Origin of the sequence: Cupriavidus sp. TMH.W2 (assembly GCF_050847365.1) — a bacterium.
GTDB lineage: Bacteria > Pseudomonadota > Gammaproteobacteria > Burkholderiales > Burkholderiaceae > Cupriavidus.
Map to the genome: position 1 here is coordinate 564368 of NZ_CP193793.1, position 228090 is coordinate 792457.

General features: G+C 66.6%; 199 protein-coding genes, 6 pseudogenes and 2 riboswitches (2 of these 207 only partly in view). Of the genes and pseudogenes, 132 read left to right on the forward strand and 73 right to left on the reverse strand.

Features of this window, described 5'->3' with window-relative positions; translation table 11 throughout:
- Together ACREYQ_RS20160 and ACREYQ_RS20165 are read left to right on the forward strand one after the other, a co-directional pair.
- On the forward strand, window positions 1-491 hold the final stretch of the coding sequence (locus ACREYQ_RS20160; protein WP_432261947.1) for a branched-chain amino acid ABC transporter permease. The gene continues 526 nt to the left of window position 1, outside the view; only the last 491 of its 1017 coding nucleotides appear in the window; its start codon lies off the left edge, out of view; it ends in the stop codon at window positions 489-491.
- A 160-nt stretch (window positions 492-651) separates the two neighbouring features.
- Window positions 652-2040, forward strand: a complete 1389-nt coding sequence (locus ACREYQ_RS20165; RefSeq protein WP_432257801.1) for an IS4 family transposase — start codon at window positions 652-654, stop codon at window positions 2038-2040.
- Between the two features lie 231 nt (window positions 2041-2271).
- Here ACREYQ_RS20165 and ACREYQ_RS20170 read toward each other — a convergent pair whose 3' ends face one another.
- On the reverse strand, window positions 2272-3540 hold the full coding sequence (locus tag ACREYQ_RS20170; RefSeq protein WP_432261948.1) for a D-amino acid dehydrogenase: 1269 nt from the start codon (window positions 3538-3540) through the stop codon (window positions 2272-2274).
- A gap of 56 nt (window positions 3541-3596) precedes the next feature.
- Window positions 3597-3715, reverse strand: a riboswitch (glycine riboswitch).
- Window positions 3716-3814: riboswitch (glycine riboswitch) on the reverse strand.
- A gap of 157 nt (window positions 3815-3971) precedes the next feature.
- Between ACREYQ_RS20170 and ACREYQ_RS20175 the strand changes: the two genes are divergently transcribed.
- Genes ACREYQ_RS20175 through ACREYQ_RS20185 form a run of 3 tightly spaced genes read left to right on the forward strand, consistent with a single transcriptional unit; the run spans window position 3972 to window position 8045 of the window.
- Window positions 3972-6299, forward strand: coding sequence for a TonB-dependent receptor (locus ACREYQ_RS20175; RefSeq protein WP_432261949.1), 2328 nt, complete (start codon window positions 3972-3974; stop codon window positions 6297-6299).
- Window positions 6300-6324: 25 nt separating this feature from the next.
- The gene (locus tag ACREYQ_RS20180; RefSeq protein WP_432261950.1) at window positions 6325-7545 is read left to right on the forward strand and encodes a sialidase family protein; all 1221 of its coding nucleotides are present in this window, start codon (window positions 6325-6327) and stop codon (window positions 7543-7545) included.
- On the forward strand, window positions 7542-8045 hold the full coding sequence (locus tag ACREYQ_RS20185; RefSeq protein WP_432261951.1) for a TlpA family protein disulfide reductase: 504 nt from the start codon (window positions 7542-7544) through the stop codon (window positions 8043-8045). Before ACREYQ_RS20180 ends, ACREYQ_RS20185 begins: the two co-directional genes overlap by 4 nt.
- A 37-nt stretch (window positions 8046-8082) precedes the next feature.
- Here the strand turns inward: ACREYQ_RS20185 and ACREYQ_RS20190 are convergent, their stop codons facing one another.
- From ACREYQ_RS20190 to ACREYQ_RS20200, 3 genes are read right to left on the reverse strand one after another with little or no spacing between them, the layout of a single operon-like run.
- Window positions 8083-9072, reverse strand: a complete 990-nt coding sequence (locus tag ACREYQ_RS20190) for a Bug family tripartite tricarboxylate transporter substrate binding protein (protein WP_432261952.1) — start codon at window positions 9070-9072, stop codon at window positions 8083-8085.
- 60 nt (window positions 9073-9132) lie between these two features.
- Entirely contained in the window at window positions 9133-10113 is a 981-nt protein-coding gene (locus ACREYQ_RS20195; RefSeq protein ID WP_432261953.1) for a tripartite tricarboxylate transporter substrate binding protein, read from the reverse strand.
- Window positions 10114-10139: 26 nt separating this feature from the next.
- On the reverse strand, window positions 10140-10889 hold the full coding sequence (locus ACREYQ_RS20200; RefSeq protein ID WP_432261954.1) for a GntR family transcriptional regulator: 750 nt from the start codon (window positions 10887-10889) through the stop codon (window positions 10140-10142).
- A gap of 119 nt (window positions 10890-11008) precedes the next feature.
- On the opposite strand from ACREYQ_RS20200, the gene ACREYQ_RS20205 reads away from it, so the two are divergent.
- The gene (locus tag ACREYQ_RS20205; protein WP_432261955.1) at window positions 11009-11851 is read left to right on the forward strand and encodes an amidohydrolase family protein; all 843 of its coding nucleotides are present in this window, start codon (window positions 11009-11011) and stop codon (window positions 11849-11851) included.
- An 83-nt stretch (window positions 11852-11934) separates the two neighbouring features.
- Here ACREYQ_RS20205 and ACREYQ_RS20210 read toward each other — a convergent pair whose 3' ends face one another.
- Genes ACREYQ_RS20210 through ACREYQ_RS20225 form a run of 4 tightly spaced genes read right to left on the reverse strand, consistent with a single transcriptional unit; the run spans window position 11935 to window position 16618 of the window.
- Complete coding sequence (locus tag ACREYQ_RS20210) at window positions 11935-12615, reverse strand: DUF2894 domain-containing protein (RefSeq protein ID WP_432261956.1); 681 nt, start codon at window positions 12613-12615, stop codon at window positions 11935-11937.
- On the reverse strand, window positions 12608-13255 hold the full coding sequence (locus ACREYQ_RS20215; RefSeq protein WP_432261957.1) for an OmpA family protein: 648 nt from the start codon (window positions 13253-13255) through the stop codon (window positions 12608-12610). The genes ACREYQ_RS20210 and ACREYQ_RS20215 overlap by 8 nt, the downstream gene beginning before the upstream one ends.
- Window positions 13252-15867 (reverse strand): DUF802 domain-containing protein, encoded by a 2616-nt coding sequence (locus ACREYQ_RS20220; protein WP_432261958.1) that lies wholly within the window; start codon window positions 15865-15867, stop codon window positions 13252-13254. The genes ACREYQ_RS20215 and ACREYQ_RS20220 overlap by 4 nt, the downstream gene beginning before the upstream one ends.
- Window positions 15868-15877: 10 nt before the next feature.
- A complete protein-coding gene (locus ACREYQ_RS20225) occupies window positions 15878-16618 on the reverse strand; it encodes a DUF3348 domain-containing protein (RefSeq protein WP_432261959.1) in 741 nt (246 codons plus the stop codon).
- 134 nt (window positions 16619-16752) lie between these two features.
- On the opposite strand from ACREYQ_RS20225, the gene ACREYQ_RS20230 reads away from it, so the two are divergent.
- The 7 genes from ACREYQ_RS20230 (at window position 16753) to ACREYQ_RS20260 (ending at window position 22831) form a co-directional block, all read left to right on the forward strand.
- Window positions 16753-16989, forward strand: a complete 237-nt coding sequence (locus tag ACREYQ_RS20230; RefSeq protein ID WP_432261960.1) for a type II toxin-antitoxin system Phd/YefM family antitoxin — start codon at window positions 16753-16755, stop codon at window positions 16987-16989.
- A complete protein-coding gene (locus ACREYQ_RS20235; protein WP_432262611.1) occupies window positions 16989-17366 on the forward strand; it encodes a type II toxin-antitoxin system VapC family toxin in 378 nt (125 codons plus the stop codon). Before ACREYQ_RS20230 ends, ACREYQ_RS20235 begins: the two co-directional genes overlap by 1 nt.
- Window positions 17367-17504: 138 nt before the next feature.
- On the forward strand, window positions 17505-18416 hold the full coding sequence (locus ACREYQ_RS20240; protein ID WP_432261961.1) for a LysR family transcriptional regulator: 912 nt from the start codon (window positions 17505-17507) through the stop codon (window positions 18414-18416).
- 314 nt (window positions 18417-18730) lie between these two features.
- Window positions 18731-19399 carry a hypothetical protein gene (locus ACREYQ_RS20245; RefSeq protein WP_432261962.1) on the forward strand — a complete coding sequence of 223 codons (669 nt, stop codon included), beginning with the start codon at window positions 18731-18733 and terminating at the stop codon, window positions 19397-19399.
- Window positions 19396-20730: an MFS transporter gene (locus ACREYQ_RS20250; RefSeq protein WP_432261963.1), complete on the forward strand. Its 1335-nt coding sequence runs from the start codon at window positions 19396-19398 to the stop codon at window positions 20728-20730. Before ACREYQ_RS20245 ends, ACREYQ_RS20250 begins: the two co-directional genes overlap by 4 nt.
- Before the next feature lie 89 nt (window positions 20731-20819).
- A complete protein-coding gene (locus tag ACREYQ_RS20255; protein WP_432261964.1) occupies window positions 20820-21497 on the forward strand; it encodes a DUF2848 domain-containing protein in 678 nt (225 codons plus the stop codon).
- The gene (locus ACREYQ_RS20260) at window positions 21497-22831 is read left to right on the forward strand and encodes an amidase (protein ID WP_432261965.1); all 1335 of its coding nucleotides are present in this window, start codon (window positions 21497-21499) and stop codon (window positions 22829-22831) included. Before ACREYQ_RS20255 ends, ACREYQ_RS20260 begins: the two co-directional genes overlap by 1 nt.
- A 3-nt stretch (window positions 22832-22834) precedes the next feature.
- Here ACREYQ_RS20260 and ACREYQ_RS20265 read toward each other — a convergent pair whose 3' ends face one another.
- Both ACREYQ_RS20265 and ACREYQ_RS20270 read right to left on the reverse strand, forming a co-directional pair.
- A complete protein-coding gene (locus tag ACREYQ_RS20265; protein ID WP_432261966.1) occupies window positions 22835-23200 on the reverse strand; it encodes a glyoxalase superfamily protein in 366 nt (121 codons plus the stop codon).
- Window positions 23201-23250: 50 nt separating this feature from the next.
- Window positions 23251-23445 (reverse strand): annotated as a pseudogene (locus ACREYQ_RS20270) (alkaline phosphatase family protein); the annotation flags it as partial.
- A 150-nt stretch (window positions 23446-23595) separates the two neighbouring features.
- On the opposite strand from ACREYQ_RS20270, the pseudogene ACREYQ_RS20275 reads away from it, so the two are divergent.
- From ACREYQ_RS20275 to ACREYQ_RS20390, 24 genes and pseudogenes are all read left to right on the forward strand, one after another.
- A pseudogene (locus ACREYQ_RS20275) lies at window positions 23596-23730 on the forward strand (tripartite tricarboxylate transporter substrate binding protein); the annotation flags it as partial.
- Window positions 23731-23885: 155 nt separating this feature from the next.
- Window positions 23886-25607: a phenol degradation transcriptional regulator PoxR gene (poxR, locus tag ACREYQ_RS20280; protein ID WP_432261967.1), complete on the forward strand. Its 1722-nt coding sequence runs from the start codon at window positions 23886-23888 to the stop codon at window positions 25605-25607.
- Window positions 25608-26128: 521 nt separating this feature from the next.
- Window positions 26129-26353, forward strand: coding sequence for a phenol hydroxylase subunit (locus tag ACREYQ_RS20285; RefSeq protein WP_092311966.1), 225 nt, complete (start codon window positions 26129-26131; stop codon window positions 26351-26353).
- A 50-nt stretch (window positions 26354-26403) separates the two neighbouring features.
- Entirely contained in the window at window positions 26404-27399 is a 996-nt protein-coding gene (locus tag ACREYQ_RS20290; RefSeq protein ID WP_432261968.1) for an aromatic/alkene monooxygenase hydroxylase subunit beta, read from the forward strand.
- Window positions 27400-27431: 32 nt separating this feature from the next.
- Window positions 27432-27713, forward strand: a complete 282-nt coding sequence (locus ACREYQ_RS20295; RefSeq protein ID WP_432261969.1) for an MmoB/DmpM family protein — start codon at window positions 27432-27434, stop codon at window positions 27711-27713.
- Window positions 27714-27748: 35 nt separating this feature from the next.
- Complete coding sequence (locus ACREYQ_RS20300) at window positions 27749-29269, forward strand: aromatic/alkene/methane monooxygenase hydroxylase/oxygenase subunit alpha (RefSeq protein WP_432261970.1); 1521 nt, start codon at window positions 27749-27751, stop codon at window positions 29267-29269.
- A gap of 31 nt (window positions 29270-29300) precedes the next feature.
- Window positions 29301-29660 (forward strand): phenol hydroxylase subunit P4, encoded by a 360-nt coding sequence (locus tag ACREYQ_RS20305; protein WP_432261971.1) that lies wholly within the window; start codon window positions 29301-29303, stop codon window positions 29658-29660.
- 37 nt (window positions 29661-29697) lie between these two features.
- A complete protein-coding gene (locus ACREYQ_RS20310) occupies window positions 29698-30765 on the forward strand; it encodes an NADH:ubiquinone reductase (Na(+)-transporting) subunit F (RefSeq protein WP_432261972.1) in 1068 nt (355 codons plus the stop codon).
- A gap of 10 nt (window positions 30766-30775) precedes the next feature.
- Complete coding sequence (locus ACREYQ_RS20315) at window positions 30776-31099, forward strand: 2Fe-2S iron-sulfur cluster binding domain-containing protein (protein WP_432261973.1); 324 nt, start codon at window positions 30776-30778, stop codon at window positions 31097-31099.
- 69 nt (window positions 31100-31168) lie between these two features.
- A complete protein-coding gene (locus tag ACREYQ_RS20320; protein WP_432261974.1) occupies window positions 31169-32104 on the forward strand; it encodes a catechol 2,3-dioxygenase in 936 nt (311 codons plus the stop codon).
- 310 nt (window positions 32105-32414) lie between these two features.
- Entirely contained in the window at window positions 32415-33869 is a 1455-nt protein-coding gene (locus ACREYQ_RS20325) for a 2-hydroxymuconic semialdehyde dehydrogenase (RefSeq protein ID WP_432261975.1), read from the forward strand.
- Between the two features lie 9 nt (window positions 33870-33878).
- Window positions 33879-34661 carry a 2-oxopent-4-enoate hydratase gene (dmpE, locus tag ACREYQ_RS20330; RefSeq protein WP_432261976.1) on the forward strand — a complete coding sequence of 261 codons (783 nt, stop codon included), beginning with the start codon at window positions 33879-33881 and terminating at the stop codon, window positions 34659-34661.
- Between the two features lie 37 nt (window positions 34662-34698).
- Window positions 34699-35487, forward strand: coding sequence for a 2-oxo-3-hexenedioate decarboxylase (gene dmpH / locus ACREYQ_RS20335; RefSeq protein WP_432261977.1), 789 nt, complete (start codon window positions 34699-34701; stop codon window positions 35485-35487).
- A 23-nt stretch (window positions 35488-35510) separates the two neighbouring features.
- Complete coding sequence (locus ACREYQ_RS20340; protein ID WP_432261978.1) at window positions 35511-35702, forward strand: 2-hydroxymuconate tautomerase; 192 nt, start codon at window positions 35511-35513, stop codon at window positions 35700-35702.
- Window positions 35703-35734: 32 nt separating this feature from the next.
- Complete coding sequence (locus ACREYQ_RS20345) at window positions 35735-36679, forward strand: acetaldehyde dehydrogenase (acetylating) (RefSeq protein ID WP_432261979.1); 945 nt, start codon at window positions 35735-35737, stop codon at window positions 36677-36679.
- A gap of 44 nt (window positions 36680-36723) precedes the next feature.
- Window positions 36724-37782 carry a 4-hydroxy-2-oxovalerate aldolase gene (dmpG, locus tag ACREYQ_RS20350; protein ID WP_432261980.1) on the forward strand — a complete coding sequence of 353 codons (1059 nt, stop codon included), beginning with the start codon at window positions 36724-36726 and terminating at the stop codon, window positions 37780-37782.
- Window positions 37783-38068: 286 nt separating this feature from the next.
- The gene (locus tag ACREYQ_RS20355; protein WP_432261981.1) at window positions 38069-39703 is read left to right on the forward strand and encodes a methyl-accepting chemotaxis protein; all 1635 of its coding nucleotides are present in this window, start codon (window positions 38069-38071) and stop codon (window positions 39701-39703) included.
- 78 nt (window positions 39704-39781) lie between these two features.
- Window positions 39782-40747 carry a threo-3-hydroxy-L-aspartate ammonia-lyase gene (locus ACREYQ_RS20360; protein WP_432261982.1) on the forward strand — a complete coding sequence of 322 codons (966 nt, stop codon included), beginning with the start codon at window positions 39782-39784 and terminating at the stop codon, window positions 40745-40747.
- Window positions 40748-40816: 69 nt separating this feature from the next.
- Window positions 40817-42040, forward strand: a complete 1224-nt coding sequence (locus ACREYQ_RS20365; RefSeq protein WP_432261983.1) for an RtcB family protein — start codon at window positions 40817-40819, stop codon at window positions 42038-42040.
- Window positions 42025-42424 (forward strand): annotated as a pseudogene (locus ACREYQ_RS20370) (IS110 family transposase); the annotation flags it as partial. The gene ACREYQ_RS20365 and the pseudogene ACREYQ_RS20370, both read left to right, overlap by 16 nt.
- Window positions 42425-43346: 922 nt before the next feature.
- On the forward strand, window positions 43347-44852 hold the full coding sequence (locus ACREYQ_RS20375; protein ID WP_432261984.1) for an AMP-binding protein: 1506 nt from the start codon (window positions 43347-43349) through the stop codon (window positions 44850-44852).
- A 52-nt stretch (window positions 44853-44904) separates the two neighbouring features.
- Window positions 44905-45525 (forward strand): 2-hydroxychromene-2-carboxylate isomerase, encoded by a 621-nt coding sequence (locus tag ACREYQ_RS20380; RefSeq protein WP_432261985.1) that lies wholly within the window; start codon window positions 44905-44907, stop codon window positions 45523-45525.
- A 71-nt stretch (window positions 45526-45596) separates the two neighbouring features.
- Window positions 45597-47132 (forward strand): class I adenylate-forming enzyme family protein, encoded by a 1536-nt coding sequence (locus ACREYQ_RS20385; RefSeq protein ID WP_432261986.1) that lies wholly within the window; start codon window positions 45597-45599, stop codon window positions 47130-47132.
- Between the two features lie 84 nt (window positions 47133-47216).
- Window positions 47217-47669 (forward strand): MATE family efflux transporter, encoded by a 453-nt coding sequence (locus tag ACREYQ_RS20390; protein ID WP_432261987.1) that lies wholly within the window; start codon window positions 47217-47219, stop codon window positions 47667-47669.
- Between the two features lie 34 nt (window positions 47670-47703).
- Here ACREYQ_RS20390 and ACREYQ_RS20395 read toward each other — a convergent pair whose 3' ends face one another.
- Both ACREYQ_RS20395 and ACREYQ_RS20400 read right to left on the reverse strand, forming a co-directional pair.
- Window positions 47704-48594: an IclR family transcriptional regulator gene (locus ACREYQ_RS20395; protein WP_432261988.1), complete on the reverse strand. Its 891-nt coding sequence runs from the start codon at window positions 48592-48594 to the stop codon at window positions 47704-47706.
- Between the two features lie 129 nt (window positions 48595-48723).
- The gene (locus tag ACREYQ_RS20400) at window positions 48724-50286 is read right to left on the reverse strand and encodes a class I adenylate-forming enzyme family protein (RefSeq protein ID WP_432261989.1); all 1563 of its coding nucleotides are present in this window, start codon (window positions 50284-50286) and stop codon (window positions 48724-48726) included.
- 175 nt (window positions 50287-50461) lie between these two features.
- Between ACREYQ_RS20400 and ACREYQ_RS20405 the strand changes: the two genes are divergently transcribed.
- The 5 genes and pseudogenes from ACREYQ_RS20405 to ACREYQ_RS20425 all read left to right on the forward strand — a co-directional run.
- The gene (locus ACREYQ_RS20405; RefSeq protein WP_432261990.1) at window positions 50462-51190 is read left to right on the forward strand and encodes an SDR family oxidoreductase; all 729 of its coding nucleotides are present in this window, start codon (window positions 50462-50464) and stop codon (window positions 51188-51190) included.
- Between the two features lie 104 nt (window positions 51191-51294).
- On the forward strand, window positions 51295-52491 hold the full coding sequence (locus ACREYQ_RS20410) for an acyl-CoA dehydrogenase family protein (RefSeq protein ID WP_432261991.1): 1197 nt from the start codon (window positions 51295-51297) through the stop codon (window positions 52489-52491).
- A 9-nt stretch (window positions 52492-52500) separates the two neighbouring features.
- Window positions 52501-53631 carry an acyl-CoA dehydrogenase family protein gene (locus ACREYQ_RS20415; RefSeq protein WP_432261992.1) on the forward strand — a complete coding sequence of 377 codons (1131 nt, stop codon included), beginning with the start codon at window positions 52501-52503 and terminating at the stop codon, window positions 53629-53631.
- 31 nt (window positions 53632-53662) lie between these two features.
- Entirely contained in the window at window positions 53663-54652 is a 990-nt protein-coding gene (locus ACREYQ_RS20420) for a tripartite tricarboxylate transporter substrate binding protein (protein WP_432261993.1), read from the forward strand.
- 294 nt (window positions 54653-54946) lie between these two features.
- Window positions 54947-55260: pseudogene (locus ACREYQ_RS20425) on the forward strand (RtcB family protein); the annotation flags it as partial.
- Window positions 55261-55275: 15 nt separating this feature from the next.
- Here ACREYQ_RS20425 and ACREYQ_RS20430 read toward each other — a convergent pair.
- Window positions 55276-56064, reverse strand: a complete 789-nt coding sequence (locus ACREYQ_RS20430; RefSeq protein WP_432261994.1) for a tetratricopeptide repeat protein — start codon at window positions 56062-56064, stop codon at window positions 55276-55278.
- 42 nt (window positions 56065-56106) lie between these two features.
- Window positions 56107-58383: a TonB-dependent receptor gene (locus ACREYQ_RS20435; protein ID WP_432261995.1), complete on the reverse strand. Its 2277-nt coding sequence runs from the start codon at window positions 58381-58383 to the stop codon at window positions 56107-56109.
- A gap of 305 nt (window positions 58384-58688) precedes the next feature.
- Between ACREYQ_RS20435 and ACREYQ_RS20440 the strand changes: the two genes are divergently transcribed.
- The 4 genes from ACREYQ_RS20440 to ACREYQ_RS20455 all read left to right on the forward strand — a co-directional run bounded on the left by ACREYQ_RS20440 (window position 58689) and on the right by ACREYQ_RS20455 (window position 65014).
- Window positions 58689-59198, forward strand: coding sequence for a sigma-70 family RNA polymerase sigma factor (locus ACREYQ_RS20440; RefSeq protein ID WP_432261996.1), 510 nt, complete (start codon window positions 58689-58691; stop codon window positions 59196-59198).
- 87 nt (window positions 59199-59285) lie between these two features.
- The gene (locus ACREYQ_RS20445; RefSeq protein ID WP_432261997.1) at window positions 59286-60236 is read left to right on the forward strand and encodes a FecR domain-containing protein; all 951 of its coding nucleotides are present in this window, start codon (window positions 59286-59288) and stop codon (window positions 60234-60236) included.
- Window positions 60237-60342: 106 nt separating this feature from the next.
- Window positions 60343-62562 carry a TonB-dependent receptor gene (locus ACREYQ_RS20450; protein ID WP_432261998.1) on the forward strand — a complete coding sequence of 740 codons (2220 nt, stop codon included), beginning with the start codon at window positions 60343-60345 and terminating at the stop codon, window positions 62560-62562.
- 100 nt (window positions 62563-62662) lie between these two features.
- The gene (locus tag ACREYQ_RS20455; protein ID WP_432261999.1) at window positions 62663-65014 is read left to right on the forward strand and encodes a TonB-dependent siderophore receptor; all 2352 of its coding nucleotides are present in this window, start codon (window positions 62663-62665) and stop codon (window positions 65012-65014) included.
- Between the two features lie 83 nt (window positions 65015-65097).
- Here the strand turns inward: ACREYQ_RS20455 and ACREYQ_RS20460 are convergent, their stop codons facing one another.
- Together ACREYQ_RS20460 and phnN are read right to left on the reverse strand one after the other, a co-directional pair.
- Window positions 65098-66090: a tripartite tricarboxylate transporter substrate binding protein gene (locus tag ACREYQ_RS20460; RefSeq protein ID WP_432262000.1), complete on the reverse strand. Its 993-nt coding sequence runs from the start codon at window positions 66088-66090 to the stop codon at window positions 65098-65100.
- Window positions 66091-66133: 43 nt separating this feature from the next.
- Window positions 66134-67939 (reverse strand): phosphonate metabolism protein/1,5-bisphosphokinase (PRPP-forming) PhnN, encoded by a 1806-nt coding sequence (phnN, locus tag ACREYQ_RS20465; protein ID WP_432262001.1) that lies wholly within the window; start codon window positions 67937-67939, stop codon window positions 66134-66136.
- 352 nt (window positions 67940-68291) lie between these two features.
- On the opposite strand from phnN, the gene ACREYQ_RS20470 reads away from it, so the two are divergent.
- Window positions 68292-68837: a MarR family winged helix-turn-helix transcriptional regulator gene (locus tag ACREYQ_RS20470; protein WP_432262612.1), complete on the forward strand. Its 546-nt coding sequence runs from the start codon at window positions 68292-68294 to the stop codon at window positions 68835-68837.
- A gap of 100 nt (window positions 68838-68937) precedes the next feature.
- On the opposite strand, the gene nadC is transcribed toward ACREYQ_RS20470, so the two are convergent.
- The 8 genes from nadC to fliL all read right to left on the reverse strand — a co-directional run bounded on the left by nadC (window position 68938) and on the right by fliL (window position 74305).
- Window positions 68938-69771, reverse strand: coding sequence for a carboxylating nicotinate-nucleotide diphosphorylase (nadC, locus tag ACREYQ_RS20475; protein WP_432262002.1), 834 nt, complete (start codon window positions 69769-69771; stop codon window positions 68938-68940).
- Window positions 69772-69893: 122 nt separating this feature from the next.
- Window positions 69894-70679, reverse strand: coding sequence for a flagellar biosynthetic protein FliR (gene fliR / locus ACREYQ_RS20480; RefSeq protein WP_432262003.1), 786 nt, complete (start codon window positions 70677-70679; stop codon window positions 69894-69896).
- A 60-nt stretch (window positions 70680-70739) separates the two neighbouring features.
- On the reverse strand, window positions 70740-71009 hold the full coding sequence (fliQ, locus tag ACREYQ_RS20485) for a flagellar biosynthesis protein FliQ (protein WP_078199399.1): 270 nt from the start codon (window positions 71007-71009) through the stop codon (window positions 70740-70742).
- Between the two features lie 42 nt (window positions 71010-71051).
- Window positions 71052-71798, reverse strand: coding sequence for a flagellar type III secretion system pore protein FliP (gene fliP / locus ACREYQ_RS20490; protein WP_432262613.1), 747 nt, complete (start codon window positions 71796-71798; stop codon window positions 71052-71054).
- 41 nt (window positions 71799-71839) lie between these two features.
- Complete coding sequence (gene fliO, locus ACREYQ_RS20495; protein WP_432262004.1) at window positions 71840-72298, reverse strand: flagellar biosynthetic protein FliO; 459 nt, start codon at window positions 72296-72298, stop codon at window positions 71840-71842.
- Window positions 72295-72744: a flagellar motor switch protein FliN gene (fliN, locus tag ACREYQ_RS20500; RefSeq protein ID WP_432262005.1), complete on the reverse strand. Its 450-nt coding sequence runs from the start codon at window positions 72742-72744 to the stop codon at window positions 72295-72297. The genes fliO and fliN overlap by 4 nt, the downstream gene beginning before the upstream one ends.
- Window positions 72737-73756, reverse strand: a complete 1020-nt coding sequence (gene fliM / locus ACREYQ_RS20505; RefSeq protein WP_432262006.1) for a flagellar motor switch protein FliM — start codon at window positions 73754-73756, stop codon at window positions 72737-72739. Before fliM ends, fliN begins: the two co-directional genes overlap by 8 nt.
- Before the next feature lie 57 nt (window positions 73757-73813).
- Entirely contained in the window at window positions 73814-74305 is a 492-nt protein-coding gene (gene fliL, locus ACREYQ_RS20510; RefSeq protein WP_432262007.1) for a flagellar basal body-associated protein FliL, read from the reverse strand.
- 500 nt (window positions 74306-74805) lie between these two features.
- Here fliL and acnB point away from each other — a divergent pair, with 500 nt between their 5' ends.
- Window positions 74806-77397 (forward strand): bifunctional aconitate hydratase 2/2-methylisocitrate dehydratase, encoded by a 2592-nt coding sequence (gene acnB / locus ACREYQ_RS20515; RefSeq protein WP_432262008.1) that lies wholly within the window; start codon window positions 74806-74808, stop codon window positions 77395-77397.
- Window positions 77398-77497: 100 nt separating this feature from the next.
- Here acnB and ACREYQ_RS20520 read toward each other — a convergent pair whose 3' ends face one another.
- The 7 genes and pseudogenes from ACREYQ_RS20520 to ACREYQ_RS20550 all read right to left on the reverse strand — a co-directional run bounded on the left by ACREYQ_RS20520 (window position 77498) and on the right by ACREYQ_RS20550 (window position 90720).
- The gene (locus ACREYQ_RS20520) at window positions 77498-79228 is read right to left on the reverse strand and encodes a ShlB/FhaC/HecB family hemolysin secretion/activation protein (protein ID WP_432262009.1); all 1731 of its coding nucleotides are present in this window, start codon (window positions 79226-79228) and stop codon (window positions 77498-77500) included.
- Window positions 79229-79239: 11 nt separating this feature from the next.
- A complete protein-coding gene (locus ACREYQ_RS20525) occupies window positions 79240-79701 on the reverse strand; it encodes a hypothetical protein (RefSeq protein ID WP_432262010.1) in 462 nt (153 codons plus the stop codon).
- A 273-nt stretch (window positions 79702-79974) separates the two neighbouring features.
- Window positions 79975-80361, reverse strand: coding sequence for a DUF6984 family protein (locus ACREYQ_RS20530; RefSeq protein WP_432262011.1), 387 nt, complete (start codon window positions 80359-80361; stop codon window positions 79975-79977).
- Between the two features lie 15 nt (window positions 80362-80376).
- Window positions 80377-80514 (reverse strand): annotated as a pseudogene (locus ACREYQ_RS20535) (IS5/IS1182 family transposase); the annotation flags it as partial.
- A 489-nt stretch (window positions 80515-81003) separates the two neighbouring features.
- On the reverse strand, window positions 81004-81306 hold the full coding sequence (locus ACREYQ_RS20540) for a hypothetical protein (RefSeq protein ID WP_432262012.1): 303 nt from the start codon (window positions 81304-81306) through the stop codon (window positions 81004-81006).
- Entirely contained in the window at window positions 81296-89779 is an 8484-nt protein-coding gene (locus ACREYQ_RS20545) for a hemagglutinin repeat-containing protein (protein WP_432262013.1), read from the reverse strand. Before ACREYQ_RS20545 ends, ACREYQ_RS20540 begins: the two co-directional genes overlap by 11 nt.
- A gap of 332 nt (window positions 89780-90111) precedes the next feature.
- Window positions 90112-90720, reverse strand: coding sequence for a response regulator (locus ACREYQ_RS20550; protein ID WP_432262014.1), 609 nt, complete (start codon window positions 90718-90720; stop codon window positions 90112-90114).
- On the opposite strand from ACREYQ_RS20550, the gene ACREYQ_RS20555 reads away from it, so the two are divergent.
- The 5 genes from ACREYQ_RS20555 to ACREYQ_RS20575 all read left to right on the forward strand — a co-directional run bounded on the left by ACREYQ_RS20555 (window position 90695) and on the right by ACREYQ_RS20575 (window position 95378).
- The gene (locus ACREYQ_RS20555; RefSeq protein ID WP_432262015.1) at window positions 90695-92077 is read left to right on the forward strand and encodes an ATP-binding protein; all 1383 of its coding nucleotides are present in this window, start codon (window positions 90695-90697) and stop codon (window positions 92075-92077) included. The genes ACREYQ_RS20550 and ACREYQ_RS20555 overlap by 26 nt on opposite strands.
- Before the next feature lie 61 nt (window positions 92078-92138).
- Window positions 92139-92843: a glutathione S-transferase N-terminal domain-containing protein gene (locus ACREYQ_RS20560; protein WP_432262016.1), complete on the forward strand. Its 705-nt coding sequence runs from the start codon at window positions 92139-92141 to the stop codon at window positions 92841-92843.
- A gap of 125 nt (window positions 92844-92968) precedes the next feature.
- Window positions 92969-93817, forward strand: a complete 849-nt coding sequence (locus ACREYQ_RS20565; protein ID WP_432262017.1) for an EamA family transporter — start codon at window positions 92969-92971, stop codon at window positions 93815-93817.
- A gap of 135 nt (window positions 93818-93952) precedes the next feature.
- Window positions 93953-94777 carry a methyltransferase domain-containing protein gene (locus ACREYQ_RS20570; protein WP_432262018.1) on the forward strand — a complete coding sequence of 275 codons (825 nt, stop codon included), beginning with the start codon at window positions 93953-93955 and terminating at the stop codon, window positions 94775-94777.
- 229 nt (window positions 94778-95006) lie between these two features.
- Window positions 95007-95378: a hypothetical protein gene (locus tag ACREYQ_RS20575; protein ID WP_432262019.1), complete on the forward strand. Its 372-nt coding sequence runs from the start codon at window positions 95007-95009 to the stop codon at window positions 95376-95378.
- 107 nt (window positions 95379-95485) lie between these two features.
- Here the strand turns inward: ACREYQ_RS20575 and ACREYQ_RS20580 are convergent, their stop codons facing one another.
- Both ACREYQ_RS20580 and vapB read right to left on the reverse strand, forming a co-directional pair.
- On the reverse strand, window positions 95486-95896 hold the full coding sequence (locus ACREYQ_RS20580; protein ID WP_432262020.1) for a type II toxin-antitoxin system VapC family toxin: 411 nt from the start codon (window positions 95894-95896) through the stop codon (window positions 95486-95488).
- Entirely contained in the window at window positions 95896-96132 is a 237-nt protein-coding gene (vapB, locus tag ACREYQ_RS20585) for a type II toxin-antitoxin system VapB family antitoxin (protein ID WP_432262021.1), read from the reverse strand. Before vapB ends, ACREYQ_RS20580 begins: the two co-directional genes overlap by 1 nt.
- A gap of 138 nt (window positions 96133-96270) precedes the next feature.
- Between vapB and ACREYQ_RS20590 the strand changes: the two genes are divergently transcribed.
- Complete coding sequence (locus ACREYQ_RS20590; protein WP_432262022.1) at window positions 96271-97134, forward strand: LysR family transcriptional regulator; 864 nt, start codon at window positions 96271-96273, stop codon at window positions 97132-97134.
- 14 nt (window positions 97135-97148) lie between these two features.
- Here ACREYQ_RS20590 and ACREYQ_RS20595 read toward each other — a convergent pair whose 3' ends face one another.
- Entirely contained in the window at window positions 97149-97406 is a 258-nt protein-coding gene (locus ACREYQ_RS20595; protein WP_432262023.1) for a hypothetical protein, read from the reverse strand.
- Between the two features lie 312 nt (window positions 97407-97718).
- Between ACREYQ_RS20595 and ACREYQ_RS20600 the strand changes: the two genes are divergently transcribed.
- From ACREYQ_RS20600 to ACREYQ_RS20625, 6 genes are all read left to right on the forward strand, one after another.
- On the forward strand, window positions 97719-98876 hold the full coding sequence (locus tag ACREYQ_RS20600; RefSeq protein ID WP_432262024.1) for an acyl-CoA dehydrogenase family protein: 1158 nt from the start codon (window positions 97719-97721) through the stop codon (window positions 98874-98876).
- A gap of 316 nt (window positions 98877-99192) precedes the next feature.
- Window positions 99193-100536, forward strand: a complete 1344-nt coding sequence (locus ACREYQ_RS20605) for a TolC family protein (RefSeq protein WP_432262025.1) — start codon at window positions 99193-99195, stop codon at window positions 100534-100536.
- The gene (locus ACREYQ_RS20610; RefSeq protein ID WP_432262026.1) at window positions 100520-101737 is read left to right on the forward strand and encodes an efflux RND transporter periplasmic adaptor subunit; all 1218 of its coding nucleotides are present in this window, start codon (window positions 100520-100522) and stop codon (window positions 101735-101737) included. The genes ACREYQ_RS20605 and ACREYQ_RS20610 overlap by 17 nt, the downstream gene beginning before the upstream one ends.
- A 13-nt stretch (window positions 101738-101750) precedes the next feature.
- Window positions 101751-104873 carry an efflux RND transporter permease subunit gene (locus ACREYQ_RS20615; protein WP_432262027.1) on the forward strand — a complete coding sequence of 1041 codons (3123 nt, stop codon included), beginning with the start codon at window positions 101751-101753 and terminating at the stop codon, window positions 104871-104873.
- 322 nt (window positions 104874-105195) lie between these two features.
- The gene (locus ACREYQ_RS20620; protein ID WP_432262028.1) at window positions 105196-105777 is read left to right on the forward strand and encodes a hypothetical protein; all 582 of its coding nucleotides are present in this window, start codon (window positions 105196-105198) and stop codon (window positions 105775-105777) included.
- Window positions 105778-105877: 100 nt separating this feature from the next.
- On the forward strand, window positions 105878-106081 hold the full coding sequence (locus ACREYQ_RS20625; protein WP_432262029.1) for a CsbD family protein: 204 nt from the start codon (window positions 105878-105880) through the stop codon (window positions 106079-106081).
- An 83-nt stretch (window positions 106082-106164) separates the two neighbouring features.
- Here ACREYQ_RS20625 and ACREYQ_RS20630 read toward each other — a convergent pair whose 3' ends face one another.
- On the reverse strand, window positions 106165-106575 hold the full coding sequence (locus ACREYQ_RS20630) for a hypothetical protein (protein ID WP_432262030.1): 411 nt from the start codon (window positions 106573-106575) through the stop codon (window positions 106165-106167).
- A 451-nt stretch (window positions 106576-107026) separates the two neighbouring features.
- Here ACREYQ_RS20630 and ACREYQ_RS20635 point away from each other — a divergent pair, with 451 nt between their 5' ends.
- Window positions 107027-108643, forward strand: a complete 1617-nt coding sequence (locus ACREYQ_RS20635) for a glycosyltransferase family 39 protein (RefSeq protein ID WP_432262031.1) — start codon at window positions 107027-107029, stop codon at window positions 108641-108643.
- Window positions 108644-108645: 2 nt separating this feature from the next.
- Here ACREYQ_RS20635 and ACREYQ_RS20640 read toward each other — a convergent pair whose 3' ends face one another.
- The 7 genes from ACREYQ_RS20640 to ACREYQ_RS20670 all read right to left on the reverse strand — a co-directional run bounded on the left by ACREYQ_RS20640 (window position 108646) and on the right by ACREYQ_RS20670 (window position 115764).
- The gene (locus tag ACREYQ_RS20640) at window positions 108646-109323 is read right to left on the reverse strand and encodes a carboxypeptidase regulatory-like domain-containing protein (RefSeq protein WP_432262032.1); all 678 of its coding nucleotides are present in this window, start codon (window positions 109321-109323) and stop codon (window positions 108646-108648) included.
- On the reverse strand, window positions 109320-110312 hold the full coding sequence (gene surE / locus ACREYQ_RS20645) for a 5'/3'-nucleotidase SurE (protein ID WP_432262033.1): 993 nt from the start codon (window positions 110310-110312) through the stop codon (window positions 109320-109322). The genes ACREYQ_RS20640 and surE overlap by 4 nt, the downstream gene beginning before the upstream one ends.
- Window positions 110313-110416: 104 nt before the next feature.
- The gene (gene dmpG / locus ACREYQ_RS20650) at window positions 110417-111442 is read right to left on the reverse strand and encodes a 4-hydroxy-2-oxovalerate aldolase (protein ID WP_432262034.1); all 1026 of its coding nucleotides are present in this window, start codon (window positions 111440-111442) and stop codon (window positions 110417-110419) included.
- A gap of 10 nt (window positions 111443-111452) precedes the next feature.
- The gene (locus ACREYQ_RS20655) at window positions 111453-112367 is read right to left on the reverse strand and encodes an acetaldehyde dehydrogenase (acetylating) (RefSeq protein WP_432262035.1); all 915 of its coding nucleotides are present in this window, start codon (window positions 112365-112367) and stop codon (window positions 111453-111455) included.
- A 44-nt stretch (window positions 112368-112411) separates the two neighbouring features.
- Window positions 112412-113194, reverse strand: a complete 783-nt coding sequence (gene dmpE, locus ACREYQ_RS20660; RefSeq protein ID WP_432262036.1) for a 2-oxopent-4-enoate hydratase — start codon at window positions 113192-113194, stop codon at window positions 112412-112414.
- 66 nt (window positions 113195-113260) lie between these two features.
- The gene (locus tag ACREYQ_RS20665) at window positions 113261-114823 is read right to left on the reverse strand and encodes a DUF1302 domain-containing protein (RefSeq protein WP_432262037.1); all 1563 of its coding nucleotides are present in this window, start codon (window positions 114821-114823) and stop codon (window positions 113261-113263) included.
- Window positions 114824-114975: 152 nt separating this feature from the next.
- Window positions 114976-115764, reverse strand: coding sequence for an SDR family oxidoreductase (locus ACREYQ_RS20670; protein ID WP_432262038.1), 789 nt, complete (start codon window positions 115762-115764; stop codon window positions 114976-114978).
- Window positions 115765-115891: 127 nt separating this feature from the next.
- Here ACREYQ_RS20670 and ACREYQ_RS20675 point away from each other — a divergent pair, with 127 nt between their 5' ends.
- The 5 genes from ACREYQ_RS20675 to ACREYQ_RS20695 all read left to right on the forward strand — a co-directional run bounded on the left by ACREYQ_RS20675 (window position 115892) and on the right by ACREYQ_RS20695 (window position 118987).
- Entirely contained in the window at window positions 115892-116773 is an 882-nt protein-coding gene (locus tag ACREYQ_RS20675) for an alpha/beta fold hydrolase (protein ID WP_432262039.1), read from the forward strand.
- Between the two features lie 39 nt (window positions 116774-116812).
- The gene (locus ACREYQ_RS20680; RefSeq protein ID WP_432262040.1) at window positions 116813-117598 is read left to right on the forward strand and encodes an SDR family NAD(P)-dependent oxidoreductase; all 786 of its coding nucleotides are present in this window, start codon (window positions 116813-116815) and stop codon (window positions 117596-117598) included.
- Window positions 117599-117620: 22 nt separating this feature from the next.
- Window positions 117621-118007: a nuclear transport factor 2 family protein gene (locus ACREYQ_RS20685; RefSeq protein ID WP_432262041.1), complete on the forward strand. Its 387-nt coding sequence runs from the start codon at window positions 117621-117623 to the stop codon at window positions 118005-118007.
- A gap of 13 nt (window positions 118008-118020) precedes the next feature.
- On the forward strand, window positions 118021-118674 hold the full coding sequence (locus ACREYQ_RS20690) for a TetR/AcrR family transcriptional regulator (protein ID WP_432262042.1): 654 nt from the start codon (window positions 118021-118023) through the stop codon (window positions 118672-118674).
- 88 nt (window positions 118675-118762) lie between these two features.
- A complete protein-coding gene (locus ACREYQ_RS20695; RefSeq protein WP_432262043.1) occupies window positions 118763-118987 on the forward strand; it encodes a hypothetical protein in 225 nt (74 codons plus the stop codon).
- Window positions 118988-119038: 51 nt separating this feature from the next.
- Here the strand turns inward: ACREYQ_RS20695 and ACREYQ_RS20700 are convergent, their stop codons facing one another.
- The 6 genes from ACREYQ_RS20700 to cysD form a co-directional block, all read right to left on the reverse strand.
- Window positions 119039-119518, reverse strand: coding sequence for an SRPBCC domain-containing protein (locus ACREYQ_RS20700; protein ID WP_432262044.1), 480 nt, complete (start codon window positions 119516-119518; stop codon window positions 119039-119041).
- A 38-nt stretch (window positions 119519-119556) separates the two neighbouring features.
- Window positions 119557-119808, reverse strand: coding sequence for a nuclear transport factor 2 family protein (locus ACREYQ_RS20705; RefSeq protein WP_432262045.1), 252 nt, complete (start codon window positions 119806-119808; stop codon window positions 119557-119559).
- A gap of 86 nt (window positions 119809-119894) precedes the next feature.
- On the reverse strand, window positions 119895-121223 hold the full coding sequence (locus ACREYQ_RS20710; protein WP_432262614.1) for a DUF1329 domain-containing protein: 1329 nt from the start codon (window positions 121221-121223) through the stop codon (window positions 119895-119897).
- A gap of 191 nt (window positions 121224-121414) precedes the next feature.
- Window positions 121415-122554: a helix-turn-helix transcriptional regulator gene (locus ACREYQ_RS20715; protein WP_432262046.1), complete on the reverse strand. Its 1140-nt coding sequence runs from the start codon at window positions 122552-122554 to the stop codon at window positions 121415-121417.
- A 325-nt stretch (window positions 122555-122879) separates the two neighbouring features.
- Entirely contained in the window at window positions 122880-124802 is a 1923-nt protein-coding gene (gene cysN, locus ACREYQ_RS20720; protein ID WP_432262047.1) for a sulfate adenylyltransferase subunit CysN, read from the reverse strand.
- On the reverse strand, window positions 124802-125698 hold the full coding sequence (gene cysD, locus ACREYQ_RS20725) for a sulfate adenylyltransferase subunit CysD (RefSeq protein ID WP_432262048.1): 897 nt from the start codon (window positions 125696-125698) through the stop codon (window positions 124802-124804). Before cysD ends, cysN begins: the two co-directional genes overlap by 1 nt.
- A 214-nt stretch (window positions 125699-125912) precedes the next feature.
- Here cysD and ACREYQ_RS20730 point away from each other — a divergent pair, with 214 nt between their 5' ends.
- The 4 genes from ACREYQ_RS20730 to ACREYQ_RS20745 are packed head-to-tail and all read left to right on the forward strand — an operon-like array spanning window position 125913 to window position 130047.
- Complete coding sequence (locus ACREYQ_RS20730; protein ID WP_432262049.1) at window positions 125913-127034, forward strand: DUF1214 domain-containing protein; 1122 nt, start codon at window positions 125913-125915, stop codon at window positions 127032-127034.
- The gene (locus ACREYQ_RS20735) at window positions 127031-128224 is read left to right on the forward strand and encodes a sulfotransferase family protein (RefSeq protein WP_432262050.1); all 1194 of its coding nucleotides are present in this window, start codon (window positions 127031-127033) and stop codon (window positions 128222-128224) included. The genes ACREYQ_RS20730 and ACREYQ_RS20735 overlap by 4 nt, the downstream gene beginning before the upstream one ends.
- A 33-nt stretch (window positions 128225-128257) precedes the next feature.
- Complete coding sequence (locus ACREYQ_RS20740) at window positions 128258-129049, forward strand: SDR family oxidoreductase (RefSeq protein WP_432262051.1); 792 nt, start codon at window positions 128258-128260, stop codon at window positions 129047-129049.
- A 32-nt stretch (window positions 129050-129081) separates the two neighbouring features.
- The gene (locus tag ACREYQ_RS20745; protein ID WP_432262052.1) at window positions 129082-130047 is read left to right on the forward strand and encodes an acetyltransferase; all 966 of its coding nucleotides are present in this window, start codon (window positions 129082-129084) and stop codon (window positions 130045-130047) included.
- 4 nt (window positions 130048-130051) lie between these two features.
- On the opposite strand, the gene ACREYQ_RS20750 is transcribed toward ACREYQ_RS20745, so the two are convergent.
- From ACREYQ_RS20750 to ACREYQ_RS20760, 3 genes are read right to left on the reverse strand one after another with little or no spacing between them, the layout of a single operon-like run.
- A complete protein-coding gene (locus ACREYQ_RS20750) occupies window positions 130052-131152 on the reverse strand; it encodes a 3,4-dihydroxy-2-butanone-4-phosphate synthase (RefSeq protein WP_432262053.1) in 1101 nt (366 codons plus the stop codon).
- On the reverse strand, window positions 131149-132105 hold the full coding sequence (locus tag ACREYQ_RS20755; RefSeq protein ID WP_432262054.1) for an alpha/beta hydrolase: 957 nt from the start codon (window positions 132103-132105) through the stop codon (window positions 131149-131151). The genes ACREYQ_RS20750 and ACREYQ_RS20755 overlap by 4 nt, the downstream gene beginning before the upstream one ends.
- 33 nt (window positions 132106-132138) lie before the next feature.
- Window positions 132139-132948, reverse strand: a complete 810-nt coding sequence (locus tag ACREYQ_RS20760) for an SDR family NAD(P)-dependent oxidoreductase (RefSeq protein ID WP_432262055.1) — start codon at window positions 132946-132948, stop codon at window positions 132139-132141.
- Between the two features lie 398 nt (window positions 132949-133346).
- On the opposite strand from ACREYQ_RS20760, the gene ACREYQ_RS20765 reads away from it, so the two are divergent.
- Window positions 133347-134531 (forward strand): helix-turn-helix transcriptional regulator, encoded by a 1185-nt coding sequence (locus tag ACREYQ_RS20765; RefSeq protein ID WP_432262056.1) that lies wholly within the window; start codon window positions 133347-133349, stop codon window positions 134529-134531.
- Between the two features lie 15 nt (window positions 134532-134546).
- Here the strand turns inward: ACREYQ_RS20765 and ACREYQ_RS20770 are convergent, their stop codons facing one another.
- Window positions 134547-134891: a VOC family protein gene (locus ACREYQ_RS20770; RefSeq protein WP_432262057.1), complete on the reverse strand. Its 345-nt coding sequence runs from the start codon at window positions 134889-134891 to the stop codon at window positions 134547-134549.
- A gap of 211 nt (window positions 134892-135102) precedes the next feature.
- On the opposite strand from ACREYQ_RS20770, the gene ACREYQ_RS20775 reads away from it, so the two are divergent.
- The 9 genes and pseudogenes from ACREYQ_RS20775 (at window position 135103) to ACREYQ_RS20815 (ending at window position 145791) form a co-directional block, all read left to right on the forward strand.
- The gene (locus tag ACREYQ_RS20775) at window positions 135103-136254 is read left to right on the forward strand and encodes an LLM class flavin-dependent oxidoreductase (protein WP_432262058.1); all 1152 of its coding nucleotides are present in this window, start codon (window positions 135103-135105) and stop codon (window positions 136252-136254) included.
- A 328-nt stretch (window positions 136255-136582) separates the two neighbouring features.
- Window positions 136583-137812: a flavin-dependent monooxygenase gene (locus ACREYQ_RS20780; RefSeq protein WP_432262059.1), complete on the forward strand. Its 1230-nt coding sequence runs from the start codon at window positions 136583-136585 to the stop codon at window positions 137810-137812.
- Between the two features lie 24 nt (window positions 137813-137836).
- Window positions 137837-139591 (forward strand): FAD-dependent oxidoreductase, encoded by a 1755-nt coding sequence (locus ACREYQ_RS20785; RefSeq protein ID WP_432262060.1) that lies wholly within the window; start codon window positions 137837-137839, stop codon window positions 139589-139591.
- Window positions 139588-140124: a flavin reductase family protein gene (locus ACREYQ_RS20790; protein WP_432262061.1), complete on the forward strand. Its 537-nt coding sequence runs from the start codon at window positions 139588-139590 to the stop codon at window positions 140122-140124. The genes ACREYQ_RS20785 and ACREYQ_RS20790 overlap by 4 nt, the downstream gene beginning before the upstream one ends.
- A 19-nt stretch (window positions 140125-140143) precedes the next feature.
- Window positions 140144-141850: an FAD-binding protein gene (locus tag ACREYQ_RS20795; RefSeq protein WP_432262062.1), complete on the forward strand. Its 1707-nt coding sequence runs from the start codon at window positions 140144-140146 to the stop codon at window positions 141848-141850.
- On the forward strand, window positions 141834-142598 hold the full coding sequence (locus ACREYQ_RS20800; RefSeq protein WP_432262063.1) for an SDR family oxidoreductase: 765 nt from the start codon (window positions 141834-141836) through the stop codon (window positions 142596-142598). The genes ACREYQ_RS20795 and ACREYQ_RS20800 overlap by 17 nt, the downstream gene beginning before the upstream one ends.
- A gap of 27 nt (window positions 142599-142625) precedes the next feature.
- Entirely contained in the window at window positions 142626-143693 is a 1068-nt protein-coding gene (locus ACREYQ_RS20805) for a 2Fe-2S iron-sulfur cluster-binding protein (RefSeq protein ID WP_432262064.1), read from the forward strand.
- 1 nt (window position 143694) lies between these two features.
- The gene (locus tag ACREYQ_RS20810; RefSeq protein ID WP_432262065.1) at window positions 143695-145326 is read left to right on the forward strand and encodes a FadD3 family acyl-CoA ligase; all 1632 of its coding nucleotides are present in this window, start codon (window positions 143695-143697) and stop codon (window positions 145324-145326) included.
- Window positions 145327-145343: 17 nt separating this feature from the next.
- Window positions 145344-145791, forward strand: a pseudogene (locus ACREYQ_RS20815) (nuclear transport factor 2 family protein).
- A 78-nt stretch (window positions 145792-145869) separates the two neighbouring features.
- Here ACREYQ_RS20815 and ACREYQ_RS20820 read toward each other — a convergent pair.
- The 3 genes from ACREYQ_RS20820 to ACREYQ_RS20830 form a co-directional block, all read right to left on the reverse strand.
- Window positions 145870-146736, reverse strand: a complete 867-nt coding sequence (locus tag ACREYQ_RS20820) for an SDR family NAD(P)-dependent oxidoreductase (protein WP_432262066.1) — start codon at window positions 146734-146736, stop codon at window positions 145870-145872.
- Between the two features lie 114 nt (window positions 146737-146850).
- The gene (locus ACREYQ_RS20825) at window positions 146851-148212 is read right to left on the reverse strand and encodes a HipA domain-containing protein (protein ID WP_432262067.1); all 1362 of its coding nucleotides are present in this window, start codon (window positions 148210-148212) and stop codon (window positions 146851-146853) included.
- Entirely contained in the window at window positions 148212-148511 is a 300-nt protein-coding gene (locus ACREYQ_RS20830) for a helix-turn-helix domain-containing protein (RefSeq protein ID WP_432262068.1), read from the reverse strand. The genes ACREYQ_RS20825 and ACREYQ_RS20830 overlap by 1 nt, the downstream gene beginning before the upstream one ends.
- Before the next feature lie 457 nt (window positions 148512-148968).
- On the opposite strand from ACREYQ_RS20830, the gene ACREYQ_RS20835 reads away from it, so the two are divergent.
- The 20 genes from ACREYQ_RS20835 to ACREYQ_RS20930 all read left to right on the forward strand — a co-directional run bounded on the left by ACREYQ_RS20835 (window position 148969) and on the right by ACREYQ_RS20930 (window position 170351).
- Complete coding sequence (locus ACREYQ_RS20835) at window positions 148969-149865, forward strand: VOC family protein (RefSeq protein ID WP_432262069.1); 897 nt, start codon at window positions 148969-148971, stop codon at window positions 149863-149865.
- A gap of 7 nt (window positions 149866-149872) precedes the next feature.
- Window positions 149873-150763 (forward strand): CoA transferase subunit A, encoded by an 891-nt coding sequence (locus tag ACREYQ_RS20840; protein WP_432262070.1) that lies wholly within the window; start codon window positions 149873-149875, stop codon window positions 150761-150763.
- A gap of 23 nt (window positions 150764-150786) precedes the next feature.
- Window positions 150787-151587 carry a CoA-transferase subunit beta gene (locus ACREYQ_RS20845; protein WP_432262071.1) on the forward strand — a complete coding sequence of 267 codons (801 nt, stop codon included), beginning with the start codon at window positions 150787-150789 and terminating at the stop codon, window positions 151585-151587.
- 7 nt (window positions 151588-151594) lie between these two features.
- On the forward strand, window positions 151595-152485 hold the full coding sequence (locus ACREYQ_RS20850; RefSeq protein ID WP_432262072.1) for an enoyl-CoA hydratase: 891 nt from the start codon (window positions 151595-151597) through the stop codon (window positions 152483-152485).
- The gene (locus ACREYQ_RS20855; RefSeq protein ID WP_432262073.1) at window positions 152482-153564 is read left to right on the forward strand and encodes an NAD(P)H-dependent flavin oxidoreductase; all 1083 of its coding nucleotides are present in this window, start codon (window positions 152482-152484) and stop codon (window positions 153562-153564) included. The genes ACREYQ_RS20850 and ACREYQ_RS20855 overlap by 4 nt, the downstream gene beginning before the upstream one ends.
- Window positions 153565-153583: 19 nt before the next feature.
- Window positions 153584-154375, forward strand: a complete 792-nt coding sequence (locus tag ACREYQ_RS20860) for an enoyl-CoA hydratase family protein (protein WP_432262074.1) — start codon at window positions 153584-153586, stop codon at window positions 154373-154375.
- Window positions 154365-155531: an acyl-CoA dehydrogenase family protein gene (locus ACREYQ_RS20865; RefSeq protein ID WP_432262075.1), complete on the forward strand. Its 1167-nt coding sequence runs from the start codon at window positions 154365-154367 to the stop codon at window positions 155529-155531. The genes ACREYQ_RS20860 and ACREYQ_RS20865 overlap by 11 nt, the downstream gene beginning before the upstream one ends.
- 20 nt (window positions 155532-155551) lie before the next feature.
- On the forward strand, window positions 155552-156619 hold the full coding sequence (locus tag ACREYQ_RS20870; protein ID WP_432262076.1) for an acyl-CoA dehydrogenase family protein: 1068 nt from the start codon (window positions 155552-155554) through the stop codon (window positions 156617-156619).
- 20 nt (window positions 156620-156639) lie between these two features.
- Window positions 156640-157791: an acetyl-CoA C-acetyltransferase gene (locus tag ACREYQ_RS20875; protein WP_432262077.1), complete on the forward strand. Its 1152-nt coding sequence runs from the start codon at window positions 156640-156642 to the stop codon at window positions 157789-157791.
- Between the two features lie 10 nt (window positions 157792-157801).
- Window positions 157802-158677, forward strand: a complete 876-nt coding sequence (locus ACREYQ_RS20880) for an SDR family oxidoreductase (RefSeq protein WP_432262078.1) — start codon at window positions 157802-157804, stop codon at window positions 158675-158677.
- 11 nt (window positions 158678-158688) lie between these two features.
- The gene (locus tag ACREYQ_RS20885) at window positions 158689-159852 is read left to right on the forward strand and encodes an acyl-CoA dehydrogenase family protein (RefSeq protein WP_432262079.1); all 1164 of its coding nucleotides are present in this window, start codon (window positions 158689-158691) and stop codon (window positions 159850-159852) included.
- A complete protein-coding gene (locus tag ACREYQ_RS20890; RefSeq protein ID WP_432262080.1) occupies window positions 159849-161060 on the forward strand; it encodes an acyl-CoA dehydrogenase family protein in 1212 nt (403 codons plus the stop codon). Before ACREYQ_RS20885 ends, ACREYQ_RS20890 begins: the two co-directional genes overlap by 4 nt.
- Entirely contained in the window at window positions 161057-161860 is an 804-nt protein-coding gene (locus tag ACREYQ_RS20895) for an SDR family oxidoreductase (protein ID WP_432262081.1), read from the forward strand. The genes ACREYQ_RS20890 and ACREYQ_RS20895 overlap by 4 nt, the downstream gene beginning before the upstream one ends.
- Window positions 161861-161900: 40 nt before the next feature.
- Window positions 161901-162356 carry a MaoC family dehydratase gene (locus tag ACREYQ_RS20900; RefSeq protein WP_115212628.1) on the forward strand — a complete coding sequence of 152 codons (456 nt, stop codon included), beginning with the start codon at window positions 161901-161903 and terminating at the stop codon, window positions 162354-162356.
- Window positions 162357-162369: 13 nt separating this feature from the next.
- Window positions 162370-163572 (forward strand): acetyl-CoA C-acyltransferase, encoded by a 1203-nt coding sequence (locus ACREYQ_RS20905; protein ID WP_432262082.1) that lies wholly within the window; start codon window positions 162370-162372, stop codon window positions 163570-163572.
- A 71-nt stretch (window positions 163573-163643) separates the two neighbouring features.
- The gene (locus tag ACREYQ_RS20910; RefSeq protein WP_432262083.1) at window positions 163644-164609 is read left to right on the forward strand and encodes a WD40/YVTN/BNR-like repeat-containing protein; all 966 of its coding nucleotides are present in this window, start codon (window positions 163644-163646) and stop codon (window positions 164607-164609) included.
- Between the two features lie 38 nt (window positions 164610-164647).
- The gene (locus tag ACREYQ_RS20915) at window positions 164648-167092 is read left to right on the forward strand and encodes an efflux RND transporter permease subunit (RefSeq protein ID WP_432262084.1); all 2445 of its coding nucleotides are present in this window, start codon (window positions 164648-164650) and stop codon (window positions 167090-167092) included.
- Window positions 167093-167178: 86 nt separating this feature from the next.
- Window positions 167179-168357, forward strand: coding sequence for an NADH:flavin oxidoreductase (locus ACREYQ_RS20920; RefSeq protein WP_432262615.1), 1179 nt, complete (start codon window positions 167179-167181; stop codon window positions 168355-168357).
- A 75-nt stretch (window positions 168358-168432) separates the two neighbouring features.
- Complete coding sequence (locus ACREYQ_RS20925; RefSeq protein ID WP_432262085.1) at window positions 168433-169533, forward strand: Rieske 2Fe-2S domain-containing protein; 1101 nt, start codon at window positions 168433-168435, stop codon at window positions 169531-169533.
- A gap of 26 nt (window positions 169534-169559) precedes the next feature.
- The gene (locus ACREYQ_RS20930; RefSeq protein WP_432262086.1) at window positions 169560-170351 is read left to right on the forward strand and encodes an SDR family oxidoreductase; all 792 of its coding nucleotides are present in this window, start codon (window positions 169560-169562) and stop codon (window positions 170349-170351) included.
- A 128-nt stretch (window positions 170352-170479) separates the two neighbouring features.
- Here the strand turns inward: ACREYQ_RS20930 and ACREYQ_RS20935 are convergent, their stop codons facing one another.
- A complete protein-coding gene (locus ACREYQ_RS20935) occupies window positions 170480-171607 on the reverse strand; it encodes an acyl-CoA dehydrogenase family protein (protein WP_432262087.1) in 1128 nt (375 codons plus the stop codon).
- Window positions 171608-171620: 13 nt separating this feature from the next.
- Window positions 171621-172814 (reverse strand): acyl-CoA dehydrogenase family protein, encoded by a 1194-nt coding sequence (locus ACREYQ_RS20940; RefSeq protein WP_432262088.1) that lies wholly within the window; start codon window positions 172812-172814, stop codon window positions 171621-171623.
- Between the two features lie 344 nt (window positions 172815-173158).
- On the opposite strand from ACREYQ_RS20940, the gene ACREYQ_RS20945 reads away from it, so the two are divergent.
- Complete coding sequence (locus ACREYQ_RS20945; RefSeq protein WP_432262089.1) at window positions 173159-174679, forward strand: class I adenylate-forming enzyme family protein; 1521 nt, start codon at window positions 173159-173161, stop codon at window positions 174677-174679.
- Window positions 174680-174735: 56 nt separating this feature from the next.
- Window positions 174736-175707, forward strand: a complete 972-nt coding sequence (locus ACREYQ_RS20950; RefSeq protein ID WP_432262090.1) for a Bug family tripartite tricarboxylate transporter substrate binding protein — start codon at window positions 174736-174738, stop codon at window positions 175705-175707.
- A gap of 658 nt (window positions 175708-176365) precedes the next feature.
- Here ACREYQ_RS20950 and ACREYQ_RS20955 read toward each other — a convergent pair.
- Window positions 176366-177496, reverse strand: a complete 1131-nt coding sequence (locus ACREYQ_RS20955) for an IS110 family transposase (RefSeq protein ID WP_432257736.1) — start codon at window positions 177494-177496, stop codon at window positions 176366-176368.
- A gap of 853 nt (window positions 177497-178349) precedes the next feature.
- Between ACREYQ_RS20955 and ACREYQ_RS20960 the strand changes: the two genes are divergently transcribed.
- Window positions 178350-178700, forward strand: a complete 351-nt coding sequence (locus ACREYQ_RS20960) for a hypothetical protein (protein ID WP_432262091.1) — start codon at window positions 178350-178352, stop codon at window positions 178698-178700.
- Window positions 178701-178945: 245 nt separating this feature from the next.
- On the opposite strand, the gene ACREYQ_RS20965 is transcribed toward ACREYQ_RS20960, so the two are convergent.
- From ACREYQ_RS20965 to ACREYQ_RS20985, 5 genes are all read right to left on the reverse strand, one after another.
- Window positions 178946-179812: an FAS1-like dehydratase domain-containing protein gene (locus tag ACREYQ_RS20965; protein ID WP_432262092.1), complete on the reverse strand. Its 867-nt coding sequence runs from the start codon at window positions 179810-179812 to the stop codon at window positions 178946-178948.
- Between the two features lie 42 nt (window positions 179813-179854).
- Window positions 179855-180679, reverse strand: a complete 825-nt coding sequence (locus tag ACREYQ_RS20970) for an HpcH/HpaI aldolase/citrate lyase family protein (RefSeq protein ID WP_432262093.1) — start codon at window positions 180677-180679, stop codon at window positions 179855-179857.
- Between the two features lie 10 nt (window positions 180680-180689).
- Window positions 180690-182072: an MmgE/PrpD family protein gene (locus ACREYQ_RS20975; RefSeq protein ID WP_432262094.1), complete on the reverse strand. Its 1383-nt coding sequence runs from the start codon at window positions 182070-182072 to the stop codon at window positions 180690-180692.
- Window positions 182073-182141: 69 nt separating this feature from the next.
- Window positions 182142-183341, reverse strand: coding sequence for a CaiB/BaiF CoA transferase family protein (locus ACREYQ_RS20980; RefSeq protein WP_432262095.1), 1200 nt, complete (start codon window positions 183339-183341; stop codon window positions 182142-182144).
- Window positions 183342-183350: 9 nt separating this feature from the next.
- A complete protein-coding gene (locus tag ACREYQ_RS20985) occupies window positions 183351-184520 on the reverse strand; it encodes an acyl-CoA dehydrogenase family protein (RefSeq protein ID WP_432262096.1) in 1170 nt (389 codons plus the stop codon).
- A gap of 576 nt (window positions 184521-185096) precedes the next feature.
- Between ACREYQ_RS20985 and ACREYQ_RS20990 the strand changes: the two genes are divergently transcribed.
- Window positions 185097-185591: a DUF2628 domain-containing protein gene (locus ACREYQ_RS20990; RefSeq protein WP_432262097.1), complete on the forward strand. Its 495-nt coding sequence runs from the start codon at window positions 185097-185099 to the stop codon at window positions 185589-185591.
- Between the two features lie 25 nt (window positions 185592-185616).
- On the opposite strand, the gene ACREYQ_RS20995 is transcribed toward ACREYQ_RS20990, so the two are convergent.
- Window positions 185617-186519, reverse strand: coding sequence for a LysR substrate-binding domain-containing protein (locus ACREYQ_RS20995; protein ID WP_432262098.1), 903 nt, complete (start codon window positions 186517-186519; stop codon window positions 185617-185619).
- Window positions 186520-186709: 190 nt separating this feature from the next.
- On the opposite strand from ACREYQ_RS20995, the gene ACREYQ_RS21000 reads away from it, so the two are divergent.
- The 3 genes from ACREYQ_RS21000 (at window position 186710) to ACREYQ_RS21010 (ending at window position 189214) form a co-directional block, all read left to right on the forward strand.
- Entirely contained in the window at window positions 186710-187624 is a 915-nt protein-coding gene (locus ACREYQ_RS21000; RefSeq protein ID WP_432262099.1) for an SDR family NAD(P)-dependent oxidoreductase, read from the forward strand.
- Window positions 187624-188868 (forward strand): CaiB/BaiF CoA transferase family protein, encoded by a 1245-nt coding sequence (locus tag ACREYQ_RS21005; protein WP_432262100.1) that lies wholly within the window; start codon window positions 187624-187626, stop codon window positions 188866-188868. Before ACREYQ_RS21000 ends, ACREYQ_RS21005 begins: the two co-directional genes overlap by 1 nt.
- Window positions 188869-189007: 139 nt before the next feature.
- Window positions 189008-189214, forward strand: coding sequence for a DUF6494 family protein (locus tag ACREYQ_RS21010; RefSeq protein ID WP_432262101.1), 207 nt, complete (start codon window positions 189008-189010; stop codon window positions 189212-189214).
- 15 nt (window positions 189215-189229) lie between these two features.
- Here ACREYQ_RS21010 and ACREYQ_RS21015 read toward each other — a convergent pair whose 3' ends face one another.
- Window positions 189230-190408: an AraC family transcriptional regulator gene (locus ACREYQ_RS21015; protein ID WP_432262102.1), complete on the reverse strand. Its 1179-nt coding sequence runs from the start codon at window positions 190406-190408 to the stop codon at window positions 189230-189232.
- A 272-nt stretch (window positions 190409-190680) separates the two neighbouring features.
- Here ACREYQ_RS21015 and ACREYQ_RS21020 point away from each other — a divergent pair, with 272 nt between their 5' ends.
- The 7 genes from ACREYQ_RS21020 (at window position 190681) to ACREYQ_RS21050 (ending at window position 201123) form a co-directional block, all read left to right on the forward strand.
- Window positions 190681-191688, forward strand: coding sequence for a tripartite tricarboxylate transporter substrate binding protein (locus ACREYQ_RS21020; protein WP_432262103.1), 1008 nt, complete (start codon window positions 190681-190683; stop codon window positions 191686-191688).
- Window positions 191689-191725: 37 nt separating this feature from the next.
- Window positions 191726-193438, forward strand: a complete 1713-nt coding sequence (locus ACREYQ_RS21025) for a long-chain fatty acid--CoA ligase (RefSeq protein ID WP_432262104.1) — start codon at window positions 191726-191728, stop codon at window positions 193436-193438.
- 33 nt (window positions 193439-193471) lie between these two features.
- Entirely contained in the window at window positions 193472-194455 is a 984-nt protein-coding gene (locus tag ACREYQ_RS21030) for a Bug family tripartite tricarboxylate transporter substrate binding protein (protein WP_432262105.1), read from the forward strand.
- 148 nt (window positions 194456-194603) lie between these two features.
- Entirely contained in the window at window positions 194604-195791 is a 1188-nt protein-coding gene (locus ACREYQ_RS21035) for an acyl-CoA dehydrogenase family protein (RefSeq protein WP_432262106.1), read from the forward strand.
- A 423-nt stretch (window positions 195792-196214) separates the two neighbouring features.
- Window positions 196215-198137 carry a PrkA family serine protein kinase gene (locus ACREYQ_RS21040; RefSeq protein WP_432262107.1) on the forward strand — a complete coding sequence of 641 codons (1923 nt, stop codon included), beginning with the start codon at window positions 196215-196217 and terminating at the stop codon, window positions 198135-198137.
- Between the two features lie 37 nt (window positions 198138-198174).
- The gene (locus ACREYQ_RS21045) at window positions 198175-199437 is read left to right on the forward strand and encodes a YeaH/YhbH family protein (RefSeq protein WP_432262108.1); all 1263 of its coding nucleotides are present in this window, start codon (window positions 198175-198177) and stop codon (window positions 199435-199437) included.
- A 132-nt stretch (window positions 199438-199569) separates the two neighbouring features.
- Window positions 199570-201123, forward strand: a complete 1554-nt coding sequence (locus ACREYQ_RS21050) for a SpoVR family protein (RefSeq protein WP_432262109.1) — start codon at window positions 199570-199572, stop codon at window positions 201121-201123.
- Between the two features lie 30 nt (window positions 201124-201153).
- On the opposite strand, the gene ACREYQ_RS21055 is transcribed toward ACREYQ_RS21050, so the two are convergent.
- The 4 genes from ACREYQ_RS21055 to ACREYQ_RS21070 are packed head-to-tail and all read right to left on the reverse strand — an operon-like array spanning window position 201154 to window position 205060.
- Complete coding sequence (locus ACREYQ_RS21055) at window positions 201154-202146, reverse strand: acyl-CoA dehydrogenase family protein (protein WP_432262110.1); 993 nt, start codon at window positions 202144-202146, stop codon at window positions 201154-201156.
- A gap of 34 nt (window positions 202147-202180) precedes the next feature.
- A complete protein-coding gene (locus tag ACREYQ_RS21060; RefSeq protein WP_432262111.1) occupies window positions 202181-203341 on the reverse strand; it encodes an acyl-CoA dehydrogenase family protein in 1161 nt (386 codons plus the stop codon).
- 37 nt (window positions 203342-203378) lie between these two features.
- The gene (locus ACREYQ_RS21065) at window positions 203379-203840 is read right to left on the reverse strand and encodes a MaoC family dehydratase (protein WP_432262112.1); all 462 of its coding nucleotides are present in this window, start codon (window positions 203838-203840) and stop codon (window positions 203379-203381) included.
- On the reverse strand, window positions 203837-205060 hold the full coding sequence (locus ACREYQ_RS21070) for a CaiB/BaiF CoA transferase family protein (protein WP_432262113.1): 1224 nt from the start codon (window positions 205058-205060) through the stop codon (window positions 203837-203839). Before ACREYQ_RS21070 ends, ACREYQ_RS21065 begins: the two co-directional genes overlap by 4 nt.
- A gap of 106 nt (window positions 205061-205166) precedes the next feature.
- Between ACREYQ_RS21070 and ACREYQ_RS21075 the strand changes: the two genes are divergently transcribed.
- Entirely contained in the window at window positions 205167-206057 is an 891-nt protein-coding gene (locus ACREYQ_RS21075; protein ID WP_432262114.1) for a LysR family transcriptional regulator, read from the forward strand.
- A 21-nt stretch (window positions 206058-206078) separates the two neighbouring features.
- Here ACREYQ_RS21075 and ACREYQ_RS21080 read toward each other — a convergent pair whose 3' ends face one another.
- Window positions 206079-207275: a helix-turn-helix transcriptional regulator gene (locus ACREYQ_RS21080; RefSeq protein ID WP_432262115.1), complete on the reverse strand. Its 1197-nt coding sequence runs from the start codon at window positions 207273-207275 to the stop codon at window positions 206079-206081.
- A gap of 449 nt (window positions 207276-207724) precedes the next feature.
- Between ACREYQ_RS21080 and ACREYQ_RS21085 the strand changes: the two genes are divergently transcribed.
- The 4 genes from ACREYQ_RS21085 (at window position 207725) to ACREYQ_RS21100 (ending at window position 211210) form a co-directional block, all read left to right on the forward strand.
- The gene (locus ACREYQ_RS21085; protein WP_432262616.1) at window positions 207725-207979 is read left to right on the forward strand and encodes a FitA-like ribbon-helix-helix domain-containing protein; all 255 of its coding nucleotides are present in this window, start codon (window positions 207725-207727) and stop codon (window positions 207977-207979) included.
- Window positions 207976-208404 (forward strand): type II toxin-antitoxin system VapC family toxin, encoded by a 429-nt coding sequence (locus tag ACREYQ_RS21090; RefSeq protein WP_432262116.1) that lies wholly within the window; start codon window positions 207976-207978, stop codon window positions 208402-208404. Before ACREYQ_RS21085 ends, ACREYQ_RS21090 begins: the two co-directional genes overlap by 4 nt.
- Window positions 208405-208768: 364 nt before the next feature.
- Window positions 208769-209551, forward strand: a complete 783-nt coding sequence (locus ACREYQ_RS21095) for an SDR family NAD(P)-dependent oxidoreductase (protein ID WP_432262117.1) — start codon at window positions 208769-208771, stop codon at window positions 209549-209551.
- A 75-nt stretch (window positions 209552-209626) separates the two neighbouring features.
- Window positions 209627-211210, forward strand: a complete 1584-nt coding sequence (locus tag ACREYQ_RS21100) for a fatty acid--CoA ligase (RefSeq protein WP_432262118.1) — start codon at window positions 209627-209629, stop codon at window positions 211208-211210.
- Window positions 211211-211444: 234 nt separating this feature from the next.
- Here the strand turns inward: ACREYQ_RS21100 and ACREYQ_RS21105 are convergent, their stop codons facing one another.
- Together ACREYQ_RS21105 and ACREYQ_RS21110 are read right to left on the reverse strand one after the other, a co-directional pair.
- A complete protein-coding gene (locus ACREYQ_RS21105; protein WP_432262119.1) occupies window positions 211445-212437 on the reverse strand; it encodes a Bug family tripartite tricarboxylate transporter substrate binding protein in 993 nt (330 codons plus the stop codon).
- Window positions 212438-212549: 112 nt separating this feature from the next.
- Window positions 212550-213644: a porin gene (locus tag ACREYQ_RS21110; RefSeq protein WP_432262120.1), complete on the reverse strand. Its 1095-nt coding sequence runs from the start codon at window positions 213642-213644 to the stop codon at window positions 212550-212552.
- A 441-nt stretch (window positions 213645-214085) separates the two neighbouring features.
- Here ACREYQ_RS21110 and ACREYQ_RS21115 point away from each other — a divergent pair, with 441 nt between their 5' ends.
- The 13 genes from ACREYQ_RS21115 to ACREYQ_RS21175 all read left to right on the forward strand — a co-directional run bounded on the left by ACREYQ_RS21115 (window position 214086) and on the right by ACREYQ_RS21175 (window position 227526).
- Complete coding sequence (locus tag ACREYQ_RS21115; RefSeq protein WP_432262121.1) at window positions 214086-214964, forward strand: alpha/beta fold hydrolase; 879 nt, start codon at window positions 214086-214088, stop codon at window positions 214962-214964.
- A gap of 360 nt (window positions 214965-215324) precedes the next feature.
- Complete coding sequence (locus ACREYQ_RS21120; RefSeq protein ID WP_432262122.1) at window positions 215325-215630, forward strand: recombinase-like helix-turn-helix domain-containing protein; 306 nt, start codon at window positions 215325-215327, stop codon at window positions 215628-215630.
- Window positions 215631-215670: 40 nt separating this feature from the next.
- On the forward strand, window positions 215671-216732 hold the full coding sequence (locus ACREYQ_RS21125) for a Rieske 2Fe-2S domain-containing protein (protein ID WP_432262123.1): 1062 nt from the start codon (window positions 215671-215673) through the stop codon (window positions 216730-216732).
- On the forward strand, window positions 216725-217498 hold the full coding sequence (locus ACREYQ_RS21130) for an SDR family oxidoreductase (protein ID WP_432262124.1): 774 nt from the start codon (window positions 216725-216727) through the stop codon (window positions 217496-217498). Before ACREYQ_RS21125 ends, ACREYQ_RS21130 begins: the two co-directional genes overlap by 8 nt.
- A gap of 33 nt (window positions 217499-217531) precedes the next feature.
- On the forward strand, window positions 217532-218068 hold the full coding sequence (locus tag ACREYQ_RS21135; protein ID WP_432262125.1) for a cupin domain-containing protein: 537 nt from the start codon (window positions 217532-217534) through the stop codon (window positions 218066-218068).
- 31 nt (window positions 218069-218099) lie between these two features.
- Entirely contained in the window at window positions 218100-218954 is an 855-nt protein-coding gene (locus ACREYQ_RS21140; protein WP_432262126.1) for an IclR family transcriptional regulator, read from the forward strand.
- Between the two features lie 5 nt (window positions 218955-218959).
- A complete protein-coding gene (locus ACREYQ_RS21145; protein WP_432262127.1) occupies window positions 218960-219763 on the forward strand; it encodes an SDR family oxidoreductase in 804 nt (267 codons plus the stop codon).
- Window positions 219756-221471, forward strand: coding sequence for a thiamine pyrophosphate-binding protein (locus ACREYQ_RS21150; RefSeq protein WP_432262128.1), 1716 nt, complete (start codon window positions 219756-219758; stop codon window positions 221469-221471). The genes ACREYQ_RS21145 and ACREYQ_RS21150 overlap by 8 nt, the downstream gene beginning before the upstream one ends.
- A gap of 12 nt (window positions 221472-221483) precedes the next feature.
- Window positions 221484-222284, forward strand: coding sequence for an aspartate dehydrogenase (locus tag ACREYQ_RS21155; protein ID WP_432262129.1), 801 nt, complete (start codon window positions 221484-221486; stop codon window positions 222282-222284).
- 40 nt (window positions 222285-222324) lie between these two features.
- Window positions 222325-223803 (forward strand): aldehyde dehydrogenase, encoded by a 1479-nt coding sequence (locus ACREYQ_RS21160; protein WP_432262130.1) that lies wholly within the window; start codon window positions 222325-222327, stop codon window positions 223801-223803.
- A gap of 23 nt (window positions 223804-223826) precedes the next feature.
- Window positions 223827-224801 (forward strand): VOC family protein, encoded by a 975-nt coding sequence (locus tag ACREYQ_RS21165; RefSeq protein WP_432262131.1) that lies wholly within the window; start codon window positions 223827-223829, stop codon window positions 224799-224801.
- Window positions 224802-224916: 115 nt separating this feature from the next.
- On the forward strand, window positions 224917-225873 hold the full coding sequence (locus ACREYQ_RS21170; protein ID WP_432262132.1) for a PDR/VanB family oxidoreductase: 957 nt from the start codon (window positions 224917-224919) through the stop codon (window positions 225871-225873).
- 237 nt (window positions 225874-226110) lie between these two features.
- Window positions 226111-227526 carry an MFS transporter gene (locus ACREYQ_RS21175; RefSeq protein WP_432262617.1) on the forward strand — a complete coding sequence of 472 codons (1416 nt, stop codon included), beginning with the start codon at window positions 226111-226113 and terminating at the stop codon, window positions 227524-227526.
- A 61-nt stretch (window positions 227527-227587) separates the two neighbouring features.
- Here the strand turns inward: ACREYQ_RS21175 and ACREYQ_RS21180 are convergent, their stop codons facing one another.
- A protein-coding gene (locus ACREYQ_RS21180; RefSeq protein WP_432262133.1) for a MarR family winged helix-turn-helix transcriptional regulator crosses the window boundary here: on the reverse strand, window positions 227588-228090 show its 3' portion. 13 nt of this gene lie beyond the right edge of the window; 503 of the gene's 516 nt are visible here — the last part of the coding sequence; its start codon lies off the right edge, out of view; its stop codon occupies window positions 227588-227590.

Sequence of the window (228090 nt, forward strand, 5' to 3'; positions counted from 1 at the left end):
CGCTGGTGATCATCGTGGCCGCCTTCGCGCTGATCGTGCGCACGGTGCATTCGCCGTTCGGCCAGATCCTGAAGGCGATCAAGGAGAACGAGCCGCGCGCGGTGTCGCTGGGCTATGACGTCGACCGCTTCAAGCTGACCGCCTTCGTGCTGTCGGCGGCGCTGTCGGGGCTGGCGGGTTCGGTCAAGGCGCTGGTGCTGGGCTTCGAAACGCTCAGTGATGTGCACTGGTCGATGTCCGGCATGGTCATCCTGATGACGCTGCTGGGCGGGCTCGGCACGCTCACCGGCCCGATCGTCGGCGCCTTCGTGGTGGTGGCGCTGGAGAACAAGCTTGGGGAGCTGGGCAGCTACCTTGGTGCGGCGACCGGAATCGATTGGTTCAACGGGCTTGGTGAATCGGTGTCGATGGTGACCGGCATCATTTTCATCGTGTGCGTGCTGGCGTTCCGCAAGGGGATTGTGGGCAGTGTGGGTCGAAGTCCCGGATGAGGCGGTGACAAGCAGCGGCCCTGTGGAAACTGCGGACCAAGCCTGCGCGCTGCCTGTCTGCTCCCCTCTCCCGCTTGCGCTTGTCTTTACCCACATCTCGATAGGAAAGGTTGTAAACGGGATTGGACGGTGTTAACTTCGGGGAAGTTGACAATCAGTGGTGGCAATTTTGTCTGATACGGAAGATCTGGAAGACTGGGCCAGCGACGAATTCGGTGGCGCTCAGTTGGGCGATGCACGTCGCACGCAGCGCCTTGTGGCATTGGCGCGCGGACTAGCGCAAAAAGCCCATGTTTCGTTCCCGCAGGCCTTGAGTGGTGCCCAACTCAAGGCGGCATATCGCTTCTTTGATAATGAGGCGGTCGACCCGGACGGAATACTGGCGAGCCACGTCGTTCAAACCGTGGGTCGCATGCAGCAGGTACCTGTCGTATTGGCGGTGCAGGACACCACGGAATTCAATCTGGCAAATTTGCCCGCGACTGAGGGACTTGGTCACGGCACGGGCGGCAATTTGCGCGGATTCATGTTGCACAGCGTGCTGGCGGTGACGCCTGAGGGCCTGCCACTGGGCGTGTTGAGCATGAAGACGTGGGTGCGTGCGCCGCAAGCATCGGGCAAGGCCAGGCAGCGCCGGGCGCTGTCCATTCGTGACAAGGAAAGCGTGAAGTGGCTGGAGGGGCTGGAATGCCTTGAGCCGCTCAAGATGCAGTGTCCGGACACGCACCTTGTTGCCGTCAGCGATCGCGAGGGCGATGTGTACGACGTGTTCCTGGCGCAGCGCCCAGCGGGGGTGGACTGGTTGGTGCGGGCCGCCTGGAATCGGGGCGTGGATCACCCAGAGAAGTATCTGTGGGAGACGGTTGCTGCGGCCCCCGTACTTGGGGAGACCGTCCTGCACGTGCCCAGGAGTGGCGCCAGGCAAGCGCGTAGCGCCCGACTGGCTTTGCGCTGTGTGCCCGTCCAACTGCGACCGCCGCGCAGCCGCGGCGCAGAGGCCCTACCAAGCCTCGAAGTGTTTGCCATTCACGCACTGGAAATCGATCCGCCCGAAGGTGTTGAGCCGCTCGAATGGATGTTGCTCAGTTCGATGCCCACCCAAACGCTGGAAGATGTGCTGGAACGGCTGAGCTGGTATGCCCGGCGCTGGACCATTGAATCCTGGCATCGTGTCCTGAAAAGTGGCTGCCAGATCGAGGCTCGGCAGTTCGGGACGCTGGAGCGGTTCCTGCGCGCCACGGCGCTGTTCGCCGTGATCGGCTGGCGCATCATGTACGCGACCATGCTCGGCCGGCTTGAAGCCGATATCCCTTGCTCGGTGCTATTGCAGTCGCTCGAATGGCAGGCCTTGTACTGCCGCACGCACGGCACAACCAAGCCACCGGAGCAGGCACCCAAACTCAGCGAAGCGGTCCTTTGGATCGCCAAGCTCGGTGGCTACCTGGGTCGCAAAAACGACGATCCCCCCGGTGCTACTGTCCTCTGGCGCGGCTTCCTCGTTTTGCACGAAATCACCGAAATGTATCGGATCTTCCAGAAAAACGAGTAAGCCGCCGGAAGTTGTGGGTAAAGGCAAGCCCGCTTGCGGGAGAGGGGCCGGGGGTGAGGGCGGGCGCCGGCATACCGACGCGCTACACTTCGTCGACGCTCCGGCCCTCACCCCCACCCCTCTCCCACTGCGCGGGAGAGGGGAGCCTTCACCAGGGTTGGTGGTTCGCGTTCAACGCACCGGTGCAATCTAAGCTGCTTCTCTGTGGGAGGTGCTGCCACCCGAGCGTACTCAGGCCTTGGCCAATGCCAGCGCCGCACCCGGTGCGACCGCCACCCTTGCGCCGAGATGCTGGTCCACGACCCCGGCCACCATATCCGCCGTCACCGCCGACAAAGTCCACCCCAGGTGCCCGTGCCCGGTGTTATAGAAGATGCAGGCCTCACGCCCGCGCCCCACGCGCGGCAGCATGTCCGGCATCATCGGCCGCAGTCCGGCCCAGGGCACCACGCTGCGCGTGCTGACGCCGGGGAAGCATTGCTGCACCCATTCCACCAGCGGGCGGATGCGGTCGGCGCGGATATCGCGGTTGTAGCCATTGAACTCGGCAGTGCCGGCCACGCGGAAGCGGTCGGCGCCCAGGCGGCTGGTGACCAACTTGGTTTCGTCGTCGAGCAGGCTCACCACCGGTGCCGCGGCGCGGCTGGCTTCGTCGGTCAGGTTGACCGTGATCGAGTAGCCCTTGACCGGATAGATGTTGACGCGGTCGCCCAGCCCCGCGGCCAGCGCGCGGCTGGCGGTGCCGGCGCAGATCACGGCGCCGTCGAAGCTGGAGCTGGCCGTGTCGGCGCCGTCCTGCACGGTCACGGTGGCGCGCCGGCCGTCGGTCTTCACCGCGCACACATCCTGGCCATAGAGGCAGCGCACGCCCAGCCGGTCGATGGCCGCGGCCAGGCCGCTGGTGAACTTGTGGATGTCCCCGGTCGAATCGCTCTCGGTGAAATAGCCGCCGTAGTACGACCCCGCTAGCGTCGGCTCGATCGCGCGCATCTCCTCGGGTGTCACGGCGCGCCGCTCCAGCCCGCCCTGCGCCAGCAGCGCCGAGACCCGGCCGGCATGCTCGAAACCGGCTTTGTCGCGGTAGATATGGAGGATGCCTTCCTGCTTCAGGTCGAAGTCGATGCCTTCCTGCGCCGCCCAGGCAAACAGGTGCTCACGCGCGGCGATGGCCAGGCGCGCGGTCTCGACGGTGTTGCGGCGGTAGTGGGGGATCGAAGCGATGAACTCGGCAAACCAGGACAGCTTGTGCCAGCTGGGCCGGGGATTGACCAGCAGCGGGGCATCGTTGCGCAGCATCCATTTCATGCCCTTGACGATGGTGGACCAGTGGGTCCAGACCTCTGCGTTGGAGGCCGACAGCTGCCCGCCATTGGCGAACGAGGTCTCCATGGCGGCATAGCGGTGCCGTTCGAACAGCGTGACGGAGAATCCGCGCCGGGCCAACGCGTAGGCCGTGGTGACACCCGTGATGCCACCGCCGATGACAGCGATTGATTTCATGATCTGCAGGTTCCAGGAACGTCGATGGTGGGAGCCCGGACGCAATATGCGTGGCGGACGCCCCCTCTGTTCTGGACCTGAGAGATTCACGACACCCGGCCGCAGGGGCGGGGCGCGCTTGCTCCTTCGGTATGCCGGCGGACGATAGCGTCCGGCATTCTTCAGAGTGCACTGACGGGTGATGCCGGTCCTTTTGCCTGAGAGTTTCCGGGGCGGTTGCTCCTTCGGCGCTGTCGGCGGCGGGCGCCGCGACAGTCTCTCCCTGCATCACATCGGCTTGACGCCAATCCGGGCAATGTAGTGACAAGGCCTGATATTGGATATACGGGTTAACGCTGAGGCGATCCTGCCGTCCGCGTCGCTATGCCGCATCGGCCTGGTTTCCCATGCCCCATAAAATGTCAGCGCTCGCTCTCGGAGAGAAGCGCCTGATGCTGCGCACAGGAGGAGCAAGCCAAAAAAGACGACAACAAGGTTTTCCAGTGAAGAAGAATCGTATTGCAGTCGCCGTTTCGGCGGTGCTGATGGGCCCCGGCGTTGCCGCCGCCCAGGCGGTGGACGCGCCCGAGCCCTTGCAGGAGGTGGTGGTCTCGGCAAAATCAGAGCGCGGCGAGACGCCGGCCGTACCACCCAACACGCCCTCGCCAGCCTACGGCATCAGCAGCACCCGCATGGCCGACTTCAACGTGGTCAATACGGAAGACGCCCTCAAATACGCGCCCAACCTCGCCGTACGCAAGCGCTTTATCGGCGATATGAACTCGATCATCTCGGTGCGCAGCACCAGCTCGCGCCAGTCGGCGCGGGGGCTGGTCTATGCCGACGGCCTGCTCCTGTCCAACCTGCTGGGCTCGGACTTCGGCTTCCCGCCGCGCTGGTCGCTGGTCAATGCCGCCGAGATCGAGCGCATGGACGTGCTGTACGGCCCGTATTCGGCCCTGTATCCCGGCAACTCGCTCGGCGCGACGGTGCTGATCACCACGCGCACGCCGCAGAAGTTCGAGGGTGACGCCAGCGTGCAGCTGTTCACGCAGCGCTTCAGCCTGTACGGCACGCACGACAACTTCAACGGGGTCCACGCCAACGCCTATGTGGGCGACCGCGTTGGCCCGTTCTCGTGGCTGGTCAGCGTCGACCGGCAGGACAGCAAGAGCCAGCCGCTGAGCTTCTATACCGCGTCCCGCTCGACCCGGCCCGCCGGCGCAACAGACAGGCCGGTCACCGGCGCCTTCTTCGACCAGGACCAGACCGGCCGCGACCGCGTGGTGATGGGCGTGAACAGCGAGGGCGTCACGCACACGGTGCAGGACCAGTTCAAGCTCAAGCTCGGCTACGACATCACCAATACGCTGCAGGCGCAGTTCACTGCCGCTTACTGGCAGCAGGACCGCTCCAGCGCCACTGGCAGCTACCTGCGCGATGCCAATGGCAACGTAGTGTCGAGCGGTCCCGTGAATATCGGCGGCTATCAGTATGTGATTCCCGCCAACGCCTTTGCCCCGGGCAACGGCGAGGACGCGCGCTGGCTCTACGGGCTGTCGCTGCGCACGCGCAACGAGACCGGCTGGAATTTCTCGGGCGTGGCGTCGCTGTACGACGTCAGCAAGGACATCAGCCGCAGCGCCAGCACCGTCGGCAACGGGCCGGGCACCGTGACCTATGGCGACGGCACCGGCTGGCGCACGCTCGACCTGAAGGCTGACTACCGCCCGCAGCAGCTGCAGGGCGGGCACTGGGTCACGTTCGGCTACCACTATGACAACTACCGGCTGACCAATACCACCTACAACACCTCTGACTGGCAGGCGGCCACCATCACCGCCTTCAACAATGCCTTTGCCGGCAAGACCGAGACCCAGGCGCTCTACGCGCAGGACGCCTGGTACTTCGCCGGGGACTGGAAGCTGATCCCCGGCGTGCGCTACGAACACTGGCGCGCCTATGACGGCAGCCGCAGCCAGCCCGGCGTGGATATCGGCTACCCGGTGCGCACCGAATCCAACTGGTCGCCCAAGCTGGCGCTGGAGAAGGCCTTGGGGCAGGAATGGCTGGGCCGGCTGTCGCTGGGCAAGGCCTATCGCTACCCGACTGTCAGCGAGCTGTTCCAGGGGCGCATCACCGGGACCTCGCTGATCAACAATGATCCGAACCTGCGGCCGGAGCGATCGTTCTCGAAGGACCTGACCTTTGAGCGCACGGTGGATTCGTCGTTCTTCCGGGTCTCGGTGTATGAGGACGATATCCGCGATGCCCTGGTCAGCCAGACCAACACCACGGTATTCCCGACCGTCACCAGCTTCCAGAACGTGGACCGCGTGCGTACCCGCGGCATCGAACTGGCCTATGACGCGCGCGATGTACTCGTCAGCGGCTTCGACCTGTCGGCCAGCGGCGCCTACAACCATTCGAAGACGCTGGAGAACGCCAACAACCCGGCCTCGGTGGGCAAGTACTTCTACCGCATCCCCAAGTGGCGCGCCAACCTGGTCGGCACCTATCGCATCACGCCGGCGTGGGCGGGCACGCTGGCCATGACCTATTCGGGGCGGCAGTACAATACGCTCGACAATTCCGACACCAATCCCGACACCTTCGGCGGCACCAGCAGCTTCCTGACCTTTGACGTCAAGGTGACGTACAAGCCCGCCAAGAACGTGCGCCTCGGGCTTGGCATCGACAACCTTACCGACCAGCGCTACTTCGTCTACCACCCGTATCCGGGCCGGACGTTCTACGCCGAGGCGAAACTTTCCTTCTGAGCACGTGAACAGGCTGACCACAACCATGCAAGGCGTTCGCCCCGGTTTCCGTTTGATCGTGGCCGGGCTGATGGCCTGCGCCGCGCTGGCCGCGACCGCGCAAACGCACGCCGATCACGCCGGCCACGGCGGCCAGGCCAAGGCCGCGAAGATGAGCGAACTGGGCACCGGTGCCGCCTTCGACCGCGACGGCAAGCTGTGGGTCGCGTACAAGGACGGCCCCTATGTCGCGGTGCGTGCATCGACCGACTACGGCCGCAGCTTCGGGCCCGCGCAGCATGTCAACAGCGCGCCGGAGCAGGTAGCGGCCGATCATGAAAGCCGGCCCAAGGTGGCTACGGGGCGCGACGGCGAGATCTACGTCACCTGGACCCAGCCGCTGCCCACTCCATGGACCGGCTTTATCCGCTTTGCCCGCTCGACCGACGGCGGCAAGTCCTTTGCCGAACCGCTGACGGTGCATGCCAACCGCGACCAGATCGCGCACCGCTTCGACGCCATCGCGGTGGACAAGGCCGGGCGCGTCTTCGTCAGCTGGATCGACAAGCGCGACGTGGTTGCCGCCGAGGCGCGCAAGCAGCCGTATGCCGGCGCCGCGATCTACTACGCGGTCTCGGCCGACCAAGGCAAGACTTTCCAGGGCGATTACAAGATCGCCGACCAGTCGTGCGAATGCTGCCGCATCGCCCTGGCGCCCACGCCCGACGGCAAGATGCTGGCGCTGTGGCGCCATGTGTTCCCGCCCAACGCGCGCGACCACGCGCTGGCGCTGCTGCGCACCGACGGCAAGGCCACGCCGATGCAGCGCGCCACTTTTGACGACTGGCGCATCGACGCCTGCCCGCACCACGGCCCCGGCGCCTCGGTGGCGCCCGACGGGACGGTGCATATGGTCTGGTTCAACGTGCGTGAAGGCAAGCCCACGGTCTCGGTCGGGCGCTGGAAGGACGGCAAGCTGCAGGCACAGCGCCCGCTGGACGACCCGCGCGCGCAGCATGCCGATATCGTCGCGCTGAACGACAACGACATCGCCGTCACCTGGAAGTCGTTCGACGGCCAGCAGACGCGCCTGTGGGCGATGCTGTCGCAGGACGGCGGCAAGACGTGGCAGACGCGCAAGCTGGCCGGCACGGAACGCGACTCGGACCAGCCGCACCTGCTGCAGCACGCCGGCCGGGCCTACGTGTTGTGGCGCACGGAAGCAGAGGGCTTCCAGGTCTTCGCGCTGGGCCAGGAGGGCGCATGATGCCATCGCGCCGCAAACTGCTCGCCGCTGCCGCCCTGACGCTGGCGCTCGCCACCGCCAATGCCGGCAATCAACCGGCCGACCGCGTCGCCGTGTTCGAATCGGCCAGTGCCACCCAACTGGCCGCCAGCCAGAAGGGCATGCCCTTTGTGCTGGTGGTGTGGTCGCTGGACTGCGTCTATTGCAAGCGCAACTTCGACGCCATCGGCAAGCTGCGCGCGCAGCATCCGGACCTGCGCGTGGTCACGCTGTCGATGGACAGCCCCGACGCCATGCCGCAGGTGCAGCAACTGCTCCAGCGCGTCAGGCTGACGCGCAACGCGTGGTTGTTCGGGTACGAGCCGCAGGAGCGGCTGCGCTATGCGGTCGATCCGGACTGGATGGGCGAGATGCCGCGCACCTATTTCTACCGCGCCGACGGGCAGCGCCAGGGCATCTCCGGCGTGATCAGCGACGCGGACTGGGGCAAGCATCTGCGCTGGGCTGGTATCGCGGGCTGACGCTGGACCGGGGCGATCCGGCCCTGCGGCTGTCCGCTTAGTCCGGCTTGATCCCCGCCCGCGCAATGATCGGCTTCCAGCGCTGTTGCTCCAGCGCGATAAAGCGCGCGAACTCCGCCGGCGTGTCGCCCACCACGATCGCCGCATCGGCGCTCAGGCGCTCGACCGACGACTTGCTCTTCACCGCTTTCACGGTGGCTTCCGCCAGCTTGTCGGTGGCCGCCTGGGGCAGCGATGCCGGCGCCAGCAACCCGTACCACTGCGTCATCTCGAAGCCGGGATAGCCTTGTTCGGCAACCGTCGGCACGTCAGGCAACTGGGGAATGCGCTGGGTCGTGCCGGTGGCGATGCAGCGCAGCTTGCCGGCCTTGATGAACTGGATGATCGCGGGCGCGCCGACGGCGGCCGCGTCCAGCCGTCCCGACAGCAGGTCGGTGATCTGCGGGCCGCTGCCGCGATAAGGCACGTGGGTGATGAAGGTGCCGGTCGCGGCCTTCAGGTATTCAAAGGCCAGGTGGCCGGCGCTGCCGTTGCCGGCCGAACCGTAGTTCAGCTTGCCGGGCTTGCTCTTGGCCAGCGCCACGAACTCCTTCAGGTTCTTCGCGGGCACGTCGGGGTGGACCACGTACAGGCTCGGCACCTTGGACAGCAACGAGATCGGGCGGAAGTCCTTGTTGGGGTCGTAGGGCAGCTTCGGGAAGATATAGGGATTGACCGCCAGCGTGCCGATATGGCCAAGGATCAGCGTGTGGTTGTCATCGGCGCGCGCGACTTCGCCCATGGCGATATTGCCCGCTGCACCGGGCTTGTTCTCGACGAACACGGACACGCCGAGCAGCTTGGTCAGCTCCGCCGCGGTCGAGCGCGCCACGATCTCCGAGCTGCCGCCCGGCGCGAACGGCACCACCAGCCGGATCGGCTTGGCCGGCCAGGCCTGGGCGCGGGCGAGCGTGGGTGCCAGCGCGCACGCGCCCAGTGCGGCGGAGGCCTTGAGCAGGTGGCGGCGAAGGGGATTGGTCGGGGTCATGCATTTCTCCTTGAAATTCTTTAGCTGGCCCGTGGCGGGCAGGGGCGGTGCCGACAGGTGCTATTCGGGCTTGATGTTGCCGTCCCGGATGACCTTGGCCCATAGCCGGGTCTGCCCGTCGATGAATTGCCGTGCCTGTGCGGGCGGTGCCGCCACGACCTCGCCGCCCAGCTCGGCCACGCGTTGCCTGATCTCGGGGCTGGTCATGACCTTCTGCAGCGCGTCAGCGAGCTTGGTGGCGACAGGCTCCGGCGTTGCCGCGGGCAGGAAGGCCGCGTTCCATTCATAGACCTCGTAGCTCGCCACGCCGGCCTCCTGCATGGTGGGCACGGATGGCAATGCCTGAGTGCGGGAATGGCTGGTCACCGCCAGCGGCTTGAGCTTGCCGGCCTTGATGTGCTGCAGGCTCGAGGCCACGTTGGCAAAGAACAGCGGCACCTGGCCGGCGATGACATCGGTCATGGCCGGGCCGCCGCCCTTGTACGGAACGTGCAGCAGGTCGACCCCCGCGCGCTGCTCGAACAGCACGCCGGCCAGATGCTGCGCCGAGCCGTTGCCCGAGGACGCAAAGGCGACCGAGCCCGGCTTCTGCCTGGCCATGGCCAGGACGTCGCTGACCTTGCTGGCGGGGAAGCTGGCCGTGGCCACCAGCACATTGGGATAGCGCGCCAGCACGCCGACCGGCCGGAAGGCCTTGTCCGGATCGTAGGGCAGGCGCGGGTAGAGGCTGGGATTCACCGCATAGGACGAGGCATCGACCATCATGGTGTAGCCGTCCGGTGCGGCCTTGGCGACATAGGCGGCACCGATCTGCCCGCCGGCACCCGGCCGGTTCTCCACGATGACGGTCTGGCCCAGCTCGCGCCCGAGACCCGGGGCGATCAGCCGTGCCATCAGGTCCGCACCGCCGCCCGGCGGATACGTCACCACGATCGTGATGGGACGTGCCGGCCAGGCCGCGGCGGTGTCGGCGGCCTGTGCCAGCGTGGTGGCGGCGATCATGGCAACGATGGTGGTGGCGATCGCGTTGCGTGCGTGCATGGGTCTGTCTCCTCGGGCGCGGTCCGTCAGCGGACGTCCGCGGTATAGCGAAAGGCAAAGGCGTCGCCGCGCGTCAGCCGGTATTCGATGCAGTTGCCGCCCAGGTCGAAGGCATGCCGGGTCACGACCGCGCACGGATGCGCATCCGGCAAGTCCAGCAACGCGGCCTCGTCGGCTGCCAGCGTGCGGAAGGCCACTTCATCCACGGCGCGATGGACCGTGATGCCGCAGGCGCTGCCCAGCAGCGGGTAGAGCAGGTCGCCCCACTGCGCCGGCGGGAGCTGCTGCAGGGCTTCGCAGCGCGGCAGCGGCAGCCAGATCGATTCCAGCAGCCGGGGCGTGTCTTCCAGCCAGCGGCGGCGCGAGATCGCCAGCCCGCGCGCGCCGGCCGGCAGGCCGAAGCGGGTGGCCATGGCCTTGTCCAGCCGGACAGCGCGGCACGACAGGATTTCCGAGCGCGGGACGGCCGGTGCATCGTCGGCGCGGCCGAAGCGGAAGAACCGCATCAGGCTGGCCCCGCTCAGTCCCTTGCGCACAAAAGTGCCCTTGCCCTGCACGCGCTCCAGCAGGCCCTGCTGGACCAGCACGGCGATGGCCTGCCGGATGGTGCCCAGCGCAATGCCGAACTCCCTGGCCAGGGCGCCTTCCGCGGGGATGGCGCTGCCGGGCGCCCACGCGCCGGAAACGATCCTTGCCTGCAGTTCCGCCGCGATCTGGCCGTAGCGGCTCAGGCCCGCGGCGGTGGTTGTAGTCTGGAGCAGCGCGTTGTCTGGCATGCCGAACCCGTGCTAAATTGATGTCAATGTCCTCTAGAGGACTAGAATACTGACGAGGGTTCGGATGCCATATCCGGATATACCCGCGCCACTGACCCGTGCCACTGAGGGGCTGACTGATGAGCAAGCGCGCTTTGCCGCTGGTGGATACCCACTTCCACGTCTTCGCTGCCGGAGCGGCCACGCCATCGGCCCGCTACCGGCCGCCCTATGCCGCCGGTCTGCAGGACTGGCACGCCCGGCTTGCCGGGTTGGGGGGCTTGTATGGCGTGGTGGTGCAGACCAGTTTTCTCGGCACCGACAATACGGCGCTGCTGTCCGCGCTGCAGTCCATGCCCGGGCGCTTGCGCGGCGTCGCGGTGGTCAGCCCTGCGGTAACGGACCAGGAGCTGACAACGTTGCACGCAGCCGGCGTGCGGGGCATCCGCCTGAACCTGTACGGCGATCCGGACTGGCAGCGCATTGCCACCGCGCCGTGGCGCGGGCTGTTCGCCAGGATCGCCGGGCTGGGCTGGCATGTCGAACTCCATACCAACAACGGCGACGGCGCCATGGTGCTGGCGCAGCTTGACGCGGCCCTTGGCGATGCCGGCGCGCCGGTCGTGCTTGACCATTTTGGCCGGCCTGGCACCGCGGGAAGCGCGGATGCGATCTTCGAGGTTGCCTCTGCCGTGCGCGCGCGCCGCCAGGTCTGGGTGAAGATCAGCGCGCCATACCGGCTGGCATCACCTCAGGACTGGCCCGGCCTTGCGCAACGATGGCGCGAAGCCGTGGGCGATGACCACCTGCTGTGGGGCAGCGACTGGCCATGGACCAATCACGAGGCGCCGGCTCGGATCGACGAGTGCCGGATGCTGGCCGCGTGGGCGGGACAAGGGGCGCCCGATGACAGCGCGGCCTTGTCCGCTGCGTTCCGGTGGCGCAACGCCGCGGCGTTGTACGGGTTTGCGGTGAAAGGGTAGCGGGGATTTGCCTGCGGCGCTCGATCACCTGGAGCGCGTTGCCTTCGGCAAGGTGGTGGTGCGTTTGCGCTGAGGCGCGGGCGCTATTTGCGCGCCTTGCCGCGTACGCTCTTCCGGGCCGCGGCGCGGGCTGCTTCCTTCTCGGCCGCTGCTGCTGCGCCCAGCTGATCCAGCCAGGACATGGCCTCGACATAGGACAGGAAATGCCGCAGGTATTCCGGCGACGTCTCGCGCATCAGCGACAGCGAACGATGCACGAGATGGTCGGTATTGAGCGGCCCGGCATTCTCCGGTACCCGCTCCAGCGACAGCCGGAAGTGCTGCTCGACACTGACCCTGGCCCAGGTCTCGCGGAAGTAGTCGGCCAGGGCATCGACCAGTGGCGCGTCGGGTTGGGGGGCGTGCGCCGGCTCTGGCGCGCGCGGTCGGGCGTCGTTCGAAGCAACCGCGAGGGCGGGCCTGGCGCGGGCGGTGATGTCGTGGACCAGTGCGCCAAGCGCGCTGGTCGTTGGCGTGGACGGCGCGGCAACATCGGCGGCATCGCCACCATTGCCGGCATGCCCTTGCACGATGGCCGCATAAGCGGCCACCAGGCCGTGCAGGCGCTCATCCAGCAAGCGCCGCGCCGCGCCGCTGTGCCCGGCAGAGCGGCGGGCCAGCGCCTGCAGCATGCGGAAGCGCACGGGATCGGCCTGGTCGGCGCCGCTGGCCTGCCAGGCGTCCAGTTGCGCATGGAGATCCGCTGCCACGCCGAGGCTAGCCATGCGGCTTCACCGTGCCCGTGGTCACGCGCGGCACCGGCGAGATTTCCACGCGCCGGTTCTTCGCGCGGCCCTCGGCATCGGCATTGGGCGTCACAGGCTGTTGCGAACCGAAGGCGGCCGAGAATACCGACGAGGGCGGGATGCCCGCATCGATCAGCGTGCGGGTCACGGTCAGCGCGCGCTGCGCCGACAGTTCCCAGTTGTCGGCAAAGCGCCGGTTGCCCTCGCGCACCTGCTGGTCGTCGGTGAAGCCGCTGACCATCAGGATCTCGTCGCGGCTGCGCAGGTAGGCCGACAACGGCTGGGCCAGGCTCTTGAGCAGGTCGCGGCCTTCGGGCTGCAACTGGTCGGAATTGAGCGCAAACAGCACGCTGCCGCTGATGCCGATGCGCCCGTTCACCAGCGTCACGCGGCCCGCCGCCAGCGGTCCCGCCAGCGCCTTCTCCAGCGTCTCGCGGCGCTGTGCTTCTTCCTGGCGCTGCTTGACCTCGGCTTCCAGCCTGGCCGACAGTTCCATCTGCACGCCGATGACCCCCAGCACGATCAGCACGAACGCGCCCAGCAGCACCGACATCAGGTCGCCAAAGACCGCCCACGCGGGAACGGCCGGCTCAACGCCGGCGTCGAGTTCCTCTCTCATGCCGCCTCGGCGCTGGGCGCTTGCTGGCCGGCGCGCTGCTGCAGGTCTTCCAGGATCTGCTTCTGCGACAGCATGCTCAGGTCGACGACTTCACGGGCCTGCGCCACGTAGTAGGCCAGTTGCTCGTCGCTGCGCGTCATCGACTTGTCCAGCGCGGCCTCGATGCGCTGCAGGTGGTCGATCAGCTTGCCGTTGGATTCGCTGAAGAGCTGCACGGCCACGCCGAAGGCTTCGCCCAGGCAGGCCACCTCGACCGCGCTGCCGGTGACCTGCGCGGCAACGTCGGTGAGCTTGCCGGTCTCGGACTCGACCTTGTCGGTAAAGCGGGTGCCGATGCGCTCGAGCAGGCCGGCCGTGGTGGCGACCAGCGCGTCGACCGCGGTGCGCTGTTCGGTGGAGGCATGGTTCACGGCGTCAAGCAGCGTGCCCAGCGTTTCCATCATGCGGCTGCGTTCTTCCAGCATGGCGTGGTCGCGCGCCATGCCGTCGGTGAGCTTGTCGCGCAGTGCCGCGATGACCTCCGCGGCGGCTCTCGGCGCTTCGGACGCGGCCTGCATCAGGCGGGCGACTTCGGCGATGGTGCCGGTGGACTGCGCCTCGGCCTCGGCCGACATCTTGCGCGCGGTGATGGCCAGCGTCTCGCAGATCTCCTGCTGGCGGCTGGCCGTGTGCGCGCTGGCCTGTTCCCATTCCTGGCGCAGCGCGGCGGCCATGGCGCCGAGCGTATCGGTCCAGGCAGCCATGCGTTGCGCGTCCTGCGATGCCAGTTCCGCCTGCAGCGCGGTGGCGGCCTTGGGTGCCTCGGCAGCGGCCTGCACCAGGCGGTCGATTTCGGCGAGGGTGGTGCTGGCATGCGCCTGCGTCTCGGTCGAGATCGCGCGCGCGGTCTGCGCCAGTGACTCGCAGATTTCCTGCTGGCGGGTGGCGGCGTGCGTGCTGGCCTGTTCCCACTGCTGGCGCAGCGTGGCCGCGATGCCGCCGAGCGTTTCGGTCCAGGTGGCAAAGCGTTGTTCGTCGCGGGAAGCCAGATCGGCCTGCAGCGCGACGGCTGCCTTCGGGGCGTCCGTTGCGGCTTGCACCAGGCGGTCGATCTCCGCGAGGGTGCGGCTGGCGTGGTCCTGGGTCTGGGCCGAGATATCGCGCACGCTCTGCGCGAGCGTAGTGCTGATCTCGTCCTGGCGGCTCACAGTGTGCGCGTTCAGTTGCTCCAACTCCTCGCGCAACCCAGCCGTCATGGTGCCCAGCGTATCGCTCCAGGCCGACAGGCGCTGCGCGTCGTGCGCGGCCAGCTGTGTCTGCAGCCCGGCGTGCGACTCGCCCACGGTGCGCACCAGCACCGCAGCCTGTTCGGCGAACGCGGCGGTGGCGGCAGCCAATGCCTGCTGGTGGCCGCTGGCGAGCTTCTCGCCGGTGTGCTCCTGCCGGGACAGCGCTTCGCGCCAGGCGTCGGCGGCGCCGGCGGCCACGGCGTCCAGGCGGGTAGAGACACCATCCAGCAGCCCGGCCGAGCGTTGTTCGAAGGTCTGGGTGAAGCCGTCCAGGGCGGCGCGCAGGTTCTCGGCCAGCGCCTCGCTCGTGCGTTGATGCCCGGCCAGCGCCTGGTTCCAGGTATCGGCGACGCCCGCGGTGGCGGTCTCGAAACGGCTCGACACCCCTTCCAGATGCTGTTGCACCGCCTGCGTGACGGTGTCGCGCAAGGCCGTGGTCTCGTGCGCCAGGCCTGCCATGGTGGCGTCCACCGCGGGCTGGATCGCGGCGCTCGCGGCGCGGGCGCTGTCGGCGATGCTGTCCTTCAGCGATTGCTCCACCGATGACGCCAGGCGGGTATAGACCACTTCGGTCTTGCCGTGGAAAGCGTCCTGGCTGGCCGCCAGGCGTTCGGTCAGGGCCTCGTTCTGTTGCGCCATGGTGCGCATCATGGCCTGCATCTGTTCGACCAGTGCCGGCATCACGTCAGCCTGGCGCTGCAGCAGCCGGAAGGCCTCGTCGCGCTGGTGGCCGCGGGAGTATGGGCGCAGCGTGGTGGCGATGCGGGCGTCGAGCGCCTGCGCGGCCTGGATGCGCTCGCGCCGGCACAGCGCGGACAGCAGCCCCAGCATGGCCGACGTGGCCACGCCCGCGACCGAGGTGCCGAAGGCAAAGCCCAGCCCCTTGACCGGCGCCGCCAGCGAGGCGCGGATGGCCTGCAGGTCGGTGGCGCCTTCCAGCGCGATGCCGGTGCCGCGCAGGGTGGCCACCATGCCCAGGAACGTGCCCAGCATGCCCAGCAGCACCAGCAGGCCGACCAGGTAGGGCGTGAGCGCGGGGCCGGGCAGGCCGACGCGCTCGCCTTCGACACGCAGGCGCGCGCTGTCGCGCAGGCTGGGGTGCAGCCGTTCCAGCCAGGCGCCAAGGCTGGCCGGCGCTTCGGACAGGCCGGCAAGCGCCTGTGCCAGCGTGGCCGTGGCCTGGCGGTAGCGGTAGAGCTCGAGCGCGCCCGCCACGTAGAAGCCGCCGATCAGCAAGGTGACGGTAAGCGCCAGGAAATTCGTGCCGGCATAGCCGGCGGCAATCCAGCACACGACCGCCAGGCCCGCCAGGAAAGCAACAATATGGGTGAGGTATCGGGTCATGATGTCCTGATTAGCTGTCTTGCAGCGCCGCCAGCAAGCCTTCAAGAGGCTGCCAGCGGATGTCGAGTTCGGCGAGCAAAACGCTCTGCATATCCTTGCGGAACACCGCCAGCCATGCGCCGGGGCGGACCGCCGCGGGCTGCCCCGCGGCCTGGGCCTCGGCCAGCGCCGCCGCTTCGGCCTGGCGCAGGCGCTGGAAATGCGGCTCCAGCATGGAAGGCACTGTGCCCAGCAGGCTTAGCTCGCGCGCGCCCAGCACGCGTTCCATCACCGCATCGACCGTGGCCAGCTTGGCCATGCCGGGACCACGGGCGGACAGTGCGACGCGCAGGCGGGCGCGCAAGTTGCCGATCGCGGTCTCCATGGTCTGTTGCAGCGTGAGATAGCGCTGGCGATAGACCGCGTAGTCGACCTGCGCATCGACGGGATCGGGTAGCGCAGACCGCCGCGACGGCCCGCGCCGCTTGCCAGCAAGCGAGGTGTCTTCCACGATGGCATCGGCCAGCGTGGCGCGCACGCGCGCGCATTCCTGCGCCTTCGTGCCGGCGGCGGCACTTGCCGCGGGTGGCATTGCCGGCGCATTGGCCTTCAGGGCCGACGACAGCGCGATCGCGTCCGCCCAGCCAAGCCATTGGCTCAGCTGGCTTGAGAGCGAGCTTGCAGGAGAGGGGGCGTCGGCGTCGGTCAGGCGAGCCAGCAGGCGGACCAGGGTCGGGCCGCTGAAACCTGTGCGCCGGGGCACTTGTAACATTCCGCCGGATTTGAAAAATCCAGCAGTTTACACGGGCCAGCGGGGCGAAGTCAGGAATCGGGAAGTATTACGGGACGGAATTGACCCAGATGGACCCAGTGGACTAATATGGGCTTAGTCCACTAGGAGCAAAAATGCAGACGGTCAATATCCATGAAGCGAAGACCCATTTTTCGCGTTTGGTCGATGCCGCAGCCAGCGGCGAGGAGATTGTGATTGCCAAGGCAGGCAAACCGGCCGCGCGACTGGTGCCGATGGAACGGGCCAAGGTGGTGCGTCGGTTTGGTGGCCTGAAAGGCAAGGTGCGCGTCGCCGACGACTTCGATGCGCCGCTGCCCGATGACGTGATTGCCGCGTTCGAGGGCCGGTGATGCGCCTGCTTCTCGATACCCACGTTTACCTTTGGTCTGTCATGGACGACCGCAAGCTGACCAAAGCGGCCCGCAAGCTAATACTTGACGCCGACGATGTTTACGTCAGCAGCGCGAGCATATGGGAAGCGTCGATCAAGGCCGGGCTTGGCAAGCTCGACGTGGATGTGAACCTGCTCGTGTCCGAGATTGAGGCGAGCGGCTTTTCGGAATTGCCGGTGCGGGCGGTTCACGCGGCGATGGTGCGCGACCTGCCGGATATTCACCGTGATCCGTTCGACCGGATCCTGGTCGCACAGGCTCTTTCGGAGCCCCTGCGACTGGTGACTTCAGACGGCCATTTATCGAAGTACACCGATCTGGTCATCACCGTATAAGAGCCTCGATTTCCAACAGCCGCCAGAAGTCCATCTACGGGTATGCAAGTACAATCCTCGGCAAACTGACACACAAATACTACGAGGGGACGACATCATGAATGGTGTAGTTTCAGGCCGCCTTGCGCCGGGGTGTCCTTGAATACTCGCTTTATCGAGGCCTTCATGTGGGTCGCGCGGCTTGGCAGTTTCCGCGCTGCGGCCGACCATCTGCACATCACGCAGGCCGCCATGTCAAACCGCATCGCCTCGCTCGAGCAGGAGATCGGCGCCCGCGTCTTTGAGCGCGAGGCCCGCGATCTGCGCCTGACGCCGGTCGGCCTGCGCTTGCTCGGCTACGGCGAGCGGATGCTCGAGCTGCAGCGCGAGATCATGGTGCTGGGCCGCTCGGACCAGCAGCTGCTCGGGCTGGTGCGCATCGGCGCGATCGAGACCGTGGTGCATACCTGGCTGGTCGACTTCCTGCGCCACCTGAGTTCGACCTATCCCGGCATCGAGGTGCAGATCACCTCCGAGACGACCGAAGGGCTGCACAAGAGCCTGCGTGGCGGCGCCATCGATATCGCGCTGCAGACCGACACTGCCGTCGGCGAAGGCATCGCCAGCATGCCCTGCCTGCCGATGGCGATGGGCTGGGTTGGCCCGCCGGGCGAACCGCAGCCGGGCGAGGGCGTGCTGGCGGGGCTGCTCCAGCATCCGACCATCACGATGAGCCGGGGCTCGCAGCCCCACGTTGCGCTCAAGGAGCTGTATCGCAAGGCCGGATTGCCGGTAGGCAAGGTGCATTGCGTGAGCTCGATTGCCGCCATTGTCAGGCTGGTCAAGGGCGGGTTCGGCAATGCCCTGATGCCGCTGGCACCGGTGCGCGAGCAGGTCGAGCGCGGCGAGTTGCGCCTGCTTGCCTGCGATGTCCCGCTGCCACCGCAGCGTGTGGTGGTCAGCTATCACGACCACGGCGTTTCCGAGGCCATCCGCTTTGTTGCCGAACTGGCCTGCCGCGAATCGGATCAGTTCGTCCGGTCGTTGCCTGCACCATATTCGGGGCCCTAAAGAGTAATGCCGTTCAGTTAACCACCGTGGTTCCCGCGCAGGCGGGAACCCAGTGACGTCATCCCCAAAGGGGACGTGAAAGACGCTGGATTCCCGCCTGCGCGGGAATGACAGTAGCGTTTGATACCTTAACTGAACAGCATTAGGCCCTGGAGAGGCGATTGCGCCACCCTGGTGCGGCTTCCCGGCCGCATCCACAAGAAAAACTGATCGGAAGGACCAACAATTTCCCGTTTGTCCTGACTCGCTGCTGCAACGATCATCGACTCATCAGCCACGCCCGGCGATCACCCCATCAGAGGAGATAGAGTTTGATGAGCAATCTTGCGGCCATTCCCCCACATGGCTTGTTGTTCGTTGCGTCCGATGTGGATGCGGCCGATGAAGCCGATTTCAATCTCTGGTACGACCGCGAACACGTAGAGGAGCGCGCGCGCGTTCCGGGCTTTATCTCGGCCGCGCGCTACCAGGCAGTGCACGGTGGCCCGAAGTACCTTGGCCTCTATCGCACCGAATCGCTGGCTGCGTTCACCTCGGCCGCCTACAAGCAGGCCTTCCGGCACCAGACCCCATGGTCAGTCACCAACCTCGGGCGCATGCGCAAGCCGATGCGCCGCGTGTGCTCGGTCGATGCTTCGGTGGGACAAGGCAGCGGCAGCTGGCTCGCGGTCCTGCCACTGCCGCGCGCCGACGATGCCGTGTCCCTCATCGACCGGGCCGGCGAGGTCGGCGACGAACTCTCGCTGCGCGCAGGGTTCGTCCGCTCCTATCTCCTGGTCCCCGACGACGAGCTCAGCCAGCCTTTGCCGAACGAGAGCCTGGAAGGCCGCGAACTGCTTCCCTTGTTCGTCGTGGAGAGCAGTGACGAACAGGCAAGCGCGCTTGCGCTGGGCATCGCGGCGCAGGGCCTGCACGCCGATCCCGCGGGTGCGACGCGCTACATCCTCAAGTGGAAGCTCTACGCAAAGGAACTGACGTCATGAGCGAAATCGTTTCTCCGGTAGCCGACGCCGGCGCTGCAGCCGGCGCGCGCGATGCCAGCGCCAACGCGAAGATGCGCCGCCTGGCCGCGGCCAGCTCGATCGGAACCACGCTGGAGTGGTATGACTTTACCGTCTACAACCTGATGGCGGCGCTGGTCTTCAACGTCATCTTCTTTCCGTCGTTCGATCCGCTCACGGGCACGATCCTGGCGTTCTCCACGTATGCCGTCGGCTATCTGTCCCGGCCGCTCGGCGGCATGGTGTTCGGCCATCTTGGCGACAAGCTCGGCCGCCGCTTTGTCCTGGTGACGACGCTGGTCCTGATGGGCATAGCCACCGGTGCGATGGGCATGCTGCCGACCTATGCGTCGTGGGGCATCTGGAGCCCGCTGCTGCTGGTGGCGCTGCGCTTTGTGCAGGGTGCCGCCATCGGCGGCGAATGGGCCGGCGCGGTGCTGCTGGCGATGGAGCACGGCAGGCAGGATCAGCGCGGGCGCAATGCGTCCTTTACGCAGGTGGGTCCGTCGGCCGGGACGCTGCTGGGCACTGGCTTCATTGCCCTGGTCACGCTGTTCCTGAGCCCGGAGGACTTCCTGGCGTGGGGCTGGCGCATCCCGTTCGTTTCTAGCGTGGCGCTGGTGATCTTCGGCTTGTGGCTGCGGCGTGGCGTGGACGAAACGCCGGCATTCAAGGAAATGGCTGCCCACAATACGCAAGCCAAAACCCCGGTCAAGGAAGTGTTTGTATCGCACTGGCGGCGTCTGCTGGTGGCCGGCGGCGTGCGGATCGGCTCGGACGTGCTCTATGCCCTGGTCGTGGTATTTACGCTGACCTATGTCACCAGTGTGCTGCACCTGTCGCGTCCGCTGGCGCTGACGGCGACGATGCTGGGCGCGGCCGGCAATGCACTGACGGTGCCGCTGTTCGGTGCGCTGTCTGACAAGCTCGGCCGCCGGCCGGTCTACCTGACCGGCGCGCTGCTGGGAATCGTCTGGGCGTTCGTGTTCTTCGTGCTGATGGACAGCAGCCAGCCGTGGCAGATCTGTGTGGCCGTTGTGTTGGGGCTGCAGATCCACGCCGCCATGTACGGCCCGCAGGCAGCGTTCGTGACCGAGCAGTTTCCGACGCGGGTGCGCTATGCAGGCTCGTCACTGGCCTACACCCTGGCAGGCATCCTCGGCGGTGGCTTCGCTCCGCTCATCATCACCAGCCTGTACAAGGCCTACGGCACGACCGGCGCTGTGTCGCTCTATGTCTGCACGGCATTGGGCGTGACGCTGGTTGCGCTGCTGGTTGCCCGCGAGACGGCGCACAAGCCGCTTGAGCACTAGTTCCCGGCCGCGGCTCGCCGCTGTCCGGCGAACCATGCCCGCCGGCGGCATTTCCCTCGAAGCCCCTTCCTCACAACAACTTGTACCGCATGCCTACTCTGCAATTCCAGCTCGCCGGCGAGGGACCGCTGGCCCTGCATATCGACCGGCTCGTCATTGCCGGCTGGACCGGACGCGATGCCGAAGCCGTCAACCACCACATCCGGGAACTTGAACAGATCGGCGTGAAGCCGCCATCGACCGTTCCGTGCTTCTATCCGCTTGCCGCCTCGCTGCTGACCACCGCACCGTTGCTGGAAGTGCCGCGGGAAGATTCATCGGGTGAGATCGAGTTCGTGCTGATGGCGGGCCAGGACGCGCTCTATGTCGGCGTGGGCTCGGACCATACCGACCGCAAGGTCGAGGCCTATGATGTCACCGTCTCCAAGCAGATGTGCGCCAAGCCGGTCGGTAACGAGGTCTGGCGCTTTGACGATGTCGCGGCGCACTGGGACCGGCTCGAGATGCGCTGCTGGCGCACCCGGCGTGGCGTGCGCGCGCTTTACCAGGAAGGACTGGTGACACGCCTGCTCGATCCGCGCGATCTGATCCGCCGTCTGCACGGCGAAGGCGCGTTGCCGCCCGGTACCGCGATGTTCTGCGGCACACAGGCCGTGATCGGGGAACTGGGCGGAGGCGAGGCTTTTGAAGTCGAGCTGCACGATCCGGTACTGCGGCGTTCGATACGTCATGCATACCGCGTCGCAAGCCTGGAGGTGGCCCCCTGATGCGTACTGATCTTCCCACCATCGCGGAACTGGCCGCCAGCCTGAATGCCGGGCGTACGACGAGCGTCGCGCTGACCGAACAGGCGCTGGAGCGTATCGGCAGTCATCGCACGGCGGGCGGCGCGGCCTTTGTCGAGGTCGATGACAAGGGCGCCCTGGCGGCGGCCGCAGCGGCAGACCAGGCGCGTGCTGCCGGCTATGTAGCGTCGCCACTGGCTGGCCTGCCGGTTTCGGTCAAGGACTTGTTCGATGTGCGCGGCCAGGTGACGCGCGCCGGCTCAAAGGCGCTGGACGGTGCCCCTGCGGCGGCGGACGCGCCGGCCGTGGCGCGCCTGCGCGCCGCGGGCGCGGTGCTGATCGGGCGCACCAACATGAGTGAGTTCGCCTTCTCCGGGCTCGGGCTGAATCCGCACTTCGGTACGCCCCGCACGCCGTCCGACGAAGCCTGCATCGCCGGCGGCTCCACCTCAGGCGGTGCCGTCAGCGTGGCGCTCGGCATGGCCGTGGCCGCGCTCGGTACCGACACGGGCGGTTCGATCCGCATCCCGAGCGCATTCTGCGGACTGACCGGCTTCAAGCCCAGTGCGCGGCGCGTGCCGCTGAAGGGCGCCGTGCCGTTGTCGGCCTCGCTCGACTCGGCCGGTCCGCTGGCGCGTTCCGTGGCTTGCTGTGCGGCCTTGGATGCGGTCCTCAGTGGTGAGGCGCTCGACAGCCGGCCCACTGCGCTTGCCGGCCTGCGCCTGTACGTGACGCGCGACTTCGTCACGGAGGGTCTGGACAGCGAAGTCGCGCGTGGCTTTGACGCAGCCCTGGCCAGCCTGTCCCGGCTCGGTGCGCAGGTCATCCCATTCGATTTCCCCGAGCTTGGCCGCCTGCCACAGATCAATGCCGGCGGCGGCCTGACCGCGGCCGAAGCGTGGCACTGGCATCGCGCGCTGCTGGAAGCGCGCGGCGCTGCCTACGATCCGCGCGTGGCGACACGGATACGCCGTGGCCAGCAACAGAGTGCCGCCGACTATCTGACCCTGCTCAGGGAACGCGAAGTCATGCGCCAAAGAGCGGCAGAGCTTTTGCGCGATGCCGATGCCTGGCTGATGCCGACGGTGGCGGTCCGGCCGCCGCGGATCGACGCGCTCGACAGCGATGAAGCCTTCTTTTCGACCAACGGCCTTGTGCTGCGCAATCCCAGTGTCATCAATTTTCTCGATGGCTGTGCGGTATCTCTTCCGCTTCCCGCCGCCGTGCCGGGCATCGCGCTCAGCGTCTGTGGATTGAACGGTGCCGACGCGCGAATTCTGCAAGTTGCCGGTGGGATTGAAAAAGGCCTTCGCTGAACGCTAGTCCTCCGACACCTCGCAAAACCGCAGCCGGTTTCCGAACGGATCGGCCACCTGCAGCATCCGTCCCCAGCCCACATCCTCCACGCCGGGCCTGGCGTACGGATAGTCCCTGGCGGACAGCTCCCGCTGCAGCGCATCGACATCCTCCACTGTCACGAACACCGTCGATCCTGGCGTGGCATCGCCATGGTGCTCGCTCAGGTGCAGCGTCAGGCCGCTGCGCCTGACCTGCGCGTACAGCGGAAACCCCTCCTCATACCGATGCTCCCAGTCGAGCGAGAAGCCGAGGAAGCCGAGGTAGAACTCCTTGGCCTTGTCGACCGAGAAGATCCGGAGGATGGGAATGCCGGCGGACAGGGTCATGGTTTTCCGTTTGGAAGTTGCGCGGGAAAGCCAGATGATAACGCCGGGCCGCGGCCATTGAGCAGCGGGATTGCAAGGCGGTCGCCATAGCCGCGCACGCCCTTGAACGTGCCGAAGTAGTTGTCGAACGAGCGGTTTTCCAGCATCACCATCACGACGTGCTTGACGTCGTGGATGGTGCCGGTGGCGTTGTTGGCCTCAATGGCGAACGCGCGGCGGATGCTGGGCGGAACGCTGGCCAGCATCGCGGCGGCAGCGCCGGTGCCGAGGCTTGCCTTGTGGTCGTTTGAGGGGGATAACGCTTGCCGATCCCATGCGCCGATATCAGATGCAGGGCATGGACTTCCCCGGTGTCGCTGCTGGCGGTGGTGCCCAACGTGCTGGTGGCCAACACCGCCGTGCAGAAGCGGCTGGCGCTGATCGGCGCCGAGCCGATCGGCAGTTCACCGGCGGTGCTGCGCGAGCACCTGGCCAAGGAAACCGACATGTGGGGTGCGCTGATCCGCCAGCGGGGTATCCGGGCGGATTAAGCGGCCCGGACCAACGCGATTCATAGGGGGCTCCCCCGGGAATGCTCCGGGGGCATGTCATTACCCCGCCCCCGTCTCCCTGGCACATAATGTGCGTAAGATGCCGGCCGCAAGGCACACTCGAGCGGATCATCCGCCGGCACTGAGGGGAGACAATGAGCAGTTCAACCGACAAGTTCTCGGCCACCATGCGCGATGGCCTGGCCGATCTTGCCCGCCGCCTGCGCTTTGCCATGGAGGAGGGCGCGATCTGGCTGGACGAGCAGCGCATGATCCTGATCCATACCGCCGCCCTGGGCGCCCTGCGCAAGGAGCTGGTGGACACCCTGGGCATGGAGCGCGCGCGCGGCCTGTTCATGCGCATGGGCTTTCATTCGGGCATGCGCGACGCCGAGGTGGCCAGGAAGCTGCGCGCCGGCCACAGCGACTTCGGCCAGCTGGAGATCGGGCCCTGCCTGCATACCATCGAGGGGGTGGTGCGGGTCACGCCGGTCAAGGTCGACATCGATATCGCCGCCGGCATCTACGATGGCGAATTCCTGTGGGAAGACTCCTTCGAGGGCGACGTCCACCGCCAGCTGTTCGGCATCGTCGACGAGCCTGCCTGCTGGATGCAGATTGGCTACGCCACCGGCTATACCTCCGCGCTGATGGGGCGCACCATCCTGTACCGCGAGGTGGAGTGCATTGCCTGCGGGCACCCGCACTGCCGCATCGTCGGCAAGCCGGTGGAAGCCTGGGAAGACGGCGCACAGGCGCTGGCGCTGTACCAGCCCGATCCGGTGATCGAAACCATCATCGCCCTGCAGAGCGAGGTCGAGCACCTGCGCGCGCTGCAGGGCACCCCGGCCACGCCGGCCGACCTGGTCGGCACCTCGCCCGGCTTCCGCGCCGCCTGGGGCCTGCTGCAACGCGCCGCGGCCAGCAACGTGACCGTGCTGCTGCTGGGCGAAACCGGCGTGGGCAAGGAGCGCTTCGCGCAGGCGCTGCACAGCGTGAGCGGGCGCGCCGACAAGCCCTTTATCGCCGTGAACTGCGCGGCGATTCCCGACGAGCTGATCGAGTCCGAGCTGTTTGGCGTGGAAAAGGGCGCCTTTACCGGCGCCAGCCAGTCGCGCCCCGGGCGCTTCGAGCGCGCGCACGGCGGCACCCTGTTCCTGGACGAGCTGGGCGAGCTGTCGGCCTCGGCCCAGTCCAAGCTGCTGCGCGTGCTGCAGGAAGGCGAGGTCGAGCGCGTGGGCGGCACCGGCACGCGCAAGGTGGACGTGCGGCTGGTGGCCGCCACCAATGTCGACCTGGCCGAAGCCGTGAAGCAGGGCACCTTCCGCAAGGACCTGTACTACCGCCTGAACGTCTACCCGGTCACGATCCCGCCGCTGCGCGAGCGCCTGGACGATATCCGGCCGCTGGCCGAGCGCTTCGTGGCCCGCTACGGCGCGCGCCATGGCAAGCGCATCGTCGGCATCACCGACCGCGCGCTGGCCGAGCTGCGTCACTATGACTGGCCCGGCAACGTGCGCGAGCTGGAGAACGTGATCGAGCGCGGCGTGATCCTGGCCAGCCAGGGCGGCCAGATCACCGCCGACCACCTGTTCCTGCCGGGCACCGTGGCACCGGCGGTGGATACCGCGCCGCGCCTGGGCGCGGGCGGCACGCTGCCAGACCTGCGCGAAGCCGCGGTCCATGCGCTGCTGGACCAGATGTCCGAGCAGCAGCTGGCGCTGGGCGATGTCGAGACCGTGCTGATGGAGGCCGCGATGCAGCGCGCCGGCGGCAACATGAGCCAGGCGGCTCGGTTGCTGGGCATTACGCGGCCGCAGCTGGCGTACCGGTGGAAGATGCGCGGTGCGCGTGGGGGTAACGGTAACGGTAACTGAGGCCGTTGCACGGTTCAGATACTGACGGTTTGCTCCCCTCTCCCGCAAGCGGGAGAGGGAGCACACAAGCGTAGATCAAGCCGTTCACACGATCCTCTGCGCCAGCCATCTCCTCTGCTTCTCCCCGGCCCCTCGCATTTCCCCACTTGATCATTTGATGCAGCCCCTCCAGGCCGCGCATCGTCCCGCATCCGCCAGATGCTGCGCCGCGCCAGCGATTTTCCCCTGTCGGATCAAGCCCCTTCATCCATGTGTTCCACGCCCGCTGCTGCGCCGCAGGGCAATCGCGCCTCCATCCGAACGCTACCCGCAAACGCCCGCCCTGCGCGGCTTTTGATCATTTGATCAAGGCTTTTGCGCAGCTTCATCAATTCATCGATGCGTTTCGCGCGGACCTTTCCGGGTTAACGCGCACGCTCGCCACCGCCAATTCCCCGCATTCCTTGTCCCACCGCGCTTCGCGGCCGCTGGCACGGTCTTCGCAATAAGGCCTGCGTCCAGCCAACGCAATGGAGCGCGCCATGAACACCCCGTCGGTTCCCCTGTTCGAAGCCACGCCGCGCTACGTGCGGGTCGAGGGCCGCACCCCGGAAGGGTTTGTGCAGTTCGCCTTCAGCGTGGCCGACCCCGAGCTGAACGTCGAACTGATCATGCCGGAGCCGATGTTCGAAGCCTTCTGCTGCGTCAACCGCGTGCGCTTCCTGCCGCCGCTGGAAGCTTCGCCGCAGCCGGAAGCCGACGACTGACGCCGCAGCCACCGCATCACAAAGAGAGAAGGGATACAGGAGACCACGCGATGCAAGTCGATATCAAGACCCAGCAGATCCAGCCGCTGCGCCAGACCTACGGCCATGTCGCGCGCCGCTTCGGCGACAAGCCGGCGTCGCGCTACCAGGAGGCGACCTACGACGTGCAGTCGGAGGTGAACTTCCACTACCGCCCCACCTGGGACCCCGGCTTCGAGCTGTATGACAAGCGCCGCACGGCAATCGTGATGCAGGACTGGTACGCGCTGAAGGACCCGCGCCAGTTCTACTACGGCGCCTATGTCACCGCGCGCGGCCGCCAGCAGGATGCCACGGAGAAGAGCTTCGCCTTTGTCGAGAAGCGCGGCCTGCTGCAGGCGCTGCCCGCTGAATGGCAGGAACGCCTGGCCACCGGCCTGCTGCCGCTGCGTCATGTGGAATGGGGTGCCAACATGAACAACTTCTATTGCGCCGACTACGGCTGGGGCACCGCCATCACGCAGGCCTGCACCTACTGCGCGATGGACCGCCTGGGCATTGCCCAGTACCTGTCGCGCATCGGCATGCTGCTGGATGGCAATACCGGCGTGGCGCTGGAGCGCGCCAGGGTGGCCTGGCTGGAAAGCGCCGCGTGGCAGCCGCTGCGCCGCTTTGTCGAGCACACCTTTGTCACCGGGGACTGGTTCGAGACCTTCGTGGCCCAGAACCTGGTGCTCGACGGGCTGCTCTACCCGCTGGTCTACCAGCATGCCGACGCGGTGATCGCGCGCGCCTGCGGCACCGGGCTGGCGGTGCTGACCGAGTTCATGAACGACTGGCGCGACGAGCACGCACGCTGGGTCGACGCGGTGATCCAGGCCGCCGCGGTCGAGTCCGACGCCAATCGCGTGCTGCTGTCCGGCTGGGCGCGCGCCGGCTGCGCCGAAGTGGCGCAGGCGCTGGTGCCGGTGGCCAATGCCCTCACCGGCGAGGACGGCGCGCAGATGGTGGCGCTGTGCCGCGAGCAGTTCGAAGTCCGCCTGGGCAAGCTCGGCCTGGCTGGCTGATCCGCCCGCAACGAACCCCACGGAGATACGCCATGTCAGCCACCGCCGCCAACGTCTACATCGCCCTGCAGCACAACGACGACACCCGACCCATCATCGACGCCATCACCGAGGCCAACCCGCATGCGGTGGTGTCGCAGTTCCCCGCCATGGTCAAGATCGACGCCCCCGGCCACCTGACCATCGTGCGCGAGCTGGTGGCCGGCAAGCTCGGCCGCGACTGGGACCTGCAGGAGATCCACCTGAACCTGATCTCGCTGTGCGGAAACATCGACGAAGACGAAGACGCCTTCACGCTGCGCTGGAACGCCTGACACCGCAGCGGCATAGAGAACATCACGGAGACATCATGGACGCACGCAAGAAGCTCAACCTGCGCGAGAAGTACGCCTCGATGACGCGGGACCTGGCCTGGGAAACGACCTACGAGCCGATGGACAAGGTTTTCCCGTTCGACAAGTACGAGGGCATCCGCATCCACGACTGGGACAAATGGGAAGACCCGTTCCGCATGACCATGGATGCCTACTGGAAATACCAGTCGGAGAAGGAGCGCAAGCTGTACGCGATCATCGATTCGTTCGTGCAGAACAACGGCCACCTGAACGTATCCGATCCGCGCTACCTGAACGCGCTGCGGCTGTTCCTGACCGGCGTGACGCCGCTGGAATATGCCGCCCACCGCGGCTACGCCCACCTGGGCCGTCACTTCCGCGGCGCCGGCGCGCGCGTGGCGGCGCAGATGCAGTCGATCGACGAGCTGCGCCATGCCCAGACCCAGCTGCACACGCTGTCGGTCTACAACAAGTACTTCCACGGCTTTGGCGAATGGCGCCACATGCACGACCGGGTCTGGTACCTGTCGGTGCCCAAGTCCTACTTCGAGGACGCGATGAGCGCGGGGCCGTTCGAGTTCATCACCGCGATCTCGTTCTCGTTCGAGTACGTGCTGACCAACCTGCTGTTCATGCCGTTCATGTCGGGCGCCGCCTACAACGGCGACATGGCCACGGTGACCTTCGGCTTCTCCGCGCAGTCCGACGAGTCGCGCCACATGACGCTGGGCCTGGAGGTGGTCAAGTTCCTGTGCGAGCAGGACGCCGGCAACATCCCGATCCTGCAGAAGTGGCTGGACAAGTGGTTCTGGCGCGGTTTCCGCCTGCTCACGCTGGTCGGCATGATGATGGACTACATGCTGCCCAAGCGGGTGATGTCGTGGGCCGAGGCCTGGGAGATGTACTTCGAGCAGGCGGGCGGGGCGCTGTTCAAGGACCTCGAGCGCTACGGCCTGCGCATGCCCAAGTACCACGAGGTCGCCACCAAAACCAAGGACCGCATCACGCACGAAGCGTGGGCCACCTTCTACAACTACGCGGGCGCAGCCGGCTTTCACACCTGGGTGCCCAAGGCCGACGAGATGGCATGGCTGTCCGAGAAGTACCCGCAGACCTTCGAGCGCTACTACAAGCCGCGCCTGGACCACTGGCAGGAGCGCCAGCAGGCCGGCGAGCGCTTCTACAACGCCACGCTGCCGATGCTGTGCCAGACCTGCCAGATCCCGATGGTGTTCTCGGAGCCCGACGACCCCACCCAGACCTGCTACCGCGAAAGCAGCTACCACGGCATGAAGTTCCATTTCTGCTCGGACGGCTGCAAGGATATCTTCGACGGCGAGCCCGCCAAGTACGCGCAGGCCTGGCTGCCGGTGCACCAGATCTACCAGGGCAACTGCGGCGGCGCCACGCTGGAGGACGTGCTCAAGTGGTACCGGCTGAACCCGGGCGCGGACAACCTGGACTTCGAGGGCTCGCAGGACCAGCGCAACTGGAACGCCTGGAAGGGCATCGGGCCCGCCGCGGACGCCGCCTGAAGCCGCCCCATCACAAGACAAGGAGACAACCATGCCCGTCGTATCCATCGGCGACTACGCCTTCGAGGCGGCCGACCGCGAGGCCGTGTTCCACGGCAACCGCCTGCTCTATATCGGCTGGGACGGCCACCTGCTGTTCTGCGCCCCGCATTGCTTCCCGTTCCCGCCGTCGATGCCGCTGCGCGAGGTGGTGGACAAGGTGCTGCCCGGCGTCTACGGCTACCACCCCGACTTTGCCCGCATCGACTGGGGCCAGGTGCAGTGGCTGCGCGCCGGCCAGCTCTGGCAGCCGGACCTGGACCGCTCGCTGGAAGAGAACGGCCTGGGCCACAAGGACGTGATCCGCTTCCGCACGCCGGGGCTGGACGGCATCGGCGGCAGCCGCAGCTGAGGCGCACGGGCGAGCGCACCACCGGAAGGAGACCAAGATGTATTCGCTGACCATTGAACCGATCGGGCAGACCATCCCCATCGCTCCGGGGCAGACCGTGCTGGATGCCTGCCTGCGCAACGGCGTGTGGTTGCCCCATGCCTGTTGCCACGGCTTGTGCGCCACCTGCAAGGTGCAGGTGGTGGACGGCGAGGTCGACCAGGGCGAGGCGTCCAGCTTCGCGCTGATGGATTTCGAGCGCGACAACGGCCAGTGCCTGGCCTGCTGCGCGACCGCGCAGTCCGACCTGGTGATCGAGGCCGATATCGAGGAGGACGCCGATGCGCTGGGCTTGCCGCTGGCCGACTACCGCGCCGAAGTGGTCGAGACGCGCGCCCTGACGCCCACCATCCTGGGCATCTGGCTGCGGGTCAAGGACGACCGGCGCACGGCCTTCCAGGCCGGGCAGTACGTGAACCTGAACGTGCCGGGCTGCGACCAGCCGCGCGCATTCTCGCTGGCCAACGCGCCGGGTGACGAACTGGTCGAACTGCACGTGCGGCGCGTGCCGGACGGGCAGGCCACCGGCTACCTGCACGACCGGCTGGCGGTGGGCGACGAATTGTCGTTCTCCGCGCCCTATGGCCGCTTCTTCGTGCGCAAGTCGGCGCGCGTGCCGATGCTGTTCCTGGCGGGCGGCTCCGGCCTGTCCAGCCCGCGCGCGATGATCCTGGACCTGCTGGCCGCCGGCGAGACCCTGCCGATCACGCTGGTGCAGGGCGCGCGCAACCGCGGCGAGCTGTACTACGACGCCGGGTTCCGGGCGCTGGCGCAGGCCCACCCCAACTTCCGCTACGTGCCGGCGCTGTCGGACGAACCCGCCGACAGCGGCTGGAGCGGCGCGCGCGGCTACGTCCACGACGTGCTGCACCAGCTCTACGCGCAGGACGGCAATGCCGACTTCAGCGGCCACAAGGCCTACCTGTGCGGGCCGCCGCCGATGATCGAGGCCTGCATCCGCACGCTGATGCAGGGCCGGCTGTTCGAGGCGGACATCCACACCGAGAAGTTCCTGTCCGCGGCGGATGCGCAGAACAGCGCGCGCAGCCCGCTGTTCAAGATCTGAGGAGGCTGCAATGCATTCCATCGAGATCGCCGGCTGCGGGCTGCGCTATCCCTGCGCGCCGGGGCAGAACCTGCTGCGTGCCATGGAAGTGCTGGGCCAGCGCGGCATCCCGGCCGGCTGCCGCGGCGGCGGCTGCGGCGTGTGCAAGGTCCGCATCGAGGCCGGCCACTACCACGCCGGCAAGATGAGCCGCGCCTGCCTGTCCGAAGCGGAGCAGCGCGACGGGCTGGTGCTGGCCTGCAAGACCTACCCGGACAGCGATATCCGACTGCGGCCTGTGGCCCTGTTGCAGCGCTGCCTGGAAAAGCAGCGCCAGCGCGAGCAGGGCCGGTAGCAAGCGAACGAAGCACAAGCAAAGAAGGTGGCACGCACACAGTGCCACCACCACACCAGGAGACCCATCATGGCATTGACAGGCGTATTGCGACCGGGGCACGTGGCCCTGCGCGTGCTGGAACTGGAGCCGACGCTGAAACACTACACCGAGGTACTCGGCTTGATCGAAACCGCGCGCGATGCGCAGGGCCGGGTGTTCCTGAAGGCATGGGACGAGCACGACCACCACAGCGTGGTGCTGCGCGAGGCCGACAGCCCGGGCATGGACTATATGGGCTTTCGCGTCGACAGCGGCCGCACCCTGGAGCGGCTGGCGCAGGAGGTGGAGCAATCCGGCCTGGCCACCGCTTGCCAGTGGATCGCCGCGGGCGAGCATCCGCACACCGGCGTGCGCTTTCGTTTCACCATCCCGACCGGCCATGCCATCGAGCTCTTTGCCGACAAGGACAAGCTGGGCTGCAAGACCGGCGACCTCAACCCCGACCCCTGGCCGGACGACCTGCGCGGCATGGCGCCCAGCCGCTTCGATCACTGCCTGCTGTATGGCGACGATATCGACGGCACCGTCAGGCTGTTCCGCGACGTGCTGGGTTTCTCGCTGGCCGAGCAGGTCGTGGCCGGCCCCGATGGCCAGATGCTGATCGGCGCCTTCCTGACCTGCTCGAACAAGGCGCATGACATCGCCTTTATCCGTCACCCGGAGAAGAACCGCTTCCACCATGCGTCATTCCTGCTCGACAACTGGAGCGAGGTGCTGAAGGCAGCCGACATCATCTCCAAGAAGGATGTGTCGCTCGATATCGGCCCGACCCGCCACGGCATCACGCGCGGCGCGACGATCTACTTCTTCGATCCCTCGGGCAATCGCAACGAGGTGTTCTCAGGCGGCTATATCCACTACCCGGACAAGCCCACCATCACCTGGACCGACAACGAGCTCGGGCGGGCGATCTTCTATCACGACAGGAAGCTGAATGAGGCGTTTTTGAATGTGCTGACCTGAACGTGAACGCTGGCCTCCCGCTGGTTTGCTCCCCTCTCCCGCCTGCGGGAGAGGGGCAGGGGGTGAGGGCAGGCACTGGCATACCGACACGCTGCACTTCGTCGACAGGCCCGGCCCTCACCCCAGCCCTCTCCCGCAAGCGGGAGAGGGAGCACCCAATCAACAAGCGGAGGATCGCAGTGCGCGAATGTTCCAACACACCGTTCGCTTCCCGCTGGTTTGCTCCCCTCTCCCGCCTGCGGGAGAGGGAGCACCCAAACGATGAGCGGAGGATCTCAGTGCGCGATTGCTTCAATACCAGAGAACCAACATGAAAGACTTCAAGAACTTCATCAACGGCGAGTGGGTCGGCACCGCGCGGACCTTCGAGAACCGCAACCCGGCCGACAACAGCCTGATCGGCCACGTTCATGAGGCCGGCCAGGCCGAGGTCGACGCTGCCGTGCAGGCTGCGCGCCGCGCGCTGCAGGGGCCGTGGGGCCGCATGACGGTCGCGCAGCGGGTCGAGCTGCTGCACGCGGTGGCCGACGGCATCAACCGCCGCTTCGACGAATTCGTGCAGGCGGAGATCGCCGATACCGGCAAGCCCTTCGGGCTGGCCAGCCATATCGACATCCCGCGCGGCGCAGCCAACTTCAAGGTCTTTGCCGACCTGACCCGCAACGTGCCGACCGAGAGCTTTGCCATGGACACGCCCGACGGCGGCAAGGCCATCAACTATGCGGTGCGCAGCCCGCGCGGCGTGATCGGCGTGGTGTGCCCGTGGAACCTGCCGCTGCTGCTGATGACCTGGAAGGTCGGGCCGGCGCTGTCCTGCGGCAATACGGTGGTGGTCAAGCCGTCGGAGGAAACCCCCGCCACCGCCACGCTGCTGGGCGAAGTGATGAACGAAGCCGGCGTGCCGCCGGGCGTCTACAACGTGGTGCATGGTTTCGGCCCGGATTCGGCCGGTGCTTTCCTGACCGCGCACCCGCAGGTCAATGGCATCACCTTCACCGGCGAGACCCGCACCGGCGAAGCCATCATGAAGGCCGCGGCCAGTGGCGTGCGCCCGGTGTCGTTCGAGCTGGGCGGCAAGAACGCGGGCATCGTGTTTGCCGATGCGGATTTCGACAAGGCCGTGGCCGGCATCACGCGCTCGGCGTTCGAGAACAGCGGCCAGGTGTGCCTGGGTACCGAGCGGGTCTACGTGCAGCGGCCGATCTTCGAGCGCTTTGTCGCCGCGCTGAAGGCGAAGGCCGAGGGGCTGAAGCTGGGGCCACCCTCCGAGCCCGGCGTGAACATGGGGCCGCTGGTGTCGCATGAGCATCGCGACAAGGTGCTGTCCTACTACCGCCAGGCCGCCGAGGCCGGCGCCACGGTGGTCACCGGCGGCGGTGTGCCGCAGATGCCCGGCGTGCTCGCGGAAGGCGCCTGGGTGCAGCCTACGATCTGGACTGGCCTGCCTGAAAGCGCTGCCGTGATCCGCGAGGAGATCTTCGGGCCCTGCTGCCATATCGCCCCGTTCGACACCGAAGAGGAGGTCATCGCGCTGGCCAACGACACCCCGTACGGCCTGGCCGCCACGGTCTGGACCAGCGACCTCGGCACCGCGCACCGCATGGGCAGCGCGCTGGAGGTCGGCATCTGCTGGATCAATGCCTGGTTCCTGCGCGACCTGCGCACCGCCTTCGGCGGCGCGAAGCAGTCCGGCATCGGCCGCGAGGGCGGTGTCCATTCGCTCGAGTTCTATACCGAGCTGCGCAACGTCTGCGTGCGGCTGTGAGGTCCCATCATGCATAGCGAACTTATCCTTGAGATCGGCGCCGGCCTGCACCAGGCGCTTGCCACCCGCCGCCCGGTGGCGCCGCTGACCGAATCCTGGCCGGACCTGGCCATCGACGATGCCTACCGCATCCAGCTGGCGATGGTGCAGCACCGGCTTGACGCCGGCGAGCGCGTGGTCGGCAAGAAGATCGGCGTGACCAGCCGCGTGGTGATGGACATGCTCGACGTGCGCCAGCCCGACTTTGGCCACTTGCTGTCGGGCATGGTCTTCCCCGACGGCGCGGCGATTCCCGCCGACACCCTGATCGCGCCCAAGGCCGAAGGCGAGATCGCCTTCGTGCTGAAGGACGACCTGAAAGGGCCGGGCGTGACCAATGCCGACGTGCTGCGCGCCACCGCCTGCGTGCTGCCTTGCTTCGAGATCGTCGACTCACGCATCCGCGACTGGAAGATCCGCATCCAGGACACCGTGGCGGACAACGCATCGTCAGGCGTGTTCGTGCTGGGCGACGCCGCGGTGGACCCGCGCAGCGTGGACCTGGGCACGGTCGGCATGACGCTGGAGAAGAACGGCGAGATCGTCGCCACCGGCGCCGGCGCGGCCGCGCTGGGGCACCCCGTCAACGCGGTGGCATGGCTGGCCAACACGCTTGGCAGGCTGGGCATCGGCCTGAAGCGTGGCGAGGTGATCCTGTCCGGCTCGCTTGCCGCCATGGTGCCCGTAACCGCCGGCGACCAGCTGCGCATCAGCCTGGGCGGCATCGGCTCGGCCGGCGTGCGCTTCGTTTGATCCCGATCTCTTCCCGAACCCTGCGCAGGACAAAGCCATGACCCTGACACAAGACACCATCGCCCGGCTCGCCGAACACCTGGAGAACGCCGAGCTGCAGCGCGAGGCGGTGCGCAAGATCACCGACGAATACCCGGACATGGACTGGGACGACGCCTACGCCATCCAGGACGCCATCCGCGCGCGCAAGGAGGCGCGCGGCACCCGCATCGCCGGACTCAAGATGGGCCTGACCTCGTTCGCCAAGATGCGCCAGATGGGCGTGAGCGACCCGGTGTACGGCTTCCTGACCGACTACGGCGCCTGCATGGACGGCGGCGCCATCGATACCGGCACGCTGATCCACCCCAAGGTGGAGGCCGAGATCGCCTTCGTGCTGAAGGCCCCGCTCAGGGGGCCGGGCTGCCATATCGGCGACGTGCTGGCGGCGACCGACTTCGTGGTGCCGGCGGTGGAGGTGATCGACTCGCGCTACGAGAACTTCCGCTTCGACCTGAAGAGCGTGATTGCCGACAACACTTCGTCGGCGCGCTTCGTCGTGGGCGGCACGCACCGCGGCGCCGAGGGCCTGGACCTGAAGAACCTGGGCGTGGTGCTGGAAAAGAACGGCGAGGTGGTGGCCACCGCGGCCGGCGCGGCGGTGCTGGGGCACCCGGCCAACAGCGTCGCCATGCTGGCCAACATGCTGGGCGCGCGCGGGCGCGAGCTGCCGGCGGGCACCTTCATCATGACCGGCGGCGTGACCGAGGCCATCGCGGTGGCGGCCGGCGACAACATTACCGTGCGCTACCAGCACCTGGGCACGGTATCGATGCGCTTCACCTGAACCGAGGACCAAGGAGACACACCATGCCAATCATGCAGGTCTTCCTGATCGAAGGCCGTACCGAAGAACAGAAGGCGCGCCTGATCCGCGCGCTCACCGATGCCGCGGTCGAAGCGGTGGGTGCGCCGGTGGAAACCGTGCGCGTGATGATCACCGAAGTGCCGAAGGTGCAGTTCGGCATCGGCGGCAAGACTGCCAGGGAACTGGGCCGCTGACGCGTCAGGACTCAAGCGAAAAGGACAACGACATGGACATGAAAGCAAGCGGCCGGCACAAGGTGGCCATCATCGGCTCCGGCAATATCGGCACCGACCTGATGATCAAGGTGATGCGCCACGGCCGGAACCTGGAGATGGGCGCCATGGTGGGCATCGATGCGGCGTCGGACGGGCTGGCCCGTGCCGCGCGCCTGGGCGTGCCAACCACGGCCGAAGGCATCGAGGGGCTGGTCGGCATGCCGGGCTTCGGCGATATCCGCATCGCCTTCGATGCCACCTCGGCGGGCGCCCATGCGCACCACAACCGCGTGCTGCAGCAGCACGGCGTGCGCGTGATCGACCTGACACCGGCTTCGATCGGGCCGTACGTGGTGCCCGTGGTCAACCTGGACCAGCACCTGGACGCAGCCAACATCAACATGGTCACCTGCGGCGGCCAGGCCACTATCCCCATGGTGGCTGCCGTGTCGCGCGTGGCCAACGTGCACTACGCCGAGATCGTCGCGTCGATCTCCAGCAAATCGGCAGGGCCCGGCACGCGCGCCAATATCGACGAGTTCACCGAGACCACCAGCCAGGCACTGTGCTCGGTGGGGGGCGCGGCACGGGGCAAGGCCATCATCGTACTCAACCCGGCGGAACCGCCGCTGATGATGCGCGACACGGTCTTCACCTTGTCGGAGGGCGGCGATGAAGCGCAAATTGCGGCGAGCGTCGAAGCGATGGCGCAGGCAGTACAGGCTTACGTACCGGGTTACCGGCTCAAGCAGCGCGTGCAGTTCGAGCGTATCGCCGCGTCGGCGCCATTGAATATCCCCGGCCTGGGACCCATGAGCGGGCTCAAGACCTCGATCTTCCTGGAGGTGGAGGGCGCCGCCCATTACCTGCCGGCCTATGCCGGCAACCTCGACATCATGACCAGCGCGGCGCTGGCCTGCGCCGAGCGCCTGGCCGAGACCAGGCTTTGCGCATGAGCCGCTTGCCACGCCATGAACGCACCGAAGGCAGGGAGACCACTATGACCGCACAACCCACCAAGAAGCTCTACATCTCCGACGTGACGCTGCGCGACGGCAGCCACGCCATCCGCCACCAGTACAGCCTGGACCAGGTACGCCGCATCGCCGCCGCGCTTGACGCCGCGCGCGTGGATTCGATCGAGGTCGCGCACGGCGACGGGCTGTCGGGCTCCAGCTTCAACTATGGCTTTGGCGCCCATACCGACCTGGAATGGATCGCCGCCGTGGCCGAGACCGTGCGCCATGCCCGCGTGGCCACGCTGCTGCTGCCGGGCGTGGGCACCGTGCACGACCTGCGCGCCGCCTATGATGCCGGCGCGCGCGTGGTGCGCGTGGCCACGCATTGCACCGAGGCCGACGTGTCGCGCCAGCACATCGAATACGCGCGCGAGCTCGGCATGGACACCGTCGGCTTCCTGATGATGAGCCACATGACCACGCCCGCGGCGCTCGCGCAGCAGGCGAAGCTGATGGAAGGCTACGGCGCGCAGTGCGTGTACGTGGTGGATTCCGGCGGCGCGCTGGGCATGCAGGACGTGCGCGAGCGCTTCCGCGCCTTCAAGGATGTGCTTCGGCCAGAGACACAGACCGGCATGCACGCCCACCACAACCTCAGTCTGGGCGTGGCCAACTCCATCGTCGCGGTGGAAGAGGGCTGCGACCGCATCGACGCAAGCCTGGCCGGCATGGGCGCCGGCGCCGGCAACGCCCCGCTGGAAGTCTTCATCGCCGCCGCCGAACGCCTGGGCTGGCAGCACGGGTGCGACCTCTACACGCTGATGGATGCCGCCGACGACATCGTGCGCCCGCTGCAGGACCGCCCGGTGCGCGTGGACCGCGAGACCCTGGCGCTGGGCTACGCCGGGGTCTATTCCAGCTTCCTGCGCCATGCCGAGGCCGCCGCGGCGCGCTACGGCCTGGGCACGGTCGACATCCTGGTCGAGCTGGGCAAGCGGCGCATGGTGGGCGGGCAGGAAGACATGATTGTGGACGTGGCGCTGGACCTGCTGGCGCGGCGCAGTTTGCAGGCGGGGCAGGGGGCGGCGGCAGTGGCCTGACCGTCGGCGGGCGCCTGCGGCTTCTTGTGCTCACTGCCCGCTCCCGTTTCGTTTACCCGTACCCCCACTTCCGTGGGGATCAGTTCCCCATGCCCAGACCGTTAGCAGCGCAACAAAGAGCACGGATGCGCAGACAGTTGCCGGGGCCATGCACCCCTGCCGATCGCAAACACCGGGCCGACCAGCAGGAACGGGCGCGCAGTGGCATGCAGTCGTCGGGCATGCAATGGTTGGATCCATAACAATCGAAGCGCATACGTCTTCTTGGACGGTAAGGGGGGTGATCATGAATTTCAGGAGTCTGTCTATCCGCACGCGGCTGCTGGCGGGGTTCTGCACGCTGGCCGGCATGGTGCTGGTGGTGTCGGCGTATTCGCTGCATGCGCTCGGGGATGCGACCACCGGATTCAACGACTATCTGAACGGGCTGAACGCCCGCGCGGACATGGCCGCGAAAGTGCGCAGGGCGGTGGACCGGCGTGCTGTTGCGGCGCGCAACATGGTGCTGGTGACCGATGCGGCCGAGCTGCAGCAGGAGAAAGCCGAGGCCTTGCGCGCGCACGAAGATGTGCAGACGCGTCTGGCGCGGCTCAGTGAGATGGTGCGCCAGCCTGGCGTCAGCGACGAGGCGCGCAGGCTGGTCGACGAGGTGGTTAAGGTCGAGGCGCAGTACGGCCCGGTCGCCACGGCCATCGTCGGCCTGGCGGCGGAGCGCAAGACCGACGAAGCGGTGTCCCGTATCGACAAGCAATGCCGCCCGCTGCTGGCGGCGCTGATCAAGGCGACCAACACCTACGCCGAGTTCACCGCGGCGCGCCAGAAGGAGATGGAGCGCAAGCTCGAGGCGGACTATGAGCGCCAGCGCAACCTGCTGATCCTGGTTTCGCTGGTGTCAGCGGGTTTGGCCGTCGCCGGCGGCATCCTGATCACGCGCGCCATCACGCGGCCGATCCAGCGCGCCGTGGAGGTGGCCGGCACCGTTGCCAGCGGCGACCTGGGCGCGCGCATCGAGGTGGATCGTCATGACGAGACCGGCCGCCTGCTGGCGGCGCTGCGCGACATGAACGAGCGCCTCGCCGCCACGGTCACCCACGTGCGCGCAAGCAGCGGCAATATTGCCGTGAGCACCAGCGAGATCGCGCGCGGCAATGCCGACCTGAGCAGCCGCACCGAGGAGCAGGCGGCTTCGCTGGAGGAAACCGCGGCCAGCATGGAGGAACTGACCGAGACCGTGCGCCAGAACACCGAGAATGCCCGCCAGGCCAGCGAGCTGGCGCGCAACGCGGCGGATGTGGCGCAGCGCGGCAGCACCACGGTGCAGCGCGTGGTCGGGACGATGCAGGACATCAGCGCCAGTTCGGCCAAGATCGCGGAGATCACCGGCATTATCGAAGGCATTGCCTTCCAGACCAACATCTTGGCGCTGAATGCGGCGGTGGAGGCCGCGCGCGCCGGTGAGCAGGGCCGCGGCTTTGCTGTGGTGGCCAGCGAGGTGCGCGGGCTGGCCCAGCGCTCGTCGAGCGCGGCCAAGGAGATCAAGGAGCTGATCGAGGCCTCGGGGCGCCAGGTGCACGACGGCTCGTCGCTGGCGACCGAGGCCGGCCAGACCATGGCCGAGGTGACCCAGGCCGTGGCGCGCGTGACCGGCATCGTGGAAGAAATCGCCACGGCCTCGGCCGAGCAGACCCGCGGCATCGAGCAGGTCAACCAGGCCATCGTGCAGATCGACCAGGTGACGCAGCAGAACGCGTCGCTGGTGAGCGAGGCGGCCGACGCATCGCGCGCGCTGGAAGAGCAGGGGCGTGAACTCAGCGAGGTGGTGGCGTTCTTCCGCCTGCCGGGCGAGGGCGGCGGCTCGCACCTGGCAGCCGGTACGCCAGGCACGCAGCGGCGCACGGCTCACAGGCTGGCCGCGGCATAGCGCCAGGCCGGGACGGCGTGGCTGCAAGCCGGCCCCGGGACGGGTAAACTGGCCCGTCCCAGCTTCCTTGCCACCGCCATGACCGCCCTGCCCATTTCCTTCGACGACGTCGCCGCCGCCCACGAACGCATCCGCGCGGCGGCCCACCGCACCCCGGTGCTGACCTCTTCCACCGCGGACGCGGCCACCGGTGCGCAGCTGTTCTTCAAGGCCGAGAACTTCCAGCGCATCGGCGCCTTCAAGTTCCGCGGCGCCTATAACGCCATCGCCCAGTTCACGCCGCAGCAGAAGGCCGGCGGCGTGCTGGCGTTCTCCTCCGGCAACCATGCGCAGGCGATCGCGCTGTCGGCCCGGCTGCTGGGCGTGCAGGCGGTGATCGTGATGCCGCAGGATGCCCCCGCGATCAAGATCGAGGCCACGCGCGGCTATGGCGCTGAAGTGGTGCTGTACGACCGCTACCAGGACGACCGCGAGGCGCTGGGCCGGCGCATCGCCGCCGAGCGCGGCATGACGCTGATCCCGCCCTACGACCACCCGCATGTGATGGCGGGGCAGGGCACGGCCGCCAAGGAACTGTTCGAGGAAACCGGCCCGCTGGACATGCTGGTGGTATGCCTGGGCGGCGGCGGGCTGCTGTCGGGCTGCGCGGTCGCCGCGCAGGCGATGTCGCCCGGCTGCGCCGTGTACGGCGTCGAGCCCGAGGCCGGCAACGACGGCCAGCGCAGCCTGCGCAGCGGCAAGATCGTGCGCATCGATACCCCGCGCACCATCGCCGACGGCGCGCAGACGCCGTTCCTGGGCAACCACACCTTCACCGTGATCCGCGAACTGGTGACGGATATCGTCACCGTGTCGGATGCCGAACTGGTCGACACCATGAAGTTCTTTGCCGGGCGCATGAAGATCGTGGCCGAGCCCACCGGCTGCCTGGCCGCCGCCGCGGTGCTGCACGGCAAGCTGGATGTGAAGGGCAAGCGCGTGGGGATCATCATCTCGGGCGGCAATGTCGACCTGGGCGCCTTTGGCAGCTTCCTGCTGGGTTAAGGTGGGGGAATCCTCGGCTGGTGTCGGCCGTCTAATGTGCAATCCGCGACGACACAGCCAGGGGCGGCCATGACGGACAAGCGCCACTACGACGTGCTGGACACCGGCGCCGGCAAGCCGGTCAAGCTATGGACGCGCGGTGTCCCGGTGGAGGGCGCTGCCCGCCAGCAACTGGTGAACACCGCGCAGATGCCGTTTATCTTCCGCCATCTCGCGGTGATGCCGGATGTACATCTGGGCAAGGGCTCGACCATCGGCTCGGTGATCCCGACCGTGGGCGCGGTGATCCCCGCCGCGGTGGGCGTGGACATCGGCTGCGGAATGATTGCTGCGAAAACCAGTCTTCGTGCCGAAGACTTACCACTTAACCTTGGTCCTTTACGGTCAGCAATCGAGCGTGCAATTCCTCATGGACGTGGGAGCGGAAAGCGCGATCCAGGTGCGTGGAACAATGTGCCCGAGGATGTCGATAAAGCTTGGGCGGTAATTGAGCCTAGCTTTCGTGAATTGTGCAACGATTATCCAAGTCTAAAAAAGACGAATAACAGAATCCATTTGGGAACAATGGGGACTGGCAACCATTATGGAGAGGTATGTCTGGATGAGGAAGCATATGTTTGGTTAATGCTCCACTCAGGTTCGCGAGGCGTCGGAAATGCAATAGGGTCGATGTTCATTGAATTGGCAAAAAAAGATGCCATGCGGCATGATGTGCACCTTCCCGACCAAAATCTGGCCTATCTCGAGGAGGGGTCAAAATACTTCCGTGATTATGTGCGGGCAGTCGGATGGGCGCAGGAGTTCGCCAGATTGAATCGTGAGCTGATGATGCGGAGAATGATCGGTGCCTTACGTACTGTTATCAGCAAGCCATTTCAAACGCATATCGAGGCAGTCAACTGTCACCACAACTATGTTCAGAGAGAGATGCACTTCGGGCAAGAGGTCTACGTCACCCGCAAAGGGGCGGTGCGGGCTGGGAAAGGTGAGATGGGCATTATTCCGGGCAGTATGGGAACACACTCTTTCATAGTGAGCGGCAAGGGTAATCCAGAGAGCTTCGAAAGCTGTTCGCACGGCGCGGGGCGGCTGATGAGTCGTAGCGAGGCTAAGCGCCGCTTCACAGTGGAGGACTTGGCCCGACAGACGGCCGGTGTCGAGTGCCGGAAGGATCCGGCAGTGATAGACGAAGCGCCCGAGGCTTACAAGGACGTAGACGCGGTCATGCGCGCACAAGCCGATTTGGTGGAAGTGGTTCACACGCTTAAGCAGATTGTCTGTGTGAAAGGCTGACCGCTGCTCGCCCATGCGGATACGGCCTTTACAGGCAGCTTGCAGGGAAGGGATTCGAGTGCATGGTCTGAGCGCCGTCGCTAATCCCGAAGAAACCCGGCGAGCGCGTCAAGACCGATCGGCGCGATGCGGTCAAGCTCGTGCGTTCGCGTTGCGTGCAGGGGACCTGTCGGCGGTGTACGCGCCCAGCGTCCAGGACGAAGCATTCCGGGATCTGGCACGCGCGTGGGGCAGCGCCAAAGACGATCTGAAGCGCGCCCGGCAACGGCTGAAGGCCTTTCTGCTTTCACACGGTGTGCGCTACAGCGGCCGAGCCGACTGGGGGCGGCGCACCGTCGCTGGATCAGTGAATTTGCGTTCGACAGCGCGTGGCAGCAACTTGCCGTTACGAATATCTACGCGCCGAAACGCCCCCATCCAGGCCGAGGATTGCAGGAGGCCGTAGCCGACCCACTGCGGTCACTGGAGCATCTAGAGTAAAGCGGTCGTCTGGATGGCGCGGTAGGGGGAAATTCGAGGTCGCTTCCTGGCCGATCGCGGGGGAGGTTGATGGCCGGTAGGACCGGGGCTGCAACCGCTTGCTATTTCGCAGCCTGCGACAGCTCGACAGGCAAGGGCCGGTGGGAGTCGGACTGGAACCGCCCTGCGTGTTGGCACATTCCTGTTGCAGCGGTGACAGATCAGATGCGGTCTACGACGGCCGAAAAGGTCGCGGCTCGTGAATGAGAGTATTGCCCAATTGTCGGCACGCGAGCATGACAGAGGCGCCGATGCCGTGCATCGCAAAGAACGCGCACTAGTGCCTTTGCAACGTCAGAGTTCAGCGACTTCAGCAGCGCGCGCCTTACCCTGAGCGGCCGATGTCACGCGGACACGGCACGCGTTTTTCCAAGGGCGAGGTTCGTCAGAAAGAAGAATCCCAACTCCCGGGCCAGTTCCTCTTGCGCGAGCCTGAGATGCCCTTTGACGACCAGCGACGGGGCGACGAAAGAGCGCCCCGAGGTGGGAAGCCATCCAAAATTTCGTTCAAAGAACTGCATAGCGGAACGACGTGTCTATTTTATGCACTATACATGTTACATTCTCAGTTGCGATTGCAATACAAACCGCATGGCGGTATATTGTTCTGCGTGGCAGGTTTTCTCAAAAATGCTCGGGAACTTGCAACGTGATGCAAACGCCATAGTTCTGGTGCGCCAAGCGAAACTGAGGAGAACACCATGCGTAATCTACGCACTTGCAGTGCCAACTTGCGTGGCACCGAGTGGGAGCGAAAAGTATGAGACACCCTCACTGGCATGCAAGAGTGACCCCCAACAAGGTAGCTGCGCACTTCGTGCCGAGCGGGCGCACGGTCACCTATAGGCAGCTAGACGAGGAAGCAAATCGTGTAGCTCATTTGCTTGTGAGTCGAGGGATAGGAAAGGGAGATGCCGTCCTGTTTGCCGTCGACAATTGTCCTGAGTTCTTATACCTCGCGTGGGGCTGCCAGCGCGCAGGAGTTGTTTTCACTCCCGCCTCGACGAAACTCAGCGCTGACGATCTTCACTATGTTGCGCAGGATTCGGGAGCGGCGGCCGTCATCGTTTCGGGCATGTCTACAGCGGGCAGTGCGGTCTCGGACAAGCAGTGGAAATCTGCACTGCTGTTCGCCATCGGAGTCGACATCCCCGGGTTCGAACGTCTTGAAGATGTACTTCTATCAATGCCGCGGACGCTAATCTCGAGCCCAGCTCGAGGGCGAGAGATGATGTACTCATCCGGCACGACAGGGCGGCCGAAGGGAGTGCGCAAGCCCATCCCAGCTATCCCGTTCGACGCAGCGGACCCACGCGATGTTTCTCAGGAAGGCAAGCCTGGTGTGGGACCAGCGATGGTGCATCTCAGTACGTCACCCCTTTATCACGCTGCACCCCATCGCAACGTTTCACTCACGCTGGCTGCCGGTGGCAGTACGGTCATCCTCGAACACTTTGACCCGAGGATGGCGTTGAGTGCCATCGATTCGTTCTACGTGACCCACAGCATCTGGGTACCTACGATGTTCCATCGACTGCTCAGGCTGGATGCCAACGAGCGGCTCGGATATTCGCTCAAGAGCCATCGCATTGCTGTGCATGGAGCGGGACCATGCCCGGTTCATGTCAAGGAAGCGATGATCGAGTGGTGGGGCCCCATCCTGCACGAATACTACGCAGGCACAGAGGGCATCGGTGCCTGCGCAATCAGTTCAGACGAGTGGCTCTTGCATAAGGGCTCCGTAGGCAGGCCAACCGACGGACTTATTCACGTCCTGGACGAGCATGAGCAGGAAGTGCCTGCCGGAACGACAGGGACCATTTTCTTCGAAACGCAAGCGCAGTTCTCCTATTGGAAGGACAGTGACAAGACGGACGCAAGTAGAAGCCATCAAGGCTACTGGACCTACGGCGACGTCGGACACGTTGACGACGAAGGATATCTTTACCTGACGGACCGCCGCGACTTCACGATCATCTCGGGCGGCGTCAACATCTATCCCGTCGAGATCGAGGAAGCGCTGCTTCGTCATCCCGAAGTCTTGGACTCGGCCGTTTTCGGCGTGCCGGACGACGAGTTTGGCGATGCCGTACACGCCGTGGTGCAGGTGAGTGGCACAACGGACATCGATGGTCTTGATGGCGAGCTCCGAACCCTGTGCCGGACGCTCCTTGGACCCGTCCGTGTTCCGCGCACGTTCGCCTTCGTGCTGGACTTCCCACGTCTTCCAACGGGCAAGCTGCGCAAGAAGGAATTGCGGGACGCGCATCTCAAGTCGCTACGCAGCCCCTGACTCTACAACCTTATTGGATGCGCCCCATTCCAAAACCACGGAGACCGAAGCAATGAATGATGTTGATGTGCAATTCCTGTTCGATTTTGGCAGCCCCAATGCGTACCTCTGCCACAAGGTTATTCCGGAGATCGAGGCCCGCACTGGGGTCAAGTTTCGCTACGTGCCCATCCTGTTGGGCGGCTTGTTTCGGTTGACGGGAAACCGGTCTCCTGCCGAAGCGTTTGCGGGCATTAAGAACAAGCGCGAGTACGACCGGCTGGAGGTAGTGCGATTCACCAAACGCCACGGCTTGGACGCGTACAAGATGAATCCGCATTTCCCTGTCAATACTCTCCAGATGATGCGCGGTGCAGTCGGCGCGCAGCATGATGGCCCGTTTGAGAAGTACGTTGACCTCATGTTTGCGGGTATGTGGGAGCGTGAAATGAAGCTTGACGATCCGGAAGTCATCAAGGCCGCCCTCGAGGGCGCCGGGCTGGACAGTGCGAAGTTCCTGGAGTGGATTCAGGACGCCTCAGTCAAGGAAGAGCTTATCGAAAATACCCGGCGCGCTTTTGACCAAGGCGCCTTCGGGTCGCCGACCTTTCTCGTCGGATCGGAGATCTTCTTTGGAAAGGATCGACTGCGAGAGGTCGAAGAGGAGATCGTAACGCAGCTCTGCCAGAAGTAAAGCGACGGGTTCTCTCTAACAGCAACCCCCTGTCATAAAGAACGCGTCAAAAGCGGACAGAAGGAGGAGACATGTGCAGCAAAGAGATTGATGTCCGGCGCATTCACGAGGTGCTTGCGCCCTGGGTGCAAAGCCGGCCGGAACACCCCGCTATTCAAGATTCCAAGGTATCGCTCACGTACGGCGAACTGAACGAATGCGTCCACGCGTGTGTTCGTCAGCTTGTATCGCATGGTGTGCGGCGGGGAGACCGAGTCATCATCGTTGGCGAGAATTGCGTGGCCATCGGTATCTTCGTGTTTGCGCTCAGCCATATTGACGCATGGTCCGTGGTCGTGAATGCTCGTCTTTCCCCCAGAGAAGTGCAGCTCATTCAGGAGCATTCGGGTGCCCGGCTGTCCGTCTATACCGTGGATGTATCGGCAGAAGCGGCGCAACACGCCGAGCTAGCTGGTGCCGCCACCCAGGAGTGGGAGGGCGTTGGCCGCATTGGGATTGGCCCGTTGAATGCCTCAGCCGTCCCGGAGCCAACGCACGAGGAGCCGACCGAGCAGGTCGCGACATTGATTTATACCTCTGGAACGTCTGGCAGCCCGAAAGGCGTCATGCTGACGCACGCGAACCTGATATTTTCCTGTCGGGCCGCCAAGGAAGTCCGCGGCCTGGGCTCTGATGAAGTGGTCTACGGCGTTTTGCCAATGGCTCACATCATCGGGCTATCTGCCTTGCTGATTGGAACCGCGGACTGTGGTAGCACCCTGATCCTCGAGCCGAGATTCTCGCCAGAACGGTTCACACGTGCGCTTCAGGAAGATGGCGTCACGACCATTGCGGGAGTGCCCGCAATGTATTCCAAGCTCCTCGATTGGTCCAGAACAAGCGGGCACGCCATCCACGCACCTCGTCTACGGCGCGCCAGTGTCGCGGGAGCGCCCATGACTCCCGAGTTGAAAACCGATGTTTCCTTGGCCTTGGGTGTCTCGCTGCTGAATAGCTACGGGCTGACCGAGATGTCTCCGACCGTGTCTCTGACTCGCGCGAGCGAAGATCGCGCGGACACATCAGTGGGGCGCCCGCTGCCCGGCGTGGATCTACGCATTGTCGATACGCAAGGACAAGATGTGGTCGACGGGCAGGTGGGCGAACTCTGGGTGCGTGGACCGAACCTTATGAAGGGCTACTACAAGTCACCCGAACAAACGCGTGCAGCCATCAATGCGGAGGGTTGGTTCAACACGGGTGATCTCGCCCATCGCGACCGTGGTGGCGCACTGTTTATTGTCGGCCGGACCAAGGAAATGATCATACGGTCGGGCTTTAACGTTTATCCAGCGGAAGTCGAGCAGGCGATCAACACCTATCCGGGAGTCGTCCAGTCTGCGGTTGTCGGGCGCGTGGCGCAGGACAATGAGGAGGTCGTGGCGTTCGTAGAGGCGCAGGCCGGCGTTTCAATCGACGTTGACGAACTGTTGGTGTACCTACGCCAACGCCTCTCTCCCTACAAGCTTCCATCCGAAGTTCGCTTGCTCGAGCAACTGCCGTCGGCGGCCACGGGGAAGATCTTGAAGAACGTACTGCGTGAGGCTGCCATTTCGCCGTTGCGCTAGCGGTGTCGGCATCATTGTTCCCGTCGGTAATGGTGATGCAGATGCTTTCGGCGGGCGCCCTGGGGGGCGGAATTTCGTCATCCGATGATCCCGATGATCGGGATGAGCACGGGAGCTGGCAATCACGCGCGAGCGAGGAAGATTGCCTGGAAAGGAGCGCTGACCGCGGCGGTGATGTGCGAGTGCATTGGTGTGGCCGCGGCCGTCTGCCCTGACGCTTGGCTCACGCTATTTACGCGAGAACCGGAAGTGATTCGGATTGGCAGCGCCTACCTTCAGCGGGTGGGGCCAGGCTTCGGCATGTTCGGGCTGGGACTGGCACTGTACTTTGCATCGCAAGGGGCGAAGCAGATGGGCTGGTCCGTCGTCGCAGCCGTTTCGCGCGCCGCTATTGTTGCCAGCGCGAGTTGGATCGTGGCCGCCGGCGACAAGGCGGAGCTCAACGAACTGCTTGATATTTTGCTACTGGCGATGGCGTGCTATGCATTCTTGAACAGCGTCCCGTGGATTCGCGGGAAGAATCGGGACGCCGTGTAGCCAGTCGCCGAATGCAGCGTGAGACGTGCGAAACTCAGGTTCGAACCGGCCGTTTGGCGGCCGGGGCTTCGCCAAAGCGCTGGCCAAGGCTGCGTTCAATCTCTTTCAGCGTCTCCAGGAGCTTGGGACGAATCTCCTCATGCAGTCGGGATACCGGAAAATAGCCTGCGGCACCCGCAACGCTAAGGGCCATCATCGGCAGCCCGCGCCCGGGAAAGAAGGGCGCTGCGATACCGTGAACTTCCTTCACCCACGAGCCGGCAGAAGTTACGCAGCCCGTCGCCTGAAATTCTTCGACGGATTCGGCGATTTCCATTTGGATTTTGGGCCACGCCGCCTCGTCAATCTCGCGAATCCGCTCCAGCATCGCCTCGCGTTCGTTGGGCGACAGCGCTGAAAGCAGGGCGCGGCCTGCCGCACTCGTGCCGAGCGGTATGCGAGATCCGACATCGAGACTCAAGGTCACAATGGAAGTACTGCGGCAGCATTCGAGATAGAGCATCGACAGGCGATCCCGAACGCTCAAGGCAACGACGGCACCCGTCTCCGCGGCCAAAAGCTGCATGAACGGTCTTGCAACCTGTCGGACGTCGAGATTGACGAACATGGAGCTGCCGAGGGCTCCTGTTGCCGTGCCAAGCCGGTACCTGCCGCTGTCGGGAAGCACGTGCAGATAGCCTAGTTTCGTCAGGGTATAGGTAAGTCGAGTGACCGTCGACTTTGGCAGACCGCATCGCAACGCGATCTCGCTATTGGCCAGGAATGAATCTCCCGACTGGAAGCAACTCAGGACCTCGAGGCCGCGCGCGAGCGCCGTAACAAAATGCCGGTCCTGGCCTGCATCGGGGCTGGATTCCTCGTCAAAGTCGCCCTGATCACTGATGCCGGGGGCCGGTTCGAGAATTTTTCCCTTTGCTGGTGCCATGGTGCCGATGTCTTTCTGTGTAGGTGCTTGCAGGCCGGTAGCAATGCCTCCTGGTACCAGAGTGGCTTAGGAAGCATGACTAACCGGTTAGGATACTACAGCCGCTGTCGCATCTCCGGGCGAGTGCCGTTAGAGCGTCAATTGAGGCGCGCTCGCCGGCCGTGCCGCAAGATGCTTCATCTCGTTCTTCAAGAGCTTGCCTGTGGGCGCCGCCGGTAAGGTCGGCATTGTCCGGACTTCTGCTGGAATCTTGTAGGGCGAGAGCTGCCGCCGGAGGAACGCCATGAGTTCATCCTTCGAGAGGTCGGCATTGGATGCAATCTCAATAAATGCAACGACCTCTTCGTTATCTTGCACGCTGCGGCCAACCACGGCCGACTGTACGACCGCGGGGTGGCTGTTCAGCACTTCCTCGACTTCCACGGGGTAAACGTTGAACCCGGAGCGGATAATCAACTCCTTCGTGCGGCCCACGATGAACAGTGCTGCGTCGGACCCCTGCCGTGCCATGTCGCCGGTATTGAACCAGCCCTCCGTATTCACGGCGCGACGTGTCTGGTCCTCGTCGTGGTAGTAACCCTTCATGAGGTTGGGCCCGCGTACCCAAAGTTCCCCGGTCTCTCCCTCGCCCACGTCGTTTCCATTGAGATCAACAATGCGAATTTCCACGCCGGGGATCGGCGCACCGATGGAGCAGTCCTTACGCGGAGACTCCAGCCTGGTTTGGGCCACCGTCGGAGACATTTCGGTGAGCCCGTATCCATTCTGCAGCGGGCAGCCGAACGCCGCTTCGATCGCTGCTTTGAGATCCGGCGTAAGCGGGGCTCCCGCAGTTCCGAGCACGCGCAGAGCGTGGCCCCGCAGGGTGATGCCTTCCTTGGCACACCAGTCGATCATCCGCGCATACATGGCGGGCACGCCGATAAGCACGGTCAAGCCGTTGCGGAGTTCCGCGAGCAATCGCTCCGGCGTGAAACGTTCGTCCAGAACCAGGGCCGCGCCACAGAAAAGCGCGCCCAGCAGTTGGGACGAGAGGCCCACGACGTGAGCCATCGGAAGAACGCCATAGACGATGTCGCCTGGCCCAACCCTCCGCAACGCTTGGAAGGATGACGCCATGAAAAGCAGGTTCGCGTGCGTGAGCATGACGCCTTTCGGTCGGCCCGAAGTTCCCGACGTATAAATCATCGCGGCGACCTGTTCTTCCGGCGCGATGCAAACCGCTTCCGGGGTAGCCAGTTCATTAAGTCCGCTGACACTTACCGTGCCCACCCGACCCAAAGCTTGCGAGGCTGCGCCAAAGCGCTCGGCGTGAGCGCGTGCATCTTTCGAGAATTCGCCGGTGAAGAATACGCGGCGCGCCCCCGAGTGCTCGACGAACGAATCGATTTCGCGAGCCGACAAGCGGGCGTTTACGACGACCGCCCACGCATCGCACGCGCTGGCAGCGAGCACTAGCGTCGCGAGTGCCGTGCAGTTTTCGGCAACGAGCAAGATGCGGTCGCCGGGTCGGACGCTCAACCCTTTGAGGGTGTTGGCAGTGGATTCGACGACCTCCAGCAGCTCCCCGTATGTCAGTTGGTACTTCGCGTCGCGCATCGCGAGCGAGGCGGGGGCTTCCTCCGCTCGTCCATAAATCACTTCATGAAGCCGCGAATAAGTGCTGTAAGGGTTGTTTTTTGCTTGCTGCATGGCCTGTCTCCAATCGTTGCGTGATGCATAAATGAACTGCACTGCAGTTAAGTATGTCGCTTAGCGGTTCAAAAATCAAAAAAATCAGGTCGAATGGATTGACCATGCTGCTCTTGCCGTCCATACTGAACCGCAATGCAGTCTTTGATTTTGAATTCGATACAAGGAGACAAGAATGAGCGACAAGAAGGCGATCGTCGTCATTGGCGCAGGGGATTCCACTGGCGGCGCGATCGCGCGACGCTTCGCGCGCGAGGGCTACATAGCCTGCGTGACGCGCCGAAACGTGGAGAAGCTCGCGCCGTTGGTCGACCAGATCCGCGCGGATGGCGGCGAGGCGCATGCCTTCGGATCCGACGCGCGGGAAGAGGAGCAGATGACGGCCCTGTTCGAAGAGATCGAAAAGAACATCGCTCCCGTGGAAGTGGCCGTTTTCAACATTGGCGCCAACGTCAGGTTTGACATCCTTGAAACGACCGCGCGTGTCTACTTCAAGGTTTGGGAGATGGCCTGCTTCGGCGGCTTCCTGATGGGGCGAGAGGCGGCACGTGTGATGCTGCCGCGCCAGCGCGGATCCATCTTCTTCACCGGCGCGACGGCCAGTGTGCGCGGACGTGCCGGCTTCGCTGCATTCTCCGGCGCAAAGCATGGACTGCGAGCCTTGGCCCAATCGATGGGACGCGAGCTCGGGCCCAAGGGCATTCACGTCGCACACCCCATTGTCGATGGCGCGATCGACACCGAGTTCATCCGTGAAACTTTTCCTGAGCGATATGCCTTGAAGGACCGGGACGGCATCCTGAATCCCGACCACATCGCGGATATGTACTGGATGTTGCATCAGCAACCGCGGGATGCCTGGACCCACGAGCTCGATCTGCGTCCTTGGATGGAAGCCTGGTGAGCAGGCACACCGTGCGTTTTCGCGGGGCAGCCTCGTCCCGCGAAAGATAGCGTCATTCCCGCCGTCGCCCGGCCCAGCGGTGTCGCAGTCCAGTGGAATCCAACATGCAACTCACTTTTAGCGCAGCGGACGAGCAGTTCCGCGATGAAGTGCGCATATTCCTGCGCAACAATCTACCCAAAGATATCCAGCAGAAGGTTATGGAAAACCGTCCTCTTGGCAAAGAGGACATCGTCCGGTGGACGAAGATTCTTGCTGACCGAGGCTGGAGTGCGCCCAACTGGCCTGTCGAGCACGGCGGCACAGGTTGGAATCCTGTTCAAAGCTACATCTTCACCGAAGAATGCGCGTTGGCCGGAGCCCCGGAGCCCATTGCGTTCGGCGTGCGGATGGTGGCGCCTGTTCTGATTGCCTTTGGCAGCGACGAGCAAAAGCAGCGATATCTGCCGCGGATCCGCAGCGGCGACGATTGGTGGTGTCAGGGCTATTCGGAACCCGGCGCGGGATCGGATCTCGCCAGCCTGTCCACGGCAGCACGGCTGGATGGCAACGCGTTCATCGTCAAGGGGCAAAAGATCTGGACGACCTACGCGCAACACGCCGACATGATGTTCTGTCTGGTGCGAACCGATCCGGAGGCGAAAAAGCAGCGAGGTATCTCCTTCCTGCTTATCGACATGAAGTCGCCAGGGATCACGGTTCGACCGATCATCACCCTTGACGGCAAGCACGAAGTCAACGAGGTGTTCTTCGACGACGTCCGCGTGCCGGCGGAAAATCTGGTCGGCGGCCTGCATCAAGGATGGGACTGCGCGAAGTACCTGCTGCGGCACGAGCGTTTTTCCACCTCCATGATTGGCCACATCCGACGCAATCTTCGATTGCTTCTGGAGACGGTGAAGTCCAGGCAAGGAACAAGCGGGCCGCTCAGCGAAGATCTGACGTTCTGCGAGCGCGTCGCGCGCATCTCCATCGAAGTGGATGCGCTCGAGTACACGCTATTGCGAGCGATTTCAGACGCGGATCGCGGCGGCGACGTTGGCACCAAGGCCTCCCTGTTCAAGATCCGCAGTTGTCAATTGGCGCAGCAGGTCAGCGAGCTCCACCTGGACGCGTTGGGCACCGATGCACTGGCATATCCACCGGAAGGAAAGAATCTCGGCTGGCAGAGCGGCGGGCTGCTGCCCGATGAGGCACCGGCTCAGGTCGCCAACTATCTCAATTTGCGAAAGCTCACCATCTACGGCGGCTCGGAGGAAATCCAGAAGAACATCCTCGCCAAAGCAGAGCTGGAACTGTAGGACGACGACATGGACTTCACGATCTCTGACGACCAGCAGATGCTGATCGACGCCGTCGAGCGATACCTCGAGCGGCAATACAAATTCGGCGAGCGGGTCGCCCATCGCGTGCGCTCCGACGCGCATTGGTCAGATTTTGCGGAACTGGGTCTGCTCGCACTCCCTTTTCCAGAGGCATACGGCGGCGGTGGCGGCGGCCATATCGAACTCGCACTCGTCATGCAGGCGTTCGGCAAGGCGAACGTTACCGAACCCTATGTGGGCGCCATCGCGGTAGCCGGCGCCTTGGTGAAAGTCGCAGCATCCGCTGCGCAGATGGACATGTTGATTCCCGGCATGGCCGACGGCAGTCGGATTATCGTGGCCGCGATCGAAGAACCCCAGGCCAGGGCGGAGCTCTGGCGTATTCAGACCACGTACTCCGTCACCGACGATGGCTTCGTCATCTCGGGAGCGAAATCCGGCGTGCTCAGCGGTCGCGCGGACTGTCTCCTAGTGCTCGCCCGGCTCGCAGGCGGCTCGGTTCACTGCGATAACTTCAGGCTATTTGTGGTTCCGACCGCGGCCGAAGGCGTTTATCACATTTCCTATCCTGCGGTCGATGGATCCGAAGTGTCCGAGTACCGCTTCGATCGCGTCCAAGTTGGCCAGGGTGCACAACTTGGCAACGGCACCAAGGTGCTTGCGGATGTGGAGTTCGCCTTGGATGTCGGGCGCATCGCCGTCTGCGCGGAGGCCGTAGGCATCATGGAGGCCGTTGTACTGGCCACGACGGAGTACACCAAACAACGTCGCCAGTTCGGTGCTTCGCTGGCGAGCTTCCAGGCGCTCCAGCACAAGATGGTCGACATGCTTGTCCATACCGAACAGGCCAAGTCGTCGCTCTACCGGGCACTCGCACATATCGACGACGCTTCGCAGCGTGGCGGTGCGTGTGCCGCAGCGAAAGCAATGATCGGCACAAGTGCCCGGTTCGTGGGGCAGCAGGCCGTCCAAATCCACGGTGGCATGGGGATGAGCGAAGAAATGCGCGTGTCGCACTACTTCAGGCGCTTGACCGCGATCGATCAGACTTTCGGCAATGCCAGCGAACATTTACGACGCCTGGCGATGAGCATCTCGGCTCAGGCGCGGAGCTAAAAATACAAAAGACTTAGAGAAGGAGGCAACTATGAATCGACGTGATTTTGGACGCCTGAGCGTCATTGGTCTGACCAGCACCCTGGGATGTTCGTTGGCGTCGCGCGCAATCGCGCAGGACGGTCAGGAGAAGTTTCCGGATCGCCCCATCCGCGTTCTGCTGGGCTTCCCGCCAGGGGGTTCGACGGACACCCCAATGCGCGTACTGACCGCGAATGCTTCCAAGATTCTCGGGCAGCCGCTGGTCATTGAGACCAAGCCCGGTGCCGCAGGCGTGCTGCCCGCTCAGATCCTGCAGTCGACAAAACCTGACGGCTATACGCTCGCGGTCATTCCCCAAGGCGTCTTCCGACTTCCCTATACGACGGACATTAGCTGGAATCCCGCGGACCTCAGCTTCATTATCGGCGTGACGGGCTATGTATTCGGCATCGTGGTGCCGGCGAGCTCACCGATCAAAAGCATGAGCGACTACATCGCCTATGCCAAAGCGCATCCCGGAGAGCTGACCTACAGCACGCCTGGTTCGGTGACCACGAACCACCTGACGATGGAGCAGATCTCGCGCGTCGCAGGGATCAAGCTGACCCATGTGCCATACAAGGGAACAGGCGAATCTCTGCAGGCGCTTCTGGGCGGCCATGTCATGTCGGCTGCGGAGACTGCGGGCTGGCAACCCTATGTCGAGAGCGGAAAGATGCGCCTGCTGGCAGTGTGGGGCGAAAAACGCATGCCGCGATTTCCGAATGTCCCCACATTGAAGGAGTGCGGGATCAACATCGTTCAGTCGTCCCCATGGGGCATCGCCGCACCGAAAGGCACGCCGAGCGCCATCATTGCGAAGTTGCATGCCGCATTCAAGCAGGCGATGGAAGAGAAGAACTTCCGCGACGCACTCGCTCAGTACGATATGGAACCCATGTATATGAGCCCGGAGCAGTACCGGCGGTTTGCGATATCCGCGATGGCAAGAGAGAAGGCGACTCTCGAACAGATCGGGTACAAGAAGAACAGTGGCTGATGCCAACCGAGCTGTAGGCCGGCGAGGGCGATGTATGATTTGCCTTCGTCGGCAGACTCGGACACAAAAATACTATGGCTACTTCGGAACCGCGTTGTGCCGTGGCGCGGGCCATGAGCGTCATTGGAGAAAGGTGGGCCATCCTTATCCTGCGCGAAGCGTTCTATGCGGAAGTGCGGCCGCCGGACGTAGGTTTCGCGGGCGGCATTGACGGCAATCAGCGCGCCGCCGCAACTGATGCACTCGCAGTCGCACCGGGCTCCGCGGTGATTTTCGTCGAGCTCGAGGATGTAGCGCGTGGGCGAGCTGGGCATCATCCCGGGTTCGATGGGCGCGCGCTCTTTCATCGTGCGCGGCAAGGGCAACCCGGAGTCGTTCTGCTCATGCAGCCACGGCGCGGGGCGCACCATGAGCCGCAGCGAGGCCAAGCGCCGCTTCACCGTGGCCGACCAGGTGCATGCGACCGAAGGCGTGGAATGCCGCAAGGACGCCGCCGTGATTGACGAGATCCCGATGGCCTACAAGGACATCGACGCGGTGATGGCTGCGCAGGCGGACCTGGTGGAATCGTGCACACGTTGCGGCAGGTGGTGTGCGTGAAGGGGTGATTGCGCTGCACGGACTCACGTTTGCGCCGCATTGGCGGCACGAGCGGCACAATCCGAGGATTGCACGACGCCGTACAGGCGCCGCAGTTCAGGCTGAGGCGCCTGGCGCAGGTATTCGAGCATCTTCTTGATGAAGGCGGGGGTGGCGATGTCCGGTACGCGCGCGATCCAGGCCGCCGCGCCCGCATGGTTTCCAGCCAGCGCCAGCACCCGGGCGTAGTTGAACTGCCCGCGGAAATCCCCGGCTTCAGCGGCGCGGCGGTAATAGCCGGCCGCGATGCGGGCATCGGCCGGGACTTCCCAGCCGTCTTCGTAGAATCCGCCCACGATATTCAGCGATTTGGCGTGTCCCAGATCCGCCGCCTTGCGGAACCAGGCAAACGCCGCAGGCCGGTCAGGCGCCAGGCCTCGGCCCAGCGCCAGCGAGGTGGCCAGGTTGTACATGCCCCAGTCCGATCCTCGCTCTGCCGCCACCGTGTACCAGTGGGCGGCGGCGGTCGCGCCGGCAGCGGTGCCCCAGCCGTTCTCATAGCAGCGCCCCACCAGGTTGGCCGCGCCTGCGTGGCCGGCATGCGCGGCATGCTTGAACCATGCAAAGGCCCGCGCCTCATCCCGGGCGACGCCGCGTCCTTCCAGAAACCACTGTCCAAGCAGCGTCTGCGCCGCGAGTGAGCCGCCGGCGGCAGCGGCGCCAAGCCAGGCCAGCGCGGCCTGGGGCGGCCCGGCAAGTTTGTCGCGCAGGCCGGCGGGGCCAAGGTGATCGAGTTCACCCCGGGAGACGACAGGGAAGGGAAGCAGGTCCATGGGATCACGCGGCGGGCGGCCCGTGCGGGCCGCCGCGATCCGTCAGTAGCGGACGTTCAGGTTGAGCATGGCCCAGCGACCCGGGGCGATGGTCGCGTAGTGCGTCGGGTAAGCCTGGCTGTAATACGTCTTGTTGAACAGGTTCTGCACGTTCAGCTGCAGCGTCAGGGCCTTGTTGATCTTGTACGAGGCCATCGCGTCAAAGCGCCAGTAGGCCGGGACCCACTTGTTGTTGGCTTGGCTGCCCCAGACCTTCGACACATAGTAGGCGCCGCCGCCGACCGTGAAGTTGGGGAACAGGCGATAGGTGGACCACAGGCTGAAGCTGTCCTCCGGCGTGTTCGGGAACGCGGTGCCGTTGCTCAGGCCGAACGCCGCGCCAGCGCCGCCGGCGTTGCGCAGTTCGCTCTTCAGGTGCGTGTAGCCGCCGAACACCGCCCAGTCGTCGGTCACGTTGCCCGAGAAGCCGAGCTCGAAACCGTCGACGCGCTTGTTGCCGGCCATGGCGACGGTGCCATCCTGCAGCGTAATGCGTGCATTGGTGGTCTCGATGCGGAAGATCGCGGCCGTCAGCGCCAGGCGCTTGCGCAGGACATCCCACTTGGTACCCAGTTCGAAGGCCCGGTTCTTTTCCGGGGCGAGTTGCGAGCCGGTGGTCAGCGGGTTGCTGTCGCTGCCTTGCGACAGGAAGGCCCCTGCCGGCGTCGACGACGTGCCGTACGACACATAGACGCTCGCGTTATCGGCGGGCTTGTAGACCACGCCGAACTGGTAGTTGAGGAGATTGTCGTCGCGCGAGTAACTGGTGCGAACGTTGGTGCCGGCGGCACGCGTCGACAGGAACTCCGTGGCGTAGCGGTCGAGGCGCAGGCCGGCGTTCACGATCCATTGCTTGCCCAGTTCCATGGAGTCGAACACATAGGCCGATGTGGTGTTCGTCTGCGAGTAGCTCGGATTGTTGGTGCGCGCGATGGAACCCGCCCACGGATCACCGGGGTTTGGATTGTAGAGGGTCGTGCAGTTGTAGCCGCCTGCCGCGCCAGGGCCCGCCGGGCAGCGATTGCTGCCGGTGGCGACGGTGTAGGTGTCGTTGTCGCTGGTCTCTCGCGAGAACTCGATGCCGGTGGCGTACTTGTGCCTGACCGGGCCGGTCACGAACTCGCCCGACAGGTCGGTCTGGTTCGACAGCGTCCTGGCGGTGCTGATGCGCGTATTGGCGCGGCGCCAGATCATGTCGTAGTAGAGATTGCCCTGGCTGTCGTCCGGCTGGGTGTAGATGAAGTCCTGCGACGTGCGCGACATGCGCGTCTGGTTGCGGAACCTGAGTGCGTCGCTGAAATCGTGCTCGAAGCGGATGGTGCCCATGTCCGCCGCGTCCTTGCGGAAGTCGCGGTCGACGAGGCCGTAGTACGTGTTGCGCGGTACGTTCACCGGCGAGCCGTCACCCGCCGTGCGCGTCCTTGGACGGCCGTCGGTGCGGGCATTGAAGGTGGGGTTGTTGTACGGAATGCCGACATCGGGGATGTCGTCCGTCTGCATGTGGTAGTACGACATCGTCAGGCGCGTGGGCGTGCCCAGCCCGAACGTGACCGTGGGCGCCACACCCCAGCGGTTCTGGTGGGTCGCGTCGCGGCCCGCGACGTCGGAGTCGTGGTACATCGCATTCAGGCGGAAGGCCGCGTGTTCGGCGAACTGCCAGTTGCCGTCGACGGTAGCCCGCTTGTAATCGGCGTTGCCCACGCCCACATTGCCTTCGGCAAAGTTGCCGAGCTTCGCCGACTTGCTGGTGAGGTTGATGCTGCCACCCGCCGAGCCACGGCCATCGTAGGCCCCGGCGGGGCCCTTGGTCACCTCGACCGATTCAATATTGAAGACTTCGCGGCTTTGCGAGCCGATGTCGCGAAAGCCGTCGAGGAACGTGCTCGCCTGGGCGTCGTAGCCACGGATGAACGGCCGGTCGCCGACCGGGTTGCCACCTTCGCCGGCGCCGAAAGCGATGCCTGGCACCGTGCGCAGCACATCGGTAAGGGTGGTCGAGCCCGTGCTCTGAATCACTTCCTGGGGAATGACCGTAATCGAGCGCGGCGTATCGAGCAGCGCCTCCGGGTTCTTGATCGACGATGAGTTGTCGACCTTGAACTCGCTCGCGCCCGAGACCGTAACAGTCGGGAGTTCGACCGTGCCCGGCGGCGTCTGGGCGGCCGTCTGGGAGGCCGCCTGGGCCGTTGCGGGCGCCGCGGCGACAGCCACGCCAAGTGCGCCAGTCAGGTGCGGCAACAAACGCACGCCCTTGGTGATTGCGAGCACGGTTTCGCTCATGGGTAGGCCTTTATGTAAATGATGTAACGAATGAGAAAGATTATCATTTGTATTACGGAAGGTTCCACTTGTTTTTACTGCAAGACATTGCAGAGCGTTACACGCACACGAAAATGTCGTATAGATCTCATCATGCGGGCCTTGGCGTCGGTTGCTTCACACCGTCATCAGGTTGGCGGGCGGCCCACTTCCAATCAGAAGCGGAAGCTTGCGGCCACTACCAGACTCGTCTTAAAATAGTAATAATTCTCATTTGCATGGTGCGCACATCGTTGGAGGTGCGGAAATGAACAGGGGTTTCGCAGGTGGGCGCCGCCGACACCACAATCAATCAGCAACTTCATGTCCTCTATTGCAACCATCACCGGTGGTTGCAGGGATGGCTGCGCCGCCAGCTTGGCAATGCCTGCGATGCTGCCGATCTCGCCCAGGACGTGTTCCTGCGCCTGTTGCGGCGTGAGCCCTGCGATATCCGCGAGCCGCGCACCTACCTGAGCACCATTGCGCGTGGATTGGTCATCGAGCACTGGCGCCGTCGCGAACTGGAACTGGCCTGGCTGGAGACGCTGGCCCAGTTGCCCGAAGCGCAAGCGCCGTCGCCTGAGAGCCGGCTCCAGTTCCTCGAGACGCTGATCGCGATCGACCGCATCCTCGATGCGCTGAAGCCGCAGGTGCGCACCGCATTCCTGTGGGCGCAACTGGAAGGGCTGACTTGCCGGCAGATCGGCGAGCGCCTGGGTGTGTCGCTGGCCACGGCGGAACGCTACGTGGCCACCGCGCTGCGCCATTGCTACACGCTGCGCTTTGGCGAGTAAGCGCCGGTGACCGATCCTGGCAGGCCTGCACAGACGCAGCCTGATCCCTCTGTTCCGTCCGATGTCGTCGACCAGGCCATCCGCTGGATGGTCAAGCTCGACTTTGGCGAAGGGGATGCCGCGGCGCGGAAAGCCTTCGCACAATGGCTGGCCGCCAGTCCGCTGCATGGCTTGGCCTGGCAACGCTTGAAGGGCTTGCAGGACGATTTCAGCCGGATGCCGCCGGTGCTTGCGCTCGATACGCTGAAGGCCGTGGGTGAGCGTCGTGGCACGCGCGGCATCCGGCGGCGCCAGGCACTCAAGCTACTCTCGCTGGCCGGTGTTTCGGTACTGGCTGCCGGCGCCGCGCGCGAGTTGGCGCCGTGGCAGCGCCTGCTGGCCGACGCCAGCACCGCCACCGGAGAACAGCGCACGGTGCGGCTCAATGACGGCAGCACGATCCTGCTGAACACCGACACCGCAATCAGCACCGCCTTCGATGCCGCGCGTCGGGTCGTGACGCTGCGGCGTGGGGAGATCCTGGTTGCCACCGGACACGATACGCCCGCTGCCACCACCGGCGCCGCAACGCGGCCGTTCTGGGTTGAAACGCCATTTGGCCGACTACGTGCCCTGGGGACGCGCTTTGTGGTGCGGATCGAGGACGGGCGCGCGCGCGTCAGCGTGCTTGAAGGAGCGGTCGCCCTGCACCCCGCCAACGGCCGGGTCGCCGACGACACCGTGAAGGTGGCGCGAGCCGGCACGAGCTGGTGGCTCGCGGCCGACGGCAGCGCACCGGCGCCGGCCCGGCCCTTCACCGACGATGGCTGGGCCGATGGCGTGATCGCCGGCAACGACATGCGGCTGGCGGACCTGCTGGCCGAGCTGTCGCGCTACCGCAGCGGGCGCATCGCCTGCGATCCGGCCGTGGCGGACCTGCGCGTGTCCGGTGCATACCAGGTGCGAGACACCGATCGGGCCCTGGCATTCCTTGCTCAGGCGCAGCCCGTCAGTATTCGCTACCGCACGCGCTTCTGGGTCAGCGTGGGACCGCGCTGAACGACGATGCCTGGCGTGCGAGAAATATTTGCAGAAGATATGAGGGGATTTCGATTCTCGACCGGCCTACAGCATAGGAAACCAACACCTGTCGCTGCCGGAGAGAATGATGTCTGTATCTTGTTTTGCCCACGCCCGCCCTGCCAAGTCGCCTCGCCTGGCCCGCACGCCGCGGCCCAGGCCGCTGGCCGTCGCGCTGCACCATGCCTGCGTCTGCCTGACCTTCGGAGCGGCCGTGGCACCGTTTGAAGCCCTGGCGCAGGCCGCCGATCCACAAACGCTGCCGGCCGTGACCGTCAGCGCCAGCGCTGACGGTGCCGGCGAGCTGCCCGCCGCGTACGCGGGCGGCCAGGTGGCGCGCGGCGGCCGGCTCGGGTTGCTTGGCAACAAGGGGGTGATGGACACCCCGTTCGCGACGACCAATTACACCGCGCAGCGCATGGAAGACCAGCAAGCCGTGACCCTGGCGGAAGTGCTGGGGAGCGACCCGTCCGCGCGCTTCACCGGCCAGATTGGTGGCGTGACGGATTCGTTCTTCATTCGCGGCTTCCCGATCAACGAGGGCAACCTGTCCGAGGTGGCCTTCGACGGCGTCTACGGGGTGTCGCCCAACTATCACCTGTTCACCGAATACCTGGAACGTGTCGAGGTGCTCAAGGGCCCGGCTGCGTTGCTGTATGGCATGTCCCCCAACAGCGGCGTGGGCGGTGTCGTCAACGTGGTGCCCAAGCGCGCGCTGGCCACGGACCTGACGCGCTTTACGCTCGACTACGCCTCCGACGCGCAGGTGGGCGGCGCCGTCGACCTGAGCCGGCGCTTCGGCGAGAAGCGCGAATGGGGGGTGCGCTTCAACGGGCTGCACCGCCAGGGCCCGACCCCGCTGGATCACCAGAAGTCGCGCGCTGAAGTGGCCGCCTTGTCGCTGGATTATCAGGGCCAGCGCCTGCGCGCCTCGCTCGACGTGATCGAGCAATATCAGTGGATCGATGCGCCTACGCGTCCGCTCCTTGTCGCCGCCGGCGTGGCCGTGCCGGCGGCACCGGATGGCCGGCGCAATGTCTCGCAGCCATGGGGTTGGTGGAAGTCCAACGACGTCTCGACGCTGCTGCGCGCCGAGTACGATCTCACCGACAACATCACCTTCTTTGCCGATGCCGGGGGCACGCGCTCGGACGTGGCGCGCTTCTCCGACCAGACCCCCACCATCCTGAATGCCAGCGGCGACACCTCGGCCGTGCCGCAGAACTGGAAGTTCCAGATCAATCGTTCTTCGCTCGATACCGGTGTGCGAGCCAGGTTCGAGACCGGTCCCGTCAGGCATGCGCTGGCGCTGCAGGCCAACCAGTACATGGACCGCTTCGCGAGCGCCAGCAGGGCGGGCACGGCGGTGAGGTCGAACATCTATGACCCGGTCGCCAGCCCCGTGCAGAGCGTGGCAGCACCCGGCTCAGTACCCAAGGTGTCGGACTCCACGCTGTCCGGCGTGTCGCTGGCCGACACACTGAGCGCATTCGACGAGCGCCTGCAACTGACGCTGGGCCTGCGCTATCAGCAGGTGAAGTCCGGCAACTACAGCAGCAACGGCGTCAAGACGGCTTCGTATGATGAAAGTGCTGTCACGCCGCTGGCCGGCATCGTGTACAAGCCCTGGCAGCATGTGTCCCTGTATGCCAACTACGTGGAAGGCCTGAGCAAGGGCGACATCGCGCCGGCCACTGCATCGAACGCGGGTGAGGTGTTCGCGCCGTACAAGACGAAGCAGCAAGAGGTGGGCGTGAAGCTTGATGCCGGCAAGGTCATGGCCACGCTGGCGGTGTTCCGCATGACCAAGCCCAGCGGACAGCTGTTCGGCACGGTCTATGCGATCGACAGCGAGCAGCGCAACCAGGGCATCGAGCTCACGTTGTCCGGGGAAGCGTACCAGGGGGTGCGCCTGCTCGGTGGCGTGACCTTGCTGGACGGCGAGCTGACCAGGACCAACAGTGCCGCGACCCTCGGCAACCGTCCGGTGGGCGTGCCCAAGGTGATGGCCAACGCGGGTGCCGAGTGGGACCTGCCGTGGGTGCCAGGCCTGACACTGACCGGTGCGGTGAACTACACCGGCAACGCCTACGTCAACCAGGCCAATACCCAGCATGTGCCGTCGTGGACCACGGTGGACCTGGGCGCGCGCTACCGGACCAGGGTCAGCGGTCATGCGACCACTCTCAGCGCGGCGCTGATCAACGCCTTCGATCGCAAGTACTGGTCGGGGGTGGCATCGTACGGCACCATTTCGCAGGGCGCCCCGCGCACCTTCATGGCGTCCATGGCGGTGGATTTCTGAGCGGAGCGGCGTGAGGAAACGGCAGTCGCAACGGTCTCCGGCCACGGTATGGAGCACGCGATGCGCTTCGGCTGCCGCGGCTGTGTTGCTTGCCGTCCTGATGCTGGGGACCGTCCCGCTGGCGGCGCTGGCGCAAGCCAAGGGCAGTGCCGCCGGCATGCGCACCTTCGCCATTGCGCCCGGTCCGCTCACGGTCACGTTGAACCGCTTTGCCGGCGCCGCCGGCATCAATCTCTCCTACGATGCCGCGCAACTGGCCGGCCTGCGCAGCGAGGGGTTGCTCGGCAGCTATGCGGTGCCCGAGGGCTTTCGCGTGTTGCTGGCTGGCACCGGCCTGGAGGCGGTGCCAATGGACGGCGGCGGCTATGCCGTGCGCCGCGCCGCGGTGCAAACTGAACGCGCGCCGGCAACGCTGCCCGAAGTGCGCGTCATCGGCAAGCATGACAGCGAGCCGCCGCTGCTGGCCGGTGGACAGGTCACGCAAGGCGTGCGCCTGGGTTTGCTTGGCAACACCGACAACATGGATGCGCCCGTCAACGCCGTCGGATACAGCGCCGGCTTCATCGAGAACCGGCAGGCACGCACCGTTGGCGATGTGCTGGCCAACGACGCATCGGTGCGCTATGTCAGCCAGCCCGGGGGCATCCTGGATGCGTTCAGCATCCGTGGCTTTCCGGTGGGCAACGGCAATTTCGGCGAGATCGCGTTCGATGGCATCTATGGCGTGGCGTCCAACTATCGCGTTTCCACCAGTTATGTGGAGCGCGTGGAACTGATCAAGGGCCCCGCGGCGGTGCTGACCGGCATGGCGCCCGGCGGCAGCGTGGGCGGCGGCATCAATATCGTGCCCAAGCGCGCGGGCGCTGTCGACGTGACGCGCTTCACGGCCGACTACGCGGCGGCTTCGCAGTTCGGGGGCAGCGTGGATATCAGCCGCCGCCTGGGCAGTGCAAGCCAGTTCGGCATCCGCTTCAATGGCAGCTATCTGGGTGGCGGCACCGCGCTCGACAACCAGTCCCGCCGCGCTACCTCGGGCGCGCTCGCGCTGGACTACCAGGGCCAGCGCGTGCGCGCCACGCTGGACGTGATCGACCAGCGCGAACGGATCCCGGCGCCATCGCGGTTGCTGCATATCGTGCCGGGCATGGCAGTGCCCGAGGCGCCGGATGGCCGCCGCAACATCTCGCAGCCGTGGGAGCAATCACGCATCCGCGATGGCTCGCAGCTGCTGCGCGCGGAGTATGACCTTGCCGACGGCGTGACCTGGTTCGCCGATGCCGGTGGCGGGCAGACGCACGTGGCGCGGCTGTTTGCCATCACGCCCACCATCATCGATGCCGCGGGCGATGTGGCGGTAGCCGACTCCAACTATCGTTTCCACGTGGCGCGTGTCAGCGCCGACACTGGCGTGCGTGCGCGCTTCCAGACCGGGCCGGTGAGCCACCAGCTCAGCGTCGTGGCCAGCGGCTACCAGGACAAGCTCGGACGCGCGTACAACACTGCCAGCACGCCCGCGCTGACCAACCTTTATGCGCCCGCGACGCTGCCATTCCAGGATGTGCCGGCGCCATCGGGCGTGCCGACGGTATCGAAGACATGGCTCACCGGCGTGGCGTTGGCCGATACGCTCTCGGTGCTTGACCGCCGTCTGCAACTGACGCTTGGCCTGCGCCACCAGCGCGTGCAGTCGGACAATTTCCATGCTGACGGCGGACTGGCGTCGCGCTACGACCAGGGCGCGTGGACAACGCTGGCGGGGCTGGTGGTCAGGCCCTGGCAACAGGTATCGCTCTACGCCAATCGCATCGAGGGCCTCAGCAAGGGCGATATCGCGCCGGGCAGTGCCAGCAATGCCGGCGAAGTGTTTGCCCCGTACAAGTCGCGGCAATACGAGGTAGGGGCCAGGTTCGACCAAGGCGGCATGCGCGCCACCGTCAGCGCATTCCAGATCAGCAAGCCGGCCGGAGAACTTGCCGGCCCGGTGTTTGCCGTCAACGGCGAGCAGCGCAGCCGGGGTCTCGAGTTCGGGTTGTACGGCGAACCCGCCAGCAATGTGCGCTTGCTGGCGAGCGCCGCACTGCTCGACGCAATCATCACCCGCGACACAGACGCCGGGACGTTGGGAAGATCCGTCATCGGCGCCCCGTCGCTGCAGGTGAACCTTGGCGCGGAATGGGACGCCGCGTGGCTGCCCGGCCTGACCCTGAGCGGCGCGCTTGCCTACACCGGGCGCCAGTATGTTGACCGGGCCAATACCCAGAGCCTGCCAGCCTGGACGCGCGTGGACCTGGGTGCGCGCTTCCGGACCACGATGGCCGGGAACGATGCGACCCTTCGCCTCTACCTGCGCAATGTATTCGACCGCCGCTATTGGGCAGCGGTGGACAGCTACGGCGGCCTGGCCATTGCCGAGCCGCGCACGTTGATGATGTCGGCGACGGTCTGCTTCTGACCCGGCCCGATGGGCCGATAGCCGCGATGTGATACCGGTAGTCGGGGATCCGCCTGCTGTCGCCCGGCCGGTGCCCCAGATGGTCAGTCCACGAGCAGGTTGACCTTCGTCGCGAATTTCTGCCAGCGATCGATGTCGGAGCTCACCAGCTTCTGGAAATCGGCCGGGGTGCTCGTGGTCGTGGCAAAGCCGAGCTGTGTCAGCGATGCCTTGATCTCGGGTTTGGCGATGGCCCTGGCGATCTCCGCGTTCAGCTTCTGCACGATCTCGGGCGGCGTATGTGCCGGGGCCAGGATGCCGAACCACTGGTCGACGTCATAGCCGGTTACGCCAAGCTCGCTCACCGTGGGCACGTCGGGCAGGAACGGCGAGCGTGCCTTCGAGGTGACGGCCAGCGCGCGCAGCTTGTTGCTTTTCAGGTAGGGGATGGTGTTGGTCAGTGTGTTGACGCTGACATCGGCCTGGTTGCCAAGCACGTCGGCGATGGCGGGGGCGCAACCCTTGTACGGCACATGCAGCATCTCCATCTTTGCCGAGACCTTCAGCAGTTCGCCGGCCAGATGCTGCGGGGTGCCGTTGCCGCAAGACGCATAGCTGGGGGGGGAGGCGCTCTTGCCCGCCGCCAGCAGGTCGCTGAGGGTGCGGATCTTCGATTGCGATGGCACGGCAATCACCGACGGCACCGAGGCGAAGGTGATCACGGCGCTGAAATCGGACTTGGGATTGAACTGCAGCTTCTTGAAGACGCTCGGGTTGATGGCAAAGCTGCTGTTGACGATGAGCAGCGTATAGCCGTCGGCTGGGCTCTTGGCGACGAACTCGGCGCCGATATTGCCGCTCGCGCCGGGCCGGTTGTCGACGACCACCGGCTGCCCCAGCGACTTGCTGAGGTCATTCCCGATCAGGCGCGCAAGAGAATCGGTCCCCCCTCCGGCCGGGAACGTCACTACCACGCGGATCGGCTTTTGCGGGAAGGTACTGGCGATATTGGCTTCGGCGCGCCCGGGCAGGGTGCCCAGGCTGCCTGCGACAAACAGGAGCGATGCCAGACTGCTGACGACGGATGGGGGTCTCATGGATATGCCTCGTCGGTTAGGGTGAGGGAAGGGGAAAGGCCGGTCAATCGGGGTCTATACGCACGGCGTCGCAACACTCGCCGCCAGCACGCACCAGTGCCGCAGCCGCCTCAAGCGCTTCGGCGGAGCCGGCGTGGATGCGGTAGAGGGGTTGCCCTGGCGCTACCTCTGCACCAATCGCGCACAGCATGTCGACGCCTGCACCGGCATCGCGCGGCGCCCCGGCGGCGCGCGCCACGCCGGCAATCTGCAGGCCATCGACAGCTGTCACCCGGCCCTGCGTGGCGGCAGGCACGACCTGCGTATGCGTACCCGGCGCCACTGGATCGGGGCGTATGCCCTGTGCGGCGGCGATGCGATCGAACGCGGCCTTGGCCTTGCCTTCCTTCAGCAGCCCAGCCGCAATTTGCATGCCGTGTTCGGGCGAGCCCACCCGGGGATCGAAAGCGATGATCTCGCCGGCAAAGCGCAGGGCTTTTTCACGCAGGTCGGCGGGCGCATCGTGCGCGTTGTCGAGCACGAGACGGACGTCGCGCACCTCCAGTGCGGGCCCGATGCCGCGGCCGATCGGGAGGCTGCCGTCCGTGACCAGCGCGCGTACGTGCAGGCCCAGTCCCTTGCCGACGCGTTCGAACAGCGCGCCCAGCGCCTCGGCGTCGGCGCGCGTTGCCAGCTTGGTTTGCGGCCCGTAGGGCAGGTCGACAATGACGTGGGTAGCGCCGGCGGTGTATTTCTTCGACAGGATCGAAGCCACCGACCAGCGCCGCGAATCCAGCCGCAGCGGCCGCGTGATGGCGTTCATCACATCGTCGATCACGGAATGGTTCAGCCGCCCGTTCCACGCAATGCAGGCGCGCGCCTGGGCCACGCAGCGGCGCACGTCCTCGTGCGCCAGGTCGACCCGTGCGATGGTCTCCATGGCATCGGCGGTGCCGGCGGCAGAAGTGATTGCGCGCGACGATGTCTTGGGCATGGCCAGCCCGTAGGCCGCGACGATCGGCACCACGACCAGCGTGATGCGGCTGCCGGGAACGCCACCCATCGAATGCTTGTCGACGACAACGGGCTCGTCCCAGTCGATGCGAGGCGTGAAGGCGGTACGCGCGCGTGCCAGTGCCACCACTTCCTCGTCAGTCAGCGTGCGGGTTGCGGCAACGAGAAACTCGGTCAGCTCCGCCTCGGTGTAGCGTCCGGCGATGGCGTCCTGCAGCACGGCAACGTAGGCAGCTTCGTCGAGCGGCTCGCCGCGCAGCTTGGCCATCAGGTTGTTGCGGCTGGCCGGCTGTTCGGCGGCGGTTGCCCTGGTGCCGTTGCGCAAGGCTTCGACAAAGCGCGCCGTGCCGGCCTCCAGCGTGCTGTCGTTCGAGACCGTGATACACGGCACGTGTGGCGGCACCGGAGCCCCCGCGCGCGCCACGCGGCTGGCGACCTGGTCGCCCGATTCCCGCCCGCGCGCGGCAATGCGCCGGGCAAGCACGCCGTGCGGTGCCGTCACCAGGACCACCACGAAGCGCGGCAGGCGGGCCGCAAGTTCCGCGATGACGCCGCGCGAGCCATTGGCGACGACGTTGCGGCCGCGTTCGAGCTCGTGCATCAGGGACGCAGGCAATCCATAGCGCAGGCCGTGCGCGTCCCAGGTCACCAGGAATTCTCCGCTTCGCTGGCGCCGCGCGAACTCGGTCTCCGATACCCCCTCATGCGCTTCGCCGGCGGACCCGCCAGGACGCGTGATGACGCGCCGCGCAAAGACGTAGTCGTCATCGAGCGCGGCCCGTGCACCGTCGATCAGCGAGTCCTTGCCAGCGCCACTGGGCCCCACAACAAAAAAGAATGTGCCACTCGCCGCCATGGAAATTACCTTAGATGTCGAAGTTATGTGGTTATGCTAGCACCGGTCCGGGGGGTGTCAAGATAAGTTCGATGTCTAAGGTAATGCAAGCAATGGGCCAGCGCCCGCAAATCAAGCGTGTACGCGGGATTCGCGGATTTCTAGGGGAAAACACGGGGGCAGGGTGCGCAGCGACGGTGCCCCATGCATGGGTTGAGGGCAACGTGCACTGATGGAGTGAGCGCTACATGGAGATGCCTTGGCCATCAGGCGTGGTGTCCGCGTGCGAGTGCCGGAGGCGCTATCATGTGCGCTGTCGCCGGCACCGCGCTCGTTCGGCGCCGCATGCATACGTTCACTTTCCCTCATGACCATGGCCACAAGAAAGCCGGATGCTCCGGTCCCGATCACGCCCGCGGATGAAGCCGATGAAGAGCGGCTTGCCCACCTGGTGAAGGATGCCGCCCGTGCCTATATCCGGGCGCTCCAGCTGCGCCTGGCGGAACATTCGGTTTCGTATGGCCACTGGACCATCCTGCGCATCCTGTGGCGCCATGACGGCCTGTCGCAGCGGGAGCTGAGCGAACGGGCCGGCGTGACCGAGCCGACGACGTTTGCGGCAGTCAAGGCGCTGGAGGCGCTGGGCTACGTGGAGCGCACCCATCTTCCCGGCAACAAGAAGAAGGTGCATGTGTTCCTGAGCAAGACCGGACGCGCGCTGCGCCGCAAGCTTGAGCCGCTGGCTACCGAGGTCAATGAACTCAGCGTGCAAGGGCTGAGCGAGGAAGATGTGCTGACCACCCGCCGCGTGCTGATCACGATCGCGAAGCGGCTGGTCGCCGACGAAGCCGCTTCGGCGGAGCATGGCCGGCGCGTTCCGTCTACGCAGGAGGTGGGGCGGCTGCTCTCGGACCTGTAGGCAGCCCGCCAATGAAAAGACCCTCGCCGGGCGAGACCGGCAAGGGTGAATGCCTTGGGTAGAAGGCGTGAATCGGACAGGGGGCTGGGCCCCGCGGGTGTCAGGCTTCGTCGAGCCCGATATCGACGGCAGGGGCGGACTGGGTGATCTTGCTCGTGGAGATGTAGTCCACGCCTGTTTCCGCCACGGCCCGGATCGTCTCCAGGCGGATGCCGCCCGAGGCCTCGACCTTGGTCCGGCCATTGACGATCTGCACGGCTTCCTTCATGTCGGGCACCGACATATTGTCCAGCATGATCACGTCGACACCGGCTGCCAGTGCCTCGTGCACCTGTTCCAGCCGGTCGCATTCCACTTCCAGCTTGGTCAGCACGGGCAGCCTGCGACGCACGCGCGCCACGGCGGCGGCAATGCTGCCGCACACGGCGATGTGGTTGTCCTTGATCATCACGCCGTTGTCCAGGCTGAGCCGATGGTTCAGTCCGCCGCCGCAGGTCACCGCGTGCTTTTCCAGCGCGCGCAGGCCGGGCGTGGTCTTGCGGCTGTCGATCAGGCGCGCCCTGGTATGGGCGATGGCCTGGGCATACGTCGCCGTATGGTTGGCGATGCCGCACAGCCGCTGCATGATGTTCAGCGCGGTGCGCTCGGCGGTCAGGACACTGCGTGCATTGCCGCTCACGTTAAGCAGCACCGCGCCTTTTTCCACCTTGTTGCCGTCGGCGACGCGCACATCGACAGACAGCGTCGGGTCGTAGCGCGCGAAGATGCGTGCCGCCACATCGATGCCGGCGATGAGCATCGGCTCGCGGGCGTTCATGCAGAAGGTGCCGGTCTCTCCCGGTTCAATCATGGTCTGGACGGTCAAGTCGCAGATGCCGATGTCTTCGGTCAGCCAGAGATCGATCAGCTTGTCCGTGGCGAAAATGTCGTACATGAAGGGCTCCTGAACGGTGGTTGCGGTACCTATTAATCTTAGAGATCGAAGTACATGGCGTAATACTAGCCCTTCCATGCATCATGTCAAGGAATATTCGAGATCTAAGATATAGCGAGAGCCTACCGCGCGAACTGCCCCAGCATCGTCCCCACCGCCTCCAGCCCCGCCTCGATCATATGCTGCATGTAGACGCCCATCTGCGGCATCACCAGCATCAGCACCAGCAGCCCGCCCGACAGCGTGACCGGAAAGCCGACCGCAAAGATCGACAGTTGCGGCGAGGCGCGGTTCAGGATGCCCATCGCCAGGTTCAGCGTCAGCAGCGCGGCGATCATCGGCAGTGCCAGCAGCAGGCCGGACGAGAACACCATGCCGCCGGCGCGGGCCACGGCCATGGCGCCGCCGGCGGACAGCGGCGTGCCGCCGATAGGCAGGCCGTTGAAGCTGTCGACCAGCGTGCCCAGCATCAGCAGGTGGCCATCCAGCGCCAGGAACAGCAGCACCGCGATCAGGTTCAGGAAGCGCGACAGCACCATGGTCTGGCCGCCGGCGGCGCGGTCGAAGAAGGACGCGAAGGACAGGCCCATCTGCAGGCCGATGATCTCGCCGGCCTGCTGCACGGTGGCAAAGACCAGGCGCATGGCGAAGCCGGTGGCCAGGCCGATGCCGACTTCATTGAGGATGATGATCAGCCCGCCGAAGGAGTACACCGGCACTACCGGCGGCTGCGCGATGGTGGGCGAGACCACCATCGCGATCACGGCGGACAGGGCGATCTTGACGCGGCGCGGGATGGTGGATTCACCGAACAGCGGCGCGGTGCCGATCAGGGCCAGGATGCGGAAAAACGGCCACAGGAACGCCGCGAGCCAGCTGTAGAGCTGGGCTGAGGTGAACTCGATCACGGCGGGGAGTCAGCGGGCAGGGAGGGCGAGGGGGGACGACGAAGGCGAGCGCGGCTGGCGTCAGTGCGCCATCGCGGGAATGCTCTGGAACACCTCGCGCATATAGTCGACCATCGAATTGATCATCCACGGCCCGGCCAGCACCATGGTGGCGAACAGCGCGATCAGCTTGGGAATGAAGCTCAGCGTCATCTCGTTGATCTGCGTCGCGGCCTGGAACAGGCTGACCAGCAGGCCGGCGGCCAGCGCCACCAGCAGCAGCGGGGCAGCCAGCAGCAGGGTCATCTTCATCGCCTGGGTGGCGATGGTCATTACGGTCTCGGGTGTCATGGCTCGGACTTTGCGGTGGGTGGCGGGCGCTGGCTGGCCGCCTCAGTTCATGAAGCTCTGCGCCAGTGAACCCAGCAGCAACTGCCAGCCGTCGACCAGCACGAACAGCATCAGCTTGAACGGCAGCGAGATGGTGGCCGGCGGCACCATCATCATGCCCATCGCCATCAGCACGCTGGCGACGACCAGGTCGATGATCAGGAACGGGATGAAGATGGTAAAGCCGATCTGGAACGCGGTCTTCAGCTCGCTGGTGACGAAGGCCGGCACCAGGATGCTGAGCGGCACTTCCTCCGGGCCCTGCATCTCCGGCGCCTTGGCCATCTGGGCAAACATGGCCAGGTCCTTCTCGCGGGTCTGGCGCAGCATGAAGGCCTTGAGCGGCTCGACGGCCTTTGCCGCCGCGGCTTCCAGGCTGATCTTGTTTTCGGACAGCGGCTTGTAGGCGTCGTTGTAGACGCGGTCGAACACCGGTGCCATCACGAAGAAGGTCAGGAACAGCGACAGGCCCACCAGCACCTGGTTGGGTGGCGAGGAGGCCGTGCCCAGCGCGTTGCGCAGCAGGCCCAGCACGATGACGATGCGGGTGAAGCCGGTCATCATCAGCATTGCCGCCGGCAGGAACGACAGCGAGGTCAGCAGCACCAGCGTCTGCACCGGCAACGACCAGATCTGGCCGCCGCCCGGAGCGGGCTTGCTGATCACGCCGGGAAGCGCCTGGGCCCAGGCCGGTGCGGGCGCAAACGCCAGCGCGGCCATGGCCAGCATCAGCGCCAACAGGGACAACATCGGGCACGGCAGCGTGCGCCGCAGCGCGGCACGCGGGGAATTCATGATTTGAAGTGATCCTGCATCGAACGCAGCAGCTTTTCGGCAAAGGTGCCGCCGGTCGGCGGTTGCGATGATCCGATGGCGCCGCCGGGGGCCACCGTCGGGCTGGCGGCCGTGGTGCCCGCCGTCATGGTGTGCAGCGGCCGGATTTCGCCGGGGCTTACGCCCAGCACCAGCCAGGTATCGCCCACCTCGACCAGCACCAGGCGCTGGCGTGCGCCGAGCATGGTGCTACCGATCACCTTCATCGCGCCGCCCGTGGCATGGCGCACCAGGCCGGCACGCCGCGCCACCCAGGCCATGCCCAGGATCAGCGCGATGATGGCGAACAGCCCCAGCCCGGCCTGCGCCAGGCTGGCCGCGCCGCTGATGGCGGGCACGTGCGTGCCGTCGGCGGCCATGGCGGCCCCCGGCAGCATCGCAAGCACGGCCACGCTGGCGCGCGTCGGCATGGTCATTTGTTCAGCTTCCGGATGCGTTCGGAAGGCGTGATGATGTCCGTCAGGCGGATGCCGAACTTGTCGTTCACCACCACCACCTCGCCCTGCGCGATCAGGTAGCCGTTGACCAGCACGTCCATCGGCTCGCCGGCCAGGCCGTCCAGTTCCACCACCGAGCCCTGCGCCAGCTGCAGCAGGTTCTTGATGGGTACCTTGGTGCGGCCCAGTTCCACGGTCAGCTGCACCGGGATATCGAGGATCATCTCGATATCGTTGCGGAAGCCGCTCGGCGCTTCCTTGGCCAGCGGCGGGAAAACGGTGGCAGCGGCCGGGGTGGCCGCAGGCGCGGCCGCCGGTGCGGTGGCTGCGGGGATCCCGGCGGATGTGGCGCTGGTCTGCTCGGCCAGCGCGCTGGCCCAGTCGTCCATCGGGTCGACCGGCTTGTCCTCGATGCCGTCACTCATAATCGGTGTCCTCGGTGTCCAGGTGGGAGTGGCCGTCCTGGTGATTGATCATTCGTTCTACGCGCAGCGCGTACTGGCCGTTCATGGTGCCGAAGCCGCATTGCATGACGGGCACGCCGTCCACCTTGCCGAAGATCTTCTCCGGCAGCTCGATCGGCAGCACGTCGCCGGCGCGTAGCGCCAGCACTTCGGCCACGGTGCTCTGCAGGTGGGCGAATTCGGCGACCAGCTCCACCTCGGCCGCGCGCAGCTGCGTGGACAGTTGCGTGACCCAGCCCTTGTCGACCTCCTTCTCGTCCTGCAGCGGATTCATCAGCAGGTCCTTGAGGGGCTCGATCATCGCGTACGGCAGGCATACGTGAAGCTGGCCGCCGACCGCGCCCAGCTCGATGTGGAAGGCGGTGGTCACCACGGCTTCGTTGTGCGTGGCGACGTTGGCAAACTTGGGGTGCATCTCCGAGCGGATGTACTCGGTCTCGATCGGATGCACGGTGCGCCAGGCGTTGCCGTAGCTGGTCAGTGTCAGTTCCAGCATGCGCTGGATGATGCGCTGCTCGGTCTGGGTGAAGTCGCGGCCTTCCACGCGGGTGTGGAAGCGGCCGTCGCCGCCGAACAGGTTGTCCACCACCAGGAACACCAGGTTCGGGTCGTAGATGAACAGCGCCGTGCCGCGCAGCGGCTTCAGGTGGACCAGGTTCAGGTTGGTCGGCATCGGCAGGTTGCGCGCGAAATCGCCGAACTTCTCGATCCGCACGCTGCCCACTGAAATGTCCGCGCCGCGGCGGATGAAATTGAACAGCGCTGTGCGCATCGAGCGCGCAAAGCGCTCGTTGATGATTTCCAGCGTATGCAGACGGCCGCGGATGATGCGTTCCTGCGTCGCCAGGTTGTAGGGGCGCACCGCGCCTTCGTCGGGCGCAGGCTCGCTGGCCTTGGGCGTATCGGCTTCGCCGGATACGCCCTTGAGCAGCTCGTCTACCTCGTCTTGCGAGAGGAACTTGTCGTAGGCCATCTGGTGTCCTGCCCCTTGTGCGGCGTTATGGATGAATCCGGCTGCCCTGGCTTGCGCTTACTGCACCACGAACGAGGTGAAGAGCACATCCAGCACGCGCTGCGCCGGCAGGCCGCTGGCAAACGGCTTGCTGATGGTGTCGCGGATGTCGTCGGCCAGCTTGCGCTTGCCCTCGACGGTGGCCAGGTCGGCCGGCTGCCTGGCCGAGAGCAGCAGCAGGATGCGGCTGCGCGCTTCGGGCAGGTACTGGGCCAGGCGCGCCTGGGTCTCGGGATCGGCCACCTTCAGCGACAGGCCAGTGTGCAGGAAACGGTCGCCGTCGTTGCTGCGCAGATTGACGGTGAACGCATCCAGCGGCACGAAGATCGGCGGCGGTACGACCGGGGCGGCGGGCGCGGCGGCGGCGGCCGGCTGGCGGTTGCTCAGCACGCTGCCCAGCACGAAGCCTCCGGCGCCCAGTGCCAGGACCAGCACGCCGGCGCCGATCAGCAGCAGCCGGCCGCGCTTGCCTGTGTTGCCAGTCCGGGGAGGGGAAGCCGTGTTCGCCATGAGAAGCCTGTATCGGAATGCCTGCCATTCTTCCGGAATCGCAGGCCAGCAAAGGGCCGAAAAAAAGGGGGAAACCCTTTCAGCTTGGCCATTTGAGCGGAAAGGGGGCAGGCACGGCTACGCGAGCGGGCGCCCTGTGTTGCGCGCCTGCAGGCTGGTTAACGCTTGGCATCGGCTGAACTTGAGTAGTTCTGTCCGCCTTCTGCTTGCTTCGGCATGGTTTCGGCAGAGAGGGGAACCCGATGTTTGCCAGGACCTGCGTGCTCCTGGTGGCCGCGCGGGGTAGAGGCATCGGGGTCGGCAGCGTGCATTCCCTACTACGCTAGTCGGGAAGCTCGCTACGTGAGTCTGCAAAACAGTCAGTCATTAACGCATTGATTTTTATGCGTTTTCTCATTTTAACTCTTATATAAGATATAAGACATTTGACCAAGGAGCTGCTTCGGACTACAATCGCGACGTACCGAGTTCTTCTAAACCTAATTACTCAGCAGGTTCCCATGCTTGAAAACTATCGCGCACATGTGGCCGAGCGCGCCGCGCTTGGCATCCCCCCTCTGCCCCTGACCGCCAAGCAGACGGCCGAGCTGATCGAACTGCTGAAGAACCCGCCCGCCGGTGAAGAGCAAAACCTGGTCGAGCTGATCACCTACCGCGTGCCGGCCGGTGTGGACGACGCCGCCAAGGTCAAGGCCTCGTACCTGGCCGCCGTGGCGCTGGGCAAGGAACAGTGCGCGCTGATTTCGCGCGCCAAGGCGACCGAGCTGCTGGGCACCATGCTGGGCGGCTACAACATCTCGCCGCTGATCGAGCTGCTGGACGATGCCGAAGTGGGCACCGTCGCCGCCGACGCGCTGAAGAAGACCCTGCTGATGTTCGACGCCTTCCACGACGTGAAGGAGAAGGCCGACAAGGGCAACGCCAATGCCCGCGCCGTGCTGCAAAGCTGGGCCGACGCCGAGTGGTTCACCAGCCGTCCGGAAGTGCCGCAAAGCCTGACCATCACCGTGTTCAAGGTGCCGGGCGAAACCAACACCGACGATCTGTCGCCGGCCCCGGACGCCACCACCCGCCCGGACATCCCGATGCACGCGCTGGCCATGCTGAAGAACAAGCGCGACGGCGCGGCGTTCCAGCCGGAAGAAGACGGCAAGCGCGGCCCGGTCAAGTTCATTGAGTCGCTGAAGGAAAAGGGCCACCTGGTCGCCTACGTGGGCGACGTGGTCGGCACCGGCTCAAGCCGCAAGTCCGCCACCAACTCGGTGCTGTGGTTCACCGGCGAAGACATCCCGTTCATCCCGAACAAGCGTTTCGGCGGCGTGTGCCTGGGCAACAAGATCGCCCCGATCTTCTACAACACCATGGAAGACGCCGGCGCGCTGCCGATCGAGCTGGATGTGTCGAAGATGGAAATGGGCGACGTGGTCGAACTGCGCCCGTACGACGGCAAGGCCCTGAAGAACGGCGCAGTGATCGCCGAGTTCAAGGTCAAGTCCGACGTGCTGTTCGATGAAGTGCGCGCCGGCGGCCGCATTCCGCTGATCGTTGGCCGTGGCCTGACCGCCAAGGCGCGCGAAGCGCTGGGCCTGGCCCCGTCGACGCTGTTCCGCCTGCCGCAGAACCCGGCCGACACGGGCCGCGGCTTCACGCTGGCCCAGAAGATGGTCGGCCGCGCCTGCGGCCTGCCGGAAGGCAAGGGCATCCGCCCGAATACCTACTGCGAACCGAAGATGACTTCGGTGGGCTCGCAGGACACCACCGGCCCGATGACCCGCGACGAGCTGAAGGACCTGGCCTGCCTGGGCTTCTCGTCCGACCTGGTGATGCAGTCGTTCTGCCACACCGCCGCCTATCCGAAGCCGGTCGACGTCAAGACCCACCATACGCTGCCTGAGTTCATCAGCACGCGCGGTGGCATCTCGCTGCGCCCGGGCGACGGCGTGATCCACTCGTGGCTGAACCGCATGCTGCTGCCCGACACCGTCGGCACCGGCGGCGACTCGCACACCCGCTTCCCGATCGGCATCAGCTTCCCGGCAGGTTCGGGCCTGGTGGCCTTTGCCGCCGCCACCGGCGTGATGCCGCTGGACATGCCGGAATCGGTGCTGGTCCGCTTCAAGGGCAAGATGCAGCCGGGCGTGACCCTGCGCGACCTGGTCAACGCGATCCCGCTGTACGCGATCAAGCAAGGCCTGCTGACCGTGGCCAAGCAAGGCAAGCAGAACATCTTCTCGGGCCGTATCCTGGAAATCGAAGGCCTGCCCGACCTGAAGGTCGAGCAAGCGTTCGAACTGTCGGATGCTTCCGCTGAGCGTTCGGCCGCCGGTTGCACGGTGCGCCTGAACAAGGACCCGATCATCGAATACATCAACAGCAACATCACGCTGCTGAAGTGGATGATTGCCCAGGGCTACCAGGATCCGCGCAGCCTGCAGCGCCGCATCAAGGCCATGGAAGCGTGGCTGGCCAAGCCGGAACTGCTGCAGCCGGACGCCGACGCCGAGTACGCCGCCGTGATCGAGATCGACCTGGCCGACGTGCACGAGCCGATCGTGGCCTGCCCGAACGACCCGGACGACGTGAAGACGCTGTCCGAAGTGGCCGGCGCCAAGATCGATGAAGTGTTCATCGGTTCGTGCATGACCAACATCGGCCACTTCCGCGCAGCCTCCAAGCTGCTGGAAGGCAAGCGCGACATCCCGGTCAAGCTGTGGGTCGCCCCGCCGACCAAGATGGACCAGAAGCAACTGACCGAGGAAGGCCACTACGGCGTGTTCGGCACCGCCGGTGCCCGCACCGAAATGCCGGGCTGCTCGCTGTGCATGGGCAACCAGGCACAGGTGCGCGAAGGCGCCACGGTGATGTCGACCAGCACGCGCAACTTCCCGAACCGCCTGGGCAAGAACACCAACGTGTACCTGGGTTCCGCCGAACTGGCCGCGATCTGCTCGCGCCTGGGCCGCATCCCGAGCAAGGAAGAGTACATGGCCGACATGGGCGTGCTCAACGCCAATGGCGACAAGATCTACAAGTACATGAACTTCGACCAGATCGAGGACTTCAAGGAAGTGGCCGACGGCGTGACGGTGTAAGTCGCGTAGTCAGGCTGGCATGAAAGAAGGGGCCCCGCGTTTGCGGGGCTCCTTTCGCTTTTGCCATTTGTCTGCGGGCCGTCCTCCGGACGGCGCTTCGTCAGAACTCCAATCCCACCTGTGCCGCGACGTTCGGTTGCTGGGTGCGGAACAGCTCCGGCTTCTTCACCGGCCAGCCGAGCGCCACTTCGTAAGTCAGCGCGGCATAGCCACCCATGGCCCAACGCCCGCGCGCGCCGATCACGGCGCCCATCAGGGTCTGGCCGGCCAGGAAGGCAGCAGAGGGGCCGCTGACATGGCCTGCGTCGAAGCCGACGAAGGCTTCCTGACCAGTGTTGCCGAGCTGCCAGGCCAGGTCATTGCGCCAGGTCACGCCGTTCTCGGCGGCAAGGGTCAGTTGCTCATCGAAGCCGCGCACGGAATAGCGGTTGCCAATGACAAAGTAATCGGAAGGCAGGATGCGGGTGCGGGCGTACTGCATGCGCATGTTGGCCTGGTAGCGCAAGCGTGCCCCTGCAACCTGGAAGGGCACCATCAGGCCGGCGTTCGCCAGCATGATCTCGGACTTTCCATCCCAGCCCGGATCGCCCAGCACGAAACCCGGCGCCTGGGAGTGCGTGGGCAGGGAAGCGCGCCACGCTGCGCCGATGTCCAGCACCTTGTTGCCGAGGTACTGGCGATGCGAGGCGCCAACCTCGTAACCGACAAAATCCCGATGCTGCACGGCGATGTCGATGCCGTCCAGCGTAGTACTGGCGGTCTTGCGGAACACCTTGCCATACAGACTCGTCTTGCCCGATGCCGTGCGCAAGGGCACATAGCCCAGTCCCGCCTCGATCTGCGTGCTGTGTCCGCCGTAGACGATATCGCCCTCGAATCCCGCCACGGTCTGGCGATACCTGGACTGGTTCGCGTTGAAGAAGGCGTTCCAGTAGCCAAACGGGATGCTGTAGTTGATGGCGGACGAGCGCGTGCCTGCCGCGCCATTGCCGACATTGGCGTTGGTATTGCCGGAAATGGTCAGGCTGTCATAGAGGAAGAGCGGCGAGTCCACCGTCAGGGTACCGCCCATCTGGTAGCGCCCGGTGCTGTCGAGCCCGGCGTTGTCCCCCGTGACCAGCGCATGCCAGCGCTTGCCGGTGCCGGGCTTGATGACCAGCTCTGTGTCGCCCGGGTTTTCGCCGGGAACAAGGTCGATGGTGGCGTCCGCCTGGCCTTGCAGTCGCCGCATGTTCTCCATGCCCTGATCCAGGTCGCGCTGGCTCACAAGTCCGCCGGGGCCCGCGGGCAGCGCGGTGCGCCACCAACCGGGCGCGGCCTCGGCCGTGACGCGGGTGATATGCCCGGCCACCACGCGCAGGCGCAGCTCGCCGCTGGCGAGGTTCTGGTCGGGGATCAGCACGCGCGTGGTCAGGTAGCCCTGACTGACCAGGCGGGCGGAGAAGTAGTCCTGAATGGCCACCAGTCCCTTGCCGCCCACGCACTGGGTGGGGAGGATGCCGGCCTCGGCCTGCAGCCATTCGAATTCCTCGGCGCCCTCCCAGTCGACGGACTTGATCGGGAAGCAGGGGGATTCGGCGGGGAGGATCAGCGGGCCTGTCAGGGCTGGCTCGGTGGGGCCCGGCGTCAACACATCTGGGCGGGCCATGGCACGTTCGCGTGCGGACTCCTGCTGCTGTTCCTGGCGGCGTTCTATGGCGTCGTTTGACGTGACCGACGGGAAGAAGGGCACGGCCTGGGCGACGGCCAGAGAGGGCAGCGTCAGGAGGAACGGGACAAAAGGGGAGACGCCGCGCGCCTTGCGGCGCGCGTGGGAATTGGATGCCAGCATTGGATATGTGCCTATTCTTCCTGCGTGTCGTTCGAAGAGACGTTCTCGTGCACCAATGAACTCTCTCTGCCAACGAGAAGGGACCCGAGGCCGAAGATCGCCAATGCGAACGCCATCAGCGAGAGCAGATTGACCTGGGCAAGAAGCTGTAGTGCAGTCACAATGATTTGCATCAGCATGATGCCTACGCAAAGTCGCCACGCCAGTTCACTAGGGTCGTTCTGTAGCTTGTGCGACAGATAGACCATCCCGACGGTCCAAAAGAAGTTCTGAGTTGCAGGTATTGCATATAGCAGGAGGCGACTCCCGCCCGCGGGAATCTGCGCGGCAGGCGTCGCAAACGCGGCCACCATCTGGAAAGCTGCTGTGACGCCCAGGGCCAGTGAAAGGATGTAAAGAGCAACCTGCGCGAGCGCGTAGCGGTCCGATGTGAGAACAGAGGGCGGGCGGATTGGCTTATTGAAGAGTTTCATGCTGCGACCCTATATTCTTCGTCCCAAGGTTCGAGCTTGGCAGGAGATTCAGATTCTCCCCTTTCCTCGCGATGCGGGGTTCGAAGTTCCTTTATGAACTGATGCGTAATGCTCGCGAAAATAGTCAAAACAAATGGCATGCCAGTCGGCATGGGTTTCCATCCAGCTCCTTGAGCAAAGCAGAATGGAAGGGTGATGTAAGGAATTCCTAAAAGGGCTATATAGGCTACGGAAGCTCTTAGTAGGATATTTTTTATGCGCGTATTCATTGAACTACCTTTGCTTGTTTCCAGTCCCAGATCCGGGTAAGCGCGGAAAATCCTCAGGTTCCCATTTTTCCGGGATTTCTATGAGAGAAGAAAAATCGACTTTCCAGATGTCTATCTCGCACGGCGTTCCATCCTCGCTAACAATGAGCGTCGCGACCAAAAGAGTTCCATCGGCGTCAGTTGACTTAGCAGATGCCACGATTCGTCCGCATTTGGTGGTCTCGTCGCGGTGGGACGTGATTATCTGAAAGCTTCCCATCCCGCCATCACTCAAAGTTCTTACCAGTAGTGGTGAAGAGAGGAGTGTGTCAGCCACATTTCCCAAAGATCCAATATCCACAAGTCGACGAAGCAAAAGAGCTTCTCTCTCGTTCATTTGACGCAAAGTCATTTTTCACCCCTCACAGTCATGCATCGTGCCTTCCTTCATCATCAGTTCCCGCTCGCACAGCATGATGCCGATCTTTTCAAACAGCTTTCGCGTCAATTCATGCTCGACGAGCATGCGGCGAACCTTCAGTAGCGTGGTCGCGTCTGGCACCGCATTCATGGAATCAAGAACACCCATTGAGAGCGCACAAGATTTACGACCGCGGAAATAAGTGCAGCGATGGAGATAGCCGTCCAGAATCCGATGGAAGGTTCTTTATAAGTCAGCCAGGCCAGCAGAACGCCGCTTGTGATAGCTGTTGACTTGAGCCAATAAACAAATCTGCTCTTATGGCTCCCGTCTACGCTGTTTCCAAAAATTATCGAAGTGAAAAATAGGGATACCGCGGAAAATATGACCGTGCCGACTTCCAAGCTCATTGTTTTGACTTATCGTCGTCCAAGTATGTACGCTTTGCTTCGCGCCATGGCGATTCACCGAAAAACTTAAGGCAGATCGATTCTGTGCTGGAACTTATTCCGACAATGAGGGTAAATACTACCCCAAGAGGAAATGCTAAAATACCTATACAATTCGGAATGTAGTCTAGTCCAGGTTCACCGAATATCAGTGCGGTTCCGAGCACTATCAGCCATCCACGTACTATCTATTTGAGTTTTGCGTTCCCTCGTGCGAATCATTTTTCACGCGCTCTTGATCGTTGTATGTTTCTTTCGCCTTCTTCCAATCTGGCTTTCCAAATACTCTCAGTCCAGATAATTGTGCGCGCGCAGAAAATGCGCCAACAAATATGCAAGAAAAACCAAGTAGTACAAGCGATGCTGCTAACCAACGTGGTTTTATTTCAATGTATAGAGTGCCGGGCAATAGGATCGTCCCGACCGCGATCAATGCCACTTGAGTTGTGCCAGTGAAATTGCCATTGTTGTAAAATCTATTTTTCATTTTTCTCTCCAAAATTTGAATTCCACCATTGATTGGTGGAATTTTTCATATAGTCCATTGTCGAAGTTCCCTTTACAGTTTCGCTAAACTCATTCAGGAACGGGCCGGCAACAGGTACCTTGCTGCTAAGGGAACCTATTGCAGCCCCCCAAAAGCTTTCGGTGACATACTGCCCGGGATTAGGCCGTGCAAGCTGTTCTACCCCACCAAGTGCCCAGCTAGTAATACCAGTTGCTAGAGAAATCGCATCAGCAGGAATGGTAAGGGCGGGATTTGTCGCAGCTATCGCTGCCGCAGTTGCGCTTACTCGTCCTGTTTGCGTGCTGAGATTGCTAGCCAAATCGGCGAAGTCAGTACGTTTTTGAGTGATTTCCTGCTCCGTATAGCTCTTTGGTAAGCCAGCCGCGCAATCTGCTTGCCCAGCACCACACTTGGCAGTCGGCAACGGACCCTGGGAGCTACTATATGTGGTCACATTGCTATAGTTCTGACGGCCTATGTAGGGAACATCCCCGTCTATCACCCTCTGCTGGGATTGGATGTACGCAATGATCTCCGCGTCGGGCGTCGCTTGCACCTCTCTGATCTGTGTCGTGCCGGCAACCGATGCCCACTGTGCGCCAGAATCTGTAGGCTTAGTCGTCGCTGCGTCGATTTGGTCCGGCCTGCCGGTTTCAAGCACCCTGCCATTCATATCAACTACGTCAGACAGACGCATTTGCGCTTCGATCTGATCGGCGGTGTACTTGCCGTTGCTATTTGCGGCCATCTTCTTTGCAAGCTGCCGGTCATCCGGATGCAACTGCCGGTTGTAGCGATCCACATTGGCCGCAGCCGCCGCGCCGGAACCGCCGCCCACTACAACGCCGATTCCGCCAGTCACAATGTTCGCAGCAATATTCCCAATTTCCTCATCCAAGTTCGCGTTGCCGGTGTTCGCCGAGCCCTTGACGCCATTGCTGATGTCCTTGCCGATACCCGCAGCTAGCGAGGCGGCCCCAGCGCCCGCGGCCCCAGCCAGCGCGCTCCCCCCACCGAGGCCAGCGACAAGCGCACCGCCTGCCGTATGTAGCGCCGCGCGGTAGGTACCCCCCTCCTTCCAGCCGTCTATGTCCGACTGGGCCGCCGCCATGGCCGCTTGGTTCTCGGCGCTCGGGTCCTGCTGATACGCCTTTGCCGCCGTGTCGTACCGGCCCTGTGCTTCCTTCTGCCTGGCCGTCGCCACATCCCCCACCGTCTTGGCAACCGCCTCCCCGGCGGCCTGCGCAGCGGCCATCATGTCAGACTGCTTGTCGAGAACGTTCTTCAGGTCGGGGTTCTTGCCCACGGTGCTGTTGCTGCCAGCAGTGTCACGCTTGAGGTCTGCAAGGTCCTGGTTCTGGTCGGCCTGGTCGCGGATGGTGATAGTGCCGGCCGCAATGGCGCTGTACACCACGCCGTCCTGGCTCCCGCTCTCGTGCTGCGGAATCATCGGGCTGATGCCGCCCGTGTTCCTGCCCGAGGCCTGCCCACTGTTGCTCTGGCCGACCGGGCTGCCCACCGCCCCGCCCGCCGAGAGGCCCATCGAGGTAGCGCTGTAGTCCGAATGATTCTTGATATCGCTGAAGGTGAGCGTGCCCGTGTCGAGATGGTTCTTGTTCTTGCCCGCCGCGCTGGCGATTACCGCCCCCTTTAGGTCGGTGTTGCCCTTGACTGTGATATCAAAGCCTTCCTGTCCGGCATAGATCCCCGACTGCTCGCTGACGTTGGCGTAGCTGCCGCTGGCCTTGCCCTTGTTCGCCGAGAAACTGGCTGAGCCGCCGCCCTGGCTGATGCTGATGCCACCACCCATGCTTTCCTGCTTGGCGCGCATCTCTTCGGTGTCCTGGCGGCTGGCGATGTTCAGGTTGCCGCCCACGTCCCCGTTCACCTTGCCGCCGCCGAGCGTGCCCCCCAGGATATTGGTGTCGCTGCCTGACACGAAGGTGACGGATTCGCGCCCGGTCACGTGGCTGTTGGCCTGCGTGGTGCCCTGGCTGTCCGAATTGCCCCTGGACATGGACGCCGAGGCCGATACACCGAAGCCGGCATTGTTTGCGCCGATGCCGTAGGACACGCCAACGCTGGCGCTGCTGGACCTGTTGGTGCTGTGGCTTTCGTCCGTATCCGTGGCCGATACGATATTGATGTCATGTTTTGCGCCCAGCGCCACCTTGTTGGCATCGATGTTCGAGCCGACGATGTTCAAGTCTCCTTTGGTCTGGTCGCCGTTGGCGTCCACCCCAGTCGCCATGAACGCCGTGGTGCCGCCGGCCCGCACATTCGAACCGTCGTGGCTGGCGCTGTCCTGGGTGAGGGTCTGCTTGCTCTGGCTGGTGCCGAATGACAGCGTGACCGCAGCCCCGGCGGTTGCGCCGCCCGGGCCTGCCAGCGCGCTCGCCGCATCATAGGCATCCCGGCCGGCGGCCATGCCCCACAGGGCCGAGGCACGGCCGTCCTGGCTCTTGCTGGCGCTATCGACCTTGTTCGCAGCATTCAGCGCCGCACCGATGGCGCCGCCCGATACGCCCAGCGTGAAGCCGCTCTGCTTTACCTCGTGGGTCTCGTCGTGGTGCTGGCGATTCTGCGCGGCCTCGATGGTCACGTCCGCGCCAACACCGGTGATGTCCTGCCTGGCGATCAGGTCGCTGCCGGTGACCCGGAGCGTGCTGCCCGCCTTCATGTGCACGCTGCCGTGGGTGCTTCCGACCAGGCTGCCAGCCTGTCGGATACCGTTGTCGTTGGCGGTTTCCTTCTGCTCGCGCTTGCCATAGGAGAGCCCTGAGCCGGTGGCGCCAAAGCCCGACTTCTTTTCCTCCTTGAAGCTGTAGGCCGACGACGTGGTCTCGGCGGTGCCGATGGTGAGATTGTTGCCGGCGCCGAGATTGACATCATGCGTTGCTGCGACGGTGCTCCCCGAGACGGCCAGATCGCGCTTCGCAGTCATGTTCACGGTGTCGCCCGAGAAGGTGCTGCCGATGGCCTCGGTCTGGCTCCTTGCATCGATGGTATGGGTGGATTTTTTCGACAGGAATCCGCCACTCTCGATGGACTGCTTATCGCGCACCGAGACGCTGGCCTCGCCCGACTTCACATTGATGTCACGCCCCGCACTGACGGAGACGGCGTCATTGGCGTTCACGTAGGCGGCCTTTGCATTGACGTCCCGACCGGCGGCGAGGGTCACATTGTCGGCTGATACCTGTGTACCGATCTCGGCGCTGCGCGCGACGCTGGTGCGGTTCTTCGGGTCGGCCACGGTGTCGCGCCGCTCGCCTACCTGCACTGTGTCCAGGTTGATATCGCGCCCGGCGCCCATGCCGAGGTTGCCGGTGGCGGAGATGCTGGACGCCTTGCTGTTGATATCCCGGCCTGCCACCAGGACGGCATTGTCCACCTCCAGGCTTGACACCCCGCTCACGACACTGCGGCTGGCGGCGGACTCGCCAACCGTGTTGCTCGCCGAAGCCGTGGTGGTGGTCAGGTTGATGTCCCTGCCAGCCGTCGCAGCGAGCTTGCCGGCACTGATCTTGCCTGCCAGGTTGTCGATATCCCGCTCGGCATTCAACCCCATCGTGCCCGCCGACAGGGTACCGCGCTCATTGCGGAGATTGCCCGCATCGATCCGCATCACATCGCGAGCGGCGATGGTGCCGGTGTTCTTCACGTCTCCATCGGTCTTGATCGTGGCGTTGCGGGCGGTGATCAGCGTACCGTCGCCCTTGAGGTCGCCCTCGCGCACCTTCAGATACAGCTGGGGCACCAGGACTTGCTGGGTGCTGCCGTCTGGCAGAGTGACGGTCTTTTCCACCAGCCAGACGATATCGCTGGTGAGTGCCGCCATCTGCTCGGCCGTCAGCGCGGTGCCGACGTTCAGCGAGAATTGCTTGCCGAATGCGATTCCCGACTGCATCAGCGCCTTGTATTGCGCTTCGTTGCTGGTGTAGTCGCCCACGAAGCGCTGGCCGGTGCCGAGCATGACAGCGTCGGCCACCAGGCGCGCCTCGTAGTACCCGTCGCCCAGACGTTTGAGCACGAGCGTGGGATCCTGGCCCAGCTGGGTCAGCATGAAGTCGCTGGACAGCCACTGGCGCTGGTTGGTGAAACGCGGATCGGTCTCGATCAGGTACCGTGTCCCCGGTTCGGCGTGCACCTGGAATAGCGCATTGCCGGGCACCGCAAGCGTTGGCGTGACCGTGCGGATCACCTCGCCGCCCAGGCGCCCGCCCGACGAGGCGCCGCCCGGATTCAGTGGCACCTGTGTCGTCGTCGGCGCGCTGGCAATCGGCCCGACGCCTGTCTTGCCGACCACGACCGTGCCGGTGCCGGTGACGGTGCCCAATTGTTCCTGGGTGAGGCCAGTGGCAAGCGCAAGCGGCAGCGTCAGGTCGATGGGCGGCAGCGTGCCACGGGTGGCACGCCGGTCCGGGTTGTTGACGCCGTAGTTGACGTAGTTCCAGTCCTGCGTGCCGGTTACGGTCTCGATGCGGGAGCCGGTGTAGCCGCGGTTGTCTACCGGAGCCGGTACAGTCAGGCTGCCGCCGATGGCGATCTCACTCTTGTCATTGACCACTGTGCCGTTGAGCGCGGCAATGCCACCCACCAGAATGCGCGCAGGATCCGTAGTCCTGACCGTCTCATCCCGCGTGCGGGTCTGCTCGTTGACCGAATAGAAATCGCTGACCGAGCGGTTGTGGAAATCCTGGTTAAAGGCCTTGATCCTGTCGTTGAGCGCCTGATATCTGGCGAAGTTGGTGTCGTGCCAGGTCTTGTACGCGAGGTAGGCAGCCGCGCAAGCAGCCGGGGCATCGTTGGCGCAGGGGGCCTGGAACGGCGGGGGCGCCGAGTCCGGGCGAGCAACGCCGAATTTGTCCCAGATGGCATCGTCGGGCTTGTAGTAGAAGCGCTCGTTGGTCACGGCCAGGACGTTGCCGAGATTGTCGGTGTTCGTGTACTGGGCAAGGGCGAGGCCGACCGGCGACCATTGGGTATGGGGCACAAGGACGTTGTCGCCTTCCTGCATGTTTTCTGTGTGGCTGCCCCAGTACAGAACCGGGCCTGTCGTGCCATCGATACGGCGCGACCAGTCAAAGGGCGGGCCGAAGGTCGAGAACGGATACTGGTCTGACGGCAGCACCAGCCAGCGCGGAGCGCCGCGCTCGTTGCCATCCCGGTAAATCCAGCCCAGGTCGGTGGCCGGGTGGAAGTAGTCGGTCGAGCCCAGCTTCCAGTCAAACAGGATAGCGGTGTCCGGATCGATATCATCGGTGGAGCCCTTCAGGCGATACGTGACACGGCTGACAACGCCGGTATCGGTGACTTCGGTTTCGAAGTGATGGTTCTGATTGGTGATGCTGGCCGCATTGATACTGGCATCGCGCGCCACGTCGATGGTGGCCGACGCGTTGGTGAGCGAATTGGCCCGCCCCGTTGCCTTGCCGTCAGAATCGAGCGCGCCCCCCACGTTCAGGTCCTGCGACGAGAGCATCAGTGCGTGTTCGCGGTTGACGATATCGGGGGCGCCCAGGTTCACGTCGCCAGAGCGCGAGGCGATCACGGCGCCGTTGCCGGTGGCCGGGTTCCTGTCATTGACGATCTGCTGGACGGCGCCGATGGCGACCGAATCGCCATAGATGCGGTCCAGGTTCGTCACCGTGGTGCCCGCCTCCACGCGCACCGCGCCGCCATCGATCAGACCCCGGTTGAGCACGGCCTGGTCGGCGCGCACGGTGCCGGATGTCTGGCCGAACAGTTCACCGTCGTTGGTGATGTTGCGCCCACGCACATTCAGCGCATCGGCGGCCATCTTCCCGAGGTTGGTCAGATCCCCGCCGGTGTCGAAATCGAGCTTGCCGGCGGCGGCCAGCGTCTTCGTATTCGTGAAGTCACTTGTCAGCTTGATGCCGAGATCGCCCTTGGACTGCACGGTGCCGTCGCCCGTGAGGCTGTCCCCCGCGATGCCAAGCCTGGTATTGGCCGCCAGCAGGCCGTCTGTGTTGGTGCTGGCGCCCACATTGAGCTGGGCTGTGCCGCCCGAGGTCACTTCGCCGCGGGCGTTGTCGAGCGTAGCGGCGCCGACCGACATGGCCGTGTCGGCGCGCAGGGCCCCGTCGATGTTGTCGATGGCGTTGGCCTGGAGCCTGACCGTGGCGCCTTCCATGCCCTTGGGGGCCGCATCGGTGCCGCCCAGCGTGCTGCGGTTCACGACCGTTCCCGCCTGCGCGTCGAGCAGGCCGCGGGCATGGGTGAAGCCAGACGTGTTGTCGAGCGTACCTGTGAAGCGGAAGGTCGCGTCGCTGTTCGAGGCGAGCTGGCCGCCCTGATTGGCGAGGTTGTCGCCGGTTATCGTGAGCGGCCCGCCTGCGACCACCTTGCCGCCGGTGTTGTCGAGCGTCGTCCCCGTGACGGTCAAGGCCTGCTGCCCCGACACGGCCCCGCCTTGGTTGCTGAAGGCACCGGTATTGAGGGTGAGCGCGCCGTTGGCGACAGTCAACCCACCCCGGCTGTTGTCGTAGGCCCGGCCGTGCGTGTCGGCCACCAGCAGGCCTGTGGACTTCATCACGCCGGCCCGGTTGTCGAGGTTACCTGTGTCGGCCTGGATATTGGCCGCCGCGATCACGCCGGAGGTGTTCACCAGTGCCAGGCCGCCGGTGTCGGCGCGCAGGTTGTCGCCCGCCGACAGCTGTCCGTGGTCGTTGACGATGGCGCCGCCGCTCACGCTCAGGTCCCTGGCGGCCAGCGCCTTGCCAGAGGTATTGTCGAGCGTGCCGGTAACAAGTAGCTTGTCCCGTACCGACCCGATCACGCCGTTGCGGTTCTTGATGCCAGGCGCCGCGACAGTCGTGGCGTTGGTGCCCGCTACGGTGCCGCCCGTGTTGTCCACGGTTTGCGTCGCATTGACGCCCAGCGTGCCGCCGCTGGTGATGGTGCCGTTCTGGTTCAGCACGTTCGTGCCGTTGACATTGCCGGCGTTGATGCCGGCCACGATGGCGCCGCCCCGGTTGTCCACCGTGCCGCCTGCGTTGACCTGTACAGCATTGCCTTCCAGCCGCGCGTTCTGGTGGGTGATGTCGCCGGAGGCCGCCAGGTTGGCGGTGTTGTGCGAGACGACATTGCCGTTGCTCAGATCCAGCGTCGGGGCAGACAGGTTGGTGTCCGCGCCGGTCACGATGGTGCCATTGGACTGGAGGGACGTGCGCGCGGCGAGGTTCGCCGTGCCCGCGCCGGTCACGTTGGCATTGGCATCGACGCCCGCGCCGATGGTGCCGCTGTTGACGATGTGGTCGCCCTGGGCTAGCAGGTCGGTGCCGGCTGCAAGCGTGCCACTGTTGGTCAACTGGCCTGAGGTAGTGGTGGTGATGCCGCCACGCGCGGTGATCGTGCCCGCGTTGTCGATGTTGGTCCCGGCAACGGTGGTGCTGCCTTCGGCTTGCAGTCGCCCACCTGGCAGCGTACGCACGTCGCCATTGTTCTCCACCACGATGTCGCCTGCGCGGGCGGTGATATTGCCACCGAGGTTAAAACCGAGGCCTTTTTCGGTGCCGACCAGGCGCACCGCGTTCGTAAACATCGAGCCCAGGGCGGACGCATCCAGCGCGAATTGCGGTGTAGCGCCGGTGCCTGCCTGCGGCGTGGCGTTCAGGCTCTGGTAATCGACCTGGTTGGCGCCGGTCACAGCGTCCAGGTGCTTGACCCACAGTTCGGCATTGAGGTTGATCGAGCGCGCGAGCAGATCGACTTGTGCCTGCGGGCTGGACAAGCCTTGGCCGCCGACGCTAATGTTTCCCTCCCGCACGTCGAAGCCGGTCAGATTGCCGTCGGCACCAAACACCGGGTGTCCCGTGGATAGGGTAAAACGATCAGCATTGATCGTGCCGCAGCCCAAGCAATACAAGCCCGCTGGGTTAGCCAGAATCAAGTTCGCCCGATTGCCGGCGATCTCCTGTTGTCCCAGCAATTGCGAGGGGTTGGGCTGGGTCACTTGGACGACGATGTTGCTGGCGTGGTTCGGCCCCAGCATCGGATTCCCTTGTACCCATCCGGCGATCTGTGTCTGGCTGTTTGCTCCACTGTTGTTCAGCACCACGCCGGAAGGTCCTACGTTGTACTGAATGAAGTTATTGACGCTAGTCCCAGCGTTTTGCTGGGGCGGGGCAATGTTCACAACGGGCGTGCCGTTGGCCGCCACGCCTACCACCGGCCGCTGTCCCGGCGCATTCTTGTCCACCTGGATTGGGAGCGTTTGCGCCTGCGCTGACTGGTCCAGCAACACCGGCAAGCCCATCATCGAAGCCGCCAGCAAGGTGAGCCACAGCACTGGCACGAATGCGGTGCCATAACCACTGCGTTCGGCATTGCCTTGACGGCCCTTGCCGTGTCCCGTTGCACTTTCCTGCACGGCGACCAACATGCCGCGCGCGGCATTGAAAACCAGGCGATGGATGTTCTTGTTCATTACGTGATTCGGAGGGGATGGGCGCGCAAGGAAATCAGATCGCCGGCACGTGGCCGGGCTGCGCCTGAGCTATGGGAAGGGTAGCGATCGGAATCCCGTGGTGGAATCAGGCGATTCCTAAAAGTGGGATGGAAATTTCTGTATTAATTAGAATTAACTCAGAATTGGGCGATGCCAATCTCCAGTTAATTCCGATTACCGCGAATCCGTGCTGTTATGCGCGTTAGCCTCGCGAACGCGGGCAGGGCCAGTCCACCCTATGTGGGAAAGACTTGTGCCGCGAGGGCGCCCGTCCGACAGGACGTGGGGCAAACCGGCAGGAGCGGAATGACTCAGTCCAGCGGAATCCCCTGACGCGCGGCGTAAGCCACCACCTCGGCGGTGTTGTGCAGATTCAGCTTGCGCATCAGGTTTTCGCGGTGCTTGCGCGCGGTCAGCGGACTGATGTCGAGCCGCGCGGCAATGTTGCCGGCGGTGGCGCCGCGCGCGATCAGCATCAGGATCTGCTGTTCGCGCCGGGTCAGCGAGGCAAGGGGGTCCGTGGCCGCGGCAGCGGCCGCCGGGGTGCGCGCGGCGATGAAGTTGCGGCCTTCGTGCAAGGCCATCAGTGCGGGCACCAGTTCGCCGATATCGCCGCTCTTCACCAGGTAGCCATTGGCACCAGCCTGGATGGCGGCATGGGCCATGCCCGCGCCCGCGCTGCCGGTCAGCACCAGGATGCGTAACGTGGGGTGTTTTGCGCGCAGGCGCTCCACGAAGGCCAGGCCATCGACGCCGGGCATGCCCAGGTCCATGACCAGCAGGTCCGCCGGTTCCCGTTCCGGCAGCCTGAGCAGTTGCGCGCCATCGGCCGCCTCGCCCGCCAGCACCAGGTTGCCGACGCCGGACAGCACCTGCTTGAGACCCTCCAGCACGATGGCATGGTCATCGGCGAGGGCCACGCGGGTCGGGACGGGGAAGCGGCTCTATGCGGGCTTTGCCGCGTGCCTGCTGTGCGTGAACATCTACTACAGCCAGGTCACCTACCGCACGCTGCGCGACGGCGTGCGGCTGCGCTTCGAGAACCTGGCGCTGATCGGCGAACTGGAGCGCGAGCGGGACCGCGCCACCGCCGCGGACCGGGCCAAGACGCGCTTCCTGGCCGCCGCGGGGCATGACCTGCGCCAGCCGGCATACGCGATCGGCTTGCAGGCAGCATCGCTGCTGACGCTGGGCGAGCGCGGCGACGTGGCCGGCAGCCAGGCGCATGCCATCGGCCGCCGGCTGCAATCCACGCTGGCGCGCATGGGCAACCTGCTCGATGGCTTGCTTGACGTCTCGCGCCTGGATGCCGGCGTGATGCCGGTGCATCGCCGGCCGCTGCAACTGGCGCGGCTGCTGGCCGACGTGCGCGACGAGTACGCCGAGCCGGCGCGCCAGCGTGGCAGCGCGCTGCGGGTCGTGCCGGTGCGCGCGTGGATCGACAGCGATCCCGACCTGCTCAAGCGCATCCTCGACAACCTGGTGGGCAATGCCCTGCGGCATGCGCCGCGTGCCAGCATCCTGGTGGGGGCGCGGCGCCGCGGCGCCGCCATGGAGATCCAGGTGATCGACGCCGGGCCGGGCATCGCACCGGCGCAGCAGGCACGCGTGTTCGATGCATACGCACAGGTGCCCGGCACCGCCACGGCAGGCGACGACCAGGCGGGCGCAAAAGGCCTGGGCCTGGGCCTGGCGATCGTGCGGCGCCTGGCGGCGCTGCTTGGCCATACGGTGACACTGCGTTCGGCGCCCGGGCGCGGCTGTGTCTTCTCGGTGCGCGTGCCGCTGGCCGCCACCGCCGCGGCGCCGGAGCACGCAACCGTCCCCGCTGTGCCCGCGACGGCTGGCGAGACGCTTTGCGTGATGCTGGTCGACGACGATCCGCAGGTACTGGGCGCACTGACCGAGCTGCTGACGCTGTGGGGCCACGTGGTCTACGGCGGGCGCACTGTTGCCGAGGTATGCGACGCGCACCGTGCCGCGAGCCAGCATGGCGCTGCCCCGGTCCACCTGATCCTGGCCGACTACCGCCTGGCCGAGGGCCTGACCGGCATCGCCGCGGTTGGCATGCTGCGCGCCTGCCTTGGCCATGCGGTGCCGGCGCTGATCGTCACCGGCGACACCGCGCGACCGGCTGCAAGTGCTGCACGACAGCGGCTTCCCTGTCCTGCACAAGCCGATCCATGGCGAGGCCTTGCGCGCGGCCCTGCATCGCGCGGTGCAGCCGGCCGGGGTTGCCTGAGCGCGCACTGCAAGCCGGGCGGGGCCGGTTTATGATCTGGCTTTTCCGTTGTCCGGCGCTTCCCGCAGTGCGCAAGCGCCCGAACCAGGAGCCAGTGTGCCCGATCTGTCCGCTTTCCCCATCACCCGCAAATGGCCGGCGCAGCATCCCGACCGCATCCAGCTCTATTCCCTGCCCACGCCCAACGGCGTCAAGGTCTCGATCATGCTGGAGGAGTCCGGCCTGGCGTATGAACCGCACCTGGTGCGCTTCGACACTCACGACCAGATGTCGCCGGAGTTCCTGTCGCTGAACCCGAACAACAAGATTCCCGCGATCCTCGATCCCAATGGCCCGGGCGGCAAGCCGCTGGCACTGTTCGAATCGGGCGCGATCCTGCTGTACCTGGCCGACAAGTCGGGCAAGCTGATCCCCGCCGACCCGGCGCGCCGCTACGAGACCATCCAGTGGGTAATGTTCCAGATGGGCGGCATCGGGCCGATGTTTGGGCAGGTGGGCTTTTTCCACAGGTTCGCGGGCAAGGACTATGAGGACAAGCGCCCGCGCGACCGCTACGTGGCCGAAAGCCGCCGCCTGCTGAACGTGCTGAACCAGAGGCTGGAGGGGCGCGACTGGATCATGGGCGACGAATACACCATCGCCGACATCGCCACCTTCCCATGGGTGCGCAACCTGGTCGGCTTCTATGAGGCGGGCGAACTGGTCGGCATCCAGGACTTCTCGCACGTCAGGCGCGTGCTGGATGCGTTCGTCAGGCGCCCGGCCGTGGTGAAGGGGCTGGATACGCCGCACCGCGGCTGAGCCGTGAAGGCATGTTCGTCGGCCAGCATGGTTCGTGGAGGCGCCGGCCGCTGGCGGGCGTAGTGCAACCCGTCGCGCGGCCCCGCTAGAATCACTGCGCCCCGTGCCGATCCCTGCTGCCAGCCATGTCCCTGACCGTTTTCGCCGTCGTGCTGCTTGCCGCCTTCCTGCATGCCGCCTGGAATGCCGTGGTCAAGGGCGGCGGCGACAAGATGCTGTCGACGGTGATGGTGGCCGTGACGGCGGGAGTGATGGCCGCCGTGGCGCTGCCGGCCTTGCCGCAGCCAGCGCCGGCCAGCTGGCCCTTCATTGCCGCGTCGGTGGGCGTGCATGTGGTGTATTTCATGCTGGTGGCGCGGATCTACCACACCGCGGACATGAGCCAGACTTATCCGCTGATGCGCGGCACCGCGCCGTTGCTGGTGGCGGTGGCCGGCGTGGGCTGGCTGGCCGAGCACCTGTCGGCGCTGGCGTGGGGCGGCATCGCCGTGATCAGCCTGGGCATCCTGGCCATGGCGGGCGGCACGCGCGGCGCGGGCGGTACTCACGGCAGCCGCGAGGGCATGTGGCTGGCGCTGCTGAACGCGCTGGTGATCGCCACCTATACGCTGATCGACGGGGCCGGCGTGCGCCGCGCCGGCGCGCCGGTGGCGTATGCATTCTGGATCTTCGTGCTGACCGCCCTGCCGCTGGCGGCGTGGGCGCTGGCGGCGCGGCGCCCGGCGCTGGCAGGCTACGTCCGGCGCAACCTGGTGTTCGCGCTGGTGGGTGGTGCCGGCACGCTGGCGTCCTACGGGCTGTCCCTGTGGGCGATGACGCGCGCGCAGGTGGCCCCGGTGGCGGCCTTGCGCGAGGCCTCGATCCTGTTCGGCGCGCTGATCTCCGCGCTGCTGCTCAAGGAGCGCGTGGGAGCCGCCCGCCTGGGCGCGGCCTGCCTGATCGCCGCCGGCGTGGCCACCCTGCGCTTTGCCTGAGCGCAAGTCCGGCTGCCCGCCTGCCTGCTGCGCGCCGCCGGGGCTGTCTATACTTGGTTTTACCGGGGTCATGCGGCGGAGGAGCACTGTGTCCGCGCAAACCGGCAGCCTGGACATCGATCTCAAGGAGGGGGCATGGACCACACCGCAGATTCGTTTCGGGACTTTGAGCTGGCTGGCTGGGAGGATCCCGAAGTCGTCAGCCAGTACCAGGAGCATCTGTCGCACGTGACCCGGCAATCGGTCGAGTCCCTGCTGGACGAGGCCCGTGTGGCCAGCGGACAGCGCGTGTTGGACGTGGCCACCGGGTCCGGCCATGTCGCGGCGGGGGCCGCGCAACGCGGTGCCGAGTCCCTCGGCATCGACTTCTCGCTGGCGCAGGTGCAGCTGGCCCGCAAGCTCCATCCGGAAGTTCATTACGAACAGGCCGATGCGCAGGCGCTGCCGTTCGGCGACGCCAGCTTCGATGCCGTGGTCAATGGATTCGGCATGTGTCACCTGTCGGAGCCCGACGCCGCGCTGGCCGAAGCGTTCCGCGTGCTGCGCCCGGGCGGGCGCATCGCCTTCACCGTGTGGGACACGCCCGAGCGCGCGGTCGGCTTCGGCGCGGTCTATGCCGCAATCCGCGCCTGTGGCTCGATGGAGGTCGATATCCCGGTGGGACCCAATTTCTTCCTGTTCAGCGATCCGGGTCATTGCCGCAGCGCCTTGCAGCAAGCCGGCTTTGTCTCGCCCACCTGCCGCAGCGTGCCGCAGGTATGGCGCTTCTCCACGCCCGACCAGTTGTTCGATGCGCTGGCCCAGGGCACCGTGCGCGCCGCCGCCACGCTGCGCGCGCAGACCCCCAGGGCCCGCGATGAAATCCGCGCCGTGCTGCGCGGCACCGTCGCCGCCTACATGCGCGGCAGCGGCTTCGAGGTGCCGATGCCGGCGGTGCTGGCGGCTGCGGTCAAGCCCTGAGCGCGGTGCGGCTGGCGAGGCGCGCAGCCGCCCGCTGAGGGTGTTGGGCACCGACCGACATCCCCAGGGCCGGCGTCGGTCCGGCCCCACCACTCCATCTCCGGAAAGTGCCGCAATCCAGGCCGCAGCCAGCGCTGCGGCGGTGGCACGGTCATTGCGCAATGGTTAGCGAGCGCGGCGCCGCGGCTCGTTGTGCCACCCGCCAGCAATGGCTTCCCGGAGAACCCCGATGAATACCCGACCCCAATGCCAGACAGGGCAGGCCGCGCCGCGCCTGCACGCAATCCGGCACCGCGTGCGCCGAGCCATGGTGCTGCTGCGTGTGCTGGGCTTGTGCATCAACAGCGTCGCCTGCGCGCAGGCCGAGGCGCCGCAGGCCGCGGCGTCTGCCGTGCAGGCCGTGACGCCGGAACAGAAATTCGCACCCGGATACCTTGAGGCCGCCGCCACCGGCTATGACAACGGCCAGGCCTTCCGGGAGCCGGAAGGCGTCGCGCCGCTGAGGCCGCCGCGCGAGGTGCGCAGCGTGCTGGCGGCGCCGATGGCAGGCGCCGTGCCGGTGGCCATGCCAGCGGCGGCGCAGCCGCAGCCGTCGCGCTGATCCGGTGGCCCCCGGATCAGTGTGGGTCTCTGGCGCTCGATCTGTTTCCGTTCATCCGCCCCGCTGACATGAAGTTGCCCCGGGAGGGCGGCGGCCGCGACTTGAGTTCACCCCTGAGACGGCGCGGTCCAGTCTTCAAAGCGCAGGCCCGGATACGCGGCAAAGTCACGGGCGTTGCGGGTGACCATCGTCAGGTCCTCGGCAATGGCATGCGCCGCAATCAGCTTGTCCAGGACATCCGCCTTGCGTTCGCGCGTGGCGGCGCGGACCGGGCCGTAAGCGCGCGCTGCCGCGGCATTCAGCGGTAGCACCGGCACGCGTGCGACCAGCGCTTCCAACGCGCGCCGCGCTGCCCGGGGATCGCCCGCCACGGTGACGCCGTATTCCAGTTCGGCCAGGGTGATAGCGGACAGCACCACATCGCCCTCGAAGCATTGAGCGAAGCGCTCGGCCACTTGCGGTGGCTGGTTCTTGATCAGGTAAATGCACATATTGGTGTCGAACATATACCTGGCCATCAGAACCCCTCTCGCTCAGCCTGCGTCTGGTCTTCGCGACCCTGTGCCATGAAGTCGTCAGGGAACGCGGCAAAGGCGTCGAGCAACCCGGTCAGGCGCCGCCGCGCGGGTCGAATGCGCAACTCATCGCCGATCCGCTCGATTTCCAGCGGCATGTCGGTATCGGGATAGGCCAGTTCCGCGGGAATTCGCACAGCCTGCGAGTTGCCGTTGCGGAAGATACGGGTGAAAGGCATTGTGATTTCCATGTACATCCTGTAGGTACAAGCATAGCATCATTGAATCAGAAGTACATCCGCGTGTGTACGTCCCTAATTCTCAATTTCGCCTGTCGTTGCCTACAATTCGTCACATCCGCCAAGCCTGTCGCCACAATGGACATCGATCTCGCCCGCACCTTCCTGCAAGTCGTCCGCACCGGCAGCCTGCTGGCGGCGGCCGACAAGCTGCATGTCACGCAGACTGCGGTGACCGCGCGCATCAAGAGCCTGGAGGCACAACTGAACTGCCGGCTGTTCGAGCGCAACAAGGCCGGCGCGCGGCTGACGCCCGACGGCCAGCGCTTTCTCGGCTATGCCAGCCAGCTGGTGCAGACCTGGGAGGCCGCCTGCCGGGAGCTGCCGTTGCCGGCGGGGCTGGCCAGCCTGTTTCGCTTCGGCACGGAAATCAGCCTGGGCAACCCGCTGGTGCTGCTGTGGACCACGCGCCTGCGCCAGCTGATGCCGGCGCAGGCGGTGCGGGCGGAAGTGGGGGAAGGGGCGGAACTGCAGCGCAAGCTGCAGTCGGGCACGCTGGACGCGGCGCTGGTCTACCAGCCGGACTATGCGCCGGGCATGCATGTCGAGGCGCTGATGGAAGAGAAGCTGATCCTGATCCGTTCGACCCAGCGTGACGGCGGCTATGTCTATGTCGACTGGGGGCCGGAGTTCCGCCGCCAGCATGACAGCGCGCTGCCGGAGCATGCGCGCGCCTCGCTCTACTTCAACCTGGGGCCGCTGGCGCTGCAGTACATCCTGCAGTTTGGCGGCAGCGGCTATTTCCGGACGCGCGTGGCGCAGAGCTACCTGGACAGCGGGGCATTGGCGCGCGTGGAGGGCGCATCGGAGTTCTCGTACCCGGTGTACCTGGTTCATCCCCAGTCGGCAGGCAATACGGGTTTGCACGATGCAGTCCGGATTCTTCACGACATCGTGCGTGAAGAATCGGACTGGTCGCAGCGCTGGGATTTTCCGGTCTGAAAGGGTTCTTGCTGCTAGATTTTGATATATGCGGGCATCAGCCGTGCCGGGCGCGCCGCGGGAAGCGCGAGCGGCCGGCGCGAACGCCTGCGCGGTCCGCCGCGCGAGTCAGGCGCGGCCCCTAGCCCGGCATACCTGCCATGCCGTTGCGCCTGCGCAAACGCCGGTTCCGGCACCGAGGTCCCGATCAGAAAGGTGACCGCGACACCAGCGGCCATCAGAACGACCGCCAGGCCGATCCAGAGGGCGATTTCCCAGAAGGCAACTTCCATTTCCTGCTCCCCGTTCATTGCATCGCATGCATCCAGTATCGACACAAACCGGCGGATTGATTAATGAAAGTTATCTACCGTTCATATCAATATTTTTGCAGTGAAGCGGGGTTGACAGCGAGAGTCGTCGTTATTGGAGAAGCAGGTGGCGCCACGGCTGGTAACGCTGGCCCGCAACATTGAGACGCTGCCGGCCAGCGGTAAGTATCCTGTCCACCGCAAAAATTCATCCATTCCGACGAATCTGATACTCGCCGCCAGGCAGACACTAGCCTGACCGAATTCAAGAGACCCGAGAAAGGAGACCCCGCCATGCAACGCCTGATCTTCGAAGCCGAACATGACGCCTTCCGCGAATCCGCCAGCCGCTTCTACCAGCGCGAGGTCGGGCCGCACGGCGAGCGCTGGCGCGAACAGGGCTGCGTGGACCGCGAGGTGTTCCGCAAGGCCGGCGAGCAGGGCTACCTGCTGATGTGGGCCGACGAGAAATACGGCGGCGCCGGCGTGGAGGACTTCCGCTATGAACAGATCCTGATCGAAGAAAACGCGCGTCACGGCGACTCGGGCTTCTTCGGCACGCTGCACTCGCGGCTGGTGGCACCGTATATCGGCCGCATCGGCAACGAGGAGCAATGCCAGCGCCTGCTGCCGGCGGCGGCGCGCGGCGAGTCGATCTTCGCCATCGCCATGACCGAGCCGCAGGCGGGCTCGGACCTGGCCGGCATGCGCACGCGCGCCGTGGACCATGGCGACCATTGGGTGCTGAACGACGCCAAGACCTATATCTCGAACGGCCAGCTGGCCGACTGCGTGGTGGTGGTCGCGCGCACTGATCCCGAGCGCAGGCACGGCCTGGGCCTGTTTATCGTCGAGCGCGGCATGGCCGGCTTCGAGCGCGGGCGCAAGCTGCGCAAGATGGGCCTGCACTCGCAGGACACGTCCGAACTGTTCTTCGACAACGTCAAGGTGCCCAGGGCCAACGTGCTGGGCGAGCCCGGCCAGGGCTTCCGCTACCTGACGCGCCACCTGGCCGAAGAGCGGCTGATCGGCGCCTGCGGCTACATGGCGTCGGCGCAGGTGGCGTTCGACCTCACGCTGGACTACGTCAAGGAGCGCAAGGCCTTTGGCCGGGCCATCGGCACGTTCCAGAACTCGCGCTTCAAGCTGGCCGAGCTGCGCGCGCAGCTGGATGCGCTGCAGACCTTTGTCGACCAGTGCGTGCTGCAGCACAATGCCGGCACGCTCACAGTGGAGACGGCGGCCTCGGCCAAGCTGCTCACCTCTGAGCTGCAGGGGCGGATGGTCGACGAGGGCGTGCAGTTGCACGGCGGTGCCGGCTATATGGAGGAATACCGCATCTGCCGCATGTACGCCGACGCGCGTATTTCGCGGATCTATGCCGGCAGCAGCGAGATCATGAAAGAAATCATTGGCCGCGGGCTGGGGCTGGACGATCGCGCCAAGCCCTGACGGTGGTGCAAGCGTTGCGTGAATGCGACGCTTGAGGCACTTTTTAATATCGGGTTTTCCCGCGCTTTTTGGTAATTCGCCGCTTTTTCTTCATTTTGTTGGCAGGATGAAAGCAATTTGTAATGGAATTCGGTTTGAATGCGGGCGGGAGATCGTGCGGAGGTGCCGAATAGACGCAGTACAGATGCTATCGGGGCCGGATCTGGCGTGAAAGTTCGCCAATCTGGTGCACCATTCGGCAGGCACGGTCGTTTACCTCAGACCGTTTTCGAATCGAGCCTGACTGACCGTGCATTGTTCCTTTACCCGAGCCGCCATGGCGACCCTGCTCGCCGTTGTGGCGACCGCGGGGCGAGCCGCCTCCGCGCCGCTCCCGGCCGATGGCCCGTGCATCCCGCCGCCTGCGAAAGCCAGCCTGACCCTGGCCCAGGCGCGCCTTGACGCCATCCGCTGCAACCGCGACATCATCGCCGCCCGGCGCGGCGAGGAAGCCAGCCAGGCAGATATCCAGATTGCGTCCCAGCGCCCGAACCCGGTGCTGAGCCTGGGCGTGGCCAATATCAACCCGCATGCCGGCATCGGCTCGGGCAACCTGCGCAGCAAGACCGTGGATTCGACCGTGCGGGTCGACCAGCTGATCGAAACCGCCAACAAGGGCGGCCTGCGCCTGGATGCGGCGCGCAAGGCCAGCGTGGCTGCCGGTGAAGTCGTGCAGGCGGTCGTGACACAGCAGACCAGCGCCGTCGAGCAGGCCTTTTTCGATGCGGTGGTCAGCCAGGAGCGGGTCGAGGTGCTGACCGAGACGCTCGCGCTCTACCATCGCACGCAACAGGCCAATGAAGCCCGGCTCAAGGCGGGTGACGTCTCGCGCGCCGACGTGACCAAGCTCCAGCTCGACGGGCTGCGCGCGCAGAACGACCTGCGCCAGGCCATGGCCGATCATGCCCGTGACAAGGCGCAGCTTGCGCAGGCCATGGGCGTTCCCGGCACGCTGGCAGACAACCGGCTGGTGGCGGACTGGCCGTCGCTGGAGGCACCTGTGCCGCAGGTCGATCCGGATACGCTGCAGCGCCGCCCCGACGTGACCGCTGCCGAGGCGCGCCTGGCCGCCGCGGCGTCCGTGCGCGACCTGGCCCGCGCCGGGCGCGTGCCCGACGTCACCGTCGGGGCGCAGGCCGAGCACTGGCCGACCTCGCCGAGCAATACCAACGGCAGCGGCAACAGCTACGGCGTCTTTGTCTCGATCCCGCTGTTCGTGCGCCACAGCAACGGCGGCGAGGCGCGCCGCGCCGAAGTGGATTACTACGCCGCCCTGGACGACCGCAACCGGGTGTTGCTGGAGGCCCAGAACGAGGTCGAGCGCCTGCGCAGCCAGCTTGACGCCTCGCGCCTGTCCCTCAAGCAGATGCGTGAGTCGGTTGTGCCCGCCGCCGAAAGCGTCGCCGGCAGCGCCGAGTTTGCCTACGCCAAGGGCGCCTCCGGCGTGCTCGACCTGCTCGACGCGCGCCGCGCCCTGCGCCAGACCCGCCTCGATGCCGTCAACGCGCAGGGCGAGTACGCCAAGGCCGTGTCTGCCTATCGCGCAGCATTGCAGGCTTCCGCCACTCCCGCCAGTTCCCTTCCGAATTCCCAGGTCCGTACCGATGCGCCGCGCCCTTAATCTGTTGTCCGAAGTGTTCCGTGTTTCCCGCGCCGGCGTGCCTGCGCGCCTTGCCGCGCTGTCCCTGTGCGCGCTGGCGCTGGCCGCCTGCGGCAAGTCCGAAGGCCCGAAGGCCGATGACGAACCCAAGGTCACCGGCAATACCGTCCAATTCCCGGCCAGCGTGAAGGCGCTGACGGGTATCGCCGGCGAGGCCGCCAGGACCGGCGGCGAGCGCGTGCTGACCTTGCCCGGCCGGCTGGTGTGGAACGAGGACAAGACCGTGCGCGTGGCGACGCCGTTTGCCGGGCGCGTCACTGAGGTACTGGTGCAGCCCGGCACCACGGTCAAGGCCGGCCAGCCGCTGGCCAGCCTGACCTCGCCCGAATTCGGCGTGGCCCAGGCCGATGCGCGCAAGGCCGCCGCCGACAGCGCGGTCGCGGCCAAGGCGCTGGCGCGGCAGCGCGAGCTGTACGGTGCCGGGATCGTCGCGCAAAAGGAACTGGAGCAGGCGCAGGCCGACGCCGCGCGCGCCGCGGCCGACCTGCAGCGCACCCAGGCGGCGCTCAGCCAGTATGGCGCGGCCGCGGGCGGCGCCGGCGCCGTCAACCAGCGCTTTCCCCTGCGCAGCCCGATCGACGGCCTGGTGGTCGAGCGCAATATCAACCTCGGCATGGAGCTGCGCCCCGACCAGCCGCCCGCCGCACCGCTGTTCCTGGTGACCGATCCCACCACGCTGTGGGCGCAGGTCGATGCGGGCGAGGCTGACATGAGCCTGTTCAAGCCCGGCGTGACCGTGAAGCTCGTGAGCGCTGCCTATCCCGGCGAAACCTTTGATGGCACCGTCATCAAGATTGCCGACTACGTCGACCCGACCGCGCGCAGCATCAAGGTGCGCCTGAGCGTGCCCAATCCCGAGCGCCGCCTGAAGGCCGAGATGTTTGTCACCGCCAGGCTGAAGGCGGCGTCGTTCCCGGGCATTGCCGTGCCGTCCAAGGCTGTGTTCCTGGCCGAGAACCGCAACTACGTGTTTGTGCGCACCGCTCCGAACACGTTCGTGCGCCGTGAAGTGAAGCTGGGCGTCACGCTGCCGGGCACCTCGGAAGTGCTCGATGGCCTCAAGGAAGGCGAGACGGTCATTACCGACGGCAACCTCTATCTGCAGGACATCCTGCGCGATGCCACCGCCGTCAACGCGGCGCGCGCGGGCGCCAGGCACTGAGGACGGCCGCCCCATGATTTCGCGTATCGTCAGTTTTGCCCTGCATCAGAAGCTCTTTGTCTGGCTGGGCCTGCTTATCTTCGTCGGAGGCGGCCTGGCTGCCTTCAAGAACCTGCCGATCGAGGCCTTCCCCGATGTCTCGGACATCCAGGTCAACATCATCACGCTGTATCCTGGCCGCGCCGCGGAGGAAGTCGAGCGGCAGGTGACCATTCCGATCGAAACCGCCATGGCGGGCACGCCTAACTCGGTGCGGGTGTTCTCGCACACGCAGTTCGGCCTGTCCTTCATGATGGTGACTTTCAATGACCGCGCCACCGACGTGACGGCGCGCCAGCAGATCCTTGAGCGCCTGCGCAGTGTCGACCTGCCTGACGGCGTCCATCCGGACCTGGCGCCGCTGTCCACCGCGATCGGCGAGATCTTCCGCTTCCGCCTGACCGGCAAGGGCTACACGGCGCAGGAACTGCGCACCCTGCAGGACTGGGTGGTGGAGAAGAACATGCGCCAGGTGCCCGGCGTGGCCGACGTGGTCACTATCGGCGGCACCATCAAGCAGTATGAGGTGAACCCGAACCTCGGGCGCATGCGCGACGCCAAGATTTCGCTGTCGCAACTGTTCACCGCGCTGCAGCGCGCCAACTCCAACGCCGGCGGCGGCGCCGTGGCGCAGGGGCGCCAGCAGTTCCTGCTGCGCTCGCTGGGCAGCTTCCGCACCTCGGCCGACATTGCCAACGTGGTCGTGGCCGAGAACAACGGCACGCCGATCCTGGTCAAGGACATCGCAGAGGTGAAGATCGGCAGCGCGCCGCCGCAGGGCCTGATGGGCCAGGACGACGAGGACGACATCGTCTCGGGCATCGTGGTGATGCGCAAGGGCGAGAACCCGTCGCTGGTGCTGGAGGCGCTCAAGAAGAAGATCGATCTGCTGGACGGCCAGATCCTGCCCAAGGGCGTGAAGATCGTGCCGTACTACGACCGTTCCACGCTGATCGGCAAGACCCTGCACACGGTGTTCGGCAACCTGGTCGAGGGCGCGCTGCTGGTGATGGCCGTGCTGTACCTGTTCCTGGCCAATGTGCGCGCCGCCGCCATCGTGGCGCTGATCATTCCGCTGGCGCTGCTGTCGACCTTCATCGGGCTGACGTGGGTGGGCATTCCGGCCAACCTGCTGTCTCTTGGCGCGATGGACTTCGGCATCATCGTCGACGGCGCGGTGATCGTGGTCGAGAACATCTTCAAGCGGCTGGGCGAGCTCAAGGAACAGCAGATCAAGGACAGCAGGGCGCGCCTGCATGCCATCCTGCAGGCCACCACGGAGGTGGGCCGACCGACCGTGTTCTCGATGGTCATCATCATCGCGGCGCACATCCCGATCTTCACGCTGCAGCGGCACGAGGGCAAGATCTTCGCGCCAATGGCCTACACGGTGACCGGCGCGCTGATCGGTTCCCTGATCCTCTCGCTGACGCTGGTGCCGCTCTTGTGCCACCTGCTGCTCACGAAGAACATCGCGCACGACGACAACTTCCTGGTGCGCCACTGCAAGCGGCTCTATGAGCCGATGCTGGCCTGGGCGCTGGACCACAAGAAGATGGTGGTCGGCATCGCCCTGGGCATGCTGGTGGCGACGGTGGGCGTGGGCAAGTTCCTCGGCAGCGAGTTCCTGCCCGAACTGGACGAAGGCTCGATGTGGGTCAGCTTCGACCTGCCTGCGTCGGTGTCGACCGATGAAGCGCGCGGCCAGGCGCGGTTGCTGCGCAGCGTGATCCGCAAGACCCCGGAGGTCAACACCACCATCTCCAAGGTGGGGCGCCCCGACGACGGCACCGATCCCAAGCTGATCAACACCGTCGAGATCCTGGTCGACCTGAAGCCCGAGAAGCAGTGGCGCGACGGCTTCAACAAGCGCAGCATCATCAACGAGATCAACGCCAACCTGCGCAAGCTGCCCGGCATCGAGCCCAATTTCTCGCAGCCGGTGCGCGACAACATCCTGGAGAGCATCTCGCAGATCAAGGGCCAGATCGTGATCAAGGTCCAGAGCGACAGCCTTGAGCACAACAAGCGGGTGGCCGACCAGATCCTGGCGAACGTGCAGTCGGTCCAGGGCGTGATGCGCGCCTTTATCGACCGCGACGGCGAGCTGCCGCAGTATGTGCTGGACTTCGATCGCGCCCAGGCCGCGCGCTACGGCATCAATGTGGCCGATGTGCAGGACCTGATGGAAACCGCGCTGGCCGGCAAGGCCGCGACTGAGCTGTGGGAGGGCGAGAAGCACTTCAGCGTGGCCGTGCGCCTGAAGCCGTCGGAGCGCGAGCTGCCGAACCTGCCGAACATCTTCATGCAGACGGCTGACGGCGCGCAGGTGCCGCTGTCGCAGCTGGTGACCTTCCGCGCCGCTTCCGGCGCGATGAACATCAGCCGCGAGAACGGCCAGCGCACCACCTCGATCGGCATCTTCATCCACGACCGCGACATGGGCAGCGTGGTGAAGGACATGCAGGCGCTGGTGGACAAGAACGTCAAGGCCGAGGACGTCAAGATCAGCTGGTCGGGCGAGTTCGAGAACCAGGAACGCGCCATGGCGCGGCTGTCCATCGTGGTGCCGCTGTCGGTGCTGGTGATCTTCCTGCTGCTGTTCAATGCGTTCAAGTCGTTCAAGAGCGCCACGCTGATCATCTCGAACATCCCGTTCGCGCTGATCGGCGGCGTGTTCGCGCTGTTCCTGACCGGCATTCCGCTGTCGGTGTCGGCGGCGATCGGCTTTATCGCGCTGTTTGGCCAGGCGGTGCTCAACGGCGTGGTGATGGTGACTTACTTCAACCAGCTGCGCGACGAAGGCATGCCGGTGCGCCAGGCCGTGCTGACGGGCTCGATGGACCGGCTGCGCACCGTGCTGATGACCGCGCTGCTGGCCATGCTGGGCCTGTTCCCGATGGCCATCTCGCGCGCCATCGGCTCGGAGACGCAGCGTCCGCTGGCCATCGTCATCATCGGCGGGCTGATCACCGCCACCATGCTGACGCTGATCGTGCTGCCCACGCTGTACGAATGGATGGTGGGGCGCAACTGGCCGGACGAGGAGGGCGATGCGCCCGGCGAGAACCGGTTGACGCCGTCGATTTCAGAGTGATGGCAGGCCGCGGGGGGGGGGGGGCGTGCCCCTCGCAGCCTGTCCGACATCGATCGCAGACTTGTCGCCTGCTATGACGCCGCCCTTGCCGGGCGGCGTTTTCGTTCCGGTGGCGCATTTCACAAGCGCCTGCGCGACCCGATCCATGCGCGCCGTGTGCCTCGCCCGAATCGTCATGTCGGAATCGTCTGACGCACCTTTCGGAGCCCCACGCCTGCTTCCCCAATCCCCCCGAGCCTACTCTGGACTTACGGCGTGGCCAGCAGCGTAGCCGCCGGCCTCTCATGCGTACCCATACGCAGTCTTCGGAAAGGAGCTCGACATGATGAAGAAATGGCTGACCGCAGCAGCGTGTTCGATGATGATTGCCGCCCCGGCAGGTTTTGCCCTGGCACAGACGGCGACTGCTGGATCCAAAGCGGACTATGAAGCCGCGGTGAAGCAGGCTGACGCGGACTACAAGGCCGCCTCCGCCAAGTGCGATGGCATGAAGGCCAATGCCAAGGATGTCTGCAAGGCCGAAGCCAAGCGCGACCGCGACGTCGCCAAGGCCCAGGCCGAAGCCCGCCGCGACGGCACGCAAAAGTCCATGGCCAAGGCCGAAAAGACCAAGGCCGACCGCGACTATGACGTTGCCAAGGAAATGTGCGACGACAAGAAGGGTAACGACAAGGACGTCTGCAAGAAGGATGCCAAGGCCGCGCATGAAAAGGCCCTGACCGCTGCCAAGGTCGACAAGGCCGCGGCTACCGGCTCGAGCGCCGAAGTGGCGGAAGCCCGCGCCGATGCGAAGAAGGACACCATGAACGCCGCCTACAAGGCTGACAAGGAACGTTGCGACGCGATGTCCGGCGAGTCCAAGGAGAAGTGCCAGGCCGACGTGCGCGCCAAGTACGGCAAGTAAGCACTGCCTTACCGGCCGGCCGATGGCGGGTCATTCACCGCAGCAATCGCAAGGGGATGCCTCTGATGGCCCCCCTTGCCACCGGATGAAGGAGCACGACATGAACTGGGACCAGATCGAAGGCAAGTGGGAACAGGCCAAGGGGAAGGTCAAGGAGAAATGGGGCAAGCTTACCGACGACGACATCACGCAGATCAACGGCAAGCGTGACCAGCTCGCCGGCCGTATCCAGGAGCGCTATGGCTATACCAAGGAGCGCGCCGAGGAAGAAATGAAGGCGTGGGAACGGGATGCGCGGTGGTAACAGAACAGCCGCTTTGACGTCGCAGCGGGACACCTTTAAGTGTCCCGCTTTTTGTCTTGCTGCACGCCAATGCCCCGGGCTTCTCAGTCCGCCTGCTCAGGCCATTGCTGCTCACCGCCCGCCCCGGGCAACCGTTGCACCATGTATTCATGCAGCCGCGACAGTTCCAGCGCAATGCCATCCGGAAACCCCTGCCGCCCGCCGCGCTTGTCGATCAGCAACTCGACCAGGAAAGCATGCAGCGCCGCGGGGTGGACAGAGAGCGCGGCCAGATGGTTGCCGATGCGGGCAAAGCGGCGGCACAGTTCCACGGGGCGCGCCTCGGCCGGCAGCGACGCCAGCCACCGCATGGCGACGTCTGAAAGCACCGTATCGTCCGGCGACGGCGGGCGCCGCAGGCCGCTCCAGTCAGGCTCGGCTTGCGCCGGCGGCGCGCCGTCCAGCACCTTCTTTGCTTCCTCAACGGTGACGAATTCAAAAGAGAGGGGTTCCATGCCGGCTCCGGGATCAGACCAATGCGCACCGCTGCGCATTAACGCGCATTCTAACGATTACGGCGCTGTGCAGGCCATCTTGATGGGCAGGTCGAATCGCGGTGCATCCCGGCGCTACACTGGCAGATATCCTGATAGCCAATGCACACTACAACTCTGGAGCAACGTTCGAGCCTGTGCGGGGCAGTGTAGAAGCAAAAAACACCGGGCGCGCCACATTTCCTCCGGGTCTAAAAAAGATTCAGTGGGGATTAAAAAGACAGAAATACTGAACCGCCGCCTCCTTGCCCGTGCCGCAATGTGCGAACCGGCACATACCCCTATCGGGTTTTGCTTGTAATGTTTTGTAATCTCTTGAGATCATTGGGGAAATTAGTGCTTCTCGTTTCATCCCGGTGCTAGCGGTGGATCAGGCACGCCCCGCGTTTGCGTCGCAAGATTCAGGAAAAGTGTGGAAAAAGTTCCGAGCCCTACCGCAGTCCGCCAGTCAGCGTGGCAGAAGTCAGCCATTCTATGGACGCAATCCACAGCTTCTCAGACACCCTCTGCCGGCTGGGTTTTCGCCCTGGCCGTGCTTTGTCATGTGCTTTTATGGACGATCCTGCCGAGCCTGCTGCTGAAAAACGCGTCGCTCGACATTGTTGAGGCGCTGGCGTGGGGCCATGAGTGGCAGCTCGGGTACGAGAAGGACCCCCCCCTGTGGCCCTGGATCACGGAGGCCGTGACGGCGTGGTCCGGCAAAAGCCTGTGGACTTGCTATCTGGCCTCCCAGCTTTGCATCGGGATCGTATTCCTGGCGGTGTGGCGGCTTGGATCCCGCATTGCAAGCAGGCGCGAAGCGCTGATCGGTGTCCTCCTGCTGGAGGGCATCTACTACTTCAACTATCCCACCCCGGAGTTCAACGATATCGTCCTGCAGATGCCGTTCGCCGCCGCATTTGGCTGGTTGCTGCATCGCGCGCTTACCGGGAACCGGCTTGTCGACTGGGGGTTGAGCGGATTGATTGCCGGACTGGGGCTATGGGCACGTTACTCGATGGGCGCGTATATCGCTTCCATGGCCATCTTCGTGCTGTTGCACCCGCAGGCGCGCCGGCGCCTTGCCGGGCCAGGCCCCTGGCTGCTGGTGCTTGTCGCGCTTCTCGTCTTCCTGCCGCACCTGCGCTGGATTGTCGAGAGCGGCTTTATCTCCATCGACTACGTGGCCAGACGTGCGCCTGCGGCAGCAGAGAGCGCGGGCTACTTTGCCAGACTGCTTTCGTTTATCGGCGCGCAGTTTGCAGCCTTGATTCCAATGCTGGCCCTGGCTGCCATGCTCTGGCGCTGGCGCAGCGCCGAAGCCCCGGCGCCGTCGGATGCAGGCAGATTTGATCAGGCCTATGTGGCTGCCCTGGCGTTCGGGCCCATTGCCTTTTCCTTGGCCTTGTCGATCATCACGCACCGGCCGCCGCGGGTCATGTGGGCGGCCCCGCTGATGTGTTTCGCAGGCCTCTTCATTGCCACCAGGATCCGGCCCGTCTGGACCGCCGCAAGGATGCGCGTGTTTGGCCGCGCCTGGCTGGTGGTCCTGCTGTTACCCGCATTGATTTTTGTGCTGGAACAAGTAGGCAAGCCGATGATTACCGGCAACGAAAGCCGCGCACATTTCCCCGGGGAGCAACTTGCCGCCGAAGTGACCAGCAGATGGCAGGCCGAGACCGGGCAGCCCCTGAAGTATGTGATCGGCGACACCTGGCATGCCGGCAATGCTGCGTTCTACTCCGACGACCGCCCGTCAGCGCTTTTCTCGCACGGCGGCTATCGCTTCAGCCCCTGGATCACGCACGATAAGCTGAACGCGTCGGGCGCCGTGCTGGTCTGGGATGCGCGGAAAGAGGGCGCCGGCATTCCGCAGAGCCTTGCCGCGCAATATCCGGATGCGGTGCTTCAGCCTGCGTTTGCACTAAAACAGAACGCCTCGGTGTACCAGATCGGCGTAGCGTTCCTGTTCCCGGGCAGCGCGGCCAGGGCAGACATTGGGACGCCTGGCCAGGAAGATTCCCCTGGCCAGGCGCCCCAGCCGCTGTAACCCTAGTTGCAGCTTGCGTCCGCCACGCAAACGCCGCGCACTGCCATCTCGCCCATGAAGTCCATCGCGGCCTGGTCCGCGATCGCTTCGCGCAGCGCTTCCAGCGCGGCGTCGTGGGGGTCGTTGGCATTGCCGGCCTCCAGCGGCGTGTCTTGCCAGCGCCGCGGTACGGCAGCGGGGTCGATATCGACCCCGGCACCGGTTGCCAGCGTGTCCAGCACGGCGGACTCCGCCGCCGCCATGGCATCGGCGGTCAGGTCGCTGGCGCGCGCCTGTCCGAAACCGTCGAACACCTGACTCGGCGGCACGCCCAGGACTTTCCACAACGCCAGTTCGGTCAGCGGCGAGCAATTCACGATGCGCCCGCCCAGTACCAGGCCGTGCAGCCGCTGGCGGTTCGGTTCGCCCTGCGCGAGCCCGCCCTCGCAGCGCACCATCAGCGGCCCGCCCGGCGCGCCGGCCAGGCGGAATGCGCCTTTTGCATCGGTAGTAGCGTTGCGCACTTGCCCTTGCGCATCGCGCAACTGCACGGTGGCGCCTGCCAGCGCGGCCCCGACGGCGGCCGTGCCGGTCACTTCCTGCGCATGGTCATCCCCGCATGCTGCGACAGCCGCGACCCCGCATGCGAGCACGAGGTGGCGCCAGGTTTGAAGGTGCTTGCCCATGGTGTCGGCGCTCATGGGGCCAGCGTGGCCAGCTCGCGGTGCGAGCGGTTGAACAGGCCGCGCGCCAGCGGCGTCGGGCGGAAATCGACATCAAGCGGCGAGATCGTGATGAACTTGGCCAGGAAGGCAGGCGTCTCGGCAATCCGCGCCAGCGCTGCCAGCTCGGTCTCTGGCGCACCCACGTCGATCGATACCGTGCTGTCGGCATTGCGCTTGTAGGCTGTCGTAAACGAATCCACGGTGCCGGGCGTGGTCAGTCGCACGCCGGCAGGCGCCCCACCTGCAACGATCGGATAGTTGATGTTCAGCGGGTGGGCCACCGGCAGCAATGGCTGGCCGGCGGGGCGCGTGGCTTCCAGGCTGGCGATGACGCGGGCCAGGAAGGCCCCGGCCTTGGGGAACGCCGCCAGCGTGCTGGCAAAGCCCGTGCGTGCTTCGGCAAAATCCACGCCCACGCTCAGCGCAATGCCCGGCACGCCGCGGCGCGCGGCGAACAGCACGTTCATCACCGTGCCCGAGTGCGGGATCGAATCCGACAGGTTCTCGCCGAAATTGGCGCCGGAGACGACCAGGTCCGGCGTGAAGCTGCTTTCCGGCCCGACGATCTTCAGGCCCATTGCGGTGGCGTCCACCGGCGAGCCGCTGCCCAGGTAATCAGCGTTGGTGGCGTTGAGCGCGCTGCCCGCGACAAACGTGGTCTTGATCCGGTGCACGCAGTAGGTGTCGTTGCTGCCGGCAAGCGGCTCCACGAACAGGCGGGTGCGGCCGTCGGGCACTGCGTAGGCAGCGCCCGAGCCGCTCTGGTTGCTGGCCGGGCCTACCGTGATGACACGGTGGCCGGCGTCCTGCAGGGCCTTGCGGACCGCGCTGATGCCGGGCGCGGCGCAGCCGTCGTCATTGGTCAGCAGGATATTGAGTGCGTGAGCGGGGCTGGCCACGGCGGCGAGTGCCGTGGCAGCGATAGCGAGGCTGGCGACCCGCGGGCGGGCACGAAGTTTAAGCATGGGACCTGTCTCCTTTCTTCTTTTTTGCGTGATAAAACCTGTGGCAAGCAGTGCCCGGCCGCGCCGCGGCGCCGCCGGGCTGGATCGAAAGCGGGGCGGCGCCTTCAGGGCACCAGCAGTCCCCGCTCGCGCGCCAGCGTGATCGCCGTGTCCTCGATCATGTCCTCCTGCCCGCCCACCAGCCGCTGCCGGCCGAGCTCAACCAGGATTTCGCGCGCGGGGATGCGGTACTTGACCTCGGCGCGCTTGGCGAACAGCAGGAAGGACGAATACACGCCGGCATAGCCCAGCGTGAGTGCGTCGCGGTCGAGGCGGATGGGGTGGTCCATGATTGGCACCACCAGGTCCTCGGCGACGTCGGCAATGCGGAACACGTCGACGCCGGTGTCGATGCCCATGCGCTCGCACACGGCCACCAGCACTTCCATCGGCGTGTTGCCGGCACCGGCACCCAGTCCCGCGGCGGCAGCGTCGATGCGGCTGGCGCCGCACGCAATCGCGGCGAGCGAATTGGCCACGCCCATGGCAAGGTTGTGGTGGCCGTGGAAGCCCAGCTCGGTCTCGGGGCGCAGCACCTGCCGCACGGCCGTCAGCTTTTCGGTGACATCGTGCGGCAGCATGTGGCCCGCCGAGTCGGTGATGTACAGGCAGTTGGCGCCATAGCTTTCCATCAGCAGCGCCTGCTGCACCAGCGTCTGCACCGGTGCCATGTGCGCCATCATCAGAAAGCCCACGGTGTCCATGCCGAGCTTGCGCGCCATGCCGATATGCTGTTCCGAGACATCGGCCTCGGTGCAGTGCGTGGCCACGCGGATGGTATGCACGCCGATCTCGTGCGCCATGCGCAGGTGGTCGACGGTGCCGATGCCGGGCAGCAGCAGGGCGGAGACGCGCGCCTGCTTCAGTTCGCCCAGCACCGCGCGCAGGTATTCCTCGTCGCTGTGCGCCGGGAAGCCGTAGTTGACCGAGGCGCCGCCCAGGCCATCGCCGTGGGTGACTTCGATCAGCGGCACGCCGGCGGCGTCCAGCCCCCGGGCGATGCCCTTCATCTGTTCCAGCGAGATCTGGTGGCGCTTCGGGTGCATGCCGTCGCGCAGGGTCATGTCGTGCAGGGTGATGCGTTGGACCATGGCTGGCTCCTCAGGCGGTGGCGTTGGCGATGGCCTGCGCGCTGTCGGCGCGCATGGCGGCGGCGATGCACTCGGCGGTGCGGGCCGCCGAGGCGGTCATGATGTCCAGGTTGCCGGCGTATTTCGGCAGGTAGTCGCCAAGGCCCTCCACCTCCAGGAAGATCGAGACGCGCTTGCCGTCGAACACCGGGCCGTTCTTCAGCGTGTAGCCCGGCACGTACTTGCGCACATCGGCAATCATGTCGTGCACCGACGCGGTAATCGCGGCAACATCGGGCGCATCGTCGGTCAGGCAGTGGATGGTGTCGCGCATGATCAGCGGCGGCTCGGCCGGGTTGATCACGATGATGGCCTTGCTCTGGCGCGCGCCGCCCACGGCTTCGATCGCGCCCGCCGTGGTGCGCGTGAACTCGTCGATATTGCGGCGCGTGCCGGGCCCGACCGAGCGCGACGACACCGTCGCCACGATCTCGCCATAGGCCACCGGCTGCACGCGCGACACGGCATACACCATGGGGATGGTGGCCTGCCCGCCGCACGTCACCATGTTGACGTTCATCTCGTTGCTGCCGATATGGGCTTCCAGGTTGACCGGCGGCACGCAGAACGGCCCGATCGCCGCCGGCGTGAGGTCGATCACGCGCACGCCGCGCGCGGTCAGCTTGGCCGAGTGTTCCGCGTGGACATAGGCCGACGTGGCATCGAAGGCGATGCGGATATCGTCGGCCGCCAGGTGGGGCAGCAGGCCGTCGATGCCGTCGCTGGTGGTTTTCAGCCCCAGTTCTCGCGCGCGGGCCAGGCCTTCGGAGGACGGCTCCACGCCGACCATCCAGACCGGTTCCAGGATGTCGCTGCGGCGCAGCTTGTAGAGCAGGTCGGTGCCGATATTGCCGGGCCCGATCAGGGCACATCGGATCTTGTTCATGGTGTCTCGCGTCGCAAGGTCAGGAAGTCAGGAAAGTCGTGAAGTCAGCAGAACACGGCGGTGCAGCCGCCGATGCCGGTGATGCGCATGGACAGCCGGTCGCCGGCCTGCACGGGAATCAGCGCCGCCAGCGAGCCCGACAGGATGGTCTCGCCGGCCAGCAGCGGAATGCCGAAGCCGCCGAGCGTGTTGGCCAGCCATGCCACCGCGTCGGCGGGATGCCCCAGCGCGGCGCTGCCCAGGCCCGTGGCCACGCATTCACCGTTCTTTTCAAGCGTCATCGCGCACGTGCCGAGGTCCAGCGCGTGCGGGCTGACGCGTTCGTCCCCGAGCACATAGACGCCGCATGAGGCGTTGTCGGCGACGGTGTCCTCGATGCGGATGCGCCAGTCCCGGATGCGCGAATCCACGATCTCGAAGCAGGCCGCCACCGCTTCGGTGGCGTCGAGCACATCGTCGCGCGTGACGCCGGGGCCGCGCAGGTCGCGCCGCAGGAAGAAGGCAATCTCGCCCTCGGCGCGCGGCTGGATCAGTGACGCCGCGGGAATCGGTTGGCCGGCGGCGTAGTGCATGCTCTGCAGCAGGATGCCGAAGTCCGGCTGGTGCACGTCCAGCATCTGCTGCACGGCTTCGCTGGTCACGCCGATTTTCTTGCCGGTGACGCGGTCGCCGGCGGCAAGCCGGTGGGCAATGAAGCCCTGCTGGATGCGGTAGGCATCGCGCACATCCAGCCCCAGTCCGCGGCCGCTGAGTGGCGGCACCGGCGAGCGCGCGACGAGCGCGTGGTGGAGTTCGTTGCTGAGCGTGGTGATCAGGTCGGCATTCATGGCAGGGGGCCTGGGCTGCACTGCCGCGGCGGCATCGCGCCGCGGCAGTCCGGGTCGGAACGAAGGTCAGAACGAGTACTTGGCGTTAAAGGCCACGTAGTCGCGGTCAGCCAGCGGACGGTTGGCGATGCTAGCCCCGCCGATAAATGCGGCGTAGGTCAGGTTGAGCTCCAGGTTGTTCAGGTACTTGAAGGTCAGCCCCACGCTGGCGCGCTTGTCGCCATAGCCCATCAGCGTGCCGAAGGCGCCGGCCACCGCCGACTGGCCGCTGAACTGCTGCGCATAAGTGAGCGGCACCGTCATGTCCCAGCCATCGAACACATTGTTGTAGGTCAGCGACCAGCCCACCTGGAACGCCGCCGAGTTGCGGGTGTTCGACAAGTTGCTGAAGCCCATCACCGGGTCCACGCTCAGCACGTGCAGGTAGGCGACTTCGCCCAGCAGCGTCTGCGAGTTGGCCAGGAAGGTCGGGCCCACCGAGTAGATCGCGGAGAGCTGGCCCTGCAGCGCCTTGCCGCGCGTCGCGGTGGGCGAGCCGGCCACGTCCACCAGCATCGGCACGCCGTCCTTGTAGCTGACTTCACCGGCGACGTTGGCACCCAGCACCTGCGTCGAGAAGCTGGCGCCGGTCAGGTTGATGCCGCCGAAGTACTTCTGCTGATACTGCAGCGTGGGGAAGAGCGAGGTGACCACGCTCGGGTTCTTGTCGTGGTAGCGCAACTGGTAGAGCCCGATCTCGGTGCCTTCGAACACGCGCAAGCGGGTGCCGATGCCCCATTGCCCCCAGTCGGACGGGCGGATATCCGGGCCGCGCGGGATGTTGAAGCCGGGTCCGATGATGAACTGCGCGCCCGGGCCTACCACGTCGGTGGTGCTGAAATAGCTGCCCGGTGCGAAAATCTGGTTCGGCTTGTAGGTGAACTGGTAATAGCCCATCACGCTGAATGCCGGCGTGACCTGCAGCTGCAGCGACGCCTGCGGCACCGGCAGCAGGATGTCCTTGACCTCGGCGCCCGGCACGAAGGCCTTGGTCGCATCGGCAGGCCCTTGCGCGCCGGCGATATTGGCGAAGAACAGGCTCTCGCCCCAGGCCACCACCTGGTTGCCCAGCTTGAAGCTCAGTTGCGAGTCGCCGATCGGCGTGGCGCCATAGACATAGGCATCGAGCAATTGCGCACGGTGCTCGTGATAGTCCCGCGCGGAACCGGTGAATTCGTTGAACTGGCCGCTGTGGTTGACCGTGAACGGCGCATTGTTCGAGTTGCTGCCGCTGTAGGCCCAGTCCTGGAACACGCTGCCGCGCACCAGCGCGCCAAAGACATCGTGCTTGACATGGGCTTCGCCCAGCAGCGAGACGCGGTTGGCGATCATGTCGCCGCGCTTGAAGTTGCGGTTGCCGTCATCGCCGTTGATATTCGCCGGGTTCAGCAGCGCGTTGCTCTGCTGGCCGGTGCGCACCGCCGCGCCGTAGGTGGCGGTAACGCTGTAGTCGAGCGTGGTGTCGTGGCCGAGGTCGATGGTGTCGCCGGCCCGGGCGGGCGGCGCGAGCAGCGCGGCCAGCGCTGCCGCGGCAGCAATTGGCCGCAGCCGGTTGCGGCGTTTCAGTGAGCCGAATGTTGGTTTGTGCATGGTGGTCTCCCCGTGGTGTCGGTCTTGGTTCATTGCCTGGCACTTCGATTGGCGCTCGCCTGGCCGCAAGCGTAGAGAGGGGAAGCCATGCACAAATCGGCAGAACGGACTAGGCTGTTTCCCCTACTGCTGGCTGTTCAGCCAGCGGCCGCTCAGCCGCGATTGACCGAGGCCGCGTCGAGGAAGGCCGGGCGCTCGCCGCCACCATCGATCACGAGATTGGCGCCCGACACGTAGGACGCCTGCGGCGACGCCAGGAACAGGCACGCGCCGGCGATGTCGTCCGGGTGCGCGAGCCGGCCCAGCGGCACCGTCGCGGCCATGCTGCGCAATGCCTCCGGGTCGCCGTAGTGCTGCTGCTGCGAGGTATCGGTCAGCACCACGCCCGGGCTGACCGCGGTAACGCGTACCTTTGGCGCCCATTCCACCGCGAGCGTGCGCACCGCGTTGAGGATGCCGGCCTTCGCGGCGCCGTAGGCCGCGGTGCCGGGCGAAGGACGCAGCGCGCTGATGCTGCCCACGAACAGCTGCGTGCCGCCGCCGGCCTGCTGCTGCATGCGTGCATTGGCGCGCTGCGCGAGCTGCAGCGGCGCGACCAGGTTGAGCCGGATCACCGATTCCAGCAGCCGCGGCGAGGCCTGCGCGACCAGCGCGAACGGCGAACCGCCGGCGTTGTGGATAACCACGTCAAGGGTGGGGCTGGCCTGCGCAATCCGGGCAAGCATGGCATCGACCTGCCCGATGTCGCGGATATCCGCCGGGATGAAGCGGGCGCTGCGGCCTGCCGCGGCCGGCAGTTCACTGTCGTCGGCGGGCGCGGTGCGTCCGCACACGAAGACCTGTGCGCCAACGCGCAGGAAGGCCTCGCTGATGGCGCGGCCGATGCCGCGCATGCCGCCGGTCACCAGCACGGTCTGGCCGGTATAGTCAAATCCTGTCATGGGCTCCCCCTGGATGCATGGAGCGCCCATCGTAGGAGAAGTGGCCGTCCGGCTCGTAGTCCGAATGAACGATGCCCGGGGTGCCGGCGCTGCGCAATATGCTGGGCAAACCACGGGAGACGCCCTCATGTCCGCTACCTCGCAGCTCACGCCCTCCACGCCTGCATCCCCACATCCGAACCTGCCGGTCGGGCGCTTCACCACCACCTCCGCGGGCCTGCGCCTGCACTGCCTGGACTCCGGCAGCGGCGAGCCGGTGGTCTTCATCCACGGCAGCGGTCCGGGCGCGAGCGGGCACAGCAACTTCCGCCATAACGTGCCGGCTTTCGCCGCGGCGGGCTTCCGTACAGTGGTGGTGGACCTGCCCGGGTATGGCCTGTCGTCCAAGCCGGACGATGTCGAATACACCCTGGACTTCTTCGTCGCCGCGCTGCGCGAGCAGTTGCTGGCACTGGAGCTGCCGCGCTGCGTGCTGGTGGGCAACTCGCTTGGCGGCGCCATCGCGCTGCAGTACGCGCTGGACTTCCCGGAGCATGTCAGCCGCCTGGTAATGATGGCGCCGGGCGGCGTGGAAGAGCGCGAAACCTACTTCCAGATGACGGGCATCCAGCGCATGGTGTCGCTGTTCACCGGCGGCCATATGAACCCGGACACCATGCGGCAGCTGCTGCAACTGCTGGTGCACGACGCCAGCCTGGTCACTGACGCGCTGGTCGACGAGCGCATGGCGGTGTGCCGCGAGCAGCCGCGCGAGGTGCTGGCCACCATGAAGGTGCCGAACCTGACCGCGCGGCTGGGCGAGATCCGGTGCCCGGTGCTGGGCTTCTGGGGCACCGAGGACCAGTTCAATCCCGCGTCCGGCGCCGCGAAGTTCCTGAGCGGCTGCGCCGACGCCCGCTTTGTCATGATCAACCGCTGCGGCCACTGGGTGATGGTTGAGCACGCGGCCTATTTCAACCGCGAATGTCTGGGCTTCCTGGCGGATACCGCCCAGGGCGGCGCGGCATAATTGGCGCGCACGCCTGCACAACAATATTTGGGAGACATCATGGAATACCCGTATAACCTGTTCGACCTGCGCGGCAAGGTGGCCGCCATCACCGGCGCTGCGCGCGGCATTGGCGCGGAAACCGCGCGCGTGCTGGCAGCCGCCGGCGCCAAGGTCGCCGTGCTCGACGTGCTGGACGCCGACGGCAAGGCCACCGCCGAAGCCATCTGCGCCGAAGGCGGCGAGGCCGCGTTCTGGAAGCTCGACGTCACCAGCGAGAGCGACGTGGCGCGCGTGTTCGCGGAGATCGCGGCGCGCTTCGGCGGCCTTGGCATCCTGGTGAACAACGCCGGTATCGAGGGGCCCAATGCGCCGACCCATGAGCTGGCGCTGGAGCAATGGCAGCAGGTGATGGCGGTGAACGTGACCGGCACCTTCCTGTGCACCAAGCATGCCATTGCGCACATGGAGCGCGCCGGCGGCGGCGCCATTGTCAATGTGTCGTCGATGTATGGCATCGCGGGCGGGCCGGATGTGCCCCCGTATCACGCGTCCAAGGCCGCGGTGCGGATGATGGCCAAGACCGATGCCATGCTCTACGCCGGCAAGGGCATTCGCGCCAACTCGATCCATCCCGGCTATATCCGCACGCCGATGCTCGAACACGTGGCCCAGGCCTCGGGGCAGGGCGAGGCGCTGTTCGACTACCTGGGCGGACAGACGCCCGCGGGCAAGGTGGGCCAGCCGCGCGACATCGCAGCGGGCATTCTGTACCTCGTGTCCGACGCGGGGCGCTACGTCACGGGCGCCGAGCTGGTGATCGACGGCGGCTACACCGCACGCTGAATCGCAGGGCAAGGAGAACCCCATGACCCATGGCACCGATAGCGCCACGATGAAAGCCACGCTGCTCGCCTATGTCGATCGTTTCAACGCCGGTGACGCGCAGGGCGTTGCCGCGCTCTATGCCGACGACGCCACCGTCGAGGACCCGGTCGGCGCGCAGCCGATCGCCGGCAAGCCCGCCATCCTGGCCTTCTACCAGCACGCCACGGCGCTGGGCGCGCGCCTGGAGGTGGTGGCGCCGCCGCGTGGCTCGCACGGCGACGCCGCCGCGCTGACCTTCGCGGTGCATGTCAGCCTGGAAGGGCGGCCGGCCCGCATTGACGTGACCGACGTCATGACGTTCGGCGCAGACGGCCGCATCCGCAGCATGCGCGCCCACTGGGCGCCGGACGACGTGCATTTCCTCTGAGCCCGCTGCGCCGATGGCCCGCCACACCCGCGAGGATGCCGCCGTCACGCGGGCGCGCATCCTGGCCAGCGCGCAGCAGCTGATCCGCCACCGTGGGCTGCATTGCGTCACGGTGGACGACGTAGCCCGCGCCATCGGCATGACGCGCGGGGCCGTTTACGGGCATTTCCGTTCCCGAACCGAGCTGCTGGAAGCACTGCTGTCATGCGCCGAGAACGACTTCGCCACGCGGCTGGCGCCGCTGGCGCAGGGCCGCGCCGGCACTGGCCCGGGCGCGCTGGAGCAGGCGCTTGCGACCTTGCTCCACGGCGATGACCTCGCGCGCCATGTCAGCCTGCTGGCGGCGCTGCTGCAGCACAAGTGTGGCGATGCCTGCGAGCTTTGCCCGCTGCGCGCGCGCGTGCTGGCGGGCGTCGAGGCGCTGCGCGGCACCCTGGCGGACCTGCTGCCGGCACCCGGCCTGTCCAACCTGCTGATGGCGCACCTGTGGGGCTTGCTGAGCGCGCATGCCATGCACCTGGCGCCGTCTGGCCTGTCCGGCTGCGCCGCCGCGCTGGCCCGCCTGTATCAAGATCCTGATTTGCAGCCGCAGCCGGTGCTGCCCGCCTCCCTTTCCTGTCACCCTGACGCCACTTTCGATCCGCTGCTGGTGAGGGATACCCCTTAGTCTGCTCGGACGAAGAGTTTCGGGCTGCCGCTGACTACGATGCTTTCAAAAGCATCAAAGCCCAGCATAGGGCGCGGAGGAGACGGCGATGAAGCGGCGCGGATTTCGTTGGGCGGCGGGCCTGGTCGGGGCTGGCGCCGTAATGGGCGTGGCCTGGACGTTGGCCGTGGATGGCGGCCCTGCCGCGCTGCGTGGCGAGGGCACCGCTGACGGCATGGTCCCGGCCGCGGCGCAGGAGCGCTGCGACGACGCCTGCGTGCGCAGCCGCGGCGTCGCAGCGCTGGTGGCGCTGAGCCAGCGTCCCCCGCAATGACTGGCCGATTGGCCTGCATGTCCAGGCCAATCGACGAACTACGACTTACCGTCAGACCCGGCCAGGCTGCCGTTGCGCATTCAGCGCTTCCGCGCGCGCCTTGACGTCGCGTGCCACCTGGTCGAATCCCTGCTTCACCCAGGCACCGTGCTCGCGCATGATGGTCTCCGCATTCAGCCCCAGGAACAGGTCGGTGGTGAAGTAGCGGGTGCGCCCGGCGCCGATGGCTTCCAGGTACTGGTCGCGCCGGGCGGCATCCTTGTTCTCGTCAGTCGGGCGCTGCTCCCACGAGAGCAGGCGTTCCGGCTCCCACGCCACCAGGTACTCGTTGACCGGGATGACCTGGTCGGTGCCCGGGATGCGCACCTGCATGTACACCATGTCGCCGAGGCGACCGGTGGTCTCCAGACCCGGGCAGAACGTATTCCATTCCGCGTAGCGGGCAAAGTCGGTCAGCACTTCCCACACCAGCGATACCGGCGCGTCGATGTCCACCTGGATCGACGTCACGAGATTCTCGGCTTTGGCCATTGGCCCCTCCTTCATGAAAGTCATTGGGAAGGGACACACTAGGGCCGCGGGCCGGGGGACGCATACCCCGATCGGACGAGTCCGGGCGGACGAAGGCGGTGCTGTCGAGGTGACGAGAATTGATGCGTGCCCCGAGGGCGCACTGTCAGGCCTCCGCCACCGTAGTCGGCCTGCACATCCGGTGCGAAGATGGTGTCGAGCTGGCCCCAGTTGCGCTCGTCGAGCGCGCGCGCATAGCGGCTGTGCGCCGCCTGGATCTCGCGGACCGCCAGAAGGATTTCAAGGTTCATGCAATGACCCCGGGGCAGGTTCTCCAATGGAAATGGGCCATGGCAGTGATTTGCCATGGCCCATGCTTCGCGGTGATCGCGGCGCCTTAGTTCCCCGCGCCGCGCAGCGCGTCAGGCGCGAAGTAGGCTTCCACGAACTTGGGATCGCTGTTCAGCCGCGGCGGCTGGCCTTCGTTGGTCAGCCGGTCGGCCAGGTAGGCGCCGGAGTTCAGGTCGTGGAAGAACACCGCCGTCGGGTAGAAGCGGCGCGCATCGTAGGCATAGACATTGGCCTGGATGTTGGTGCGCCACAGCTGGCCGCGGCTGTCGTAGTTGTCGGCCAGCACGCCGTACCAGGAATCCTCGTCGATATAGATTACGCGCTTGGCGTACTGGTGGCGGAACCCTTGCTTGAGCGCGGCTTCCAGCACCCAGACGCGATGCAGCTCGTAGCGCATCTGGGCCGGATCGGCATGGCCCTTGGTCAGCAGGTCCTTGTACTTGATCGACGGCGAACTCGCGTGATAGTTGTTGTAGGGCACATAGAGTTCGCGCTTGCCGACGATTTTCCAGTCGTAGCGCTCGGGCGAGCCGTTGAAGAAGTGATCATCGTCCACGGTGCGGAAGCCGCCCGGGCCGAACGGCTGGTCGTAGCCGAACTCCGGCGCCTGGCGCACGCGGCGCGTGCCGGGGTTGTAGGACCAGGTGCGGTTGGTATCGGGCTCAGCGCTGTCATACAGCGAGAACCCGGTGAAGATCGAGCCGCGGTCGCGCAGCGGCAGTTCCGTGTACATCCGGTAGAAGGCGCGGGAATTGAGCGCCCCCTTGGCATCGAAATTCTGGCTGTCCTTGGGCGACCAGATCTCGTACTTGACCTTGCCCCACGCGATCTTGCCATCGGCATAGACCACGGCCTGGTCATAGACCGCGCGCTCGCTCTCGATCGCCGACGCGAAGCGCAGGTTCCACAGCAGCTCCAGGCCGGTCTTGGGGATGGGGTAAGGCAGCGTGGGGGGGCTATTCCTGACACCGTTGCCATCGCCAAGCATCTCAACCTGCGGGGCGTAGGTGCGGATGGCCTTGTAGGTGCCGTCGTCGTAGCGGAAGTCGCGATGGGTCGGGTAGACCGGCAGCTTGAAGGTGTCCGGGTACTTGTGGAACAGCGCCTTCAGGCCTTCGGTCAGGTGCTTGTCATACTGCGCCATGTTCTGCGCGGTGATGACAAAGAGCGGCTTCTCGTCGGCATACGGATCGGGGTAGCGCTCGCCTGCCTTGTAGGAGACGCCCGCCGGCGCGCCGAGCCATTTTCCGCTCCATGCCGGAATGGTGCCGTCCTTGTTTGCCGCGCGTTCCGCGCCCAGTGGCGTGAGGGTGCTGTCCAGCTGCTTGATGTCTTCGGGGCCGATCTTGGCCGTGGCCATGGTCACGGCCAGCATGCCGGCTGCCAGCACGCCAGCATGCTGGAGGATTTTAAGTGGTCGGGCTTGCACGTCTGTCTCCTCGATGGTTGTGATGCACGCTGCCGTCGCTCACCATGCCCGCAGCGTGGCTTCAATTTGCACTAACACGGCAGCAGCGGCCTCGTCTGGCCGGACTCGTCCGTTTGGAGTAGGTGACGGGCCGGAGCTCAGCCCATCCCCACCACGCTGGACAGCAGCATCTTCACCAGCACCGCCTGCCGTGTCGCGCCGGTCTTGGCAAAGATCCCGCGCAGGTGGGCACGTGCCGTATTCTTCTTGACGCCAAGGCGCACCGCCGCTTCATCCAGCGTCAGCCCGTCGACCATCAGCAGGGCCAGTTCGATCTCGGTCGGCGTCAGCTGGAACAGCTTGCGCAAGCTGGCGTGCGGGTTGCGCGGCGACCCCGCCGGATCGCGGATGAAGACCGCCACGGCGGGCCGGCGTGCCTTGTCTTCGGTTCGGTAGCTAAGCGGGATCGGCCGCACCAGCACGCTCAGCGGCGTGGGCGCGGCGGGCCGGCTCAGCGTGGTGACTTCGCTGTGCGGCGCGGCCAGGGCGTGCGCCTGCGCGGCGCTTTCCAGGATCTTGCGGAGCCTGCGGTTCTCCATCGGACAGTGCGCGTACAGCGCGCCGTCTGCCAGGTAGAGGCCGTCGCGCGACTGCAGCAGGCGGCCGGCCACGTCGTTGGTCCTGATGATTTTGCCGTGCTCGTCCAGGATCACGGTGCCGACTTGCAGCCGGTCCACGGCATCCGCGTAAAGGGACCGTTCCGAGGCAAGCATGTCGAGCGCGGCATGCAGGTCGACCGCGCGCTTCAGGTGTGGCAGCAGGCCATGCAGCAGAGACTTGTCGGCGTCGCCGAAGTCCTGTCCCGCGTGGGCGCGGCTGATGAACAGTGCGCATTCCACGCCGTCGGGCGTGACCAGGTTGGCTGCGAGGATATAGCGCAGGCCCAGCGGCGCCAGGTACTGCGTGTAGAAGGGGTGTGCCAGCCAGCCGGCTTCGCCGAACAGTTCGTTGGCGCTGAAGAGCCGGTCCGGATGCAGGTCGAGGAAGGGGCACAGCGCGTAGTACTGTTCGCTGTACGACGGCTCGCCGGGCAGGTGCGGGCCGTAGTCGGAGGCATTGACGATCAGGCCTGGCCGGTCCGTGGCCGGGTGGCGCAGCACCAGGGTGGCGAAGGCGGCGCGCAGGCGCTGGCGCACGCTTTCGAGGAAGCCGGCCCAGGGCACGGGTTCGGTCGGGCCCTGGTAAAGCTGGGCGAGCAGGGCGCTCAGCTCGGCGGCCGGCAGGGTGTCTGGCAGCATGATGGCGGTCCGTCGGGTCGTGGCAACAGTCAAAAGCGGGAATCTCGCCTCTGATTGCTGACAAAGCCCGCATGCCGCCGGTTTGCTCCCCTCTCCCGCTTGCGGGAGAGGGGCCGGGGGAGAGGGCAGGCATTGGCAGTATCGACAGCCTGCACTTCGTCGACGCGCCCGCCCTCTCCCCAACCCTCTCCCGCAAGCGGGAGAGGGAGCACACAACTGGTCATGCAGACTCAATGGCGCTTGGCCAGCTCGTCAGCAGTCTGAGGCGCAAATCCCACCGCTCCCATCGTACCGACACCGTCCGCCGCCTCATCGTCCGTTCGGCCTAGGGCTTCTCCCGCAGCCACGCCACGATCCGCTCCGCCGCCTGCTCCGCGGCGTCGGCGGTGGTGTCGATGCGGATCTCAGGCCGCTCGGGCGGCTCGTACGGCGAATCGATGCCGGTGAAGTTCTTCAGCTCGCCGCGGCGCGCCTTGCGGTACAGGCCCTTGGGGTCGCGTTGCTCGGCCACGGCCAGCGGCGTGTCGATGAAGACTTCGACGAAATCCCCGTCGCCGGCCAGCGCGCGGGCCATCTCGCGTTCCGAGCGGAAGGGCGAGATAAACGATACCAGCACGATCAGCCCTGCATCGAGCATCAGCCTTGCCACTTCGGCCACGCGCCGGATGTTCTCGACGCGGTCGGCCTCGGCGAAGCCCAGGTCCTTGTTCAGGCCGTGGCGCACGTTGTCGCCGTCGAGCAGGTAGGTGTGGTGGCCCAGCGCGTGCAGGCGCTTTTCGACCAGGTTGGCGATGGTGGACTTGCCCGCGCCGGACAGTCCGGTGAACCAGACGATGCGCGGCGACTGGTGCTTGAGCGCGGCATGGGCGCGGCGGTCCACGTCGATGGCCTGCCAGTGCACGTTCTGTGCCCGGCGCAGCGCAAAGTGCAGCATGCCGGCGCCGACCGTGTTGTTGCTGAGACGGTCGATGATGATGAAGCCGCCCAGCTCGCGGTTGCGCGCGTAGGGATCGAAGGCCACCGGCTGGTCCAGGTGCAGGTTGCACACGCCGATCTCATTGAGCTCCAGCGTGCGCGCCGCCAGGTGTTCGAGCGTGTTGACGTTGACCTTGTACTTGGGCTGCGCCACGGTCACGCCCACGGTGCGCGTGCCGAGCTTTAGCAGGTAGGGACGTCCGGGCAGCATGGCGTCCTCGTTCATCCATACCAGCGTGGCCTCGAACTGGTCGGCCACCGCCGGCGGGTCTTCTGGGCACGCCAGCACGTCGCCGCGGCTGATGTCGATCTCGTCCTCCAGCGTCAGTGTCACCGCCTGGCCGCGGATGGCGTGCGCGCATTCGCCGTTGGCGCCGACGATGCCGGCGACGCGGCTCTCGCGGCCCGAAGGCAGCGCGCGTACGCGGTCGCCGCGGCGGATTTCACCGGCGCTGACGGTGCCGGCAAAGCCGCGGAAGTCGAGGTTGGGCCGGTTGACCCACTGCACCGGCAGCCGGAACGGTTCGCCTTGCACGGGCGCGTTGTCGATTGGCACGCTCTCCAGATGGGCCATCAGCGTCGGGCCGTGGTACCACGGCGTATTCGCGCCGGGCTCGGTGATGTTGTCGCCGCGCAGCGCCGACATCGGGATGCAGGTGATATCGGTCAGGCCGATCTGCCGGGCAAACTCGCGGTACTCGGTCTCGATGCGCGTATGGACCTCGCGCGAGTAGCCGACCATGTCCAGCTTGTTGACGGCCAGCACCACGCGGCGGATGCCAAGCGTGGCCACCAGGTAGCTGTGGCGGCGCGTCTGGGTCTGCACGCCGCGGCGCGCATCCACCAGCAGGATGGCCAGGTCGGCGGTGGAGGCGCCGGTGACCATGTTGCGCGTGTATTGTTCGTGCCCCGGCGTGTCGGCCACGATGAACTTGCGCTTGTCGGTGGCAAAGAAGCGGTACGCCACGTCGATGGTGATGCCCTGTTCGCGCTCGGCGGCCAGGCCGTCCACCAGCAGCGCAAAGTCGAGGTTGTCGCCCTGCGTGCCCATCTTCTTCGAGTCGGCTTCCAGCTGGGCGAGCTGGTCTTCGAACAGCATTTTGGATTCATAGAGCAGCCGGCCGATCAGCGTGCTCTTGCCGTCGTCGACGCTGCCGCAGGTGATGAAGCGCAGCAGGCTCTTGCTTTGCTGGGCGCGCAGGTAGTGGGCGATCTCGCCTGGCGCGCCAGCGGATTGCGCCATGGCAGGCGCGTTTTCGATCAGGGTTTCCATCAGAAGTATCCCTCCTGCTTTTTCTTTTCCATCGAACCGGCCGAGTCGCTGTCGATCAGCCGTCCCTGGCGCTCTGACGTGGTCGCCAGCAGCATTTCCTGGATGATGCCGCCGAGGGTGTCGGCCTCGCTCTCGATCGCGCCGGTGAGCGGATAGCAGCCCAGCGTGCGGAAACGCACCTTGCGCAGTTGCGGCGTTTCTCCGGGGCGCAGCGGCAGGCGCTCGTCGTCGACCATGATCAGCGTGCCGTCGCGCTCGACCACCGGGCGCTCCCTGGCGTAGTAGAGCGGCACGATAGGGATGTCGTTGAGGTAGATGTATTGCCAGATATCAAGCTCGGTCCAGTTGGACAGCGGGAACACGCGCAGGCTTTCGCCCTTGCGCTTGCGGGTGTTGTACTGGCGCCAGAGTTCGGGGCGCTGCATCTTCGGGTCCCAGCGGTGCTGGGCGGTGCGCACCGAGAACACCCGCTCCTTGGCGCGCGACTTTTCCTCGTCGCGGCGCGCGCCGCCGAAGGCGGCGTCAAAGCCATAGTGATCCAGCGCCTGCTTCAGGCCCTGGGTCTTCCACACGTCGGTATGGACGGCGGAGCCGTGCTCGTGCGGGCTGATGTTGCGCGCCAGCCCTTCGGGGTTGATATGCACGCGCAGGTCCAGCCCAAGCCGCGCGACGGTCTGGTCGCGGAACGCGATCATCTCGCGGAACTTCCAGGTGGTATCGACGTGCAGCAGCGGAAACGGCGGCCGCGCGGGATGGAAGGCCTTCATGGCAAGGTGCAGCATCACGGCGCTGTCCTTGCCGATGGAATAGAGCATGACGGGGTTTTCGCATTCCGCCACCACCTCCCGCATGATGTGGATGCTCTCCGCCTCCAGTTGCTCCAGGTGGGTCAACATCGGGATCTCCTCTCTTGGTTTGCCGGCGCCGTGCAGGGATGTCGCGGCGGTCTGGCATGGCCACAAGGTAGCGAGCCGGAGCCCTGCGCCACTTCGTCCGGGCGGACTAAGAAAGCGCGGGCCGCGGCGCGCATTTCCTAGTCCGCCTGGACGAGGAGGCGGTTGCCCCGCGCTGGGTATCGTTGCTTCGCCGACGAACCACGGGAGCAGGCAGATGGCGAACTCCGCCGAAGAACAATTGCTGGGCGGCCAGACCTGGGCCGAGTTTTGCGAGGTGCTCAAGCGCAGCGGACAGCAGATCCTGCGCCCGGAAGCCCCGTCGGACGCGCTCACGCGCGCCGAGGGCTTCCGCTACCTGAGCCGCTTGCTGCGCATTGCGCTGGAAATGCATGTGGAATTTGCCGATCCGGCGTTTCCCGGCTTTTTCTCGCCGTCGCACGAAACCGGGAAGATCGGCGCGGACAATCCGGACAACCTGTATCGCTATGCACGTCTCGACGGCAGTGCCGAGTACCGCATCCGCGGCCGGCGCGGAACCGTGGCCTACCTGAGCTTCGGCACGCAGAAGGGCGGCTATGAAACCGACGGGCGCATGGTCCAGACCGGCTTTCTCGACAGCAACGGGCTGGCAGTGGAAGCGGATGGCAGTTTCGAAATCGTCCTCAGCGCGCGCCAGCATGAAGGCAACTGGGTGCGCATGGAGCCTGGCACCAATGCGTTGGTGGTGCGGCAGACCTTTATGGACCGCAAGGCAGAGACCCCGGCCGGACTGCACATCGAGCGTCTCAACGGCGGCGACAAACCGCCCGCGCTGGATGCCGAACGCCTGCATGGCGGCTTGCTGCGCGCCGCGGGCTTCGTCGAGAGCACCGCGCGCATCTTTGCCGACTGGGCGCAGGGCTATGGCGGCCATGTCAATGCACTGCCGCCGGCCGACCAGGCCATCTGCCAGGCGGCCGGCGGCGATCCCAATATCTTCTACTACCACTCATGCTGGGCGCTGGCGGACGACGAGGCGCTGGTGGTTGAGGTGGATCAGGTGCCGCAGTGCGAGTTCTGGAACTTCCAGATCAACAACTACTGGATGGAATCGCTCGACTACCGCTACCACGACATCTGCCTGAACAAGCACGGCGCCCGGCTGGATGCCAACGGCGGGGTCACCGTCATCCTCAGTGCGCGCGATCCGGGCCTGCCCAACTGGCTGGAAACTGCAGGGCACCGCAACGGAACCATGTGTTGGCGCTGGGTGGGCGCGGCGCAGCCGGTGCATCCGCGCGCGCGCGTGGTCAAGCTTGAATCGCTCAAGAAAGACATCAGGGGGAACAACGCATGAATACCGTCGCATCCGAACACACCACAGTGCTTGACGTGGAGCGCCTGCTGGCTCAGGCCAGCGCACAGGCCGGCGGACTGAGCGACTTTGGCCCGGGCAGCTATCGTGAAGCGCTGGAGGTTTTGTCCGGCTCGCTCGCGCGCGAGGCCGGGCTGTCGCCGCAGGGCGCACAGATGCTGCAAGACAAGCTACAGGCCCAACTGGTGAACCGGCTGGTGATCCAGGATTACTGCAAGCGCCATCCCGAGATACTGGAAGAGCGCATTGACGATCCGCTGGTGATTGTCGGCCTGCCGCGCACCGGCACCACGCTGCTGCAGCGCATGCTGGCCGCGGACGCGCGCTTCTGCTCGGCGGCGTGGTGGGAAACGCGCTACCCGGCGCCGCTGCCCGGCGATGACGTGCGCGATCCCAGCCGGCGCATCGCGCTGGCGCGCGAGGAAGTGGCGCAGATGATCCGCTTTATCCCGGATATCCTCGCCATCCATCCGCTCGACGCCATGGCGGCCGACGAGGAATTCATGCTGATGGAGCATTCCTTCCTGTGCGCGATGGATTCCTATGCCAACGTGCCGGCTTATACCGCCTGGCTGGCACGGCAGGACCACACCGAGGTCTATGGCTACCTGAAGACCATGCTGCAGTTCCTGCAGTGGCAGAAGCGCCAGCGCGGCGAGGCGCCGGCACAGCGGTGGGTGCTGAAGACGCCGCAGCACCTCCATATGCTCGAAGTCCTGTTCCGGGTCTTCCCCGGTGCGCAGGTCGTGCTGACCCATCGCGACCCGGCCCAGACCATTCCATCCATGGCCAGCATGGCGCATACGCTGTGGAAGCTGTACGCCGATGCTCCCGATGCCGCCACGGTGGGGCGGCAGTGGAGCGGGCAGATGCAGCGCGCCACGGCGCATGCCATGACGGTGCGCGACGGCCTGCCTGCCGATCGCTTCCTCGATGTGCGCTTCGAGGATACGGTGCGCGATCCCTTCGGCGTGGCGCAGGCGGTCTACCGCTTTGCCGGCATGCCGCTGACCGAATCCGCCCGCGCCGGCATGTGGGCGTGGATGGAGAGCAACCCACGCAACCAGCGCGCGGCGCACGCCTATACCCTGGAGCAGTTCGGCCTGAGCCAGGCACAGCTGGAACGCGATTTCGCTGGCTATCGCGCGCGGCACATCCTGAATCAAAACTAAGACAGCGCACCGCGCATCACAGGAGACAAATCCATGCTGTTGAAAGACAAGATCGTCATCGTATCCGGCATCGGCCCCGGGCTGGGCATCAAGCTTGCCGTGGAGGCCGCGCGCGAAGGCGCCCGTGCCGTTGCCATCGCCGCGCGCACCGCGGCAAAGCTGGACGACGCCCAGGCCCGCATCGATGCACTGGGCGCCGACTGCGAAGTGCTCAAGGTGGTGACCGACATCACCGACCGGGCCCAGTCCCGGCACCTGGCCGGCGAGACCATGCGCCGCTTCGGCCGCATCGACGCACTGGTCAACAGCGCCTTCCAGCACGGCAACTTCCCCGAGCCGGTGGAAGCGGCCGACCTGGAGGTCTGGCGCCAGGTATTCGACACCAATGTCTTCGGCACCATGACGCTGACGCAGGAGGTGGCGGCGCTGATGAAGCCGCAGGGGGGCGGCGCCATCGTCATGATCAACACCCAGGCCACGCGCAAGCCGATGCCCGGGGAGTCGGGCTATGCGGCGTCCAAGGGAGCGCTGGCGGTGGCAGTGAAGTACCTGGCGCGAGAACTGGGCCCGCATGGCATCCGCGCCAACAGCATCTTCATGGGCTGGATGTGGGGCGAGCCGGTGCAGGGCTATGTGCGCCACGCCGCGGCCGAACATGGCGTGAGCGAGGAAGCGGTGATTGCGCCGGTGGCCGCGCAGATCGCGCTGGGCCGCATGCCGACCGACGACGACTGCGCGCGCGCAGCGCTGTTTCTCGTGTCAGACTATGCCAGGGCCATCACCGGCGCCTCGCTCGACGCCAACGGCGGCGATTTCATGCCCTGAGTCCAGACCACCGTAAGCACCGCAAGCCTGCCATGACACGCTACTTTGCCTTCAACGGCGACGCCGACGGCCTGTGCGCCCTGCAGCAACTGCGCCTGGCGCATCCCGGCGACGCCACCCTGGTCACCGGCGTCAAGCGCGATATCCGGCTGCTCGAGCGCATCGACGCCGGGCCCGGCGACACCGTGACCGCACTGGACATCTCGCTCGAGCAAAACCGCGACGGCTTGTTGCGGCTGCTCGGCGCCGGTGCGCGGGTGGACTACTTCGACCACCACCATGCCGGCGAACTGCCCGGGCATGCCGGCCTGCGCGCGCATATCGACGAAGGGCCCGAGGTCTGCACCAGCATCCTGGTCGACCGTCGCCTGGGCAGCAGCCACCGGCGCTGGGCGATCACCGCCGCCTTCGGCGACAACCTGGGCGGCGTGGCGCGCACGATGGCGGCGCAGGCGGGGCTGGCCGAGCGCGATACCGCGGTGCTGGAACAGCTGGGCACGTGCCTGAACTACAACGCCTATGGCGAGTGCGTGGCGGACCTGCATTTCGATCCCGCCGAGCTGGCGCGGCACATGCTGCCGTTCGCCGACCCGCTGGACTTCGCGGCGCAATGCGGGGCCTATGCGGTGCTGTGCGACGGCTATGCGGACGACATGGCCCGCGCCCGCTGCCTGGCGCCCGCGCACGAAGTGCCCGGCGCCGCGCTGCTGATGCTGCCTGACGCGCCGTGGGCGAGGCGCGCGATCGGCGTGCTGGCCAATGAACTGGTGCGCGGCCGGCCCGGCGACGCCATCGGCCTGCTGTCGCCAAAGTCCGGCGGCGGCTTTGCCGTCAGTGTGCGCGTGCCGGCCCACAGCGCCACCGGCGCGGCCGACTTCTGCCGCGGCTTCGAGACCGGCGGCGGCCGGCGCCTGGCAGGCGGCATCAACCACCTGTCAGACGCCGACGTGGAGCACTTTACGCGCTGCTTTGCCGATTGCTTCGGCCGTCGCTCCTGACAGTTCAGCACGGCGGCACGAACTCGGTGACGTCCAGGTCGAAGCCGGTGACGGCGCGATACGGCACCGGATGGCTGAGCAGGCGCAGCTTGTGCGCCCCCACATCGCGCAGGATCTGCGCCCCGACCCCCAGCGCGCGTTGCGCGAAGGCCGGCGCCGGCGTCGCGGCGGCCGGCGCTGCCAGCCGGTCCAGCCGCTGCTGCGGCGACTCGCGTTCATCCAGCAGCACCAGCACTCCGCAGCCTTCGGCGCCGATGCGGGCGAGCGAGCGCTCCAGGTTCCACGCGGGCAGGGCCGGCGTGCCGAAGCCCAGCACGTCGCGCTGCATTTCCACCGCCTGGACACGCGTCAGCACCGGCAGTTGCGGGTCGGGCTGGCCCAGCACCAGCGCGAGATGGAGTGCATCGACCGGCGCGTCATGGTAGGCGTGCACGATGAAGCGTCCGAAGGGCGTGGCCAGTTCGGTCGTGTGCGTGCGACGCAGCGTGCCTTCGGTCAGCAGGCGGTGATGGATCAGCCCGCTGATTGAAACCGCCGGCAGGCCGTGGTGCTGTGCGAACGCCAGCAGCGCAGGGCCCCGCAGCAGGTCGCCGTCGTCATCGAGCAGCATCGCGTAGGCGCCGGCGGCGACGCGCCCGGCCAGCGCCGGCAGGTCGGAGCAGGCTTCGGCAAAGCCCGCGCGGCGCAGCACGCCGTCGGGCTGCGCCACCACCGGGAAAATGTGCCCGGGCTGGACCAGGTCATGCGGCTGCGCGCGCGCCGCCGCCGCCACGCGCAGCGTGAGCGCGCGGTCGGCGGCGGAGATGCCGGTGCTGACGCCGGTGGCAGCCTCGATCGACACCGTGTAGCGCTCGCGCTGGCGGTGGATTGCGGCCATCGGCGGCAGCTGCAGCAGCGTGCGGCGCGCCTCGGTGATCGCCATGCAGACCAGGCCGCGCGCCTCGGCCGCCATGAAGTTGACATCGGCCTCGCTGGCGCGCTCGGCGGCAACCAGCACGCAGCCCGTGGCCTCGTCGGTCTCGTCTTCGATCACTACGACGCGCTGGCCCGCGGCCAGCGCCGCGAGCACGTCGGCCATCGGCGGCAGGATGGTGGCGGGGCTCATGCTGCCTCCTCCCGGCTGGTACCAGCGAAGGCCTGGCGCAGCGATGCGGCGGCCACATCCAGCGCCTGGCTGGCGGCATCGATCATCCCTTGCATGCTGATGAAGCCGTGGAACTGGCCCGGCCAGCGGCGCACGGTGGCGTTGCCGCCCGCGCGCTGCAGGGCCTCGCCATAGGCCTCGCCCTGGTCGCGTAGTGGATCGAATTCGGCGGTGATGATGGTGGCTGGCGGCAGGCCATGCAGGTCGCGCTGGTGCAGCGGGCTGGCGCGCGCATCGGTGGCGTCGGCGGGGCTGGCCAGGTATTGGGCGCGATACCAGTCGAGCTCCGCGGCGCTGAGGAAGTAGCCCTGCGCGCATTCGCGGTAGCTGGCGCTGGCGGCCGCGGCGTCGCTGCAGTCCAGGTAGGGGTAGAGCAGCAGCTGGTGCCGCAGGGCGATGCCGCTGGCGCGCAACTGCTGGCAGGCCACGGCGGCGAGGTTGCCGCCGGCACTGTCGCCGGCCAAGGCCAGCCGGGCCGGGTCGGCGCCCAGTTGCGCCGCATGCGCGGCCGCCCAGCGCACCGCCGCGATGGCGTCGTCGGCAGCGGCCGGGAAGCGTGCTTCGGGCGCCAGCCGGTAATCGACTGACAGCACCAGCGCACCGCTGCGGCGCGCCAGGCTGCGGCAGATGTTGTCGTGCGAATCGAGGCCGCAGAGCACAAAGCCGCCGCCGTGGAAATAGACCACGAGCGGCAGGTCTGTGCTGCCGTCGGGCCGGTACAGGCGGGCTTTCAGGGGGCCTGCTGCACCGTCGATGGTGAGGTCTTGCTGCGCGGCGATGGTGTCGCCGGGCGCGAACGCAGGCATGGCCGCCAGCGCGGCACGGTAGTCGGCGGCGCGCAGGGTGGAGAAATCGGGGCTGGGCATGGCGGGCATTGCTTCAAGCACGGCGCGGGCCTGGGGATCGAGCGGCATGGGGTCTCCTGGATTGCAGTAGGGAAATCTGTGTCAGAGCGCGAACGCCGGCGCGTTGCCGGCGGCAATGCCTTGCGCGCGCGCCAGCGCCGCGTGCGCGGCGTGCTCGTGCGGCAGGATCCAGAACCGGCCGGCCGAGACGCCGTCCAGGATGCTGCGCGCGACCGCGTCCGGCGTCATGCCGGCGGCAATGCCGCTGCGCAGCGCGCCGTTCATCTGGCTCACTTCCTGCGGCCCGCAGCCGTCCAGGCCCGCCGCGATGCCGGTGGCCACCGGGCCGGGGCAAACGACGGACACGCCGAGCGGCAGCCCCGCTGCCTCCAGTTCCAGCGCAAGCCCTTCGCTCAGCGCCACCACGGCTTGCTTGGACAGCGTGTAAGGGGCCAGCCACGGCCCCACGGCCAGGCCGGCCATCGAGGCCACATTGACGATATGGCCGGCGCCTTGCGCCGCCATGCGCGGCACGAAGCAGCGCAGCGCGTGCAGCACGCTCCACAGGTTGACGCGCATGACATGGTCGAACACCTCGGGCGGCAGCTCCCAGCAGCGGCCGGTGGCGAGCACGCCGGCGTTGTTGACCAGCAGGTCGACACGGCCAAGGTGCAGGAAGCTCTGCTCGCACAGGTGCGCGATCTGCCGCGCGTCGCATACGTCGGTGGGTACGGCGATGACCGTCGCCCCATCGGCGGCGAGCGCCGCGCGTGCCGCCTCGAGCGCATCAGCGTCGACATCGGCCAGCGCCAGCGCATAGCCCTGCGCTGCCAGTGCCTGGGCGAGCGCGCGTCCGATGCCGCTGGCCGCTCCGGTGATCACTGCGGCCTGCTGCCGCGGGTTTGCCGCCATGGTCTTGGTTCTCCGTGAAAGGAAGGCGGCGGGGATCGCCGCGCATGGCTGACTTGTAGCGGCAGCGCGGCGGCACGGCATCGTCTGTTTGGGTAGGACAGGGGGCATCACACGGCGTCTAGGGGTTTGCCCTTGAACGGCCGGGAGGGTCTGTCCTTAGTCTGTTTGGAGTATGTGTTCGGGCCGCCGGCGCGTGAGGATTCGCCTGTCCCGCAGGACTAGTCCGGCCAGCTTGTGCAGCCGGTCTTGCCTAGGGCAAACCATGAAGGCGGGGGCCAGCCGCGACCCCTTTGCCGTCCCTATAATCGGGGCACAAAAAAGGGCCATAGAGCCCGTAGCAGGCCCGGCCGCCTTGGCATGTCCGAAGCGCTGCGCACGCTACAATGGAGACAGAGGAAATGCTGATGGAGGTTAGCCAGAACCAGGCGGTCGCACACCTGTTCGCGCAGACGACGGTGTCGCTGTCGGAGTTCAGCACATTGCTGGGCAATATCTACCAGGGCGCGATGGAGCAGGTGCCCTGGGGCAAGGCGCTGGAACAGATCCGCCGGCAGCTGAACGCCAACTATGTCACGCTGATCCTGCGCTCGCCGGCCACGGACCGGCCGGGGCTGATGGTCAATGCGTCGGAGCATGGCTCGACCCTGCCGGGCGAGACCTCCTACAACAACTACTACTACGCGCTCGACCCCTTCATCGGCCTGCCGTCGGACCGGGTGGTGACTATCGATGAGCACCTGGGACCCGGCGTCTGGTGCATGAGCGAGCTCTACCAGCAGTTCCTGAAGGACATCGGCATCCGCTATATCCTTGGCGCGGACCTGCGTACCGATGATGGCGTGGAATGCCGCTTCCGTGTTTGCCGCGAGCATGACGGACGCGATTTCTCGGCCGCCGACAAGGCGCTGTGCACCGCGTTGCTGCCGCACCTGAAGCGCGCGGTGGACCTGCACTCGCGCATCGACGTGGTCGAGTCGGAGCGCACCGTGTACGCCAGCGCCATCGACCGCATGCTGGTCGGCATGGTGATCCTGGACGAGTCCGGCACCATCATCAAGACCAATGCCGCCGCCGATGAGATCCTGGGCGCCAAGGACGGCATCCGGATCGCCAAAGGCGGGCTGGACGTGGAATACGGCCAGGAGAACCGCAAGTTCCAGCGCCTGCTGCGCCAGGCCATGATGGGCCACCTAGGCACCACGCCGGCGCTGATGGAAGCGATGTCGATCACGCGCCCGTCCGGCAGCGCCAGGCTGGGCGTGCTGATCCGCACCATCCCGCTCAGCGAGTGGTCCGAGGACAACCGCAAGCGCCCGGCCTGCGTGGTGTTCATCCGCGACCCGGAGCGGCGCTCGCAGGCCTCGCACGAGGTGGTGCGCCAGCTGTTCGACCTGACCCCGGCGGAGACGCAGCTGGCGCTGCAGTTGGCCAACGGCCTCACGCTCGATGAAGCCGCGGATGAACTCGGCATCAGCAAGAACACGGCGCGCGCGCACCTGCGGGCCATCTTCTCCAAGACCGGCGTGACCCGGCAGGCCACGCTGGTCCGCATGCTGCTCAGCAGCGTGATTTCGCTGGGCTAACCAACGTAACGCACCTCATGGCTTTGCGCTGAGCACCAGCGCAAAGCCTTCCGGCGTTTCCAGTACCGCGCGTGTCTCATGCGGCCCTTGCGCCGCGGGCAGCGTCACGCTGGCACCGCCTTCCACCAGCCGCGCAATTGCCGCGGCGATATCGCCACCCTCATCCACCCTGAAGGCCAGCGCGGGCTGGTCCACCAGGCGTTCCTCGCCGGCCACCAGCGCCAGCGTCAGCGCGCCCGCGTCGAGCGCGCAATAGCGGTCACCGTCGCGAAACCTGACGGGTAGTCCGAGTCCTTCCGTGAAAAACGGCAGCGCGGTGTCGATGTCCGCGACGGGGTAAAGCAGCAGCCTGGCTTGCATGGTGTCCTGGTCCTCTGGGTGAAAGCGGGCGTGATGCCCGTGGCCAATGATAGGGACGCTCCATGTCCTGCTCATAATCCAATCAGACGATGTTGCAACGCCTTGCGCCGACCACACTGCAATCACACAGGCCGCTTCGGGCCGGAGGCGCAGCAACGGGCGGCGCCCCGGCGGCGGTCCTGAACCATCAATGCCAGGGAAGGGGACTGCAATGCGTTTTTCACTGATCTATGAAGCCCAGACCGTCGATGCCTCGCGCGCCGGCGACCACAAGGTGTTCGATGAAATCATGGAACAGGTGGTGCTGGCCGAGGACATGGGCTTTGACGTGGTCTGGGCGGTCGAGCACACCGCGCTGACCAACTACGCCCACATGAGCGCGCCGGAAACCTTTTTGGCCTTCGTCGCCGGGCGCACGCAGCGCATCGGCATCGGCCACGGCGTGGTGTGCCTGCCGCCGGCGATGAACCATCCGGTCAAGGTGGCCGAGCGCATCGCCACGCTGGACATCCTGTCCGGCGGCCGCGTGCATTTCGGTGTCGGCAAGGGCGGCACCCAGCAGGAGGCCGGCACCTTCGGCTACGACCTGAACAGCCTGCACCCGATGATCGACGAGTCGATGTACCTGATCCCGAAGATCCTCACGCAGGACGAGATCGAGCACGACGGCGAGTTCATCAAGATCCCGCGCCGCCCGATCCACCCCAAGCCGCGCCAGGACCCGCATCCGCTGATGTACCTGGCCTGCACCAATGCCGACACGCTGCAGCGCGCCGGCGCGCGCGGCATGGGTGCGCTGGTGCTGGGCTTTGGCGGCCCCGAGGATGTGGCCAAGAAGAACGAGATCTACCGCGCCGCGTGGGAAACGCGCAAGCCCGAGGACCAGGTGGGCTTCCGCCCGCACCAGCACCTGGCCGCGCTGTGCCCGACCATCGTGCTGGACGACGGCCTGGCCGCGCGCAAGATCGGCATCAAGGGCCAGCGCTATTTCATGGAGTCGCTGTCGTACTGGTATGCGGGCGGCGAGCGCCCCGACCCGTCCGCCTGGGACGACGAGCACGTCACTGCCACGGATGCGCAGGGCAAGGCCGTGATCAATACGAAGTTCGCCTCGGAGAAGGTCTCGGTGGACTTCAGCGACCCGTCGATGATGATGCTCAACCCCAACCACGCCTACGGCACGGTGGAGGATTGCATCGGCTACGTGCAGCGCCTGATCGATGCCGGCGCCGACGAGATCCTGTTCATCTGCCAGATGGGCACGGTGCCGCAGTGGGCGCAGCTCGAGACCATTCGCAATATCGGTGAGTACGTGATCCCGCATTTCCGCAAGCAGGGACGCAAGCTGCGCGCGCTGGCCTGAGGGTTTGCTTCCCGAGTGTTTGCTCCCCTCTCCCGCTCGCGGGAGAGGGGCTGGGGGAGAGGGTAGGCGGTGGCATACCGCAGGCCCTACTTCGCAGGACACGCCGGCCCTCTCCCCAACCCTCTCCCGCAAGCAGGAAAGGGAGCACGCAAGCGGAAGCTTAAGGGCCTGAGGCGCATGACGCCGCTGCAGGTTTGCTCCCCTCTCCCGCTTGCGGGAGAGGGGCCGGGGGAGAGGGCCGGCGCATCCACGAAGTCCCGCCCCCTCAATTCGCGACCTCGCTAGTCCCAACAGACGATGGCACCCCGCACCACCGGTGCAAACATCGATGCCAGCCACAAAACCAGGCAACAAGGAGACCGCGGTGCATCACGACAACAATCCCAAGGAACTGGCGGCACGGCTGATCGCGCGCGCCGAGCAGATGATCCCGGTGCTGGCCCAGCGCGCAGAACAAGCCGAGGCCGAAGGGCGCATTCCCGCCGAGACCATCGCAGAGATGCAGGCCGCGGGCTTCTTCAAGGTGCTGCAGCCCCGCCGCCACGGCGGCTACGAGCTGGATCCGCAGACCTTCTTCCGCATCCAGATGGCGCTGGCCAAAGGCTGCATGTCCACGGCCTGGGTCTACGGCGTGGTCGGCGTGCACAACTGGCAGCTGGCGCTGTTCGATGAGCGCGCCCAGCAGGAAGTGTGGGGCAGCAACCCCGCCACGCTGATCGCGTCGACCTATATGCCGGTGGGCAAGGTCACGCCGGTGGACGGAGGCTATCGCTTCTCCGGCCACTGGAAGTTCTCCAGCGGCAGCGAGCTGTGCGACTGGATCTTCCTGGGCGGGCTGGTGCCGCCGGCCGAACCGGGCGGCGCCTATGACTACCGCACCTTCCTGCTGCCGCGCTCCGACTACAGGATCGTGCGCAACTGGGATGTGCTGGGCCTGCGCGCGACCGGCAGCCACGATATCGTGGTCGATGACGTGTTCGTGCCCGACTACCGCACCCACCGTGCCGTCGATGGCGCGATGGGCACCAGCCCCGGGCTGGCCGTCAATGACGCGCCGCTGTACCAGCTGCCGTTCGCGCAGATCTTCGTGCGCGCGGTGTGCACCGCCTGCATCGGCGCGCTCGAAGGCACGCTCGACGACTTTGTCGCGTACGCCGACGGCCGCGTCAGCAGCAATGGCGGCAGCAAGACCGCGGAAGACGGCGGCGCGCAGAAGGCTTGCGCCAATGCGCAGGTGGCCATCGACGAGATGCGGACCATCCTGGAGCGCAACTTCGACGAGCTACTGGCTTTTGCGCGTGAAGGTTGCCAGGTGCAGACGCCGCGCCGCCTGCATTTCCGCTACCAGTCCGCGCAAGTGGCCGAGCGCTGCGCGCAGCTGGCCAACGGCCTGCTGCGCTATGCCGGCGGCAACGGCATCTACCGCAGCAACCCGATGGTGCGCCGTTTCCTTGACCTGCACGCGGCCCGCGCCCACTACGCCAACAACCTGGACCGCTTCGGCCAGAACCTTGGCGGCGTGATGATGGGGCGCGCCAACACTGACTTCTTCATCTGAGCCGCACCGGCACGGGGATCCAACATGAGCCAGAGCAGAGTGCGCATGCAGCCCAGCGAGTTTGACGTGGTGGTGGTTGGCTCGGGCGCCGGCGGCATGCTGGCCGCCTGCCGCGCCGCCGACCGCGGCCTGTCGGTGGTGGTGCTGGAGAAGAGCGGCCAGTACGGTGGCACCTCGGCGGTGTCCGGCGGCGGCATCTGGATTCCGCTGAACCACCATATCGCGCCGGCAGGCGGGCAGGACGACTACGCCACGGCGCTGGAGTATGTGCTGGCCTGCACCGGTGAGCACGGCGATCCGCAGCGCGTGCGCGCCTACCTTGAGCAGGCGCCGCGCATGCTCCAGTACCTGGAGCAACAGGCCGGCGTGCGGTACTACACGTTGCCGCGCTACGCGGACTACTTCCAGAAACTTCCCGGCGCGATGCCCGGCTACCGCGCGCTCGACCCGATGCCGTTCGACGGCGCGCGCCTGCGCGAGGAATTCGCGCGGCTGCGGCCGCCGTCGCCGGGCACGCTGGTGGCCGGACGCGTGGCCGTGACCTCGGCCGAGGCGCATGCGCTGCTGTGCCGCGCGCCCGGCTGGCTGGGCCTGGCGGTGCGCCAGTTCGCCCGCTACTGGCTCGATCTGGGCTGGCGCCGCAAGACCCGGCGTGACCGCCGCCTCACGCTCGGCAACAGCCTGGTCGGCGGCCTGCGGCGCGCCATGATGGACCGCGCGATTCCGCTGTGGCTCGATACCGCGCTGCAGGACCTGATTGTCGAGGACGGCACTGTCCGCGGCGTGCGCGCCGTGCAGGACAGGCGCACGGTCGAGATCCGCGCGCTGCGCGGCGTGATCCTGGCCGCCGGCGGCTTCGAGCGCAACCAGGCCATGCGCGAACAATACCTGCCGCAACCGACCCGGGCCGCCTGGAGTGCGACGCCGCCCAACAACACCGGCGACGCCATCCGCGCCGCCCAGGCCGCGGGTGCCGGCGTGGCGCTGATGTCCCACGTCTGGGGCGCGCCTACCGTGCATGTGCAGGGCGAGGAAAAGCAGCGCGCGCTCTTTATCGAGCGCGCCATGCCGGGCTGCCTGGTGGTGAACGGGCAGGGCCGGCGCTTCGTCAACGAGGCCGCGCCGTATTCCGAGTTCGTGCCCGCCATGTACCGCGACCACGAAAAGACCGGCAGCAGTGTGCCGGCGTGGATGGTGTTCGACGCCACCTTCCGCCACAAGTATCCGTGCGGGCCGATCCTGCCGGGCTCGGTCATGCCGGACCGCAGCATTCCCGCCAGCCTGGCCGGCATTCTGGTGCGCGCCGACACGCTGGCGCAGCTGGCGCAGCAGATCGGTGTCGATGCCGACGGCCTGGCCGAGAGTGTTGCCCGCATGAACGGCTATGCCGCCACCGGCGTGGACGAGGAGTTCGGCAAGGGCGACAACCTGTTCGATACCTACTACAGCGACCCGGCGGTGCGGCCCAACCCCTGCCTGGCGCCGATCGGCAAGGCGCCGTTCTACGCCGTGCGCATCGATGCCGGCGACATCGGCACCAAGGGCGGCCTGGCGACCGATGCCAGCGCGCGCGTGCTGCGCGACGACGGCTCCGCCATCGCAGGCCTCTTCGCCATCGGCAATACCAGTGCCTCGGTGATGGGCACCAGCTATCCCGGCGCGGGCTCCACCCTGGGCCCGGCCATGACCTTCGGCTTTATCGCTGCCGACGTGCTCTCGCAGCACGCGCGCCAGCCTGCTGCCGCGCCCCACGCTCAAACCGTACAGGAGGCCCTATGAGCGCCAGTCCCGACACCAGCGCAGAAACCAGCACCGCGCTGCGCGAAGACATGCTGATGGCGATGCGCCGCATGGCGCGCTCGGTGGCGGTGATCAGCTGCCGCCATGGCGAGCGCCGCTATTCGATGTCCGTGACCGCGGTCGATTCGCTGTCCGCGGATCCGCCCTCGCTGCTGATCTGCATCAACCGGAATTCGTCGATCTACCCGCCGCTGGATGCCGGCGCGGACTTCTGCATCAACCTGCTGGCCGCGGACCACCGCGATATCGCGGTCGATTGCAGCGGCCGGCTCAAGGGAGAAGAGCGCTTCACCAGCGGCGAGTGGGAAGACGACCTGTCCGGCGTGCCGGGCCTGCGCAACGCCCAGGCGAACCTGTTCTGCCAGCAGGATGGCCGCTTCGACTATGGCACGCACGCGGTCTTCATCGGGCGGCTGCGCGAGGTGCGGCTGGCCGGCGAGGTGTCGCCGCTGGTCTACGTCGACGGCGCCTATACCACGTCCGCGCCACTTGGCGCACTGTGCTCGGCATAAACCCAGGAGCGCCGGCAGCATGCATCCCTTGCCCGATTCCGTCACGCCGGTCCACGCGCCACTGCGGCTGGAGGATCCGGACGCGCACCCGTGGCAGGCCGCCTGCGATGCCGTGGTGGTGGGCTTCGGTGCCGCCGGAGCCTGTGCCGCGCTGGAAGCCGCGCACGGCGGCGCACGCGTGCTCGTCGCGGAGCGCTTCGAAGGCGGTGGTGCCAGCGCCAAGAGCGGCGGGGTGGTCTATGCCGGCGGCGGCACGCCTTACCAGTCCGACGCGGGCTATGCCGATACGCCGCAAGCGATGGCCGGCTACCTGCGCCAGGAAACCGGCGGGGTCGTCAGCGAGGCTACGCTGCAGGACTTCTGCCAGTGCAGCCCCGAGATGATCGGATGGCTGGAGGCCCTGGGTGTGTGTTTTGCCGCGACCGTGCCGCCGCGCAAGACCTCGTATCCGGCCCAGCCCTACTACCTTTATTACTCCGGCAACGAAGCCGTGGCCGCCTATGCGCAGCATGCCGCGCCCGCACCGCGCGGTCACCGCGTGAAAGGCCCCGGCATGTCTGGCCGCACGCTGTACGGCGTGCTGCGCGGCGCGGTGCAGGCCCGGCCGGAGGTGACGGTGATGCGCCAGACTGCTGCGCGGCGACTGATCCTGGACAAGTCCGGCGCGGTCGTCGGTATCGAGCTGTGGCAGGTGCCGCCGGGACGCCAACAGAAGCGCCACGCCCGCCTGGCGCGCCTGGCAGAGCGCCTGCACAACGCCATGCCGGCGCTGGCAGATCTGCTGCGCGAGCGCGTGCTGCAGCTGGAACTGCGCCATGCGCGCCCGGTTGCGGTGCGCACCGGCGCGGTGGTGCTGGCCACCGGGGGCTTTATCTTCAACCGCGCCATGGTGGCGCGCCACGCCGGCAAATACCTGCAGACCTGGCGCCTTGGCGCGACCGGCTGCGACGGCAGCGGCATCCGCCTGGGCGAGTCGGCGGGCGCGGCCACGCGGCATCTGGAGCGCGTGTCGGCCTGGCGCTTCATCAATCCGCCGTTCGACTGGGCGCGCGGATGCGTGGTCGATGCGCAGGGGGCGCGCATCGGCAATGAGGAAACTTACGGTGCCACCCTTGGCCACGCCATCTGCGAACGACACGGCGGGCGGGCCTGGCTGATCCTGAACCGCGAGCTGGCGCGCACCGCCTTGCGCGAATGCCTGAGTGGCCGGCTGTGGGCCTTCCAGGCCTTGCCGGCGGCACTGCTGATGGTCGCGGGGGCGCGGCGCGCAGCCAGCCTCGAAGCGCTTGCCGGCAAGCTGGGCATGCCCGGCGCGGCGCTGCGGGCCACCGTCGATGCCTGTAACGCCGCGGCCCGCGGCGAGATTCCCGATCCGGCCGGCAAATCGGCGGCCATGTGCGCGTCGCTTGAAACCGGACCCTGGCTTGCCATCGACATCTCGGCCAACAGCCGCGTTTTTCCGTGTCCGGCCATCACGCTGGGCGGCCTGTCGGTCGAAGAGTCCAGTGGGCGCGTGCTGGCCGCGGCCGGCGGGGCACCTATTCCAGGCCTCTATGCCGTAGGCCGCACTGCCGTCGGCATCGCATCCAATCATTACGTAAGCGGCTTGTCGCTTGCCGACTGCATCTGGTCGGGACGCAACGCAGGCCGCCATCTGACACGACAGCCCGCCGGTGACCGGGGGGCACACACCAACGAGGAGACGACTCATGAGCCGACGTACTGAAGGAAAGATCGCCATTGTCACCGGGGCCGCCAGCGGCGTCGGCAAGGAAGACGCACTGCTGCTGGCGCGCGAAGGCGCGCGCGTGGTGCTGACCGACCTCAACGAGGAAGCGGGCCATGCGCTGGCGCGCGAAATCGGCGAGACCGCGCTGTTCGTGCCGCACGACATCGCCAGCGAAGCCGGCTGGCAGCAGGTGATGGCGCGCACCGAAAAGCAGTTTGGCGCGCCCAGCGTGCTGGTCAACAATGCCGCCATCCTGATGCTGGGTTCGGTCGAGGACGCCACGCTGGAGCAATGGCAGCGCGTGATGCGCATCAACGCCGACGGCTACTTCCTCGGCTGCAAGTACGGTGTGGCCGCGATGAAGGCGGGCGGCGGCAGCATCGTCAATATGTCGTCGGTGGCGGCGCTGGGCGGCATGGGTGCGTTCTGCGCGTATAGCGCAAGCAAGGGTGCGGTGACCGCGCTGACGCGCGCGGTGGCGGGGCACTGCAAGCAGAGCGGCTACCGCATCCGCTGCAACTCGATCCACCCGGACGGCATCCTCACGCCGATGACCGCGGCCTTCCTGCCGGGCGGCGCCACGGCCCTGCCGGAAGAGGTGGGCGGCGCCGAGCCGATGCAGCGCATGTGCCATCCGCGCGACGTGGCCAACCTGGTGCTGTTCCTGGCCTCCGACGAATCGCGCTTTATCAACGGTGCGGAACTGCGCATCGACAACGCGCAGACCATCATGGGCGTGGCCTGAGCGCGCCCCAAGCAAAAGAAGGACATCATGGCGCCAGTGCAATTCCACCGGCTGCAGATCGCCGAAGTCGTTACGGAAACGGACCAGGCGCATTCGCTGGTATTCGCGCTGCCGGACGGCCTGCGCGAGACGTTTTGCTACCGTCCGGGCCAGTTCCTGACCTTGCGCGTGCCCGTCGACGGCGTGCCGCTGCAGCGCTGCTATTCGCTGTCGAGCACGCCGGGTGTCGACGGCGCCTTGCGCGTGACGGTCAAGCGCGTGCAGAGCGGGCGCGTGTCCAACTGGATCTGCGACCACCTGGGCGCGGGCGATACGGTCGAGGTGATGCCGCCCGCCGGTGTCTTCACCCCGCCCGCGCTGCATGGCGATTTCCTGCTGCTGGCCGGCGGCAGCGGCATCACCCCGGTCCTGTCGATCGCCAAGGCGGCGCTGCGCCACGGGCGCGGCGCGGTCACGCTGGTCTATGCCAACCGCGACGAGCGCTCCATCATCTTTCGCGAGGCGCTCGCTGAACTGGCGCGCCACCACCCCGGACGGTTGCGCGTGATCCACTGGCTGGACAGCGTGCAGGGACCGCCCACGCAGCGCCAGATCGAGGAGCTGGTGCGGCCGTGGAGCGTGGCGCAATGCTTTGTCTGCGGCCCTGGCCCGTTCATGGACGGCGCCCAGGCCGCGCTGCAGGCCCTGGGGGTGCAGCGCGGGCAGCTGCATGTGGAGCGCTTTGTGTCCTTGCCCGATGCGCCGGCGGTGACGGTGGCGGCAAGCGAGGCTGCCAGCGCGGGGGATTCCGCCCCGGCGTCTCCCGCGCCCGCGATGCACGGTGCCGCACTGACCGTGCAGCTGGACGGCGAGACCCACCACGTCGGTGTGGCCCCGGACGAAACCGTGCTCGATGCCCTGCAGCGCGCCGGCGTGGCCGCCCCCAATTCCTGCCGCGCCGGGCTGTGCGGCGCCTGCATGTGCCAGGTGACGCAGGGCGGCGTAACGCTCGGCGAGAACCATGTGCTTGACCGCGCCGACCTGGAGGCGGGCTGGACCCTGGCTTGCCAGGCCCGCCCGGCCAGCGGCGAAATCCACCTGAAGTTCCCGGATTGACATGACTCCATCTGACACCATCGACGCCATTGTGGCACCGGCCGGCATCGAAGCCGCGGCAAACGACGACGTTGCCGAGACCATTCCCGAACTGGTGCGGCGCGCCGCCAGGCGCCACGGCGAGCGCATCGCCATCCAGGAAGACGGGTTGCGCCTGACCTATGCCGCGCTCAACGCCAGCCGGATACAGGCGGCCCGGGCGCTGATGGCGCTGGGCGTGCAGCCGGGCGACCGGGTTGCCGTCTGGGCGCCGAACTACTCCGAATGGATCATTGCGGCGCTGGCCACGCACAGCGTGGGTGCGGCGCTGGTGCCGCTCAACACGCGCATGAAAGGGGCCGAGGCGGGCGCGGTGCTGGCCGACAGCGGTGCGCGCCTGCTGTTCTGCGTCGACGCCTTCCTCGGCGAAAGCTATCCGCAGATGCTGGCCCCGCACCGCCCCGCCACGCTGGAGCGGCTGGTGATCCTGCGCCCCGGGCAGGGCAGGACGACCGGCCCCGACGAACTGGCATGGGAAACCTTCCTCGCGCTGGCGCCGCAGGCCGACATGGCGGCGTTCGCAAAGCGCGAGGCCGGCGTGCGCGGCGACACGCTGATGGACATCATGTTCACCTCGGGCACCACCGGGCGTCCCAAGGGCGTGATGACCGCCCACGCGCAGAACCTGCGCGCCGTCGACGGCTGGGCCGCCATCACGGGGGTGCGGCCGGGCGACCGCTACCTGATCGTCAATCCGTTCTTCCATACCTTCGGCTACAAGGCGGGGTGGCTCGCCGCGCTGTCGCGCGGCGCCACGGTGCTGCCCCACCTGGTGTTCGATGCAGAAGCCGTGATGACGCGCGTGGAGAATGAACGCATCACGGTGCTGCCCGGGCCGCCGACGCTCTACCAGACCCTGCTCAACGCGCCGCGCCTGCGCGAGTTCGATCTGTCCTCGCTGCGCGTCGCGGTCACCGGCGCCTCCGCGATCGCGCCCGTGCTGATCCAGCGCATGCGCGACGAACTGGGCTTCGACACCATCATCACCGGTTACGGCCTGACCGAATCGTGCGGCTTTGCCACGCTGACCCGCGCCGGCGATGACGCCGAAACCGTTGCCGCGACGTCAGGCCGCGCCATGCCGGGCATCGAGATATCGTGCGTCGATGCGCAGGGGCAGCCGGTCGCCACTGGCGAGCCGGGCGAGGTGCTGGTGCGCGGCTACAACGTGATGCGGGGCTACTTCGGCTTGCCCGAAGCCACGGCTGAGACCATCGACGGCGACGGCTGGCTGCATACCGGCGATGTCGGCACGCTCGACGCGCGCGGCTACCTGCGCATCACCGACCGCATCAAGGACATGTTTATCGTGGGCGGCTTCAACTGCTACCCGGCCGAGGTCGAAAAACTGCTGGTGGCTCACCCGGCCGTGGCCCAGGTGGCCGTGGTGGGCATGCCGCACGAGCGGCTGGGCGAAGTGGGCCGCGCCTACGTGGTGCTGCGCCACGGCGCGCGCGTGGACGCCGACACCCTGATCGCCTGGGCGCGCCGGCACATGGCCAACTACAAGGTGCCGCGCGAGGTGCTGTTCGTGACGTCGCTGCCGGTCAGCGCGGCAGGCAAGGTGCTGAAGTACCAGTTGCGCGAAGCCTGATGAGCGAGGGATCCACCATGACCGACATCGCCTCCATCGCCGGCCGCCTGTCGCGGCTGGAAGCCGCGGAGGCGATCCGCGCGCTCAAGCAGCGCTACCTGCGCGCGTGCGATGACAAGGACCCCGACACGATGCGCGCCTGCTTCGTGCCGGACAAACGCGCATATCCACTATGACCGGATCGGCAGCTTCGCCGGGCGCGACGCGCTGGTGCAGTGCTTTGCAGAGCTGGCGTGCCGGCCGACGCTGCGGGAAATGCATTTTGCGGGGCAAGGAGATATCCGGGTGTTGGATGACAATACTGCGCTGGGCAGCTGGGATCTGGCGTACCTGGCGCTGGATGATGTCAGTGGTTCGCGTACGTTCCTGACGGGGCGCTATGCGGATGAGTATGTGCGGATCGATGGTGCGTGGCTGATCCGGTCGACGGTGTTTACGACAGGGTTGTTGTCGGAAGGCACGTAGGAGGCCGCGCTTGTTTGCTCCCCTCTCCCGCTTGCGGGAGAGGGGAGCGTATGCCAGAGGTGGCAGCCAGTTCGATCGCTATTCCACGATCGCCGGATGCACCGGCGGCGGTCCGCCCAGTGCCTGCCGGTACGACGGCGGCTGCACCCCCTCCGCATCGGCGATGCCATAGCCCAGCGCCGCCTCTGCGCCGATCAGCACCCGGCCGGATTTATCCATCAGCGCGGGGTCGCGGTACAGCGCATCGATAATGCGCCCCGTGAACTCCGGCGTCTCCGCCACCGGCGCGAAGGCCGCGTACTTGTCCGGATGCTTCTCCCACACCCGCAGGGTGCGGGCCGTGCGCAACGGCCCCATCCACAGCGACACCGCCGCGACGCCGTAGGGCCGCAGGTCGACCGCCATGTCGTGCGCGAACTTGTCGATGCCGGCCTTCTGCGCGCCATAGGCCGGACCGTGCATATAGCAGTTGGCGCCGAATGAAGAGGTAAACACGATCAGCCCGCGGCCCTGCTCGGCCATGATGGGCGCGGCATGCCAGCTGGCCACATAGCCCGAGCGCAGGCCCACGTCGAGAATGCCGGCCATCTCCAGCGGCTTCTGCCAGAAGGGCCCCGCCATGATCAGTTCGTCGTGCAGGAAGGTCGCATTGTTGACCAGGATGTCGAGCCGCCCGGATTCCTTTCGCACGCGGCGGAACAGCGCCGCCACCTGCGTATCGTCGCCATGGTCGCAGGCCACGGCAATGCCGCGCCCGCCCAGCGCATCGACCTCACGCGCGGTTGCGTGGATGGTGCCCGGCAACGGCGCACTGCCTTCCTGCTCGGTGCGGCCGGTGACATACACGGTGGCACCGGTGGCGCCCAATGCCAGCGCGATGCCCCGGCCGGCACCGCGCGATGCCCCGGTCACCACGGCGACGCAGGGTTGTCCTGAAGCCTTCATGTCTCTCTCCATTGTGGAAGGATGGTCAGGCTTCAAGCGTGCGGTGCGCGCGGGGGCGCCACATCATGCGTTCGGACTAGGCACCGCCATGGTGCAGTGGCCCTTTCCTCATGGTCAAAGCAAGTCGGAATTCACCCTGGGGACATGCGGTGCGAGGCTCAGTAGCCGGTTCGCCTGCACGCAGACGAAGTCAGATATCTGTTGCACAAGGGCTAGCTCATCATCCGTATACACCGCGTTCCTGGCTTGTTCGGGGGCATGCTGCAACGCCAGCTTTGCCAGGCGCGTCATTTCACGCGCGAGAAGCGCCGGGCGAATCTTGGCGCGCCTGGCGAAGTCGGCGAGGGCGAACGGTGTCAGCTCGTCGATAAGAAAGACATCGCCATATGCCATTGCCATGTCTGGAATGAAGGCATTGCCATAGACGTTGACTGCCACCAGGTCATAGATGGGCGCAGGCGCCAGCCCGCCGGGCTTCACAAAGAATGAAATATTCTTGCCGTGCGCGTCGCTGTTGCCCAGCAGCAACTGCAGGATTGCCCACCGCAGCATGAATTGCTGCGAGACTGCCGGCGTCTCCAGGTGCGGTGTCAAAGAGAAGAGCTTCTCGAAGCTGGCCCCATCCCGGATATTTGCCACGTCCCGCGTATGCCCAAGATTGCGCTCATATTTGTACGTATGGGGCAGGTCCAGGGCTTGGCAGCCATCAATGACATGCAAGCGCCGTACGGACTGGACTCGGTCGGGGTACTCCGGCTCCGGGGTCACGATACGGTCGAAGCGTTCGATGAGGAGAACCGGCGCTGGAATCCGGCGAATGGAGACCGGCGCTACCGGCAGGCCCATCCTGGCCGCCAGCGACATGCAATAGTGCTCGTTGGCGACAATGCACTGCGTGAGCGGATTGACGGATTCCGGCTTCAGGATGTGTGTCGAACTGAGCGATCCATCTGCAAGCGAAAACCTCTCTCCTTCAACCAACACCTGCAGCTTGTCCTGGAAGCCCGCGATCGACAGACGTACCTGGCCGTCCCATACGGGGAAGGGGATCGCGGCCCGTTCCTGGATGCGGTGCGCCAGTTCTTCGGTGGAAATTTCTCGGCGCACAGGCTCCAGCAAATCTCGCGATAGCGTCCCGGGATCCAGTTTCTCCTCATTGGCGAAAAAGCTCAGCGCACCGACCGGCTCTTTGCCGAGCCGACGAATCAGCGCGTAGATATTGCTTTTTGATATGTGATACAGGCTCGACGCAACTTCCAGGGCGTGCCCTTCCGGCAGGAGATTGCCAAGAAATCTCGCGACTGCGCCCGGCACGGGCACCTCACCTGTCACCGGGATATGGGGCGACAGAGAATAAGCCCCATCACGCGCTTGCCAGTCGGGGTGATATTCGAAGGAGTAGTGGTCTCGCATGGGCTCGAAGGCAAGCTGGCCAACGGGCTCGCCATGCGCCCGGACATCAAGGACGTGTTGCATCAGGTGCGCTCCGAACGCGACTGAAGTAGTGCGGAAAGGGCAGTCCTGGTCTCCGTCTTGTCTGCCACCAACATCATGAGCCCCAGGCCGTTCAGTACGCGCAGGAGCTTGTCAGTCCCCACTGGCTTGCCGTTTTCCAACTTGGACAGCAGATCTTTAGAGACGCCGAGCAGGTCCGCCGCATCATCTATGCGCAGTCTGCTACGCGCTCGCTGGTTGCGGATGCATGCGCCAAGCGCCTCAAGATCGGAGGCCAGCGGGTCTAAGGACGCATCTGGCTGGGGAAGGGTGCGCGACATAATTCCGGGATATGAGGAAAAAACGGCGCGGAAGTGATGCGCGCCATGATAGTTACGACAATAGCGGAATTATAGGCGCTCGGTCCGGGATCCACCAATAGTTCCGCTATTTCAGGAGCAAAGTCCAGAAAAGCGGGCATTTGGATATTGTTCCGGTATTTCAGGAATTATTACTTGACCCGGAACCAGCTTGCTCCGGGCAAAGACGGCTCGCGGCAAGCGACAACGGCTCGACCACGGCGCGCGCGGCGCCGGCACTTCACTCGTTCCGGCCAACCACCGCCGCCGCCGCCAAAGCCGCGCCGGCTCTCAGCGGACCCTGGCCAGCCGCCCCACATCGGCTAGTCCGCCAGGACGATGTGCCCCCAGCCCGCAAGCGAAAGAATCGGTCCCATCGACGGGCTGCCGCATCAGCGCAGCCCACTTCGACCCCCACATCGAACCAGAGGAGACCGGCATGTTGGACATTCGTGCGCTTGGCTACATCGTGGTCGAGTCCACCGACATCGGGCAGTGGCGACACTATGCCGAACAAGTGCTCGGCATGGCCTGTTCGGGCGCCCCCGGCGGTGCGCTGTACGTGAAGATGGATGAGCGCGACTACCGCTACCTGGTGGTGCCGGGCGCGCGTGACCGCTACCTGGCATCGGGCTGGGAGCTGGCCGACGAGCCTGCCTACCGCCATGCGCTCGACACGCTGCGCCAGGCCAACGTGGAGGTCGTGCACGCCAGCGCCGCGGAGCTGACGCAGCGCCGCGTGCAGGCCGTGGCCTGGTTTGCCGATCCCTCGGGCAACCGCCACGAAATCTTCTGGGGCATGCGCTCGGATTTCCTGCGCTTTGTCTCGCCGGTGGGCGTGCCGCGCTTCATCACGGATCCGATGGGCGCGGGCCATGCCGTGCTGCCCGCGCCGGACTTTGACAAGACCTATGCCTTCCTGTGCGAGGTGATGGGGTTCGGCCTGTCCGACATCTTCCGCGTGCGCTTCACCAACGACCCGGCCGAGCCGGAGAAGCGCATCCACTTCCTGCATTGCGGCAACGGGCGTCACCACAGCCTGGCGATCTTCGAGATGCCGTCGGAGGCCGGCTGCATCCACGTGATGGCCGAGGTCCCCGACATGGCCGAGGTGGGCCGCGCGCTGGACCGCGTGCAGCAGCACGGCGTGAAGCTCTCCGCCACGCTGGGCCAGCACTGCAACGACCGCATGACTTCCTTCTACATGAAGACCCCCGGCGGCTTCGACCTTGAGTTCGGCCATGGCGGCCTGGTGGTGGACTGGAGCCACCACGCAGCCTACGAGGCCACGCGCGTCAGCCTGTGGGGACACGACTTCAGCATCGGATACCGCTAAACACATCATGACCAAGACAATCGACAAGACCATGAGCGCGTCCGACGTGGTCGGCCAGCTCGCCGATGGCATGACCATTGGCATCGGCGGCTGGGGCCCGCGCCGCAAGCCGATGGCGCTGGTGCGCGAGATCCTGCGCTCGCCATTGAAGGACCTGACCGTGGTGGCTTACGGCGGGCCCGAGGTGGGCATGCTCTGCGCCGCCGGCAAGGTGCGCCGGCTGGTGTTCGGCTTCGTCTCGCTCGACGTGATTCCGCTTGAGCCCTATTTCCGCCAGGCGCGCGAGCGCGGCTTGCTGGAGGTGACGGAGCTGGACGAGGGCATGCTGCAGCTGGGCCTGCGCGCCGCGGCTGCGCGGCTGCCGTTCCTGCCGACGCGCGCCGCGCTGGGCACCGACGTGCTGGACCGGAACCCCCAGCTGAAGACGGTGCGATCGCCCTATGCCGACGGCGAAGTGCTGGTGGCGATGGCGGCCATCGAACTGGATGCCGCGCTGCTGCACGTGAACGAAAGCGATGTGCTCGGCAACACCCGCATCGACGGCCCCGATCCGTTCTTCGATGAATGGTTCGCACGCGCCGCGCACCGTTGCTATGTGAGCTGCGAAACGCTGCGCCCGCGCCTTGAGGACGAAGACCTGGCGCGCGCGCGCAACAACGCCTTCGAGCGCTCGCTGGTGAGCGGCGTGGTGCACGTGCCCGGCGGTGCCCATCCCACTTCCTGTGCGCCGGCCTACGGCTGGGACCTGCCCGCGCTGAAGGCGTACTGCGCCAGCGCCGAGGCCGACGAGGGCTTTCGCGCCTACCGCGACGAGGTGGTGGGCGCGAGCGAAGCGGCCTACCTGGAGCGCATCGGCGGCCTTGGCCACGTGCATGACCTGCCGCTGCCGGTACTTTGAACCCGCCAACCCAAGGAGCGACCGTGAGCGCCACTTATGAATTCACCCGCGCCGAGCTGATGATTGCCGCCGCCGCCCGCGCATGGCGCGACGACGGCGAGGTGCTGGCCACCGGCATCGGCACCGGCCCGCGCATCGCCGCCGGCCTGGCGCGGCTTGCGCACAACCCGGGCCTGCTGCTGACCGACGGCGAGGCCTACCTGGTGGAAACGCCGGTGCCGCTGGGCCCGCGCGAGCCCGGCTACAAGGTGCGCGCCAGCGGCTGGATGGGCTATTCGCGCGTGTTCGACTGCCTGTGGGGCGGCCGGCGCCACGCGCTGGTGATGCCGACGCAGATCGACCGCTTCGGCCAGGCCAATATCTCCTGCCTGGGCGGCACGCATGCGCAGCCCAAGACCCAGTTGCTTGGTGCGCGCGGCTTTCCCGGCAACAGCATCCACCACGCCAATTCCTTCTTCGTGCCGGCGCACACCACGCGCGCGTTCGTTGCGGGTGAGGTCGACATGGTCTGCAGCGCGGGCTACAACCCGGCCCGCCAGCTCGAGGGCATGCGCAGCTTCGTTGACCTGCGCGTGATCGTCACCGACCTGTGCGTGATGGACTTCGGCGGCGCCGGCCATGCCATCCGCGTGCGCTCCCTGCACCCTGGCGTGAGCCTGGAGCAGGTGCAGGCGGCCACGGGCTTTGCGCTGGCGAACACGCCCGGCGAGGCCTTGCCCGAGACGGCGCCGCCGACGCCGGAAGAACTGCGGCTGATCGCCCAGCTTGATCCGCACAACCTGCGCGCGGCCATCGTGCGCGGCAATCCTTCCGGACGCGTGTGAGGCCGACATGACAACGCCAGCTATCGAAGCCATCAGCCTTGGCCCCAATGCCGAGGTGCTCTACCAGGTCGCGGACGGCATTGCCACCGTGACCATGAACCGGCCGCAGTTCCACAACGCGCAGAACTCAAAGATGACCTACGCGCTGGACGAGGCCTACCGGCGCGCCGCCGCGGACGACGCGGTCAAGGTGATCGTGCTGCGCGGGGCCGGCAAGCATTTCTCGGCCGGGCACGACATCGGCACGCCGGGGCGCGATATCAACGAATCGTTCGAGCGCGCCTCGCTCTGGTATGACCACGTCAACAAGCCCGGCGGCGAGTTCCTCTATGCCCGCGAGCAGGAGGTCTACCTGGGCATGTGCCGCCGCTGGCGCGAGCTGCCCAAGCCGATCATCGCCATGGTGCACGGCGCCTGCATTGCCGGCGGGCTGATGCTGGCCTGGGTGTGCGACCTGATCGTGGCGTCGGACGATGCGTTCTTCGCCGATCCGGTGGTGCGCATGGGCATCCCGGGCGTGGAGTACTTCGCGCATGCCTACGAGCTGAATCCGCGCATCGCCAAGGAATTCCTGTTCCTGGGCGAGCGCATGAGTGCCGAACGCGCCGAGCGCATGGGCATGGTCAACCGCGTGGTGCCGCGCGACGCGCTGGAAGACACCGTCTACGGCATGGCCGCCAAGGTGGCGCAGATGCCGCGGCTGGGCCTGACGCTGACCAAGCAGGCGGTCAACCATGTGGAGGACCTGCAGGGCAAGCGCTCCGCGATGGATGCCGTTTTTGCCTGGCACCACTTCGCCCACGCGCACAACGAGTTGGTCAGCGGTGACAAGCTTGGCGGCTATGACGCGCGCGCCATGGCCGCGTCGCAACGCACCGGCGGCGAGGACCAGGCATGAGCGCCGCGAGCCTGCACACCGTGCTGTGCGACCTGCTGGGCTGCCGCTACCCCATCGTGCAGACGGCGATGGGCTGGGTGGCGGACGCGAAGCTGGTCGCGGCCAGCGGCAATGCCGGGGCCTTCGGCTTCCTGGCCGGCGCGACCATCCCGCCCGGCGAGGTCGAGCGCGAGATCCTGCGCGTAAAGGCCCTCAGCGACCGGCCCTTCGGCATCAACTTCCACATGTTCCAGCCCAACGCGGACGAAGTGATCGAGATGGCGATCCGCCACCGCTTGCGCGCCGTCAGCTACGGGCGCGGTCCCGACGCCAGGATGATCGGCAAGCTCAAGGCGGCCGGCGTGGTCTGCATGCCGACGGTCGGCGCGGCCAAGCACGCGGCCAAGGCCGTGGAACTGGGCGCAGACGTGGTCACGGTGCAGGGCGGCGAGGGCGGCGGCCATACCGGCGGCACGCCGACCACGCTGCTGCTGCCGCAGGTGCTGGACAGCGTCAGCGTGCCGGTGGTGGCGGCGGGCGGCTTCTACGACGGCCGCGGGCTGGCCGCGGCACTGGCCTACGGCGCGGCCGGCGTGGCCATGGGCACGCGCTTCCTGATGTCGGCCGAATCGCCGGTGCCGGCGCCAACGCTGGAGCGCTACGTCAAGGTGCGCGACCCGGCGCAGATCCGCGTGTCGCTGGCCATTGACGGCCTGCCGCAGCGAATGATCGATAACGACCTGCTGCTGGCGCTGGAGAAGGCCGGTCCGCTGCGGCGCACCTGGCTGGCGCTGGCGGCCGCGCGCAAATGGCAGGCACGTACCGGCATGCGCAGCGCGCAAATGCTGGCCACCGCCTGGCGCGCGATGCGCGAGCAGGACTACAGCGCCGCCCAGACCCTGATGGCCGCCAACGCGCCGGTGCTGATCCAGCGCGCGATGGTGGAGGGGTGCCCCGATGACGGCGTGCTGCCCAGTGGGCAGGCGGCCGCCGCGATCGGCGCCATCGAATCGTGCGAGCAGATCGTGGCCGGCATGGCCGCCCAGGCGCAGGCGCGGCTTGTGGCGCTGGCTGGCGCCGGACTGGCTGCCGCGGCCTGACCCACAGACAGAGGAAACCATGCAAATGAACCACAAGACCGCGCCGTTCCGCATCGACATCGCCGACGGCATCGCCGAGCTGGTGATCGACCATCCGCCCGTCAACGCGCTCGACAACGCCGGCTGGCATGCGCTGGCCGCGGCCATCGACCAATTGGGCACCGACGCCGCGGTGCGCGTGATCGTGCTGCGCGGCGAAGGCCGCGGCTTCTGCGCCGGCGTCGATATCAAGGAGCTGGCCGCGCACCCGCAGCGCATCGTCGATGTCAACGCCGGCAACTACGCCACCTTCCGCGCCGTGCACCGCAATCCCAAGCCGGTCATCGTGGCCGTGCACGGCTTCGTGCTGGGCGGCGGCATCGGCATCTGCGGCGCCGCCGACATCATCGTGGCGGCCGATTGCGCGCGCTTTGGCGTGCCCGAGATCGACCGCGGCGCCATGGGCGGCGGCGCGCACCTGCAGCGCATGTTCGGCGTGCAGAAGGTCAGGGCGATGTACTTCACCGGCGAGATGATCGATGCCGCCGAGGCATACCGCCTGGGCGCGGTCGAGCGCGTGGTGCCGCTCGCCGGCTTGCGCGACGCCGCCATGGCGCTGGCCCGCCAGATCGCCGCCAAGAGCCCGGCCATGCTGCAGCTGGCCAAGGAGGCGCTCAACGGCGTGGAAGACGGCAACCTCGAGGACAAGTACCGCTGGGAGCAGGGCTTCACGCTGCAGGCCTATATGAGCGCCGATTCCGGCGAGGCGCGCGCGGCCTTTGTCGAAGGCCGCGAAGCCCGCTTTGCACCAGGGGCGCGCGATGCAGCTTGAATACACCAGCGCCCAGCGCGCCTTCCGCGCCGAAGTGCGCGACTGGATGGCCGCACACGTGCCGCGCACGCCGCTGGCGAGCTTTGACACCGAGGAAGGCTTTGCCCAGCACCGCGCCTGGGAAGCCACGCTCAACCAGGGCCGCTGGAGCATGGTCACGTGGCCGGCCGAACTGGGCGGGCGCGGCTGCGACCTGATCGAGTGGCTGATCTTCGAGGAAGAGTACTGGCGTGCCGGCGCGCCCATGCGCGTCAACCAGAACGGCATCTTCCTGCTCGGGCCCACGCTGATGGAGTTCGGCACCGAGGCGCAGAAGGCGCGCTTCCTGCCGCGCATGGCCTCGGGCGAGCATATCTGGGCGCAGGGCTGGTCCGAGCCGAATGCAGGCTCCGACATGGCCGCGATCCGCTGCAGCGCGATCCGCCAGGGCGACGACTATGTCATCAACGGCCAGAAGATATGGTCGACGCGGGCGGTGTGGGCGGACTGGCTGTTTGGCCTGTTCCGCACCGACCCGGCCTCGACGCGCCACCATGGGCTGACCTTTGTCCTGGTGCCGCTGGACACGCCCGGCATCACCGTGCGCCCGATCCGCCAGCTCAACGGCCAGACCGGCTTTGCCGAGATCTTCTTCGACGACGTGTGCGTGCCGGTGGAAAACCGCCTGGCCGCCGAGGGCGCAGGCTGGCAGGTGGCCATGGCCACCGCCGGTTTCGAGCGCGGCCTGATGCTGCGCTCGCCGGCACGCTTCCAGGAAACCGCCCGCGCCCTGGTCAGGCTGTACCAGGCCAACCGCGAGGCGGCGGACCGCGACCCCTCGCTGCGCGAGGCGGTGCTGCGTGCCTGGATGGACGCCGAGGCCTACACGCTGTCCACCTACGCCACCGCGAGCCGCCTGGTGCGCGGCGGCCATATCGGCGCGGAGTCGAGCACGAACAAGGTGTTCTGGTCCGAGCTGGACATCCATATGCACGATACCGCGCTGGCCATCCTCGGCCAGGCCGCTGAAGTCGCGCCCGCCGGCCAGCCGCCGGGTTCGCTCGGCCACTGGCTCGACGGCTTCCTGTTCTCGCAGGCCGGGCCGATCTATGCCGGCACCAACGAGATCCAGCGCAACATCGTCGCCGAGCGCCTGCTCGGCATGCCGCGCGCATGACGGCCCCCGGGGAAAACACCATGGATTTCACATTGACCGAAGAGCAGGAGCAGTTCGCCGAGGCGATCCGGCGCTTCCTGATGACCGAGATGACGCCCGAGCTGACGCGCGAGCTGTGGGCCACCGAGTCCGGCCGCTCCGACGCGCTCTGGCGCCAGCTTGCCGACCAGGGGCTGACTGCCGTCACGGTGCCGCAAGAGCAGGGCGGACTGGGGCTGGGCGAGGTCGAATGGGCGCCGCTGGCGCAGGCCTGCGGCTACTTTGCGCTGCCCGAGCCCCTGCTCGACACCGCATTGGTCGCGGCGGGGCTCCTGCGCGACGCGCTTGCGGCGGCGCCGAACGTCTCGGTGCGCGAGCGCTGCGCAGCGCTGCTGGAGCGCATCGCCGCCGGCGATGCCCGCGTGGCGGTGGCGCATCCGCAGGAGCGGCTGGTGGCCGACGCCCATGTCGCCGATGCCATCCTGTGCGCGCATGAAGGCGCCGTGCACCTGCTGCGGCCGGACCAGGCCGCGCTGACGGCGCGCACCGGGCTCGATCCCTCGCGCCGCCTGTTCGAACTGGCATGGACGCCGGCTGCGGATACCGAGCTGATCGCTGCAGGCAGCGGCCTGTGGGACAGCGCGCTGAACCGTGGCGCACTCGGCGTGGCCGCGCAGCAGCTGGGCCTGACCCAGCGCATGCTGGACCTGGCGATCGACTACAGCGCGCAGCGCAAGCAGTTCGGCAAGGCCATCGGTGCCTACCAGGCGGTCAAGCACTTGCTGGCGGACGTGGCGATCCAGCTTGAATTCGCCCGGCCGGTGCTGCTGCGCGCGGCCGCCGCGCTGGCGCATGGCCTGCCCGATGCTGGCCTGCATGTGTCGCACGCCCGCGTGGCCGCCGCGCGCTGCGCGTGGAGCGCGGCGCGCCAGGCCATCCAGGTGCATGGCGCCATGGGCTACACCTGGGAGCTGGACCTGCAGATCTTCACCAAGCGCGCCTGGGCCCTGGCCGGAAGCTGGGGCGACCGGGCCTTCCACAAGGCGCGCCTGGGCACGCACATCCTGGACGGCGCGCATGACATCGGCGCCGGCGCCACTTTCGCCTGAATCCAAAGAGACCAATTTCCATGAAAGACGCCTATATCGTTGATGCCCTGCGCACGCCCACCGGGCGCCGCAAGGGTGGACTGTCGCACATCCATGGCGCCGACCTGGGCGGCTTCGTGCTGGCCGAGCTGGTGCGCCGCAACGGCATTCCCGCCGAGGACTATGACGACGTGGTGTTCGGCTGCGTCGACACCATCGGCCCGCTGGCCGGCAATATCGCGCGCAGCGCATGGCTGGCGGCTGGCCTGCCGCTGACGGTGCCGGGCGTGACCGTGGACCGCCAGTGCGGCTCCTCGCAGCAGGCCGTGCACTTCGCCGCGCAGGCGGTGATGAGCGGCACGCAGGATGTGGTGATCGCCGGCGGCGTGCAGACCATGACGCAGATCCCGATCTCGTCGGCCATGCTGGCGGGGCAGGCGCTGGGGTTTGCCGACCCGTTCTCGGGCAGCAAGGGCTGGCAGGCGCGCTTTGGCGATGCGCCGGTGTCGCAGTTCCATGCCGCGCAGCGCATCGCGGATCACTGGAAGCTGTCACGCGAGGCCATGGAGGCCTATGCGCTGGCCAGCCACCAGCGCGCCGCGGCGGCAAGGGAAGACGGCCGCTTCGCGCGGGAAATCGTGCCCTGCGAAGGCGTTGTCCATGACGAGACGCCGCGCCCCGACACCACGCTGGCCAGGATGGCCGCGCTGGAGCCGCTGATGCCCGGCAGTGCGCTGACTGCCGCGGTGTCCAGCCAGACCGCCGATGCCGCCGCCGCGCTGCTGATTGTTTCCGAGGATGCGCTCAAGCGCTATCAGCTCACGCCGCGTGCGCGCATCGCACACATGAGCGTGCTGGGCGATGACCCGCTGTGGATGCTGACCGCGCCGATCCCGGCCACCAGGCGCGCGCTGGAGCGCAGCGGCCTGCGCCTGGCCGATATCGACGTGGTCGAGATCAATGAAGCGTTCGCCTCGGTGGCGATGGCATGGCTGGCCGAGACCGGATACGCGCCGGAGCGCACCAACCCCAACGGCGGCGCCATCGCCCTGGGCCACCCGCTGGGTGCCACCGGCGCGCGCCTGATGACCACGCTGCTGCACGAACTGGAACGCACCGGCGGCCGCTACGGCCTGCAGACCATGTGCGAAGGCGGTGGCCTGGCCAACGTCACCATCATTGAACGCCTGTAAGGAGAGCGCCATGGGAATCTGCGACGCACGCACCGTCATCATCACCGGCGCCGGCGGCGGGCTGGGCCGCGCCTATGCGCTGGCCTTCGCCGCCGAGGGCGCCAACGTGGTCGTCAACGACATCCGGCGCGAGGCGGCCGAAGCCGTCTGCGCGGAGATCCGCGCGGCCGGCGGCAGTGCGCTGGCCAGCGACGACGACATCACGCAACTGGCTACCGCGCAGCGCATCGTCGATGCCGCGGTCGCGGCCTTCGGCGAGGTGCACGTGCTGGTCAACAATGCCGGCATCTGCCGCGACCGCATGTTCGTCAGCCTGACCGAAGCGGACTGGGACGACGTCATGCGCGTGCACCTGCGTGGCCACTTCTGCCTGGCCAACCTGCTGGCGCGGCGCTGGCGCGACGCCGCCAAGGCCGGCCGCGCCGTCGACGCACGCATCATCAACACCAGCTCCGGCGCGGGCCTGCAGGGTTCGGTCGGGCAGTCCAACTACGCCGCCGCCAAGGCCGGCATTGCCGCGCTCACGCTGGTGCAGGCCGCGGAACTGGGCCGCTACGGCATTACCGCCAATGCGCTGGCGCCGGCGGCGCGCACCGGCATGACCGAAGACGTGTTCGCCGACATGATGCGGGCGCCGGCCGGCGGCTTCGACTACTACGACCCGGCCAACGTCGCGCCGCTGGTGGTGTGGCTGGGCAGCGCCGCCTCCGCGCAGGTCAACGGGCGCATGTTTGAAGCGGCCGGCGGCATGGTGTCGCTGGCCGACGGCTGGCGCACCGGGCCGAAGGCCGACAAGGGCGCGCGCTGGCAGCCGGCCGAAGTGGGCGCCGCGGTGGCCGGATTGCTGGCACAGGCCCAGCCGCCCCAGCCGGTCTACGGCAGCTGAGCGCGACTGCCATGGACTTCTCCCTTAGCGTCGAACAGCAGATGATCCGCGACAGCGCGCGCGACTACCTCGCCACGCACAGCGATTCGGCGGCGGTGCGGCGCGTGACCGAGGCGGGTCCCGCGCACGATGAAGCGCTGTGGCGCGCGGTCGCGGGCGAACTCGGCTGGTGCGGCATCGCGCTGCCCGAAGCCGTGGGCGGTGCCGGACTGGGCGCGCCCGGGCTGGTGCTGCTGCAGGAGCAACTGGGCCAGCGCCTGGCCTGCGTGCCGTTCTGGTCCGCCATGTGCGTGGCCGCGCCGTGGCTGCAGGCCAGCCTGGGCCCGCGCGGCAGCACGCAGTGGCTGGAACGGCTGGCCTGTGGCGAGGCCCGCGCCGCCGCGGTGCTGCCGGACGACGGTGGCTGGCAGTACGACGGCGTCGCGATCGGCGCGCAGGCAGGCGCGGATGGCTTCGTGCTGCACGGCTGCGCCGCCCAGGTGGCCGATGCCGTCGGCGCCGACTGGCTGCTGCTGCCGGCCCGGCTCGATGACGGCGTGCCGGCGCTGTTCCTGCTGGAACCGGCGGCACTGGCGCAGGACGCCCGCTTCCGGCTCGAGCCGCTCGATACGCTCGACCGCACGCGGCCGCTGGCCGCGCTGCGGCTGGACCGGCTGCCCGTGCCCGCCAGTGCCTGCCTGGCGCGCGTGGACGCCGCGGCGCTGGGCCTGGCCCAGGCCTGGTGGCACGGCAAGCTGATGCTGGCGGCCGAGCAGCTTGGCGCGGCCCAGCAATGCCTGGACCTGACCGTTGCCTATGCGTCGGAACGGATCCAGTTCGGGCGCGCCATCGCCTCGTTCCAGGCGGTCAAGCACCGCTGCGCGCAGATGATGGTGCTGGTCGAGGCGGCGCGCTCGGCAGTGTATGGCGCGGCGCAGGCGTGGGAATCGGGCGAGGTCACGGAAGTGACCGGCATCCGCGTCGACATCGCCGCCGCGGCCGTGGCCGCGGACGACGCGCTGCGCTTCTGCGCGCAGGAGGCCATCCAGCTGCACGGCGGTGTCGGCTTCACCTGGGAGTATGACCCCCAGCTCTATTTCAAGCGCGCGCAGGCCGCCAGCCACTGGCTGGGCGGTGCCGGCGCGGCGCTGGCGTATCTCGCGGCAAACGGCCCCCACGCCTGGAGGACAGCATGACAGCGAATCAAGAGGCGGCATTCCGCGCCGAAGTCGCACAGTGGATGGACGCCAACCTGGCCGGCGAATTCGCCTGCCTGAAGCACCGCGGCGGTCCCGGCGACGAAGAGGCCTATCCCGAACTGCGCAAGGCGTGGGAGCGCCGGCTGGCCGAAGGCGGCTGGACCGGCCTGGGCTGGCCGCGCGCGCATGGCGGGCGCGAGCTGCCGGTCATGCAGCAGGTGATCTTCCATGAGGAATATGCGCGCGCCGGCGGCCCGGGCCGCATGGGCCATATCGGCGAAGGGCTGATCGGCCCGACCCTGATCGCCTTCGGCACCGAGGACCAGAAGGCACGCCTGCTGCCCGGCATTCTCCATGGCACCACGTTCTGGTGCCAGGGGTACTCGGAGCCCGGCGCGGGCTCGGACCTGGCCAATGTGCGCACGCGGGCGCAGCGCGATGCGGCCAGCGGCGACTGGCTGGTGAGCGGCCAGAAGGTGTGGACCTCGCTTGCGCACGATTCGGACTGGATCTTCGTGCTGGCGCGCTGCGAGCCCGGCTCGCGCGGCAGCAAGGGCCTGATCTTCCTGATGCTGCCGCTGGACCAGCCCGGCGTCGAGATCCGCCCGATCCGGCAGATGGGCGGCGGCGCCGAATTCAATGAGGTGTTCTTCGACGGCGCGCGTGCCGCCGCAGCCGACGTGCTGGGCGCGCCCGGCGATGGCTGGCGCATCGCCATGGCGCTGCTGGGCTTCGAGCGCGGCATCTCCACGCTGGGCCAGCAGATGCAGTTCACGCATGAGCTGGAATGGGTGGCGCAGGCCGCGCGCGACAACGGCAGCAGCCGCGACGCGCTGGTGCGCCAGCGCATTGCGCGGGCCTGGGCCGGCCTGCGCGTGATGCGCGCCAACGCGCTGCGCATGCTGGCGGGGGCCGCACAGGCGGGCCAGGACGGCGGTACCGCGCTGCAGCGCGAGGCCCTGATCTACAAGTACTACTGGTCCAACTGGCACCGCGACCTGGGGCAACTGGCGCTGGACGTGCTGGGCCCGCTGGCCAATGTGCTGGATGCCGGCGAGACGGGCGATGTGCGCCGCACGCGGCTACAGCAGATGGCATTGTTCTCGCGCGCCGACACCATCTACGCAGGCACCAACGAAATCCAGCTCAACATCATCGCCGAGCGCGGCCTCGGCATGCCGCGCCAAGCTCGAGGAACGTCATGACCCTGAATACCGAAATCCCCAGCGCCCCGGCCTATGTGCCGGGCCATCAACTGCTCGCCGGCAAGAGCGTGCTCATCACCGCCGCGGCCGGCGTCGGCATTGGCTTTGCGGCGGCGCGCCGCTGTGCGGAGGAGGGCTGCCGCGCGCTGATGATCTCCGACATCCACCAGAAGCGGCTGGACGAAGCCGTCGAGCGCCTGCGTGCGGAAACCGGCCTGCAGGCGGTCTACGGCCAGCTTTGCGATGTGTCGGATGAAGCGCAGGTGCGCGCACTTGTCGCCGCCGCCGAAGAAGCACTTGGCGGCACCGACGTGCTGATCAACAACGCCGGCCTGGGCGGCTCGCGCCGCCTAGTTGATATGGACGATGCCGAGTGGTCGCGCGTGATCGATATTTCCCTCACCGGGACCTTCCGCATGACGCGCGCGATGTTGCCGCACATGCAGGCGCGCCGGCGCGGCGCCATCGTCAACAACGCCTCGGTGCTGGGCTGGCGTGCGCAGAAGGAGCAGTCGCACTACGCCGCGGCCAAGGCCGGCGTGATGGCGCTGACGCGCTGCAGCGCGATGGAGGCCGCCGAGTTTGGCGTGCGCATCAATGCGGTGGCTCCCAGCATCGCGCTGCACGACTTCCTGAAGAAGTCGGCGCCGGCCGACCTGCTGCGCCAGCTCAGCGAGCGCGAAGCCTTCGGGCGCGCGGCCGAGGTGTGGGAGGTGGCCAATGTGATGGTGTTCCTGGCCAGCGACTATGCCTCGTACATGACGGGCGAAGTGCTGCCGGTGAGCAGCCAGCGGGCTTGAAGAGAAACAGTTGGAACCGGGAACAACGCAGGAACCAGACATGCCAAGAATCTTCCGTTCCGCCGAAGACATCCACGCCGCCGTCGGCCAGCGCCTTGGCGAAAGCGCCTGGACCCGCATCACCCAGGAGCAGGTCAACCAGTTCGCCAATGCCACCGGCGACCACCAGTGGCTGCACGTGGACCCGGAGCGCGCCGCGCAGGGCCCGTATGGCGCCTGCATCGCGCATGGCTACCTGACGCTGGCGCTGGTCAACCAGTTCCTGCCGGAGCTGGTCACGGTCGAGGGCATGAAATGGGGCGTCAACTACGGCTGCGACAAGGTGCGCTTCCCGGCGCCGGTGCGCGTAGGGGCGCGCGTGCGCGGCGTGGGTGAGCTGGTGCGGGCCGAGACCTTGCAGGGCGGCGTGCAGTCGGTGGTGCGCATGACCGTGGAAATCGAAGGCGGGGACAAGCCCGCCTGCGTGGCCGAGACCATCAGCCGCTATTACTTCTGAACAGGAATCCAGCATGAAAGAAGCAGTCATTGTCGCCGTCGCGCGCACTCCGATCGGCAAGGCCTTCCGCGGGGCCTTCAACGACACCGAGTCCCCCGTGCTGGGCGGCCATGTGGTGCGCAGCGTGGTCGAGCGCGCCGGCGTGGATCCGGCCGAGGTGGACGATGTGCTGATCGGCGCGGCTGCGCAGCAGGGCACCCAGGGCTACAACCTGGGCCGCCTGTGCGCGGTCGCTGCCGGCCTGCCGGACAGCGTGCCCGGCATGACCATGGACCGCATGTGCGGCTCGGGCCTGATGACGATCGCGGCGGGCGCCCGCGCCATCCAGTGCGGTGAGGCCGACATCATCGTGGCCGGCGGCGTGGAGTCGATCTCGCTGACGCAGAACAAGCACAAGAACAGCTACCGCGCCCAGTCAGAGGCGGTGCTGGCGCACCAGCCGGCGGCCTACATGGCGATGATCGAGACCGCCGAGGTGGTGGCGCGCCGCTACGGCATCAGCCGCGCCGAGCAGGACGCCTACGCCTGGCGCAGCCAGCAGCGCACCGCCGAAGCGCAGCGCCGCGGCGCCTTCGATGACGAGATCGTGCCGCTGGAAACGCGCCGCGCGCTGTTCGACAAGGCGGGTGCGCTGACCGGGCATGAGACCGTGCGGCTTGCGCACGACGAGTGCAACCGCCCCGACACCACCGCCAGCAGCCTGGAGGCCCTCAAGCCGGTCTGGAGCGGCGGGCAGGCGGTGGCCGCCGGCGAGCACATCACCGCGGGCAATGCCTCGCAGCTGTCGGACGGCGCCGCCGCGGTGCTGCTGATGAGCGCCGATGAGGCCCGCCGCCGCGGCCTGCGCCCGCTGGGCCGCTACCGCGGCATGGCGGTGGCGGGCTGCGCGCCGGACGAGATGGGGATCGGCCCGGTGTTCGCGGTGCCGAAGCTGCTGGCGCGCCATGGCATGACCGTGGCCGATGTAGGCCTGTGGGAGCTGAACGAGGCCTTCGCCTGCCAGGTGCTGTACTGCCAGCAGAAGCTGGGGATTCCGGATACGCGGCTGAACGTCAACGGCGGCGCGATCTCGATCGGCCATCCGTTCGGCATGTCGGGTGCGCGCATGACCGCGCATGCGCTGATCGAAGGCCGGCGCCGCGGCGTGCAGCAGGCCGTGGTGACCATGTGCATCGGCGGCGGCATGGGTGCCGCCGCGCTGTTCGACGTTCTGTAATCACAAGCAGCCCCTGCAGGAACCGGCCCGTAACGAGGCTGCCTGCCATCACTCCAACCGGAGGAGACATCATGAAACGACTGATCGGCGTCGCCATGTCGCTGGCCGTGCTGGCCACCGCGGTATGGGCTTTCGCGCCGCGCCCGCTGCCGCCGTTCGCGGCCACGACGCTGCACCCGGATGGCCTGCAGGTCAACGGCATTGCGCGCGCCGGCGAGCGCCTGGTGGCAGTCGGCGAGCGCGGCCAGATCCTGCTCAGCGATGACCAGGGCCGCAGCTGGCGTACGGCTGCGGTGGACCAGCCGCAAGGTGTCACGCTGACCCAGGTGGCCTTTGCCGACGGCCGCCACGGCATGGCGGTCGGCCACGGCGGCTGGATCCTGCGCACTGAAGACGGCGGTGCGCACTGGCAGCAGGTGGCCTTCGACACGCGCTCGTCCGACCCGCTGCTGGGCGCCTGGGCGCAGGCCAGTGGGCCGTGGTTCGCGGTTGGCAGCTTTGGCCGCGTCCTGGTCTCGCGCGACCAGGGCAGGCACTGGGAAGAAGCCGCTGACAAGTCCATGCAGGACCGCCACCTCAACGGCATTGCCGGCGATGCGCAGGGACGCCTGATGCTGGTGGGCGAAGGCGGCCTGGTGCTGCGCTCGCCCGATGGCGGCGGCCGCTGGGAGTCGATGAAGTCCCCGTACGAGGGCTCTCTCTACGGCGTGCTGCCGCTGCGCGACGGCGCCTGGCTGGCCTTCGGCATGCGCGGCAACGCCTTGCGCAGCGAGGACTTCGGCGCCACCTGGCAAGCCGCCGACACCGGCCGCAAGACCTCGTTCTTCGGCGGCGCCGAGCTGCCCGATGGCCGCATCGTGCTGGCCGGGCAGGGCGGCACGCTGGTGATGTCCGCCGATGGCGGGCGCCACTTCACCGCATTGCCCGCCGGCAGCCCGCAGACCCTGGCCGCGCTGGCCCCTGCCGGCAAGGACACGCTGGCGCTGGGCGGCAATGGCGGCATCGCCGCCGCCACGCTCGCTGCCGACACCCGCTGACTCTGCCTGACCCTGGCTTACCGAATGCGAGAACGATCATGAACCGCCCTCAATCCTCCGGCCGCCTGGGCCGCTTTGTCGATGCCTGCGCCAGCGTGCTGATGCACCGGCGCCGGCTGCTGCTGGTGCTGTGCCTGGCCGTGACCGTGGCGCTGGGCGTCTCGGCCACGCGGCTGCGGCTCGATCCCGGCTTCAACAAGATGATCCCGCTGCAGCACCCGTACATGCAGGTGTTCACCAAGTACGCAAGCAGCTTCTCCGGGGCCAATACCGTGCTGGTGAGCCTGCGCTGGAAGGGCGACGGCGATATCTACAACGCGCCGTTCATGGACAAGCTGCGCCGCGCCACCGATGAAGTGTTCTTCATCCCCGGCGTGGACCGTTCGCGCGTGTTCTCGCTGTTCACGCCCAATGTGCGCTACACCGAGGTGACCGAGGCGGGGTTTCGCGGCGACGTGGTGGTGCCGGGACGCTTCTCCGCCACGCCGGCGGAGCTCGACAAGGTGCGGCGCAACGTGGCGCGCTCCGGCCAGATCGGCCGGCTGGTCAGCAATGACCTCAAATCCGCGCTGATCCGCGCGGAGCTGCGCGAGACCGATCCGGCCACCGGCAAGACCATCGACTACGGCTCGGTCGCGCGCCAGCTGGAGAAGATTCGCGGCGAATTCAGCGGTACCGATGTCGAGGTCAATATCGTCGGCTTTGCCAAGCTGGTGGGCGATGTGGAAGAGGGCATCTCTGGCGTGATGGGCTTTTTCGCTCTGGCCTTCGCCGTGACCGCGCTGCTGCTGTGGCTGTACACGCGCTCGCTGCGCATCACGCTGCTGTCGCTGGTGGTGGCGCTGCTGCCCGTGGCCTGGCTGCTGGGCCTGCTGCCGCTGCTGGGCTACGGCATCGACCCGATGTCGATCCTGGTGCCGTTCCTGATCTTTTCGATCGGGGTCTCGCACGCGGTGCAGATGACCAATGCCTGGAAGCAGGAGGTGGTGCAGGGGCACAGCGCGCTGGACAGCGCCAGCGCGGCCTTCCGCAAGCTGTTCATTCCGGGCACGGTGGCGCTGCTGACCAATGCGCTGGGATTCATGGTCATCATGCGGATCCAGATCGACATCGTGCGCGAGCTTGGCATCACGGCCTGCCTGGGCGTGCTGCTGATGATCGTGACCAACAAGGTGTTCCTGCCGATCCTGCTGTCGTACACGCGGCTGGAGCCCTCGGCGCTGGCGTCGGCGCAGGCCCGGCGCGCGCAGGGAACCGGCGGGCTGTGGCAGAAGTTCGGCGCGCTGGCGCGCCCGGGACCGGCGCTGGGGGTGTTCATGGCGGCGCTCGCGCTGCTGGCGGCCGGCGCCATCGAATCGCGCGGCCTGAAGATCGGCGATGTCGGCAGCGGCGCGCCCGAGCTGCGTGCGGATTCGCGCTATAACCGCGACAGCGCCAGCGTGGTAAGCCAGTACAACATCGGCTCGGATGCGCTCACGGTCGTGGTGGAACCCACCGGCTTCGATGACGGCTGCCTGCACTACCCGGTGATGAGCGCGGTCGAACGCTTCGAGATGCGAATGCGCGGCGTGTCCGGCGTGCAGTCGGTGGTCAGCGTATCGTCGCTGGCCAAGGTCGTGATCGGCGCCTACAACGAGGGCAACCCGCGCTGGGAGGCGCTGCCGCGCAGCAGCGATGGCCTGAGCCAGGGCGCCAAGGCGTTCGACCCGGACAACGGCATGAATACCTCGAACTGCCAGGCCATCCAGGTGCTGATCTACACGGCCAATCACGAGGGCGCGACCATCGCCCACATCATCCGCGAGATCCGCCGCTTCACCGCCGCCGACAAGACGCCCAACGTGGCGTTCCGCCTGGCGGGCGGCAATATCGGCGTGATGGCGGCGACCAATGAGGCGGTGGAGGAGGCCGAGGTGACGATGCTGCTGTCGATCTTCGGCGCGATCACGCTGCTGTGCCTGCTGACGTTCCGCTCATGGCGCGCGGTGCTGTGCATCATCGTGCCGCTGACGCTGGTGTCGGTGCTGTGCAATGCGCTGATGGCGCGCCTTGGCATCGGGCTGAAGGTGTCGACGCTGCCGGTTATCACGCTTGGCGTGGGCGTTGGGGTGGACTACGGCATTTACCTGTACGAGCGCATCCAGCACCAGATCCGCGAGGAAGGGCAGGCCCTGCCGCAGGCCTTTGCCGAGGCCATGCGCCAGCGCGGCTCGGCGGCGCTGTTCACGGCGCTGACGATGTGCATAGGCGTGGGGACCTGGGCCTTTGCCGCGCTCAAGTTCCAGGCCGACATGGGGATCCTGCTGGCCTTCATGTTCCTGGTGAACCTGTTTGGCGCGGTATCGCTGCTGCCGGCGCTGGCGGCGTGGCTGGGGGTGGAGGAAGAAGAGCGCGCCCGCGTGGCTGGTGCCGGTGATGCCGGTACCGCCGCGCGCGGCGAGACGGTGCCGCCGGCGCACGCCTTGAAATCCGACGTGGTGTAAGGCCGATGGCCCGGAGAAACAGCATGCACGATAGCCAGGTTTCCGCAGCGGCGGCATTCACGCCGGTCCGCATCGGCCCGCTCACGCTGCGCAACCGCTTGATCAAGGCCGGCGCGAACGAAGGCATGACGCCGCGGGGCCTGCCGACGCAGGCGCTGGTCAGGCACCACCGCGACCTTGCCGCGGGCGGGGTGGGCATGACCACGGTGGCTTACGCGGCGGTGGCCGACGACGGCCTGACCTTTTCGCATCAGCTCAGCATGCGCCCGGAGCAGGTTGCGCCCCTGCGCGTGCTGACCGAGGCCGTGCATCGCGAAGGCGCGGCGGCCTGCCTGCAGATCACCCATGCGGGCTCGTTCACCACCATGCGCCACGGCGGCAGCCGCGCACCGGGCAGTGCTTCGGCCGGGCTCAATGCCTTTGGCATGCTGCATGGCGTCTATTTCCAGCGTGCCCTGCGCGAAGCGGACATGGCGCGCGTGGCCGGCCAGTTTGCCGCGGCGGCACGGCTGGCGCGCGAAGCCGGCTTCGATGCGGTGGAAATCCACATGGGGCACGGCTACCTGCTCAACCAGTTCCTGTCGCCGCTGAGCAACCGGCGGCGCGATGCCTTCGGCGGCAGTGTGGAGAACCGCACGCGCTTTCCGGCCACGGTGCTGCGCCAGGTGAAGGACGCAGTCGGCGCCGACCTGGCAGTTTGCTGCAAGCTGAGCGTCAGCGATGGCGTGCCGGGCGGCAACGAACCCGCGGATTCCGCCGTGACCGCACGCATCCTGGAGGCGGAAGGGGCCGACCTGCTGACCCTCAGCGGCGGGCGCAACGTCGAGAGTCCGTGGGCGCTGTTCGGCAGCCCCATGCCCACCGCGCAGATGAAGGCCGCGGCGCCGACCGCGGTGGCGCGCTTCGGCATCACCATGCTGGAAAAACGCACGCCGCGCGAGCTGGCCTTTCGCGAGCTGTACTTCCTGGAGGCGTCGCGCGTGGTGCGGCGGGCGGTGCGCATGCCGCTGGCCTATATCGGCGGCGTCAAATCGATCGGCAACGTGGCGCAGCTGATGGAAGAGGGCTTCGACTGCGTCGCGCTGGCACGCGCGCTGATCCACGATCCCGCGCTGGTGGCCAACTGGCGCAGCGGCGCGGTGGCGCGTTCGGCCTGTGACGCCTGCAATGGCTGCGTGGCCAGGATCTACGACCCGGCCGGCGTCAGCTGCGTGCATGGCCCGGGCAATGATCCGGCGCAGACGCAAATTGACGCGCTGCAGTAGTCCGATGAGACGATGAGCCGCCGGACAGACGCTCTTATCTTGAAGCTCCCACGGGAATTCAAGGAGACAGACGCCATGACCGCTGACGGCAACCAGACTGGCTACAAGACCGGCTACAAGATCGAATCACGCCCGCCCGAGGCCCGCTACGCGCGGGGCTGGCATTGCCTTGGCCTGGCCGATGCCTACCGCGATGGCAAGCCGCATACCCTGAACATCTTCGGACAGCGGCTGGCGGCCTTTGCCGACTCGACCGGCGCCATTCGCGTGATCGACGGCTATTGCCCGCACATGGGCGCCGACCTCAGTACCGGCACCGTGCAGGGCGACAACCTGGTCTGCCCGTTCCACGGCTGGCAGTGGGGCGGCGACGGCGGCTGCAAGTCCATCCCCTACTGCAAGCGCGTGCCCCCCAAGGCCCGTGTCGGCGCCTGGCAGACCAGCGAGCAGAACCGGCTGCTCTTCATCTGGCACGATCCCGAAGGCCGCCCGGCGCCCGCCGAGGTGGCGATTCCGCGCATCGAAGCCTGCTTCTCGCCGGAGTGGTCGGACTGGGCCATCGACGAGATGGTGATCAACACCAACTGCCGCGAGCTGGTCGACAACATCTCTGACATGGCGCATTTCGGCACGGTCCACGGCGCCCCGGTCGATTACTTTGCCAACCTGTTCGAGAACCACAAGGCCACGCAGCTGATGATCGGGCGCAGTGCCCGGCTGTCGGGCGATGCGCGCCTGACGGCGCTTTCGACGTATTTCGGGCCCGCATACCACATCACCGACATGAGCGGCCAGATGGGTGACCAGCGCATCGAGTCGATCCTGCTCAACTGCCATGTGCCGATCGACCAGAACAGCTTCGTGCTGCGCTACGGCGTGCTGGTGAAGAAGATCCCGGGGCTGTCCGAGGAGCAGAACCGTGCCATGGCGCAAGCCTACGTGGACCAGGCCCGCGGCGCCTTCTATGAGGACGTGGTGATCTGGGACAGCAAGATCCGCATCGACAACCCGCTGCTGTGCGAAGGCGACGGGCCCATGTACCAGATGCGTGACTGGTACCAGCAGTTTTATACGGACGTGGAGCAGGTGCGGCCGTCCAGCGTGGCGCGGCGCGTGGTCGAGCTGAACCCGGGCGGCATCGAGCCGCCGGCGCTGCGGCATGTGTTCGAGGCCTGACGGAAACCTTCACGGAAGCCAACCACATGAAAACCGTAGTCATTACCGGTGCCGCGTCGGGCATGGGCGCGGCCGTGCGCCAGCGCATGCTTGCCGACGGCTGCCGGGTCATCGGCATCGACCTGCGCGATGCCGACATCCTTGCCGACCTGTCCAGCCAGCAAGGCCGTGCTGCCGCGATCGACGCCGTCCTGTCGCACTCGGGCGGCCGCATCGACCAGCTGGTCTGCTGCGCCGGCCTGGGTCCGCATGTCGAACCCGCCACGCTGGTGGCATCGGTCAACTACTTCGGCGTGGTGGCGCTGCTGGATGGTTTGTTCGAGGCACTGCGCCAGGGCTCGGATCCGTGCGCCGTGGTGGTGTCGTCCAATTCAGCCACGCTCCAGTCCTGGGAGGGCAGCCCGCTGCGCGATGCCTACCTTGCCGGCGACGAGTCCGGCGTGCGCGCGATGGTGGACGCCGCCGCGGCGGCGGAAACCACCCGCGACCAGGCTGGCTATATCGCCTATGCCAGCTCCAAGCATGCGGTGGCGGCGGCCGCGCGACAACGCGCCGCGGTGTGGGGCCAGGCCGGTGTGCGCCTGAACGTGGTCGCGCCGGGCGCGGTGGAAACGCCGTTGCTGCAGGCCGGCCTGAAGGATCCGCGCTATGGCGACGCCATCCGTGATTTCCTGCCGCCGCTGGGGCGCCGTGCCCAGCCTGAAGAGGTGGCCGCGCTGATCGCCTTCCTGTGCGGGCCGCAGGCGCCCTACATCCATGGCAACGTGGTGTTCATCGACGGCGGCCTGGATGCCGCGCAGCGACCGCTGGTCTTCTGAGCTGCGCTCTCGCCACGGGGACACGGCGGCTCAGATTGCCGGCAACGCCTGCATGCCGCCGTGTTTCTCCCCTTTTCCCGCTTTGAACTGTCCCCCGGAAACTGCAGACAACTTCCGGGGGCCGCTCACTAGGCTTCCATCACTTCGCCGAAGCGCTGCAGGTGATAGTCGCTGTCGCCCAGCAACTGGTCCAGCATGGTCAGGCGCTTGAAGTAGTCGCCCACCGACAGCTCATCGGTCATGCCCATGCCGCCGTGCAGCTGCACGGCCTGCTGGCCGACAAAGCGCCCGGCGCGGGCCACCGTGACCTTGGCCGCGGACAGCATGCGGCGGCGGGCGGCAGGATCGGTCTCGTCCAGCGCCTGGGCGGCCACATAGGCCATCGACAGCGCCAGCTCTTTCTGCACCAGCATGTCGGCCATGCGGTGCTGCAGCGCCTGGAAGCTGGCCAGCGGCTTGCCGAACTGCTGGCGTGTGCCGAGATACTCGCCAGTGATCTGGATCAGCTTTTCCATCGCACCGGCACCTTCGGCGCACAACGCGGCGATGCCATGCTCCAGGCCCACGCCCAGCGCGGCCAGGCCGTCCGCGGGCTGGCCCACCAGGGCGCTGGCCGGCACGGTGACGTTCTGCAGCGACAGGTCGGCGGCGCGCAGGCCGTCGATGGTGGGATAGGCGGTGACGCCCAGGCCCTTGCTGTCGCGCGGTACCAGGAATAGCGCGATCTCGTTGCTGCCGGCCACGCGTGCGCTCAGCAGGTAGGCATCGGCGGCGGCGCCGTGCCAGACCACGCTCTTGGTGCCGTTCAGCACATAGCCGTCGCCGCTGCGCTCGGCGCTGGCGCGGGCTGATTCCGGACGGTAGCGGGTGGTGGGCTCCAGGTAGGCCAGCGTGACGATGCGCTCGCCCGAGGCGATCGCGGGCAGCCATTCTTCCTTCTGCGCGGCGCTGCCGTGGGCGGCGAGGATGGCAGCGGCCATCACGCCGCTGGGCGTGACGGGCTCCAGCACCAGGCCGCGGCCCAGTTCGCGCTGCACCACCAGCTGGCTGGCGGGGCCCTCGCCAAAGCCGCCGAAGTCGGCCGGCACGGTCAGGCCCAGCACGCCCATTTCGGCCAGCTTGTTCCACACGCCGCGATCCAGGCTTGCGCCTGCGCGCGCGCTCTTGCGGCGGGCCTCGAAGGTGTATTCGGTATCGATGAAGCGACGCAGGCTGTCCGCCAGCATCTGTTGCTCTTCGCTGTAGGTGAAGTCCATGTCAGCTATCCCTTCAGAAACCCAGGATCATCTTGGAGATGATGTTCTTCTGCACTTCGGTCGCGCCGCCGTAGATCGAGGTCTTGCGCATATCGTAGTACGTTGAGGCGGCGGGCGCGGCCCACTCGGGGCCGGCCACCGGCTGCGTCGCGCCGGGCTCCAGCCAGTCCGGCGAATACGGCCAGGCGTTGGGGCCGGCCACTTCCATCATCAGCATGCCCAGGTCCTGCTGCACCTCGGAGCCACGGATCTTGACGATCGAGGCCTCGGGGCCTGGGGTGCCGGCGGCCTGCGTGGCGACGCGCAGCAGCAGCATTTCCAGCGCCATGATGTCCATCTCGACGCGGGCGATCTTGTCGCGCATGCGCACGTCTTCAATCAGCGGGCGGCCGGCGCCGTCGGTGGCCTGGCTGGCGTAGTGCTTGAGCTGGCGCAGTTCGCGGTGGCAATGGCCGATGCCGGCAATGCCGGTGCGCTCATGGCCGAGCAGGTACTTGGCATAGGTCCAGGCGCGGTTTTCTTCGCCGACCAGGTTCTCGACCGGCACCTCCACGTCCTCGAACCAGGTCTCGTTGACGTCATGGCCGCCGTCGAGCGTCTTGATCGGGCGTACCGTCACGCCGGGCGACTTCATGTCGATCAGCAGCATCGAGATGCCTTCCTGGGCCTTGGCCTCGGGATCGGTGCGTACCAGGCAGAAGATCCAGTCGGCAAAGTGGGCCATCGTGGTCCAGGTCTTCTGGCCGTTGACGATGTACTTGTCGCCCTTGCGCACCGCGCGGGTCTTCAGCGAGGCCAGGTCGGAGCCCGAGCCAGGCTCGGAGTAGCCCTGGCACCAGAAGTCGTCGACGTTGGGGATGCGCGGCAGGAATCGCTGCTGCATCTCGGGGCTGGCGTACTTCATCAGCACCGGGCCGATCATGGTCAGCCCGAACGGCAGCATGCGCGGCGCGCCGGCGCGGAAGGTCTCGATCTCGAAGATCAGGCGCTGCAGCGCGGTCCAGCCGGTGCCGCCCCATTGCCGGGGCCAGGTCGGCGCGCCCCAGCCGTGCGCGTTCAGGATGCGGTGCCAGCGGACGTAGTCGTCCTTTTCCACGCGCTGATGGCTGAATACCTTGTTGCGGATATCTTCCGGCAGGTTGGCCTGCGCAAACGCGCGGACCTCCTCGCGGAAGGCCTGTTCCTCGGCGGTGAAACGCAAATCCATCTCAATGTCCCCTGTGGTACGCGGGCCGCGCGGCGCTTGTATGCAGCTTGGTTGTGCATTGCGTCATAGCCACGGCCCTCACTGTGCCGGCCGATTGTAGGGGCCGGCCGCGATTCCTTGCTTCATCAATGGTAAAGCCGTCCTTCGTGGAGGCGGAACCACCTGCGCCGGGTGGTGGCGCTGCGAGCGGCAATGGGGCCAGTGGCATTGACGAACACGGCCTTAGTGAATTCCAAATGGCTCCGGCGCGGGGCTTGCCGCAAACTGATGCAGCCAGTTTCATGCGGACGGGTGCATTCCGCCGCATATCCGACTCAGCCTGCATCCAGAGATCCACCAGCACCATGTCTTCTTTCCGTCCGCAATATATCCACGAGATCCCCCGCCACTGGGCCGCGCAGACGCCGCAGGCCCCGTGCCTGTACGAGAACGGTGCCGTCATCAGCTACGGCGACCTGTGGCGGCGCATCGAAGCCGCCCGTGACTGGCTGGCAGCACAGGGCGTGGGCGAGGGCGACCGTGTCATGGTGATCGGCGAGAACTGCAACGAGATGGTGGTCACGCTGTTCGCCAGCAGCCTGCTGCATACCTGGCCGATCCAGGTCAATGCGCGCCTGTCCGCGCGCGAGATCGACAATATCCGCGATCATTCGCAGCCGGTGCTGGTGCTCTTCACTGGCCATGTCTCCGACGTGGCCGCGGCACACGGCGCGCGGCTGGGCGCACAGGCCACCGGCTGCACGGTGTTCGATGCCGGCATGCGCGTGGCGCGCGCGGCCACCGCGCCGCGGCGCGAGCCGGCCGAGCTGGCCCGCCGCGTCGCCACGCTGATCTATACCTCCGGCACCACCGGCGCGCCCAAGGGCGTGATGGTGCCGCATGCGGGCCTGACCCAGTTTGCGCGTATCTCCGCCACCTCGCGCGCCATGGGCCCGGCCGACGTGGCCTACGGCGCGCTGCCGATGTCGCATATCTTCGGCATCGCCACTGTGCTGATGGCCACGCTGTATGGCGGCGCAAGCCTGTTCCTGCGCCCGCGCTTCGATGCCAATGAAGTGTTCGAGGCGCTGGTGTCGCCCGGCGTCACCATCCTGCAGGGCGTGCCCACCATGTTCACGCGCATCATGGCGGTGGCGCCAACCGTCGGCGTGAAGCCCGGCGCCTATCCGCGCCTGCGCTACCTCTACACCGGCGGCGCCCCGCTCGACCCCACGCTCAAGCGCGACGTCGAGACCCTGTTCGGCCAGCCGTTGCACCACGGCTACGGCATCACCGAGTACGCCGGCTCGCTCTTCATCACACGCATGGACGCGCCGCGCGCCGACTGCTCGGCCGGCCATATCGTCGAAGGCGTCGAGATCGCGATCACCGATGCCGAAGGCAAGCCGCTGCCCGCCGGCGAGCGCGGCCAGATCCGCGTGCGTGGCCCGGGCGTGATGCTGGGCTACTACCGCAATCCGGAGCAGACCGCCGAGGCGCTGCTGCCCGGCGGCTGGCTCAATACCGGCGATCTCGGCTACCTGGAGGCCGACGGCGCGCTGTTCATCTCCGGCCGTTCCAAGGACCTGATCATCCGCTCCGGCTTCAACGTCTACCCGATCGAAGTCGAATCGGTGATCAATGCCTTCCCCGGCGTGCGCCAGTCGGCCGTGGTCGGACGCACCACCGGCGACGGCAACGAGGAAGTGGTGGCCTTTATCGAAATGCAGGACGGCGCCGGACTCGACCGCAAGGCGCTGGACAGCTACCTGCGCGACAGCCTGGCCCCGTACAAGCGCCCGGCCGAGGTTCGCACCGTCGACGTAATTCCGACCACGGCGAGCGGCAAGCTGCTCAAGCAGCCGCTGCGCGCCATGCTCGACTAAACGCCCGGCGGGCTTGCGGGCCCCGGGCACTACAGCCATACCTGGAGGAGACAACAATGAAGACATGGACGACACTGGCAGCCCTGACCACCACGCTGCTGCTGCAGGGCGCGGCGTGGGCCGCCGACGCCTACCCGTCGCGGCCGGTCAAGCTGCTGGTGGGCTACGCGCCCGGCGGCCCGGTCGACACCGCGGCACGCATCTACGCCGAGCAACTTGGCCGCGTGCTCAAGCAGCCGGTGGTGGTGGACAACCGCGCCGGCGCCAGCGGCGCGATCGCCGCCGACATGACGGCCAAGGCGACGCCGGACGGCTACACGCTGTACTTCGTCGCCAGCCCGACCATGACCATGACCCCGCTGATCCAGCACTCGGTCAACTTCAACCCGGTCAAGGACTTCACCTATATCGGCCTGATCACCGACTACACCAACGTGCTGCTGGTGAACAAGGACTTCCCGGCGAAGAACGTGGGCGAACTGGTCGATTACGCGCGCAAGCATCCGGAAGGGGTCTCGTTCGGCTCCGCCGGCGTGGGGGCGTCCAATCACCTGTCGGCGGAACTGCTGGCGCAGATGAACAGCGTGAAGATGCTGCACGTGCCGTACAAGGGCAATGCGCCGGCCATGGCCGATGTGATGAGCGGCAAGGTCACGTTCATGTTCGATATCACCGGCACGGCCATCGGTCATATCAATGGTGGCAAGGTGCGCGCGCTGGCGGTCACGTCGAAGACCCGCAACCAGGCGCTGCCGAACGTGCCGACCATGATTGAGTCGGGGCAGAAGAACTATGACCTGACCGGCTGGTATGCGCTGGTGGGGCCGCAGAAGCTGCCGGCGGATGTGGTGGACAAGCTGGTCAAGGCGCAGAAGGCGGTGGGGGAGGATGCTGCCTTCCGGCAACGGATGGCGGCTGGGGGGTATGACGTCAATATCAGCACGCCCAAGGCGCTGGGGGATCGGATTCAGCGGGAGTTGGCGTTGTGGGGTGGGGTGGTGAAGACGGCGAAGATTCAGGCGGATTGAGGGGGGGAGTTGCTGGATGGGGAAGGGTTCTTGGCGGGCGTGGGCTGTTTCGCCGGCGTAGCCGGCGGGGCTCCTGCTCGTTGGCTTGGGTATGTAGTGGGGGTTCAATGTTGTCGTAGGTCGACGGCCTGGTTCCGCCCTGCTGGGCGGGTCACTTTCTGTCCGAGCGACAGAAAGTAACCAAAGAACGCGTCGCCTCAGGCGGCTGGCCACCAATTCCACGGTGTTGGTGGTTCGGGCGGCGGTGATTTCCGTTCGACGGGGTGGGTGGTTCGACCCTGCTACGCTCCCGGGATGTGCCTTGCGTCCACGGACTATTGGACGAACCCGACTTTAGGCTGTTGGCAGCCTGCTGATATGACTTCCCGTGTCAATCGAGATTGTTTGGCTCAGGGTTTCATAGTTCCATGCTGTTCCCAATTTCCTGAGGGCGGCGTAGCAGTAAGTCTCGACGGTGGATCACGCTGATATCCGCGGGTTGGTTACCGCATTACAGAGGTCCGCTCAATGAGCCTGCCGCTAACTAAGGCCGCAAGTCGGATGGAATCCGTTGCCTAGCAGGGACGCGGGTTGCTCGTGTGCCGGGCTACGCCGCCTTCAGGAAACTGGCCTCCCAGTAGTTTGTCGGATAGGTTGATTTGTACCCCCCGGTGCCTGGTTACATTGTCCGCGCCTCGTTTGGTACTGAGAGGGACATCGCAAGGCGGCTGATGTCCCAGATGAAGCCGCTCAGTTCGCGGGCCACCGCAACCACCGCAATGTTCGGGTTCTTGCCGCGAGCGGCCAGCCTCCGATAGCGCCGGCAAAGTCGAACCTGGGCGTCCCAGGATCGGTCAACGATGGCCTTTGGAATACCTTCGTGCCGGCGCTGGATCTGAGGGCTCACGCGTGCCGGGTGTCGGTAACTCCAGGCCGCCTCGACCAGTAGCTTTCTTGCATAGCTATTGCCGTTCTTGGTGATGCTGCCCTGGCGCCGTTTCTCGCCCGACGAGTGTTCGGCGGGCGTTACACCAAGCCAGGCCATCAGTTGGCGCGGATGCGCGAAGCGCGAGAGATCGCCCAACTCGGCGAGCATGCCCACCGCCGTGGTGAAGTCGATGCCGCGCATGGTCTGCAAGCCCAGTACAGCCGGATAGAAGCGCCAGTTGACCATTGCCTCGCGCAGGGCCGCTTCGAGACGGCTGCATTGCGCAATCCGGTCCTCGATGGTCCGTCGATATTCCTCAAAGGCAAGTTGCTGCCACACGCTGTCGAACGCATATTGGCTCAACCAACGCTGGTGTGCCGGGCCCCAGTCGGCTTTGCCGGTGTAGCGAACCCCGTGCGAGAGCAGAAAGGCCTTCAGTCGCTGCCGTGCACGCTTCAGATCGTTCTTGGCGCTGACCCACGCGCGCGACAGATCCCGGAAGGCTTCATCCTCCACGCTGGGCACGTACACCGCCGACAGGTCGCCGGCCCGTAGCGATCGCACAAGCTTGACCGCATCGCGTCGGTCGGTCTTGACACGCTCACCGGGCTTCTTCGGGATCAGTGACGGTGCGCATACCATGCACTCGACCCCTTTTCCTGCAAGCTGCCGGTAAAGGCCATATCCGCAGGGGCCGGCCTCGTAGACGATCCGGATGTGGCGCGCTTTGGACTGCAGGCGCTTGCACAGGCGATCGATATCGGCCTGCGACGTACCGATCTTACCAAGCAGTTCCACTTCGCCCATGCCGAGTGCATAGGCGACCGTGATCGAGTCCTTATGGACGTCCAGACCGACATACAAAGTGCTATCGTGTTCCATGCTGGCCTCCGCGCTGGAAATCGCCGGGTGTGGCACTGTCCACACCGTGCGGCTCTGGCAGTCATGCTAACCCGCGTTTGATTCCTCGCGGCGGGCCAGCCCTCTTGCCCCAGGGGAGTCATACTGACTAACGAGGTCATCGGTAGGACGCCTACGGCTGCGCTGCGCGCGCTCAGTATCGCGGGTCGGGTGCCGTGGCACGGAGCGCCTCGCTGCGCTCGCTTGACGCCATCGCCGGTGATCCTGCGGATTTGTCGTGCCCGTTTGTTTGCTCCCCTCTCCCGCCTGCGGGAGAGGGGCGGGGGTGAGGGCCGGAGCTTCAACGAAGTAATGCCATCCAGTTCGCACAAGCCTGCCCCCCGCCAGAAATTTCGTGAGCGATCGATATGACGCGGCGCCAAGCCCACCAACCAGGACCCGCGCGTATCCAACAGCTTGTTGGACAATTGACTAATGGCGCTCGACGCATGCACGCGGCTTCGTCTGGCAGGGATGGACCTGGATCGCTCTTAGCGCTACGTGGAGTTGGCAATTTCTGCGATTGACTTGACGTATCGATCCTTCACAATCTGCTCCTTGATTGTGAACGGCAGGGTTCTCTAGACTGGCTGGGCTCCTGATCAACAGGAGTCGGGTGTGAGAACCCGGTTCACGCTATAGCGGACGGTCGCGTAAGTGGCAATTCTTGAGTCCGCGCGCTTGTGTGCGCCTTCACTTCACGGCGGGCCAGGCGGGGCCAGCTTCGGCTGGGCCGGCTTCCATAGCGTCCGGTTTTCTCACCCCCGTCGTTTGGCCCGCCACCTCAGGTGAGAATGAGCGGCGAGCCTCCTCTTCTACGCTATGGAGGTCAGCAATGTCCCAATCAAGCATCGAACCCGATTCCTTCATCCCGCCCCGACTCGATGATTCGCTTTCGCGGTTCAGTCCCGAAACCCGGCGTGCAGCGCGTGAGGACGCACTGCCTGTTCCTCGGCAACTCCTGTTATTGAATCTGCTGGATCAAGCCGATGCGATTGCGCGAGGGGCGACCTGCGTGCTGATGCTGGTTACACACAGCGAATGCGACGCACAGGAAGAAGGGGGCGTAGCCTTGCAGGCGGCTACGGTGGATGCGTTGCAAGGGCTCTGTCGGGCATCCCTTGGATTGCTGGCCGACAGGGTAGAAGAGGTCGCGGCGGGAATTGAGGAGGCGATGGTCGGCTAGCCAATAGCGGTCGGTCGCTGATTCACTGCGATGGCAGGCGCCGCTGGTGTCAATTGTGGGCACCGCCGGACTTGGCCGACCGTTTGTGTGCTCCCTCTCCCGCTTGCGGGAGAGGGTTGGGGAGAGGGCCGGCGTATCGACGAAGTGAAGCCTGTCGGTATGCCAGTGTCTGCCCTCACCCCCTGCCCCTCTCCCGCAAGCGGGAGAGGAGAGCAAACCAGCGGAGCGGATAAGGCTTCAGGCTCTTACCCTTCTACTTCCGCCCACCCCTGCATCGCCTGCCCACCAGCATCATCCCCCGTCCAAAGCACCAGCCGCCCAGCCTGCGCCGGATCGGCGGCACCGCCGACGATGATAGTGTCCTGGTCAAACAGCGGCGCCAGCCCGCGGAAGCCAAAGCGGCGCACGCGCGCCTGCGGTTGCTCCCGCGCCACCAGGTCCAGCATCAGCATGGCCTGCATCGGCCCGTGCACCACCAGGCCAGGGTAGCCCTCTACGTCGCGCGTGTACTGGCGGTCATAGTGGATGCGATGCCCGTTGAAGGTCAGCGCGGAATAGCGGAACAGCATCACAGGATCCGCCTGCAGCGTGCGCTGCCATTGCGCGGTTTGCTCCAGCCGGGGGCGCGGTGGCTGCGGCTTGGTCGGGTCGGGCATGGCGCGGTAGACGATATCGTGGCGCTCGCTGACCGCGGTCTTGCCGTTGACGGTCAGCTCGTGGTCGACGGCGACAAACCACAGTTCGCCGGTGCGGCCGGTCTTGTACTGCACGTCCTTGATGGTGGAGGTGCGCGTGACGGTATCGCCGATATGCAGCGGATGGCTGAAGGCCAGCTCGCTGCCGGCCCACATGCGGCGCGGCAGCGGCACCGGCGGCATGAAGCCGCCGAGGGTTGGATGGCCGTCACGGCCGATGTCGCGCTGGGGTGCGCGCGGCAGGAAGTAGAGCCAGTGCCACAGCGGCGGCAGCGGGCCGGCGGCAACCGCCTCGGGGTCGAGGTCGAAGGTGGCGGCGAGCCCGATGACCGGTTCCGGCGACAGCGTTTCGGTGCGCGATTCGCTGCGGCCGATCCAGCCGCGCAGGCGTTCGAGTTCAGCAGTGGCGTCAGTCATGACAGTAAGCCTTGTCGTGCGTGAAGGTTGTCGGATGGCGGGTTACTGCGCCAGCGCCAGCAGCCGGCGGGCCTGCTCGATCACGGGCCGGTCGACCATCTTGCCATCGACCTGCACCGCGTGGCTGCCGCTGGCGGTGGCTTCCAGCACGCGCCGGGCCCAGTCGAGCTGCTCGGGGCTGGGCAGGAAGCCTGCGCGCACTGCGCCCAGTTGCGCCGGGTGGATGCAGAGCTTGCCGGCAAAACCGAGTTCGCGCGCATAGGCGACGTCGCTGGCCAGCACGGCTTCGTCTTTCAGTGCGGTGGTCACGCCGTCGACCGGCGGCGGCAGCCCGGCCACGCGCGAGGCCAGCACGATGCGCGCGCGCGCAAAGGCGAGCGCGTCGCGCGTGTGGCTGCAGCCCAGGTCGACCGCATAGTCGAGCGAGCCGAAAGCAAGGCGCGCGACGCCGGGGGCCGTGGCGACGCCGTCGATCTGGTGCAGGCCGAGCGCGGTCTCGATGATGGCGACCATTTCGCCCTGCGGGTTGATCGAGTGGAGGGCCTGCGCGATGGTGGCCAGTGCCACGGCATCCTCCGCCTTGGGCACCAGCAGGCCGGCCAGCGCCGTGCCGGGCGGCAGCGCGCGCAGCCAGGCCAGGTCGGCGGCAAAGGCGGGCGAGGCGCTGTCGTTGATGCGGACAAAGGCGTTGGCGGCGGGCCGGCCGCCCAGCCACGCGGCGATGGCTTCGCGCGCGGCAGGCTTGGCCTCAGGATGGACCGCATCCTCCAGGTCCAGGATCATCACATCCGGGCCGGCGGCCGCGGCTTTGTCGAAGCGTTCCGGCCGGTCGCCCGGCACGAACAGGTACGTGACTGCAGTGGACATGACGTGGTTCTCAGCGTGCTGCGGGCAGCCAGTCGTTGACGTTCGGTGCCTGCTCCAGTGACCAGACGCGCTGGATGATGGCGCGCATCTCGGCCTCGCTCGCGCCCTGGCGGAACGCGCCCAGCTGCAGCGCCTTGGCTTCCAGCTCCGGGCGCGACAGCGTGTTGTCGGGGTCGCCCTTGGGCACGTCGACGCGTGCTGCCAGGGTGCGGCCGTCGGTGGTCTTGACGGTCACGCGGCCGATCCACTGGCGCGGGTAGGCGGCGTTGATCTCGGCATCCAGTTCCATGTCGACCTTGCCGCGGAAGGCGGCCACCTTCGGGTCCTGCAGCGCATGCTGCTCGAACTCTCCCAGGCCCGCATGGCCGTGCACGGCCACCAGCCCCAGCACCGTGCCCATCGAGAACTTGGCCTGGTGGATGGTGGTGGGGTTGACCACGGGGCCAAGCACGTCGATGGCGCCCTGGTGCACGTGCGTGGTGACGCTGGCGACCTGGTCGGCGCTGATGCCTTCGCGCTGCATCAGCGCCTTGAGCGCATCGGCGGCCGGGTGCGTATGGCGGCACGAGGCGAAGAACTTGAACGAGGTCTCGGCGGTGGCCCAGCGCGTGCCCAGGCCGTCGGTCAGGCAGGCTGGGTTGGCATCGCTCGACATGCCTGCGGCCATGCCCTGCGCGCCTTCCAGGATCTGCTTCGCGCCGGTGAAGCCGGCACGGGCCAGCCAGGCCGACTGCAGGCCATCGGCCGCAGCCTTGGCGGTGTGCAGCTGCTTGGAGTCGGCGGCGTCGCGCAGGAATTCCCACAGGCCCGCGGCCTGCGTGCCGGCCGAGCCCAGCGCCTGGTTGATGCCTTCGCCATCCAGCCCGTAGAGCTTGGCCACGGCCGCGGCGGCGGCCAGCGTGCCGACCGTGCCGGTGGTGTGGAACACGCGGTAGTGCGAACGGCCCATGAACTCGCCGATGCGGATGCCGGCCTCATAGCCGGCGATCGAGGCCAGCAGCACTTCGGCGCCGGTCTTGCCTTCGGCTTGCGCAGCGGCCACCACGGCGGGGAACACCACCGCGGCCGGGTGCAGCACCGAGCTGTTGTGCACGTCGTCCTGCTCGACCACATGCGAGGACGCACCGTTGATCAGCGCGGCAAAGTAGGGCGAGGTGCGGCGGCGGTCGACCAGGACTTCGGCATCGCCATGTGCCGGGCCCATGGCCGCGGCGAATTCCTGCAGGCGGCGCACGGCGGGGGCGTCCTTGCCGGCGATGGCCGAGGCGATCCAGTCCAGGAACAGGTCCTTGGTGCGCTCGATCACCGGCGCGGGCACGTCGGCCAGCTTGAGGTCGGCCAGGAAATCGCAAAGCTGGCGGGTCGGGTAGGTGGTGTCTGCGGGTTGGCTCATGCCGGCTCCGGAGCGGGAATCAGGTCTTGCAAAAAAGAAAGCGCCCGGAAGCCCGGGCGCCGGTATGAATCAGATGGTCTGCTTGTCCGCCAGCGCGGCGATGTCGCTGTCGGCGTAGCCGAGCTCGGCCAGGATCTGGCGGCTGTGCGCGCCCAGCGCGGGCACGTCGCCCATCACCGGCTCCACGCCCGACAGGTTGGCGGGCGGCAGCAGCGCGCCGATGGTGCCGCCGGGCACCGCGACCTCGCGCCAGCGGTTGCGGGCGGCCAGTTGCGGGTGGTTCCAGACGGCCTCGATGTCGTTCATCGGCGCGTTGGCGATCTGGGCGGCGTCCAGCAGCGCCTCGGCCTGCGACACGGTCATCGCGGCAAAGCGTTGCTCGATGATTTCGGTCATCGCAGGGCGGTTCTTGACGCGGCCGGAGTTGGTGGCGAAGCGCTCGTCCTGCAGCAGCTCGGGCTGCTCCAGCACCTTCTCGCAGAAGGCACGCCATTCGCGCTCGTTCTGCAGCCCGAAAATCACACTGCCGCCGTCGCCGGTGCGGTGCACGCCATACGGCGCGATGGCCGGGTGCGAGGCGCCGAAGCGCGCCGGCGGCGTGCCGCCGTAGTGGCCGAAGTAGAGCGCGTAGCCCATCCATTCGGACAGCGCTTCGAGCATGGTGACTTCCACGCGCACGCCCTCGCCGGTGCGCCCGCGCTGCAGCAGCGCGGACAGGATGCCGGTATAGGCGTACATGCCGGCGGCGATGTCGGCAATCGAGATACCCGCGCGCGAGGGCTCGTCCGGGCCGCCGGTGATGCCGATCAGGCCGGCCGCGGCCTGGATCAGCAGGTCGTAGGCTTTCTTGTCGCGATAGGGGCCGGCATCGCCATAGCCCGAGATATCGCACACGATCAGCTTGCCGTAGCGCGCGTGCAGCGTGTCGAAGTCCAGGCCCATGCGCGCGGCGGCGCCGGGGGCCAGGTTCTGCACCAGCACGTCGGCGTCGGCCAGCAACTGGTGCAGCACCTTCTGCGCCTCGTCCTGCTTCAGGTCCAGCGTCAGGCTTTCCTTGCCGCGGTTGAGCCAGACGAAGTGCGAGGCCTGGCCGTGCACGGTCTCGTCATAGCCGCGGGCAAAGTCGCCCGCGCCGGGGCGTTCTACCTTGATCACGCGCGCGCCCAGGTCGGCCAGCTGGCGCGTGGCGAAGGGCGCGGCCACGGCGTGCTCGAGCGAGACCACGCGGATGCCGTCGAGCGGGCGGATGCCTTTGGGGGAATGGGACATGTAGGGTTCTCAGAACGAACGCGGCAGCTCGAGCACATGCTCGGCCACGTAGGACAGGATCAGGTTGGTCGAGATCGGCGCCACCTGGTACAGGCGCGTTTCGCGGAACTTGCGCTCGATGTCGTACTCGGCGGCAAAGCCGAAGCCGCCGTGCGTCTGCAGGCAGACGTTGGCCGCTTCCCACGACGCGTCGGCGGCCAGCAGCTTCGAGATATTCGCTTCCTTGCCGCACGGCCTGCCGGCGTCGAACAGCTGCGCGGCCTTGTAGCGCATCAGGCTGGCGGCTTCGACGTTGACGTATGAGCGTGCGATCGGGAACTGCACCGCCTGGTTCTGGCCGATGGGGCGGTCGAACACGATGCGGTCGCGCGCGTAGTTGCTGGCGCGCTCGACAAACCAGTAGCCGTCGCCGATGCATTCGGCGGCGATCAGGATGCGCTCGGCGTTGAGGCCGTCGAGGATGTACTTCAGGCCCTTGCCTTCCTCGCCGATCAGGTTCTCGGCGGGGACTTCGAGGTTGTCGAAGAACAGCTCGTTGGTCTCGTGGTTGACCATGTTGCGGATCGGCTTGACCGTCAGGCCCTTGCCGATGGCATCGCGCAGGTCCACCACGAACACCGACAGGCCTTCCGACTTGCGCTTGACCTGGTCCAGCGGCGTGGTGCGCGCCAGCAGCAGCATCAGGTCCGAGTGCTGCACGCGCGAAATCCAAACCTTCTGGCCATTGACGATGTACTTGTCGCCCTGGCGCACCGCGGTGGTCTTCAGCTTGGTGGTATCGGTGCCGGTGGTGGGCTCGGTCACGGCCATCGACTGCATGCGCAGTTCGCCCGAGGCGATGCCCGGCAGCCAGCGCTGCTTCTGCGCTTCCGAGCCGTGGCGCAGCAGGCAGCCCATCACGTACATCTGGCCGTGGCAGGCGCCGGAATTGCCGCCGCTGCGGTTGATTTCTTCCATGATGACCGAGGCCGCGGTCAGCGACAGGCCCGAGCCGCCATAGGCCTCCGGGATCAGCGCCGACAGCCAGCCGGCCTGGGTCAGCGCCTGGACAAAGGATTCAGGAAAGGCATTCTGCTCTTCCACCCGTTGCCAGTACGCCGAATCGAAGCCGGCGCAGAGGTCGCGCACCGCTTCGCGGATTTCGGGGTAGAGCTGGTCTGGATCCTGATCTGCGTGCATGGGGTAGCCCCGGGTCAATTTGAACTGGGGCCATTATTCCCGAGGCCCCTTCGCGCTGAAATTCGGATTTGCGAAAGAGCGGCTTAGGTGCGGCTTAGGTGCGGCTCAGGTGCGGCTCAGGTGCGGCTCATGCGGGCCGCAAGCGAGTGCAGGAAGGGGCATGCAAGGGAGGGCAAGCAAGACGCCCGGCAATGGCGGGCGTCCTGGGGTGGCGCGAGGTCGCGGCAGGGCCTGCGGATCAATGGACAAACAGCCAGATCAGGATCAGGACGAAGGCGGGGACGCCAAGTAGCCAGGCGAGGATGTAGGGCATGGTGTGGCTCCTGTTGAGGGCGGTAATCGGTAATTCCAATATAGGAACGCCGCCGTGCCAGGGCTGTCGGGGAGCTTCCGCTTAGCCTGTAGGACGCCACCACCCGCCGTGCGCCGGTCTGTGCGCTTGCGCGCCGATATCCGTCATTTCCTCGCCCTATGCGCGCCAGCGCACGCCGCCCGCGCGCGGCGCGCCCTTATGCTGTGGCACAGGTTGCGCGGCGATCCAAAAGCGCAGCCGCGGCAGAGCAGGAGGAGGTTGGCATGACAGCATCGATCCGTGACGACGCGGCACTGGCCGCATTCGTGGGTCCGCGCTACGCGTACTACAGCGGCCATTGGTCCCAGGCCGAGACCCGCGGGGGCATGTCGTGGAACTGGGCGGCCTGCCTGCTGGGCCCGTTCTGGATGGCCTACCGGCGCATGTACTGGCAGGTGGGAGTCTATGCGCTCATCGTCGGCACCGAGCCGGTGCTGCATGCGCTGTTCGGGCTGAAGCTGCCGATGGCGGGCCGGCCGCTGCTGTATGCCATGGCGCTGCTGCTGGGCATGTATGGCAACGAGCTCTACCGCTGGCATGCCGAGGCCACCATCCGGCGTTTGCGCCAGTACCACTATTCGCCCGAACTGGTGAACGATTCGCTGGCCCGCTGCGGCCGCACCAGCTGGCCCGGCGTGTTCGCCATGGGCCTGCTGCTGTTGGCGATGGTGGTGTCGCTGCGTCCGCTGGCGGGGCTGCTGGCGCACGCCGGCGGCTGAGCCTCGCTGATCTCGCCAAGCGCGCTTACACCGGCTCGCGCGCCGCGTCGACCAGGTACTGGATCAGGGTTTCGGCAAACTGGGGCAATTCGCGCCCTGGCCGGCGGACCAGGCGCAGCTCGCGCTTGGCCCATTCGTCTTCCAGCTGGATAAAGCGCAGCACCTTGCGGCTGGCGTAGCGGCGCGCGCAGCTGTTGGGCACGATGGCGATGCCGGCGCCGGCCTCGACCATGCGGCAGACGGCATCGAAGCTGCCCACCTGGATGCGCAGGCTGATGCGCTTGCCCATGCCGCCGGCAATGCGGTCCAGGAACGACTGGATCGCACTGAACTGGTTCAGGCCGACAAAGCGGCAGGTATCGAGCAGGTCGGCGAAATGCAGCCGCTTGAAGGCGGGCAGCGGATGGTTGACGGGCGCGATCACGATCAGCTCGTCGCTGCACAGGTGCATCGCGTCCAGGTCCTGGGTGGCGACCTCGCCGGCGACGATGCCAAGGTCCGCGGCGCCGGCGCTGATGGCCGACACGATTTCCTGCGACAGGTGCTCTTCCAGCTCGATGTCAACGTCCGGGTTCTCGCTCAGGAAGCGCGATACCCCGGTGGCCAGGAAGGAGTTGGTGGCGGTGGTATTGGCCAGCAGCCGCACCCGGCCCTTGACCCCCTTGGCATAGGGCCGCAGGTCTGAGTGCAGGCATTCCAGTTCGCGGAAGACCTCGCGCGCGTGCCGCAGCAGCGCGTCGCCCGCCGGCGTGAGGCGCACGCCCTTGACCTGCCGGATCAGCAATTGTGTCTGGAACGCCTCTTCCAGCTGCTTGATCCGCGTGCTGGCAGCGGGCAGCGACAGGAAGCTGCGCTCGGCGGCGCGGGTCAGGTTCTCCGTCTCGCCGACATTCAGGAAGAGGCGGAGGTCGGTCAGGTCGTAATGCATGGGCTTCCGTCAGGCCAAAGGCCAGTTTTGTGATTCGTGAATTCCAAAGTCTCTCCCGTCAATCTATCGTATCCACTGCGGCGTGGACATCCGGATTGACCGCACCGGCGGGCCGTGCGCCCGCGGCGCAGGGGTGTTCAGCGGGTTTGCGGTCGGTGACCGCACAAAAAGTATACAGAGGAGCAACGCAATGAGCGGTTTGATGGCAGGCAAGGTCGCGCTGGTGACGGGCGCAGGTGGCGGGATCGGGCGCGGCATCGCGCTGGCAATGGCCGCCGCCGGCGCCAGGGTGGTGGTCAATGACCTGGGCGTGTCGATGACCGGCGAGGGCGGCGACGCCGGCCCCGCACAGCGCGTGGTCGAGGAAATCCGTGCCGCCGGCGGCGAAGCCGTGGCCAATACCGACAGCGTATCGACCTGGAACGGCGCCAACGCCATCGTCCAATGCGCGCTGGACAACTTCGGGCGCATCGACGCCGTGGTCAACAACGCCGGCAACCTGCGCGACCGCATGTTCTTCAAGATGAATGAAGAAGAGTGGCGCTCGGTGATCGATGTGCACCTGAACGGCACTTTCTTCGTCAGCCGTGCCGCGGCCAGCTACTTCAAGGACCAGGAGAGCGGCGCCTTCGTGCACATGACCTCCACCTCGGGCCTGATCGGCAATCTGGGCCAGGCCAACTACTCGGCGGCCAAGCTGGGCATCGCTGCGCTGTCCAAGTCGATCGCGCTGGACATGCAGCGCTTCAACGTGCGCTCGAACTGCATCGCGCCGTTCGCCTGGAGCCGCATGACCAGCTCGATCCCGGCCGAAACCCCGGAAGAGAGGGCACGCGTGGCCAAGCTGCAGAAAATGGAGGCCGGCAAGATCGGGCCGGTGGCGGTCTACCTGGCCAGCCCGGCTGCCAGTGAGGTCAACGCCCAGATCTTCGCGGTGCGCGCCAACGAGATCATCCTGATGAGCCAGCCGCGCCCGGTGCGCTCGGTCCACATGAGCGAGGGCTGGACGCCCGAGTCGGTGGGCGAGATCGCCATGCCCGCCATGCGCAACAGCTTCTTCAAGCTGGAGCGTTCGCCCGACGTGATCAGCTGGGACCCGATCTGATGGCGGCGACCCAAGCGCACATGCAAGGCGCGCTGGCCGGCGTGCGCGTGCTGGACCTGTCGCGCATCCTGGCTGGCCCATGGTGCGCGCAGAACCTGGCGGACCTGGGCGCAGAAGTCATCAAGGTGGAGCGGCCCGGCGCGGGCGACGACACCCGTTCGTGGGGGCCGCCATGGCTGCCCGGCGCGGACGGGCAGCCGTCGCGCGACGCGACCTACTTTGCCGGGGCCAACCGCGGCAAGCAGTCGGTCACGCTGGATATCGCCAGCCCAGAAGGGCAGGAGCTCGTGCGCGAACTGGCCGCGAAGTCGCAGATCGTGCTGGAGAACTACAAGGTCGGCGACCTGAAGCGCTACGGGCTGGACTATGAGACCCTCAAGGCGATCAACCCGTCCATCGTCTACTGCTCGATCACGGGCTATGGCCAGACTGGCCCGAGCTCGCACAAGCCCGGCTATGACTTCATCTTCCAGGGCCTGGGCGGCCTGATGAGCATCACCGGCGAGCGCGACGACCTGCCTGGCGGCGGGCCGCAGAAGGTGGGCGTGGCGGTGGTGGACATCTTCACCGGCATGTACGCCACCGTGGCGGTGTTGGCCGCGCTGCGCCATGCCGAGCGCACCGGCGAGGGCCAGCATATCGACATGGCCCTGCTCGACGCGGTGGTGGCGGTCGGCGCCACGCCGATCATCGCCCAGCGCGTGACCGGCCAGGCCATGCCGCGCTTCGGCAACGCGCACGCCAACATGGTGCCCTACCATGTGTTCGCCACCGCCGACGGCTACATGATCGTGGCGGCCGGCAACGACGGGCAGTGGCAGGCGTATTGCCGCGGCGTCGAGCGTCCTGACCTGGCTGGCGACGAGCGCTTCGCCACCGGCCCCGGCCGCATCATCCACCGCGACACGCTGGTGCCGTTGCTGGAGGCGCATATGCGTACCCGGCTGACTGCGCACTGGGTTCAGGCGCTGGAAGCGCAGGGCATTCCGTGCGGGCCGATCAACGACTACGGCCAGGTGCTGGAAGACCCTCAGGTGCGGCATCGCGAGCTGCAGGTCGACCTGGTGCGCGACGATGGCAGCCTGTGCCCGACCGTCAAAAGCCCGCTGCGGCTGTCGGCAACGCCGGTGCAATACGATGCACCGCCGCCGCGGCTGGGCGAGCATACCCAGCAGGTGCTGGAAACGGTGCTGGGCCTGTCGGCCGAGCGCATCGCCAGGCTGCGCGAGCAAGGCGTGGTCTGACGGGTGACTGGTGCCTGACGGGTGACTGCCGGGCACCACCGTTCAACTGGCACCAGGCCTCTGCACAAAGTCCCCCCATCGCCTAGGCTGTCAGGGTAGCGGCCCGAACCGTTTGCCCGGTTCCCCCCAGGAGACAGCCATGAACGAAGAGACCTTCAACCTCAGCATCCGCAAGTTCCTGAAGGTGGTCGGCGTCAGCTCCCAGCGCGAGATCGAGCACGCGATAGCGAAAGCGCTGGCCGACGGCACCATTGCCGGCACAGAGCGCTTTCCGGTGTCGGTGACCCTGGAGCTGGCCGCGGTCAAGCTCCAGGCGCGCTTCGATGGCGAGATCCAGCTTGAGTAAGCGCGCCCGCGCGGGCTACGCCGCCGGCACAGTCTCTGCCCGCATCCCCCGCATCCGGTATTCCCCCGGCGCCACGCCCGTCCATTTCTTGAAGGCCCGGTGGAATGTGCTCGGTTCCGAGAAGCCGAGCCGCAGCGCCACGTCCTGCAGCGTCATGCCGGGGCGCTCCATCATGCCGATGGCCACGTCGCGCCGCAAGCTGTCCTTGATGCTCTGGTAGCCGCGTCCCTCGTCGCGCAGGCGGCGGCGCAGGGTCTGGGGCGTGAGCCGCAGCAACTGCGCCATCTGCTCCAGCGAGGGCAGTTCGTCGTCCAGGTGTGAACGCAGGTGCTGCCGGATGCGTTCGGCCAGGCAACTGTTGTCGCGGTAGCGGATCAGCAGGTTGCGCGGGGTCTCGTGCAGGAATTCGCGCAGGCTGGCGGCGTCCTGCATCACCGGCAGGCGCAGGCTGGCCGCGTCGAAATGCAGCGCGGTGACCGGCTGGCCGTAGTTCACGGCTGTCTTGAACACGCGTTCGGTCTCGTTGCGGCCATGTGACGGCGCGGCGCTCAGGTCCACGCGTGTCAGCGGGATATGCCCCGCGACCAGCCAGCTGAGCAGCGCATAGGCATGGAACACAAAGGTCGATTCGGCGAAGCTGCGGCAGGCCGAGGCCGGCGCGCGCGCGTGCAGCGCCACGGTGGCGGTCTTGCCGTCGGCGCTGAAGTGCAGGCGCGGCGCAAAGGCGTCGATATGCAGCCGGTACAGGCGCAGCCCGGCGCGGATGGCGTCTTCCAGGGTGGCGCACTGGACCAGGCTGCGGCATGCCTGCGCGAATACCCCGGGGGGAATGGGCCGCTCCAGCAGCCCCCAAAGCTCGTCGCGCATGACGCGGCGCAGTGTTCGGATCAGCGCTGCGTACTGGCCCTGGGTGACGCGCGCGCTGGGCGAGAGCAGCAGCGCCGGCGAAATCCCTGCGCGGCGCAGCAGCGGAGCCATGTCATGGCCCAGCCGGCGCGGGCCCAGCAGGATGTGGTCCACGTGCTGGATCGCAATGGTGTGGCGCGCCGAGGCCTGCGGCGCGGCCTGCACCGGGCCGGCCGCGGCGCTGGCGCCAACCTGGGCGGGGCGGGGCCCGTGCGCCGGCACGCTGCCGGCAAAGTGCAGCTTGCCCGGCACGGGCGGGCGGAGCGATGACAGGACTGCGGTGTGCATGGGTCTCCTCGTCAGGTGAGGCGCCGGGGCCTGCCCGGACATTTCCGCCACCTTAGCAAGCCGCGGGTGCACCGCACCATCGGGATTTGCCAAAGCCTGCCTTCCGTCTGAGCGATTCGGCCAATCATTTTGGCCCGTCTGGTCATTGTCCACGCACCGCAGCATCGCGCACTCTGCGGCTGAGACCTATATAAGGCCGGCACACCGGCCCGGACGGGACCTGAAAGCGGGGCAATGACCCCTCCCGCCGCGAAAATACATGGAGACAGCACATGCAGGCAGATCGTCGTAATGCGTTGTGGCGCCTTGGCGCCGGGTTGCTGGTCTGGGGCAGCGCGGCTGCCGGGATGCTGGGCGGTGGCGCGGCCTTCGCGCAGGGGGATTTCCCGTCGCGCACCGTGCGCATGGTGGTGCCCTTCCCGGCGGGCGGCGCCACCGACGTGCTGGCCCGCGCCGTTGCCGAAGGGCTGGGCAAGGCCTGGAAGCGCCCGGTGGTGGTGGAGAACCGCCCCGGCGCCAGCGGCATGCTCGGTGCCGAGGTGGTCGCCAAGGCCGAGGCCGACGGCTACACCGCGCTGCTGACGATCACGCCCCTGGTGCAGGCGCCCAGCCTGTATGCCAGGGCGCCTTATGACCCGGTCAAGGATTTCGCCGCCGTGTCCGAGCTTGGCACCACCAACCTGGTGTTCGCCGTCAACACCAATGCCGTGCCGGCCACCAGCCTGAAGGACTTCATCGCGCTGGTCCGCGCCAGGCCGAAGCAGTTCTCCTACGGCTCCTTTGGTGCCGGCTCAAGCGGGCACCTGTACGGCGAGGTCTTCAACGAGGCCGCGAAGATCGACATGCTCCATGTCTCATACAAGGGCGAAGCCCCGGAACTGAACGACCTGTTGGGCGGTCAGGTGCCGGCGGCGGTGATTTCGGTGATGGGCGCCAAGCCCCATGTGGCCACCGGCCGCCTGCGCGCCCTGGCGGTGACCGGCCCGGCGCGCGCGCCGCAGTTGCCGGATGTGCCGACCTTCCGCGAAGCCGGCATCGAAGGCATGGACGCCATGGGCTGGTTCGGCCTGCTGCTGCCGGCCGCCACGCCGCGTCCGATCGTCGACAAGTTCTCCGCCGACGTCAACCGCGTGCTGGCCCAGCCCGACGTGCGCAAACGCATGAACGAGCTTGGCGTGATCCTCACCGGCAGCACGCCGGACGCGTTCGCCCAGACCGTCCAGGCCGACTACGTGCGCTGGAACAAGGTGATCCGCACCCGCAATATCCGCCTGGACTGAGCCATTTTTATCGTCTGACCTGTATCGACCGCCGCAAATGAAGCCTGCTACAAGCACCAACCAGCCGTTCCGTTCCCCGGCCTGGCCGCCCGGCCTGCCGGCCACGCTGCATGCGCCGCGCACCAGCCTGTTCTATAACGTCGAGGTGGCGGCGCGCCGCTATCCGGACAAGACCGCGATCCAGTATTTCGGCACCGCGATCACCTACGGGCAGCTGCAGGATGAAATCGAACGCATGGCCGGCTACCTGCAGCAGGCCTGCGGCATCCAGCCGGGCGACCGGGTGGTGCTGTTCAGCCAGAACTGCCCGCAGTTCATCATTGCCTACTACGCGATCCTGCGTGCCGAGGGCGTGGTGGTGCCGGCCAATCCGATGTGGCTGGAGGCCGAACTGGCCCATGTGGTGCAGGACAGCGGCGCGGTTGCCGCCTTTGCGGGCGGCGAGCTGTACCAGCGCGTGGCGCCGCTGCACGGCCCGGCGCTGCGCCATGTGATCCTGCACGACTATGGCGGCATGCTGCGCGACGACGGCGGCCTGCCTGTGCCGGCCTGGCTGCGCGAACCGGCACCCGCGCCGCAGGCCGCGCCGTCCGGCGCCATGCCGGTGGCCTGGGACGCGGCCAGCGCCGCCGGGCACCGGCCGCTGCCGCACCAGGCGGGCCACGACACGCTGTGCATGCTGGCCTATACCTCCGGCACCACCGGCAATCCCAAGGGCTGCATGCACACCCACGGCACGCTGATGACCGCGGCGGTCGGCTCGCAGATCTGGCGTGGCGCCACGCCCGAACTGGTGGTGCTGGCGGTGGCGCCGATGTTCCACCTGCTGGGCATGCAGAACTGCATGAACTCGCCGCTCTACCTGGGTGCCACCGTGGTGCTGATGCCGCGCTGGGACCGCACGCTGGCCGCTGACCTGATCGAGCGCTACCGCGTCTCGGCCTGGGGCGCGCCGCCGGCGATGATGGTCGACTTCTTCTCCCAGCCGGGCATCGGCGCGCGCGACCTGTCGAGCCTGGCCTACGTGGGCGGGGGCGGCGCGGCCATGCCGGAAGCGGTGGCCAAGCTGCTGCAGGAGCGCTTTGGCCTGCCCTATGTCGAGGCCTACGGCATGACCGAGACCGCGGCCTTCATCCTGTCGAACCCGCGCCACCAGCCCAAACGCGAATGCCTGGGCATCGCCACCTTCGGCGTGGACGCGCGCGTGGTCGACCCCGAGACGCTGCAGGAACTGCCCCACGGCGAGATCGGCGAGATCGTGGTCCACGGCGGCCAGGTGATGCAGGGCTACTGGCGCAACCCGGAAGCCAATGCGGCCACCTTCATCGAGCTTGGCGGCAAGCGCTTCCTGCGCACCGGCGACCTCGGCTTCATGGACGAGGAAGGCTACTTCTTCATGCGTGACCGTCTCAAGCGCATGATCAATGCGTCCGGCTACAAGGTCTGGCCGGCCGAGGTGGAGAACCTGCTGTACGGCCATCCCGCCATCCATGAGGCCTGCGTGATCGCGGCGCCCGACGAGCGCCGCGGCGAGACCGTCAAGGCCGTGGTGGCGCTGCGTCCGGAAGCACGCGGCACGGCCGAAGCCGACCCTGAGCGGATCATGGCCTGGTGCCGCGATCACATGGCCGCGTACAAGGTGCCGCGCATCGTCGACGTGGTCGACGCACTGCCCAAGTCGGCCACCGGCAAGATCCTGTGGCGCGCGCTGCAGGAGCGCGAGATGCAAGTGGACAACCCGCGCGCCTGACGCCAGCGGGGAATCAGGAAAGAGAGAGGCAGCATGCAGCAAAGCAGACGCAACTGGCTGGCGCAGGCCGGCACCCTGGCCGGCGCGGCCATCCTCGGCGGTGCCGGCCAGGCCTTCGCCCAGCAGCCGTACCCCGGCAAGCCGATCCGCATGATCGTGCCGTACCCGGCCGGCGGCGGCACCGACACCGTGGGCCGGCTGATCGGCCAGCGCCTGGCCGAAAGCCTGGGCCAGCCGGTGGTGGTGGAAAACAAGCCCGGCGCCAGCGGCATGCTCGGCAACGACACCGTGGCCAAGGCGCCGGCCGACGGCTACACCCTCCTGCTGGCGATCACCGCGCTGATCCAGTCGCCGGCCCTGTACAAGCGCACGCCGTACGACGTAGCCAGGGACTTCACCCCGGTCTCGCTGATCGCCAAGTCGTCCGACCTGTTCGTGGTGCCCAACCGCGTGCCGGCCAACAATATGCGCGAGTTCCTGGCGCTGGCCAAGGCCGGCAAGCTCAGCTATGGCTCCTACGGCAACGGCACCTCGTCGCACCTGCACGGCGAACTGCTCAGGCAGCAGGCCGGCATCGAGATCGCGCATATCCCGTACAAGGGCGCGGCGCCGCTGATGAGCGACCTGCTCGGCGGCCAGGTGGACAGCGCCTTTGTCGACGTGACATCGGCCAACCCGTACCTGGGCAGCAAGAAATTCAAGATTCTCGGCATCACCGGCACCCAGCGCTACAAGGCGCTGCCCAATGTGCCGACCTTCACCGAACTCGGCCTGCCTGGGTTCGAGCCCAACGGCTGGTTCGGGCTGTTCCTGCCGGCCAATGCGCCCAGGGATGTGACGGCGAAGCTGGCGGCCGAGACCGCGCGCATCGTGCGGCTCCCCGAAGTGACGCAGAAGCTGGCCGGCATGGGCCTGCAGCCGGTCGGGTCAGCGCCGCAGGAACTGGCCGCGGTCGTTGCCGGCGACATGCCCAAGTGGGCCAGGATCGTGCGCGACGCCAATATCCAGCTCGACTGACCCTACGGAAGCCATGCGGCGGCGCGGCCACGCTGCTCCGCAGCATCCGGCGCCACCGCCGATTCATTACCTACTTATATAGGCAGGCGCCGGCCGCGGGCCGCCGTTTGCCTGTTTAGACTAACGTTTACCCTGATATCAACACCCTATGGGATCCCACGACCAGCACGCGGCGCCCGCCGCACGCCAGACCCCCTGGATGACCGGGGACCTGGAGATGTTCCAGGACACCGTGCGCCGCTTTGTCGAGCGCGAACTTGCCCCCAACGAGGCCCGCTGGGCCGAGCAGGGCTACATCGACCGCGACATGTGGCGCCGCGCCGGCCAGATCGGGCTGCTGTGCGCCAGCATCCCCGAGGAATACGGCGGCGGCGGCGGCACCTTTGCCCACGAGGCCATCATCACCCAGGAAATGTCGCGCGCGGTCTGCGCCAGCCTGGGCAACAACGTGCACAGCGGCATCGTGGCACATTACCTGCTCAACTACGGCACCGAAGCGCAGAAGCAGCAATGGCTGCCGCAGATGGCCAGCGGCGAACTGGTAGGCGCCATCGCCATGTCGGAACCCGGCGCCGGTTCCGACCTCAAAGCGATACGCACCCGCGCGGTGCGGGAAAAGACCGAGAACGGGGATTGCTATCGCATAAACGGTGCAAAGACCTTCATTACCAACGGATATCACGCCGACCTGATCTGCGTGGTGGTCAAGACCGATCCGGAAGCCGGCTCGCGCGGCGTGTCGCTGGTCATGGTGGAGACGCGCGACCTGCCGGGCTTCCGTCGCGGGCGCATTCTCGAAAAGATCGGGCAGAAGGGCCAGGACACCGCGGAACTCTTCTTCGACGACGTGCTGGTGCCGTGCTCGAACCTGCTCGGCACGCAGGAAGGCCAGGGCTTCTACCAGCTCATGCAGCAACTGCCGCAGGAGCGCATGATCATTGCGCTCGGGGCGGTGGCGACCATGCAGCGCGCCATCGAGCTGACCACAGAATACGTGCGCGAACGCAAGGTGTTCGGCCAGCCGCTGGCCGACTTGCAGAACACGCGATTCAGGCTGGCGGAGTGCAAGACGGTGGCTACCATTGCCGCGACCTTCGTCGACGACTGCATGCTGCGCCTGATGGACGGAAAGCTCGACGCGGCCACCGCGGCCATGGCCAAATGGTGGTGCACCCAACAGAACTGCCAGGTCATCGACGAGTGCCTGCAGTTGCACGGCGGCTACGGCTACATGCTGGAATACCCGATCGCGCGCATGTATGCGAACGCACGCGTGAGCAAGATCTTCGGCGGCTCCAACGAGATCATGAAGGAGTTGGTCGCGCGCACGCTCTGAGGGCTGCGAGTCAAGGCTGCGCTATCAGCACTGTCCGCGTGCCAGCGCGCGGCAACGCGTAAGGAAATGCGGAAAATCGAAAGCCGGCACCAGTGCCGGCTTTCGTGCTGATGGTTACAAAACCGGCTGTGCACGGATGGCGGGAAAGGTGTAAGGTGTGTCACAAGCATGGTCAATGGCCCGTCGCGCGCGGCGGTGAAGCCGAGCGGAATCCGGCAGGAAATGCAGCGGGGAAACAAGCGTTGCATCGATGCAAGATCCGTCAACTCAGACTCCACCATCGCCGTTATTTGACTATGATGAAGTAAAGACTTCGCAACATGACAGGTCGCCAGGCCGGGGTGGTGCGCCGCGAACGTTGCGCGAAGCCTTTTGGGGTAGCACTACCTACGCCTCGGACGTGAACTCTGACGGGAGTGAGGTATGGACATTTTTGGCCATTACGCTACGCGCTTCGAAGCTCGCAGGGAAGAGGAATACAGCATCCAGGAATACCTGGAGATCTGCAAGAAGGATCCGACTGCCTACGCGACCGCTGCCGAACGCATGCTCGCCGCAATCGGCCAGCCTGAGCTGGTGGACACTCACCACGACCCCAGGCTGTCCCGCCTTTTTTTCAACAAGGTCATCCGCATCTATCCGGCCTTCCGCGACTTCTACGGCATGGAAGACACGATCGAGCAGATCGTCTCGTTCTTCAAGCATGCGGCGCAGGGCCTGGAAGAACGCAAGCAGATCCTCTACCTGCTCGGGCCTCCTGGCGGCGGCAAGTCCTCGCTGGCCGAAAAGCTCAAGTCGCTGATGGAGGAGATCCCCATTTACGCGCTCAAGGGTTCGCCGATCCATGAGTCGCCGCTGGGGCTGTTCTCGCCGGAGGAAGACGGCAAGATCCTGGAAGAGGACTACGGCATTCCGATCCGGTATCTGAACACCATTGCCTCGCCCTGGGCGGTCAAGCGCCTGCATGAGTTCAACGGGGACATCACCAGATTCCGGGTGGTCAAGCTGCGCCCTTCGGTGCTGTCGCAGATTGCGATCTCCAAGACGGAGCCTGGCGACGAAAACAACCAGGATATTTCCTCGCTGGTCGGCAAGGTCGACATCCGCAAGCTGGAGGATTTTCCGCAGGACGATCCGGATGCCTACTCCTATTCCGGCGGGCTCTGCCTGGCCAACCGCGGCCTGCTTGAGTTCGTTGAAATGTTCAAGGCGCCCATCAAGGTCCTGCACCCGCTGCTGACCGCCACCCAGGAAGGCAACTACAAGGGCACCGAAGGCTTCGGCGCGATCCCGTTCGACGGCATCATCCTGGCGCACTCGAACGAGGCGGAGTGGACGACCTTCAAGGCGGACAAGAACAACGAGGCTTTCCTGGACCGGATTTATATCGTCAAGGTGCCGTACGTGCTGCGCGTGTCCGACGAGGTGAAGATCTACGACAAGCTCTTGCGCAGCAGTTCGCTGACGGCCGCGCCGTGCGCGCCCAACACACTGAAGATGATGGCGCAGTTCGCGGTGCTCACCCGCATCAAGGAGCCCGAGAACTCCAATGTCTTCTCGAAGATGCGCGTCTATGACGGCGAGAGCCTGAAGGACGTGGATCCGAAAGCGAAGTCGTACCAGGAATACCGCGACTACGCCGGCATCGACGAGGGCATGAACGGGCTGTCGACGCGCTTTGCGTTCAAGGTCCTGTCCAAGGTCTTCAACTTCGACAACACCGAAGTGGCGGCCAACCCGGTGCACCTGCTGTATGTGCTCGAGCAGCAGATCGAGCGCGAGCAGTTCCCGCCGGAGCAGGAATCCAAGCTGCTGTCGTACATCAAGGAGTACCTGACCACGCCGTTCGTGGAGTTCATCGGCAAGGAGATCCAGACCGCTTATCTGGAGTCGTATTCCGAGTATGGCCAGAACATCTTCGACCGCTATGTGGTGTTCGCCGACCTTTGGATCCAGGACCAGGAGTACCGCGATCCGAATACCGGCGAGATCCTCGACCGCAATGCGTTGAACGACGAGCTTGAGAAAGTGGAAAAGCCCGCGGGTATCTCGAACCCTAAGGACTTCCGCAACGAGATCGTCAATTTCGTGCTGCGGGCGCGGGCCAACAACGGCGGCAAGAACCCGGTCTGGACCAGCTATGAAAAGCTGCGGATGGTGATCGAGAAGCGCATGTTCTCCACCACGGAAGACCTGCTGCCGGTGATCTCGTTCAATGCCAAGTCTTCGCGCGAAGACCAGGACAAGCACGAGAACTTCGTCAACCGCATGGTCGAGAAGGGGTACACGCCCAAGCAAGTGAGACTGTTGGTGGAGTGGTATCTGCGCGTAAGAAAGTCATCGTAACGGCGCCGCGGAACGGGTCTCTCAACGAGGGCAACATATGGCTACGGTCATCGATCGGCGCGAGAACGGCGGCAACAAGAGTGCCGTCAACCAGCAACGTTTCATCAAGCGCTACCGCGAGCAGATACGGCAAGCGGTGGCAAAGGCGGTGTCCGGCCGGAAGATCATGGACATCGAGCAGAGTGGCCAGGTGTCCATTCCGGTCAAGGACATCTCCGAACCGATCTTCCATCACGGCCCGGGCGGGCGGCGCGAGTGGATTCACCCTGGCAACAAGAAGTTCGTCAAGGGCGACTCCTTCGACCGCCAGCAGCAGGGCGGTGGCGGAAGCGGTTCGCGGGCCAGCGACAGCGGCGAAGGCGAAGACGATTTCGTCTTCACGCTGTCGCGCGAGGATTTCCTGAACTTCTTCTTCGAGGACATGGCGCTGCCGGACCTGGCCAAGCGCCACCTCGCCAAGATCGCCGAGGTGCGCAAGGTGCGCGCCGGCTATTCCATCGACGGCACGCCTGCCAACCTGTCGATCCTGCGCACCATGCGCAGCTCGCTGGGGCGGCGCATCGCCTTGTCCAGTCCTTACCAGAAGCGCCTGCGCGAGCTGGAACTGGACTACAGCGAGGCGCTGGAAAAGGACGGCCCCTATGCCGAAGACACGCTCGAACTGATGGAGAAGATGCGCCACCTGCGTGCCTGCATCGACCGCGTGCCGTTTATCGAGAAGCTCGACCTGCGCTACAACAACCGCATACTGAAAAAACGCCCGCAGGCCCAGGCGGTGATGTTCTGCCTGATGGACGTGTCCGGCTCGATGGACGAAAGCCGCAAGGACCTGGCCAAGCGCTTCTTCATGCTGCTGTACCTGTTCCTGAAGCGCAATTACGAGCGCATCGACGTGGTGTTCATTCGCCATCACACGGTGGCCAAGGAAGTCGAAGAGGAAGACTTCTTCCACTCGCGCGAGTCCGGTGGTACCGTGGTGTCCAGTGCGCTGAAGCTGATGGTGGAAGTGATCCACGACCGCTATCCGCCAAGCCAGTGGAACATCTACTGCGCGCAGGCGTCGGACGGCGATAACTGGGCCGGCGATTCCGAGTTGTGTGGACGCCTGCTGCGCGAGTCGATCCTGCCGCTGGTGCAGTACTACGCATATGTGGAAGTGGCATCCGAGGAGCCGCAGAATCTCTGGGAAGAGTACCTGACGGTCAAGGGCCAGTTCGAGCACTTTGCGATGCAGCGCATCATCGGCGCGGACGAGATCTACCCGGTGCTGCACGACCTGTTCCAGAAGCGCGCAGCATAGGCGGCACCGTCCGGGCCTTCCCTGCGGAAGGCTGCGGTGAAGGCAAATGGCGAGGCAACGCGGACCACGCGGCGCGGCGATGCCGTGCGCGCCAGTGGGGTCTGGCGCCTTGCCCGGGCAAAAGGGGCGAAGATGGCTTATCTCTCCACGGGTTCGGAATGGACCTTCGAGCTGATCAAACGGTACGACCGCGAGATCGCCCGCATCGCCGGCGAATTCGGGCTGGATACCTATCCCAACCAGATCGAGATCATCACGGCCGAGCAGATGCTCGACGCCTACGCGTCGGCGGGGTTGCCGGTCGGCTACAACCACTGGTCCTACGGCAAGCACTTCCTGGCGTCCGAGCGCAGCTACCAGCGCGGCCACATGGGGCTGGCCTACGAGATCGTCATCAACTCCAACCCCTGCATCGCCTACCTGATGGAGGAGAACACCATGCCGATGCAGGCGCTGACGATCGCGCACGCCTGCTATGGCCACAACTCCTTCTTCAAGGGCAACTACCTGTTCCGCACCTGGACCAACGCGGACGCCATCGTCGACTACCTGCTGTTTGCGAAGAACTATGTGGCCGAGTGCGAGCAGCGCTACGGTGAACGGGAGGTGGAACTGCTGCTGGACTCTTGTCACGCCTTGCAGAACTATGGCGTGGACCGCTACAAGCGGCCCAAGAAGCTGTCCATTACCGAAGAGAAGGCGCGCCAGGCCGACCGCGAAAACTACCTGCAGATGCAGGTCAACGACCTGTGGCGCACGCTGCCCAAGAACCGGCCGCATGCGCTGGCGTCGGAAGACGACGCGTCCGAGCCGGATATTGTCTTCCCGCGGGAGCCGCAGGAGAACCTGCTGTACTTCATCGAGAAGAATGCGCCCAAGCTGGCGCCGTGGCAGCGCGAGATCGTGCGCATCGTGCGCAAGATCGCGCAGTACTTCTATCCGCAGCGCCAGACCAAGGTCATGAATGAAGGCTGGGCCACGTTCTGGCACTACACCATCATCAACCAGCTCTATGAGGAAAAGCTGGTCAACGATGCGTTCATGATGGAGCTGCTGCAGGCGCATACCAACGTGATTTACCAGCCGCCATACCACAGCCCCTACTACAGCGGCATGAACCCCTACACCGTGGGCTTCATGATGTTCAAGGACCTGCGCCGCATGTGTGAAAACCCGACCGAAGAGGACTATCGCTGGGCGCCGGAATTCGCCGGCAGCGACTGGCACAAGACGCTGGACTTTGCCATGCGCAACTTCAAGGACGAGAGCTTCCTGCTGCAGTTCATGTCGCCGCGGGTGATCCGCGAGCTGAAGCTGTTCTCGGTGCTGGACGATGACCGCGAAGGCAAGCTGCGCGTCACCGCGATCCATGACGACGAAGGCTACCGCGCGATCCGCCAGCTGATGGCGGCGCAATATGACCTTTCCAGCATGGAGCCCAACATCCAGGTCACCAATGTCGACGTGGGCGGCGACCGCTCGCTGACGCTGCGGCACCTGCAGAATGACCGCCGGCCGCTGGCGCACAACTTCGACGAGGTGATACGGCACGTGACCCGGCTGTGGGGCTTCACCGTGCGGCTTGAAGTGGCCTACGAAGACGGCCGCACCGAGCTGAAGTACGAGTGCAAGCCGGAACGGCGCCACCGCCGCCCGCTCGGCGGCGGCCTTGGCCTGGCCGCCTGACCCCGCAACCGCGGGATTGAGCCCCGCCGCTCAGGCGGCGGGCTCGCACCATTCGCGCACCAGTTCCACCGCGTTGCGGCCCTCGCTGGCGCACACTTCCCCGCCCAGCACGCGGCTCCACCAGCGCTCCGACCCGTCCGCCACGCGCCATGCATGCAGCCGGCGCGTATAGAGCTGCAGGTCATACTCCTGCGTGACCCCGATGGCGCCGTGCACCGCGTGGGCGATGGCGGCCACCGGCGTGACCGCGTCGCTGGCGCGCAGCTTGCCGATGGCCGTGCGCAGCCGGTCGGGCGTGCCGGTGCTGCTGTCGCAGGCCAGCTGTGCCGCCACGCGCGCCGCGGCGACGTGCTCGGCCATCTCGCTGACCTGGTGCTGGATCGCCTGGAACTTGCCGATGGCGCGGCCGAACTGCTGGCGGTCGTTGGCGTACTGCAGCGTCATGTCGAGCACGTGCGACAGCGCGCCGGCCAGTTGCGCCGCGTGCAGGCAGGCGCCAAGCGTGCGCAGGGTGCATGCGGGCAGGGAAAATGCCGCTGGCGCCGAAGCGTCAGGGCGCGGCACACGCAGCATCAGGTCAGCATGCGCACCGGTGGCTTCGGCGCGGGCGTCGGCCGCCGCCAGCAACAGGCAACGCTCGCCGTCCTGCAGCAAAAACCACTGCGCATGGCGGGCATCCGCCACCAGTGCGGCGCCGGCGCCGTCTTCAAAGCCGCCGAGCGCAACCGGGCCGTCAGGCAGGGCGGCGCCGTGTGCCTGCAGCAGCGCGCGTGCAAAGATGGTCTGCGCCAGCGGCAGCGGCAAGGCGTGGCGGCCGGTGACAAAGAGCACCGGCGCCAGGTCGCGCAGCGGCAGCGCGGAGCCGCCGGCGGATTCTGGCAGCAGGCAATCGGCAAAGCCGCTATCCAGCAGTGCTTGCCACAGCGGCTGCGGATCGGCCTGCTGTTCCAGCGCGCGCACGGTGGCGGGCGGGCAGCAGTCGCGCAGCAGGGCGTCGAGGGCGTCGGAGTAGGCGTTATGCATGGGGAATCTCGTTCAGGATGGCTGTCGGCCAGGTTCAACGCAGGCCGAGGCCGCGCGCGATCATGCCGCGCAGGATTTCGCGGGTGCCGCCGCGCAGCGAGTACGACGGTGCGATCTGCGTGACATAGGCCAGGGTGCGGTACAGCGCCCCGTCGGCCGCCAGGGCGGGTTCGTCGCCGAGCGCGGCTTCCACCAGTGCCGGAATCGACTGCTCAAAGGTGGTGCCCAGGTCCTTCACCAGCGCCGCTTCCACCACCGGGCTTGCGCCGGCGGCCAGCCGCGACGTGACCGCCAGTGACATGGCGCGCAGCACCGCCAGGTGGCCGGCGAGCCGGCCCGCGGTCACTGTGTCGCGCCGCGCGGGCGGCAGCCGGCGCATGGCGTCGAGCCAGGTGTCGAGCAGCACCACGCTGGAATACAGGCGCTCGGGGCCGCTGCGCTCGAAGGCCAGTTCGGCGTTGACCTGCTCCCAGCCGCTGCCTTCCTGGCCCACCAGTGCATCCGGGGCCAGCGCCACGTCGTCGAAAGTGACTTCCGAGAAGTGCGCGTCGCCGGCCAGGTCGTGGATCGGCCGCACCGTGACGCCCGGCGCGTGCAGGTCGACGATGAACTGCGACAGCCCGGCCTGCCGGTCCTGCGGCGTGCCCGAGGTGCGCACCAGCGCGATCATGTAGTGGCAGCGGTCGGCATTGGTGGTCCAGATCTTGCGGCCGTTCAGGCGCCAGCTGCCGTCAGCCTGGCGCACCGCGCGCGTGGCCACGCTGGCCAGGTCCGAGCCGGAGTTGGGCTCGCTCATGCCGATGCAGAAGAACGCCTCGCCGCGGCTGATCGCGGGCAGGTAGCGCGCCTTCTGCGCGTCGTTGCCGTAGCGCAGGATCAGCGGGCCGCTCTGGCGGTCGGCGATCCAGTGCGCCGACACCGGCGCGCCACAGGCCAGCAGTTCTTCCACCAGCACGAAACGCGAAAACGGGTCCAGCCCCGCGCCGCCGAACTGCGCCGGCAGCGTGATGCCGACCCAGCCGCGCGCGGCCAGCGCCCGGCTGAAGCCGGCATCGAAGCCCATCCACGAGCGCGCGCGGGTTTCGGGCGGCAGCGCGGGCAGGTGTTCATCGAGAAAGGCCCGCACCTCGCCGCGGAACGCCACGGCGTGCGGCGGCAGGGAGGTCAGGCCGAAGGTGGAAAGCAATGCAGTCACGGTGAAATCCTGTAGCTGGAAATTGCGAAGCGGCTGTTCAGCGCCCGGCCAGCAGCCGGCGCGCGGTATAGGTCATGACCTGCTCGCTGCGCTGGTTGAACACTTCGATGCGTGAATCCACCACCGCGCGGCCGCTGCGCGAGGTCGGGCGGATGCCGGTCACGGTCACGGTGGCGTGGATGGTGTCGCCGACCACCACCGGGGCGTGGATCTGCTGCGTGAGTTCCAGCATGGCCAGCCCGGTGCCCTGGATCATGGTCTGCAGGATGAAGCCCTCGATCAGCGCGTAGGTCAGCGCCGCCGGCACCGGCCGGCCCTGGATGGCGCCGCCGTCATAGCCGGCTTCGATGAAGATGGCCTCGACCATGCCGGTGACGGTGATGAAATTGACGAGGTCGGTTTCGGTCACGGTGCGGGCGAAGGTGCGGAAGGCCTGGCCTTCCTGCAGGTCCTGCCAGTAGAAGCCCTGGCCGAGCCGGGGCAGTTCTGCGTGCGTCATGGTGTCTCCCTGGCGGGCGCGCAGCGCGCGGCACCGCTCTGTTGCAGTAGCTCGATCTCTTCGGCCGACAGGCCTGCCTGTGCCAGCACATCCCCGGTGTGCTCGCCCAGCCGCGGCGGGGTGCCCAGCGGCGCGCGCTGGCCGTCGAAACGCACCGGTGCGCCGGGAAAGCGCAGCGTGCCCATGGCGGGGTCCTCCACCGTTTCGAAGAAGCCGGTGGCGGCCAGGTGCGGATCGGCCGGCAGGTCGTCGAGTTCATTGATGCGCGCCACCGGGATCTGCAGGCGCTCGCACAGCTCGATCCAGTGCGCGGTGGACTGTCCCTGCACGATTTCGCCGGTGAGCTCGTACAGCGTCTCGATATGCCGCGTGCGTGCCGCGATGTCGGCAAAGCGCGCATCGGCGGCCAGTTCGGGGCGCTGGGCGGCGTGAAAGAAGTTGCGCCAGTGCGCGTCGGTGTACGGCATCATGCAGACATGGCCATCGGCGCTGCGGTACGGACGGCGCAGCGGCGCCAGCACGCGCGGATAGCCGCTCGGGCCGCGCGGGGGCTCGAAGTGGCGGCCGTAGAAATGCTCGACCAGGTTGAAGGCGACCATGGACTCGAACATCGGCACCTCGACCAGCGTGCCATTGCCGCCGCGGCCACCGGCATCGCGCCGCGCGCGCCCGGCCAGCGCCGCGCAGACCGACAGCGCGGCCACCAGCCCGCTGGTCTTGTCCGCGGCGATGGTGGGGAAGTAGCGGCTGTCGCCGGTCTGCGCCGCCATCAGCGCGGCATTGCCCGACAGGCCCTGGATGATGTCGTCATACGCTGGCCGGCCGCCATAGGGGCCATCCTCGGCAAAGCCCAGCAGGCTGACAAAGACCAGTTCCGGGTGGCGCTGCCGCACCGCGTCGGGCGCCAGCCCCAGGGCAGTCAGCTTCTGCGGGCGCATGCTGTGCATCAGCACGTCGGCGCCGGCCAGCACGCGGTCCAGCGCGGCCTGCGCGGCCGGCTGCTTCAGGTCCAGCACCACGCTGCGCTTGCTGCGATTGACGCCCAGGAAGATGGCCGCCATGCCGGGTTCGGTGGCGGGGCCGGTGCGGCGCGTGGAATCGCCCTCGGGCGGCTCGACCTTGATCACCTCGGCGCCCAGGTCGGCCAGCCACTGGCTGGCATACGGCCCCATCACCACGGTGGACAGGTCGACCACGCGGATGCCTGCAAGCGGCAGCATGTTGTCTCCGATCTTTTGTACTGTGGGGCACAGGGTAGATCAGGGGGCGCGGCTTGGTCTAATATTAGTTTTTTAGAAATCGATATCTTGTGGATATTATCGAGACATGGACTTCCGCCAGCTGCAGCAGTTCGTCGCCCTGGCCGAGACGGGCAACTTCCACCGCGCGGCCGAACGCCTGCACATGGCGCAGCCGCCGCTTTCCATTTCCATCCGCAAGCTCGAAGACCAGCTCGGCACGGCGCTGTTCGTGCGCACCTCGCGCGGGGTGCGGCTGACGCAGGCGGGCGAGGCGGCGCTGCACGATGCGCGCCGCGCGCTGTTCCATGCGCAGCAGGCACGGGCCGCGGCGATTGCGGCGGGGCAGGGCGAGCGCGGTGCGCTGCGCATCGGCTTTATCGGCTCGGCCACATATGCGCTGCTGCCCAAGCTGATCCCGGCGTTCCGCGCGGCGCATCCCGGCATCGAACTGATCCTGCACGAATCCACCACCGCCGCGATCCTGGACCGCCTGGAAAAGCACCAGATCGATGCCGGCCTGGTGCGCTTCCCGGTCCTGAGCAGCGGCGGCTATTCGCTGACGCCGCTGGAGAACGATGTCTTCGTGGCAGCAGTGCCCGCCGACAGCCCGCTGGCGCGTGAGGACACCATCCCGCTGCGCGCGCTGGCGGACGAGCCGTTCATCCTGTATCCGGCGGCGCAGGTGCCCAACCTGCATGCGGTGGCGATGATGCTGTGCCAGCAGGCGGGCTTTGTGCCGCGCGTCACGCAGGAGGCAGTGCAGGTGCAGACCCAGGTCAGCCTGGTGGAAAGCGGCCTTGGCGTGGCGCTGGTGCCCAGCGTGGCGGCGCGCTACGCCAACCGGCGTGTGCGCTTTCTGCCGCTGTCGAGCCCGCGGCCGGCCGGGCGCATCGGCATTGCGCTGGCGGCGCGGCCCGATGACGGCGACCGGCAGGTGCAGCGCTTCCTGGCGGCGGCGCTGGCGGCGGTGAAGTGAGCGGAAGCGGAAGCCGCCTGCTCAGCCGGCGCGCGGGCGCGCTGCGCGCGGCCGGATCGCGGAGGTCGCGCCGGCGCGCTCCAGGTTCACGCCCGGCAGCAGGTGCAGCAGCCGCACCAGCTCGGACTGGCGATGCGTGCCGGTCTTGCGCAGCGTGTCGCGAATATGCACGCGCACAGTGTGTGGCGACAGGAACTCGCGCTCGGCAATTTCACTGAGGGTTTCGCCGGCGGCCAGGCGGATGGCGATGATGCTTTCCTTGCGCGACAGCCCGAACAGCGAGGTCAGCACGCTCGCATCCAGCACCGAGCGCGATTCCGAATTGCCCAGCAGCAGCATCGCCGCCGGCAATTGCCACGGGCCTTCCACCGGCTGGCGCGAGACCAGCGGCGTGACGATGATCGGCACCGGCTGCCCGCCGGAAGTGATATGCATCCACGAGCCGGACGCGGCCTCGGCGCCGCGGCCCCGCATGGCGCCGTCGAGCAGCTTGCGCAGCACCGCCTGCAGCGTGTCGCTGTGGGCGCGCAGCACGCCGTCCTGCAGCGACAGGTGGCTGTCGGCCTGCACCAGCGCCTCGGCCCAGCTGTTGGCATAGCGCACGCGCAGGTCGGCCTGCAGCACCATCACGCCGAAGTCCAGGGTATCCAGCCCGGCCAGGCCCAGGCTGGCCAGGCCGCTCAGTTCAAAGTTGCGCTGCTGCATGCGCGCGGCGCGCACCCAGTGCGGCATGACATGCGCGAGGCGCCGCTCGCGCTGGCATACGCTGAGATGGCCCGCATTGGTGCCGCTCATCAGCACGCACACCTCAGCGTTTTCAATCAGGCGGATGCCTTGTTCCAGATCGCTGCAGGCCAGCGCAGCCGTGGCCGCGTCCGCGCTGCCGCCGCCATGTGCGGCAGCACGCGCGGCCGCGCCGTCGCAGGAGAGCGCGGGCGCATCGTGGGGGGCACAGCAAGTGCCTGGGTGGGGCAGGTCGAGCGGTCCGGGGAGGCAGTCGGGCAGGCTGGCGCCGCTGGTGAAGCAGCCGTGCGGGGTGACGCCAAGGCGGGCATGGCCGGCCAGCTTGTCCCAGATCAGGTAACGCGGGCTGCCGGTGAAGGTGTACCGGGAAAAGAGGTCGAGGGCGGCGGGCAATGCCGCGACGTCCAGCGCGGACTCATAGATGGAGTCGACCAGACGATGGAAGTCCTCGTCCGTAGTCGGGTGTTCGCCCATTGTCAGATCCCCCCGGTGGCAAACGCCTCTTGCTTTGCGCCACGGCAAGTGGCTGCATCCCTTTGTGTTATCGGTTCCGTTCTGGCGTTCTGTTGATGCGCCGATACGGATGCTGCTGGCAGCGCGCTTTGTCCCATCGCGCTTGCCGCCCCCAATCATGCCAAACAATGTTGTTTGTTTTATCCCCCGTGTTGTGGGGGAAAACACCGATTGTGCGGCATGAGCCTGCCACGTCTGACGGGGCCGGCTTATGCAGCGACGCGATGGTAATACCGTTGAAGGAAACTTCAAAGTTTTCAGTGCTGAATTTGTGCCTAATTTTTCACATCTGCGATGCCTTCAGGACCGGTTGTGCTTTGGGATCCTTCGTGGTGGGTCCCACAGAGTTTGTTTGCATGACAGCAATGAAGTAAAATTGCAGTCATTGACTGCAAGTGACCGAGGCAATGATGCCGATCCTGACTGTTAGAAATGTGCCAGACGATGTGCACCGTGCGCTGCGAATGCGGGCCGCGCAGAACGGACGCAGCACCGAGGCTGAGGTGCGTGAAATCCTGGCCAGTGCGGTGATGCCGCCGAAGCGCGTGCGTCTGGGCGACGCCTTGGCGATGCTTGGCCGCGAGATCGGCTTGTCGAACGCGGACGTTGAGGCGATTGAGCAGGACAAAGACAAGACTGCGGCGGAGCCGGTGAGGTTTGAATGATCGTCCTGGATACAAACGTCATTTTCGAGGCAATGAAGCCCGAACCGGCTGAGGCCGTGCGCAACTGGCTCAACGACCAGGCGGCCGAGACGCTGTACCTTTCCAGTGTGACACTGGCAGAGCTGCTCTTCGGTATTGGCCCTCTGCCCGAGGGCAGGCGCAAGGCCATGTTGGCGGCAGCACTGGACGGGCTGGTATCCCTGTTCGACGGGCGGATCCTGCCATTCGACTCCGACGCGGCCCGTCATTATGCGGAACTTGCTAATCACGCGCGAAACCGTGGCCGAGGCTTTCCCACGCCGGATGGCTACATCGCGGCAATCGCCTCAGCCAACGGCATGATGGTCGCCACGCGTGACGTGGCACCATTTGAAGCGGCCGGGCTGCAGGTGTTCAACCCGTGGCTGGCGCCGCAGCCGCGGTGAGAGGCAACAATGCCCTCGGGACAGAACGGGCCGCCGCGAGGCGGCTTTTTTACGCCCATGGGCATGCGGCTACTGCTGTGCCTGGCCGGACGCGCCTTCCTCCATCCCCGGCAGTTTTGCCCCCCGCCATCCACCTGATCGCGTCACTGTAGCGCATCGGTCGCGTGGGGTGCCGGAGTGCGCGGCTGGCTGCCCCGAAGCGCCCGTGAGCGCATTCGTCGCTTCGGACGATGCGTTGCCGGCGCCGATCCACGAATCTCGAACCCACTCCGGCACAGGCGCTTTTTGAGCCTGCCGGCTTCATCAAACCGCGGGGCCGCGCTGCACCGGCCCGGCCATAAACAAGAGACGAGGAAAAGACGGCATGGAACTCAACGCATCGGTATCTGCAGTGGTGACGGGTGGCGCGTCGGGCCTGGGCGCGGCAACGGCCCGTGCGCTGGCGGCGCAGGGCGTGCGCGTGGCGCTGTTCGACCTGAACGTGGAAAAGGGCGAAGCGCTGGCGCGTGAACTGGGCGGTGTGTTCTGCCAGGTCAACGTCACCTCCGAGGCCGAGGTCGAGGCCGGCTTTGCCAAGGCGCGCGCCGCCATCGGCCAGGAACGTATTCTGGTCAACTGCGCCGGCACCGGCAATGCCATCAAGACCGCCTCGCGCGCCAAGGAAGCGCCGGACCAGATCAAGCATTTCCCGACCGATGCCTTCGAGCGCATCATCCAGATCAACCTGATCGGCACCTTCCGCTGCATCGCGCGCTCGGCTGCGGGCATGCTGACGCTGGACACCGCCGGCGGCGAGCGCGGCGTGATCATCAACACCGCCTCGGTGGCGGCGCAGGACGGCCAGATCGGCCAGGCTGCGTACTCGGCATCGAAGGCCGGCGTGGTCGGCATGACGCTGCCGATCGCGCGCGACCTGGCGGGCGAGGGCATCCGCGTCAACACCATCCTGCCGGGCATCTTCAATACGCCGCTGCTGCAGGGCGCGGCCGAGAACGTCAAGGCCGCGCTGGCCGCCTCGGTACCGTTCCCCAAGCGCCTGGGGCAGCCGGAAGAGTTTGCTTCGCTGGCCGTCGAGATGTGCCGCAACGGCTATTTCAACGGCGAGTCGGTGCGCCTGGATGGCGCCATCCGCATGGCGCCGCGCTGAATATAGCGTAGCAACTCGCCGTGGCCGGACCCGCGCAATGCCGGTCCGGCCATCGTTCTATTTCTGGAGACTCGGATGGATTTCAGCTATCTGACGACGCTGCCTCACGCGGTGCGCCACTTCGCGCGGCTGCGGCCCGAGGCGGTGGCGTATTCGTTCGAAGGCCGGCAGACCACCTATGCCGAGTTCGAATGCAACACCAATCGCGTGGCGCAAGCGCTGCTGGCCGAAGGCGCCGGCGCGGACGAGCGCATCGGCTATATCGGCAAGAACAGCGACCACTATTTTGAACTGCTGCTGGGCGCGGCCAAGACCGGCGCGGTGATGGCGCCGGCCAGCTGGCGCCTGGCACCGCCGGAGGTGGAATTCATCCTCGGCCATTGCGATGCGGTGGTGCTCTTTGTCGGCGCCGAATCGGCGGCGATGGTCAGGAACCTGCTGCCGGCGCTGCCGCTGGTGCGCAAGGTGGTGGTGATGGAACCGTGCGCGGAGCAGGGCGACTGGCAGTGCTATACCGACTGGCGCGATGCGCGTCCGGCCACGCCGCCCGCGCACGAACCGGCTGCGCATGACGTGGTGCTGCAGCTGTACACGTCCGGCACCACCGGCCGGCCCAAGGGCGCGATGCTGACGCACCGCAACCTGACCATCGGCACGGAAGTCAGCGAACGCGAGAACGTGCTGTGGTCGCACTGGGTGGCCGACGACGTCTCGCTGGTAGCCATGCCGGTGGCGCATATCGGCGGCTCCGGCTGGGGCCTGCGCAACCTGCTGTCCGGTGCCAGGGGCGTGGTCGCGCGCGAGTTCGATCCGCGCGCGGTGCTGGACTTCATCGAGCAGGAGCGCATCAGCAAGCTGTTCATGGTGCCAGCCGCGATGCAGATCGTGCTGCGCGATCCGCGCGCGCGCCAGGTGGACTATTCGCGCCTGAAGTACCTGCTGTACGGTGCCGCGCCGATTCCCGCGGCGCTGCTGCGCGAAGGCATCGAAGTGTTCGGCTGCGGCTTCGTGCAGCAATACGGCATGACCGAGACCACCGGCACCATCGTGGCGCTGCCGCCCGAGGACCACACGACAGAGGAAGTGCCGCGCATGCGCGCCGCGGGCAAGCCGCTGCCGGGCGTGGAGCTCAAGGTGGTGGACTATGAGGGACGCCAGCTCGCGCCCGGCGAGGTCGGAGAGGTCGTGATCCGCTCGCAGCACAACATGGCCGGCTACTGGAAGCAGCCCGAAGAGACCGCGCGCGCCATCGATGCCGACGGTTGGCTGCGCACCGGCGACGCCGGCTACATGGATGCCGAGGGCTACCTGTACATCCATGACCGTGTCAAGGACATGATCATCAGCGGCGGCGAGAACGTCTATCCGGCCGAGGTCGAAAGCGCCATCTACGGCCACCCGCAAGTGGCCGACGTAGCGGTGATCGGCGTGCCGGACGAGAAATGGGGCGAGGCGGTCAAGGCCATCATCGTGCTCAAGCCGGGGCAAGAGCCGGACCAGGCCGGCATCATCGCGTGGACGCGCCAGCGGCTGGCGGGATTCAAGGTGCCCAAGAGCATCGAGTTTGTCGAGGCGCTGCCGCGCAACCCGTCGGGCAAGCTGCTGCGGCGCAAGCTGCGCGAGCCGTTCTGGGAGGGGATGAACCGGCGCGTGAACTGACGCTGGCTGAAAACGAAAGCGCCAAAGAAAAACCCGCCTTGACTGGCGTAATGCCGTTCAGTTAGCGACTGTCGTTCCCGCGCAGGCGGGAACCCAGTGACTTCATCCCCGAAGGGGACGTGAAAGACGCTGGATTCCCGCCTGGGCGGGAATGACGGTAGGGCTTGAGACCTTAACTGAACGGCATTACCGTGACTGGCGGGCTTTTCTTTGCTGGTCGGCGTTGCCAAGGCCTCAGTCGGCCTGAATGCCGAACTCCTTGACGACCTTGGTGTAGCGTGCCGTGTCGGCGGCGATCAGCTTCGACAGCACCGCGGGCTCGCCGCCCGAAGGCGTGACCGCGATGGCGGCCATGCGCGCCACCACGTCGGGCATCTTCAGGATCTCGTTGACGTGCGCGTTGAGCGTGCGCACCAGGTCGGCCGGCAAGCCCTTGGGCCCCAGCAGGGCCTGCCAGGCGCCGATCTCGACATCCTTGTAGCCGAGCTCGGCCAGCGTCGGCACGCTGGGCGCGAACGGCGAGCGCTTCAGGTCCGCCACCGCCAGCGGCACCAGGCTGCCGTTGCTGACGTACTGCGAGATCGCGCCGTAGGTGACGTAGGTCACCGGCACCTGCCCGCCGATCACGTCGACGATGGCGGGCGCCAGGCCGCGGTAAGGCACCTGGTTGATCTTGATGCCGGCGGACTTGTTGAACAGTTCACCCATGATGTGCATCGGCGAACCATTGCCGGGCGTGGCATAGGTTTCGACCTTGCCGGCCTTGGCGCGCGCCACCAGGTCGCTGACCTTGGTGATGCCGGTGCCCTTGTTGACGACCACGAACAGCGACTGCGTGCCGATCTGGCTGATGGGCGTGAAGTCGTGCTGCACGTCGTAGCTGGCGCCGGAGCCGGCCTTGAGCACCAGCGGCGCGATGGCGACGGTGTTGGGGGCCAGCAGCAGGGTGTAGCCGTCCGGGTTGGCGCGCGCCACGTAGGCACTGCCAATGGTGCCGGCGGCGCCGGTGCGGTTTTCCACCACCACCGACTGCTTCAGGCGCGGCGCTAGCTTTTCCGCGAACAGGCGAGCCAGCACGTCGACGTCGCCGCCGGCCGGGTAGGCGACGACAATGGTGACCGGCTTGGTCGGGTATGCGCCCTGGGCCAGGGCGGTGCCGCCGGTGGCAGCGGCCAGGGCGGTCGCGGCGGCCAGCGTGGCGAGTACTTTGCGGCGTACGGACTTCATGATGTTCAGACCTCTGTAAGACATGGCGCCCGGACGGGCCGGGGCCAGTGGCTGTGTCGGCGTCCGGCGCGTTGCATGCGCCGGACGGTACCGCCGGGGGGCGCGCAGACTGTCAGAAAACGTGCTTGATGCCGATCATCGAGCCCCACTGGTTCGCGCCCGGACGCGGGTTCGAGCCAGGCGAACCGCCGCTGACCGACATGGCCAGCTGGCCGTCGTTGTTGATGAAGCCGGCGGTGGCGTACGCCGAGGTGCGCTTGCTGAAGCTGTACATCGCGCGCAGCGCATACAGCATGGCCTGGTTGCTGCTGCCGTGGTAGTTCAGGTAGTAGACCTGGCCCGCCAGGTTGACCGCGGGGGTGATGTCGTAGGACGCGCCGGCGTAGTACAGGTCGCTGATGCGCGTGGGGCTGCCCTCGTTGTCGCGGCGGATCCAGCCGGCGCCGACCTTGGCGCGGCTGAACAGCATGTAGCCGCCCAGCGACAGACGGTCGTCGGTCAGGCCGCTGTTGGTCAGCCCGCCGAAGGCGCCCGGGCCGCCGCGCTGCGAGTCATACGCGGCGGTGACGCCCCAGGTCTTTTGGTCATAGCCGAGCATGGCGGACCACTCGCGGCAGGCCTTCTTGTCGGCGGGGTTCTCGCCGGCGCAGTTGGAGCCCGAGGGGCTGGGGCCGGCGTTGACCGTGTCGCGCCCGAAGCTGTAGGTGGCACCCACCACGAAGCCATTGAGGTTGGCCTTGTACGACACCGCGTTGTCGGCGCGCGTGTTGGGCAGGTAGCTGTCGAGCGAGCCCGAGCCGTACACATTGGCGCCCAGGATGTCGCTGTCGAGCGTGGCCCAGAACAGCATGGTGTACTGGCGGCCGAACGACAGCTGCCCGTACTGGTTGGTCAGCCCCACCAGCGCCTGGCGCCCGAACAGGCGGCCGCCCTGGTTGGAGGTGCCGGAATCCGGCGAGAAGCCCGACTCCAGCACGAAGATGCTCTTCAGGCCGCCGCCCAGGTCTTCGGTGCCGCGCATGCCCCAGCGCGAAGGCACGGTGCCGGTCAGGTTGGGCATGCGCGCGAGGCCGTGGCCGCCGGCGCCGACATTGCTCACATACTCGACGCCCGTGTCGATGACCCCGTAGAGGGTGACCGAGGATTGTGCCGAGGCCAGCAGGGGGGAAACCGCGGCCAGGCCTGCGGCATATCGTGCAAGTTTCATCTACCAGTTTCCTTCCAGTTTTTCCGTCTTGTAATCGTCTTGTGGTCCGGGCCGCTGCGATGGCGGTCCGTGGTCAGGGCAGGCTTGTCGTGGGCAGGTTCTTCTCCTCGTCGCGGGTCTGTGCAGATTGCGATTTCAGCCCCTTTTGTTTTATATATGGAACGACAAACAACATAAGAAACGTTCACGGGAAATATAGCCGTGACTTTCCGAAAGTTGTGAGGGGGGTTATCCCTAGTGAGGCCAGGGCACGACGGCGCCCGGTGCGGCGTGCGACGCACATGCCAGCTCCAGCGAGGCGGGCAACGTATCCGACGGCCCATACTGCAGGCAGAAACGGTCCGCTTGAGCGCGCTAGACGCTATCGTTAACCCGGATCCCGCAAGCGAGGCGGTATCGCCTATCCTCAAAAGGTTTTATTCGCAAACTAAAGTTTTATATATGGAACAAAAACAGCCCCTTATGCCGGTGCAGCCTGACCGGGCGTTGCTGGAAGCCCTGGACAGCGGGTTTGCGGAGCGCGTGGCGCAGGTCGGACCCGCCGGCGAGCGCGTGGCCTACCGCTGTGGCGGCGGCAGTGGTCCGGTGATCGTCCTGTTGCATGGCATCAGTTCGGGGGCGGCGTCGTGGCTGCCGTGCGCGAGCCTGCTGGCCGCGCAGGCGCGGGTCATCGCCTGGGATGCACCCGGCTACGGCAATTCGTCGCCGCTGGCGCAGCCGCGTCCGCTCGCTTCGGACTATGCCCAGCGGCTTGACGGACTGTTGCAGGCACTGGGCGTGCAGCCGGCCCTGATCGTCGGGCATTCGCTGGGCGCGCTGATGGCGGCGGCCTATGTCGCCAACACACGCCATCTGCCGGCGCGGCTGCTGTTGCTGAGCGTGGCGCAGGGCTACGGCGGGGCCGGCAAGGAGGCGCAGGCGACAGATGTGGCGCGCCAGCGGCTGGAAGCGCTGGAATCCCTCGGCGTCGATGGCCTGGCGCAACGCGGGCCGGCCCGGCTGCTGAGCGAAGAGGCCGACCCCGGCGCCCAGGCCTGGGTGCGCTGGAACATGCAGCGGCTGAACCCGGACGGTTACCGGCAGGCGGTGGCGATGCTGTGCGGGGACGACATCCACGCCTATCTTGCGCGCCGCCCCGAGTCGCTGCCCACGCAGATTGCCTGCGGCAGCCGCGACGTGGTCACCACGCCCCCTGCCTGCGGCACGCTGGCCGAACGCTTCGGCTTGCCGTTCTCGCTGATCCCCGATGCCGGCCACGCCTGCTATATCGACCAGGCCGCCGCCACCGCGCGGCTGATCCGCTCGGCGCTGCCGGCCTGATCAAAGCTTTTTGCAGGAAACCGCTTGCCAAGCGCGTTGACCCCACTCCGTCATTCCCGCGCAGGCGGGAATCCAGCGTCTTAAAAGTCACTGGGTCCCCGCCTGCGCGGGGGACGACGTGCAGGTTGTTCAAGACGAGTCGGTATTGGTTCAGCCTGCGGTAGCTCACCTCGGATTCTCTTCTCTTCAACTCGCGGGTTAACCCCAGTCAAATTTTGCGGCCGCGTTGTCTATAGTCGTACCTGTGTTCAATATCTAAACCAGTGTTTCATTAGTAAAACGTAGCCAGACGATCGCAAGACCGGTCGGCAAGGCGCGAGGAACACGGTCCCCCCGCTGCAAGACATGGAGCAAAGCGCAATGGAAAGCCTCTCGTACAACCCGAACCTGGTGCCCTGGGAGCGTCCGGCGCCGAACAACGTCGCAGGCAAGGGCCATATCGAGCAACCCGGCAAGGTCGCCAACATCGTCTGGCAGACCCGCCCCGCCGCACCGTCCGGCTACGAGAACGCGCTGGGCGATGCCCTTGAAGCCGCGTTCGAAGGCGGCGCGCAGAATCCGCAGGACATCGTGCGCGCCTTCAATGACGCCGGCTTCCTGGGCGTGGACGGCCAGCCCTGGACCGAAGAGCGCTTCCTGTCCGAAATGCGCCGGCTGGGCGCCTGAGCCCGCCCCAGTCCAAGTCCAGCCTCGAAGCGAGAAAACCATGGAATCGAACAAGCAAGCCCGCACCGAAGCCCGCCTGAACAGCGGCCTGCGCAACTACTGGTATCCGGTCGCCGCCTCGTGGGCGGTGTCCCATGCCCCGATCGGCATCACCCGCCTGAGCCAGAACATCGTGCTGTGGCGCGACGGCGCCGGCCAGGTCCACGCCCTGGAAGACCGCTGCCCGCACCGCGGCGCGCGCCTGTCGATGGGCTGGAACCTGGGCGACCGCGTTGCCTGCTGGTACCACGGCGTCGAGGTCGGCGGCGACGGCCAGGTCAAGAGCGTGCCCGCAGTGGAAAGCTGCCCGCTGGAAGGCCGCACCTGCGTGCGCAGCTACCCGGTGCAGGAAAAGGCCGGCGCCATCTTCCTGTGGTTCGGCGACCAGGCCCCGCAAGGCGAGGGCAGCCCCGACGAACTGCGCCTGCCGGAAGAACTGGTCAGCGAAGAACACAGCCAGTTCCTGTGCGTGGCGCACTGGGACTGCAACTACCGCTACGCCATCGACAACGTGATGGACCCGATGCACGGCGCCTACCTGCACGCGGTGTCGCACTCGATGGCCAGCGGCGAGAAGTCCGCCGTGATGCAGGTGCGCGAGACCGAGCACGGCCTGGTGTTCGAGAAGACCGGCCAGCGCGGCGTCAACTTCGACTGGGTGGAATTCGGCGAGACCGGCACGCTGTGGCTGCGCCTGGCGATTCCGTACCGCGCCAAGGTTGGCCCCGGTGGCCCGTTCGGCATCGTCGGCATGGCCACGCCGGTGGATGAAGACCACTGCATGGTGTTCTTCTGGCGTACCCGCCACGTGCAGGGCTGGGAGCGCGACGTGTGGCGCTTCCTGTATCGCAACCGCCTGGAGCAGCTGCACTGGGACGTGCTGGAGCAGGACCGCGTGGTGCTGGAGATGATGGCTCCGAACGCGCGCGACCACGAGATGCTGTACCAGCACGATGCCGGCATCACCCGCGTGCGCCGCCTGCTCAAGCGCCGCGCCGAGCAGGAAGTGGCCGACGAGCCGGTGGCCATGCTGCAACCCGCGGGAGCCGCCAGCCATGGCTGAGGCAATCACCAACAACACGCTGCTGGCCGGGCGAAAGGTGCTGGTCACCGGCGCCGCGCGCGGCCTGGGCCTGGCCTTTGTCCGGTCGCTGGCTGAAGCCGGCGCCACGGTGGCGATGGCCGACATCCTGGCCGAGCGCCTGCAGCAGGAAGCCGACGCCCTGCGCGCCCGTGGCCTGAAGGTGGTGCCGGTCACACTGGACCTGTCGGACCCGGCCTCGGTGCAGGCCTGCGCCGACGCCGCGGTCAAGGTGCTGGGCGGACTCGACGGCCTGGTCAACAACGCTGCCGTGACCGACTCGGGCGGCCGTGACGCTGCCGCCATCGACATTGCTACCTGGGACCGCGTGATGAACGTCAACGTGCGCGGCACCTGGCTGATGACCACCGCCTGCCTGCCGGCGCTGCGCGCCAGTGGCCGCGGCGCCGTCGTCAACCTGGCTTCGGACACGCCGCTGTGGGGCGCGCCCAACCTGCTGGCCTATGTGGCGAGCAAGAGCGCCATCATCGGCATGACCCGCTCGCTGGCGCGTGAGCTGGGCCGTGACCAGATCACGGTGAACGCCGTGGCCCCGGGCCTGACGCTGGTGGAAGCGACCGAATACGTGCCGCAGCACCGGCACGACCTGTACCGCGAGCAGCGCGCGATCTCGCGCGAGCAGCTGCCCGACGATGTTTGCGGCGCGGTGCTGTTTGCACTGTCCGACCTCGCCCGTTTCGTGACCGGCCAGACGCTGGCGGTCAACGGCGGCTTTGTCATGCACTGATGCACTGATCCACAGAAACCAAGAGGAATCCAAATGAGCGATCTTTCCCAACCAGCAGACATCAAGCGTTCGTGGGAGCAACCGGACGGCGCCTCGTTCGACCAGTGGATGGAAGGCCGCGTGGCGCGCTTCTCCACACGCAAGTACGACTGGGATGCGCTGAAGTTCCAGGCCGACTACGACCCCAAGTACCGCCGCGCGCAGATGCGCTACCTGGGCACCGGCGGCACCGGCGTGGCCGCCGACACCAATACCGTGCCGTCAGAGAATTTCACCTTCTCCACGATGATCATCCCGGCCGGCCATGAAGGCCCGTCGCATATCCACACCGACGTGGAAGAGGTGTTCTTCATCCTGCGCGGCAAGGTCAAGCTGATCCTGGAAAAGGACGGCGAGCGCTACGAGACCATCCTGACCGACCGCGACCTGGTATCGGTGCCGCCGGGCGTCTACCGCGAGGAAATCAACATCGGCGAGGAAGACGCGCTGATGTGCGTGATGCTGGGTGCCAAGAAGCCGATCACGCCGACCTACCCGCCCGAGCATCCGCTGACCAAGATCAAGCGCTGATGCCGTCCGTCAACGCGCCGCCACCGAAGCCATGAGCATCAACCCCATCCCGGCCACGCCCGCCGCCAGCGAGACCCCGGACAAGTACATCGTCCCGGGCCTGGAGCGCGGCCTGCGCCTGCTGAGCGAGTTCAGCAGCAAGGACCGCACCATGTCGGCCGCGGAACTGGCGCGCCGCCTGAAGGTGCCGCGCTCGACCGTGTTCCGCCTGCTGGCCACGCTGGAAATGCTGGGCTTTGTCGAGCGTGCCGATGGCGGCCGGGATTTCCGGCTGGGCATGGCCGTGCTGCGGCTGGGGTTTGAGTACCTGGCGTCGCTGGAGCTGACCGAACTCGGCCGCCCGCTGCTGGAGCGGCTGCGCGACGAGATCGGCTACCCCAGCAACCTGGTGGTGCGCGACGGGCGTTCGATCGTCTACGTGGCCAAGGCGGTGTCGCCGCGGCCGTTTGCGAGTTCGGTCAACGTCGGCACGCGCCTGCCCGCGCATGCCACGGTGCTGGGGCGCGTGCTGCTGGAAGACCTGTCGCTGGACGAACTGCGCAGCCTGTATCCGGAGGCGCAGCTGGAGGTGTTCTCCGAGAACACGCCGCGCACCGTGGAAGCGTTGCACGAGATCGTCCAGCGCGACCGCGAACGCGGCTACGTACTGCAGGAAGGCTTCTTCGAAGCCAGCATTTCGACCATTGCCGCACCGGTGCGCGACCGCACCGGCAAGGTGGTGGCGGCGCTGGGCGCCACCATCCCCGCCGCGCATATCGATCCGGCGCAACTGGACGCGATGGTGGAGCGGGTCAGGGATACCGCGGGCGAGTTGTCGCGCCTGCTTGACTACCGCCCGTCGCTGCAAAGTAGCCGCGCCAAGGTGGTGAATCTGTATCGGGAGTGAGGACAATGTCCATGATTGAACTCGACGGCAAGGTTGCCGTCGTTACCGGCGGGTCCTCCGGCATCGGGCTGGCGACCGTCGAGCTGCTGCTCGAAGCGGGTGCCGCCGTCGCCATGTGCGGCCGCGACGAGACCCGCCTGCGCAGCGCCGAAGCGCAGCTGCGCGAGAAGTTCCCCGGGTGCCGGCTGCATGCCGCCACCTGCGACGTGCTCAGGCCGGAACAGGTCGCTGCCTTTGCCGCCAGCGTGCAGGCCACGCTGGGCAACGCCGACATGCTGGTCAACAACGCCGGCCAGGGGCGCGTCTCCACCTTCGCCAATACCGAAGACGCGGCCTGGATGGAAGAGCTGCAGCTGAAGTTCTTTTCCGTGATCCACCCGACGCGCGCCTTCCTGCCGCAGCTGGAGCAATCGGGCCAGGGCGCCGTCGTCTGCGTCAATTCGCTGCTGGCGCAGCAGCCGGAGCCGCACATGGTGGCGACTTCCGCCGCGCGCGCCGGCGTGCTGAACCTGGTGCGCTCGATGGCCACCGAGTTCGCGCCCAGGGGTGTCCGTGTCAACGGCATCCTGATCGGGCTGGTCGAATCGGGCCAGTGGCGCCGCCGCTTCGAGGCGCGCCCGGAAGAAGACCGCCACCTGGACTGGGCCGCATGGACCGCGCGCCTGGCCCAGCAGAAACATATTCCCCTTGGCCGCCTGGGCCTGCCGGTCGAGGCAGCCCGCGCCATCCTGTTCCTTGCCTCGCCGTTGTCTTCGTACACCACGGGCAGCCATATTGATATCTCCGGAGGACACTCCCGTCATGCCTAACCAACAACCGTACGAACAACAGCAGGTCACCGTCGGCTGCGCCATCGCAGCGTTTCTCGAGCAGTGCGGCGTCAAGGCCGCCTTCGGCGTGATCTCGATCCACAACATGCCGATCCTCGACGCCATGGGCGAACGCGGCAAGATCCGCTTCGTGCCGGCGCGCGGCGAAGCGGGCGGCACCAATATGGCCGACGCCTATGCCCGCACCACGGGCAGTCTGGGCGTGTGCCTGACCAGCACCGGCACCGCCGCGGGCAATGCCGCCGGCGCCATGGTCGAAGCCCTGACCGCCGGCACGCCGATGCTGCATATCACGGGCCAGATCGAAACGCCTTACCTGGACCAGAGCCTGGCGTACATCCACGAGGCCCCGGACCAGCTCACCATGCTCAAGGCCGTGTCCAAGGCCGCCTTCCGCATCCGCAGCGCCGACACCGCCATCAGCACCATCAAGCTGGCCGTGCAGACCGCGCTGACGGCGCCGACCGGCCCGGTCAGCGTGGAAATCCCCATCGACATCCAGGCCGCGCTGATCGACCTGCCGGCCGACCTGCAGCCGCTGCCGGTGCCGCAGCACGTGCCGTCGGCCCATGCGCTGGACGCGCTGGCCGAGCGCCTGGTCAAGGCCAGGCGCCCGCTGCTGTGGCTGGGCGGCGGTGCCCGCCACGCCAGCAAGCAGGTGCAGCGCCTGCTGGACCTGGGCTTCGGCGTGGTCACCAGCACGCAGGGCCGCGGCATCGTGCCGGAAGACGATCCGCGCTCGCTGGGTGCCTTCAACCTGCACAAGCCGGTCGAGAACTTCTACCAGACCTGCGACGCGATGCTGGTGGTGGGCTCGCGCCTGCGCGGCAATGAAACCCTGAAGTACGAACTGAAGCTGCCGCGTCCGCTGCTGCGCATCGACGCCGACCCGGCCGCCGAAGGCCGCTGCTACCTGAGCGACTACTTTGTCAGCGGCGACGCCGCGCTGGCGCTGGACGCGCTGGCGGATCGCCTGGAAAGCCGCATGCAAGTCGATCCGGCCTTCGCCGCCGACCTGCGCCGCGCGCACGACACCGCCGTCAACGGCCTGGTCGACGGCCTTGGCCCGTACTCGGCGCTGGTGCAGGCGCTGCAGGCCGCGGTCGGCCGCAGCTTCAACTGGGTGCGCGACGTGACCGTGTCGAACAGCACCTGGGGCAACCGCCATCTGCGCATTTTCGATTCGCGTGCCGGCGTGCATGCACTGGGCGGCGGCATCGGCCAGGGTTTGGCGATGGGTATCGGCGCTGCGATCGGCGCTGCGGCGACGGCTTCGGGCAAGAAGACCTTCACGCTGGCCGGCGACGGCGGCTTCATCCTGAACCTGGGCGAACTGGCCACCGCGGTGCAGGAACGCGCCGACATGGTGATCGTGCTGATGAACGACAAGGGCTACGGCGTGATCAAGAACATCCAGGATGCGCAGTACGGCGGCCGCCGCCACTATGTGGACCTGCATACGCCGGACTACGCCACGCTGGCCAGCTCGCTGTCGCTGCGCCATGCCCGCGTCAGCAGCCTGGCCGATGTCGGCACGGCGCTGGAGCAGGCCACGGCCGAGTCCGGTCCGTTCCTGCTGGAAATCGACATGCTGTCGATCGGCAGCTTCAAGACCGTGTTTGCCGGCCCGCCGGTGAACAAGGACAAGGAAGAGACGGCGCGTGAACAAACCACTGTAACCGCCTGAGGGAGACCGGAGATGCTGCATGTGTCCATGGTTGGCTGCGGCGCGATCGGCCGCGGCGTGATGGAATTGCTAAAGAGCGATCCTGACGTGGTGTTCGACGTGGTGATCGTGCCGGAGCACACGATGGACGAGGCCCGCGACGCGGTCTCCGCGCTGGCGCCGAGCGCCCGCGTGGCGACGCAGCTGGACGAGCGCCGCCCCGACCTGCTGGTCGAGTGTGCCGGCCACCATGCGCTGGAAGAGCACATTGTGCCGGCGCTGGAACGCGGCATCCCCTGCATGGTGGTGTCGGTGGGTGCGCTGTCCGAGCCCGGCATGGCCGAGCGGCTGGAAGCGGCCGCGCGCCGCGGCGGCACGCAGGTACAGCTGCTGTCTGGCGCGATCGGCGCCATCGATGCGCTGGCAGCGGCGCGTGTCGGCGGCCTGGACGAAGTCATCTACACCGGCCGCAAGCCGGCGCGCGCCTGGATCGGCACGCCGGCCGAGCAGCTGTTCGACCTGGACGCGCTGACCGAGGCGACGGTGATTTTCGAAGGCACGGCCCGCGACGCGGCGCGCCTGTATCCCAAGAACGCCAACGTGGCCGCGACGGTATCGCTGGCAGGCCTCGGCCTGGATCACACCTCGGTGAAGCTGCTGGCCGATCCGCACGCCGTGGAAAACGTGCACCACGTGGAAGCGCGCGGCGCCTTCGGCGGCTTCGAGCTGACCATGCGCGGCAAGCCGCTCGCGGCCAATCCCAAGACTTCCGCGCTGACGGTGTTCAGCGTGGTGCGCGCGCTGGGCAACCGGGCGCACGCGGTATCGATCTAGCCCCGGCAGCCACGCCCCACAGACTTAGCAGGCAACGACAATGAAGACGCAAGAAGTACTCCCCATCTGCATCGCCGGCGAATGGCGCCTGGGGACCGGCGACCGCTACGGCACGCGCTACCCGGCCACCGGCGAAGTGGTGGCCGAACTCAACGCCGCCAGCCTGGCGGACGTGGAAGAAGCCGTGCAGGGCGCCCACCAGGCCTTTCTCACCAGCGGCTGGGCCCAGCGCAAGCCGCATGAGCGCGCCGCTGTGCTGTACCGCGTGGCCGAGCTGATCCGCGCCAAGGGCGAGCAGCTGGCGCAGCGCCAGCGCCTGGACAACGGCAAGCCGATCAGCGAGACCCGCGCCCTGGTGGCCAGCGCCGCCGGCACCTTCCAGTTCTTTGCGGCGGCCTGCGAGACGCTCGAAGAGACCATCACGCCGCAGCGCGGCGACTGCCTGACCATGAGCGTGTACGAGCCCATGGGCGTGGTCGCGGCGATCACGCCGTGGAATTCGCCAATCGCCAGCGAGGCGCAGAAGATGGCGCCGGCGCTCGCCGCCGGCAACGCCGTGGTGGTCAAGCCCGCCGAGGTCACGCCGCTGATGGCGCTGGAACTGGCGCGCATCTGCGACGAGGCCGGCGTGCCCAAGGGCCTGATCAGCGTGTTGCCGGGCAAGGGCTCGGTGATCGGCGATGCCATCACCAAGCATCCGCTGGTGCGCCGCGTGTCGTTCACCGGCGGCACCACCACCGGCAAGCACATCGCCCATATCGCCGCCGACAAGATGATGCCGGTGTCGCTGGAGCTGGGCGGCAAGTCGCCGACCATGGTATTCGACGATGCCGACCTGGACCACGCGGTCAACGGCGTGCTGTACGGCATCTTCAGTTCGTCGGGCGAGTCGTGCATCGCCGGCTCGCGGCTGTTCGTGGCGCGCTCGCAGTACGAAGCCTTCATGGACCGCCTCGCTGCCGGCGCCGCGCACCTGCGCGTGGGCGACCCCACCGACGAGCGCACCCAGATGGGCCCGCTGATCACGGACCGTCATCGCGACAGCATCGAGTCCTATGTGGCGGCCGGGGTGGAAGAGGGCGGCCAGCTGCGCACCGGCGGTCTGCGTCCCGATGTGGCTGGCCTGCCCAATGGCTACTTCTACACGCCGACCATCATCGAAGGGCTGGATAACAACGCCCGCATCTGCCAGGAAGAGATCTTCGGGCCGGTGCTGGTGGCAATCCCGTTCGACGACGAGGACGACCTGATCGCGCAGGCCAACGACAGCGTCTACGCGCTCGCCGCCGGCATCTGGACGCGCGACTACAAGCGCGCCTGGCGCGTGGCACGTGCCGTGCAGGCGGGCAATGTGTGGATCAACACCTACAAGCAGTTCTCGATCGCCACGCCGTTCGGCGGCTGGCGCGACAGTGGCCTGGGCCGCGAGAAGGGACGGCTTGGCATCCTGCAGTACATGGAGCAGAAGAGCGTGTACTGGGGCCTGAACGAACAACCGCTGCCGTGGGCCAACCACTGAACCCGGCAGGCTGGAGAGAGACAATGATCAAGGTATTGGGGATCGACGAGATCGTCTACGGCGCGGATGACTTTGACGCCTGCCGTGGCTTTTTCTCCGACTGGGGCCTGGCCATCAGGCGCGACGACGCGCAGGGCCTGGATTTCGAAACGCTGAATGGCTGCCGCGTGCTGGTGCGCCGCATCGACGACGCCATGCTGCCGCCCGCCATCGAGGCCGGCCCGACGCTGCGCGAAGTGGTGTGGGGCGTGGAATCGCAAGCCTCGCTGGACCACATCGCCAAGGCGATCGCCGACGCACCGGGCTTCGTGCGCCAGGGCGAGGGCGACACCCTGCGCATCGGCTGCACCGATCCGAACGGCCTGGCCGTGCGCTTCCAGGTCACGCGCAAGCATGACGTGCAGGTCGACTGCGCGCTGATGAACACGTGGAACGAGAAGCCGCGCCTGAACCAGCGCAGCCCGATCTACGACCATGCCACCCCGATCGAAGTGGGCCACGTGGTGTTCTTCGTCAAGGACGTCAAAGCGACGGAGCGCTTCTATGTCGAGAAGTTCGGCTTCGTGCCGTCGGACCGCTATCCGGACCGCGGCGCCTTCCTGCGCTGCACGCCCGAGGGCGGCCACCACGACCTGTTCCTGCTGCAGCTGCCGGAACCGAAGAGCGGCCTGAACCACGTCGCCTTCACGGTGCGCGACATCCATGAAGTCTTCGGCGGCGGCATGCATGTCTCGCGCAAGGGCTGGGACACCCAGCTCGGCCCGGGCCGGCACCCGATCTCGTCGGCCTACTTCTGGTACTTCAAGAACCCGGCCGGCGGCCTGATCGAGTACTACGCCGACGAAGACCAGCTGGACGAGCACTGGGAGCCGCGCGCGTTCGAGCCGGGCCCGACCATGTTCGCCGAGTGGGCGATCGAGGGTGGCATCGACGGCAATACCCGCCGCCAGAAGAACGCGGGCGGACCGGCAGGCAAGTTCCTGACCGAGAAGCGGTAAGCATAACCAACGTCGCTCCCGCGAAGGCGGGAGCCCAGCGTCTTTGAAGCGCTGACGAAAGGCGAAAGTCACTGGATTCCCGCCTTCGCGGGAATGACAGACGAAGGAAGCAGCAATGAGTGCCCACCAGTCCCTGACCCTGCGCGTCCAGGCCATGCGTTTTGAAGCGCGTGGCGTGGTCAGCATCGAACTGCAAGATCCCGAAGGGAAGACCCTGCCCGAGTTCAGTCCGGGCGCCCATATCGACCTGCACCTGGGCAACGGCCTGGTGCGCAGCTACTCGCTGTGCGGCGCACCTGAAACGCGCCAGCGCTATACCGTGGGCGTGCTGCTGGACCGCGGCAGCCGCGGCGGTTCGCGCTACGTGCATGAGCAGCTGCGCGTGGGCACCACCCTGACCGTGGGCGCGCCGCGCAACAACTTTGCGCTGGACGAGAGCGCCGCGCACACCGTGCTGGTCGCCGGCGGCATCGGCGTCACGCCGATCGTCTGCATGGCGCGCCGGCTGGCCGAGCTGGGCAAGTCGTTCACGCTGATCTACTGCGCCCGCTCGCGTGCCGAGGCCGCATTCGTCGAACAGCTGTCCGCCCATGGCGATGCCGTGCGCTTTCACTTCGACGACGAGGCCGGCGTGCCGCCGGACCTGAACGCGATGCTGGCCGGCCAGGATGCGCAGACGCACCTCTACTGCTGCGGCCCCGGCCCGATGCTGAAGGCGTTCGAGGCGGCCTGCGAGGCGCACGGCTACGCGAACGTGCACATCGAGCGCTTTGCCGCCGACCCCTCCACCGAGGCGGTGCAGGAGGGCGAGTACACCGTGTCGCTGTCGCGCACCGGCACCATCGTCAAGGTGCCGTCCGGCAAGTCGCTGCTGGACGCGCTGCTCGATGCCGGCGTGCAGATGGACTACAGCTGCCGCGAAGGCGTGTGCGGCTCGTGCGAGACCGCTGTGCTGGAAGGCTGCCCCGACCACCGCGACAGCGTGCTCAGCAGCAGCGAGCGCGCCAGCAACAAGACCATGATGGTTTGCGTATCGGGGTGCAAGGGCAGCAAGCTGGTGCTGGACTTGTAATCCTGCCGCACAGCCTTTGGACACCGATGGTGTTCCCCTCTCCTCATGGGGAGAGGGGCAGGGTGAAGGGTGGTTTGGCAAGGCACCACGCCACCAGAACCGCCGGCCCTCACCGCCGGCCCCTCTCCCGCATGCGGGAGAGGGGAGCAAACCTCCCGCATGCCGGGCCGCCCCAAAATTAAACCGAGAAGCCCCGTGTTGACTCAGAGACAAGACACAGCGCCCCCCCGCGCACCGGTGGCCGCCACCGCAGGTATCGTGACCACGGCCGACAGCGCCGGCCAGGGCGCAGCCGCCCGCAGCGGCACGCTCACGCGCGGCAATATCGTCGCCCGCATCGAGCGCATGCCGGGCAACGCCATGCATATCCGCGCCCGGCTGCTGATCGGCCTGGCCACGTTCTTCGACGGCTTCGACGTCATCGCCATCGCCGCCACGCTGCCGCTGCTGATCGCGCAGTGGTCGCTCACGCCGGGCCAGATCGGCTTCCTGATCGCGGCGCCGTCGGTCGGGCAGCTGGTCGGGGCGTTGCTGTTCCCGGGGCTGGCCGAGCGCTTCGGCCGGCTGCGCTCGATCGGATGGAGCGCGGGCATTATCGGCCTGATGAGCCTGGCCTGCGGCTTCGCTCCGTCGTTCGAGATCTTCGCGCTGCTGCGCATCGTGCAGGGCCTGGGCCTGGGCGGCGAGCTGCCGGTGGCGGCCACCTATATCAACGAGGTCACGCGCGCCCATGGCCGCGGGCGCTTCGTGCTGCTGTACGAGGTGGTGTTCCCGATCGGGCTGATGGTGTCCAACGGCATCGGCGCCTGGCTGGTGCCGCACTACGGCTGGGAGGTGATGTACTTCCTCGGCGGCGTGCCGCTGGTGCTGTTCTTCATCCTGCGCCGCGTGATTCCAGAATCGCCGCGCTGGCTGGCCGAGAAGGGCCGCCTGGAAGAGGCCGACGCCGCACTGCGGACATTCGAGGCGCGCGCCAAAACGCCCCTGCCGCCTCTGGGCGACACCAGCGCCTACGAACGCATGGCCCAGCATCCGCGCCGCCGCGTGCGCGACCTGGTCAGCAAGCCTTATATCGGCCGCACGCTGGCGGTGTGGATGCTGTGGGCGACCTGCGGCTTTATCCAGTACGGGCTGTCGACGTGGCTGCCCACGGTCTACAAGACCGTTTACCACGCGCCGCTGCAGCTGGCGCTGAACCTCGCCGCCGGTGCCTCGGTGCTGGGCGTGGTCGGTTCGCTGGTGTGCGCGATGATTGTCGACAAGGTCGGGCGCAAGCCGGTGATCAATGTGTCGTTCCTGCTGTGCGCGCTGTCGCTGGTGCTGGCGGGGGTGTTCCACGCGTCGAACGTGTACGTGGTCGCGACCTTCTGTGCGCTGGCGATGGGGTTCCTGGCCAGCGGGTTCATCACTGCCTATGTCTATACGCCGGAACTGTATCCGACCAGCGTGCGGGCGATGGGGTGCGGGCTGGGCGGGGCGTGGCTCAAGCTGGCGGCGATCTTCGCGCCGGGGCTGATTGCGAGCACCATCGGCAGCGGCGACCTCAGCATTGCCTTCTTCGCGCTGTCCGTGGTGCCCGCGCTGGCGGCAGTCACCGTGCATTTTCTTGGCATCGAGACCAAGGGGCGGGTGCTGGAAGAACTGGAGATCTGAACGGGCGCGTGCTCGTCCTGTTCCCCTGGGGGCCGTACCGGGATCCGGTGCGGCCCTTTCTTTATTCCTGCGTGCGCAACAGCTTGCGCAGCCCCAGGTAAACCGCCTCCCGCTCCTCCGGCGACAACTGCCGGATCACCTGTGCCTGCCCGCGCCGCGCCAGCGGCATCACCTGGTCGTGCAGCGCGGCACCGGCTTCGCTGATCGTGCAGATCAGCTTCTTGCGGGGCGTGTTGCCGGCTGAAGTCAGCCGCACCAGCCCCCGATCCTCCAGCAGCCGCAGCGTGCGGCTCACCAGCGCCTTGTCCGAGGTCGACTGCGTCACCAGCTCGGCAAACGGCAATTCGCGCGCGTGCGCGAGCAGCGCCAGGATGCGCCACTCCGGCACGGTCAGGCCGAATTGTTCCGCATAAGGCTTGGTCACCGTGCTGCGCAGGGCGGTGACCAGCTGGCTCAGCATCGTGGTCAGGAAATTGTCGACGGTCAGCCCGCTGCCGGCCTCGTCGAGGTCGGTCCAGGGGCTAGTGTCGGCGTCTGGCGCGGGCTTGCCGTTGGCGGGCGCGG

Coding starts and splice junctions, on each gene's coding strand:
- ACREYQ_RS20170 (WP_432261948.1), bottom strand. CDS start 3,540: ATGAAATCAATCGCTGTCATCGGCGGTGGCATCACGGGTGTCACCACG.
- ACREYQ_RS20175 (WP_432261949.1), top strand. CDS start 3,972: ATGCTGCGCACAGGAGGAGCAAGCCAAAAAAGACGACAACAAGGTTTT.
- ACREYQ_RS20180 (WP_432261950.1), top strand. CDS start 6,325: ATGCAAGGCGTTCGCCCCGGTTTCCGTTTGATCGTGGCCGGGCTGATG.
- ACREYQ_RS20185 (WP_432261951.1), top strand. CDS start 7,542: ATGATGCCATCGCGCCGCAAACTGCTCGCCGCTGCCGCCCTGACGCTG.
- ACREYQ_RS20190 (WP_432261952.1), bottom strand. CDS start 9,072: ATGACCCCGACCAATCCCCTTCGCCGCCACCTGCTCAAGGCCTCCGCC.
- ACREYQ_RS20195 (WP_432261953.1), bottom strand. CDS start 10,113: ATGCACGCACGCAACGCGATCGCCACCACCATCGTTGCCATGATCGCC.
- ACREYQ_RS20200 (WP_432261954.1), bottom strand. CDS start 10,889: ATGCCAGACAACGCGCTGCTCCAGACTACAACCACCGCCGCGGGCCTG.
- ACREYQ_RS20205 (WP_432261955.1), top strand. CDS start 11,009: ATGAGCAAGCGCGCTTTGCCGCTGGTGGATACCCACTTCCACGTCTTC.
- ACREYQ_RS20210 (WP_432261956.1), bottom strand. CDS start 12,615: ATGGCTAGCCTCGGCGTGGCAGCGGATCTCCATGCGCAACTGGACGCC.
- ACREYQ_RS20215 (WP_432261957.1), bottom strand. CDS start 13,255: ATGAGAGAGGAACTCGACGCCGGCGTTGAGCCGGCCGTTCCCGCGTGG.
- ACREYQ_RS20220 (WP_432261958.1), bottom strand. CDS start 15,867: ATGACCCGATACCTCACCCATATTGTTGCTTTCCTGGCGGGCCTGGCG.
- ACREYQ_RS20225 (WP_432261959.1), bottom strand. CDS start 16,618: ATGTTACAAGTGCCCCGGCGCACAGGTTTCAGCGGCCCGACCCTGGTC.
- ACREYQ_RS20230 (WP_432261960.1), top strand. CDS start 16,753: ATGCAGACGGTCAATATCCATGAAGCGAAGACCCATTTTTCGCGTTTG.
- ACREYQ_RS20235 (WP_432262611.1), top strand. CDS start 16,989: ATGCGCCTGCTTCTCGATACCCACGTTTACCTTTGGTCTGTCATGGAC.
- ACREYQ_RS20245 (WP_432261962.1), top strand. CDS start 18,731: ATGAGCAATCTTGCGGCCATTCCCCCACATGGCTTGTTGTTCGTTGCG.
- ACREYQ_RS20250 (WP_432261963.1), top strand. CDS start 19,396: ATGAGCGAAATCGTTTCTCCGGTAGCCGACGCCGGCGCTGCAGCCGGC.
- ACREYQ_RS20255 (WP_432261964.1), top strand. CDS start 20,820: ATGCCTACTCTGCAATTCCAGCTCGCCGGCGAGGGACCGCTGGCCCTG.
- ACREYQ_RS20260 (WP_432261965.1), top strand. CDS start 21,497: ATGCGTACTGATCTTCCCACCATCGCGGAACTGGCCGCCAGCCTGAAT.
- ACREYQ_RS20265 (WP_432261966.1), bottom strand. CDS start 23,200: ATGACCCTGTCCGCCGGCATTCCCATCCTCCGGATCTTCTCGGTCGAC.
- poxR (WP_432261967.1), top strand. CDS start 23,886: ATGAGCAGTTCAACCGACAAGTTCTCGGCCACCATGCGCGATGGCCTG.
- ACREYQ_RS20285 (WP_092311966.1), top strand. CDS start 26,129: ATGAACACCCCGTCGGTTCCCCTGTTCGAAGCCACGCCGCGCTACGTG.
- ACREYQ_RS20290 (WP_432261968.1), top strand. CDS start 26,404: ATGCAAGTCGATATCAAGACCCAGCAGATCCAGCCGCTGCGCCAGACC.
- ACREYQ_RS20295 (WP_432261969.1), top strand. CDS start 27,432: ATGTCAGCCACCGCCGCCAACGTCTACATCGCCCTGCAGCACAACGAC.
- ACREYQ_RS20300 (WP_432261970.1), top strand. CDS start 27,749: ATGGACGCACGCAAGAAGCTCAACCTGCGCGAGAAGTACGCCTCGATG.
- ACREYQ_RS20305 (WP_432261971.1), top strand. CDS start 29,301: ATGCCCGTCGTATCCATCGGCGACTACGCCTTCGAGGCGGCCGACCGC.
- ACREYQ_RS20310 (WP_432261972.1), top strand. CDS start 29,698: ATGTATTCGCTGACCATTGAACCGATCGGGCAGACCATCCCCATCGCT.
- ACREYQ_RS20315 (WP_432261973.1), top strand. CDS start 30,776: ATGCATTCCATCGAGATCGCCGGCTGCGGGCTGCGCTATCCCTGCGCG.
- ACREYQ_RS20320 (WP_432261974.1), top strand. CDS start 31,169: ATGGCATTGACAGGCGTATTGCGACCGGGGCACGTGGCCCTGCGCGTG.
- ACREYQ_RS20325 (WP_432261975.1), top strand. CDS start 32,415: ATGAAAGACTTCAAGAACTTCATCAACGGCGAGTGGGTCGGCACCGCG.
- dmpE (WP_432261976.1), top strand. CDS start 33,879: ATGCATAGCGAACTTATCCTTGAGATCGGCGCCGGCCTGCACCAGGCG.
- dmpH (WP_432261977.1), top strand. CDS start 34,699: ATGACCCTGACACAAGACACCATCGCCCGGCTCGCCGAACACCTGGAG.
- ACREYQ_RS20340 (WP_432261978.1), top strand. CDS start 35,511: ATGCCAATCATGCAGGTCTTCCTGATCGAAGGCCGTACCGAAGAACAG.
- ACREYQ_RS20345 (WP_432261979.1), top strand. CDS start 35,735: ATGGACATGAAAGCAAGCGGCCGGCACAAGGTGGCCATCATCGGCTCC.
- dmpG (WP_432261980.1), top strand. CDS start 36,724: ATGACCGCACAACCCACCAAGAAGCTCTACATCTCCGACGTGACGCTG.
- ACREYQ_RS20355 (WP_432261981.1), top strand. CDS start 38,069: ATGAATTTCAGGAGTCTGTCTATCCGCACGCGGCTGCTGGCGGGGTTC.
- ACREYQ_RS20360 (WP_432261982.1), top strand. CDS start 39,782: ATGACCGCCCTGCCCATTTCCTTCGACGACGTCGCCGCCGCCCACGAA.
- ACREYQ_RS20365 (WP_432261983.1), top strand. CDS start 40,817: ATGACGGACAAGCGCCACTACGACGTGCTGGACACCGGCGCCGGCAAG.
- ACREYQ_RS20380 (WP_432261985.1), top strand. CDS start 44,905: ATGAATGATGTTGATGTGCAATTCCTGTTCGATTTTGGCAGCCCCAAT.
- ACREYQ_RS20385 (WP_432261986.1), top strand. CDS start 45,597: ATGTGCAGCAAAGAGATTGATGTCCGGCGCATTCACGAGGTGCTTGCG.
- ACREYQ_RS20390 (WP_432261987.1), top strand. CDS start 47,217: ATGATCCCGATGATCGGGATGAGCACGGGAGCTGGCAATCACGCGCGA.
- ACREYQ_RS20395 (WP_432261988.1), bottom strand. CDS start 48,594: ATGGCACCAGCAAAGGGAAAAATTCTCGAACCGGCCCCCGGCATCAGT.
- ACREYQ_RS20400 (WP_432261989.1), bottom strand. CDS start 50,286: ATGCAGCAAGCAAAAAACAACCCTTACAGCACTTATTCGCGGCTTCAT.
- ACREYQ_RS20405 (WP_432261990.1), top strand. CDS start 50,462: ATGAGCGACAAGAAGGCGATCGTCGTCATTGGCGCAGGGGATTCCACT.
- ACREYQ_RS20410 (WP_432261991.1), top strand. CDS start 51,295: ATGCAACTCACTTTTAGCGCAGCGGACGAGCAGTTCCGCGATGAAGTG.
- ACREYQ_RS20415 (WP_432261992.1), top strand. CDS start 52,501: ATGGACTTCACGATCTCTGACGACCAGCAGATGCTGATCGACGCCGTC.
- ACREYQ_RS20420 (WP_432261993.1), top strand. CDS start 53,663: ATGAATCGACGTGATTTTGGACGCCTGAGCGTCATTGGTCTGACCAGC.
- ACREYQ_RS20430 (WP_432261994.1), bottom strand. CDS start 56,064: ATGGACCTGCTTCCCTTCCCTGTCGTCTCCCGGGGTGAACTCGATCAC.
- ACREYQ_RS20435 (WP_432261995.1), bottom strand. CDS start 58,383: ATGAGCGAAACCGTGCTCGCAATCACCAAGGGCGTGCGTTTGTTGCCG.
- ACREYQ_RS20445 (WP_432261997.1), top strand. CDS start 59,286: ATGGTCAAGCTCGACTTTGGCGAAGGGGATGCCGCGGCGCGGAAAGCC.
- ACREYQ_RS20450 (WP_432261998.1), top strand. CDS start 60,343: ATGATGTCTGTATCTTGTTTTGCCCACGCCCGCCCTGCCAAGTCGCCT.
- ACREYQ_RS20455 (WP_432261999.1), top strand. CDS start 62,663: ATGCTGGGGACCGTCCCGCTGGCGGCGCTGGCGCAAGCCAAGGGCAGT.
- ACREYQ_RS20460 (WP_432262000.1), bottom strand. CDS start 66,090: ATGAGACCCCCATCCGTCGTCAGCAGTCTGGCATCGCTCCTGTTTGTC.
- phnN (WP_432262001.1), bottom strand. CDS start 67,939: ATGGCGGCGAGTGGCACATTCTTTTTTGTTGTGGGGCCCAGTGGCGCT.
- ACREYQ_RS20470 (WP_432262612.1), top strand. CDS start 68,292: ATGGCCACAAGAAAGCCGGATGCTCCGGTCCCGATCACGCCCGCGGAT.
- nadC (WP_432262002.1), bottom strand. CDS start 69,771: ATGTACGACATTTTCGCCACGGACAAGCTGATCGATCTCTGGCTGACC.
- fliQ (WP_078199399.1), bottom strand. CDS start 71,009: ATGACACCCGAGACCGTAATGACCATCGCCACCCAGGCGATGAAGATG.
- fliP (WP_432262613.1), bottom strand. CDS start 71,798: ATGTTGTCCCTGTTGGCGCTGATGCTGGCCATGGCCGCGCTGGCGTTT.
- fliO (WP_432262004.1), bottom strand. CDS start 72,298: ATGACCATGCCGACGCGCGCCAGCGTGGCCGTGCTTGCGATGCTGCCG.
- fliN (WP_432262005.1), bottom strand. CDS start 72,744: ATGAGTGACGGCATCGAGGACAAGCCGGTCGACCCGATGGACGACTGG.
- fliM (WP_432262006.1), bottom strand. CDS start 73,756: ATGGCCTACGACAAGTTCCTCTCGCAAGACGAGGTAGACGAGCTGCTC.
- fliL (WP_432262007.1), bottom strand. CDS start 74,305: ATGGCGAACACGGCTTCCCCTCCCCGGACTGGCAACACAGGCAAGCGC.
- acnB (WP_432262008.1), top strand. CDS start 74,806: ATGCTTGAAAACTATCGCGCACATGTGGCCGAGCGCGCCGCGCTTGGC.
- ACREYQ_RS20520 (WP_432262009.1), bottom strand. CDS start 79,228: ATGCTGGCATCCAATTCCCACGCGCGCCGCAAGGCGCGCGGCGTCTCC.
- ACREYQ_RS20525 (WP_432262010.1), bottom strand. CDS start 79,701: ATGAAACTCTTCAATAAGCCAATCCGCCCGCCCTCTGTTCTCACATCG.
- ACREYQ_RS20530 (WP_432262011.1), bottom strand. CDS start 80,361: ATGACTTTGCGTCAAATGAACGAGAGAGAAGCTCTTTTGCTTCGTCGA.
- ACREYQ_RS20540 (WP_432262012.1), bottom strand. CDS start 81,306: ATGAAAAATAGATTTTACAACAATGGCAATTTCACTGGCACAACTCAA.
- ACREYQ_RS20545 (WP_432262013.1), bottom strand. CDS start 89,779: ATGAACAAGAACATCCATCGCCTGGTTTTCAATGCCGCGCGCGGCATG.
- ACREYQ_RS20555 (WP_432262015.1), top strand. CDS start 90,695: ATGGCATGGTCATCGGCGAGGGCCACGCGGGTCGGGACGGGGAAGCGG.
- ACREYQ_RS20565 (WP_432262017.1), top strand. CDS start 92,969: ATGTCCCTGACCGTTTTCGCCGTCGTGCTGCTTGCCGCCTTCCTGCAT.
- ACREYQ_RS20570 (WP_432262018.1), top strand. CDS start 93,953: ATGGACCACACCGCAGATTCGTTTCGGGACTTTGAGCTGGCTGGCTGG.
- ACREYQ_RS20575 (WP_432262019.1), top strand. CDS start 95,007: ATGAATACCCGACCCCAATGCCAGACAGGGCAGGCCGCGCCGCGCCTG.
- ACREYQ_RS20580 (WP_432262020.1), bottom strand. CDS start 95,896: ATGGCCAGGTATATGTTCGACACCAATATGTGCATTTACCTGATCAAG.
- vapB (WP_432262021.1), bottom strand. CDS start 96,132: ATGCCTTTCACCCGTATCTTCCGCAACGGCAACTCGCAGGCTGTGCGA.
- ACREYQ_RS20590 (WP_432262022.1), top strand. CDS start 96,271: ATGGACATCGATCTCGCCCGCACCTTCCTGCAAGTCGTCCGCACCGGC.
- ACREYQ_RS20595 (WP_432262023.1), bottom strand. CDS start 97,406: ATGGAAGTTGCCTTCTGGGAAATCGCCCTCTGGATCGGCCTGGCGGTC.
- ACREYQ_RS20600 (WP_432262024.1), top strand. CDS start 97,719: ATGCAACGCCTGATCTTCGAAGCCGAACATGACGCCTTCCGCGAATCC.
- ACREYQ_RS20605 (WP_432262025.1), top strand. CDS start 99,193: ATGGCGACCCTGCTCGCCGTTGTGGCGACCGCGGGGCGAGCCGCCTCC.
- ACREYQ_RS20610 (WP_432262026.1), top strand. CDS start 100,520: ATGCGCCGCGCCCTTAATCTGTTGTCCGAAGTGTTCCGTGTTTCCCGC.
- ACREYQ_RS20615 (WP_432262027.1), top strand. CDS start 101,751: ATGATTTCGCGTATCGTCAGTTTTGCCCTGCATCAGAAGCTCTTTGTC.
- ACREYQ_RS20620 (WP_432262028.1), top strand. CDS start 105,196: ATGATGAAGAAATGGCTGACCGCAGCAGCGTGTTCGATGATGATTGCC.
- ACREYQ_RS20625 (WP_432262029.1), top strand. CDS start 105,878: ATGAACTGGGACCAGATCGAAGGCAAGTGGGAACAGGCCAAGGGGAAG.
- ACREYQ_RS20630 (WP_432262030.1), bottom strand. CDS start 106,575: ATGGAACCCCTCTCTTTTGAATTCGTCACCGTTGAGGAAGCAAAGAAG.
- ACREYQ_RS20640 (WP_432262032.1), bottom strand. CDS start 109,323: ATGAGCGCCGACACCATGGGCAAGCACCTTCAAACCTGGCGCCACCTC.
- surE (WP_432262033.1), bottom strand. CDS start 110,312: ATGCTTAAACTTCGTGCCCGCCCGCGGGTCGCCAGCCTCGCTATCGCT.
- dmpG (WP_432262034.1), bottom strand. CDS start 111,442: ATGGTCCAACGCATCACCCTGCACGACATGACCCTGCGCGACGGCATG.
- ACREYQ_RS20655 (WP_432262035.1), bottom strand. CDS start 112,367: ATGAACAAGATCCGATGTGCCCTGATCGGGCCCGGCAATATCGGCACC.
- dmpE (WP_432262036.1), bottom strand. CDS start 113,194: ATGAATGCCGACCTGATCACCACGCTCAGCAACGAACTCCACCACGCG.
- ACREYQ_RS20665 (WP_432262037.1), bottom strand. CDS start 114,823: ATGCACAAACCAACATTCGGCTCACTGAAACGCCGCAACCGGCTGCGG.
- ACREYQ_RS20670 (WP_432262038.1), bottom strand. CDS start 115,764: ATGACAGGATTTGACTATACCGGCCAGACCGTGCTGGTGACCGGCGGC.
- ACREYQ_RS20675 (WP_432262039.1), top strand. CDS start 115,892: ATGTCCGCTACCTCGCAGCTCACGCCCTCCACGCCTGCATCCCCACAT.
- ACREYQ_RS20680 (WP_432262040.1), top strand. CDS start 116,813: ATGGAATACCCGTATAACCTGTTCGACCTGCGCGGCAAGGTGGCCGCC.
- ACREYQ_RS20685 (WP_432262041.1), top strand. CDS start 117,621: ATGACCCATGGCACCGATAGCGCCACGATGAAAGCCACGCTGCTCGCC.
- ACREYQ_RS20690 (WP_432262042.1), top strand. CDS start 118,021: ATGGCCCGCCACACCCGCGAGGATGCCGCCGTCACGCGGGCGCGCATC.
- ACREYQ_RS20695 (WP_432262043.1), top strand. CDS start 118,763: ATGAAGCGGCGCGGATTTCGTTGGGCGGCGGGCCTGGTCGGGGCTGGC.
- ACREYQ_RS20700 (WP_432262044.1), bottom strand. CDS start 119,518: ATGGCCAAAGCCGAGAATCTCGTGACGTCGATCCAGGTGGACATCGAC.
- ACREYQ_RS20705 (WP_432262045.1), bottom strand. CDS start 119,808: ATGAACCTTGAAATCCTTCTGGCGGTCCGCGAGATCCAGGCGGCGCAC.
- ACREYQ_RS20710 (WP_432262614.1), bottom strand. CDS start 121,223: ATGCTGGCCGTGACCATGGCCACGGCCAAGATCGGCCCCGAAGACATC.
- ACREYQ_RS20715 (WP_432262046.1), bottom strand. CDS start 122,554: ATGCTGCCAGACACCCTGCCGGCCGCCGAGCTGAGCGCCCTGCTCGCC.
- cysN (WP_432262047.1), bottom strand. CDS start 124,802: ATGGAAACCCTGATCGAAAACGCGCCTGCCATGGCGCAATCCGCTGGC.
- cysD (WP_432262048.1), bottom strand. CDS start 125,698: ATGTTGACCCACCTGGAGCAACTGGAGGCGGAGAGCATCCACATCATG.
- ACREYQ_RS20730 (WP_432262049.1), top strand. CDS start 125,913: ATGGCGAACTCCGCCGAAGAACAATTGCTGGGCGGCCAGACCTGGGCC.
- ACREYQ_RS20735 (WP_432262050.1), top strand. CDS start 127,031: ATGAATACCGTCGCATCCGAACACACCACAGTGCTTGACGTGGAGCGC.
- ACREYQ_RS20740 (WP_432262051.1), top strand. CDS start 128,258: ATGCTGTTGAAAGACAAGATCGTCATCGTATCCGGCATCGGCCCCGGG.
- ACREYQ_RS20745 (WP_432262052.1), top strand. CDS start 129,082: ATGACACGCTACTTTGCCTTCAACGGCGACGCCGACGGCCTGTGCGCC.
- ACREYQ_RS20750 (WP_432262053.1), bottom strand. CDS start 131,152: ATGAGCCCCGCCACCATCCTGCCGCCGATGGCCGACGTGCTCGCGGCG.
- ACREYQ_RS20755 (WP_432262054.1), bottom strand. CDS start 132,105: ATGCCGCTCGATCCCCAGGCCCGCGCCGTGCTTGAAGCAATGCCCGCC.
- ACREYQ_RS20760 (WP_432262055.1), bottom strand. CDS start 132,948: ATGGCGGCAAACCCGCGGCAGCAGGCCGCAGTGATCACCGGAGCGGCC.
- ACREYQ_RS20765 (WP_432262056.1), top strand. CDS start 133,347: ATGCTGATGGAGGTTAGCCAGAACCAGGCGGTCGCACACCTGTTCGCG.
- ACREYQ_RS20770 (WP_432262057.1), bottom strand. CDS start 134,891: ATGCAAGCCAGGCTGCTGCTTTACCCCGTCGCGGACATCGACACCGCG.
- ACREYQ_RS20775 (WP_432262058.1), top strand. CDS start 135,103: ATGCGTTTTTCACTGATCTATGAAGCCCAGACCGTCGATGCCTCGCGC.
- ACREYQ_RS20780 (WP_432262059.1), top strand. CDS start 136,583: ATGCCAGCCACAAAACCAGGCAACAAGGAGACCGCGGTGCATCACGAC.
- ACREYQ_RS20785 (WP_432262060.1), top strand. CDS start 137,837: ATGAGCCAGAGCAGAGTGCGCATGCAGCCCAGCGAGTTTGACGTGGTG.
- ACREYQ_RS20790 (WP_432262061.1), top strand. CDS start 139,588: ATGAGCGCCAGTCCCGACACCAGCGCAGAAACCAGCACCGCGCTGCGC.
- ACREYQ_RS20795 (WP_432262062.1), top strand. CDS start 140,144: ATGCATCCCTTGCCCGATTCCGTCACGCCGGTCCACGCGCCACTGCGG.
- ACREYQ_RS20800 (WP_432262063.1), top strand. CDS start 141,834: ATGAGCCGACGTACTGAAGGAAAGATCGCCATTGTCACCGGGGCCGCC.
- ACREYQ_RS20805 (WP_432262064.1), top strand. CDS start 142,626: ATGGCGCCAGTGCAATTCCACCGGCTGCAGATCGCCGAAGTCGTTACG.
- ACREYQ_RS20810 (WP_432262065.1), top strand. CDS start 143,695: ATGACTCCATCTGACACCATCGACGCCATTGTGGCACCGGCCGGCATC.
- ACREYQ_RS20820 (WP_432262066.1), bottom strand. CDS start 146,736: ATGAAGGCTTCAGGACAACCCTGCGTCGCCGTGGTGACCGGGGCATCG.
- ACREYQ_RS20825 (WP_432262067.1), bottom strand. CDS start 148,212: ATGCAACACGTCCTTGATGTCCGGGCGCATGGCGAGCCCGTTGGCCAG.
- ACREYQ_RS20830 (WP_432262068.1), bottom strand. CDS start 148,511: ATGTCGCGCACCCTTCCCCAGCCAGATGCGTCCTTAGACCCGCTGGCC.
- ACREYQ_RS20835 (WP_432262069.1), top strand. CDS start 148,969: ATGTTGGACATTCGTGCGCTTGGCTACATCGTGGTCGAGTCCACCGAC.
- ACREYQ_RS20840 (WP_432262070.1), top strand. CDS start 149,873: ATGACCAAGACAATCGACAAGACCATGAGCGCGTCCGACGTGGTCGGC.
- ACREYQ_RS20850 (WP_432262072.1), top strand. CDS start 151,595: ATGACAACGCCAGCTATCGAAGCCATCAGCCTTGGCCCCAATGCCGAG.
- ACREYQ_RS20855 (WP_432262073.1), top strand. CDS start 152,482: ATGAGCGCCGCGAGCCTGCACACCGTGCTGTGCGACCTGCTGGGCTGC.
- ACREYQ_RS20860 (WP_432262074.1), top strand. CDS start 153,584: ATGCAAATGAACCACAAGACCGCGCCGTTCCGCATCGACATCGCCGAC.
- ACREYQ_RS20865 (WP_432262075.1), top strand. CDS start 154,365: ATGCAGCTTGAATACACCAGCGCCCAGCGCGCCTTCCGCGCCGAAGTG.
- ACREYQ_RS20870 (WP_432262076.1), top strand. CDS start 155,552: ATGGATTTCACATTGACCGAAGAGCAGGAGCAGTTCGCCGAGGCGATC.
- ACREYQ_RS20875 (WP_432262077.1), top strand. CDS start 156,640: ATGAAAGACGCCTATATCGTTGATGCCCTGCGCACGCCCACCGGGCGC.
- ACREYQ_RS20880 (WP_432262078.1), top strand. CDS start 157,802: ATGGGAATCTGCGACGCACGCACCGTCATCATCACCGGCGCCGGCGGC.
- ACREYQ_RS20885 (WP_432262079.1), top strand. CDS start 158,689: ATGGACTTCTCCCTTAGCGTCGAACAGCAGATGATCCGCGACAGCGCG.
- ACREYQ_RS20890 (WP_432262080.1), top strand. CDS start 159,849: ATGACAGCGAATCAAGAGGCGGCATTCCGCGCCGAAGTCGCACAGTGG.
- ACREYQ_RS20895 (WP_432262081.1), top strand. CDS start 161,057: ATGACCCTGAATACCGAAATCCCCAGCGCCCCGGCCTATGTGCCGGGC.
- ACREYQ_RS20900 (WP_115212628.1), top strand. CDS start 161,901: ATGCCAAGAATCTTCCGTTCCGCCGAAGACATCCACGCCGCCGTCGGC.
- ACREYQ_RS20905 (WP_432262082.1), top strand. CDS start 162,370: ATGAAAGAAGCAGTCATTGTCGCCGTCGCGCGCACTCCGATCGGCAAG.
- ACREYQ_RS20910 (WP_432262083.1), top strand. CDS start 163,644: ATGAAACGACTGATCGGCGTCGCCATGTCGCTGGCCGTGCTGGCCACC.
- ACREYQ_RS20915 (WP_432262084.1), top strand. CDS start 164,648: ATGAACCGCCCTCAATCCTCCGGCCGCCTGGGCCGCTTTGTCGATGCC.
- ACREYQ_RS20925 (WP_432262085.1), top strand. CDS start 168,433: ATGACCGCTGACGGCAACCAGACTGGCTACAAGACCGGCTACAAGATC.
- ACREYQ_RS20930 (WP_432262086.1), top strand. CDS start 169,560: ATGAAAACCGTAGTCATTACCGGTGCCGCGTCGGGCATGGGCGCGGCC.
- ACREYQ_RS20935 (WP_432262087.1), bottom strand. CDS start 171,607: ATGGACTTCACCTACAGCGAAGAGCAACAGATGCTGGCGGACAGCCTG.
- ACREYQ_RS20940 (WP_432262088.1), bottom strand. CDS start 172,814: ATGGATTTGCGTTTCACCGCCGAGGAACAGGCCTTCCGCGAGGAGGTC.
- ACREYQ_RS20945 (WP_432262089.1), top strand. CDS start 173,159: ATGTCTTCTTTCCGTCCGCAATATATCCACGAGATCCCCCGCCACTGG.
- ACREYQ_RS20950 (WP_432262090.1), top strand. CDS start 174,736: ATGAAGACATGGACGACACTGGCAGCCCTGACCACCACGCTGCTGCTG.
- ACREYQ_RS20955 (WP_432257736.1), bottom strand. CDS start 177,496: ATGGAACACGATAGCACTTTGTATGTCGGTCTGGACGTCCATAAGGAC.
- ACREYQ_RS20960 (WP_432262091.1), top strand. CDS start 178,350: ATGTCCCAATCAAGCATCGAACCCGATTCCTTCATCCCGCCCCGACTC.
- ACREYQ_RS20965 (WP_432262092.1), bottom strand. CDS start 179,812: ATGACTGACGCCACTGCTGAACTCGAACGCCTGCGCGGCTGGATCGGC.
- ACREYQ_RS20970 (WP_432262093.1), bottom strand. CDS start 180,679: ATGTCCACTGCAGTCACGTACCTGTTCGTGCCGGGCGACCGGCCGGAA.
- ACREYQ_RS20975 (WP_432262094.1), bottom strand. CDS start 182,072: ATGAGCCAACCCGCAGACACCACCTACCCGACCCGCCAGCTTTGCGAT.
- ACREYQ_RS20980 (WP_432262095.1), bottom strand. CDS start 183,341: ATGTCCCATTCCCCCAAAGGCATCCGCCCGCTCGACGGCATCCGCGTG.
- ACREYQ_RS20985 (WP_432262096.1), bottom strand. CDS start 184,520: ATGCACGCAGATCAGGATCCAGACCAGCTCTACCCCGAAATCCGCGAA.
- ACREYQ_RS20990 (WP_432262097.1), top strand. CDS start 185,097: ATGACAGCATCGATCCGTGACGACGCGGCACTGGCCGCATTCGTGGGT.
- ACREYQ_RS20995 (WP_432262098.1), bottom strand. CDS start 186,519: ATGCATTACGACCTGACCGACCTCCGCCTCTTCCTGAATGTCGGCGAG.
- ACREYQ_RS21000 (WP_432262099.1), top strand. CDS start 186,710: ATGAGCGGTTTGATGGCAGGCAAGGTCGCGCTGGTGACGGGCGCAGGT.
- ACREYQ_RS21005 (WP_432262100.1), top strand. CDS start 187,624: ATGGCGGCGACCCAAGCGCACATGCAAGGCGCGCTGGCCGGCGTGCGC.
- ACREYQ_RS21010 (WP_432262101.1), top strand. CDS start 189,008: ATGAACGAAGAGACCTTCAACCTCAGCATCCGCAAGTTCCTGAAGGTG.
- ACREYQ_RS21015 (WP_432262102.1), bottom strand. CDS start 190,408: ATGCACACCGCAGTCCTGTCATCGCTCCGCCCGCCCGTGCCGGGCAAG.
- ACREYQ_RS21020 (WP_432262103.1), top strand. CDS start 190,681: ATGCAGGCAGATCGTCGTAATGCGTTGTGGCGCCTTGGCGCCGGGTTG.
- ACREYQ_RS21025 (WP_432262104.1), top strand. CDS start 191,726: ATGAAGCCTGCTACAAGCACCAACCAGCCGTTCCGTTCCCCGGCCTGG.
- ACREYQ_RS21030 (WP_432262105.1), top strand. CDS start 193,472: ATGCAGCAAAGCAGACGCAACTGGCTGGCGCAGGCCGGCACCCTGGCC.
- ACREYQ_RS21035 (WP_432262106.1), top strand. CDS start 194,604: ATGGGATCCCACGACCAGCACGCGGCGCCCGCCGCACGCCAGACCCCC.
- ACREYQ_RS21040 (WP_432262107.1), top strand. CDS start 196,215: ATGGACATTTTTGGCCATTACGCTACGCGCTTCGAAGCTCGCAGGGAA.
- ACREYQ_RS21045 (WP_432262108.1), top strand. CDS start 198,175: ATGGCTACGGTCATCGATCGGCGCGAGAACGGCGGCAACAAGAGTGCC.
- ACREYQ_RS21050 (WP_432262109.1), top strand. CDS start 199,570: ATGGCTTATCTCTCCACGGGTTCGGAATGGACCTTCGAGCTGATCAAA.
- ACREYQ_RS21055 (WP_432262110.1), bottom strand. CDS start 202,146: ATGCATAACGCCTACTCCGACGCCCTCGACGCCCTGCTGCGCGACTGC.
- ACREYQ_RS21065 (WP_432262112.1), bottom strand. CDS start 203,840: ATGACGCACGCAGAACTGCCCCGGCTCGGCCAGGGCTTCTACTGGCAG.
- ACREYQ_RS21070 (WP_432262113.1), bottom strand. CDS start 205,060: ATGCTGCCGCTTGCAGGCATCCGCGTGGTCGACCTGTCCACCGTGGTG.
- ACREYQ_RS21075 (WP_432262114.1), top strand. CDS start 205,167: ATGGACTTCCGCCAGCTGCAGCAGTTCGTCGCCCTGGCCGAGACGGGC.
- ACREYQ_RS21080 (WP_432262115.1), bottom strand. CDS start 207,275: ATGGGCGAACACCCGACTACGGACGAGGACTTCCATCGTCTGGTCGAC.
- ACREYQ_RS21085 (WP_432262616.1), top strand. CDS start 207,725: ATGCCGATCCTGACTGTTAGAAATGTGCCAGACGATGTGCACCGTGCG.
- ACREYQ_RS21090 (WP_432262116.1), top strand. CDS start 207,976: ATGATCGTCCTGGATACAAACGTCATTTTCGAGGCAATGAAGCCCGAA.
- ACREYQ_RS21095 (WP_432262117.1), top strand. CDS start 208,769: ATGGAACTCAACGCATCGGTATCTGCAGTGGTGACGGGTGGCGCGTCG.
- ACREYQ_RS21100 (WP_432262118.1), top strand. CDS start 209,627: ATGGATTTCAGCTATCTGACGACGCTGCCTCACGCGGTGCGCCACTTC.
- ACREYQ_RS21105 (WP_432262119.1), bottom strand. CDS start 212,437: ATGAAGTCCGTACGCCGCAAAGTACTCGCCACGCTGGCCGCCGCGACC.
- ACREYQ_RS21110 (WP_432262120.1), bottom strand. CDS start 213,644: ATGAAACTTGCACGATATGCCGCAGGCCTGGCCGCGGTTTCCCCCCTG.
- ACREYQ_RS21115 (WP_432262121.1), top strand. CDS start 214,086: ATGGAACAAAAACAGCCCCTTATGCCGGTGCAGCCTGACCGGGCGTTG.
- ACREYQ_RS21120 (WP_432262122.1), top strand. CDS start 215,325: ATGGAAAGCCTCTCGTACAACCCGAACCTGGTGCCCTGGGAGCGTCCG.
- ACREYQ_RS21125 (WP_432262123.1), top strand. CDS start 215,671: ATGGAATCGAACAAGCAAGCCCGCACCGAAGCCCGCCTGAACAGCGGC.
- ACREYQ_RS21130 (WP_432262124.1), top strand. CDS start 216,725: ATGGCTGAGGCAATCACCAACAACACGCTGCTGGCCGGGCGAAAGGTG.
- ACREYQ_RS21135 (WP_432262125.1), top strand. CDS start 217,532: ATGAGCGATCTTTCCCAACCAGCAGACATCAAGCGTTCGTGGGAGCAA.
- ACREYQ_RS21140 (WP_432262126.1), top strand. CDS start 218,100: ATGAGCATCAACCCCATCCCGGCCACGCCCGCCGCCAGCGAGACCCCG.
- ACREYQ_RS21145 (WP_432262127.1), top strand. CDS start 218,960: ATGTCCATGATTGAACTCGACGGCAAGGTTGCCGTCGTTACCGGCGGG.
- ACREYQ_RS21150 (WP_432262128.1), top strand. CDS start 219,756: ATGCCTAACCAACAACCGTACGAACAACAGCAGGTCACCGTCGGCTGC.
- ACREYQ_RS21155 (WP_432262129.1), top strand. CDS start 221,484: ATGCTGCATGTGTCCATGGTTGGCTGCGGCGCGATCGGCCGCGGCGTG.
- ACREYQ_RS21160 (WP_432262130.1), top strand. CDS start 222,325: ATGAAGACGCAAGAAGTACTCCCCATCTGCATCGCCGGCGAATGGCGC.
- ACREYQ_RS21165 (WP_432262131.1), top strand. CDS start 223,827: ATGATCAAGGTATTGGGGATCGACGAGATCGTCTACGGCGCGGATGAC.
- ACREYQ_RS21170 (WP_432262132.1), top strand. CDS start 224,917: ATGAGTGCCCACCAGTCCCTGACCCTGCGCGTCCAGGCCATGCGTTTT.